Below are 181,212 nucleotides of genomic sequence, written 5' to 3' on the forward strand. Positions count from 1 at the left end.
GCAAGAGCGAGCTCAAGCGCCAGTATCGCGATGAGGAAGAGATAGTGCGGATCGACCTCAGTCACTGATACAGAGCCGGGATACCGCTGCACTGCGGCGCACAGCAAAGAGGGGAGCCATTATGGCTCCCCTCTTTTTTGTTCGGCGATAGCGACCCGTCAGGGGGTCAGCTCGCCCCGCAGGGACTGCTGCATCAGCTCGCGGATGCGAGGCGCAGGCAGATCCTGGCTCAGCAGGAAGTGGAGCTTGGTGAGCGCCGCCTCGGCTGTCATGTCAAAGCCCGAGATGACACCGGCCCGGGAGAGGGCGTTGCCGGTGGCATAACCCCCCATGTTGACCTTGCCGTGCAGGCACTGGCTCAGGTTGACGATGATGACGCCCCGGGCCGAGGCCTCGGAGAGCAGCGCCAGCATGGCCGGGTTCTGGGGTGCATTGCCCACCCCGAAGGAGAGCAGGATCAGCGCCCGCACCGGTTGTTGCAATATGTTGGCGATCACCTCGGCCGAGATGCCGGGATAGAGGGTCACCACGCCGATGGGCTGGGGGGTGATGTCGTGCAGCACCAGCGGACGCTCGGAGGGCTCCCCCAGCTCCCCCGCTTCCAGGGAGATGGCGATGCCGGCATTGAGCAGCGGCGGGTAGTTCGGCGAATCGAAGGCGTGGAAGCCGTCCGCGTGCACCTTCTTGCTGCGGTTGCCGCGATAGAGCTGATTGTTGAAGAACAGCGTGACCTCGTGGATCGGGTAGTTGGCCGCGATATAGAGGGCATTGAGCAGGTTTTGCTGGCCGTCGGAGCGCAGCTCGGCGAGGGGGATCTGGGAGCCGGTGATGATGACCGGCTTGTGCAGATCCTCGAGCATGAAGGAGAGGGCCGAGGCGGTGAACGACATGGTGTCGGTGCCGTGCAGTATCACGAAGCCGTCGTACTGCTCGTAGTTGTCACGAATGTCCTCGGCGATACGCTGCCAGTCCGCCGGGGTCATGTCGGAGGAGTCGATGAGGGGGGCGTACTCGTGGATATGATAATCCGGCATCTCGGGCCGGTGGAACTCGGGCATCCGGGCCAGACAATCTTCCATGAAACCCGCCATCGGCACATAACCGTGGTCGGAACGCTGCATCCCTATGGTGCCGCCCGTGTAGGCGATATAGATAGACTTCTTCACACCCTCTCCTCTCTCTGGACTGACAACCGGCGGACAATTCAAGGTTCAACCGGTTCCTTCACTTCCTATTCCGGTTCCGCTCATGGGCGGGAAACTGGCGAATTATAGAGACTGCCGCTGCAAATGACAGCCATCATTGTTGCGGGCCGGAGCACACCCAGGACGTAGTTTTAAATGCTAGGTTAATGCACTGTTTTGAGCATTAATATGATGAACATGGATATAAACGGTGATTTTTGCTACTATCCGGCGGATTTTTCATGAATGTCATCTGGATGCCTGATGAAATCGGGCTCGCATCGATCCCATTTTTGCCTGGGACTGGGGCTGTGGCCCCCTCTTGAACTGGCGCCTGCGCCACACTGTTTTTATCCCGGCTGAATCTGTGAGTCTTTCTCGCCAAAGACACAGCCGATCAACATGGGAGTACCGCATGATACAACTTGATTCCTACGCCACCCTGGTCGCCGCCACCCTGGTGCTGCTGCTCGGCCGTCTGCTGGTCAACCGGATTGGCCCCCTGCGTACCTTCAACATCCCCAAACCGGTGGCTGGCGGCCTGGTGGTCGCCCTGGTGCTGCTGCTGCTGCGCTCCACCATGCAGCTTGAACTGCAATTTGACACCACATTGCAAACCCCGCTGATGCTGGCCTTCTTCGCCTCCATCGGCCTCTCCGCCGATCTGGGCAGCCTCAAGCGCGGCGGCAAGGCGGTGATCACCTTCCTGCTGGTGGTCACCGGCCTGCTGCTGGTGCAAAACAGCCTGGGGGTCGGTCTGGCCACCCTGCTGGGTCTGGACCCGCACATGGGGCTGCTGGCCGGCTCCATCACCCTCTCCGGCGGCCACGGCACAGGCGCGGCCTGGGGCTCCATCTTCACCGAGAAGTACGGGGTGCAATCCGCCGCCGAGCTCGCCATCGCCTGCGCCACCTTCGGCCTGGTGCTGGGAGGCCTGATCGGCGGCCCCGTCGCCCGCTACCTGGTGAAGAAGGTGCAGGTGCCCGGCGAGGAGCACAACCGTGACGGTGCCCCCCAGGGCTTCGAGATGCCGGACATGGAGCGGCCGCTGACCACCTTCAGCCTGATCGAGACCCTGGCCCTGATCGCCATCAGCCTCAAGGGGGGCGAGATGTTCTCCCTCTACCTCAAGGGCAGTGCCCTGGAGCTCCCGGTCTTCGTCTGCGTGCTCTTCGTCGGCGTGCTGCTGCGCAACCTGCTGACCCTGCTCAACTGGCATGAGGTGAGCGACCGCGAGGTTTCTCTGCTCGGCAACGTCAGCCTGTCGCTCTTCCTCGCCATGGCGCTGATGAGCCTGAAGCTGTGGGATCTCGCCAGCCTGGCCCTGCCCATCTTCATCCTGCTGGCCGCTCAGACGGTGGCGATGGCGCTCTACGCCATCTTCGTCACCTTCAGGGTCATGGGCAGCAACTATGACGCGGCCGTGCTGGCGGCAGGCCACTGCGGCTTCGGTCTGGGGGCCACCCCCACCGCCATCGCCAACATGCAGGCCATCACCCAGCGCTTCGGCCCCTCCCACCTGGCGTTCCTGGTGGTGCCCATGGTGGGCGCCTTCTTCATCGACATCATCAACGCCGTGGTGATCAAACTGTTCCTGGCCCTGCCCTTCCTGTAAGCCCGGGCGCCAGACCCCATATGACAGAGCCCACCTTTTGGTGGGCTCTTTGCTGGCGCTCTCCCGCCACCATTGGTTCTCATCGGGTCGGGGACTCTGCCCCACGCGGCGACAGTCAGCCAGGGCGCATCACAGCCCTGGCCGGATGACGGACAACAAAAAGCCCCGCACTCCAGTGCGGGGCTTTTTACATCGGGCGCCGCAGTGGCGCCGCTTCTCGACCCTTTCTTACAGGATAAAGGTCGAGACCTGCTGGTTCAGATTGGTGGCACGCCCCTTGAGGTGGTGCGCCTGATCCAAATCCCGCATGGCGGCGGCGGTGATCTCGTCGCTCACATCCTTGATGGCGGTGGTGTTCTGGGTGATCTCGCCGGTCACCTGGGTCTGCTCCTCGGCGGCGGTGGCGATCTGACCCGCCATGTCGGAGATGAGGGAGACGGCCTGGGTGATCTCTTCCAGCGCGGCGGCCGCGGCATCGGCGTCCTTCACACTGTTGTCGGCCAAGCCCTGGCTGGTCTGCATCAGGCTGACCGCACGGGCCGTGGTCTGCTGCAGGGTCTCGATGGTGGACTGGATCTCCTGGGTGGAGTCCTGGGTACGGCGCGACAGCACCCGCACCTCGTCCGCCACCACGGCGAAGCCGCGACCCTGCTCACCGGCACGGGCCGCTTCGATGGCCGCGTTCAGCGCCAGCAGGTTGGTCTGCTCGGCGATGCCCTGAATGGTGGAGAGGATGCCGGAGATGGCCTGGGCGTGACGGCTCAGCTCGCCGATGACGCCGGTGGCCTGACCCACCTCCTCGGCCAGGTTGTTGATGGACTGACGAGTCTGGTTCACCAGCATCTTGCCCTGCTCGCTGCTCTGGGCGGATTGCTGAGCGGCGGCGGCGGTGTTCTCGGCGTTGCCGGCGATCTCCATGGTGGCGCTCGCCATCTCGGTGACCGCAGTGGCGACCATGGTCACCTCCTGCTGTTGACGCTGCAACTCTTCCACCGCGGCCTGGTTGGTCACCAGGCTGCGCTCCGCATCGGCATTCAGCTCGTTGGCGAGCTGGCGGATATTGCCGATCAGCTGGTGCTGGCTGCCGACGAAACGGTTGAAGCTGTTGGCCAGCTGGCCCACCTCGTCATTGGCATCGATCTTGATGCGCTGGGTCAGATCGCCGTTACCGTCGGCGATGCGGGCCAGGGCCTGGGAAACCTTGCCGAGGGGGCCAAGCAGCAGGCTGACCAGCCAGGAGATGGCGATGATGCTGCCCACCAGCACCAGCAGGGCCAGGCCGAGCTGGGTCATCAGCAGGGAGGAGAGCGGCGCCTCCAGGGTGGCCTTGTCCAGCACCAGCACCAGCTCCCAGTCGGTGTTCGGGATGTCGGTCGCCCACAGCAGCTTGTCGCGGCCTTCGTTGTCAAAATAGGCGGGGAGCAGGCTGTTGCTGCTCTTGCTCTGTTCGATCAGGGCATTGGAGAGATCGTTGTCGATCTCGCTGGCGGGCTTCATCGCCTTGGCCGCGTCTTTATAGGCGATGACGGTGCCGTCCTTGTGCATCAGGATGGCGACACCGTCCGCCGGCAGGGCCATCTTGGTGACATCCTCCACCAGGGAGGCGATGGAGAGATCGCCGCCGACCACGCCGCCCTGGGCCGGTTGGGCCAGGGTCACCACCATGACGTTGTAAGCCACGTCCAGGTAGGGCTTGGTCACTATCATGCCGCCCTTGGCCATGGCTTCCTGATACCAGCCACGGGAGCGGGGATCATAGCCGTCACGGTTGATGGAGGGATCCGAGTCGTTCATCTTGCCGCTGCCCTCACCGAAATAGGTGAGCTGGAAACGGCCGGAAACTTGCGCCTGTTGCAGGGCGTTGAGGGGGTCGGGGCCAGCCTTGTTGCCAAGGGCCTGGATGACATCGCGACGGGCGGCGAGCCAGTCACTGACGCTGGCGGCCTGCTGGCTGCCGAGGCGCTGCACCTGTTCCTGACTGCCTTGCAGCAACAGGGACTTCTGGCTGCTGTAGCTCTGCCAGGAGAGCAGCAGGATCACCAGGGAGAGGGCGATCACCACAGACAACAGTATCTTCTGCTTGAGTGATAGGTTTTTCATCGTGCTTTCTTCTTGTGGGGTCAGGAACAGGATTACTCGAAAAGTGCGCGGCACTCCATGTTGTTGTTAGCGGCCAAGGCGCACAAAACTGAAGCGGAGAATGGCGCGGCTGGCGATATTTTCTGCAAGAAAGCACAAAATAGCCTCCGAAATCGGTGACAGAAGGCGGCCGGGGCCAGCCAACCCTGTTTATTCCTTCCGCAATTGGCTAGAATATCCCGTTTTTAAATCACATCGACCCCGAGAGTTTTCACGATGTTTGAAGTCAATCCTGTATTAAACAAGCTTAAGGAGCTGTCTGAGAGGACCGAGCTGCTTAGGGGGTACCTTTGACTATGACGCCAAGAAAGAGCGTCTAGAAGAGGTCAATGCCGAGCTGGAACAGCCGGATGTCTGGAATGAGCCGGAGCGCGCACAGGCGCTGGGCAAGGAGCGCGTGTCGCTGGACAACGTGGTCAACACCATCGATACCCTGACCCAGGGTGTCGATGACGTCGAGATGCTGGTCAGCCTGGCGGTGGAAGGCGAAGACGAGGAGACCTTCAACGAGGCCATCGTCGAAGCCGATCAGCTGGAAGCCAAGCTGGTGGATCTCGAATTCCGTCGCATGTTCTCCGGTCAGCACGACGGCTCCGACTGCTACATCGACATCCAGTCCGGTTCCGGTGGCACCGAGGCCCAGGACTGGGCCAACATGGTGCTGCGCATGTACCTGCGCTGGGGCGATGCCCACGGCTACAAGCCCGAGCTCATCGAGTGCTCGGAAGGCGACGTGGCCGGCATCAAGTCCGCCACCATCAAGTTCACCGGCGAGTATGCCTTCGGCTGGCTGCGCACCGAGACCGGCGTACACCGTCTGGTTCGCAAGTCGCCATTCGATTCCGGTGGCCGTCGCCACACCTCGTTCTGCTCCGTCTTCGTCTATCCCGAAATCGATGACGACATCGAGATCGAGATCAACCCGGCGGATCTGCGCATCGACGTCTACCGCGCCTCCGGTGCCGGTGGTCAGCACGTCAACCGGACCGAGTCCGCGGTGCGTATCACCCACGTCCCCACCGGTGTGGTGGTGCAGTGCCAGAACGACCGTTCCCAGCACAAGAACAAAGATCAGTGTATGAAGCAGCTGAAGGCCAAGCTCTACGAGCTGGAAATTCAGAAGCAGAACGCTGAGAAGCAAGCCCTCGAAGAGACCAAGTCCGACATCGGCTGGGGCAGCCAGATCCGCTCCTACGTACTGGATGACTCCCGTATCAAGGATCTGCGCACCGGCGTCGAGACCCGCAATACCCAATCGGTACTCGACGGCGACTTGGACAAGTTTATCGAAGCCAGCCTGAAATCAGGCCTGTAAACAGAGCAGCAGGAATCACCATGTCTGAACAAACCACTACTCCGGAAGTCGACCAGACTCTCGAACTGAACAACGAGATGACTGAGCGTCGCTCCAAGCTGGCCGCCTTGCGCGCCCAGGGCAACCCTTTCCCCAACGACTTCCGTCGTGACAGCCTGTCCGGCGATCTGCACGCCGAGTTTGGCGACAAGAGCGCCGACGAGCTGGTGGCCTTGAATAAACGGGTGAAGATTGCCGGTCGTATCATGACCCGCCGGATCATGGGCAAGGCTTCCTTCGCTACCCTGCAGGACATGGCTGGCAAGATCCAGATCTACGTGACCCGTGACGACCTGCCGGAAGGCTTCTACAACGAGCAGTTCAAGAAGTGGGACCTGGGTGACATCGTCGGTGTCGAAGGGACGCTGTTCCGCACCAACACCGGCGAGCTCTCCGTCCATGTGGGAGAAATCCGCCTGCTGACCAAGGCACTGCGTCCGCTGCCCGAGAAGCACAAGGGCCTGACCGACCAGGAAGCCCGCTGCCGTCAGCGCTACCTGGATCTGATCGCCAACGAAGAGTCCCGCAAGACCTTCATGATCCGCACCCAGGTGGTTGCCGGCATCCGCAAGTTCTTCAACGAGAAGCGCTTCATGGAAGTGGAAACCCCCATGATGCAGGTCATCCCGGGTGGTGCCTCCGCACGTCCCTTCGTCACCCACCACAATGCGCTGGACATCGACATGTACCTGCGTATCGCCCCCGAGCTCTATCTGAAGCGTCTGGTGGTCGGTGGTTTCGAGCGCGTGTACGAAATCAACCGCAACTTCCGTAACGAAGGGATCTCGGTGCGTCACAACCCCGAGTTCACCATGATCGAGTTCTACATGGCCTACGCCGACTACATCGATCTGATGGACCTGACCGAGGAGCTGCTGCGCACCCTGGCCCAGGACATCCTGGGTGACACCAAGATCCGTTACGCCAAAGAGGGCGAAGAGGGCCTGACCATCGATTTCGGTCAGCCGTTCCAGCGTCTCACCATGGTCGAGTCCATCCTCAAGTTCAACCCGGATGTGACCCAGGACGATCTGGCCACCCTGGAGAGCGCCAAGGCCGTCGCCAAGCGTCTGCACATCGAGCTGATGAAGGGCTGGGAGCTGGGCCATGTGATCACCGCCATCTTCGAAGAGACCGTTGAGCACATGCTGCTGCAACCGACCTTCATCACCGAGTACCCGGCTGCCGTCTCCCCCCTGGCCCGCCGCAACGACCAGAACCCGGACGTGACCGATCGCTTCGAGTTCTTCATCGGTGGCCGCGAGCTGGCCAACGGCTTCTCCGAGCTGAACGATGCGGAAGATCAGGCCAAGCGCTTCCAGGATCAGGTGAACCAGAAAGAAGCGGGCGACGACGAAGCCATGTTCTACGACGCCGACTTCGTCACCGCGCTGGAACACGGCCTGCCGCCCACTGCCGGTCAGGGCATTGGCATCGACCGTCTGGTGATGCTGTTCACCAACAGCCACACCATCCGCGACGTCATCCTGTTCCCGGCCCTGCGCCCGCAACAGAAATAAGCGATCGCCTCAGGCCTGGCCTGATGCCCGATGGCACTGAAAACGCCCCGCAACTGCGGGGCGTTTTTTATGGCAAAGACTAAAGCTGCGAACAGGGTTCGCCCGGCTGGCGACTTATGGGGCGGGCGGCAGCAACCACTCCCCCTGCCACAGGGTCAGCGCCTGTCCCGACATCCACACCCTATCCCCCTGCAACTCGAGCACCAGCTCCCCGCCCCGCGCGGAGATCTGGCGCGCCCGCAACTGCGCCTTGCCGAGTCGCTCGGCCCAGAAGGGCACCAGGGCACAGTGGTTGGAGCCGGTGACGGGATCTTCCTCCACCCCGACCCAGGGGGCGAAGTAACGGGAGACAAAGTCATGGTCCGGATCCCTCGACGGCGCCGTCACCATCAGACCGCGGCCAGGCAGGGCACGCAGGGCGTGGAAGTCCGGCTTGAGCGCCTGTACCTCTTCTTCGCAGCCGAGCACCAGCAGGAACTTGGCACCGGCGGCCAGGGTCTGCAGCGGCGTGCAGCCGAGGGCCTCGGCATAGGCGGGAGCCAATGTCAGCGGAGCAAGGGGGATACGCGGAAAGTCGAGCCGAATCCACTCCCCCTCGGCGCTGGCCTCCAGCAGGCCGCTGCGGGTCGCGAAGCGCAACACCTGGGAGCGAGCCACAGCCCCGGTCTGCCACAGCACATGGGCGGCCGCCAGGGTGCCGTGACCGCAGAGATCCACCTCGACCGTCGGGGTAAACCAGCGCAACCGATAGTGCGCCTCCCCTAGGGGGCTGAGGAAGGCGGTCTCCGAGAGGTTGAACTCCGCCGCCATGGACTGCAGCTCGGCATCGCTGCGCTCCTGCCCCAATACGACGATGGCGGGGTTGCCCCCGAAGGGGTGCTGGCTGAAGGCATTGACATGGAACAGTCTGGACATCGGCAGATCCTGAGAGGCGAAGGGGGACTCAATATTGCGATTTTTATACCACAGCCGGGGAGCCGCTGAGGCGGATTTCGGCTTTATAAATTCATAAATCGCATAAAGAAGATATTTTTATTCTTTGTTGTTATTCATTGCACCCCTTAACCTGACCAAAAATCAGACCATGGAAGACATGTGTGATGCAATTGACAGCCCCAATACCCACCATAAGCCCGCTCTCTGACGAGCAGCAGCGCCAGCTGAATCAGGTCTTGTCGACCCTCAATACCCAGCAACTCGCCTGGGTGAGCGGTTATCTCTACGGCCTCTCCAAGTCAGGCGTCCAGAGCGTCGCCCCCAGCGCCGCCGTGGCCGCCCCCGGTGACAGCCTGACCATTCTCTACGGCTCCCAGACCGGCAACGCCAAGGGCGTGGCCAGCGCCATCAAGGCACAGGCCGAGGCGCGCGGCCTGCCGGTGACCCTCACCTCGATGGCGGACTACAAACCCAAGCAGCTCAAGAAAGAGAGCCATCTGCTGGTGATAGTGAGCACTTACGGGGAGGGGGAGCCGCCGGAGAGCGCGGTGGATCTGTTCGAGCAGCTTAAAAAAGGCAAGATAGGCAAACTCGAAGGACTCAAGTTCGCCGTGCTGGGGCTGGGTGACAGCTCCTACGAATTCTTCTGCCAGACCGGCAAGGACTTCGACGACTTCCTGTCAAAAGCGGGGGCCGAGCGCATTCATGAGATCGCTAGCCTCGATGTGGACTATCAGGACGCTGCCAAGGCCTGGGGCGAGCAGGCGGTCAACGCCGTCGCCGCCACCCTGTCCGCAGGGGCCGCGACCGCCAGCGTAGCCGGCTCGGTGCAGCAAGCCGTCGGCCACAGCCAGTATCACAAGGAGAACCCCTTCCCGGCACGGCTCTCGGTCAATCAGAAGATCACCGGCCGCGACTCCACCAAGGACATACGCCACATCGAGATCAACCTGGAAGAGTCCGGCATCACTTATCAGCCGGGTGATGCCCTCGGCATCTGGTTCGACAATGACGCCGATCTGGTGGGCGAAGTACTGGCCCTGACCGGCCTCTCCGGCGATGAAACCACCGCACAGGGCCCCTTGTGTGCGGCCCTGACCCGCCACTTCGAGCTGACCCGCTTGCACGGCGGCTTTATCACCGGGTTGGCCGAGATATCGGGCAATGCGGCGCTCAAGGATCTGGCCGGCGACAAGGCCCAGGTCAACGCCCTGGTGGCCAGCGCCCAGGTGGTGGACGTGCTCAAGCGCTTCCCCTCCTCCCTGAGTGCGGATCAGCTTGTCAGCCTGCTGCGCCCGCTGACCCCGCGCCTCTACTCCATCGCCTCCGCCCAGAGCGAGGTGGAGGAAGAGGTACACCTGACAGTCGGCGTGGTGCGCTACCCGCAGGAAGATGGCACAGTGCGATCTGGCGGCGCCTCCTCCTATCTGGCGGACCGCCTGGCCGAGGATGCCGAGGTCAGGGTGTTCGTCGAGCACAACGACAACTTCCGCCTGCCGGCCAATCCCGATACCCCCGTCATCATGGTGGGTCCGGGCACCGGCATAGCCCCCTTCCGCGCCTTTATGCAGGAGCGTGAGGCGCTGGGTGCCTCGGGCAAGAACTGGCTCATCTTCGGCAACCCCCACTTCACCCAGGACTTCCTCTATCAGGTGGAGTGGCAGCGTTATGTGAAATCCGGCCTGCTGTCGAAGATTTCGCTCGCCTTCAGCCGGGATCAGGCCAACAAGATCTATGTGCAGGATCGCCTGCGCGAAGCGGGGCAGGAGCTCTACCAGTGGCTGGAAGCAGGTGCTCACTTCTATGTGTGCGGCGACGCCAATCACATGGCGAAGGATGTGCAGGAGGCCCTGCTGGAGGTGATTGCCGAACATGGCCACAAGAGCCGTGAAGAAGCAGAAGAGTATTTGAGCGAATTGCGTCGTGCCAAACGTTATCAAAGGGATGTCTACTGATGAGCAAGCAACCAATCTCGAAACAAGCAGCAGGACCGGTTGAAGGGCCACTGTCCGACAACGAACGCCTCAAGCGCGAGAGCAACTTCCTGCGCGGCACCATCGCCGAGGATCTGCAGGATCCACTCACCGGTGGCTTCAATGGCGACAACTTCCAGCTGATCCGCTTCCACGGCATGTATCAGCAGGATGACAGAGACATCCGCCCGGAGCGCGCCGCCCAGAAGCTGGAGCCCCTGCACAACGTCATGCTGCGTGCCCGCCTGCCGGGCGGCATCATCACCCCGGCCCAGTGGCAGGTGATCGACAAGTTCGCCGAGGAGCACAGCCTCTACGGCAGCATTCGCCTCACCACCCGCCAGACCTTCCAGTTCCATGGCGTGCTCAAGCGCGACATCAAGCTGATGCACCAGACCCTCAACAGCACCGGCATCGACTCCATCGCCACCGCCGGCGACGTGAACCGCAACGTACTCTGCACCAGCAACCCGGTGGAGTCCGAGCTGCACCAGGAGGCCTACGAGTGGGCCAAGAAGATCTCCGAGCACCTGCTGCCCAAGACCCGCGCCTACGTGGAGATCTGGCTGGACGGCGAGAAGCTGGGCGGTGACGAGGAGCCGATCCTGGGTTCCAACTACCTGCCGCGCAAATTCAAGACCACAGTGGTGATCCCGCCCCACAACGACGTGGACATCCACGCCAACGATCTCAACTTCGTGGCCATCGCAGATGGCGGCAAGCTGGTGGGCTTCAACGTGCTGGTGGGCGGGGGTCTCGCCATGACCCATGGCGACACCAGCACCTACCCGCGCAAGGCGAGCGATTTCGGTTTCATCCCGCTCTCCCACGTGCTGGAAGTGGCGGCCGCCGTGGTCAGCACCCAGCGTGACTGGGGCAACAGGGTCAACCGCAAGAACGCCAAGACCAAGTACACGCTGGAACGGGTCGGTGTCGAGGCCTTCAAAGCCGAGGTGGAGAGCCGCGCCGGCATCCAGTTCGGGCCGGTTCGCCCCTATGAGTTCACCAGCCGTGGGGATCGCTTCGGCTGGGTGGAGGGGATAGACGGCAAGCACCACCTCACCCTCTTCATCGAGAACGGCCGCCTGCTGGACTTCCCGGGCAAGCCCCTCAAGACCGGCATGCTGGAGATCGCCAAGATCCATCAGGGGGATTTCCGTCTCACCGCCAACCAGAACCTCATCATCGCCGGGGTGCCCGCCGGTGAGAAGGCGCGCATCGAAGCCCTGGCGCGCCAGTACGGTCTGCTGGACGACGGCGTGAGCGAGCAACGCAAGCAGTCCATGGCCTGCGTAGCCCTGCCCACCTGCCCGCTGGCGATGGCCGAGGCCGAGCGCATGCTGCCGGCCTTCGTCACCGACATCGAAGGTCTGCTGGCCAAGCACGCCCTGGCGGATGACGCCATCATCTTCCGGGTCACCGGCTGCCCCAACGGCTGCGGCCGCGCCATGCTGGCGGAAGTCGGTCTGGTGGGCAAGGCCCCCGGCCGCTACAACCTGCACCTGGGGGGCAACCTGGAGGGAACCCGCATTCCGCGCCTCCATCAGGAGAACATCACAGAGCCGCAGATCCTGGCGGAGCTGGATGCCCTGATCGGCCGATGGGCCAAGGAGCGCAACCCGAACGAGTGCTTCGGCGACTTCGTGATCCGGGTCGGGGTGATTGCGCCCGTCATCGACTCCGCGAGGGACTTCTATGCAGCCTGAACTGACTGATAGCGGGCGGCTGACACTGACCGCCGATGGCAGACTCGACCTCGACGCCCTGCTGGCCCTCGGCCGGGAGCAGCAGACCGAGGCACTGGCCCCCCTCAACCGGGAGCTGGACGCCATGAGCGCCTCCGAGCGGGTGCGCTGGGCGCTGGCGAATCTGCCGGGGGAACATGTGCTGTCGTCGAGCTTCGGCATCCAGGCGGCGCTGATGCTGCACCTGGTGAGCCGCGAGCGTGCCGATGTGCCGGTGGTGCTGACCGATACCGGCTATCTCTTCCCCGAGACCTACCGCTTTATCGATGAGTTGACCGAGCGGCTCAGCCTCAACCTGAAGATCTACCGGGCCGAACTCAGCCCGGCCTGGCAGGAGGCCCGCTTCGGCCTCTTGTGGGAGCAGGGGGTGGAGGGGATCACCCGCTACAACCAGCTCAACAAGGTGGAGCCCATGGACCGCGCTCTGAGCGAGCTCGGCGCCCGCACCTGGTTCTCCGGCCTGCGCCGGGAGCAGGCGGGCAGTCGCGGCAAGCTGCCGGTGCTGGCCATACAGCGCGGCCGCTTCAAGTTCCTGCCGGTGATCGACTGGCGCAACAAGGACGTCTTCTACTACTTCAAGGAGCACGATCTGCCCTACCACCCCCTGTGGGAGCAGGGCTACCTCTCGGTGGGCGATGTGCACACCACCACCAAGTGGGAGCCGGGCATGAGCGAGGAGCAGACTCGCTTCTTCGGCCTCAAGCGCGAGTGCGGCCTGCACGAGGAGAGTGGCGAGCACGACGGATCCGGCATCTGATCCCGGGTACAAGCGGCTGACCATAAAAAAACGCCCGGCAATGGCCGGGCGTTTTGCTTGCTGACATCCATGGACTGGGCCGCGCCGGAGGGGGCCTTAGCCCGCAGAGTTGCCTTGTGCCGCGGCGGCGCGCGCCTGGGTCAGCCAGTCATTGACCAGGGCCTCGTGTCCCTTGAGCCAGGCATCGGCGTGGCGTTCCACATCCGCCGGCTTGTTCTGTCCCTTGTTCATCAGGCCGTTCTGGATGTTGATGTCGTTCAACGACAGCTTGACGATGCTGAACAGCTTGGCCGCCGCCGGGTTGGCATCGGTGAAGGCCTTGTTGGCGACTATGTGCATGGTGTTGACGGCAAAGCCGTAGTTCTTGCCGTTGGGCAGCCGGGTCTTGGCCGCCTCCTTGGCATCGGCGGGCACCTCCAGCCACACCACGTCCTTGCCCGGCACCAGCTCGCTGCTGAGCCAGTAGGGGGTCCAGGTGTAGTAGAGCACCGGCTTGCCGGCCTGGTATCGGGCCAGGGTATCGGCGATCAGGGCCGCGTAGTTGCCCTGCTTGTGGGTGACGGTCGGGGTCAGACCGAACTCGTCCAGATGATGGTTGATGGCCCCTTCGCAGCCCCAGCCCGGGTTGCAGCCCACCAGATCGGCCTTGCCGTCCCCGTCGCCGTCAAACAGCGCCGCCAGCTTGGGATCCTTGAGCTGGCCCAGGTTGGTGATGCCGTACCGGGCCGCTGTTTTCTTGTCGATGAGGTAGCCCTGGGCGGCGCCGGCCACATAGGTGCCCTGACGGAAGAACACCTTGCCCCCCCCCGCCTGCTCGTACTTGTTGTCCTGCAGCGGTATCCAGTTGAAGGCGAGGAAGGTGCCGTCCCCCTGCGCCACCGAGGCGTAGGCCACGTTGTAATCCACCTCCTGGGCGGGCTGCACCTCGTAGCCGAGGCGGCCCATCAGCTTGCTGACCAGCAGGCTCTGGAAGGCCTCCTCAGGCAAGGAGCTCTGCAGGGGCTGCACCTTGACCCCCTCCCCCGGCAGCGCCGTGCTGGCCATGGCGAGGGAACTCAGCAGCAGGGCGCTCAGGGTCAATCCTTTGGTGATCTGTTTCATGCTTCTACTCCTTTGTAATCGAGGGATTTGCCGCGGCCACACAGGCGCAGCAGCAGGGCGACGGGGCCGCGCTGATACCAGCGGCCGACCCGGCTGCGATCCGGCTGTCCCATCGCCTGGGTCAGTCGATCGAGCACTATGGCCAGCAGCACTATGCCGAGGCCACCGATGGAGGCGAGCCCCATGTCGAGGCGCCCTATGCCGCGCAGCACCATCTGCCCCAGACCGCCGACCGCTATCATGGAGGCGATCACCACCATGGAAAGCGCCAGCATCAGGGTCTGGTTGACCCCGGCCATGATGGTGGGCATGGCGAGCGGCAGCTGCACCTTGAACAGCAGCTGGGAGGGGCTGGCACCGAACGAGTGGGCCGCCTCCACCAGGTCAGCGGGCACCTGGCGGATCCCCAGCATGGTGAGACGGATCATCGGCGGCAGGGCGAAGATGACGGTCACCACCACCCCGGGCACGTTGCCGATGCCAAACAGCATGACGATGGGGATGAGGTAGACGAAGGCCGGGGTGGTCTGCATAGCATCCAGCAACGGCCGGGTCCAGGTGGAGAGCCGCTCGCTGCGGGCCAGCAGAATGCCGACCGGCAAGCCTATCAGTACGCAGAAGAAGAGGGAGGTCAGCACCAGCGACAGGGTCACCATGGCATCGGACCAGGCGCCGATAAGGCCAATCATCACCAGAGAAACAAGGGTGCCGAGCGCCATGCGGCCGCCCACCAGCTGCCAGGCGATCAGGGTCAAGAGCCCCATCATCAGGGTGGAGGGGACCGTCTGCAGCAGCTGGGTCATGGCCCCCAGGGCCAGCGCCACAGGGGCGCGGACCAGCTGGAACAAGGGCCGCAGGTTCTCCACCAGCCAGCCGATGCCCCCCTCGACCCAGGTATCCAGCGGCACCAGGGCCTGCTGGAAGGGATCCAGCCAGTCGACGGCGGCACTGTTATCGACGACTGCGATCTGGTTCTGCCAGTCTGCCGCCTCTGTGGCCGTACTGCCCCAGGGATCCTCGGCTGTGGTGGTGGTCGCAGCGCCCCAGGGATCGGCCTGCGCCTCGTCGGCCCAGGCGGGAGCGCTCGTCAATAGCAACAGCGCCAGCAAGCCGGCCAGCAGACGGTGAGGGATCAAATTCATAGCGGGGTACTCCTGTCCAGGGTGTTGAGCAGATTGGCCTTGGAGATGAGTCCCAGATAGGTGCCATCCTCCTCGACCACGGGTACCTGGCAGGGTGCTGCGGCCACCTGGCTGATGAGTTCGTTGAGGGCGGTGTCGGCCAGAATGGGCTGGATGTCCGCCAGCAGCGCCTGCTCCAGGCTCCCCTTGTCACGGACCGCCTGACCGAGCGACTCCACCGAGACCACCCCGAGGAAGCGGCGGCTGCGATCCACCACATAGCCGTACTCCCGCTCCAGCTCCTTGAGCTGGCGCAGGGCATTGCCCGGCCCGTCCGTGGTGTGTTTCTTGATAAGCGGCATCTGCTTGCGGCTCGCCACATCCCGGGCGCTGAAGACGTTGGCGAGATCCACCCCGCGAAAGAAGGCGCGCACATAGTCGTTGGCGGGCTGGTTCAGGATCTCGTCGGGGGTACCCACCTGCACCAGCTGGCCGTCCTGCATGATGGCGATGCGATCGCCGATGCGCATCGCCTCGTCCAGATCGTGGGAAATGAAGACGATGGTGCGCTGCTGGCTCGCCTGCAGCTTGAGCAGCTCGTCCTGCATCTCGGTACGGATCAGGGGATCCAGCGCGGAGAAGGCCTCGTCCATCAGCAGTATGTCGGGATCATTGGCCAGCGCCCGGGCCAGGCCGACCCGCTGCTTCATGCCGCCGGAGAGGGCGTCGGGGAAGGCGTCGATCCACTGCCCCAGACCCACCTGATGGAGCGCCTGACGGGCGCTCTGCTGGCGCTCCGCCAGCGGCACCCCGGCCAGCTCCAGCCCGAAGGCGGTGTTTTCCAGCACGCTCAGGTGGGGCATCAGGGCGAAGGACTGGAACACCATGCTGATCTTCTTGCGCCGCACCTGGCGCAGTTCGCGCTCCGAAATGGCGGCGATGTCCTCGCCATCGATCAGCACCTGGCCGCGGGTCGGCTCGATCAGCCGGTTGAAGAGACGCACCAGGGTGGACTTGCCCGAGCCGGAGAGACCCATCACCACGAAGATCTCCCCTTCGTTGATGGCCAGATTGACATCCTGGACCCCCAGGGTCTGCCCGGTCTTTTGCAGAATGCTGGCGCGGTCGTGCCCTTTCGCCAGCAATTTGAACGCTTTTTCCGGATGTTCTCCGAAGATTTTATAGAGCGATTTCACTTCGAGTTTGACTGTCATACTGTCCTTTTTTTATGGCCGGCATATTGCTGTTCCTGCTGCCGGACGCGAACCAATTAATTTTAACACTAAGCAATTTCCCGCATAAACAAAAGAACCATAAGAGTCTCACAAAGAAAGCCAAGTCATAAGGAACTGATTTTTATCACATATTTTAAGAAGCAAAAATTCAACAGATGACCGAAAAAGATCGGACAAATATGAAATTACTGCATATAAAGTCCATTTTTTAGCCATTTGATGGGTAGGTTCAGTCGGCTGAGAGGCGCGAATGAGGGTAACTCCCGGACAGAGGCCCCTTTCCATCGACACTCACAAAATGATTACAACGCTAATCATATTTAACCCCTGTGAAGGGGGAGATTGAGGGGAGGATTGAGCAGGGCAGGAACCGGTGCGGGACGCGGCGGCGAAGTCGCAAAAAAAAGCCCCTCGGATTGGAGGGGCCTTGCTGACGGGAGGGATCAGCGTCGCTGCCAGGTTTCGAAGCAGTAAGGATGAGGGTTTTTCTCGTCGGGCTGATGGGGATCGCTCTCGGTGCGCACCCAGTCCACCTCATCGAAGGCGGGGAAGCGGGTATCCCCTGCCACCGCCAGATCGATCCGGGTCAGATAGAGCCTGTCGGCCCGGGGCAGCAGCTGGTCATAGAGATGACCCCCCCCTATCACCATCAGCTCATCCACTTTCTCGCCCCTTGCCAGCAAGGCGAGCGCGGCCTCGACCGAATCGACCACCTCCACCCCCTCTGCGCGATAGTCGGGATTGCGGCTGATCACCAGGTTGCGGCGCCCGGGCAGCGGGCGACCTATGGACTCGAAGGTCTTGCGCCCCATCAGCACCGGCTTGCCAAGCGTCACCCGCTTGAAGTGGGCCAGATCGGCGGGCAGATGCCAGGGCATCTGGTTGTCCAGGCCAATCACGCGATCGTGCGCCATGGCGGCAATCATGGAAATGTGCATGGGTTCAGCCTCTTGCAGCCTGTCTCAGACAATGGGCCGGTTACGGTACACGACCAAAGAGGGGATCGCCAAACCGAAACTGAGGGCCCCCACGATAAAGAGCACCTTGAGGCCGTTGGTCACGGCGTGATGGATAAGCTCGGTGGTCACCCCCGAGATGTTGAGCTCCACCACGGCGATCATGGTCTTGAACGCATAGACACCCGGGATCATGGGGATGATGGAGGCCACGCTGAACACGGGACGCGGTGCCAGCAGGCGCTTCGACCAGTAAACGCAGACAAAACCTACAGTGGTAGACGCCGCCAGAGTAGCCCACTCTATGGGCATGCCGTAATGAACGAGCAGGGTGCGCAGGCTGTGGGCCAGGGCGCCCCCCATGGCGCAATACTTCAGCATCCTCGGCGGCACGTTGAACAGCATGGCGAAGCCGACCGCCGGTATGGCAGACCAGAACGCATCCCTGGCGAGCAGCAAGAGTAGTTCCATCATGGTCGCCCCCCTCCCGCCAAGACCACCAGACGAGGCCCTGGCCCAAGACTCACACTAGTGGCACCGAAACGGAGCCCTATGTCCCCGCTTCGAGCGCGGATAGCGTCATTGACTTTCATATGGAGTTCCACCACAGCTTCCAGCCCCAGATCCCGGTGACCGACATGGCCAGCACTATGCCGATGACGGCGCTGATGGTGAGCAGGGTCGCCATGCCCCAACGGGCCAGCCCCAGGTTGAAGTAGCCCTTCACCATGTCGGAAACCGCATTGATGAGCGGAAAACCCGGCACCAGCAGCAAGACGCTGGCCGCCATGGCGAGATAGGGTTGGTCTCCCCACTGGAAGTAGGTGGCGCAGGAGGCGATCAGGGTGGCGACGAAGCCGGTCGCGGCGAAGTTGATGAGCGGGCTGTGGTGATGGCGAGCCATCAGCTGGCGCACTCGCATCGCCACCGCAGCGGCGACGAAGGTCACCAGGAAAATGGGCCAGTCGCCGCCGAACAGCAGGCTGAAGGCGCCGCAGGAGAGCCCCACCATGGGCACCACCAGCCAGGGGTGGTAATGGAACGGCACTATGCCGTCGAGCCGCTGGCGCACCTCCCTCACACCGATCAGCTCCTTCTCAGCCATGATGCAGATGCGCTGGACCTCGCACACCACCTGCATGTTGATCCCCTGATCCCGTACCCGGCGGGTGGTGGTGACGCAGCTCCCCTGATAGAGGCTGGTGAGCACTATGGCACTGGCGGAGATGGCCATCTCGACACTCTCCAGCCCCAGCGCCAACCCAAGCCGGACAGTGGTCTGCTCTATGATGCGCCCCTCGGCACCATGCTGGGCCAGCAACTGACCCACCTTGACGATGATCCGGGTGATCTCTGTCTGTTGCTCCCGCGACAGCACCCTTCTTGGTGTGATACTTCTCATAATCCCTTAGAGTCGTAGCAAGATGAAATGTGCCGAGATATTACCCTAAGCGTTATATTCCTTCATCCATATCTGTGGATTTAGCTGGCCGCCATGTTATTAAATGAGTGCGCAATGAGAATTTGCAGCAAATAAAAAACAAACCACCCTGTTTATTAACATCGGGTGGCTTGTGCCGAAGAAAATATTGAAAATAACGGAACAGGGTGGCGGCCAATAAATTATTTATTCCTCGGATGATCCGCCAGCACTATCACATTGTCTGGTGGCAGCCTCTCTTCGGCTTGCGCCAGAGACGTCTCCTGCAGCTGAATGATGTGACGGCGCATGGCATACACGGAGTCGTGCATCATGTTGGCAATCCGGATGCAGCTGTCGAGATTGTTCCTGGCCAGACGGCGCTGGCAATCGATGCGAAACTGCAGGCCCCGCAACCGCCGCTGCCGATCCGGCCCCACCTGGGCGATCAGGGCCTCTATCTGCTGATGCAGCAAGGCATCGAGCCGCTCCGGCTCGGCCAGAGCCCAGTGTTTGAGCGTATCAAAATCTGGCAGCTCCATATCCCCTCCTGGCCAGACGCCTCCCACATCCAAGTGCGACCACGCCCGGCACATCATTTCGCTGTCCATAGGAAGGTTATATAAGATGGTGGGGATTTTGGGTCTGTCGGCTCCGAGTCACAGGAGTCCGCTTTTTCATCCAGCAGGCGGATATCGGGCGAGAGGAAAGATTAATTCTTTAGGATTCATGAAATTATAATGATGCCCCATGCGTCACTTTTTTTATAAATTTTAAAGGCTTTTATGGCTCTTCTTATTCCCTATTCATCGATAGCGAATAGATCTGCTTTTCGTTCGACTCTCAATTCAAGCCTTTCCGTGTCGCACCCAAGCCGGTGGTTTAACATATCTCACTGATTATGTTATTTTATTTACCACTTTTTCCAATGACCAAGGGTTGAGCATGAGCAAGGCAAGAATCGGTATAGTCACCGTCAGCGATCGCGCCAGCGCGGGCATCTATGAAGATCTCTCCGGCAAGGCCATCATCGACACCCTTGACGCCTATCTGACCTCGGAGTGGGAACCCGTCTATCAGGTGATCCCGGATGAGCAGGATCAGATTGAGGCGACCCTGGTTCGGCTGGCGGATGAGGAGTCATGCTGCCTCATCGTCACCACGGGCGGCACAGGGCCGGCCAAGCGGGATGTGACGCCGGAAGCCACCGAAGCCGTGTGCGATCGCATGATGCCGGGCTTTGGCGAACTGATGCGGGCCGAGTCACTCAAGTTCGTGCCCACCGCCATTTTGTCACGCCAGACCGCCGGCCTGCGCGGCAGCTCCCTCATCGTCAACCTGCCGGGCAAGCCCAAGTCCATCCGCGAGTGCCTGGATGCGGTCTTCCCCGCCATCCCCTACTGCATCGACCTGATGGACGGGCCCTATCTCGAGTGCGACGAAGCCGTCATCAAGCCATTCCGCCCCAAGAAGTAAATGGACGGGGGATGTTAAGCCCCCGCCCCTCTCTTACTTGCGGCCGTACACCTGGACCCCCGCCTTGCTCCCTTCCGAATTGCCATAAACCTCGATCCGCTTGATGCAGACCCGGCTGCCGAGGGACTTCCAGCCGGACTCCTGATCCTCTTTCAGGTTCTTGTCAAAGTGCAGTGTCTTGCTGCGGTCATTGCCATAGATCACCTTGACCCTGTCCAGGGTCAGCTCCCGCCCCGCCTTGACCATGATGGACTTGGCCGGACGACAGATGATGACGGGAATGATGGCAGGATGGTCGCCCACCCCCAGCAGCATGGTCTTGCCCAGCCGAAATTCATCATCGGCCATGGCCGGGGGCACAACCCCGCCGAGCAGCGCCATCGGCACCAGGATGCGCAAGGCGCGGGTAAAGGGGGATGAGAGATGAAGAGAAAACAGAGCTGACATTATGCCTCCTGAAAAAAGGGGGCATGATAAGGGCCCATAGCCAAACCCAAGCTGTACTGGAGCTGTACCAGGAGGCAAGGCAATAGCCAGGCGAGGCTCATGCCGATGATGGCACCTCAGGCCCGGGACCTGTGATGGCGGGGACTCAGGCCCCCGTCATCACCTCTGGGGAGACTAGTTGCCCCACATGGTCATCAGCTGGGATTCCATGGCCTCTTCCGCCTCATCCGGCAGCGCGGTGAAGAAATCGAGCCCGGTCTGCTCCTCCACCGCATCCACAGTCACTATGTAGTCCGCAAGCCGGCTGGCCGACACATTCTCCTGGGGCAGGATGAAGGCGATGGCTTCCTGATTGGCCACATCCATCACCACCCTGTAGTAGGCGTGGGGCACAGTCACGCCGTTGCCGATGGCGCCATCGGAGTTGGTGAAGATGGGGCCCGTGATCACCTGGACATTCTCATAGGCGATGGCCCACTGCCGGGTCTTCTCCTCCAGGATGCGCCAGGCCCCCTGATTGAGCGCCGGCAGCTGCGGGGTCATGTTGGTCAGCAGGAAGCTCTGCTTCATGGTGGTGGCGGTGGAGCGCATGTCCGCCGCGGGCGCCTGATGGCCGCGATCAAAGCCCGAGCCCTTGTAGTCCGCCAGGGTGGCGCGGTACTGCACCGGCACCTCCTTGTCCTCGGCGAAGGCATCCTTGCGCGGCACCTGCCCCTGGGCGCTGGTCGCCGTCATCCGGTAAGAGACCCATTCAGAGACCTTGGTGTCGTAGTTGTAACCGGCGGCATAGCCCTCCCGGCATAACAGCTGACTGGATTGACCAGGCACTCCCAGGGCAACGTGATCCTTGCACTGAAAGCCCGCCGCCAGGGTCGGGAAAGTGGTGAGAGTAAATCCGATAGCCAGAACTAATTTATTGATATTATTCATTATTATGCCACTCCTTGTGTTAGGCGGAGTGATTTGACACCAGGTCGGATGAGCAAGGCAATCGCACAAATAGCGAGCAGTGCGGAAATGTGAGGGGGGCGGCAGATCGGTGAAATCCCTGTCGCCAGCTGGGGGATTGCCATCCCGTCCTCGCTGTGACAGGAAAGCACTTTGACTTGGTTATCAGATAGATAGGCAGACAAAAAGCGGAGCTACCGGCTCCGCCACTCTCCTCATGTAGCTCAGCTCTTCACCTCAGGCCTGGGGGTATCGGGCCGGGACGGCGGCAGTATGGGCAGCACTATCTGCGGCTGCTCCCCGGTCAGGCTCTCGAGGTAGGCGGTCATGTCGTCGGCCTCCTGCTCGCTCAGGCGCTGGCCGAGCTGGATGTCCGCCATGATCTGCACCGCCTCCTTGAGATCCCAGACGGCGCCGTCGTGGAAGTAGGGGTAGGTCAGCGCTATGTTGCGCAGGGTGGGCACCTTGAACCAGCCGATGAGCTGCGGCTCGCCGGTCACGGCGCCGCGTCCCTGGGCCGGGTTGTCGGTCTGGTAGTGCTTGACCAGCCCCATCTTCTGGAAGGAGTTGCCACCTATGGCGACCCCGTTGTGGCAGGCGGTGCAGCCCTTCTCCTTGAACAGCTGGTACCCCTTCAGTTGCTGCGCCGTCAGCGCCTTGCCGTCCCCCTTGAGCCAGCGATCGAAGGGGGCATTGGGGGTGATCAGGGTCTCCTCGAAGGCGGCGATGGCATCGGTGACTTCATCTATACCAAAGTCCGCCTTGCCATAGACGGCATCGAAGCGGGCGCGGTACTCGGGCAGGGTGTGCAGGGTGCCCACCGCCAGCTTGTGGGTAAAGGCCATCTCCAGCGGGTTCTCGATGGGCCCGGCCGCCTGTTCCTTGAGATCCTTGGCGCGACCATCCCAGAACTGCACGAAGTTGAGGCTGGAGTTGAGCACGGTCGGGGAGTTGATCGGCCCCTCCTTCCACTTGTGGCCGAGGGAGCTGACCTGATTGTCCACCCCGCCGGTTGCCAGGTTGTGGCAGGAGTTGCAGGAGATGGCATTGGATTTTGACAGTCTGGGCTCGAAGAACAGCATCTTGCCCAGCTCGACTTTCGCCGGGTCTTTCACCTTGGCGGCCTCGACCGCTTGTATCGGCTCACTCGCCCACCCCATCCCGGGCAAGGCCAGTGCCAGCAGCAGACAATATTTATTCATCTTTTTTCTCTCCCTTGAGTCTGCGAACAATCGCAGCCTCAGCCTGCCCGGGAAAGGCTGTCTTTTATTTGCCCAAGATCAATATTGGCTACAAAAAACCACAACAAAAACAATGAATTGATTTATTTAAGACGGAATAACGGCGGGGACTTGCGAGGTAAAAACAAGCTGAATTTCGATGAGTGAATTATGAGCTAATTCATCGACAACGACAGCCCATTAATTAGATTGCTGTCATTGAATAAAGCGATTATTCAATATGCAGTGGCGGTCGCCCATTAATTAGATTCATTTAATATGCATCATAAATATGGGCAGCTGTCGTCACCAATAATAAAGAAGCCGGTCTGAGCCGCTGTTTCCCTTATTTCAGACGATGCCATTTGTTATTCCTTCACTTATTCAAGGAAGCGAATGGTTGTGCTTTTCAATCAAGATAAGGATGTATGATGAGAAAGTCCCTGCTGGCCGGCGCCTTGCTGCTCTGCCCCACCGCCTTCGCCGCCACTGTGCACTGGGAATACAGTGGCGAGGCCGGCCCGGCCCAATGGGCCAGGCTGACCCCGGAGTTTGGCCAGTGCGCCGGCAGCAACCAGTCGCCTGTCAACCTCACGGCTCTGGTGGAGGCCGAGCTGGCGCCGCTGCAGTTCCACTACCTGCCGGGTGGCAAGACCCTGGTCAACAACGGCCATACTGTGCAGGTCAACTATGCCCCCGGCAGCACCCTGCAGCTCGACGGTATACGCTTTGAGCTCAAGCAGTTCCACTTCCACGCTCCCAGCGAAAACCTCATCGAGGGCAAGTCCTACCCCCTGGAGGGGCACCTGGTCCACGCCAATGACAAGGGGGAGCTGGCGGTGATCGCCGTGATGTTCGAACCGGGCAGCGCCAACCCGGCCCTGAGCCAGACCTGGCAGGCGCTGCCGACCAAGGCCGGGGAAACTCGCGCCCTCAAGGTGCCGCTCTCGGCAGAGCAACTGCTACCCACCCAGCGCGACTACTACCGCTTCAGCGGCTCGCTGACCACACCGCCCTGCTCGGAAGGAGTGCGCTGGCTGGTGATGAAGCAGCCGGTGCAGGTGAGTCAGGCCCAGATCGACGCCTTCAAGGCGGTGATGCACCACCCCAACAACAGACCCGTCCAGCCTCTCAACGGGCGCCTAGTGCTGCAATAGGGTTTTATGTAAGCGATTTTCGCAATAAAAAGAGGGCCTATTGGCCCTCTTTTGCATCTATCGCAAAGATGTCTAAAGGCTGGCGGCAATCTTTGCCCCCAGGGCCGCGTTGTTCAGCACCAGCTGGATGTTGGCCGCCAGGGAGTTGCCGCCGGTCAGCTCGCACACTCGGGCCAGCAGGAAGGGGGTGGATGCCTTGCCCTTGACCCCCTGCTCGTCCGCTTCCTGCAGCGCCTGCTTGATGGCCGCATCTATGTCGGCCCTGGGCATGGCGAACTGGGTCGGGATGGGGTTGGTGACCACGGCACCGCCGGCCAGTCCCAGCTCCCACTTGAGGCGCAGCGCCTCGGCGATCGCCGCCGGGGTGTCGAGGCGGTAGTCCACCTTGAAGCCGCTCTCGCGGGTGTAGAAGGCGGGCAGCTCCTCGGTCTGGTAGCCGATCACCGGCACCCCCTGGGTCTCCAGGTACTCCAGGGTCAGACCTATGTCGAGGATCGACTTGGCACCGGCGCAGACCACGGCCACCGGGGTCTGGGCAAACTCCTGCAAGTCGGCCGAGATGTCGAAGGTCTCCTGGGCGCCGCGGTGCACGCCGCCGATGCCGCCGGTGGCAAACACCCGGATCCCCGCCATGGCGGCGATGATCATGGTGGAGGCAACAGTGGTGGCCCCCAGCCCCTTGTTCGCCAGCACGAAGGGGATGTCGCGGCGGCTGCACTTGGTGGCGGCGTGACCGGCCCGACCCAGTGCCTCCAGCGCCCCCGCATCCAGACCCACCTTGAGGCGGCCATCGATGATGGCGATGGTGGCCGGCACGGCACCGTTGTCGCGCACCACCTGCTCCACCTGGCGCGCCGTCTCCACGTTCTGCGGATAGGGCATGCCGTGGGAGATGATGGTGGACTCCAGGGCTACGACGGGTTTGCCGGCGGCCAGGGCCGCGGCGACTTCAGGTTGGATATCGAGGTAAGCGTTCAACATGGGTACTCCTCCAGCATGCGTTCAACGGCGGCCTTGGATAGGCCGGAAAAGACGGTATCGGAACAATTGACGGTGAGGGCGGCGCAGCCGAGGGCGAAACGGGTCGTCTCCATGATGCCCTGCTCCTGCAACCAGGCGTGGGCCAGCCCTGCCATGAAGGCATCGCCGCCGCCGGTCACGTTGACGACGGGGCTGCCGAGCACGGGCAGATGGCCCTGGCACTCCCCGTCGCTGTAGAAGATCCCCTGATCGCCGAGACTCAGGAACAGCCGCTGCACCCCGGCGCGGTGGAACCAGGCCGCCGCCATGGGCCAGGTGTCGGGCCCGGCGATGGTGAAGCCACACAGCTGCTCGGCCTCGCTGCGGTTCGGCTTGAGGGTGTGGATGCGGTGCAGCCAGGGGCGGATCTTCTCCACCTTGGCCACAGAGACGGTGTCGACGAAGATGATGTGCTCCCCCTGGCGTTCGAACAGCCAGTCCAGGGTGTGGGTGGCGAGGTTGGTGTCGAGCACCCAGAGGCTGGCCGCCCCGAGGAAACCGCTGAGCGGGGTCAGCCGGGCCGGGGTGAGTTCGTCGATGATGCCCATGTCGTTGACGGCGCAGCTCATCTCGCCGCTGCCATCGTGCAGGCTGAGATAGCAGGAGGTCGATTGACCCTCCAGTACCAGCGTCTGGCGCACGTCGACCCCGGCGCGCTGGCTCACCTCCAGCAGGTGGTGGCCGTATTGATCGTTGCCCACCGCAGTCAACAGGCGAGTGTCGGTGCCGAGCCGTGCCAGGTTCTCGGCGATGTTTCGCCCTACCCCGCCGGCGGAGGTGCGGACCCGGCCCGGGTTGGAGTCGCCGATGCGCAGGTTGTCGTGGCTGCAGCCACAGATATCCATGTTGGCGCCGCCTATCACTACGGCGTAGGGCCCTTCCCGCAGCACATAGCCGCGCCCCTGCACATAGCCCTGGCGCATCAGGCTGGAGATGTGGCTCGCCAGCGCGGAGCGGCTGATGCCGAGCCTGTCCGCCAGCTCCTGCTGGGCAATCATGGGATCCTGGCGCAGCAGGGCGAGGATCTCTTGCTCACGTTCCGTCATAGACAAACATCCAGTTACAAACGTTTGTCTATTATTTCCGAAAAACGTTTTCCCGCCATCCTCTCGTACAAGAAATGTCGGATCGCGCACAAAAAATCACCGGGCAGTGCCCGGCGATCAAAAAATGGTTTTCAGATGGGCCACTCACCCCAGCTGTACCCAGACCTCGCTCCCCTCCAACCGCACCGGCCAACAGGCGACACTCAGGGCCGGATCATCCAGACAGCGGCCATCCATCAGGGCGTAGCGCTGCTTGTAGAGCGGCGAGGCGACCACGGGCTCGCCCCCGGCGTCCCCCACCAGGCCGCGCCCCAGCACGGCGACGCCAGCCAGAGGGTCCACCCCGTCCAGGGCATAGACATGCTCCCCGAGGCGAAACAGCGCCAGCACCCGCCCCTCCAGCCAGGCGCTGCGCCCGGCCTGCTCCGGCAGGGCGGCCAGCTCGCACACCCGATGCCACTGCCCCTGCCCGGGGTGCACTGTGCCTTCCTTGAAATCCTTCATACCACCTCCTTGATACTGATATCCGGTACCCATTGCCCCCGTTCCTCACGGCGGGGCGGCGTCTCGTCCTCGGGTCGGTTGACGAAGGCCTCGAACAGCTTGAGCTTGTCCGGGTCCGCCAGGGTACTCTTCCACTCGCACTGCCAGGTGCCGACTATCCCCTCCATCATGGCCTCCAGCTCGGCGCCGATGCCGAGCCTGTCCTCGATGATCACCGACTTGAGGTAGTCGAGCCCCCCCTCCATGTTCTCCATCCAGACCGAGGTGCGTTGCAGCCGATCCCCGGTGCGCACGTAGAACATCAGCAGCCGGTCTATGTAGCGGATCAGGGTCTGCTCGTCGAGGTCGGTGGCGAAGAGATCGGCGTGGCGCGGCCGCATGCCGCCGTTGCCGCACACATAGAGGTTCCAGCCCCGCTCGGTGGCGATGACGCCTATGTCCTTGCTCTGGGCCTCGGCGCACTCCCGGGTGCAGCCTGAGACCGCAAACTTCAGCTTGTGGGGGGCCCGCAGCCCCTTGTAGCGGTGCTCCAGGGTCTGGGTCAGGGTCATGGAGTCCTGCACCCCGTAGCGACACCAGGTAGAGCCCACACAGGATTTCACGGTGCGCACCGACTTGCCGTAGGCTTGGCCTGTCTCGAAGCCCGCCGCCACCAGCTCGCCCCAGATGGCGGGCAGCTGGTCGACCCGGGCACCGAAGAGATCGATGCGCTGGCCACCGGTGATCTTGGTGTAGAGACCGTACTTGCGCGCCACCTCCCCGATGGTGATGAGCCCCTCCGGGGTGATCTCCCCCCCCGGGATGCGCGGCACCACCGAATAGGTGCCGTCCTTTTGCAGGTTGGCAAGGAAGGCGTCGTTGGTGTCCTGCAGGCTGCGATGGGGCTTCTCCAGCACGTGCTCGTTCCAGAGCGACGCCAGTATGGAGGCGACCGTCGGCTTGCAGATGTCGCAGCCCAGCCCCTGGCCGTGCTTGTCCCGCAGCGCCTCGAAGCTCTTCAGCTCGCCGACCCGGGCCAGGTGGTAGAGCTCCTGGCGGCTGTAGGCGAAGTGCTCGCACAGCCCCTTGTCCGCCTCGACCCCGAGATCTGCCAGCGTCTGCTCCACCACCTGCTTGAGCAGGTTGCCGCAGCCGCCGCAGCCGGTGCCCGCCCTGGTGCAGCTCTTCACCGCCGAAAGCTCGTGATTGCCCGCCCGAACGGCGGCCACCACGGCCCCCTTGCTGACGTTGTGGCAGGAGCAGAGGATGGCGCTGTCAGGCAGCACCAGGGGCGCGGGGGCAGCCCCCACCTCCCCCACCAGCAGGGAGAGCGGCGGCTGGGGCAGCGCCACCCCGTTCTGGTAGTACTGCAGCAGCCGCTCGTAATCGGCTCCGTCCCCCACCAGGATGGCGCCGAGCAGCCGATTGCCCTCGCCGTCGGTCACCAGTTTCTTGTAGATGCCCTTGACCCTGTCCAGCAGCAGCAGCTCCTGGGCCCCGGCCGTGATGGCGTGGGCATCGCCGATGGAGCCCACGTCCACCCCCATCAGCTTGAGCTTGGTGGACATGTCGGCCCCGACAAAACGGGTCTCGCCGCCGCACAGGCTGGCCACGGCGGCCCGGGCCATCTGGTAGCCGGGGGCCACCAGCCCGAAGATGCGTCCCTGCCAAAGCGCGCACTCGCCGATGGCGAGGATGGCGGTATCCGAGCTGTGGCAGCCGTCGTCGATGCAGATGCCCCCGCGCTCCCCGACCGCCAGCCCCGATTGCCGGGCCAGGGTGTCGGCGGGGCGGATCCCCGCCGAGAAGAGCAAGACGTCGGTCTCAATGTGAGTGCCGTCCTTGAAGCGCAGGCGGTGGCGAGCCTGCTCCCCCTGCTCTATGCACTCGGTGGCCTTCTCCACCAGCACCTCGACCCCGAGGGCCCGGATCTTGTCCCGCAGCACGGCGCCGCCGCTCTCGTCGAGCTGCACCGGCATCAGCCTGGGGGCGAACTCCACCACCTGGGTCTTGAGGCCGAGCAGGCGCAGGGCGTTGGCCGCCTCCAGCCCCAGCAGGCCGCCACCTATGACCACGCCGCTGCGGGCCTGGGCGCAGGCATCGCGGATGGCGGCAAGATCCCCCAGGGTGCGATAGACGAAGCACCCCTCCCGCTGATGACCGGGGATGGGGGGCACGAAGGGCACTGAGCCGGTCGCCAGCACCAGACGGTCGTAAGGGAACTGCTCGCCGTTGGCCAGCGTCAGGGTGCGGGCAGCTCTGTCGAGCACCTCCACCCCGGCCCCCAACCGCAGTTCAACCCCCTGAGCCTCATACCAGGCGGGATCCGCCATGCGCAGCGCCTCGGGGGCCTTGCCGCCGAACACCTCGGAGAGGTGCACCCTGTCGTAGGCGGAGTCCGGCTCGGCCCCGAACACCGTCACCTCGAAGCGCGCCAGCCCGCCGGCCGCCACCAGCTGTTCGATAAAATGGTGACCCACCATGCCGTTGCCCACCACCAGCAGCCGCTGCTTTGCGCTCTGTCCGGCCTTGTCGGCGGTTCCGGTGCTCTGGCGATCGTTAAGATCCATGCCGTCGCCTACCACCCACTGTTGCTCTTTGTCAGCCATATCTCTCTTCCTTGAATCCGTTGGGGCTCAGGCACGCAGCTTGCTGCGAACTTTCTCGGCCGCCTTGAGGGGGGTCACCTTGCGCTGCTTCTCGTAGAGGAAGCGCAGCACCTGCTGGCGCAGCTTGTGGTAGTGAGGATCGTCCGCCAGGGCAACCCTGTCCCTGGGCCTTGGCAGGTCCACTGTCAGGATCTCCCCGACGGTGGCACTGGGGCCGTTGGTCATCATGCAGATGCGATCGGAGAGCAGCACCGCCTCGTCCACGTCGTGGGTGATCATGATGACGGTGTTGCCAAGCTCCGCCTGGATCGCCATCAGGGCATCCTGCAGATGGGCCCGGGTCAGGGCATCAAGGGCGCCGAACGGCTCGTCCATCAGCAGCACCTTGGGGGAAAGGGACAGCGCCCGGGCGATGCCGACCCTTTGTTTCATGCCCCCCGACAGCTCGTGGGGCATCTTCCGGCTGGCGTGATCCATCTGCACCAGGGAGAGGTAGTAGTCCACCCGCTCCGAAGCCGCCCGCCGGTTCGGCTCAACCTGCCCCACCGCCAGCGCCACGTTCTGCTGGACGCTAAGCCAGGGCAGCAGGGCGTGGTTCTGGAACACCATGGCCCGCTCGGGCCCCGGGCCCGCCACCTCGCGGCCATCGAGGATGATGCCGCCCAGGGTCGGCTCCAGCAGCCCGGCCACCAGGTTGAGCACCGTGCTCTTGCCGCAGCCCGAGTGGCCGATGAGAGAGACAAACTCCCCCTTCTCGATGCGCAGGTTGACCCGGCTGAGGGCCTCGAAGCTGCCCTGCTCCGTCTCGAACGAGATGCCGACGTCGCTTATCTCCAGATAACTCTTCATTGGCTCTTCTCCTGCCTGAATATGAATGTGATTAACGCAGCACCTGGCGCTTGCCCTGAAGCAGAACCACTGCTGCAGGATCTGGGCGTCCCTAGCGCAAGACCTGGCGCTTGTCCCAGGAGAGCCACTGCTGCAGGGCCAGCATGCCCCTGTCCAGGGCGCAGCCGATGAGGCCTATGGTGATCACCGCCACCATGATGCGAGCCAGGGAGGCCGATCCGCCGCTCTGGAACTCGTCCCACACGAACTTGCCGAGCCCCGGGTTCTGGGCCAGCATCTCCGCCGCGATCAGCACCATCCAGGCCACCCCCAAGGAGAGCCGCAGCCCGGTGAAGATCATGGGCAGGGCCCCGGGCAGCACTATGCGCCGCACATGGGTCACGAAGGAGAGCCGCAGCACCCGGCTGACGTTGTGCAGATCCCTGTCCAGCCCCGCCACCCCCACAGCCGTGTTGATCAGGGTCGGCCAGAGGGAGCAGAGGGTCACCGTCAGGGCCGAGGTGAGGAAGGACTTGGCGAGCCAGGGGCTGGGGTTTGCGTAGAGAGCGCTCACCACCAGGGTGATGAGGGGCAGCCAGGCCAGGGGTGACACCGGCTTGAGCAGCTGGATCACCGGGTTGGCGGCGCGATAGAGCCCCTGGTTCATGCCAAGCAGCACCCCGCACGGGATGGCGATCAGGGTCGCCAGAGCGAAGCCGCACAACACAGTAAGCAGGCTGGTGGCTATCTGATCGAAGAAGGTGGGACGCCCTGTGTAGGGGCGCAGCTTCACCTCGGCCGCCGGGTCCTGCGCCAGCCTTGCAGCGTTGCGCGCCTGCTGGCGCTCGAGAAAGGCCGCCGCCTTCTCCCGCTCTGCCAGGTGATCCTGGCCCAGGGACCAGAACTGGCTGGCGGTGGCGAGCGGCCCGGGCAGGGTGCCCAGACTGGTCTGCACCTGGCTCGCCCCCCACTGCCAGAGGCCGAGGAAGAGCAGCACGCCGAGCAGGGGCTGCACCATGTCTTTCCAGTTGATGGCTTTCCAATGGATGAGGGGCCACTTGTGTCGGTTCATTGGGTTCTCCTTGCTCATTGCACCCGCTCATCGCCCTTGAGGCCGATGGCAAACTGCTGCAGATAGGCGTTGGGGTGGCGGCCGTCGTAGAGCAAGCCGTCGATGAAGCCATCCTGGGGGCCGCGATAGCCCTGCTCGCTGGCAAAATCCGGGAAGTCGGTGGCCTTGAGCTTGCCCTCGGCGATCAGCGCCTCGGCGGCCTGGCGATAGACGCCCGGCTGGTACACCGCCTTGGCCACCTGCTCGAACCAGGCGTCCGGCCTGGCCTCGGGGATCTGGCCCCAGCGCCGCATCTGGGTCAGATACCAGATGGCGTCCGAGTAGTAGGGATAGGTGGCGTGGTGGCGGAAGAAGACGTTGAAGTCAGGCAGCTGGCGCTTGTCCCCCCTGGCGTACTCGAAGGTGCCCGTCATTGAGCTGGCGATCACCTGCTCGTCGGCCCCCACGTACTCGGGTTTTGCCAGCAGCTTGGCAGCCTCGCGCCTGTTGCCGTTCTGCTCCGCATCCAGCCACCAGGCCGCCCGCAGCAGCGCCTTCACCAGCCGGACATGGGTGTTGGGGTGGCGCTCGGCCCACTGGCGGGTGACGCCGAACACCTTCTCCGGGTTGTTGCGCCAGATCTCAAGGTCTGTGATGACGGGCACCCCTATGCCCCTGGCGACCGCCTGCTGGTTCCAGGGCTCCCCCACGCTGTAGCCGGCGATGGTGCCCGCCTCCAGGGTGGCGGGCATCTGGGGCGGCGGCGTCACCGAGAGCAGCACGTCAGCCTGACGCTGGCCCGAGTTGTCACCAAGCTTGGGCGCGTAGAAGCCGGGATGCAGGCCGCCCGCCGCCAGCCAGTACCTGAGCTCGTAGTTGTGGGGGGAGACGGGGAACACCATCCCCATGTTGAACGGCTTGCCCCCCTGACGGTACTCGGCCACCACGGGCTTGAGGGCCGCGGCGCTCACAGGTGGCGGCACCAGGCCCGCCTTCGCCTTGGGCAGCTGGGGCGCCATGGCGGCCCAGACGCTGTTGGCCACCGTGATGGCGTTGCCGTTGAGATCCATGGCAAAGGCCGTCACCAGCTCGGCCTGGGTGCCAATGCCGATGTGGGCCGCCAGGGGCTGGCCCGCCAGCATCTGGGCGCCATCCAGCTCGCCGTCTATCACCCGATCCAGCAAGATCTTCCAGTTCGCCTGAGCCTCCAGGGTCACATAGAGCCCCTCGTCCTCGAAGTAGCCCCGCTCGTAGGCCACCGCCAGCGGCGCCATGTCGGTCAGCTTGATGAAGCCGAGCCTCAGCTCCTCCTGCTCCGGAGCCCCCAGCGCCAGTACCGGCAGCGACAGCGTCGCCAGCAGCAAGCCCGTACATCCTTGTCGTCCCTTCATTGCATCTCCTCGCTCGGTTCAGGGTTCTGGGCATTCGCGCCAGGCTGTCGGGGGATAGCAGTGCTGCCTCGTTGCAGCGCTGCGACCCGGACAGCGTGTTGCGACCAAAAAAAAAGCCCCACCGATCCGGGATCGGTGGGGCTTCTTTGCCCTGTTGCAGCGAAGTGGCCGAGCCGGCCCCTCACTGCATGTCTTCACTTCATTGCACTCGGCTTTTCGTTATTCACTTTCCGTGCCAAATTGGCTAATCCATAGAAACTGGCCCTATCCCGCCTCTTTCCTCCCTGTTTCTCCCCTCGTTTGCCTCAATTAGGCGCAATTGCACCAAAAGGGTTGGCCAGCGGGGCGCTCAGGCGGGCAATGCCTGCAGCAGTTGCCGTGCCAGCTCCCCCAGGCTCAGGTGGCGGCTCATGGCGGTGCTGCGCATCAGGCGGTAGGCCTGCTCCTCGTCCAGCCCCTGATGGCGCATCAGGCGCCCCTTGGCCTGCTCGACGAGCCGCCTCTCCTCCAGCTTCTGGCGCAGTTCGCTCTCGGTCTGCATCAGGGCCTGCACCATGGCGAGCTGGCTGCGGGCGAGGCGCAGCCACTGCTCCACCGGCTCCCGCTCGCCACAGGAGTGGGGCACCAGCAGCACCCCCTGCTGCAACAGGGCGAGCTGGGTATCGCCCCCCAGCCGCTCGCAAAACAGCAGGCGCGGCAAACCGGGCCAGAGGGAGAGACCGAGGCGCACCTCGGCGCCGAACTGGCGGCAACTGACCAGCAGGGCGTCCCCCTGCTCCATCGGGGTCAGCAACTGACGGGTGTCGAGGATCCTCGGCTGATGGCCGTAGTGGCTCACCAGCAGGGCCAGGCGATTGGCCTGGCCAGGATCATCGGCGTGGATCAGCAGGCGGGAGGGGGGGCCATCCTGGCCCCGGGGAAGAGTAGTCATGGCGCTCCTTGCCAACGGCTATCGCAACGTGTCTGCTGAACATGCCGCAACATGAAGGCCAACTATTTGAATCTACCTCCTTTTTATCTATCCAGAGGTAGTGGGGGTAGAGGAGGAAATCCGGCTCAGGCCACCCGCTCCATGGTCTGGTTCAGCAGGGCCTGCAGCTCGGCGCCCAGGTTCACCACCTCCCCCATGATCATCAGCACCGGGCTCTGGCCGAGCAGGGCCAGGGCGGCCTGCTCCAGCCCCTCCAGCCGGGCGTGATGGACCTGCTGGCGCGCACTGCACCCGGCCACCACCAGGGCCACCGGCAGATCCCCGGATGCCCCCGCCGCCAGCAGCCCCTGCCGGATCTGGGCCGCCCGCTCCAGCCCCATGTAGAACACCAGGGTGTGGCCGGCCCGGGTCAGCCCCTGCCAGCCTCTATAGTCCCCCTCGTCCATCAGGTGGCCCGTCACCAGGGTCAGGGAGCGCGCCAGTCCCCTGTGGGTCAGGGGGATCAGGGTGCTGGCGGCGCAGCCCAGGGCCGCCGTGATACCGGGCACCAGCTCGGCCTCTATGCCGTGGCGGGCCAGGTGCAGCGCCTCCTCCCCACCCCGGCCGAACACCAGGGGATCCCCCCCCTTGAGGCGCACCACCCGCTTGCCGGTGCGGGCCAGGGCCAGCAGCAGGGCGTTGATCTCCTCCTGGGTGGGGCTCGGCTCGCCGCAGCGCTTGCCCACGTCGAAGCGGGCCGCCCCCTGGGGGATCCGGGCCAGGATCTCGCTCCCCACCAGACGGTCATAGACCACCACCTCCGCCGCCTCGATGCGGTGCAAGGCGCGCAGGGTCAACAATTCGAGGGGCCCGGGGCCCGCTCCTACCAGACTGATTTGGCTCATCACAGACTCCTTGTGTTTCTGCCCCCTAGAACCTGTGCACGACCTGTCACGAGAGGTTGTCAGCAAGGTGAAGCGCAGCGCAGGAACCGGAGTGTATGTGAATACATGAGGATTCCGAGCAGCACATGAGCCTTGATCACGGCCTCGCAGTAAGGTCGTGTACAGGTTCTTAGGTTGAGGCGATAAAAACATGTTTAATCAACAGCTTGTCGATCTCTGGCAGGCAGGTGCCGCAGTTGCTGCCGCAGCCGAGCAGGGCCTGCAGCCCCGCCAGCTCGCTCACCCCCTGCCGGGTGATGGCATCCACGATGCGCTGCTCCGACACCCGCAGGCAGGAGCAGACCAGCCGGCTCTCTCCGGCCAACGCCAGGCTCAGGGTCTGGCTCAGGGCCCCCGCCTGCAGCGGCGTGCCGAGCAGGCTGGCCAGCAGATCGACCTTGATGTCAGGGCGTCGCTCCCCCACCAGCAGGATGCCCTCGATGCGATCCCCGGCCAGGGCCAGGGCGAGCCAGCCCTCTTTCAGGGGGAGCCGCAGCCAGTGCCCCTCTGCCCCCAGCCGCTGCCACAGCCCCTGGGGGCTGCCGGACCAGGAGGCCAGCAGGGTGCAGTTGCCCTCGGGCAGGGGGCGCCTGGCCCACCAGTCCACCGGCTCGCGCCACTCATGGCGGCCGCACCAGAGCCCCTGCCATCGGGTGGCTTGTGCCCTGGCCTGCACCCGCCCCTGCTTGAACATGGGCTGGCCCGAGAGGGGATCCACCACGGCGGCGATGAGGCGGTTGACCGCCCCCTGGCTGCACTGGCTGTCGGTCCAGTGCATGGGCAGGAAGGCCTCCCCCTCCCTGAGCCCCTCGTCCAGCCCCACCAGCAGCAGCGCCTCCCCGAGCTCGTTGTAGAGACGCACCAGATCCCCCTCCCTGGCGCCGAGCGCCAGCAGGCTGGCGGCCCCCACCCGCACCCTGGGCCAGGGCTCGGCCTCCTGCAACCTGGGCACGTGACCGGTGCGAGTCATGGTGTGCCACTGATCCCGCAGCCGCCCGCTGTTGAGAAGCAGGGAGAGATCCTCCCCCCGGGGGGCGGCCTCCGGCTGGGGGGGGAAGTGCTGGGCCAGGGGCAGCAGGCGGGCCCGCCCGTCCGGGGTGGCGAAGCGCCCGTCCTCGAACAGACGGGCTCGCCCCTTTGGCCAGTCGGCGTTGACGGGCCAGCTCAGGGGGGCGAGTGCCTCGAACTCGGCGCGGCCAAGATCCGCCAGCCCCGAGATGTCGAACTGGCGGGCCCCTTCGTTCTCGAAGCCGGAGAGGGCGGCGTGTTCACAGAAGATCTCGTGCTCGTGCTCATAGGCGAACCCCTCGCCAAAGCCGAGCCGGCGGGCGAGCTGGGTCAGGGCCCACCAGTCGGGCTTCGCTTCCCCCGGTAGGGGCAGGAAGGCGCGCTGGCGGCTGATAGTGCGCTCGGAGTTGGTGACTGTACCGCTCTTCTCCCCCCAGGCGGCGGCGGGCAGCAGCAGGTGGGCGAGGCGCGCCGTGTCGGTATTGGCCGTCACCTCTGAGACCACCAGCAGCTCGCAGCGGCTCAGGGCTTCGCGCACCCGGTTGCCATCGGGCAGGGAGACCGCCGGGTTGGTGCCGAGCACCCAGAGGGCGCGGATCTCCCCCCTGTGCACCGCCTCGAACAAGGCCACCGCCTTGTGCCCCGGCCCGCGCACCATGGTCGGGCTTCCCCAGAAGCGCTGCACCCGATCGCACTCCTCCTCGCCAAAGCCCATGTGGGCGGCAAGCTGGGTCGCCAGGCCCCCCACCTCGCGCCCCCCCATGGCGTTGGGCTGCCCCGTCATGGAGAAGGGGGCTGCCCCCGGCTTGCCGATGCGGCCGCACAGCAAGTGGGCGTTGATGATGGCGTTGGCCTTGTCCACCCCCTGGTTGGACTGGTTGATCCCCTGGCAGAACAGGGTGACAGTCCTGGGGGTGCGAGCAAACAGCTGGTAGAAGCCAAGCAAGTCGCTGCGGGAGAGGCCGCAGCTGCGGGCCACCTCGTCCAGCTGCCAGGCCGGATCGTCCAGCGCCGCCGCCAGTGCCTCGAAGCCGCTCACATGCTGCACCACATAGGCCTTGTCCCAGCCGTCGCTGTCGAGCAGATAACGGCACAGGCCGTTCCACAGCGCCACATCGCTGCCAGGCTTGAGGGCCAGATGCAGATCCCCCTGCTCCGCCGTCATGGTGCGGCGGGGATCCAGCACCACCAGCCTGAGCTCGGGGCGCCGCGCCCGCGCCTGCTGCAGGCGGCGAAACAGCACGGGGTGGGTCCAGGCGGTGTTGGCACCGGTGAGCACCACCAGATCCGCGAGCTCCAGATCCTCGTAGCAGGCGGGCACCAGATCCTCCCCGAAGGCGCGCTGATGGGCCACCACTGCCGACGACATGCAGAGCCGGGAGTTGGTGTCCACGTTGGCGCTGCCCAGATACCCCTTCATCAGCTTGTTGGCGACGTAGTAATCCTCGGTGGTGAGCTGGCCCGACAGGTAGATGCCGATGGCTTGCGGCCCGGACTGGGCCATGATGGTGGCAAGGCGATCCGCCAGGGTATCCAGGGCCTCCTCCCAGCCGATGCGCTGCCCCATCCAGCGCGGATAGAGCAGACGGTCGGGGAAGGCCAGACTCTCCAGCAGGCTGGCCCCCTTGACGCAGAGGGCGCCCGCGTTGGCCGGATGCTCTTCATCCCCCTGCAGCTGCCAGCACTCCCCCTCCCGGCTCAGCCGGATGCCACACCCCACTCCACAATAGGCACAGGTGGTCTTCATTCCCTCGCTCCTTGTCGCCGCGGCCCCCGGGGCCGCCTCCTTGTCCTGTTCGATGACGGCCCCATAAAAAAGCGTCCGCCCCCCTGCGGGGACGGACGCCGTTGTCCGGATGCCTCGATCATCTTGTATGGGGAAGTGACTGCAAAGGCCGCGCCAGGATGCAAGGTGCGTCGCCATTGGGTATCCGGGTGAAGGGCTGCGCCAGGGCGGTGCAACTGCTCCCTTGTTGGGCCCGCCGGGCGGGAGTCGGCACCACAGGCTGGGCAAGGGGCCCACCGGGGGTATAATGCGCCGCCACAGAGGAGAACGAGATGAAAGAGTCAGGTTACGGCGCCGCAGAGCGGGTCGATGCCCAGCCGGATGCGGCCCCCGAGTATTGCGCCATCGGGCTGGTCAATCCCAAGTCACCGGAGAACGTGGGGGCCGTGATGCGGGCCGCCGGCTGCTACGGGGCAGAAGAGGTCTACTACACGGGTCAACGCTTCGAGCTGGCGCGGCGTTTTGCCACCGATACCAAGCAGATGGTGGAGAAGATCCCCCTGCTCGGGGTCGAGGATCTGCTGGCCTTCGTCCCCGAGGGCTGCACCCCTGTGCTGGTGGATCTCATCGAGGGTGCCACCTCGCTGCCGGACTACGAGCACCCCGAGCGGGCCTTCTACATCTTCGGCCCTGAGGATGGCACCCTGGAGCCCGCCCGCTTCGCGGCGGTGAAGGAGGTGGTCTATGTACCGACTCAGGGTTGCATGAACCTGGCCGCCTCGGTCAATGTGATCCTCTACGATCGGCTGGCCAAGAAGCTAAGGGCTGAAAGCTGAAGGCTGAAGGCTGAAGGCTGAAGGCTGAAGGCTGAAGGCTGAAGGCTGAAGGCTGAGCAAGAAGGTGATCTACGTGGCCACACCCAATGGCTGCATGAACCTCGCCGCCTCGGTCAACGTGATCCTCTACGACCGGCTGGCCAAGAAGCTGAGGGCTGTGTAAGAAGGTGATCCAGGTGGCCGAACCGCAGGCCACCTCAATCCTGTGATGGCGCCTCCCTGCGCACCCTCGCCTCCTGCTCCCTGATAAAGTCCTGGTAGTCGTCGTAGAGCCGGTTTTCCCGATAGATCCCTGCCAGTGTCCCCTCCCTTATCAGGGTGCGCATGCCCGGATCCCAGAGCCCGTGCAACTGCCTGCCCTTCTCGTTATCGGCGAAGATGGGGTAGGTCGGGATCCAGCGCAGGTGCACCTGTGCCAGCTCGGTCGGGAGGGCCTCCTTGGGGTAGAGGGCGCCGTCGGTCAGGTAGTAGCGGTAGCGCCCCTTGAGCAGCAATTGCAGCGCCATCTCATGGCTGTCTATCTCGAACCAGCGCATCGGCACCGGGATGAACTTGTCGAAGGCCCAGCCCCGCAGCCAGAGCACCTCCTGCGCCTTCAGGCTGTGTTCGCCGTCCCAGTGCGGCAACCAGCGACGCTGCATCACCACGCTCACGTGATCGGCCGAGTCGGGGTAATCGGGCTGATGGGCGCCCTTCACCTCTCCCCGATAGACCCCCATCGCCATGTCCCCCCCCTTCTGCGACACCACCGCCAGCGCCCGCTTGTAAGGGACCAGATGCGGGCGCACCACATAACCCTCGGGCTCGTAGATGGCACGCACTATGTCCAGATAGACCCCTTTGCCATCCTTCTGGCAGAAGCCGGGCCAGTCATCGCAATAGACATCCAGGGTATCGGCCCGCACGGGCCAGATGAGCAGCAGGCAGCAGAACAGAAAAAGACGAACCATGGGTTTCCTCAGTGGTATGACAGTCGGCAGGCACTCACCGCCAGACGGCCCGTTCAGGCATACTGATAGCATAGAAAGCCAGCCTGCCTGGTTACATTTTTCCCGATTTTGCGAGCGAGTCGAGGGTTATTGCCCCCTCGATCGGTATCATGGTTCATAAGATTCATTAGTGACCTAACCAAGGGGAGCCTTCTCATGCCAACCATCAAATCCCTGCTCTGTCCCGTCGATTTTTCCGAGATGTCCAAGGCCGTGCTCGACTACGCCGTCTTCATGGCCCAGAGCCATCAGGCCGAGCTCAAGCTGGTCCACGTGGTGGATCAGCTGCACGGTTTCGACAGCTACAAGATCCTGCACATGACCGCCATCGAGATCACTCATGAGATGGAGCGTCAGGCCAAGAGCCAGCTCAAGGAGCTGGTCGCCAGCCTGCCCATCCCGGCCAAGTTCGAGGTGCGCTTCGGCCGCGCCGCCGACGAGATAGTGATCCAGGCGAAGGAAGACAAGGTGGATCTGCTGGTCATGGGCAGCCACGGCCGCTCCGGCATCAGCCACCTGCTGGTGGGCAGCGTGGCGGAATCCGTGGTGCGCCACGCCCCCTGCCCCGTGCTGGTGGTGCGCAAATAGTCGCCACCCTATGCGCCAAGGCCAGCATATGCTGGCCTTTTTGCTCTCTATGCCCCCTCAGCCGTGGGCATAGATGACGCTGCCCCCCTTGATGGTGTCAATGATGGCCCTGGACTGCTCTCGCGGCAGGGCCGGGCAACCCCAGCTGCGGCCCAGCTTGTCATATTTTTGCAGGTGTCTCGGGCTTGCATAGTCAGCCCCGTGCACGACGATGGCGCGCTTGCGGGCATTGCTGTTCTTGCCGGGGCTCAGGCCGTCCAGGCGCAGGGAGTAGCCGTGCTTGCCCTGATAGGTCTCGGCGGTGCGATAGACCCCGAGGGAGCTCTGGCGGGAGTTGAGCTGGTTGGAGAACTGGCGCGCGGCCAGCTCCCCCGAATTGCGACCGTGGCTGACCCAGGTGTGGTAGAGCAGCTTGTGACGCTTCACATCGATGACGAAGAGGCGGCGCATGGTCGAGGGCTTGCTGTAGTCGATGATGGTGAGGATGGGTTTGCGCTTGTGGCGCACATCTTGATAGCCCTGCAGGGCCTTGCGGAATACCTGTTTGTCCAGCTTGCCCGCCAGACCCAGCTGGCGATAGAGATCCTGATCCCAGCTGGCGTGGCCCTGGCTGCTGAAGCAGAGCGCCCCCAGCAGCAGCGGCAGCCCCAGCCAGAGGCTGGCCAGCCGCGACATCCAATACTGTCGCTTCATCCTTGAAGTCGCTCCCCTTCCTGAACTGGCGCTCTGAATGACGCCATGTCTCGCTGGATAGTTATATGCAAGCCACTGATAGTGCGCAATAAAAAACCACAAAAATGCCGACCTGAGTCGGCATTGACGGCAATATGCTGACGACCTTGCTCAGGCACGGATCAGATAGTCCGCCTGACCGACCCACTTGTAGCTGGTCAGCTCGGTCAGCCCCATGGGGCCCCGGGCGTGCAGCATCTGGGTCGAGACCGCGACTTCCGCCCCCAGGCCAAACTGGCCGCCGTCGGTGAAGCGGGTGGAGGCGTTGACGTAGACAGCCGCCGAGCCGGCGCCGTTGACGAAGCGCTCCGCATTGGCCAGATCGTTGGTCAGGATGGCGTCGGAGTGGCCGGCGTTGTGCTCGCGCATATGGGCCAGCGCCTCGTTCACGTCAGCCACCAGCTTAATCCCCAGGGTCAGCCCCAGCCATTCGGTGTCGAAATCTTCCGCCCCCGCCTCGCACAGGTTGTCGGCCCCTGCCAGCAGTGGCATGGCGTTGGCGGCCCCCACCAGGGTTACCTTGCGCTCGTTCATCAGGGAGACCAGCTGCGGCAGGAAGCGGGCGGCGATCTGTTCGTGGACCAGCAGGGTATCGAGGGCGTTGCAGGCGGAGGGGCGCTGCACCTTGGCGTTGTCGATGACCGCCAGGGAACGCTCCAGATCGGCGCTCTCGTCCACGAAGATGTGGCTGATGCCAAAGCCGCCGATGATGACGGGGATGGAGCTGTTCTCCTTGCACATCTTGTGCAGCCCGGCACCGCCGCGGGGAATGATCATGTCCACATAGCGGTCGAGGCGCAGCAGCTCGCCCACCAGGGCCCGGTCCGGATTGTCGATGTACTGCACCGCATCCCCAGGCAAGCCCGAGGCTGCCAGGGCGCGCTGGATCACCCGCACCAGCTCCAGATTGGAGTGGAAGGTCTCGCGGCCACCGCGCAAGATGCTGGCGTTGCCGGTCTTGAGGCAGAGGCTGGCGATGTCGATGGTGACGTTGGGACGTGCCTCGTAGATGACGCCTATGACACCGATGGGCACCCGGCGGCGGGAGAGGCGCAGGCCGTTCTCCAGCACCCGGCTGTCGATTTCGGCGCCGACCGGATCATCCAGGGAGATCACCTTGCGCACGTCCGCCACTATGCCGGCGAGGCGGGCGGGGTTGAGCAGCAGGCGATCCAGCATGGCTTCCGACAAGCCGGCGTCGCGGCCTGCCGCTATATCCTTCTCGTTGGCAGCCAGGATCTGCGCACTGTGCGCCTCCAGTTCATCGGCGATGGCGGCCAGCGCACGGTTTTTCTGCGCCGTGCTGATGGTCGCCAGCTGATAGGCAGCCTCGCGGGCCGCCTGCCCCATTTTCTCCAGACTCATAACGTCATCCTTTTTCTCTTTCATAGGTGCCGCTTACAGCAGCACCATGTCGTCTCTGTGGATGGCCCATGATCCCGTAGCCATGACCGCAGGTTCTATCGAGCCGGCTGCTTTACAGCAGCACCATATCGTCTCTGTGGATAGCAACGGCGCCATAGCCGTAACCCAGCACGGCCTCTATCTGATCCGAGTGTACGCCCCGCAGCTTCTCAAGCTCCAGATGATCGTAACGGCAGATGCCGCGGGCCAGCTCGCTCCCCTGAGGGCCCAGGATCCGCACCACGTCGCCACGGACGAAGTCTCCCTTGACCGCGACTATGCCCTTGGGCAGCAGGCTGGAGCCCTTCTCCTGCATGGCGGCCACGGCCCCCTGATCCACATGGACTTCCCCATGGGGGGGCGGCCCTGCCAGGATCCAGCTCTTGCGCCCTTCCAGCGGCGAGGCCAGGGCCGGGAACAGGGTGCCCACCCGCTCGCCGGCGGCGAGGCGACCTATCACTTCCGGGATCTGGCCGGTGGCGATCACCACATTGACCCCGGCACGGCGTGCCACGTCGGCGGCCTGCAGCTTGGTGGCCATGCCGCCGGTCCCGAGACCGCTGACGCTGTCACCGGCGAGGGATCGCAGGGTGTCGTCTATGGTCTGCACCTCTTCGATGAGCTGGGCATCCGGGTTGGTGCGGGGATCCGCGGTAAAGAGCCCCTTCTGGTCGGTGAGCAGGATCAGCAGATCAGCATCCGCCAGGATGGCGGCGCGGGCGGAGAGGTTATCGTTGTCCCCCACCTTGATCTCGGCGGTGGCCACGGCGTCGTTCTCGTTGATGACGGGGATGATGCGATGATCGAGCAGGGTGCGCAGGGTGTCGCGGGCATTGAGGTAACGCTCCCTGTCCTCCAGATCGGCGCGGGTCAGCAACATCTGGCCGATGTGCAGCCCGTAGAGGTTGAACAGGTCCTGCCATACCCGGATGAGCTGGGTCTGGCCCACCGCCGCCAACATCTGCTTGTTGGGCAGGGTCGGCGCCAGCGGAGGGTGTCCCAGGTGCTCACGTCCGGCGGCGATGGCGCCGGAGGTCACCAGAACGACACGGTGTCCGTGTCGATGCAGGGCGGCACATTGCCTGACCAGCTCCACCATATGGGCACGGTTGAGACGGGCAGATCCCCCGGTGAGCACGCTGGTGCCCAATTTGACGACTATGGTTCTGTTTTCCATGGGAACAAAGGGTTAGAAAAGTAAGGAATCCCTTTATACCCACGGCCCTGTTACCCTGCAAGGCAATTAAGCCTCACAGCTGTCATGGCAAAGAAGGAGGCCCCGCGGATCCATGACCGCAGGGCCCGGGCGGATCAGGCCGCCGTTACATTCAGCTCGGCGGTGACCTGCTTGGCGGGAGACAAGGTGCACTCCAGCAGGGTCAGCTTGGCGCTGATGAGCTTGTAGAAGTGGTTGAGGGTACGCTCGACCTCGGCCTGGTGCTTCTTGGGCAGCGGCTTGTCGATCCACTCCCCGTCCGCATTGTAGAAGCCGACCTGATAGTGATAGCGGAAGCTGTGGTCCTCCTGCTCCAGCACCAGCCACCAGCCCCAGAACTCCCGCTTGTCCGGCGCCGGTTTGGCGCTGACGCAGACGGAAAGGCAGTCGAAGCGGTAGCGTCCCTCCTCGCACAGATCCTCGCGCAGATAGGGGCCAATCGCTGCGAATTGCCTCAGCAATCGCTTGTAGGTCACTCTCTCTGACATGCTAACCTCCCTGTTGAACAAGCCATACCATCACATGATGATGTTACATTTTTAGTTCTATATCATGTACATAAGTGTTTCTTCAGCCAATCTACCGTCTCTTTTAGCGCCTCGTCATACACCTCCAGCAGAGGCTGTTTGTCGAACACCACCGCCTTGCCATTGCGGCTGGCGGAGGCCAGGGCCCGGACATCCTGCTCGGGACAAATGAAGTCACGCTTGTGGCCAACGCTCAGGATGGGCACAGAGGTGCGACTCCCCAGCAACCCCTGGGTCTTGAGGGAGAAGACCTGGCACTTGGTGCGCAGCAGATCCCACTGGGCGGCATCGGCCCCCAGGCGGTTCGCCAGCCCGTCCCGCATCATGCGCGGACAGCGGGCAAACATCTCCTGATTGGTAAACACCTGATTGATGCCGGCCCCGATGCAGACCACTGTCCTGAGCTTGAAGGGCTCGATGAAGGCGAGGCGTGCCGCCACATTGCCGGCGAGGCGGAACCCCACCATGGCGATGCGCTGATGATCGACCCAGGCCACCTCGGAGAGGTGATTGAGCACCGCCTGGTGCAGGCGGCTGGTGTCCTGCACCAGCGGCCAGTGCTCCGCATAGCCGGTTCCCGGCATGTCCAGCGACAGCATGCCGATGCCGTGGGGCTCGAGGCACTTGAAGTAGAAGTTGAGGAAGTCGACCTGGAGGGCGTCTATGCCACCGCTGACGATGACCAGGGGCACAGGCCTGTCGGTGGTGGGCAGGTGCAGGTAGCCCTGAATGGTCTTGCCCCGAAACGGGACCTGCAGCTCCTTGAGGGGCACCTTGAACAGCCTGCCCGCCTCGCGGTAGGCCATGTTGCAGAGCAGTTGGGCCTGATCCGCCAGCTCGTCATTCTTGAGGTGGGGGTAGCTCGCGATGGAGTAGTAGCGCACCGCCTTGAGCAGATTCTTCAACGCCCCGGCGCTGTCGCCCTGGCTGACCAGCTCGCGCCCGGCATTGAAATAGCGGCCGGCCAGCTGGCTCCACTCATAGACCCAGTTGCCGGGCACATAACCCTTGATGGTATCCAGATAGCGCTCGTGGCTGCGTTCCCCCTGACCCATGGCGATACGGGCGAGGGTCTGCTCCACCTCTACCGGATCCGCCCCCTGCCAGGCCCAGGTCGGCCGGCGCAGCAGGCGGTACCAATGGGGCGACAGGGCGCCGTCGATGAAGCTCTCGGCCAGGGAGCTGTCCTGCTCATCGACCGGGCTGGAGTTGGATATTTCGGAGGTTTCCAATACCTTTTTGACCCGGGTGAACAGCTTTTCCGTCAGGTTGGTATCGTCGTTTGGTTCCAAGATGGTGACTCTTCTGTCTCAAACAATGGCCCATCTTAACCACTTTTCACCGCGGGCAGCCACATCATAAACGCATAAGGCCCCAAACAGGGGCCTTATGAAACCGTCTTGCCGTCAGCGCGAGCAAACCGCCCCCACCACAGTCAGGGGCGGGCGACTCGCCAAGGCAGGGGGCTATTACTCTTCGTCACAGATCGGGTTGGCAAACTCCAGCGCCATGTCCCAGGGCTGCTCAATCCAGGTGTCCTGCGGGATGGCCACTTCGAAGTCATCCAGCAATTGCTCACCCATGGGCTTGGCGAAGATGGCGATGAACTTGGCCTTGGGATAGAGCTCGCGGATCGCCTTGGCGGTAGTTCCTGTATCCACCAGATCTTCCACTACCAGCCAGCCTTCACCGTCACCGGCTGTGGTGGCGGCCTTGACGACCACCAGCTCACGCTGGCTGTTGTGGTCATAGCTGGAGATGCACAGGGTTTCGACGTTGCGAATGCCAAGTTCACGGGCCATCAGGGCAGCAGGCACCAGACCACCACGGCTGACCGCGATGATCCCTTTCCACTGGCTGACGGGCAGTTGACGACGGGCCAGACGGCGCGCTTCACGTTGCAGGTTATCCCACGACACATAGAATTTCTTTGGCATGCTATCGATCTCAACGAGTTATAAAGGCAATCACTAAGACGTAAGAGTCCCGGCAGACACACGGGATCCGGTAAATTCTGGCCCCCGTTTCCTGAATTTTGCTTGCACTTTTGCGGCCTCAGGGGTGAACCCTCGGCAGCAAAAAGCAGATGCATTGAAAGCAGGACGGGCATGGCTGGCGGCCATCTCGATCTAGACACAGACCTCAGGCCAGCTGTTGGGCCGGTATGATAGCACCCTTTGCAGATAAAATGACTGGCAAACGTATGCGAAAAACAGGAAAAGTCGGCCATCTCCTGCCCTTTTGGCCTCCCCTCGGGGCCCAGTCCTCATCAACAGGGTGCTCATTCGAAGAGCAAACCTCGAATTTCGGGTAAAAAAATAGCAGGGGGGAGGATGGAACCCTCGCACACCTGCTGCTTTTCTGCTTTCTCTGTCAGCCTGGCTGACTGCCCGTCTTAACGACGACCGGCGTAGGGGTTCGGATAGTTGAAACCCTGGGTATAGAGAGACTGGGCAAACCAATAGGTTGAATTGCTGCCTGACATAATGAACTCCTGATTGCTTAACAAGTTACGTACCTTTAATGCGGGTTCAGATCCTTGAACAGACACTCGGTTCCGTGGAGGCGCACTTGCTTTGCTTCGGTTCCCTGGAGGCATTCATTGTCGTCCTGACAAGTGGTTGACCCACGGCGGCTAATTTACCACCCGGCGGCGAAAAGACAATATTTTTGTGATGCACGTCACGAATTTCATCTTCTGCTGGTAACCATGGGCAAGGCAGTCATGTTCGCCATTCAGGCTCCCTTTATCAGCACAAGCAGACCGCAATTTGCGCAGATCGCTCACATTTTTGTGTGATTGACTGTATTATCGTTACCCTCTTCTGCGGCCCACCGGGCCCTGTCCATTTCCGTGCTGGTAAGGAGTCCCGACGTGGCACAGCTTAGTTCTCTGTCTCCCAAATTGATTTGGCAATTCTTCGAGCAGATCTGCTCCATTCCCCACCCCTCCAAGCACGAGGCCAAGTTGAGCGCCTGGATAGTGCAGTGGGCCCGGGGGGAAGGCCTGGCGGTCAAGCAAGACGCCGTGGGCAACATCATCATCAAGAAACCGGCCACCCCGGGCATGGAAAACCGCAAGGCCGTGGTGCTGCAGGCCCACATCGACATGGTGCCCCAGGCCAATGCCGACACCCGGCACGACTTCACTCAGGATCCCATCGATGCCTACATCGACGGTGAATGGGTCACCGCCCGTGGCACCACCCTCGGGGCCGACAACGGCATGGGCATGGCAGGCTGCCTGGCCGTGCTGGCGGACAAGACCATCAAGCACGGTCCGCTGGAAGTGCTGCTGACCACGGACGAAGAGACCGGCATGACAGGCGCCTTCGGCCTGGAAGCGGGTTGGCTGGAGGGCGAGATCCTGCTCAACACCGACTCCGAAGAGGATGGCGAGGTCTACATGGGCTGCGCCGGTGGCGTGGATGCCAATATCCGCTTCCCGCTGGAGCTGGTTGCCGCCACTGAAGGCGAAAGCTTCGAGCTGCAGGTGAAGGGGCTGCGTGGCGGTCACTCCGGGGTCGACATCCACCGCGGTCGTGGCAACGCCAACAAGCTGCTGGTGCGCCTGCTCAAGGCCGCCGAGCCGCTGGGGGTGCGTCTGGCCGAGATAAGCGGCGGTACCCTGCGCAACGCCATCCCCCGCGAAGCCCGCGCCACCCTGCTGGTGCCCACCGCCAGCGTCAGTGAGTTCAAAGCCCTGGTTGACCGCTACGCCGGCATCTATCAGAGCGAGCTGGCCGCCACCGAGGCGAACCTGACCGTGCTGCTGAGCGGCCGGGACATGCCCGCCAAGCTGATGAGCGAATCCCTCCAGACCCGCCTGCTGGATGCCCTGATGGCCTGCCCCAACGGGGTGATGCGCATGAGCGACGCCATCCCGGGCGTCACCGAGACCTCCACCAACCTTGGGGTCATCAAGACCCTCGAGGGTGAGGTCTATGTGCAGTGCCTGATCCGCTCCCTCATCGACTCGGGTCGCGAGAGCGTCGAGCAGATGACCCGCTCCCTGTTCAGCCTGGCGGGTGCCAGCTGTGAATTCACCGGCGCCTACCCAGGCTGGGCACCGAACGTGGACTCCCCCGTCATGGCCCTGGTGCGCAACAGCTACCAGACCCTGTTCGGCGAGATGCCGAACGTCATGGTGATCCACGCCGGTCTCGAGTGCGGTCTGTTCAAGAGCGCCTACCCGGATTGGGACATGGTCTCCTTCGGCCCGACCATACGCGGCGCCCACTCACCGGACGAGCGGGTTCATATCCCAGCGGTCGAGCGCTTCTGGCAACTGCTGGTCCACGTGCTGGAACAGATCCCGGCCAAGTAAGCACGGCCTTCCATGCCACTCCATGCCCCGCCCAGTGCGGGGCATGTCATTGGGGCTGTGCCCCTCTTTTCCCTGCGTTGCCCCCTTCACTGCTCCTGCTGCTCCCCCTTGAAATCGTATCCATAAGTAACCCTGGATTTGAAAACCTTTTCCATGATTTATGTAAATTTACAACACAATAAGTTGATCGAGATCACAAAAGCCTCTAGCATCAAATTGTGACCAAGGTCACAGGAAGCAATAATCAACAGAGCGAAGAGGTAAGACTATGTTTGAGAACCTGGCAGTGCTGTTCCACCTGAAGGGTGCATCCAGCAAGAAAGGCACACAAGAGAAAGACACTTATGCGCCTTCGACTCGCAACTACTACTTCCGCTATGGCGCCTGATGTCATTCGCCCGGAAGTAGAAATTAGTAACGTAATAAAACCACAAAACAACTCAGCAATTCACACCACAGCCACCCCCTCGGGGCGCTGTCCTGCCCGGGCCAGATGTTCCACGGCCAAACCTGAACTCCAACCATGAAGATGGGGCCCACAGGCCCCATTTTTTATTGCTCGTCCCCGACGCCACCTTGCTGTGATACCGGCCCTGGCGAAGCGGACGCCGGCATCAGACCGCCTTTCCCAGCGGCGCCGCCTCCACCACGGACAAGGGGAAGTGGCAGGCCACCTGATGGGCCTCTGTGCCACAAGGCTCCAGACTCGGCGAGGTGCCGCGGCACAGCGCTGTGGCATAGGGGCAGCGCTGATGGAAATGGCAGCCGCTCGGGGGAGAGATGGGCGAGGGCACGTCCCCCGTCAGCAGGATCCGCTGGTTGCGCCTGCGGGGATCCGGTACCGGGATGGCCGAGATCAGCGCCTGGGTATAGGGGTGGCGCGGGTTCAGGTAGAGTTGCTGAGCCTCGGCCAGCTCGACGATCCTGCCCAAGTACATGACCGCAATCCTGTCCGAGATGTGTTTGACCACAGAGAGATCGTGGGCGATGAAGATGATGGCCAGATTCATCTCCCGCTGCAGGGTGAGCAGCAGGTTCACTATCTGGGACTGCACCGAGACGTCAAGCGCCGACACCGCCTCGTCACACACCAGCAGTCTGGGCTTGAGGGCGATGGCGCGGGCAATGCCGATGCGCTGGCGCTGACCGCCGGAAAACTCGTGAGGATAGCGATCCACCGCACTCTTCGGCAGGCCCACCTTGTCCAGCAGCTCCAGCACCCAGCCGCGTCGCTGCTCCGTATTGCCTTTACCGTGGATGATGAAGGGCTCTTCCAGGATCTGCCCCACCGTGTGGCGACCGTTGAGGGATTCTGCAGGATCCTGAAACACTATCTGCATCTCCTGGCGCAGGGATCGCATCTCCCCGGGTGACAACCGGGTGATGTCGCGCCCCTCGAAGCTTATCTGCCCCGCCGTGGGCTCAAACAGCTTGAGCAGGGAGCGACCCAGGGTTGACTTGCCACAGCCGGACTCCCCCACCAGCCCCAGCGTCTCCCCCTGCTTGAGATCGAAGCTGATGCCATCCACCGCATAGACGGTGTAGGGTTTGCGCAAAAAGCCGCCACCCATCTTGAAATGCTGCTTCAACTCCCTTACCGACAACAAGACGCTCATCGCCGCCGCTCCCATCCATCCAAATGAAGAGGCGACCTGGCCCCCTCCCTGTTGCTGAAGTGCTGTTTCAACTCCCTTACCGACAACGAGGTGCTCATCGCCGCCGCTCCCGTCCATCGAGGTGAAGAGGCAGCCTGGCCTCTTCCCTATTGCTGAAGTGCTGTTTCAACTCCCGTACCGACAACAAGACGCTCATATGCTCAACTCCTTCCAGTGGTGGCAGGCCACGGCGTGGCGCTCGCTCAGCTGCTCGGTCACCGGTATGGTGCCCACGCAGAGATCGGTGGCGTGGGGACAACGGTTGGAGAAGCGGCAGCCCGCTGGCATCTCGTGCAGGGCGGGCACCTGGCCCTTGATGGTCTTGAGCAGGCTTTTTGGCACGTCTTCGAGGCGCGGGATCGAGGCCATCAGACCATGAGTATAGGGATGGCGCGGGTGGTCAAACAGCTCGAAGATATCGGCCCGCTCCACAGCGCGGCCCGCATACATCACCACCACCTCGTCGCACAGCTCCGCCACCACCCCAAGATCGTGGGTGATGAAGATGATGGCCATGCCGGTCTGGGCTTGCAGCGCCTTCATCAGATCCAGGATCTGGGCCTGGATGGTGACATCCAGCGCCGTGGTCGGCTCGTCGCAGATGAGCAAATCCGGCTCGCAGGCGAGCGCCATGGCTATCATCACCCTCTGGCGCATGCCGCCAGAGAGGTTGTGGGGATAGACGGCGAAGCGCTGGGACGGCTCCGGGATCCCCACCTTCTGCAGCATGGCGATGGCGGCCTCCCGGCGCTGCGCCTTGCTGAAATCGGGCCTGTGCAGGCTGAACACCTCCATCAGCTGATCCCCCACGGTCTGCACCGGATTGAGCGCCGTCATCGGCTCCTGGAAGATCATGGAGATGCGGTTGCCGCGCACCTTGTACATCTGATCCGGCGCCATGGCGAGCAGCTCCTCCCCCTGAAAGCGGATGGAACCCGCCACCACCTGACCGTGGGGCCTGGGCAGCAGCCCCATGATGGCGAGCGAGGTGACGCTCTTGCCGCAGCCGGACTCGCCGACGATCCCTAGGGTCTGGCCCGGAGCGACCTGGAAGCTGACCCCGTCGAGCACCTTGATCTTGCCGTCGTCAACCGCAAACTCCACCTCGAGATCCCGCACCTCCAGGATGGGAGCCCTGCCCCGACCGTTATCAGCGGTGAACGTCCCCCCATTGTCTCGGACGTCGAGGATGGGGGCATCTGTCTCTGCCATCGCCTCCCCCTTCTCAATGATGCGCATAGGTCTTGTCGATCAGGGTGATGGGAGCGAGCAACTCACCCGCTTCCTTGGCCTTCCGGGTCTCTTCCTGCACCTTGGGGTCGAGCCAGAGCAGGCCGCCACTGCTGTGGGGGTAGCCATCCATGGGCCAGTAGAGCAGATCCGGGGTGTTACGGGTGGCAGGCACTTCCGGCAGCATCACGTGGCGCCAGCTGCTGGCCCGCACGTAGTTGAGCTGCACCCCGGGCACGAAGATGGCGAGGTCATAGATGCGCTGCTGGATCTGGCGGGAGATCTCGGCCCGCTTGGTCATGTCGAATTCGACGTTGTAGGCGTCGATCAGGGCGTCCAGCTCCTTGTCGGCCACGTTGAACAGGTTGTTGGTCTGGGGCTTGTTGGCGTTGGCCGAGTGGAACGACTCCCAATATTGCGGATAGAGACCGCCGCCACCCCAGCCGAGCCAGGCCGCCTCGTGTTTTTTCTCCAACATCACCTTGAAGCCGGTGGCGCCATCCACCAGGTTGAGCTCCAGATCCAGGCCCGCCTTCTTGGCCTCTTCTTTCAGCACCGTCAGCCGTTTGGAGTGCTCCTGGCTGGTGTAGGTGAGGGCCAGGGTCAGTCGTTCCCCCTTGTCGTTTTGCAGGATGCCGTCCGGCCCCGGCTTGTTGTAGCCCCCCTTGGCGAAATGCTCCCGCGCCTTGGTGATGTCATAGGCCCGCTCCGGCAGCTTGATGTCGGTGAATTCGCCAAAGCCCGAGCCGAAGGTGGTGGCCCTGTCGTAGTCGCCGTGCAGCACTGTCGCTATCATCTTGTCCAGGTTCATGGCGTGCTGGATGCCGAGCCGCACATTCACGTCCGCCAGCTTGGGATTGGCCACATTGAGGTGCACCCCCTGCCCCCCCTGCTTGGTGTCGGTCATCGCCATCACCTTCTGCACATAGCCCTTCTTGTATTCCGGGGTGACCGCTTTTTCATGCCACCAGTTGGGCAGTATCATCTCGAAGGTGTCCAGCTCCCCCTTCAGGAAGTGGCGAAACGCTATGTTGTGATCCCGGATCACCTGCACCTTGATGCGGTCGATATTGAATCTGTGCTGGTTGTAACGATCGTTCTGGGCCCACCAGTTCTGCTGCTTGCTGAAGGTGATGGACTTGCCCTTCTTCACCTCGCTCATCACATAGGGGCCAGTGGTCGGCACCACCGCCCAGTTGTACTGCTTCACCCAGTTCGGGCCCATCTTGTAGTAGTGCTTCGGCTGGGGCCAGAGCTCCGTGGTGTTGAGCAGGTCCAGCCTGGCCTTGCGGCTGCCCGCCTTCACCAGGATGGTGTGATCGTCAATCTTCTCCACCGCCACCACCTCTGTGGTGTAGTAGTTGTTGAACCAGGGGCCCTTGATGTCCTTGGAGCGCATCATCTCGTAGCCGAAGGTGTAGTCGTCGGCGGTGACGGGCTTGCCGTCAGACCATTTGGCGCGGGGATCCAGCTTGAAATAGACGGTCTGGCTGTCCGGTGCTATGGCCCAGGCGATCGCCAGCGAGGGAATGGGGTTGCCGGTGTTGGGGTGGAAACTGATGAGCCTCAGCTGGTTGTCCAGGATGAAGGAGCGGAACGAACCGTTGGAGTCGGGCCCCACGGTGCGAAACGTCAGCGGAAAGCTGTCGATGAAGAGGTTGAGGGTGCCGCCGGGCAGTGCCTTGGGAGAGGCAAACACAGGGTCTGTGTCGTTGGTCTCCCACTTGAGATCCGCGGGCAGGCTGGCGGCCCACACCCAGGATCCGTTCACCAGCACGAAGAGAGCACCTATCCATTTGATTTTATTCTTCATGTTTGACTTCCATGTCATGCCCCTGCACCGGGGGCGTCTCAATTAAGGGTTGGATACCCAGGGCCCTGAGGCGCGCCCCGGGTCACTGATAACGGGTAAATTTGCGCGGATCGAACGCCTCGCGGATCGCCTCGCCGATGAAGGAGACCATGATCAGCACCAGGCTCACCGCCGCCACCACGGAGCTCACTATCCAGATGGCATCCAGGTTGTTGATCCCTTGCGAGAGCAACTCTCCCCAGCTCGGGGTAGGCGGGGCCAGGCCGAAGCCCAGGTAGTCCAGCGCCGTCAGGGTGGAGATGTTGCCCACCACGGCGAAGGGCGCCAGGGTGACGATCATCATCAGGGTATTGGGCAGTATGTGGTTGAAGATGATCCGCCTCGTGGTCGCCCCCTGGGCCCTCGCCGCCATCACGTAGTCCCGCGCCCGCTCCTTGTAGGTGAGGGTACGCATGTACCAGGTGATCCCCATCCAGCCGAACAGCACGTTGATCCCCACGAAGAGGCCGAAGTTTGGCTTGGCCAGTGACACCAGTATCATGATGACGTAGAGGAAGGGCACCTGGGACCAGATCTCGATAAAGCGCTGCAAGATGAGGTCAAAACGCCCACCGAGAAAGCCCATCATGCAGCCTATGCTGACCCCGATGACATAGCTCGCCACCAGAGTGATGAAGGCAAAGCCGATGGCGATGCGAAAACCGTAGACCAGTCGCGCCAGCACGTCGCGACCGCTGGTGTCGGTGCCGAGGAAGTGGCGCTCCGTGAGGCTGGGGGCATAAGGCGGATAAGCCTCCTCCTTGAAGTCCTGCTCATAGGGGTTCCAGGGCACCAGGGGCAGCAGCACCCAGTCCCCTTTTCCCGCTTCTGCGAAGCGGGCTTGCAGCTGGCGGTAGTTGGTCTCGTACTCGTAATCGAGCCCGAAGTGCCGGCCCGGGATCACGTCACCATAGGTGGGGAAGTAGAGCTCTCCCTGATAGCTCACCGCCAGCGCCCGGCTGTTGACCAGCAGTTCCGCCAGCAGGGAGATAACCACCAGGGCCGTGAAGATGACAAAGGAGTAGTAACCGCGCTTGATGGACTTGAAGCGCTTGAGTTTTTTCAGCGTTACCGGGTTCAGGTTCATGCTCAGTCTCCAAACCGTACGCGGGGGTCAACGAGGGCCACACAGATATCGGAGACGATATTGCCCACCAGCATCAGCATGGAGGTGATGGCCAGGATACCCATGACGGTGGGGTAGTCCCGCTCGACGATGGCCTCGTAGCCGAGCAGACCTATGCCGTCGATGTTGAAGATGGTCTCGATGAGGAAGGAGCCGCCGAAGAAGACGGTGAGCACCGACCCCAGGTGACTGGCGATGGGGATCAGGCTGTTGCGCATGGCGTGGTCGGTGACCGCCTTGCGAAACGGCAACCCCTTGGCCACGGCGGTGCGCACGTAATCCGCCGACAGGTTCTCCATCAGGCTGTTCTTCATGGTCATGGTGAGGATGGCGAAATCCCCGATGGCGTAGGCGATGAGCGGCAGCAGGGCATGGGCGAAGAGGGTGCGGATCTGATCCCAGCTGCTCTCCATGGAATCGAACTCGTCCCCCGGGAAGCCCCCCATGGGCAGCCACTCCAGATGGAAGGCAAATACCGTGATGAGGAAGATCCCCACCACGTAGGCGGGCAGGGCATAGGCCATGTAGATGAGCATGGAGCTCAGGGAATCGAAGCGGCTGTTGTGCCTGAGGGCCTTGGCCACCCCGAGCGGTATGGAGACGGCGTAACTCAGCAGGAAGGTCGCCAGCCCGAAGAAGGCGGTCACCGGCAAGCGCTCCTTGATGAGATCCCACACCGGCTCGTAGTAGCGGGTCGACTCGCCGAGATCCAGCACCGCCAGCTTCTGCAGCCACTCCCAATAGGCGATCAGCATGGGCTTGTCGAGGCCGTAAAAGGCCTTGAGCTCCTCGATCTGCTCATCGGAGAGTGCCTGTGCTCCCTTGCTGCCGCTGGAGCGACCGGTCTCGTTCTGTGAGACCTGCGCCTGCAGCAACATGCGCTCGACCGGGCCGCCCGGCACGAAGCGGGTGATGGTGAAGACGAGCAGGGTGATACCGAGAAACGTCGGGATGATCAGAAGCATCCGACGTAAGAAATACGACAGCATGGTGGAACCTCGTCCTTGTTGTTCTTTTATGGTCAGTCACATCCGGTGACCGGCCTATGCTTCCTGGCATTACTCACTGAATTGACTGGTATTGGCAGACAATCCCGCTCGGCCACTGTAAAAGCTCTGCAACAAAAATCAAGTAGAACTAAGCCCATCGATCGTCAGTGACGTCAGCAGCATAACTCACCGATGTTTTTTTCAAAAAATCCAACTTCAATATAAAAAACTGCTACGCCCTTTCATTTAACTTGTTTTTAATTATTCAAAAATTAATTACACATCCGTTTAAGAAATCTAAAAAAACAATAAAAACAATAAGATAAAAACCAATCACCGCCCTCCTTATTTTACCCGTAGAAGAAGAGAGATATATCCATTGAGATCAGACCAGCTCAAAACCGCCTCCCGCAGAAAGGCAGATGAATATACTGAGAAAGTATTGATTAACGATATTGAACCTGGCGAGACAGGCGAGTTATCGATAAGTTCAAAAATAATAAATAAAATTGCAAAGATCGAATTTAACAACATCTTTACACAATCTTTGTTGTTATTTTCGGAATAAAACGCCAAAAACAATCCATCACTCATGGATAGTCATCTGATTCCCTGCTTCATCCCCATCCTCGCCGCTCCATTTGACGTCAATCATCAAACCTTGATAAGCCTTACGCACCGCTCCAACGAGGGCGGTAAGGGAAGCAAACAAAAAAACAATCAGGAAGGATACTAACGATGCTTAGGAAAAGCAGACTCTCTGCTGCCGTAGCGTTTGCCTTGGCGAGCGCGGCAGTTGTGGCCACCCCTGTCCTGGCCGAAGAGGGCCAGAACGTCGAAAAACTGCAAAAAATCAAGGTCACCGGCTCGCGGATCTCCCGGGTCGATGTGGAAGGCTCCACCCCTGTCGTCTCCGTCACCAAGGCAAAAATCGAGCAGTCCGGTCAACAGACCGTCGCCGATTACCTCAAGCAGGCCTCTTACAACTCCTTCGGTGGCGTCTCCCCGGCTTCCGGCAGCTCCTTCCAGTCCCAATCCACCGTCGGCCTGCGCGGCCTGGGCTCGGAGCGCACCCTGGTCTTGCTGAACGGCAAACGGGTGGCGGGCTCCCCCACCATGGGTGGCACCTCCATCAACCTCAACACCATCCCCATGGCCGCCGTTGAGCGGGTGGAAGTCAACCTGGACGGCGGCTCGGCCATCTATGGTTCCGACGCCATCGGCGGTGTCATCAACGTGGTGCTCAAAGAGGGCTATGAGGGCCTGACCTTCCAGGGCCGTCTCGGCTCGCCGACCGAAGAAGGTGGCGACGAGAAGAGCGGCTCCGTCGTGGCGGGCGTCAATGGCGAGAAGGGTTCGCTGATGGCGGTCTACGAGCACGACAAGAAGGACGTCATCTACAGCCGTGATCGCGACTATCTGGCCAAGCAGGGCAACGATGCCCCCAGCCCCTACGGCCGCAACGTGGAGGGGATCACCGGCCTCGACGCCAACGGCGATCCCATCTGGAAATACGGTCCCCTGGCCGGCGCCACCAATGCGGACGGCAGTTGCAAGGAGCCCTTCGTCGGCTTCGAGGGCGGCTGCAACTTCAACTACGGTCAGGTCGCGGCTACCACAGCTTCCCGCAGCCGTGACACCCTCTACGTGAACGGTCGCTACCACATCAACGACACCGTGGACTTCGTGCCGCAGATCATCGGCTCCAGGGTCGAGAGCTTCGGCCGCTTCGCCCCCGCCGCCGGCGCCTTCACCATAGACCCGGCCAACCCGAAAAATGCCCAGTTCTTCACCGACAACGGCCTGGATGCCGCCGCCACCCAGGGGCTGGGCGAGGCCGCCTACGCCTACTACCGCTTCACCAACGTCGGCCCCCGTGACAACTATGTCACCGACATGACCGGCAGCCTGAACCTTGGCTTCGAGGGTACCGTCACCACAGAATCCGTGGGCGACATGCAGTGGAATGCCGGTTACATGTACTCCAAGACCGACAACAAGGAGAACGGCACCGGTTACGTGCTCAAATCCGCCGCCCAGCAGGCCATCGCCGACGGCAAGTTCGTCGGGGGCGAGTTCGATCCCAAGAGCACTGCCGCCATGACCGCCGACACCAGCCGCCGCTCCACCATGGACTTCTACCAGTGGTACGCCGGCGTGCAGTGGGACATGGGTGAGCTGCCGGCCGGCCCGGTCAGCTGGTATGCGGGCGCCGAGTACAACGACTGGGTCTATGCCGACAAGTACGATGCCCAGTCCGAGGCTGGCAACATCATCGGCTCCGCGGGCAACTCCTCCGGCGGGGTGCGTGACGTGACCGCCGCCTACGTCGAGTCCCTGGTGCCTATCACCGAGCAGATCGAGCTGAACCTGGCCGGTCGCTTCGATGATTACAGCGACTTCGGCAGCGCCTTCTCCCCCAAGGCGAGCCTGCGCTACCAGCCGCTGGACAACCTGATGCTGCGCACCTCCTGGTCACGCTCCTTCCGCGCCCCCAGCCTGAGCGATCTCTACGCGGCAGATTCGGAGTCCGCTGACTGGGCCAAGGACTATGTCTACTGCGAGGCCAACGGCATCTCGGCGGCAGACTGCCCGAACCGTCAGTACACCACCACCCGCACCGCCAACGAGGAGCTGAAGGAAGAGACGGCGGACACCTGGAACTTCGGGGTGGCCTACAGTCCGCTGGATGACCTGAACCTCTCCCTGGACTACTACACCATCAAGATCGAGGACGTGATCCAGCTGAACTCCCTGCAGTCCGTCATCTATGACGAGCTGAACAACGGGGGCTCCAGCAACATAGTCCGCAACAGCCAGGGCAAGATCAGCAGCGCCATCGCCCCCATGGTCAACCTGGGGACCCTGAACACCAGCGGTCTGGATCTCAAGCTAGATTACCGCTACGACCTGAACTCCGCCACCATCCGCTATGACCTGGGCGGCACCTACATCCTGGAGTACAAGGAAGGCCTGTACGCCGGTGGCCCCGTCATCGACAAGATCGGCCAGAACGGTCTGCCCCAGATGCGCTTCAGCACCGGCGTGGGTGTCAACGTACCCCAGTGGTGGAACATGGATACCTACCTGAGCGCGAACTACATCGACTCCCAGAGCCAGGACTACATCGCCGACACCGGTGAGGAAGTGGGCCACATCGCGTCCCAGACCACCTGGAACCTGAACGTCGGGGTGGATGCGCCCTGGAACGGCAAGATCCAGGTCGGGGTGAAGAACATGTTCAACGCGGGCCCGTCCCTCGAGAGCGATGGCTTCACCTATGACGACGAGCTCTACAGCATCGACGGTCGCATCTACTACCTCGACTACGCTCAGAAGTTCTGATCCACCAAGCAAGTGACAAGCCGGCCCCCTCGGGCCGGCTCTGCCCCATGCCCCAAGGAAGTCACGGAGATAGGGTAATCCTATGAAAACAAGGACTATTACAATGAAGAAAGCGCTCCTCGGCAGCCTGGTTTCGGCTGCCCTGCTGACCAGCTTCAATCTGAGTGCCGCCTCTGCCGGTCAGGCAGTGGACGCTCAAGCCGCCACCGACAATGCCTCCAAAGTGTCCCAGCAGAAGATCGACAGCTACGCCGAGTCTGCCGAGTCTGCCCTGGCCCAGTACAAGGCCGCCCTGCGTCAGGTCGACAGCCTGCGCACCTACAACGAGCAAGTGGGCAAGATGGTCGACTCCCAGGCCACCGAGCTGGCCTCGATGCAGCGCCAGATAGCCCAGATCGATCAGACCAGCACCGAGGTGGTGCCCCTGATGCTCAAGATGATCGACTCCCTCGATCAGTTCGTCGCCCTGGACTTGCCGTTCCAGAAGGTTGAGCGGGAGGACCGCGTGGCGGCCCTGACCGACCTGATGAACCGGGCCGACGTCACCATCTCCGAGAAGTACCGCAAGATCCTGGAGGCCTACCAGATCGAGGAGGGCTTCAGCCGCACCATAGAGTCCTACAAGGCGAGCCTGGACAAGGACGGCGGCGAGAAGACCTACGAGTTTCTGCGCGTCGGCCGCATCGCCCTGCTCTACCAGTCCCCGGACGGCAACGAGACCGGCATGTGGAACAAGAAGACCCGTCAGTGGGAAGAGCTGCCCCAGGAGTATCGCAGCGCGGTGGAACAGGGCCTTCGCATCGCCAAGAAGCAGGCGCCTCCCGCCCTCATCAAGCTGCCGGTTCAAACTGCGGAGAAAGCATCATGAAAGGAATCAAAGTCGCCATTGCCTCCCTGATAGCGGGAGCCACCCTGATCACCCTGCCGGTGACCGCCGCCGAGAAGCCGGTGGATCTCAATGCCCTGCTGAGCCAGGTCAAGGCCGCCAGCACCAGCGAATCCCAGCTCAACAAGGAGCGGGAGGCCCGCTTCCTGGCTGACAAGAACGAGCAAGGGGCCCTGCTGGCCAAGGCCAAGGCGGAACTGGCCGCCGAGACCGCCAAGGGCGAGCAGCTCAAGGCCACCTTCGATGCCAACGACAAGCAGCTCACCGAGCTTACCGAGACCCTGCGCCAGCGCTCCGGCAACATGGGCGAGATGTTCGGCGTGCTGCGCCAGTTCGCCGGCGAGTTCAAGGGGATCTTCAACGCCTCCGCCCGCCGGGTCGAGCACCCGGAGCAGGCGGCGCTGCTGACCCGCCTGGCGGAGAGCAAGGAGCTCCCCTCCAGCGACGACCTGACCGCCTTCTGGACCACCACCCTCAGCCGCATGGTGGACGGTGGCAAGGTGAGCCAGATCCCGGCGACCGTGGTCTACGGCGAGGGCAACCAGGCCGAGAAGACGGTGACCCAGATAGGCGAGTTCAACACCGTCTCCGAGGGTAAGTACCTCACCTTCGTGCCTGAGACCGGCAAGTTCGAGCAGCTCTCCCGCCAGCCGGACAACGCAGTGCTGGAGCCCGTCGCCCGCTTTGAACAGGGCAACGGCGCCGTCGAACCCATCTTCATCGATCCGTCACGCGGGGTGATCCTCTCCCTGCTGGTGCAGTCGCCAACCTTCAAGGAGCGCGTCGATCAGGGGGGTGAGGTAGGTTACGTCATCATGGTGCTCGGCGTGCTCGGCACCCTGCTGGCCATCTTCTGCGGCCTGCGTCTGTCGATGATCGGCAGCTCCATGCGCAAGCAGCTGAAATCCGAGCAGGTCATCAAGGGCAACCCCATCGGCGAGATGCTGGTGGCCTACCAGGATCACCGCGGTGACAACATAGAGGATCTGGAATCCAAGCTGGACGAGATCATCCTGCGCAACGTGCCCAAGTTCGAGAAGGGCATCAGCATCATCAAGCTGATCGCCTCTGTGGCGCCGCTGCTGGGTCTGCTGGGTACCGTAGTGGGGATGATAGCCACTTTCCAGGCCATCACATTGTTCGGTACCGGCGATCCCAAGCTGATGGCGGGCGGCATCTCCGAGGCCCTGGTCACCACCATGCAGGGTCTGGTGGTCGCCGTGCCCATGCTGTTCCTCTACACCATAGTGCAGACCCAGAGCCGTCGTCTGATCCAGGTGCTGGAAGAGCAGAGCGCCGGTTTCGTCGCCCGTTATCAGGAACGTCTGCACGCCGCCAAAGCCGCAGCCTAAGGAGTCACCCATGTGGTTCTGGTTGATTGAAGAAGTCGAGTCGGTCCGCCGGTTTCTGGGATTGGGGGGCGACGTGCTGGTCGCCCTGTTCTTCCTGACCCTGATGATGTGGGCCCTGCTGCTGGAGCGCTGGTTCTACTTCATGGCGGTCTACCCCAAACAGGTGAAGCAGACCAAGGCGACCTGGATGGCCCGCAGCGATCACCTCTCCTGGTCCGCCAGGCAGATCCGCCGCGAGCTGGTCTCCCGGGTCGCCATGGCGGTGGACAAGGGGATGCCGGTCATCAAGGTGCTGATCGCGCTCTGCCCACTGATGGGGCTGCTCGGCACAGTAGTAGGCATGGTGCAGGTGTTTGACACCCTGGCCATCACCGGCACCGGCTCCCCCAGGGCGATGGCCTCGGGGATCTCCAAGGCGACAGTACCGACCATGGCGGGCATGATTGCCGCCCTTTCCGGCCTGTTTTTTGTCAACCAGCTCGATCACAAGGCCAAGTTGGCGGTGCAGAAGCTGGAAGACAACCTGAAACACGGCTGATGCAGGATGCACATCCCCGGCAGGCCCAGGCCCGCCGGGGGCACAGAACAAGCAAGGAGTTTTTGCCATGAGAAAACGTCACAGCGACAGCGGAGCCGATGAGGCGGCCATCGATCTGACCCCCATGCTGGACATAGTGTTCATCATGCTGATCTTCTTCATCGTCACCACCTCGTTCGTCAAGGAGTCCGGCGTGGAGATCAACCGCCCGAGCGCCAGCACGGCCGAGACGGTGAAGAAGGGGAACATCATGGTCGCGGTCCGCGAGAACGGCCAGGTCTGGGTCGACAAACGGGTGGTCGAGGTGGGCGCCGTGCGTGCCAACATCGAGCGGCTGCGGGCGGAGAACCCGGAGAGCGCCGTGGTGATCCAGGCCGATACCGAGTCCCGTTCCGGGCTGGTGGTCCAGGTCATGGATCAGATCCGCATGGCCGGTGTCCAGAACATCTCCATCGCGGCGAGCAAGAGCAGCTGATGCCGGAGCGAGCACCATGAGATACCTGATAGCGATAGCTGTCTCCTGTGTGGTGGTGTTCTTCCTGTTTCTGGGAATGAACAAGCTCATCACACCGGATCACCGGGAGCTGACGGAGAGAGAGGACGTCACCATGACCGACTTCATTCGCCTCAAGCCTCAGGAGACCCTGCAAGAGAAACAACGGGAACTGCCCAAGCCGCCGCCCCCGAACCGCCCGCCTCCCCCACCCGAGATGGAGGTGGCGAGCACCGACAGGCCGCAGCTGGATAGCTCCCCCATGGACATGCCCAAGCTCGACATCCCGGTCAACATCGGCGGCGGCAACGCCCTGGGTGCCTACAGCACCGGCGGTGGTGGCGGCGGCATGGGCGGCAACAACGGCGCCATGCCCATGGCGACCTTCGAGCCCATGATGCCTCGCAAGGCGGCGCTGGCCGGCCTCGCCTCCGGCAAGGTACTGGTGGAGTTCACCGTCACCGAGCGCGGCACCGTGAGCAACATCCGGATCGTCAAGGAAGAGCCCCGCAGCTACGACCTCGGCAAGGAGGCACGCAAGACCATTGCCAAGTGGACCTTCAAGCCGGCCATGGTGGATGGCAAGCCCCAGGCAAGCCGGATGCAGCAAGAGATCGAGTTCGCGGTCAACTAAGGAAGGTGGCGATGAAAAAGTTACATACCCTGATCCTCGCCCCGGTGGCCATGGCGGTGCTGCTCAGCACCGCCGGCTGGGCCGCCGAGCAGCCCGCCCTCTCTGATCGCGCCTACCGCGCGGTCAACAAGGCACAGGCGTTGATCACCGAGAAGAAATACGGCGAGGCCAATGCCAAGCTGCAGGATGCGCTGTCCGGCGCAGGCGATCGGGTCTACGACAAGGGAGTCATCTTGCAGACCCTGGGCTTCGTGGCGGCGCAGCAGGAGAAGTACGGCCAGGCGACCAGGTACTTCGCCGACGCCATCGCCACCGGCGGCCTGCCGCTGCCGGTGGCCCAGCAGGTGCGCTACAACCTGGCCCAGCTCTATATGGCGGAGGGCAACTTCAAGGCTTCCATCAGCACCATGAATGAGTGGTTTGCGAGCCTCGGCAAGGACGAGAAGCCGACCCCCCACGCCTACATCACCCTGGCCAACGCCCATGTGCAGCTCAAGCAGTATCGGGAAGCCATACCGGCGGTGGACAACGCGATCAGGCTCTCCGCGGGCAAGGCACCGGAGTCCTGGTACCTGCTGAAGATGGCGGCCCACTACGAGCTGAAACAGTACAAGCCGGCTACCGAGGTGCTGACCGCCCTGGTGGACAGATACCCGGAGAAGAAGAAGTACTGGACCCAGCTCTCCGCCATGCATATGCAGGCGGGCAACGATGCCAAGGCGCTGGCGGCGCTGGAAGGCGCCTACAACCTCGGCATGCTGACCGAGGCGGTCGAGTTGCAGCGCCTCGCCAACTACCTGGCCTTCGCCGGCATTCCCCACCGCGCCGCCCGCGTGATGGAGAAGGCGATGAAGGAGGGGCAGATCGCGAGCAACGCCGCCAACTACAAGACGCTGGCCAACTACTGGCACCAGGCCAAGGAGCTGGACCCGGCCATCGACACCCTGGCCAAGTCCTACCAGCTGGCCCCCGATGCCGAGCTGCAGCTGAAGATGGCGCGCATGATGATCCAGAGCAAGCGATACAAGGATCTGGTGGCCCTGGCCACCAAGCCCGCCGCCAATGCCAGCGGCGAGCAGCGGGCGGATCTCAAGTTCCTGACCGGGGTCGCCTACTTCGAGCAGCAAAAACCGAAGGAGGCGCTGAGCGCCTTCACCCAGGCCGCCCAGAATGGCAACGTCAGTGGCCGCGCCTCCCCCTGGATAAGCTTCCTGAAGGAGCAACAGGGCGGCGCCGTCACCCAATAACCGTCGCCCATGGCGGCGGCAGACCCACAAGGGGTTAGCCCCACAGCTTGCCTGGTGGCAATTGGCCGCTCTTCGGAGCGGTCTTTTTTATGGGCCTCTCCCCCGCTTGGTCACGAAACCCCTTCCTTATATAAGGCGCAAAAAAATCCGGAGCCTGGGCTCCGGATTGGGTCATTGCCTCTATAGGGGGTTGCCCCCTCACAAGGTCATCAGTAATTGCATACCAGCTTCCAGCTGCCATCGCCCGCCTTGGGCTCGCTGCTGGTCCACCAGTTGGCCTGCCAGACTGCCTTGCCGTTGGTCATGCGATCGTTGCCATTGGCGTGATCCCCGCGCGGCCAGCTCGGGTAGGCCGGATAGGCCGACGGATCCACGCTCTGGCTGGTGCAGCTGGTGCCGCCACTGCCGCCATCACCCCCACTGCTGCCCCCCAGCACCGCCTCGGCCAGGGCCGGGAAGTCGGACTTCAGGCCTATGGTCTGGCTGCCGGCAATCAGGCGCATGCCGCTCGGCACGCCGGCGGCCGGCAGGTAGTAGGTCATGGCCACTTCCACGTCGGTACCCGGCGTCCAGGCCTTCCAGGCCGGCAGCGTCAGGGCCACCTTGTGGAAGTCCTTCTCGCTCGCGATGCCGTCGGAGTTCTGGTTGCCGCCGCTCTCCACTACTTTCAGCCCCATGCCGCTCTGGTCGGTGATGGTGTCAGAGGTGGAGGTGGGCATCAGGAACTCGATGCGGGTGCCGCCCGGTATGGTCTGGGTCGACTTGTTCGTCAGCTTGAGAGTGGGGTTGATCGGGTAGTTGGAGTCCCCCTCCTTGAAGCCCGAGAGGCTCACGCCTATGTCGAGCTGGGCGGCCGGGGCCGGCAGATCGTTCTGCTTCAGGCTGGCCTTGCTCGCCTTGCTGAACTTGTCGTAAGCCAGGCTGGTGAGGGTGCTGCCCATCACGTACTCGTTCTTGGCAGCGTCGAAGTCGTAGTCCCCCGCCATCTCCCAGAACATGACACCACCCAGGCCGCGATTGACTATGTAGTCGAGCTTGTGACCCATGGACTCTTCATCTTCGGTGGAGAGGAACACCTTCTTCTCTTCGTTCCACAGCCAGGGCGCATGGGCCTTGTCATCGTAGTAACGGACGTACTTGCCCTGTATCACGTGGGCAGGGTTGTTGGGATCCAGACCCCAGGCCTGGCCGTAGCTCGGCAGTGTGGTGATGCCGAGGCTGGCCGCGTGCTCCAGGTTCTTGGCGTGCCACATGGGCACGGCGCCGCCGCCTATCTCCTTGCCGTTCTTGTCAAGGTCATGCCAGATGTTGTCGATGCCGACCGCCCCGTTGCCGCAGGGGACTGTGCTGCCCCCCGTGCCCGGCTGACAGGCGCTCTGGCTCGGCAGCGCCGCCTTGCCCCCCAGGCCGTGGGTACCACCGGTCACCCCCTGCCAACCACGGGTGTAATAGGGCACCCCTATGTTGATCTTGCCCGCCGCCAGGGCGCCGCGGAAGTAGTGGGCCGCCCAGGCGGAGTTGAGATAACCGATGCCGCCAAACTGGGCCTGGGTGTAGACACCCCACTGGGCCAGCTCGGGATCCGCCTTGTTGTCGAACAGGGCTGCGTTGTGGCCGACGAAGTGGTTCCAGGCACCGTGGAAGTCGTAGGTCATCAGGTTGACGTAATCCAGATACTGGGTGACCTGGAAGTTCTCCATGCCGCGCAGCAGGTAGGCCGAGGCCGGCGAGGCAATGGTCAGCATGTACTTGCGACCGTCCTCGGTCCCGGCGCTGTCGAGCTTGTTGCGCAGGGTCTTCATCAGCACTTCATAGTTCGCAAAGAGCTTGCCGCGACACTGGTTGGAGAGCGGGAAGTCGTTCGGGTTGCCCGCATCCTTCATGGAGGTGGGGTACTCGTAGTCGATATCCACCCCATCGAAGCCGTACTGGCGGATGAAGCCCACCGCCGAGTCGGCGAAGGCGTTGATGCCGGCGGTGTTGACCGAGCAGTCGCCCTTGGTGGTGGCGGTGTAGAAGCCGCGGGTATCGGCCCAGCCACCCACGGAGATCAGGGTCTTCACGTCCGGATACTGCTTCTTGTATTTCGACAGCAGGTTGAAGTGGCCCTGATAGGCGAACTCGGGATCCATTTCGGCGCCCGGCACCCCGTCCCAGGTCAGTTTGGTGGCGGCGTCATCCACCTTGATGAGGTGGCTCTGCTCATCCACCGCCGCGAAGGCGTAGTTGATGTGGGTGATCTTGTCCCAGGGGATGTCGCCCACCAGGTAGGAGGGCAGCCCGTTCTTGCCGGTACGCCAGGAGGTGAAATAGCCGATGACGCGGCGGCCATGGTCATCCCCCATGCACTCGCTGCCATCGGCGCGATAGATCTGGCGCACGTCGCAGGAGAGGTTGCCACCGGTGGGGGGCAGCGCAGCCTCTTCCACCTGGACATCGACCTGGGCCGATTCGCCGACCAGGTTCTCCTTGTCGGTCGCCACCAGCTTGAGACCGGCCAGCCCCTTGCTCTGGGGTGTCCAGCTCAGCTGCCAGGGGGCGCTGCTGTCTTCGCCCACTTTCTTGCCATCGACGAACAGCTCGACCTTGGCGACGTCGTCATTGGCGTCGGTGACATTGCCGGTCACGGTGAGGGCGCGGCCCAGGGTCACCTTGGCCCCGGCGGCGGGGCTGGCGATGCTCGCCCTGGGGGCCTCTGGCGCCACCACGGCGGCGACCTTGAAGCTCGAATCCGCCTCGCTCAGCACCTTGCCGTCTTTATCCAGCGCCCGGGCCTTGAGGGCGTGATTGCCAACGCCGGCGGCAGGCCAGCTGGCACTCCAGGGGGAGGCCGTGGCCGTGGCGACCAGGGTGCCGTCGATCAGGTACTCCACCTTGGCCAGCGCCGTGACCGGGCCGCTCAGGGTCACCGCTAGGGCCAGGCTGGCCCCTTCGCTGACGCTGCTGCCCACGGCAGGGGAGCCGATGGCAACGACCAGAGCAGGCGGCGGCACCTCACCGCCATAGAGCTTCCAGGCATCGGCCCAGACGGTACCGACCCCGGGGGCATAGTGGTAGGGCGAGGCGCCGCACCAGCCGGAGTAAGGGAATTCCTTGCATTCATAGAGGGCACCGGCGTTGCTGACGATGTCGCCAGCCTTGTAGGCAGTGCCTGCCTGATAGGCGGGGTAAGCGGCCTGCGCCCAGGCAGGGACGGCCGCAAGGGCGACCAGCATGGCGAGCCTGCTGGGCCTCAAGATCTGTTGCATATTGTTATCTTCCTTGTTTTGTCTTGGCTTCAACACCGGGAAAAGCGCAATCGCAACAGGGAACAAGGGAGCGACAACAGGCCATGGACGGGCCACAAACCCTCAAGTCACCCCGGGTAACCCCGCAGTCTGGCCCGGGTGAGACAGATCGGAGGCTTTGCGTCCCGGCATCACTGCCGGTTTGCCCTTTGCCTGGGTTCCGTGAGGAACGGCTCGAGTATAGGAAGCAAGTGGCGGCCGCTCAATCTTTATTCTCTAAGGAAAATATGTGAATGCCGGTCAGCTCACACTTCCCCTCCATCGGCCAACTAACTATTAAGTCATTAATATCAATCTGTTAGCCACGTCAAAAAAACGGACTCAGCCTCTTTTGTCTCCCCATAATGTGCGTTGCCTCACTGGTCAGAGCTGCCAGAAATGTGACAATGCGCGCCCTTGGCCAAAGCGCCAAGGCTATGGAAACACTGGCAAAAATAAAAAAAGGAATACCCATGAAAGGAAGACCTACCCTGCTGTCCCTGGCCGTGGGGCTCGCCCTCGCGTCCCCGTCTCTCCATGCCGCCGGCTTCAGTTGCCCGGCCGACAGCGCCCTCACCCCCATCCCCGCCATCCAGGGCAGCGGCGACAAGAGCCCGCTCGTCCCGGACGATCAGTTCGAAAGCCCCCAGAGCGTCTCGGTCAAGGCGGTAGTCTCGGGTCTGGGGGAGAGCCTCAACAAGGGCTTCTATCTGCAGGATCTGCAGGGGGATGGCAATCCCCAGAGCTCGGATGGCATCTTCGTCTACCTCAACGACAAGCAATTCGCGACCAAGTACCCGGACATCCAGCCGGGTGCCCTGATCTGCCTGGAGGCCAAGGTCGAGGAGTATCATGGTCACACCCAGCTCAAGCCCCTGTTTGACGGCAGCGCCCCGCGTCTGGCGGTGCTGGCCCAGGGCGATGCCCCGGCCGCCACGGCGCTGCGGGTGCTGGAGGGGGAAACCCTGGCCCGGGCACTGGAGCGTCACGAGGGGATGCGGGTGCGCCTCGATGGGGAGAGCGCCCTCAAGGTAAGCCGCAACTTCAGCTACGACTACGCCGCCAAGCGCAACAACCTGGTGCTCGCCCACGGTGCCCCGCTGATGAAGCCGACCCAGCTCCATGTGGCGGGCAGCCCAGAAGCCGTGGCGCTGGCCGAGGCCAACGCGGGCAACCGCGTCTTCCTCGAGTCGGACTTCAAGGCCGCCAACGGCAAGCTGCCCTGGTTGCCGGCCTGGGAGCCGGAGCAGGGTTACCTGCGCATCGGCGATGCCCCGGTCAACCTGGAAGCCATGGTGGGTTACAGCTATGACGAGTACCGGCTGATAGTGCCCAAGGATCAGCGCATCACGGCGGGGGATCTGCTGCGCACCGATGAGAACGACCGCCAGGGCTCACCGGCCCGCGCCAATGGCACCGACCTGCGCATCGGCAGCTTCAACGTACTCAACTACTTCACCAGCCACTCCAGCGTGGGGGGCGCCCTCAACGTGCTCTGTGCGGATCAGGCGGATGCGGACAGCGCCAAGGGCTGCAACCGCGGCGCCAAGAGCCTGGAGGAGTTCCAGCTGCAGCGCACCAAGATCGTCAACGCCATCAACGAGATGGACGCCGACCTGCTCGGCCTGATGGAGATGGAGAACAACGGCTTCGACGAGCACGCCGCCATCAGCGATCTGGTGCAGAGCCTCAACGCCCGGCAGAAAGAGGCGAGCAAGCAGTACGCCTTCGTCAGCCTGCCCAAGGCCCTGCTCACCCAGGAGCGCTTCTTTGGCGGCGACGCCATCATGGTGGCCATGATCTATCGCCCCGCCCTGCTCACCCCGAGCGGGGATGCCGAGGTCATTCGTCTGCCCCAGCAGCGCTACATCACGGGCGGCGTCGCCAGAAGCGCAGGTCAGCGGGACTCCCTGGTGCAGCGCTTCGGGGTGGCGGGCAGCGACGAGCCCCTGACGCTGGTGGTCAACCACCTGAAATCCAAGGGATCCGGCTGCTATGAGAACGGCGATGGCAAGACCGAGCCTGCGGATCTGCAGGGCAAGTGCACCGAGTTCAGGGTCAGTGCCGCCAAGGTGCTGGGGGACGCGGTGAGCAAGATGCCGGGTCAGGTGCTGCTGGTGGGGGACTTCAACTCTTACGCCAAGGAGGACCCGATCAGGGTGCTCACCGACTACGATCCGGCCAAGGCGGATCGCCAGATCCGCTCCGCCTCCCACACCTTGATCGGCGAGCAGCCCTATGAGCAGATGGGCCGCGCGGTGGGCAAGGGTTACGGACTGGTGGATCTGAACGTCAAGTTCAACCAGGAGAAGGCCATCTCCTACAGCTACGAGGCCGAGCTTGGCACCCTGGATTACGCCCTCGCCAACCCGGCGCTGGCGAGCAAGGTGGTGGCGGTAGCCGACTGGCACATCAACTCTTTCGAGAGCGACCTGTTCGAATATGGCAGCGCCTTCACCGGCGAGCTGATCAAGTCGGACAACCCCTTCAGCGCCTCGGACCACGACCCCATCATCGTCGACCTCAAGCTCAACGAGCAGAGCAAGGGCGGTGGCGGGGCCATGGGGGCCCTGCTGCTGGCACTGCTGCCCCTGGCCTGGCGCCGTCGGCACACCTCATGATCCGCGCTGAATAACGCAAAAAGCCCGCGACAGTCGCGGGCTTTCTCATTTAGATCATTTGATTTGTAAATGAAGAGGCACTAGTCATGAAAAAAACAAATGCCTGAACAAACAAAAAGGCCACCGCGATGCGGTGGCCTTTTACTGTTTGGTGGAGCTACGCGGGATCGAACCGCGGACCTCTTGCATGCCATGCAAGCGCTCTCCCAGCTGAGCTATAACCCCAAATTTTACTCTTTGAACAACCGGTTCTGGCGGCCGGCTGCCTTACTGCTAAATAGTGGTGGAGCTACGCGGGATCGAACCGCGGACCTCTTGCATGCCATGCAAGCGCTCTCCCAGCTGAGCTATAACCCCGAAATCTTTACTCTTTAGACAATCGGCTCTGGTGTCCGTTTGCCTTACTGCTAAATAGTGGTGGAGCTACGCGGGATCGAACCGCGGACCTCTTGCATGCCATGCAAGCGCTCTCCCAGCTGAGCTATAACCCCACAAAGGTCGGCCTGGGTGATACACACCGCACTGCCCTGGGTATTCATCTTCACAATCAGGAACCTGGTGGAGCTACGCGGGATCGAACCGCGGACCTCTTGCATGCCATGCAAGCGCTCTCCCAGCTGAGCTATAACCCCTTGGATTCCAGATTGTTCGAGGAGAATTTGGTGGAGCTACGCGGGATCGAACCGCGGACCTCTTGCATGCCATGCAAGCGCTCTCCCAGCTGAGCTATAACCCCAACTCACCTCGGCGCTACCAAAGTTATCTCTGGCAACGGAGGCGCATGATAGGCATCACCCGCTTTGCTGTCAACCCAAAATTTTCGCCTGTTGGAGCGTTTAGTCAAAATTCAGGCAGTTAGCTGTTTTTACCGCCAACCTCGTCGCTATGTCGCTGTTTTACGTCGCAAATCCGCTTGAGGCCAAAATGCAAAGGGCCCCCGTCAGGGAGCCCTTTTTCAAGCAATGGCAGGGGCTTATTCGGCCGCCATGCGCGCTTCGATATAGGCCAGGGCGCGATCGATGCGGGCCAGCACCCGCTCCTTGCCCACCAGCGCCATCACGGCGTCGGCGATGCCAGGGGAGATTGGCCCAGACCGGTATTACTCGGCTGCCATGCGCGCTTCGATATAGGCCAGGGCGCGGTCGATGCGGGCCAGCACACGCTCCTTGCCCACCAGCGCCATCACGGCATCGATGGCCGGGGATTGGCCCAGACCGGTGACGGCCACGCGCAGCGGCATGCCGACCTTGCCCATGCCCTGACCCAGCTCGGCGGCAGTGGCTTCGATCAGCTCGTGCAGCGCTTCGGTGGTCCAGCTATCCAGGGCAGCCAGCTTGGCCTTGGCCAGAGCCAGCGGCTCGGCAGCCACGCCGCGCAAGTGCTTCTTGGCGGCCGCTTCGTCGATGGCTTCGTACTCTTCGAACAGATAGCGGCTCTGGGCGGCCATCTCGACCAGGGTGTTGCAGCGCTCGGCCAGCAGGGTGACCACCGCAGGCAACGCCGGGCCCTTGCTGGTGTCGATGTTCTGGGCGGCCATGTGCCATTCCAGGTGCTTGGCGACATAAGCCGGATCCAGGCTGCGCATGTAGTGGTTGTTCAGCCACAGCAGCTTGTCGGTATTGAAGGCGGAGGCGGACTTGGAGATGGCATCCAGGCTGAACAGCTTGATCATCTCGTCCAGGGTGAAGATCTCCTGATCGCCGTGGGACCAGCCCAGACGCACCAGATAGTTCAGCAGCGCTTCCGGCAGGTAGCCGTCGTCGCGGTACTGCATCACAGAAACGGCACCGTGGCGCTTGGACAGCTTGGCGCCGTCGTCACCCAGGATCATGGAGACGTGGGCAAACTCCGGCACAGGCGCGTTCAGCGCCTTGTAGATGTTGATCTGGCGCGGGGTGTTGTTGATGTGGTCTTCACCACGCACCACGTGGGTGATCTCCATGTCCCAGTCATCGACCACCACGCAGAAGTTGTAGGTCGGCGCGCCGTCGGTGCGGCGGATGATCAGATCGTCGAGCTCGGTGTTGGCAAACTCGATGCGGCCACGGACGTGGTCGTCGAACACAACCGAGCCTTCGGTGGGGTTGCGGAAGCGGATCACGTGGGGCGCATCGGCCGGGTGATCGTGGGCGGCATCCCGGCACTTGCCGTCATAGCGGGGCTTCTCGCCGCTCGCCATCTGGCCTTCGCGCAGCGCCTCCAGACGCTCCTTGGAGCAGTAGCACTTGTAGGCACGGCCATCTGCCAGCATCTCGTCGATGATGCCGTTGTAGCGATCGAAGCGTTTGGTCTGGTAGTAGGGGCCCTCATCCCAGTTCAGCTCCAGCCATTCCATGCCCTCAATGATGGCGTCGATCGCCTCCTGAGTGGAACGTTCCAGGTCGGTATCCTCGATACGCAGCACGAACTCACCGCCCTGGTTCTTTGCAAACAACCAGGAATAGAGTGCGGTACGGGCACCGCCGACATGCAAAAAGCCGGTCGGGCTGGGAGCAAAACGGGTTTTGACTTTCATCTTTAAGCCTTGTGTAGAGGGCCTTGGGCCAATTCGTTAAAAAAACCGTCGCATTTTAGCACTCAGAATCACGGATGGGAAAACCATGCAATAGCCGGGGCCTAAACAGGTCTTGATTTGGTCGTGGCGCCGTTCTTTGAGGGGGATCGCAGAACCTCCCCTCATTTTCAGCTTTGCTGATCAACATTGCTGGAGGAATCTCCCGCCATGCCGATAATTCATACAACTTTCTACTCACAAGGAACACGAGATGCAGTTTCGCTCTATCCAGAATCGCATCCTGGTACTGGCGGGGGTCGCCATGACCACGGCCCTGGTCATCCTGATCCTGCTCAACCAATACTCGAGCAAGCAGACCCAGCAACTGACCATCAGTTCCAGTCGCGCGGCCCTGCAGCAGGAGGCGTGGCAGAAGGTAAGTGCCAACGCCCGCGCCGAGGCCGCCACCATCACCCAGTTGCTGCAAAAAGGGCTCTCCTATACCCAGCAGATGGCCAGCGTCTTCGCCCTGCAGCAGGAGGGCAAGCTGCCGCTGGATCGCCAGCAGGCCACCGACCTGCTCAAGGCGCAGCTCGGCCTGGAGCCGCAACTCTATGGCGCCTTCGCCGGCTTCGAGCCCAACGGCTTCGACGGCCAGGACAGCACCTTCGCAGGCCAGAGCGCCCTTGGCAGCGATAACAAGGGGCGCTTCGTCCCCTACTTCTATCGCGACAAGGAGAAGATTGGCTCGGATCTGCTGCTCTCCATCGAGAAGAGCGACGCGGACGAATTCGGCAATCCGGCCAACGACTACTACGCCTGCCCGAAACGGGAGGGACGCTCCTGCCTCATCGATCCCTTCAAGGTGGACATCAACGGCCAGCAGGTGCTGGTGAGCACCATCACCACCCCCATACTGGTGGGTGGCCAGTTCAAGGGGGTCGCGGCCCTGGATCTGGCGGTGGACTCCATCAGCCGCCAGGCCCAGTCCCTCAACAGCAACATCTATGACGGCAAGGGAGAGACCCTGATCGTCAGCGCCGCCGGCGTCATCACCGGCACCAGTGGCGACGCCAGCCTGCTCGGCAGCCGCGCCGACAAGCTGCTGGGCGACGGCTGGCAGCAATACCTCAAACCCGAGCTGCAACGCCAGGAGCTCGACGAGGCGTTTCGCATCTCTGTGCCCATCATGGTGCCAGGCATGGCCCGCAACTGGGCCATCATTGTCACCCTGCCCTACCAGGTAGTGCTGGCGGGGGCCGACGAGCTGGAGAGCCAGCTCACCGAGATGAACCGGGCCGCCATGACCCAGCAGCTCATCGGTGCCCTCATCGTGCTGGCGCTGGCCCTGGCCACCATGCTGGCGATCGCCCGCAGCATCACGGGCCCCATCCGCCAGATGGTCAGCCTGGTGGATGACATCGCCGATGGCGAGGGGGATCTCACCAAGCGCCTGAACACCCGTGCCCAGGACGAGCTGGGGGCACTGGCCCGCGGCATCAACCGCTTCATCGACAAGTTGCAGGTGCTGCTCGGTGACGTACAGAAAACCGCCAGCGAGGTCCATCGCCACGCCGGGGATACCGACCGCATCGCCGGCCAGACCGACAGCAACCTGCAGCATCACCAGGCGGAGATGGAGCAGATGCTGACCGCGGTGCAGGAGATGTCCTACGTCAGCCAGGAGGTGGCCACCCACGCCAACAACACCGCCGACTCGGCCAAGCAGGCACAGGGCGCGGCGGATCAGGGCAAGGTACGCTTCCAGCAGGTGATCCAGTCCATGCACAAGGTGGCGGCCGAGGCGGGCAAGGGGGCCGAGGTGGTCGAGGGGCTGGCCCACGACAGCGAGCAGATAACCAGCATCCTCACCGTCATTCAGGGCATCGCCGATCAGACCAACCTGCTGGCGCTGAACGCCGCCATCGAGGCGGCCCGGGCCGGCGAGCAGGGGCGCGGCTTTGCGGTGGTGGCCGACGAGGTGCGCAAGCTGGCGGGCAACACCCAACAGGCGGTGCAAAACACCCAGGAGCTGATCGAGAAGATCCGCCACAGCTCGGCAAACGCGGTCAACGCCATCCAGCAGAGCCAGCAGTTGACCCATCAGGCGGTGGGCGAGGCCGATCTGGCGGAGGCGGCCCTCGACAGTATCTTCCAGGCCATCGCCACCATCAACGACATGACCTATCAGATAGCCTCCGCCGCCGAGGAGCAGAGCTCGGTTTCCGAGACGGTCTCAGGCAACCTGTCAAAAACCAACGCACTGGCCAACGACATAGCCCAGGATGCCACCAATACGGCGAAAGCCAGCCAGGCCTTGCGCCAGGCGGCCGAACGTTTGCAGCAGTTGCTGGGGCAATTTCGTCTCAGCTGATAATTTTCATGCTCAGGACTCTCCCCCTCGGGGGCGAGTCCGTTTACCATAGGCGCTATATTTGCCTGATGGCAGGCAATGTAGTGAGAGGTAAATGCCGTGCCCACCCCGGACCGTCGCCCACGTGGCCATAACAGACGAGCCCAGCAGCGTCGCCAAGACGAATCACAAGGAACCCTGCTCCATCGTATCAATGCCGCTACCCTGCCCCTGCGTCAACGCCTTGGCCAGGGATTGAGCGGCCTTGGTCAGCGCAACAAGGAGCCGAAGACGGCTTCATTCAAGCTGGCGAGCCCGCTGCCGCGCAAGCACACCATAGGCCTGCTGGTGCTGGTGCCTCTCTGGCTGTTGCTGCTGGCCTGGGAACCCGCCCCCGCCGCCCCCAAGGCGGCGCCTTCCGGTTCGCTCGCCGTGCCGCTGGCCGTGCCGACCCAGGCGCTGACCGTGGGCAACGGGGCCGCAAGCAGTGCGCCGGCCGCGGCCAAACCGGTCGAGGAGAAAGTCGATGGCACCTGGCTGCAACACGAGGTGCAGGCTGGCGAGACCCTCTACTCCATCTGGCGCAAGTTTGAACTGCCCGGGGCCGAGCTGAGCCGCCTGATCGCCATAGAGGGGCCAGACAGGCCGCTGACCAGGCTGCAATCGGGCAAGTCGGTGTTCATCCTGGTGGACACAGGCCGCCGCATCCAGCGCGTCGAGATCCGCTCCTTCGGTCAGGCAAACTACCGCTACGACCGACAGGGTGAAGGGTTCGCCCTCAAGGAGTGATGAAACGGGAGGCCATGGCCTCCCGTTTTTTTGAGCAAAAGCATGAAACAAGCCGCTGACTTCCCAATACTTTTAGCTCGCTCAAAAAATGAAAAGTGCCAAATTGACAAGGGATCGGGCTCCAGTACAATCGATTGTGCTTTAGACAGGGATTGTACTGCATGCCACTGGAACAAATTGACGTAGTCAGTCATGGGTAGGCCCCTGCATTCTAGGCAAATGCTGCCCAACAAGGCGTTAGTTTCATTTTGTTATAGATAGGACTTACCACATGTCTGACATTCGCACCGGCCAAGTAAAATGGTTCAACGAAACCAAGGGTTTTGGCTTCATCGAGCAATCCCAGGGACCGGACGTTTTCGTTCACTTCTCCTCCATCCAGAGCACTGGTTTCAAGACCCTGGCTGAAGGTCAAAAAGTCCAGTTCACCGTGACCCAGGGCAAGAAAGGCCCGCAGGCTGAGAACGTGACTCTGCTCTAAGCCGCACCCGTGAACTCGCAGGAGGAGCCAAGGCCCCTCCTATTTTTTTGCCTGCCATTCCCCGCCCCGTAACAGGCGAGCTCTTCGCCGCCCTGACCTGCCTCTCCCAAGCCGCCTACGCTCAGCTGCCGCCGCCATAGTCCATGGACCGAGGGCAATGACGGGAAACCGGCACAGGTGCTGACAAGCGGATATGGCAAAGCATCGCGGCGCGATACGGAATCTATTCGAATGGGGATAAGAAAAAGAATGAACGACTAGGACTACGAAGAGAGATTGGAGCGGGAAACGAGACTCGAACTCGCGACCCCAGCCTTGGCAAGCGTGGATCATGCTCTACCAACTGGATGTGGCAGTGATTGTGCTGAGAAACTGGATTCGTGAACTTGGAGGAGAGAGATTGAATTCGAAGGACTCGAAGAGAGATTGGAGCGGGAAACGAGACTCGAACTCGCGACCCCGACCTTGGCAAGGTCGTGCTCTACCAACTGAGCTATTCCCGCAACAGGATGTCTTCTGCAAGTGATTGGAGCGGGAAACGAGACTCGAACTCGCGACCCCGACCTTGGCAAGGTCGTGCTCTACCAACTGAGCTATTCCCGCATCGGAATAATCATCTGCAGTAGCTTACTGATACGTATTGGAGCGGGAAACGAGACTCGAACTCGCGACCCCGACCTTGGCAAGGTCGTGCTCTACCAACTGAGCTATTCCCGCTACATGTGTCTTGAGGCTGTGCTGATGATTGGAGCGGGAAACGAGACTCGAACTCGCGACCCCGACCTTGGCAAGGTCGTGCTCTACCAACTGAGCTATTCCCGCATCGGAATATCATCTGCAGTAGCTTACTAATACGTATTGGAGCGGGAAACGAGACTCGAACTCGCGACCCCGACCTTGGCAAGGTCGTGCTCTACCAACTGAGCTATTCCCGCTACATGTGTCTTGAGGCTGTGCTGATGATTGGAGCGGGAAACGAGACTCGAACTCGCGACCCCGACCTTGGCAAGGTCGTGCTCTACCAACTGAGCTATTCCCGCATCGGAATATCATCTGCAAACTTTTGGAGCGGGAAACGAGACTCGAACTCGCGACCCCGACCTTGGCAAGGTCGTGCTCTACCAACTGAGCTATTCCCGCAACTGCCTTAAAACGGCCGTACAGCATTTGGTTGCTTGCGCTACTGTACGGGAGCCGAATTATAAGAGCAGTCATTCCAATTGCAAGGGCTTTTTTGTCACTGTGCAGCCGTTCGCTCAAAAGCTGGCCGAACTGCCGATTTTAGCAACCGAGCGACGGCAACCCCTTGCCGGGGACTCAGATTTTGAAGACGTGGCTGCGGTAGAACTGCAGTTCGGCGATGGACTCGCGGATGTCGTCCAGCGCCTGGTGGGAACCGCTCTTGGTGAACTTTTCCAGCAGCTCCGGCTGCCAGCGGCGCACCAGCTCCTTGATGGTGCTGACGTCGACGTTGCGGTAGTGGAAGAAGGCCTCCAGCTCGCTCATGTGCTTGACCATGAAGCGGCGATCCTGGCCTATGCTGTTGCCGCACAGGGGGCTGGTGCGCTCGGGCACCCACTGGCGGATGAAGTCGAGGGTCTCGGCCACGGCGCGGGCTTCGTCGTGCTCGCTCGCCTTGACCCGGGCCACCAGCCCGCTCTTGGTGTGGGTGTTGACGTTCCAGTCGTCCATCTTGGCCAGCTCTTCATCGCTCTGGTGAATGGCGATGACGGGCCCCTGTGCCAGCACGTTCAGATCCTTGTCGGTGATGATGGTGGCAATCTCCAGAACCACGTTCTCTTCGGGGTCCAGCCCCGTCATCTCCATGTCGATCCATACCAGGTTCTGCGCGCTGACTGTCATGATTGCTCTCTCTATTGGGAGGAATGGCGGAATTTTGCCAATTTGCATGTATCATACTGGCTTTGGATCTGTTCATAAACTGGCGAATCGAGTGGCAAAGAAAGCAAAACTCAATCTGGGTCAACAGAGGCGCGTTCAGGCCAACCGCGAGCGGCGGCTGCAAAAAGATCACACCACAGTGGTGGATGACACCCTGTTCGGCCCGGCCATCGAAGGGGTGGTGATCAGCCGCTTCGGCCAGCACGCGGACGTGGAAGCCGTCGACGGCACCATACACCGCAGCAACCTGCGTCGCAGCAGCATCAACAGCCTGGTGTGCGGTGACAAGGTGGTCTGGCGTCCCGGCCTCAATGCCGCGACCGCCGGGGTCATCGAGGCGGTGCATCCCCGTCACTCCGTATTGACCCGGCCGGACTTCTACGACGGGGTCAAACCCATCGCCGCCAACATAGACCAGATAGTCATCGTCTCGGCGGTGATGCCCGAGTTCTCCACCAACATCGTCGACCGCTATCTGGTGGCCGCCGAGGATGTGGAAATAGCCCCCCTCATAGTGCTGAACAAGGTCGACATGCTGGACGAGGCGGCCCGCACCCGGGTCGAGGGCCAGCTCGCCGCCTACCGCAAGCTCGGCTACCCGGTGATCCTGGTGAGCTGCGAGAGCGGCGAGGGGCTGGATGCGCTCAAGGCCGCACTGACCGACAAGATCAGCATCTTCGTCGGCCAGTCCGGGGTGGGCAAGTCGTCCCTGACCAACGCCCTGATGCCAGGGCTCGGCGTACTCACCGGCGAGATCTCCGAAAACTCGGGGCTGGGTACCCACACCACCACCACGGCGCGGCTCTATCACTTCCCGAGCGGCGGCGATCTCATCGACTCCCCCGGTATCCGCGAGTTCGCTCTCTGGCACCTGGAGGCCGATCGCATCACCTGGTGTTTCGTGGAGTTTCGCGACTACCTCGGCAGTTGCAAGTTCCGTGACTGCACCCACAAGGACGATCCCGGCTGCGCCCTGCGGGCGGCGGTCAGCAGTGGCGCCATCAGTCCTGACCGCTTCCACAACTATCACCGCATCCTGGAAACCATGCAGGAAGCCCGCCACGGTCGGCAACAAGCCCGGCTGTGACCCAATCAACCTCCCTCTTTTTAGAAAGAGCAGATGAAGATCATGAGCATCACTGACAACCTGAAAATTGCCGGTCAATACTGCCTGCCCAAACACGCCCTCTCCCGCCTGGTTGGCAAGCTTGCCGCCGCCGAGGCTGGCAACCTCACCACCCGGGTGATCGAGGCCTTTATCAAGCAGTACGGCGTCGACATGAGCGAGGCTCTGCACGAAGATCCGGCCCACTACGCGAGCTTCAACGCCTTCTTCACCCGCGAGCTCAAGCCGGGGATCCGTCCGCTGGTCGAAGATGCCATGACCCTGGCCCTGCCGGTGGACGGCACCGTCAGCCAGCTCGGCCCCATCCATCAGGGCCGGATCATCCAGGCCAAGGGCCACGACTACAGCGCCCGCGAGCTGCTGGGCGGCTTCGAGGATCTGGTGGCGCCGTTCAAGGATGGCGACTTTGCCACCATCTATCTGGCGCCCAAGGATTACCATCGCATCCACATGCCGCTGGACGGCGTGCTGGAGAGCATGGTGTTCGTGCCGGGGGATCTCTTCTCCGTCAACCCGCTCACTGCCGAAAACGTGCCCAACCTCTTTGCCCGCAACGAGCGGGTGGTCGCCACCTTCCGCACCCCCCACGGCCCCATGGCGCTGGTGCTGGTTGGTGCCACTATCGTCGCCAGCATCGAGACCATCTGGGCGGGCAACATAGCGCCGACCAAGCAGAAGGAAGTGGTGCGCTGGGATTACACCGGCGACGAAGCCATCACCTTGCAAAAAGGCGCCGAGATGGGGCTGTTCAAGCTCGGCAGCACAGTCGTCTGCCTGTTTGGCCCCGGCATGCTGGCCGGTTTCGAACCCCATCTGGCCAACGGTGTCACCACCCGCATGGGCCAGCCCTTTGCCAAGCTGGCGGACCAGGCATGAGTGACCAGTCCAAGCCTGCGCAGCCGGGCGCCTCGCAGAAAAACAATCCGCTGCACGGACTGACCCTGGAGGCGATCGTCACCGCCCTGGTCGAGCAATACGGCTGGGAAGCCCTGGGGCAGCAGATCAACATCCGCTGCTTCACCGAGGATCCCAGCGTCAAATCGAGCCTGAAGTTCCTGCGCAAGACCCCCTGGGCGCGAGAGAAGGTAGAGAGTCTCTATCTCTACGTTCAGCGCAAACAGGCCAAACAGAAGGAAGACCCCAGTGGCGTTTAAGATTACCTACACCTACAAGAAGCAGGCCAAAGAGATAGGCTACGCCAACGACAAGTTCAACAGCATCTACGACGCCATCGCCGCGGCCGAGGGGCTGGATCTCTCCAGCTTCCACGCCATGGAGGCCCAGCTGGCCCAGGTGTGCCGCCGCGACAAGAAGAGCGTGAAGGACTACAGAGAGAACTACTTCAAGGAGCTGGGCTTCTCCAACGTCGTGATCGAACGGGATACTCTCGAAGACAAGCAGGAGTAAGCATGCGAACCCTGACTCTGATGGCCGCCTCCCTGCTGCTGGCGGCCTGCAGCACCCAGCCTTCCCAGCTGGTCGGCAACGATCAGGATGCCCACGGCTGCCGTGCCAGCGCCGGTTACCAGTGGTCCCCCCTGCTCGGCCAGTGCGTGCGCCTGTTCGAGCAGGCGGTGCGCCTGCAATCCCTCGAGGCCACCGAGACCGGCAGCGCCTTCGTGCTGTTCAACGCCGATCAGAGCAAGGCCGAGCTGACCCTGCCAAGCGGCGAGCGGCTCCCTCTTGAGCGCCAGGGCGAGGAAGGGAACTGGTCCTGGCAGGGAGGAGCCTACCAGCTCTTCCCCTGGAAGGGTTATGTGCTCAAGTCCGGCGAGCGGGCGCTGTTTCACGGTGACAGCGCGCTCTAAACGGCAACCGCTGCCAGTACGACAAAACCCCCGGCCCAGCCGGGGGTTTTGTTTTTGGCCCAGAGCCGGTTTGGGTTCAAGGCGCTCGCGACCCAAAACAAAAACCCCGTTGCAGGCAACGGGGTTTTCATGCGGTCCGGCAGGGCAGGCTCAGTTGCCCAGGGTGGCGAACAGACTCTGCTCCAGGCTGCCGCGGGAGACGCAGACAGGCGTGATGGAGGGAGCCAGCACGCGCTCGCCGGAGGACTCGACGAAGTAGAGCTGGGTGTTGCCCTTGACGTTGACGGTCGCCACGCTGTTGTTGCCGCTCTGGGTGATGATCAGGTTGATCTGCAGATTGGGGTTGCCCAGCGCGACCTTGGAACCCATGGTGCCGCAATCCAGCCACTCCAGCCCCTCGGCGGAGTTTTCGACGTTGGCGGTCATCAGACCCGAGCCACGCTGGCTGTTTTCGATGTTCAGACCGTGATCGCCAAACCACTTCTCGGCGCGAGCCCACACCAGATCCACCGGAATTGCCATCTCCTGAGTGTTGTTGGTCGCCTTGGCAACCGGCGGGGTATAGTGGTACTGCTCGCCACCATTGTTGTCACTGGCACAACCCACCATCAACAGGGCCAGGGCGCCCCCCATTATCTTCTTCATGCTGCTTCTCTCGTCCATAAGGCCATAGGCCAACCGGCGGCTATTATGGCGATCACGACACAGACTGTCAGCAGGGATCCACATAAATGGCGGATTCTTAACCCAAGCTTTACAAAACTGACCTGTTATCATAGATTTGCTCGAAGTCTCCTCCGTGAGTGCTCACGTGAATTCTTCGCTCTCCCTGGCGCTGCTGCAGCAGATCATCGACCAGTTACCCATGAATATCTTCTGCCGGGATACGGCCGGACGGTACTTGTTTGCCAACAAGGCTTTTGCCCGGGAGGCAGGGCTGCCACAGCCGAGCGACCTCATCGGCAAGACGGATGCCGAAATGCCCTGGGGCGATCAGTTCCGTGAAGAGGACGGGCGCCTGCTGGCCGAAGGCAAACCCCTGCTGCACCAGCAATTGCACTGCCACGGCGGCGGCGGCGCCAACTGGATGGAGATCCACAAGGTGCCGCTCTATGACGAGCAGGGCGACCCTCTCGCCCTCTTCGCCATGGTCAGCGCCATCGACCAGCGCAAGGAGCTGGAGCAGACCTTCCGCCAGCAGCAGCTGCTGCAACGCCGCTTGCTGGATGCCATCCCGGATCTCATTCGCCTCGAAGATCACCAGGGCGTACTCATCGACTGCAATCAGGCCTTTCTCGACTTCATGGGTCTGACAGCAAGCGACGCTTTGGGTCGGCGAGTGCCCCCCCGTCTGCCCGTCGAACAGACCCTGGGACAGGGGGAATATTGCGTGGTGGATGCCCAGGGCAAGGGCCGCCACCTGGAGGTCACCCGGGTCGAGGTACCGGACGACGAGGGCAACGCCCTCGGCATTCTCACCCTGAGCCGTGACATCACCGGGCTGCGCACCACCCAGGCCCAGCTGCAACAGGAGCAGCACTACGACAGCCTCACCGGCCTGCTCAAGCTCTCCCACTTCCTGCAGACCAGCCGCCACCTCGGTGCCCGCAAGGCCAGCCTGCTGCTGGTGGATCTGCAACATTTTCGCGAGATCAACGATCGCTTCGGCATCCGGGTCGCCGACCGCCTGCTCAGCCAGGTGGCACGCCGCCTGCAACGGCTGGCGCCACCCCAGTCCCTGCTCTGCCGGGTCGCCGCCGATGACTTCGCCCTGCTGCTGCCCGAGCTTCCCCTCTCCCTGGATGAGTGGAGCCGCAACCTGCAACAGGAGCTGATGGCCCCCTACCAGGTCGAGGAGCACAGGATCCAGATCCCGGTCTTCCTCGGCATCGCCCACGGCAAGGCCAAGGAGGCCGAGCGCCTGCTGAGCCACGCGGAGGCCGCCCTGGCCCAGGGCAAGCGCCAGCAGCAGCACTGCACCCTGTTTGACCCCGAGCTGGACGCCAAGCTCAAACGCCGTCAGCTCATCGCAGCCCAGTTGCCGCTGGCCATCAGGTCGGCCGAGCTGACCGCCGTCTACCAGCCCATCATCTGCACCCACAGCAACCGGCTGCACGGGGCTGAGCTGCTCTGCCGCTGGCCTCACCCGGAATTCGGCATGATCTCCCCCGACGAGTTCATCCCCCTGGCGGAAGAGCTGGGCCTCATCGGCCAGCTCGGCCAGCTGATGCTGGAGCTGGGTTGTGCCCAGCTGGCCCGCTGGCAGGTAGCGGCCCCGGATCTGGTGCTCTCCATCAACCTGTCACCGCTGCAGTTCCGCGATCCCGAACTCTGCCCGCAGATCTTCGACTGCATCGAGCGCCACGGGCTGGCCCCCTGGCAGCTGGAGCTGGAGATTACCGAAGGGGTGCTGATGGAGAATGCCGACGAGATAGAGAGCAACCTGGCCTGCCTCATCGAGGCAGGCTTCCAGCTCGCCATCGACGACTTCGGCACAGGTTACTGCTCCCTGGCCTACCTGCCCAGGCTGCAGGTGGCCACCCTCAAGCTCGACAGAAGCTTCACCCAGGGGCTGGCCAGCAACCAGGCTACCACCGCCATAGTGCGCTCCGTCATCGGGCTCGGCCATGAACTCGGCATCAGGATCACCGCCGAAGGGGTGGAAACCGTGGAGCAGCAGGCCTGGCTGGCACAGGCGGGCTGCGATCGCCTGCAGGGTTACCTGTTCAGCCGCCCCCTGCCCCCCGCCGAGTTTGCCCGCATCTACCAGTTGCCCGACTGACTCGCGCACAGCAAAAAGGCCACTTGATGTGGCCTTTTTTATTGTCTGTCGAGGGCATCGGCAGCATCTTCTCGATACGCTGACGAGTACACCTTACTCCTGGAAGTAGGTGCCCCAGCCGTCGTAGTCCACGCCGTACTTTTCCGGGGGAAAAAGTCAGCATATTCTCGTCGGCAGCTAGGAAGATACTCTTACTCCTGGAAGTAGGTACCCCAGCCATCGTAGTCCACGCCGTATTTTTCGAGGATCGGCAGCATTTTCTCGATGTCGGCGACGATGGTCTCGATATCCAGCTTGCACTCCACAGTGGCATCGAAGCAGAAGATGGTGGCGCCGTCGTCCAGCTCCATCTCCTCGGCATCTGTCACTTCAAAACCGGCCTTGAACAGGTCGACCGCCGCCTTCTCCAGCAGATCGAAGTCCTGGCAGGCAAAGTGGTGCTCAATCTCGTAGTCCAGGCTCGGGTTGCTGCCATCGGCCAGCAGCTCGTTGACGATGGCGGTGGTCTCGTCGCGCCACTCTTGCATGTTGATACTCATATAAACCCCAGGCGGTATTGGATGGATGTCAGCCCCTGCTGGCAGGCACGCTGCGGCCGCGTCGGCCCGGGTCGCCGCCAGGGGGATGGTTGCGGCAAAGCATACCCGCAGAGCGCAACGGGCTCAATGCGGCGGACCAAGATTACTGCCTTGCCCACCCCGCCCAAATGGCGGTGCCCGTAAAAAGGTTCAAAAAGTGCAATCACCCGCCTTTGACAGACGCGACCACAGATAGTCCCCCTCCGGCTCAAGGCAAGCAAAACAGATTGCAGACTCTTTGGGACTCCGTGCTTTTCACCATGGAGGCACTGATGACAAAGGGTCAGCCCGGGAGCATGAGAGAACTCGTTTGAATGACACACCGTCAGAAGCAAGGTGCCCGCTCATCGGCTCGCCCCTTGTGATTGGACATCACTCATGGCCGTCACTGAGCCATGGCACTCGTTCAAGAGGGCTCGGCCCCCTTTTGCTCGGGTTACCCATGAATAGGGCACGACAGTGCGGTAAATATGAGGAAAACAGGGCCGATTGTTCGGTTATCGAGCGAACGGCACCGCAATCTGCCCCCAGCGGTTGACACCTCGGCGCAGAAAGGGTTTAATGCGCGCCGTTGCCCAGATAGCTCAGTCGGTAGAGCAGGGGATTGAAAATCCCCGTGTCGGCGGTTCGATTCCGTCTCTGGGCACCAATAATTCCTCCTTAGTTCAGTCGGTAGAACGGCGGACTGTTAATCCGTATGTCGCTGGTTCAAGTCCAGCAGGAGGAGCCAAATTCGAAAGGCCCGCTCATCTGAGCGGGCCTTTCTGCATCTCCCCTTTCCGAAACCTCATTCCCTAATAGCGATTCTCGTCGCCGTGCCAGACATGTCCGGCAGAACATGCCCGGGCGACCTCGTGGCAAGGGTCATCGGCATGACTGCGGAAGAAATGCTGATCTTGTTGCAGCAGAAGCGAACTCATCGAATGGCTGATACCGGCCAGAGCCTCGCCAGCGGTCAATCCTGCAACCCGGTGATCTGTGGCCAAATGAGCCAGTACTCTTTCACGACTATTCATGATCGCCTCCCTCTGTGGATCCCGTCGTAAATTGACCATAGCAGCAGGTATCAGACTACCGCAAACCCGCACCAGCCAAGGGCTCCAGGCTAGTCCAGCCCTACCGGGAAAGGGGCGCTAATGAAAAGGCCCACCCTGTCGGATGGGCCTTTCATGGCTACTAGCCGCCGTTGCAGGCCGCCAGCAACAGGGTCGCCCCGCAGGTTGCGCTGAATACCAGCAACCCCGCCTGCAGTACGCCCTCAGGATCCGTCTCTTTTCTTCTCTTTCTGAACCTTATCCATCGCGGCTTCATCGAGCCCACCTCATCCTGTTGTGTCCAGCTCCCCTGCCCTCCTCGGCAGGCCGTTCATCTTGATCCCGGTTCAGCTCAAGGTCAATCGGTCCGCAACAATAAAGCGGCCGGGCGCTCGGGAGAGTGCACCGTCATAGGTCCGCTCATTATCGGGAAAACCGGCGTGACCCGTCTGCGAGCCGGGGCTATGATGAGGCCGACGATTTCCGATCCCAGGGAGACCCCAGATGAGCAGCCCCTTGCACTATGTGCTGGATGGCATCCATTGCGAGCCACACTTCTTCACCGTGCCCCTCGACCACCAGCGACCGGATGACGAGGAGAGCATCACCCTGTTTGGCCGCACTCTCTGTCGCCAGGACAGGCTGGACGATGAGCTGCCCTGGCTGCTCTATCTGCAGGGGGGGCCGGGCTTTGGCGCGCCGCGCCCGACCGCGAGCGGCGGCTGGATCAAGCGGGCCCTGCAGGAGTTTCGGGTACTGCTGCTCGATCAGCGCGGCACAGGCCACTCCACCCCCATCAGCGCCGAGGCGCTGGCAGGGCTCACCCCGGGGGAGCAGGCAGACTACCTCAGCCATTTTCGCGCCGACAGCATAGTGCGGGACGCCGAATACATTCGCGAGACCCTGAGCCCGGATCGACCCTGGAGTCTGCTTGGCCAGAGCTTCGGCGGCTTTTGCAGCCTCACCTATCTCTCCCTGTTCCCGGACAGCCTGCACGAGGTCTACCTCACCGGCGGCGTGGCCCCCATCGGCCGCACGGCGGACGAGGTCTACCGCGCCACCTATCAACGGGTGGCGGACAAGAACCGCGCCTTCTTCGCCCGCTTCCCCCATGCCCAGGCCATCGCCAACCGGCTGGCGACCCACCTGCACCGCCACGATGTGCGCCTGCCCAACGGCCAGCGCCTGACGGTGGAGCAGTTGCAGCAGCAAGGGCTGGATCTCGGCGCCAGCGGCGCCTTCGAGGAGCTCTACTACCTGCTGGAGGATGCCTTCATCGGCGAGAAGCTCAACCCCGCCTTCCTCTACAAGGTGCAGGCCATGCAGCCGTTCAACACCAATCCGGTGTTCGCCATTTTGCACGAGTCCATCTATTGCGAAGGAGCTGCAAGCAACTGGGCAGCCGAGCGGGTCAGAGCCGAGTTCCCGGCCCTGGCCTGGGCACCTGGCAAGGATTTCGCCTTCACCGGCGAGATGATCTTCCCCTGGATGTTCGAGCAGTTCCGCGAGTTGATGCCGCTCAAGGAGGCCGCCCACCTGCTGGCCAAAAAGGCCGATTGGGGGCCCCTCTACGACCCGGCGCAGCTGGCCCAGAACCCCGTGCCGGTAGCCTGTGCCGTCTATGCCGAGGACATGTACGTGGAGTTCGACTACAGCCGCGACACCTTGCGGGGCCTTGGCAACAGCCGCGCCTGGATCACCAACGAGTACGAGCACAACGGCCTGAGAGTCGATGGCGAGCAGATCCTGGACAGACTCATCCGCTTGAACCGGGATCGCTGATCCCGCTCGGGCGACGAGCCCGGCCATAAAAAGAATATCGAGGGCGGCCCATGAGCCGCCCCGCCCTGTCGGAAGCAACACAAAACAACAAGGACACCCTTTGGATCATCCGGAAATCTCGGCCGGCTGGCTGAGCCGCCTCTTCTATCACTGGACGGGCCCGCTGCAACGCAAGGGGCTGACCGAGCCCCAGGTCGGCCTCGACGATCTCTACCCCCTGCTGCCGGAAGACAGGCGCGACGCGCGGGCCGATGCCTTCCTGGCGCTCACCGCCGCTGCGCCGGTGCGCCCCTGGCCCATCATGGCCTTTATCTGGCGTCACTACCGCCGCCGCATCGGCCTGCTCACCCTGTTGCAGCTGATCGGCATGCTGGCCACCCTGGCCAGCCCCTGGCTGCTCAACCACAGCATGACCCAGCTCGGCACCGGTGCCAGCACAGGCCACAAGCTGCTGCTGGCCTTCGCCCTCTTTGCCTCTGTGCTCGCCGCCGGCATGCTGGCGGAACACTCCCTGCAACTGGCACTCAAGATGCACGTGCCCATTCGCCGCCTGCTGGCCGAATCCCTGCTCGCCAAGGTGATGAAGCAGGGCGGCAAGAGCTTCGACGACAGGGCCGGCGGCCGGGTACAGAACCTCATCAACCGGGACGTGTGGGACATCACCTGGATCCTGGCCGATCCCGCCATGCCGCTTACCATGGCGCTGCAACTGGCGGGCACCATAGCCCTGCTGGTATGGCAGGTGGGCAGCGCCGGCCTGGTGGGCTTTGCGGTGCTCACCCTGCTGTTGCTGCTCTCCACCCGGGTGGTGCGCCGCATGAACCAGCAGGAGCAGCAGCTCAAGCGCCAGCAGGACGAGCGCAACGGCATACTGGCCGAATACATCAAGAAGCTGCGGCTGGTGCGACAGAACGGCCTTGGCGCCTTCTTCACCCGGGCGGCCAACGCCAAGCGCCAGCAGGAGCTGGGGGTGCTCGGCCGGGTGCTCAAGCTCGATGCCATCAACAGCTTCCTGATGATGAGCACCCCGCTGCTGGTGACCCTGGCCACCTTCACTACCTATCTGGCCTCGGGCCAGAGCCTGACCCTGCCCCAGGTGTTCACCACCATAGCCCTGTTCGCCGTGCTGCGGATCCCCATGATGCGGCTGCCTTACCTCATCCGTACCCTGATCAACTTCAATACCGGTTTCAACAGGCTGTGCGAGTTTCTGAGCAGCCCGGAGCAGCACCGGGATCTCACCGACACCAGCCTGCCCGTCGGCAGCCTGGTGCTGGAAGAGGTCACTGCCCTGCACCAGCAAAAATCTGTGTTGCAAGAGGTCAGCCTCAGCATACAGCCGGGGGAGCTGGTGGGGATCACAGGGGCGACCGGGGCGGGCAAGAGCTGCCTGCTGCACCTGGTCGCCGGTTTTGACAACGGCTTTGAGGGGGCTATCCGCCGCAACGGCCGGGTGGCGCACCTCGGCCACAAACCCTGGCTGATGAACGACAGCATCCGCAACAACATACTGTTCGGCCAGCCCTGGCACGAGGATCGCTACCAGTGGGTGCTCGGTGCCTGCGCCCTCACCACTGATCTGGGGCTGTTGAGCCACGGGGATCAGACCCTGGTGGGGGAGCTCGGCACCCGCCTCTCCGGCGGCCAGCAACAGCGCGTCGCCCTGGCCCGCGCCCTCTACGCCCAGGCCGACATCCTGCTGCTGGACAACCCGCTCTCGGCACTCGACCCCATGGTCTCGGCCCAGGTGCTGGAGCAGGGACTCGCCTTCAAGCCGGGGCCAACCCGGCTGCTGGTGAGCCACGATCCGGACGTGCTGGCCCACTGCGATAGGGTGATCCGCATCGAGCAGGGCCGCCTGGTGGAGTTAGGCGCCCACCAGCTGGCGGATCTCATCCAGCATCCTCGCCCCACCCCGCCGGTGCCGCCTCAGGAGGCGGAGCAGTTCAGCGAGGAGAAGGTGGTGGAAGGCAAGGTGGACTGGGGACTGTTCGGCTTCATGTGGCAGCGCCTGGCCGCCCCCGGTGCCATCCTGATCGCCCTGCTGCTCACCCTGGGTCAGGAGGGGCTGCGCATCGCCTCGGATCTCTGGCTCGGCGGCAAGGCCGAGGTGAGCGATGTGGGCACCCTGCTCGGCATCTATGTGCTGCTGGGGGCGGGGTCGCTGGTCTGCATCATGGTGGTGCGGGTCATCAACTACAAACTCGGCCTCAAGCTGGCCTGGACTCTGTTCGACGGCATGCTGGGCCGCATCAGCCGCGCCCCCATGGCCTTCTTCGACAAGGTGCCCCAGGGGCGCATCCTCAACCGCTTCGATCGGGATCTCGGGGAGGCCCAGGAGGTGCTGCTGTCCATGCTGATGGGGCTGTTCGGCATGCTGGTCTCTGTGCTGCTGCAGGTGGTGGTCATCGGCATCAACATTCCCCTGCTGCTGCTCATCGCCCCCCTGGTGGGCTGGGCGCTCTACGTGCTGCAACGGCGCTACCGGGCGGTGCAGCTCAAGCTGCGGCGCCAGTCCTCGGTGCTGCGCTCCCCGCTCTACATCAGCATCAGCGAGACCATTCGCGGCGCCCCCGCCCTGCGTCTGGCCGGGGCAGAACGCTTCGCCCTGGATCAGGTGCTGCATCACTATGACAACAACCTGCGCAGCTGGTACACCACCACCTCCATCAACCGCTGGCTCGGCATGCACCAGACCCTGCTCTCCGCCGCCCTGGTGGGAGCAGTGGCGCTGATGGTAGCCTTTGGCAACAGCCCGCTGCTGGGGGCCGTGGCCATCACCTACGCCTTCACCGCCTCGGCCATGCTCAACTCCCTGATCCGTACCTTCGCCGAAGTGGAGCAGGTGATGAATGCGGTGGAGCGGGTGCGGGAATACAGCGAGATAGAGAGTGAGCGCCAGGAGGGAGAGGCCCTCGCCACCCCCCATCCGGCGGTGCGCTTCGACAACCTGGGGCTGCGCTACCCGGGCGCCAGCCAGTGGGCCCTGCACAGGGTCAACTTCGAGCTGGCCCCCGGCGAGAAGGTGGGCGTCTGTGGCCGCACCGGCGCGGGCAAGAGCTCGCTGCTGGGGGTGCTGCAGGCCATGTATCCGGCCTCCCAGGGGGAGATCCATTACGGCGATCAGCCGCTCTCTGCCCTGGCGCCGGAGGCGGTGCGCGATCTCTATGACACCGTCTCCCAGATCCCCCTCACCTTCTTCGGCACCCTGCGTGCCAATCTCGCCCCCCTGAGCGAGCAGAGCGACGAGGCGCTGGAGCAAGCGCTGAGCCGGGTGGGTCTGGCCGAGCGCTGCGCCGGCCGGCTGGACGAGGAGCTCGACAGGCTGCAGCTCTCCGCCGGCGAGACCCAGCTGCTGGTCATCGCCCGCATCCTGCTGTCGCGCCGCCCCCTCATAGTGCTGGACGAAGCCACCTCGGATCTCAGCCACGGCGGCATGCGCAAGATGGCGGAGCTGCTCTACCGCTACCGGCCCGAGGCCAGCTATCTGGTGATCGCCCACCATCTGGAGCCGCTGCTGTCGGTGGACAAAGTCGTGGTGATGGAGGCAGGCACAGTGGTGGAGCAGGGCTCCCCGGTCAGCCTGCTGGCCAACCCGGGCTCCCGCTTCCACCAGCTGTTCGCCGGTCAGGTAAACCGCCAGGTAGGGGAGCTGACGGGCTGAAATCGGCGTTGCCTCGCCGACGTCAGAAGGGCTGCCCGCGGGCAGCCCTTTCTTTATCGGAAGCATCGCAAAAAGCAATTCTCATGTGGATACCAACCGAGTAGCAAAGCTGCTATAAAAAGAGCCCGAACAAGTCAGGATCACAAGGATGTGTCATGTCTCCAAGGATGGAGGTGGTTGCGCGCCAACCACAGCTGGAGGTCGCTCTGATCAGCAGCCAGGGAGGGGGTTATCCTCGCCATACTCACGAGGAATATGTGCTCTCGGCAAACTTGAGCGGTCAGGAACGTATCTGGTTTGACGGCAAGGAGCAGGAGGTGGTGCCGGGCCAGGTGACGCTCTACAACCCGCTGACCATGCAGGCCTCCACCTTTGGGGAAGATACCCACTTCATCAGCCTGCATCTGTCACAGGAGCGGGTGAAGAGCCTGCTGGACGAGGCGGGACTCCTGTCCGGCCAGTCGCCCCCCGCATTCATGGAGGGAGTACACCAGATCCCGACGTTGTTCGACGCCATTCTGGATCTGCATCGACACCCCTCGGCCAATCAGCGGGAAGAAGCCCTGGTGCGCCTGCTCGCCGCCCTGCAACGCACTAGCGACCCCACGCCGCGATTGCTGCAGGGGCGGCTGCCCCAACTGCTTGATTACATGCGCGACCACCTCAGCCAGGAGATCAGCCTGGATGATCTTTGCCAGGTGGCCTGCTGCTCCAAATTCCATCTGGTTCGCAGCTTTCAGCAGGCGCTGCATGTTCCGCCCATCCACTATTTCAACCAGCTGAGACTGATGGAGGCCCGTCGCCGCCTGCTGCAAGGAGAGAAGCCCTCCCAGATAGCGCTGGCGCTGGGCTTCTATGACCAGAGCCACATGAGCAACGCCTTTCGCCGCGTCATGGGGATCAGTCCGAGCCGCTACGGAGCCCCCGGCACAAACTCGACATAACCCTGATAGATCACATAACAGGCGAAATAGGCGAAGATCAGTGCCGACGCCAGGTAGGAGAAGCGCACCATCTTCTCCCCCAGCAACCGCCCGCCCTGATAGGCAAGGGTGCAGAGCACCAGGGCCCAGAAGATCCCCGCACTGAAGAAGCCGGAGAGGAAGAGCCCGGCATTCAGGGGATCCGCCCCCTGCCTCGCTATGATGGCGCCCCCCACGGCCGCGAACCAGAGGATGGCGGTCGGTGAGGAGAGCGCCAGCACCATGCCGCGGCCGAACAGGCGCCAGCGTCCCCCGGATTGCGCAACGCCATTCAACTCGCCATCCTGTGCCTGCAGCGCAGCGTAGCCCATCTTGATGGTCAACCAGATCAGGGTGACCGAACCAAAGATCCAGAGGCTCCAGCGCACCATTTCAAACTGCAACAGCACGGCCATGCCCGCCATGGCGAGCATGGCATAGATCAGGTCCCCCACGCAGGTTCCCACCCCGAGCCAGAAGCCATGGGAAAAGCCGCGGGACATGGCCAGGGTGATCATCGCCATGTTGGCCAGGCCTATGTCCAGACACAGAGAAAGACTCAACAGAAATCCATTGTAAAACGCCATGTCACACTTTCTCCCAGATGGTTTGATGGTAACGGTCACCCTCTCCCGGCCAGGGCCATGCAGCCCAAGACGCGGCCAACATCGAGCTCTTTTGACCCTCACCAGCCAGGCTCTCCGACAAGGCACCGAACAGCTGTCCAAGCTCGGGATCCTCTGCCCGCTGGGCCATCTCCGCGAGCAATATCATCAGGGACTCGCACAGACGGCTTTGCTGGGGACGCGTTCCCTCAAGGTCTCCCTCCAGATCACGCAGACTGGCAACCAGACTCAGCACGCGGCAGATATCCTCCCGCAGCCTGGGTGGGAGCGCAGGGGGCGGCATCAGCGTCAGCATATGGACAGAGTGCGTCGCCCTGGGGGGCCAAAATTCCATCTTCATCATTTACCTCCATGTAACATGAGGTCATATGACACCATTCATGATGAATTTGTATTGGAAAATATTGCCTTTTTACCCAAGGCAGACGATGGGGGCGCCAGCACCACCATGGGATTCAAGTCATAGAATGGAGGATGAAGAAGGCAGGTACAGCCTCGTTGTCTAAGAGCTGCCACCCTGACTGGACATGTCGACCAAGGATGGGACCACCTCTTGTAACTATGAATAAATGCCTGCCAGAAAATGGCAAGGGCGCCTCCTTCGAGACGCCCCTGTGAATACACCCGGTAGCCAGTCAGGATCAGCGCTCCATGATCTGGGTGATATCGTCCTTCTTGATATGCACTTCCCTCCCCTCTGCATCGTAGTAGCGGTACATTCCCGTGTCTTCATCCAGCGTGGGCTTGCTGTCGGTGGTAATCATCTTCCCGTCCCGGGTGCTCATGATGTATTGAGAGCTGCACGCCACCAGCCCCAGCATGCATACCAGGACCATCATCAGTCGTTTCATCGCCCGCCTCTTCTCCCTCTGGCATCCTCAGGACGAGGATGTTTCTTGAAGCCTAGCTCAGGCGGATTCAGGGCCACGCCGCGATGAAAGGAAGATGGAGAATAAAATCAGAAGTCAATACCCAAGTAAGTACTTCCATTCAGATTCAACAAAAAAAGATCAAACAAAAAAACAAACACATTGCAACCACAAAAGAAACATATCGATTACATTGAGCATCATTTCTCACTCAAAATATCAGAGATTGAGAATCATCCTACGTTCAGACTGAGAATTGTCTGATATATGTTGCAAAAAAATACACTTTTGATAGATTCCGACACTGAATTCAAATGGCAACCTAATTACTAAAACCATCAATAATTCATCTTTTTCGCCCCGTCAGACGCGACACGTTCTGTCTGGCGAGCAAGCTTAGTAACAAAAAAATTACATTTCATGCCGATATGTCATTCGGATGCGGTAGCTATGTCTGTTTTACCTCAAGTCCACATGGACACCATGATGAGCCCCTCATTGAGTAACTTCGCAATACTGTGGCAGAGCAGCAATTTGATGCTGTTTGTGTGATGCCCTTATGTCGCCAATATATGATGGTCACGACCCGAACTGTCCGTCCGTACTGATTGCACAGTACACGAGTCAGTGAGCAGTTAAATTAACTGCCAGCGATAAAACATAAGAGATCACACAGAGATATTGCAATGAAAGAGCCCAATCCTTTTACAGGGAATATCACATAAAAAGATCATCCACTTAATTCATGAGTAAACATGATTTAATTTATGTCGATCACTTGTAGTAGTCAAAACAAACACATTGCAAGGCTTTACGTAAAATGAAAGTTATAACAGCGCCATGGATCTTAGCTGCGATTAGTTTGAATATATTCGCTGCACCGCAGATAAGCCCGCAGATGATGGAGCAATTCAAGCGTCTGCCACCGGCAGAACAGCAGGCTCTGGCAAAGCAGTATGGTATATCCACTGAACAGCTAAATAGTGCCAGTGCCATTACCCCTGTCACACCATCGGTTCCTGTTGCCGCCCCACGTGAACTGGATTATAGCCAGGTATCCCAGCGTCCCCTCGTTGCCGGAGTGGCACAACCAGGGGATTTGCAACCATTTGGATATAATGTATTTGCCGGTGAGCCCATCCTGGATGCCCCTATTACCGACATGCCAGTTGCGGATGACTATGTTATTGGCCCTGGAGATGAAATTCATGTTCAACTCTACGGTAAAGAAAACGCGGTTTACGATTTGAGTGTCGGCCGGGAAGGTTTTATTGATTTTCCCAGTCTCGGTCCTATCTCCGCCAGTGGCTTAACCTTCCAGCAATTCAGAAGTGACCTTGAATCCAGGATCAAGGAACAGATGATAGGTGTGAATTCCTTCATCAGCTTTGGTTCAATGCGTTCCATGCAGGTGTTTGTCATGGGAGACGCCTACCGCCCAGGTGCTTACAATGTCAGTGGCATGGCGACCGTGACTCAGGTATTGCAGGCCGCTGGTGGCATAGACACTGTCGGCTCCTTGCGAAAAATCCAGGTGAAACGCGCAGGGCAAAATGTCATCGATGTGGATCTCTACAAGATGCTTGTCTGGGGTGATACCAGCCAAGACATCCGTTTACAGGCCGGAGATACAGTGTTTGTTCCTGCCAAGGGCAGTGAGGTCGCCATCAACGGGCTGGTCAAGCGCCCCGCCATTTATGAGCTGAGAAATTCGGCACCGCTGGCGGATGTACTCGCACTGGCTGGCGGCGTCAAAGCCGCCGCGTTGCAAGAAGTCTCCGTAGAGCGCCACTCCGATCGCGGTCTCAGGGTATTCAACCTGACACTGGCCAATGCCCATGATCGCCTTTTCAGCATTCGGGACGGGGACAAGATATCGGTCAAACCGAGCAGCACCGAATATAGCCAGGCCATTGTGGTCAAAGGTGCAGTAGTTCGTGATGGTGTCTACAGCTTCTCTCCCGGTACTCGGGTCAGCACTATTTTGCAGAGTGTTGAGCGAGACCTCATTTCGGCTACCGATTTGAGTTACGCTCTGGTGGTCAGAGAGATTGACTCCCAGCGTAATATCAGCGTGATTCAATTCAATTTGGGCAATGCCCTGCAACACCCAGGTGGCAAGGATGATGTCCTGCTTCAGGCCCGGGATCAGGTGCTGGTGTTCCGCAACGATACTACTGACCGCCTCAGAGAGACAGCCACAACCTCAACCAAGGTGAAGGATCTCAAGGCGAAGTCTCGAGAACTGGACAACGCTGCCATGATGCGGACAGATGCATCCACCGGAGCCAATGTCACAAACGATGACTTGAATACCGATAGTCAGATCAAGCTCTCCTCACTTTCCGATAAAACGGCAACAGATGCCGTTGTGGCTGACTCCAGACAAGCCTTGTTGGCGCCAGTCATCGAGCGCCTGAAAGCGCAGTCGACTCAGGGTCAGCCGGTCAAGATCATGGAAGTCAGGGGGGAAGTGAAATACCCGGGCCTCTACCCATTGAGCGAGCGCAGTCGCATGTCCGATGCCATTCTCGCCGCCGGTGGATTCAATGAGCAGGCCAACATCGTTGAGCTGTCCCGCGTCAATGAGCGTGGCGACAGCATCCTGGTCCAGAATGAGCGGTTCTCCCTGGACACAGCCAATAGCCCTTACAGTTCGCCAATATTGCAATCCAAAGACAATATCAATGTCCTGCCCCATCCCCAGTGGCGGGAAGAGGCGACCGTCCAGGTCTTCGGTGAAGTGAAATTCCCTGGTACATATACCGTCCGACGTGGAGAAAGCCTGCACGATCTGATCGAGCGAGTGGGTGGCATTACTGCCTACGCCAATCCCAACGGTGCAATATTTGCACGTAAAGCCCTGCGTCAGCAGGAAGAGCAACGGTTGGTGATGCTGCGGGATGAACTTCGCCAAGAGATATCGACCATGACCTTGCGCAGACAGAGCACCATTGCCAACTACAGCAGCTCTCCTGCCGAGGCCATGACGGTTGTGAATCAACTGGAAAACAGCAAGGCCATTGGGCGGATGACCATAGATATGCCAGCCTTGCTCTCCGGAGAAAAGCAATCAGATATATTGCTGGAGGATGGCGATAAATTATATATCCCGACCATGCAGAATGTGGTCTCCATCGCAGGCATGGTGCAGTTCCCCTCTTCCCATATCTACAAAGAGGACACCAGCGTCAACGAATACATCAGCCTGGCCGGTGGAACCAAAAAACAGGCCGATACCGATCGCGTCTATGTCATCAAGGCCAACGGCAGTGTGATGTTGCCCAATGACAGCTGGTTTGGTGGGCGCAAGAGTCTCGAGCCGGGTGACACCATCATAGTGCCGGTGGACTCCGATTATCTGGATAACCTGAGCATCATGTCTTCCGCTACACAGATCATGTATCAGTTGGGCGTGGCCTGGTCCGCAATAAAATAATGCCATTGAACGCATCCTTTTATATTCCATAGGACTCACGACATCATAATGGAAGCACAAAAAGCGAATGTCATACCCTTACCGAGAGATATGTCTCCGGTGAGTGATGAAATAGACCTGCGGGAACTGGTGATTGCATTGTGGCATGGCAAGTGGTGGATCTTTTCCACCACCATCATTGCCACCGGCCTCGCCGTCGCCTTCGCACTCTGGAGCCCCAATATCTATCGTGCCGAGGCCTTGCTGACCCCCTCCCTTGAGCAGCAAGGTGGTGGGCTCTCCGCGCTGGCCTCCCGCTTCGGCGGGCTGGCAAGCCTGGCCGGTGTCGATCTTGGTAACAAAGGTGGAGATAAGGCCTCGATAGCCATCGAAGTGGGCAAATCAAGGCTGTTTCTTGGGGATTTCATCCGCCACCACCAGCTGGCAGTCCCTCTGATCGCCGCCACTGGCATGGATAAAACCACCGGCGAGTTGATCATCGACCCTCAGATCTACGATGCCCTGACCCAGAAGTGGGTCCGCGAAGTACCTGCTGGCAAGTCACCCGAGCCCACTGACTGGGAACTGATCAAGGCTTTCAGAGGGCTGGTCTCCCTCAATAGCGATCCCAAGACAGGGTTGTTGACAGTCAGCGTCGACTTTTATTCACCGCTGTTGGCCAAACAGTGGGTCGACTGGTTGATCAATGATCTCAACCACACCATGAAACAACGGGATCAGGAGGAGGCAAAGCGCAATATTTCCTATCTGACCGAGCAATTATCAAAAACCTCCGTCGCCGATATGCAGAAGGTCTTTTATCAACTGATCGAAGAGCAGACCAAGACCTTGATGCTCGCCGAGGTTAATCAGGAATACGTATTTAAGGTACTTGATCCTGCCGTCATAGCCGAAGAGAAAATAAAACCAAAACGGGCACTGATTGTTGTATTGGGTGCACTATTGGGCGGCATGCTGGGAGTGATGATAGTTTTGGTTCGGTTTGCATTCCGTCATGATAAAAAATAATGGATGCAAATTAGCCAAAAACGATGGCTTGCCATCATAATAGAGTAGAACGAACGTCGACTATTCTGATTTTATAAGGGAAATATATGAAGAAGAGTGTTTTGATTATGACTGCCCTGCTGGCCCTGTCCGGCCAGACCATGGCTGCTGAAACTGCTGCCGGTGCTGCCGGTGCTGCCGGTGCTGGCGCCGCTGCTGGTACCACTGCCCTTGTCGCTGTGGGTGTCGCTGCCGCGGTTGCCGTCGGCGTAGCCGTCGCCGTTGCCAGCAACGACGATGACAACAGCTCCACCTCGACTGTGACCAGCACAGCTCGTTGATATTAAGATTTAAAGACTGCCCGAGGGCAGTCTTTATTTTTATACCGATTCATTCAGTGATGCTCGCATGCTAACAAAGCGCCTTGTTATTATGCTATCCATGTTCTTATTTGGCTGTGCAGATAACAACCTTGATAGCTATCAGCAACTAAAGTTTCTCTTCTCCGGGAATGAAGAAATAACGATCACCCCTGAGGCCATCAATAAACTACCCTATGCCAGTGCATTTTTAACTATTGATGACAGGCCTAAAATATTCGTCGTGCTTGCATTTGTGGACAATAACAGATTGTCTTGGATCAGCAGCAATAGAGGGATAGTAGTTACCGAGCATGGTCGAATAACAAAGACATTGAAATTCGACAATGACATTAATTACTTCTTGGGTACGATTCAGGATCCATTATCTCAGGCATCCATCACCTCGGGTGCGCAGTTCAGTTACAGCGCCGAATGGGCAAAGGATCGCCGCAGCGGAAGGAGTATGCACAGTGTATTCCGGCAGCTCGCGGATGAAAACCTGGATATAAACGGCACCATCATTGTGACCTCTCTCTATGAGGAAACAGTGCAGTCGATAAAAGATAATCAAACATGGAAGAATTATTACTGGTTGGACAAAAAATCTGGCCTGATCCGAAAGACCATTCAAAAGCTAGGCCCTGACAACAGCACCATAGAGATGGTCTTTACCAAGCCTTACTCATCATGAAAAAAATAATACTCTCGTTATTGATAGGCTATGCACCCTTGCTTCACGCTGACAGCGTTACCAAAGTAGTCTTCGGTAATGTCAATACTACCACCATCTCCCTTTCGGATAGTCAGCGTCTTGAACAGCTACTGAATAATGCCAAGCTGCCTGATCATGTCTATTGGCCTGCCGCCATCATTTCATCCCCCACAGAGGAGCATCTGGCACAGCAAGCCAAAGAGCATTTGCTCAGCGATTTGAAATCACTCCAGGTGATATGGATGAGAGAACATCAAGGTGGTCTGGTTCAAACAACCCAGCAACTGTTGCGAGAGCTGGATCAGCTTGATATCACAGGCAGGATTGATATAAAGCTGGATCCCGATCTCAGCAGAATTGAACCTGGCAACAACCCTCGTTTGGTCGGTAACTATTCACTCTATGTCTCTCCTCGGCCATCCCATTTATATTTGATGGGTTTAATCAATAGCCGCAAATCATTGCCTCATGAGCATGGAAAAGGTTTGGCCGAATATTGGCAGGGCCATAGTTTATTGGCCGGTGCCAACCCGGGTGAGGTATACCTTATCCAGCCAGATGGCAGCATCCAGTTATCCCCCGTGGCCGTATGGAATGAATATCATATAGAGCCCATGCCCGGTGCAACATTGTTTGCCGGGTTCGCTCCCGAGTTACTGCCTGCCAAATTTAAAAACATCAATCTCCGTATTGCCGAAATGATTGCTAATCGGATACCCGAGTAATGCTAACCAGAATCGCCACTCTCTCTATTCTTGTCTCTCCTGTCGCTTGCGCCAATACGGATAGTTTCTCCCCTACCTTTCCCACCCAGAGTGACTTTGGTGGCGTAGGTCTGCTCCAGATGCCAACGGCGCGCATGGCCCCAGAAGGCGAGTTCTCGTTCAACTACATGGATAACCAGGAATATCGACGCTGGTCTATCTCCATGCAGCCATTCGACTGGCTGGAAGCCACCCTGAGATACACCGACATTCGCACCCGGCTGTATAGCAATGATGAGAACTTCAGTGGCGATCAAACCTATAAAGACAAGGGGATGGATGTCAAAGCCAGACTCTGGAATGAATCCACCTGGCGCCCTCATGTCTCTGTCGGGCTTCGCGATGTCATGGGGACCGGACTCTTTGACAGTGAGTACATAGTTGCCAGCAAGCGGTACCAGAACCTGGATTTCACCCTGGGCATGGCATGGGGAAATATGGGGCAGAGTGGCAACATCAAGAACCCCTTCTGTGAAGCTCGTGAGGCCTGGTGCCAACGCGACGACGGGTTCTCGGGCAGTGGTGGCAAATTTGAGTTTGGCAGCCTGTTCCATGGACCTGCCGCACTCTTTGGCGGGATAGAGTACCAGACGCCCTGGCAACCATTGAGGTTGAAGCTTGAATACGATGGCAATGACTACAGTCACGAGTCGGCAGGCGTCATAACACAAAGCACCCCCATCAATGTGGGCATAGTCTACCAGCCCTATGATGCTCTCGACATGCACCTCAGTTATCAGCGCGGCAATACGCTGATGTGGGGCATGACACTGCATACCAATTTCAACGATCCCTCCTTGTCGCTGCCAAAGCTCATGGATCCCCCAGTTCCGGCCTATCAGACCAGCGAAACTGCCTCTCTGGATGAGGTGGACTGGCAGGATTTGTCCTCCCAGCTGGCCGCTAATGCAGGCTGGCAAGAGGTTTCCCTCTACGGTGATGACGACACCCTTACCCTGGTGGGCGAGCAGACCCGCTTCCGGGAGCAGGCTCAGGGCGAGCACAGGGCCACCATGCTCGCCGTCAATGATGCCCCTGCGTCGGTGAAGCAGTTGCGGATCATCGAGCAGAAGCAAGGAATGCCGCTGCAGGAGACCCGCGTCGATCTGGACTCCGTGCGCCGCGCCAACAGCGATCTTCCCCTTGGCCAGAAACAGGAGATCGAGGTCAGCCGTCAGTCGCCGACCCAGGTTCAGGGAACAAGGCGCCATGAGGCGGAACCCCGCTCATGGAGTTTCAAGATTGCGCCCAAACTGAGCCAGTCCATCGGGGGCTCAGAGAGCTTTTACATGTATCAGGTCGGGTTGAATGCCAATACCGACTGGTACATGACAGAGCACAACTGGCTGAGCAGCACGCTCTTCTTCAATCTGTTCAACAACTATGACAAGTTCAATTACACGGCGCCCCCGCCCGATGGCGAGGCCCTGCCCCGGGTCAGAACCTGGATCCGGGAATATGTCACCTCCTCGGATGTGCTCCTGAATAACCTTCAGCTCACCCACATGGATAAATATGATGATGACTGGTACGCCCAGGCATATGGCGGCTATCTGGAGATGATGTACGCCGGGGTCGGTGGTGAAACTCTGTATCGCCCCTTCAACCAAACCTGGGCCATAGGGGCAGACATCAACCTGGTGAAACAGCGGGACTGGGAAAACACCCTCCAGCTGGCTGACTATCAGGTGGCGACCGGCCATGTCACCACCTACTGGCAGCCGGCGTTTCTCGACAAGGTGACGGCCCAGATCTCGGTGGGTCGTTACCTGGCAGGGGACTATGGTGCAACGCTCAACTTCGCCAAGCAGTTTGATTCGGGAATAAGCGCCGGTTTCTTTGCGACCTTCACCAATGTGTCGGCAGAAGAGTACGGTGAAGGGAGCTTCACCAAGGGGCTCTACATCACAATCCCGTTCGACCTCATGATGTTCAAGTCCACCATAGACAGCGGCACCATCAGCTGGGTCCCCCTGACCCGGGACGGGGGTCAGATGCTGGCCAGAAAATACGGGCTCTACAGCCAGAGCAGTGTCGCCTCCTTCTGATATGAAATGACTGCCCGTCGCAGATAAAAAAAGCACCTTCCATGAAGGTGCTTTTTTGTTTCTGGCGCACGATCTCTGCGATCAGCCCTGTGGCTTGCGCTCACCGGTGACTGTGGGGTTCTTGGGGTCTGAACTCCACTCGTACCAGCCGCCGTCGTAGACGCTGATCCGCTTCCAGTCCATCAGCCAGGCGTAGAAGAAGGCCTCGGAGGCGCGCCAGCCGGTGCCGCAGTAGAAGGCGGCCTGCTGGGTGGGCTCTATGTCCCACTGGTCCCACATGGCGAGGATCTCGCGGGCCGGTTTCATGGTGCCGTCCGGGTTGTGGAAGTCGCTCATGCTGTTGGCATCCACGCCGCCGTGACCCCACTTGGCCCCCGGGATGTCGCCCTTGGGCTTGATGTAGCTGTAGCCTGAGGTATTGCCGACAAACTCGTCCCAGGTGCGCACGCTGACCAGGGCGCTATCGGGCTGCTTGAGCAGCGCCTTGGCCTGGTCCAGGGTGGTGTAATACTCGGGGTGAGCCGGAATGGTCACGCCAAACTCCTTCACCGGCTCAAACTTGTTGGCCAGGCCGGTCTCGGTGCGCAGGTGCTGCACGAACCAGGCATCCAGACCGCCGTCCAGCAGGCGCACGTCTTCCACCCCGGCATACATCATCAGGTGAGCGGCACGGGCCGCCGCCATGGTGTTGCGACCGTAGAGGATGACGGTGGTGTCGTGGCGGATGCCGTTTTCCAGCAGCAACTGCTTGAGGGCTTCGTCAGACACCTTGTTCCACAGCGGCTCCTCTTCCAGGCGGTTGGTGTCGATGTAACCGGCCCCCGGGATATGGCTCAGCAAGTAGGCCTTGGGCGAGCCCCAATCCACCTCGAACAGCTTCCAGTCCCCCTTGGGGGCGGCCGCCACCGGCTTGCCGGCCTGCAGGTCGGCAAGCCAGAGCGGGTAGACCAGCTGCTGCCAGCGGGCCAGGTGCTCGCGCGGCGCACTCTGCCAGCCCTGCAGCTCGAACAGCTGCTTGATACCCTGCTGGCGCAGCAAGCGGGCCACCTCGGCCACTTCCCGCGGGGCGCCGTAGAGGGCGACCGGCAGGTCGGCCTTCAGCCCCTTGCTCGCGAGCGCCTTGGGCCACTCCTCGTCACTGTATTTCCACTCGGCGGAGAGGTTCTCGGCGCCAGCCACGTGGCCCCCCTGCTGCTCGCCCGCCATGGGCCAGCCCTGGTAGAAGTAGCTGGGGCGGATATCCAGGATCACGGCCTGCTTCGCCTTGGCATCGGCCAGGGAGAGAGGAGGCAGTTCGGCGGCCAGGGCGGGCCAGGCACACCAGAGCAGCAAGGCGGCCAGGCCGCTTCGCCACAGTCCAGTCATTCGTTTCATGATGTTGTCTCGATGCATAGTGAACAAAGTTAAAAAATGGAGCGGCCGAGGCGCTCGGCCAGCAGCTCCAGCGCCGCCGTGCCCGCCAGGGAGTTGCCCGCCTTGTTGAGTTCGGGGGACCAGACGCAGACCACCAGCTCACCTGGGATCAGCGCCATGATGCCCCCCCCCACGCCGGACTTGCCCGGCATGCCGACCCGGTAGGCGAAGTCGCCAGCCTCGTCATAGAGGCCGCAGGTGGCGAGCAGAGCGTTGACCTGCTTGGTGGTGCGGGCAGGCAAGAGCGGTGTGCTCTCGCCGAGCGGCACGCCGCGGTTGGCCAGATAGATGAAGGCCCGGGCCAGATCGACGCAGCTCATGCGGATGGCACAGGCATTGAAGTAGCTCTGCAACACCTTGTCCACCTCGTTCTCGAAGTTGCCATAGGCCTTCATCAGATAGGCGATGGCGGCGTTGCGGGCGGCGTGCTGATACTCGGAGCGGGCCACCACCTGGTCCGCCATGATGGCCGGATTGCCGCACAGGCGTCGCACCAGCTCCAGGGTGCGTTGGCGCGGGGCGGTGAGCCGGGTCTCAAGCAGATCGCTCACCACCAGGGCACCGGCATTGATGAAAGGGTTGCGGGGAATGCCGTGCTCGAACTCGAGCTGCACCAGGGAGTTGAACGGCTGACCTGACGGCTCCTTGCCCACCCGGGCCCAGATCTCCTCCTCCTGATAGAGGGTGAGCGCCAGGGTCAGGCTCAGGGCCTTGGAGATGCTCTGGATGGAGAAGGGCTCGAAGGCGTCACCGGCGGTGAACAGCTCCCCCTCCACTGTGCAGACAGCGATCCCTAGTCTGTCCGCCGGCACCTGCGCCAGCGCGGGAATGTAATCGGCCACCTTGCCCTGCCCGAGCAGCGGGCGCACCTCTTCCAGGATGCTGGCCAGTAATTCGGATGACAACACCATCGACGGTTCCATGACGTGAGACGAGGTGAGGCGAGGCTCACCGACAAAAATCCCGCCGGCGGCGGGATTTTCTATCTGCCCGAGAGGCAGTCAAATATCAGGCCGGCTCACCGTACCAGAGATCGAACAGCTCGGTGACCACCACGGCCTCCATCCCCTTGCCTTCCAGCCAGGATTTGACGGCGGCGCGGTCCTCTTCGGTGCACTTGCCCAGCTGCTGGGTGCAGATCATCCCTTCCCAGGACAGGTGGCCTGAACCGGCGAAAGCCAGCTTGCGGGGTTCAACAACCTCATCGATCATCGCATCGACTACCGCATCGATGGTCTCTTCGGCAGTGCCGACCGGGAAGTTGAAACTGATGTCGAAACCCATTTCCTGGAATTCATCGACGCGCAGTTTCTTACGCAGACGGCGGCTACGATTGGCCATGATAGCTCCTCAAGTTAGTGGATACGCGAGTTGACGTGCCAGCTCAGCTGACACGCTTGAAAATCAGATCCCAGACCCCGTGGCCCAGACGATGGCCACGTTGTTCGAATTTGGTCAGCGGACGCCAGTCGGGGCGGGGCACCCAGTTGCCAGTGGCGGAGGTGTTCTCGTAACCCTCGGCGGCGCTCATCACTTCCAGCATGTGCTCGGCGTAGTTTTCCCAGTCGGTGGCCATGTGGAAGACACCACCGATGGCGAGCTTCTGGCGGATGTCCTGGGCAAAGGCCGGCTGCACTATGCGGCGCTTGTGGTGGCGGCTCTTGTGCCAGGGATCCGGGAAGAAGAGCTGCAGGCAGGAGAGCGAGCCATTCGGGATCATGTGCTCCAGCACTTCCACCGCATCGTGACAGATCACCCGCAGGTTGGTGACGCCCGCTTCCTGGGCAGTGCCGAGGCAGGCACCCACGCCAGGGGAGTGCACCTCTATGCCGATGAAGTTCTTCTCGGGGGCATTCCTGGCCATCTCCACCAGGGAGGCGCCCATGCCGAAGCCGATTTCCAGCACCACCGGGGCTTCGCGGCCAAACAGCGCCACCATGTCGAGGGGCTGTGGTGCGAAATCGATGCCCATGACCGGCCAGAGCTCTTCCAGGGCCTTCTCCTGCCCTTTGGTCAGGCGGCCTTCGCGACGGACGAAGCTGCGGATCTTGCGCATGAACTTGCCGTCTTCGTTAAATACATCTTGGGTCACAGGCATAATTGTCTCGTTATTTCATCAATCCGGGTAACAGAACCGGGGTCAATCCGGGTTTAGGCCGACCTGGGTGGTTCGTTATTTCATCAATCGGCAAAAACAGGGGAGCGAATTATCCCAAGATAGGCCCAAGGCGCAAGTGTTTCGCAAAACAAATCCCCCCTGACTGACCAATTCCGCCACTGCGGTTGACAAATGCCACCCCCTTCACAGAATCTGCGGGGCGTCAGGTGCATCCTGACGCGGAAAAATAAAACCATACACAACAAAGGATTGCAGTATGAAAAAAGCCCTTTTGACCCTCGCCATCTCGGCCCTGCTGGCCGGGTGCAACCCCTCGGACAATGACTCCCAGCCCCCCGCCCCTGCCACCCAGGCCTATGAATACCTGGTGCAGCTGAGCTCGAGTGCCGAGGGAATAGGTGCCAGGCCCACGAGCACCGAGGCCGAGACCCGCGCCGCCGCCTGGATCCAGGACCATCTGACCGGCTGGGGCTACGAGGTGCAGAACCAGCCTTTCACCTACACCCGAAGCGACACCGAGAAGCACTCCCAGAACCTGATCGCAGAGCTCAAGGGCCAGAGTGACAAGGTGATCCTCATCGGTGCCCACTACGACAGCACAGGCGAGAAGAAGGGTTCCGAAGGTGCCACCGACAACGGCGCCGGTGTCGCGGCCCTGCTGGCGGTCGCCGAGGCGCTCAAGGATCAGACCCTGCCCTACACGGTGCGCTTCGCCTTCTTCGGGGCGGAGGAGAACGGCCTCAACGGCTCCAAGGCCTATGCCGCCAGCCTCGATGGCGACGCCGTCGCCAAGCTGCTGGCCATGGTGAACTACGACACCATAGCCGGGGGTGACATCGTCTACGTCCACTCCGCCCACTCCGACGTGGCCGAGTACAACTGCCCCGAGCCGGGCCGCTACAGCTTCGATCCCAAGGTACGCGACCGCCTGCTGGCCATCTCCAAACAGAGTGCCACCCCGTTCGCCATCCACCCCAGCTACGGCGGCTACCCGGAAGGAGAGACCGGCAGCTGGTCGGATCATGCGCCTTTTGCCTGCCTGGGGGTGCCCATCGCCTACGTGGAAGCCACCAACTTCACCATCAACGGGGAAGATGGCTATGACGGCTACTCCCAGAGCACCAACCCGGCGCTGTGGGACTGCTACGACGAGGCCAGCAAGAGCGCCTGCGATCGGGACAGCGAGACCCAGTGGGGCAAGATCTGGCACACAGAGCACGACCGCCTCGACAAGATGGCCGAGCTGTTCCCGGGCCGGGTCCAGCAGCAACTGGGCGCCAACACGGATCTGATGATCAGTTTCCTGAAAGAACCCGGGCTCTAAGCACCGAGCCGATGAGCTGCGTCTTCAAGCTGAAAGAACCAAGGCTCCAGGCTCAGGGCAGATGAACACCTGACAGGGGTTTTTGCGCCCCCGGCCAGGGTAGAGACGATAAAATTCGGGCAGGTGCCAAACCTGCCCTTTTTTATGGATTTTTGTGACAGCCATTGCCTCATTTCTGAAATCTGATACAAACGGATAACCTGGCGGTTGAATGGAGCGACCGCCACCTAGTCAGAGAGAACCCTATGCAGCCGTTTTTTGCCCAGCGCTTCGAGAAGGTCGAGCCTTCCTTTATCCGTGAAATCCTGAAAGTCGCCGCCAATCCGGAGATCATCTCCTTCGCCGGCGGCCTGCCCAATCCCCACCTGTTCCCGGTCAAGGCCATCGAGCAAGCCTGCCAGGACGTGCTGCGCGAGCAGGGCGCCGCGGCGCTGCAATACGCCACCACCGAAGGGTTCGCCCCGCTGCGCCAGTACATCGCCGAACGCTACCTGAGCCGCCACGGCATGGTGGTCAACCCGGACAACATTCTCATCACCAGCGGCTCCCAGCAGGCGCTGGATCTGCTGGGCAAGGTGCTGATCGACGAAGGGCAGGATCTCATCATCGAAGAGCCGGGCTACCTGGGCGCCATCCAGGCGTTCTCCGTCTATCAACCGAACTTCAAGCCCATCACCCTGGGGGAAGAGGGACTGGATCTGGCCGCGCTGGATGCGCTGCTGGAGCAGGGCTCCAGCGCCAGGCTGCTGTACGGCGTGCCGAACTTCCAGAACCCGAGCGGGGTCTCCTACAGCCGTGCCAACCGCGAGGCCCTGGCCGAGCGGCTGGTGCGCCACGATCTGCTGATGGTGGAAGACGATCCATACGGCGAGCTGCGCTTCGAGGGGGAGCACCTGCCCCCCATCGCCAAGCTGGCGCCGAACAACACAGTGCTGCTCGGTTCCTTCTCCAAGACGGTGGTGCCCGCCTTCCGTCTGGGCTGGATGCTGGTGCCGGACTGGTTGCGCAAGAAGGTTACCATCGCCAAACAGGCCACGGATCTGCACAGCAACGCCTTCAGCCAGCAGGTGCTGCACCGCTTCCTGACCGATCACTCCCTCGACGCTCATCTGGAGAAGATCAAGGAGGTCTACGGCCGCCAGCGGGCTGCCATGGAGGCCGCCCTGACCCGTCACTGCCCGCCCGGCGTCAGCTACACCCGCCCACAAGGGGGCATGTTCCTCTGGCTGACCCTGCCGCCCAGCGTCAGCGCCATGGCCCTGTTCGACGAGGCGATCAAGGAGAAGGTCGCCTTCGTGCCCGGCGCCCCCTTCTATGTGCGCCCCGAGATCCAGAACACCCTGCGCCTGAGCTTCTCCTGTGTGGATGAGGCCACCACGGAAGAGGGCATCAAGCGCCTCTGCCGCGCCCTGTCCCGCATGCTCTGAGCCCTCCGGGGATGAAAAAAACCAGCGATCCAGGTCGCTGGTTTTTTTATGTCTCGCCGTCAGCCCCTGTGAGCGGGCGAACAGCGGGCGGGCAAGCCATTGGCGCCAAGCACCTTGGTGCGCCCCTCAGGCTGACGGGGGCTTCTGGGTGGACAGCAGGCTGGCAAAGGCCGTCATCGGCATGGGCCTGCCATAGAGGTAGCCCTGCAGGAAGTTCACCTGGCGCTCCTTCAGGTAATCGGCCTGCACCTGGTTCTCCACCCCTTCCGCCACCAGCAGCAGGCCGAGCCGGGTCGCCAGATCGATGACGTTCTCGACGATGTGGCTGGAGAGCGCATCCGAGCCAATCATGCCGACGAAACTCTGATCGATCTTGAGGAAGTCCACCTGGAATTGCTGCAGATAGGTCAGGCTGGAGTGGCCGGTGCCGAAGTCGTCGATGGCGATGAAGACGCCGAGCTGGTGCAGCTCGGCAAAGAGCCGGTCCGTCGTCTCGTCCGCCACTATCAGCTCCCGCTCGGTCAACTCCAGCACCAGCTTGATGGGGTTCGCCTTGAAGGCGTTGATGAAGTCCCGGCAATCATCCAGCAGGCTCAGATCCTTGCAGTGGCTGGCGGTGATGTTGAAGCCGAAGTGGAACCCTCGCGGCAAGCTGTGCACCTTGTCGGCAAACTGCTCGCGCACCTGGGCCATCAGCAGCCGGGTCATGGGGACTATGAGGCCGCTGTCTTCCGCGAGCGGAATGAAGCGATCCGGCGAGATCATGCCCTGACGGGGATGCTGCCAGCGCATCAGCACCTCGCAGCCGCACCAGTGCGCATCCTCCCCCGTCACCACGGGTTGCAGATAGGGGATGAACTCCTGCTGATCCAGCGCCCGCTTCAGCTCCTGGGTCGGGGAGGTCGAGCGCCCCATCAGCCAGAAGATCCCCACCCCGAACAGCACGCTCAGCAAGGGATAGACTATGATGCCGACCTTGGAGTAGTCCCAGATGTGGGCGCCGTACTCATCGACCGATACCTTGGTCACCACCTTGAACGGATACTTGCTCGAGATCTCTTCCAGATAGCCCTGGCTGTCCGACGGGATGAGACGGTCGGTAAGCTGACTATCCCGCAACAGCATCTTCTGACCCACCACCAGCCCGAGGGGGGAGTTGCGACTCAGCATGTCCAGAATGTTGAGCAGGTAGTAGCCATCTATGCCCACCAGCACGCTGAAAGTGCCCATCTCCTCCCGGTAGACGATGAGGGGGCGATTCGGGGTGACGGGGTTGCCCTTCATGAGATCCAGCTTGCCACCCACGTAGTCGTCCAGCTGGAACTCCCCGCTGACCGGGCCATAGAGGGAGGTGCAGTAGATGGTAGAGCCCTCGGCCAGGTTGACGCTGCGCACATCCGGCACTGTCGCCACCTGATCCCGCAGCCCCTGAACCACCTCGAGGCAGGGCTTGTTCAGACTGCCTGCAAGGGCCGATGCCGCCAGCTGGGCGTTGTCCAGGGTGCGGTCAAACATCAGCCTGGCGTGTTGCAACCGCTCCACCGCATCCTGCCGCACCCCGGTGGCGGTCTGCCAGACGATGATGGCGAGCCCCAGCACCATGGGCAGCAGACCCGCCAGCAGGGCACAGGCCAGCCGGACATAGAATTGACGCACCCTTAAACGACGAAATGGCATAACCGTCCTCATGGTCACGGCGAAAAAGCAGGCGAGTTTACCCGCTGCCGCCCGCTTGGCAAGTAATGATGATGCGCTCTGGTGAAATCCGGATGGGGCCCGCTCTGGGAGGCAAGCCCCACTCCCCATCCAGGCCCGCTGCCTTGCGCCAGCGCCAGGCCCCCCTGGCACAAGGCGTACGAAGCGGTGCCACAGTGAATTTATAATGCTCATAAAAACAGGAGCTTGTCCATCCAGTGCCCAGCCTCTAGAGTAGAGCCAACAGCCATCAGGGAGGCAGGACATGAAAATACTGATCACGGGAGGAACGGGCTTTATCGGCCGCCGCCTGGTGGCACACCTCAAGGTGCAACACGAGGTGGTGGTGCTGACCCGCCAGGGCAGCCGGGCCTACGAGCTGCTCGGCCATGACGTCACTCTGCTGGACAACCTGGACCGGCTGGACCACCTCAACGATGTGGACATCGTCATCAACCTGGCCGGCGAGCCCATCGCCAGTGGCCGCTGGAGCGAATCCCGCAAGCAGTTGCTGTGCAACAGCCGCTGGCTGCTGACCGAGCAACTGGTGGATCTGGTCAAGCTCTCCAGCACGCCGCCCAGATTGCTGCTGAACGCCTCCGCCATCGGCTGGTATGGCCGCCAGGGGGATGAGCCCCTGGACGAGCGCTGCCACCATCCCCACGACGAGTTCACCCACCGCCTCTGCCAGCGGTGGGAGCAGCTGGCCCTGCAGGCTCGCAGCCCCCAGACCCGGGTCTGCATAGTGCGCATCGGCCTGGTGCTCGGCACCGATGGGGGCGCCCTGCCCAGGATGCTGCCCCCCTATCGGCTGGGGCTCGGCGGCCCCATGGGCCCGGGCACCCAGATGATGAGCTGGATCCACGTGCAGGATCTGGTGCGGGCCATGCTGTTTCTCCTCGAGCACGACGAGTGCGAGGGGATCTTCAATGGCACGGCCCCGCAGCCGGTCAGCAATCGCCAGTTCAGCCAGACCCTGGCCAGCACACTCCATCGCCCACACCTCTTCTTCGTGCCAGCCCAGGTGCTTCGACTGCTGATGGGCGAGGCAGCCGATCTGCTGCTCACCGGCCAGCACATCCTTCCCGCACGGCTGCAGGAGGCGGGGTTCCACTTCACCTATCCGGCGCTCCCCGAGGCCCTCGGCAACCTGCTGTTGCCCCCGCGCTGAGATCCATAAAAAAGCGCCCGGCCAAGGCTGGGCGCTTTTTGAGAGCAGGGTGCAGGGTCGATTAGTCCTCGAACGCTCGCGTAGCTGGCAACCAAGCATCAGCATCCCCGTTAGTCCGATTACGCCACTTTGTGGCTAATCGAACCTACAGCAGCCCCTGCCCCAGGCCTCTTAGCCGGTCGCTCAGGGTGCCCGCCAGCAGCTGGCGGCGCATGCCCTGACCGGCCAGGGTCACCAGCAGGGCCCCCAGCAAGGGCAGGCCGGCCCAGATGGCCCAGTGGAACTGCCACTGGCCATCGAACCACCACCACTGCAGGCCAAAGGAGCAGAGCTCCACCACCATGGCGGCGCACAGCCCCGCCAGGGCGCCACTGGCCACCAGCTCCCAGCGCAACATCTTCTCCAGCAGTTTGCTGCCCGCCCCCAGGGTGCGCATCAGCAGCAGCTCCCGGCGCCGGGCGGCCATGCTGGCCTGGGTCTGGGTCAGCAGCACCAGCAGGGCGGCCACAGTCACCAGCCCCAGCATCAGCCCCAACGCCCGGCTCACCTGATCCGAGACCACAGTCAGCCGCCCTATCAGATCCTCCACATCGATGAGACTCACAGTGGGGTGGCGGCGGATAAGCTCCACCTCGGCACTGCGTCCTTGTGGCGGCAGGCGATAGCTGCCAAGCCAGGTCTGGGAGAAGGGGGCCAGCACGTCCGCCGAGAAGATCATGTAGAAGTTGGGTCTCATGTTGTCCCACTTGATGGACCTCAGGCTGGTCACCCTGGCCTCGAAGCTGCGCCCCTCTATGGTGAAGCTGAGGGCATCCCCCAGAGCGATGCCGAGCTGGCCCGCCAGCACCTCGTCGACGGAGACCTCCCCCTTGCCGCCGAGCCATTGGCCCGAGGTGACCTTGTTGTCGGGGGGCAGGGTTGTAGTAGTGGTGAAGTTGAGCTCGCGGTTCACCCCCTCCCGGGCCGCATCCTCACCCACCGCCTGACCGGCGATCCGGGTCAGGCGCCCGCGCACCATGGGATAGAAGTCCGAGGTGATGGCACCGGCTTTGTGCAGGTCCGCCAGTATGCCGTCGCGCTCCCCGTCGGCCACATTGACCAGGAAGCGGTTGGGGGCATCCGCGGGCAGACGGGCGGAAAAATCATCCAGCAGATCGACCCGCGCCGCCCACAGCAGCCCGAACAGCATGAGCGCCAGGGCAAAGCCCGCCAGCTGGAACAGACCGCTGCCGCGCTCGCGGGAGAGGTGGCTGATGGCCAGACGCAGGGCATGAGGCCCCTTGAGCCGACCACCGAGTCGCAGCAACCCGGAGGCCAGCAGCGCCAGCAGCACCATCAGCAGCCCCATGCCCCCGATGAGACCGAGCGCCAGCCTGGCATCGGCGGTAAAGCCCCAGACCAGAGCGAACAGACCGAGCAGGCCCACGGGCACCGTCAGCCAGGGAGGAATGCCCGCCTCCAGCTCCCGGCGCAGCACCCGCAGCGGCGGCACCTTGAGCAGGCGCAGGAAGGGGATGAAGGCCAGCAGCAGGGTGATGAAGAAGGCGACCGCCAGACCCAGGGCAAAGGGACGCCAGGAGGGCGGTGGCAGATCAGCTGGCAGCAGATCCCCCAGCAGTTGCAGCGTCAGCCACTGCATGGCGCTCCCCGCCACCAGGCCGATCAGGGCACCTATCAGGGTCAGGGAGGCGAGGAGGGTCCCCATCAGTTGCCAGAGGGTACGCCGTGACGCCCCCAGCGTCTTGAGCAGCGCCACCATGTTGGTCTGGCGCTCGGCGAAGTGGCGCACCGCTATGCCCATGGCCAGGGCCCCCAGCAGCACGCCAGCCAGGGACGCCAGGCGGAAGAAGCGCTCGGCATTGGCCAGGGATTTGCCGACCTGGGAGCCCTGATCGTCGGGCTTGATCAGCTTCTGCCCGGCGGTGAGTCTGGACGTCAGCCAGCGCTCATAGCGGGCGATCCCCTCCCGGGGCCCCTTGATGAGATAGCGCCACTGCTGGCGGCTGCCCGGCAGGAGGGCGCCGGTCGCCTCTATATCGGCGCTGTGGATCAGCGCCCTTGGCGCCATCTGGAAGGGGCTGAAGCCCTGGTCCGGCTCCTGGCCCAGCTCCCCCGCCACCTTCAATCTGGTGTTGCCGACCTCCAGCTCGTCCCCGAGTTTGGCGCCGAGCAACTGCATCACCCGGGCGGAGAGCCAGATCTCCCCGGGCGCAGGAGCACGCTGGGGCATCAGCTCCAGCTTGCCATAGAAGGGGAAATCGCTCGGCACGGCGCGAATGGACGCCAGTTGCAGGCCGTCGCCGTGAAACAGCATGCTGTTGAAGCTGACCGTGGTCTGGACGAGGAGCCCCTCCTGCGTCGCCTGGGCGAGCCAGGCTTCGGGCGCCGGTGTGGCGGAGCGCAGCACCCGATCCGCCCCGATGAAGTCGCGGCCCGAGGCCTTGAGCCCCGCATCCAGCCGGTCCGCCACCAGGGCCACGCTCAGCACGCAGGCCACGCTCAGGGCCAGCGCCAGCACGAACCAGCGCAGCTCGCCGCTGAACCCTTCCCGGCGCAGCAGCTTGAAACCCAGTCTCCATTGACTCATGACTTGCTCCCCATGCCCGGCGCCAGCACAAGCCCTGACCGTCCCGGGCGGTTCTTTCTCCACTGGCTCATGACAGCTCCCTGACACGGGGAGCCAAGGTGGCTTCAGATACTGGCGCATCTGCCTCCAGCCGTCCCGCCGCCATCACCAGCTGCCGCTGGCAGCGCTGGGCCAGCTCATGATCATGGGTCACCACCACCAGGGTGGTGTTGTGCTCAAGGTTGAGACGAAACAGCAGCTCGATCACCGTCTCCCCCGTCTTGCTGTCGAGGTTGCCGGTGGGCTCGTCCGCCAGCAGCAGGCTGGGGCGGGTCATAAAGGCCCGGGCGATGGCGACCCGCTGCTGTTCCCCCCCGGACAGACGCGGCGGCAGGTGGTGCAGTCGCTCGGCCAGCCCGACCTGGGTGAGCAGCTCGCGGGCCCTGGGCTCACAGTCGGTCTCGCCGCGCAGCTCGGCCGGCAGCATGACGTTCTCCAGGGCGCTCAGGGTGGGCAAAAGCAGGAAGGACTGGAACACGAACCCCACCTGCTCGGCGCGCAATCTGGCCCGCCCCTCCTCGTCCAGCCGGGTCAGGGACTGGCCCAGGATCTCTATCTCGCCGCTGCTCGGCAGGTCGAGTCCGGCCAGCAGGCCGAGCAGGGTGGACTTGCCGGATCCGGAGGCGCCAACCAGGGCCAGCGTCTCGCCGGTATTGACTTGCAGATCGATCCCTTCAAGGATGGTGAGACTTTCCTGGCCGAGGCGAACGGTTTTGCCGAGCCCCCTGACGGTGATAATGGGCGTTGAACTCATGATGCGTTTCCTGTTTGCCTTAACCTGTAATGACAATAGATCTTGGGAGTTGAATGCATGACCCGTGTCTTGTTCGTCTTGAGTTGCCTGTGTTGCTGGATCTCATCGGTCCAGGCGCAAACCCTGCTGGTACTGGGGGACAGCCTGAGCGCCGGTTACCAGATGCAGGCCGAGCAGAGCTGGCCTGCCCTGCTCAATGAGAAGTGGCAGCAGCAGGGTGGCGAGCACAGGCTCATCAACGCCAGCATCAGTGGTGAAACCACCCAGGGGGGGCTGGCCCGCCTGCCCGCCCTGCTCGAGGAGCACAAGCCTGACTGGGTGCTGATCGAGCTGGGGGCCAACGATGGCCTGCGCGGCTTTGCCCCCGCCATCACCCGGGCCAACCTCACCAAAATGGTGGCGCTGGCCAAGGCCAGCCAGGCGAAGACGGTACTGACCCAGATCCAGCTGCCCCGCAACTATGGCGCCCGCTACCTGCAGCAGTTCGAGCAGATCTTCCCGGAGCTGGCGCAGGCCAATGACCTGCCGCTGATGCCCTTCTTTATCGATGATATTGTGCTGCGCCCTGAACTCATGATGAACGATGGGCTCCACCCCACGGCGGCGGCCCAGCCCCAGATCCGCGACCGGGTTGCGAGCTTCATCGAGCCCCTGCTGACCCAGTGACCCCAAGGGGCGAACGCTGGCTGCCAACCCACCAAAAACAAACGCACCCGCCAAGGCGGGTGCGTTGCTATCTGTCTTTGCCAGATCCAGAGCCTCAGGTTCTGACCCATGCATTCTTGAATCCCCCTGCCAGCAGGCCAGCTCGACTGTCAGTTGGCAAGGCACGACGCAGCCGGCTATGCGGGTTCAAACCCCCAGGATCTGGCGCATGCGCTCCTGGGTAACCCCGACCAGCAGATCAGGCTGGAACTTGGAGATGAAGCGGTCACATCCCACCTTCTTGACCATGGCCTCGTTGAAGTTGCCACTCAGGGAGGTGTTGAGGGTGATGAAGAGATCGGCCATGCGCGGATCGCTGCGCACCTCGTGGGTCAGGCGGTAGCCATCCATCTCCGGCATCTCGGCGTCCGTTATCATCAGCATGATCTCGTCGGTCACCTTCTTGCCCGCGTCGCACCACCCCTTGAGCAGCTTGAGCGCCTGCAACCCATCCTGGCATTCGATCACCTCTAGGCCGAGCTGGGCGAGGGTCTCGCGCACCTGATTGCGTGCCGTGCTGGAGTCATCGACGATGAGCACCTTGCGCCCCTGCATCTGGGGCAGGATCTCCTTGTCCAGCACCTCCGCCGAGATGCGGATGTCATAGGTGATGATCTCCGCCAGCACCTTCTCCACGTCGATGATCTCGACTATCTGATCGACCCCGCCCTCCGGGATGCGGGTGATGGCGGTGAGGTAGTTGGCGCGCCCCGCCGAACGGGGGGGCGGCAGTATGTCCTTCCAGGTCATGTTGACGATGTGGGCCACCTGCCCCACCAGGAACCCCTGAATGGTGCGGTTGTATTCGGTGATGATGAGGTTGGACTCGTTGTCGACCGCCATGGGGCGCATGCCGATGGCACCGCGCAGGTTGATGACGGGAATGGAGACGCCGCGGATGTTCGCCACCCCGCTGATGTTGTGATGGGAGCCCGGCATCTTGTTGAGATGGGGCAGCTTCACCACCTCCCGCACCTTGAAGACGTTGATCGCAAACAGCTGCTGGGATCCCAACCGGAACATCAGCAACTCCAGGCGATTCTCACCCACCAGCTGGGTACGTTGATCCACTGAATCCAATATGCTCGCCATATAAAGCCCTTACGTCCGTTTCCCGAGTGCCGCCCCGCCAGAGGGGCGCCAGCATGCCAACTAGACCCGCATTCCCCCGGCAGGAGCAACGCAAGCCTCTATAGAAATAATGAAAAGGGTCGAGAAAAGATAGGATCTTGACCGCGGGGCGTGATCCTCACCCCATAGCCCCATGCCAGCAGCCCCTTATCGCCATCGACCCGACAAAGAGAGTTATCGACCAGGAGGGGACAATGCTGAACCCGGGATTGGCCTGGCGGCCGAGAAAGAGCACAACGTGGTTTTGCGCCCATAAAAAAACCGGCCGCGAGGCGGCCGGTTGAAAATACAGTAGGCAGTCAGGGACGACTTAGAAGTGGTACTGCATGGCCACGCCAACGACGTCGTCGGTGTTCTGGCCAAACTTGTTGTACCCGTCAGTACCGTCGCTGCTCAGCAGGTTGGCCTTGTAATCAACGTAGACGTCGAAGTTGTCGTTGATGTTGTACCAGGCGCCGATGGACACGTACTCGGTCAGGGTGTCATCCAGGTTCTGGTCGGAATCTTTCACGTCCAGGCGGTTATACGCCAGAGACGGCTTCCATTGGCCCCAAGTGTACTGAACCACGGCTTCGTAGCCGTTGCTCTCGGAGGCATAACCGTCGTTGCCAGCCTGGCTCACATAGACGTGATTTTCGCCATAGGCGTAGGTCGCGGCAGCGTACAGGTTGTTGGCGTTGTACTTGATACCGACTGCGGTCAGCTTGGCATCTTCGCTGCCACCGAAGTTGGCGTTGGCAGCCTGGTCGGCAGTCTTGCCAGCCTGGTTATAGGCCAGACCCAGGCTGATGCCCATGTCGAAGTTGTAGTTGGCAGACAGGGCGTAGCCCTCTTCGGAGCCCTTGGTCCAGCTGGACGCGCTCTCGTTCTGCGCTTCGTTCTCGCCGGTGAACTGGGCACCCAGCACCAGGCCGTCGAAGGTGTAGAGGTACTGAGCCAGGCCGTTGGTACGACCGGTACCGAAGACTTCGGTACCCTTGCCCAGGCCATCTCCGCCCCACTCCGGCAGAACGTCGGTGTAGTCGTTAACGGCCTTGGCAATCAGACCATCCTGACGACCGTAGCTGAAGGCGCCGAAACGATCGTTCTTGATGCCAACGTAGGCATAACGCAGCTCGTTGTCGGAGCTGTTGGTCGGTACGTTGTACTCGACGAAGCCGTTGGCGACGGTTTCTTCGTTGATGCGGGTCTCACCACCGATGCGCAGACGCAGGTAGCTCTGATCGCCACTCTCGTCGTCGTTGTCGCTACCGTAGTACATGCCTTGAACACGGCCACCGATGTCAAGCTTGGTACCATCCTGGTTGTAAACGGTAGAAGCTTGTGCACCACCGGCCAGCAGCAGGCTGGAGATGGCCATCGTCAATGCTGTCTTTTTCATTGTTCGTTCCTCTGAGGTGTAAACCAGACCTGTGCTCGGTCGTTGTCATTTTGAATCGGGTTCATTTCCGATGACCTAGGGTAGATCTGCGAACCTTGATGGGAACTGAAGAGGGGGCCGATTAATTAGAAATACTCGATTTATCCTGCCTGCTGCGACATTAAATGTCGCAAACAAAAGTCATTGCGGAATTTTAAACCACCAAAATAGAAAAGTCAGAACAATGAAAACGCCATGACGAGGTATGACAGAGCGTTATATCGAGGAGGGGTCAATGAAAGCCTGAGGGAGCGGGTTCCACTCGAGCCCAAAGAGGCCTCAGGCAGGTTGCCAGTCCCGCATGACGCGCAGCAGGTCTTTCCAGCTGACGATGCCGACCAGGGCGCCGTTTTCCAGTACCGGCAGACAGGAGACATGTTGCTCCAGCATGATGGCGCTGGCCTCCTGCAAAGTCGATTCGGGAGAGATGGTGATGGGCTGGCGACTCATGATCTGATGGGCCCGCCGGTTGAGGGTCTCGGTGTCGCGGTTCATCTCGGCATCAGTGTCGAGATAGGGGCTGAGGGCGCGCAGCAGATCCCTGTCCGAGATGACCCCCACCAGCACTTCCTCTTCCAGCACCAGCAGGTGGCGAAAGTGGGCCTGCTCGAAGATCGCCTTGATGACACCCAGCCGGTCATCCATGGAAACGGTCGCAACCCGGGTCGTCATGATCTCTTTAATCAACATGGAAGCCTCCTGCCCCCTGACAGATGTCTCTGTTATGGCACGTTTTTCTTGCCGCAGCCAGCCATGCCCCCCAGCCTCAAGTGCAAATCCGAGTCATTTCACGTAAGATCCGCGCCAGTTTATCCCCTTCATTGAGCCAAGCAGATCCATCCATGATAGTTGCCAGTCAAATCGAACTGATCCGCGGCGGCCGCACGCTGCTGGACAACGCGTCCGCCACCATTCACCCCGGCCACAAGGTGGGCCTGGTGGGCAAGAACGGCTGTGGCAAGTCCACCTTCTTTGCTCTGGTGCGGGGCGAGCTGGCCATCGACAACGGCAGCTTCAGCCTGCCCGCCGGCTGGCAGATTGCCGGCGTGGCCCAGGAGACCCCGGCGCTGGACTGCTCCGCGCTCGAATACGTGGTCGATGGCGACAAGGAGTTCCGCGCCCTGGAAGCCCAGCTGGCCCAGGCCGAGCAGGATGACAATGGCCTTCTGGTCGCCGAGCTGCACGGCAGGCTCGACACCATCGGTGCCTACAGCATCCGCGCCCGCGCAGCCGAGCTGCTGCACGGGCTGGGCTTTGGTGGCGATCAGCTCGATTCGCCGGTGAAGAGCTTCTCCGGTGGCTGGCGCATGCGCCTGAACCTGGCCCAGGCCCTGCTCTGCCGCTCCGACCTGCTGCTGCTCGATGAACCGACCAACCACCTGGATCTCGACGCCGTCATCTGGCTGGAGAAGTGGCTCAAGGGCTACCAGGGCACGCTGGTGCTGATTTCTCACGACCGCGACTTCCTCGATTCGGTCATCAATCGCATCATCCACATCGAGAACGGCAAGCTCAACGAATACACCGGCGGCTACTCCGACTTCGAGTTGCAGCGCGCCGAGCAACTGGCCCAGCAGCAATCCATGTACGAGAAGCAGCAGCGGGAGATGTCCCACATGCAGGCCTATGTGGACCGCTTCCGCTACAAGGCCTCCAAGGCGCGCCAGGCCCAGAGCCGCCTGAAAGCCATGGAGCGGATGGAGAAGATCCTGCCCGCCCACGCCGACTCCGAGTTCAGCTTCGAGTTTCGCGAGCCCTCGGCCCTGCCGACCCCCCTCATCGCCATGGAGAACCTGTGCGCCGGTTACGGTGACAAGGTGATCCTGGAGAAGATAAAGATGAACCTGGTGCCGGGCTCGCGCATCGGCCTGCTGGGACGCAACGGCGCCGGCAAGTCCACCTTCATCAAGATGCTGTCGGGCTCCAATGCGCCGCTGTCGGGCACGCTGGAGGTGAGCGCCGGGGTCAGCATCGGCTACTTCGCCCAACATCAGCTCGAAACCCTGCGTCTGGACGATACCCCCCTCGATCACCTGGCCCGCCTCGCGCCGGACAAGTCCGAGCAGGAGCTGCGCAACTACCTCGGCAGCTTCGGCTTCCACGGCGACAAGGCGCTGGACAAGGTGGCCCCCTTCTCCGGTGGCGAGAAGGCGCGGCTGGTGCTGGCCCTCATCACCTGGCAAAAGCCCAACCTGCTGCTCTTGGATGAACCGACCAACCACCTGGATCTGGAGATGCGCCACGCCCTGACCATGGCGCTGCAAGGCTTCGAAGGCGCCATGGTGGTGGTCTCTCACGACCGTCACCTGCTGCGCACCACCACGGATGACTTCTATCTGGTCCACGGTGGCCGGGTCGAGCCGTTCGACGGCGATCTGGATGACTATCACAAGTGGCTCGGAGAGCAGGAGAAAGAGGCCAACACCAAGCCGACGGACGGCACCGTCTCCGCCAACTCGGCGGTGGCACGCAAGGATCAGAAGCGGCTCGAGGCCCAGTTCCGCCAGCAGACCCGGCCCCTGCGCCAGAAGCTGGAGAAGCTCGAGGCCAGCATGGAGAAGCTGCAGGACAAGCTAGGCGACATCGAGAACCAGCTGGCCGACCCCGCCATCTACGAAGAGAGCGCCAAAACCAGGCTCTCCGAGCTGCTCAAGTCCCAGGGCCCCCTCAAGGAGCAGCTGGAAGAGGTGGAGCTGGAGTGGATGAGCCTCTGTGAGGAGCTGGAAACCATGGAGCAGGCCTTCTTTGCGTGACGAACAGCTGATGGCAAGCGAGCGGGTCGCCGTGCACGAGCTGCCGACGCCGCTCGGCTTCTGGCACTGGAGCGGCAAGGTCTATGGTGAGCGCAGCCAGGACTGGCTCAACGTGCAGACGCTGGGGGGCAACGTCAATCTGGCGCTCTTGCTGCACCACCTAGATCTGCTCGGCATCCCGGTCGATCTCACCGATCTGCAACCGGCCCTGGTCCAGACCGAGGCGGTGCTGCTCCCCTGGCGCACCCTGCGCCAGCAAGCCAAGGCGCGGCTGGCGGAGGAAGAGTACCAGGCCATGCTGGCCCACGAGCTGGAGCTGGAGCGGTTGCAACAGGGGGTCTTGCTGCAGACCCTGCGCGGCCTCTCCCTGTTTCGTGGCAAGAGCCACAACTTGTTGAACTACCTATCGTTACTGGGTGCCCAGCAGGGCCCCCTCAGAGACCTAATATGCTGAGCTACCGCCACGCCTTTCACGCCGGCAACCATGCCGACGTCCTGAAACACGCCGTTCAGGCCCTGATCATCGAGTCCCTCAAGAAGAAGGAGAAGCCCTTCATCGTGCTGGACACCCATGCCGGCGGCGGTCTCTATGACCTGCGCGGCGACTGGTCCCAGAAGAAGGCGGAGTACGCTGACGGCATAGGCCGCCTGTGGGACGAGCGTGCCCAGTGGTCCGCCATGGCCCCCTATCTTGGCGTCATCGAAGAGATGAATCAGAACGGCGAGCTGCACTACTACCCCGGCTCGCCGGAGCTCTCCCGCCGCCTCGCCCGCGAGCAGGACAAGCTGGCGCTGATGGAGCTGCACAACAACGAGGTGGAGGATCTTCGCGCCAACATGGGCTATGACCCCCGCGTCGCCGTCCACCACCGTGACGGCTTCGAAGGGCTGGTCGCCCTGCTGCCCCCCACCCCGCGCCGGGGGCTGGTGCTCATCGACCCCCCCTATGAGCTCAAGGAAGATTACTTCGCCGTGGTCGATACCCTGAAAAAGGCGCAGAAGCGCTGGGCCACCGGCATCTATGCCCTCTGGTATCCCATCCTCGGGCAGGAGGCGGACAAGTCCCGCGACATGCTCAAAGCGATCAAGCGGGAAAACTTCGGTAACGTCCTGGTGGCCGAGCTGGAAGTGGCCGGTCAGACCGCCGATTGGGGCATGAACGGTTCCGGCATGCTGATCGTCAGCCCCCCCTGGATGCTGGCCGAGCAGATAGAAGCCTTCCTCAAGCCACTCTGTGCCAAACTGGCCCAGGGCGCCGGCGCCCAGTACAGGGTGGAGTGGCTCAACAAGGCATCCGACTGAGCCCTCACCGCTCACAAAAATGACAAAGCCCCGAAAGGGGCTTTTCTCTGTCTGCCGTTGCCGGGATGACGACTCAGGCCCGGACGGGCAGATCCCGCCAGAGCGCCAGCACAAGCAAGGCCAATATGGCAAAGGGCGGTGCCAGGCAAAGCAGCACGCACAGGAAGGTGACAAGCACAGGATGGCGGCTCTTGCGACGGGCCAGTCGCCAGGCCACGACGCCGGCGACGATCATCAGCAGCAGGATGAACAGCACATAAATATTGGCATTGATGGTCATGAAAGCTCCTTTTTCATGGCAAAAGGCACACTCTATCGCCGCCATGGCCCCAGGCAAGTCCCCAATCTGGTGGTCTCGACCTCGGTCGATAGGCTTTTTCTATTTAGCTGATAGATGAGAATAGTTTTCATTTGATGTAATTCCGGGTGATACTGCACTCATCGCCAGAGGAGACACCATCATGAAAAAGACCATCAGCTTCGCCGTTTTGCACTTCAGTGTCGCCTTTACAGTGGCTTACCTGCTGACCGGCGAACTGCTCACCGCCAGCCTGATCGCCCTGATCGAGCCCGCCGTCAACACCGTCGCCTTCTACTTTCACGACCTTGGCTGGCACAGGCTCAAGCCCGACCACAGCCTGCAGGCCAAGACCAGCAGCTTCGCCCTGGTGCACTTCTCGGTGGCCTTCGGTGTCGCCTACCTGCTGAGCGGCGAGCTGCTGACCGGTGGCGTGATGGCGTTGATAGAGCCTGCCATCAATACCGTCGTCTTCTTCTTCCACGAGCGGCTGTGGCGCGCCCGCCAGTCGCTGGCACTGGCCTGAGGGAGGGGCTGCGGCCCTTCCCTGCACCTGAACAAGCTTCTCTCCCCCAGCAAGGGGACCACCCCCTGTCGTACTGACCAATTTGTTGATCCCGCCCCAACATTTATCACCCCGCCCTTCCCCTGCGCCCCTGTCCCGCTACCATACCCGAATGGCAATCCAAGCCTCGTCGGAGTCACCCATGGGCCCTCTCCGCCATCCCCATTGGTTACAAAGCAGCAGGCTGGAAGCTGAAATTCAGGGGCGGTAGCCTTGCAGTTTTCCAAGCGCGGCTGCCACAAGTCGATGTAACCTTTCGGCTAACGAGATGACGCACACAAAAAAGAGCCTTGTGAGTCTCAAGCTTGGATAAGGGAACATTTCCGCATAGCGACGGAACCGGTTGAGTGAGAAAATACAAGCTTTTTAAATAAGTAATTATTTCCCAGATCATAATCAGTTTTATTCATAGATATACGGCAATAAAGCCCGTCACTATATAGACGTTTTTCAAACACCACGTGATTACATTCCAAGAAAGGAGAGTCAGTTGAATAGAGGTATTTTAAACTTTCTTTCTAATGATCCTATTTATAAAAGCTCAAAAAAAGAATGGCTTGTTGAGTTACAACAGTCACAAATGTATTGGTACGAACTACTAGTAAATGGACATGAAGAAATTGACACTAGAAAATTCATATTTGATCAAGTCAAAAAACTTAAAGAAGAAGTTGAGAGTTGCCTAGAAAAAAGGTTTGTTTACTTTATATGCTCTAGGATAAAAGTGAGATTCTGCTCAGATACACTCCCAGTACTTACTCCATTTCATGGCTTCATGAAGTTGAGAGTGTTAGTCGGGCGTGAAAAAGAACCAAAGGAGTTTGTTGTAAATGTGCTATATGACGAAAACAGGGATGTTGTGATTCCAAAAATCGACGAAACTGGAAGATTCATTATATTTACTCATCAAAGTGGCCATAGTATTTGCTTTTCCATACATGATTATCTCATGAACTTCTGTGTAAACCTTGGATATTCAACTAAAGTTGAATATGTTGGTGTTACAAAGAACCCAAATAATAGGCCTTTGAATGGCGTACATGGTGGATTGAGTGATGTCTTATATAATGTTTCTAATGATGATAATGACATACTGATCTTCTTCAACTTGTTTAAAGTAACAAATAATGCAGCAGGTAACAAATACAATATACATTATAATATCGCTAATGCGATGACTGATGAAATAAAGGTTAACCAAGAAGGCGAAGTAATAGAGAAATCCTTCAGGTTTTATTTTGACTCCGACACTCAAAAAAGGCATAAAAACACAGAAAGACGAGAGATAACAAATGATCTTAGGGAAATGTCTGAGAAAAACAACATTAAATCGGTACACGTATTCTATGAAGTGGAAGATGATAGCGAATATTATGAGTTTTACTCTTCTAAAGTTTCACCAAAGAGAACTCATTACTTTACAGTAGAGCTAAATGATGACGATATCTATTTAACTAACATTAACTGTACTCTTGAGGAGTTTCTAATTACGCAATCCAATTTTTAGAATAATAATATTATTTTTAAGCGTGAGTTCTGGGACACCCACCTTTCTGCGAGAGGTGGTGGAGTATCTCAAAACTCGGCTAAAAGCCCTCCAGAAAACTATTGCAGCACTTACACGAAATAAAAGGAGTATGTATGAGAGTTTCTGAATTCTTTAAATTAAATAGAACTCAGCCATACCTAGACTTTGTGGACATTCCATTAAACACAGATGTCCCAGTATTTCTCGATCCTAATTCTATTAAGTCGCTTGAATCTGCATGGGGGAATGAACTATCTTCATTACTTCAGACATTTTTTGAAGTGGTTTTACGACTAATTAAAAATGATGAACATGAAAAAGCTAGATATTTATTATCTTCGTTAAATGAAAGAAATGAGTTTCACCTGGGCTACTCTGTTGGTGAATCTAAAGGCCATGCCTTTGGGTCTGAATCAGCAAAATCCGTTTGGAATGCGCTAACAAAGAGTAAAGCTGCATCGACAGGGTTATTACAAGACTTAGAAGATACTGCATTGCTAATTAATGGCATTGGTACAGATATGATTTCTGATGCTGTTTGTAATATTCTTAGAGGCCCACTAATTAAATATACGCAAGAAATGTGCATGTATTATGGGATTCCAATGACCCCAGGCGTTGCATCTGGACCAATATGGAATCCACAAAAAGAGCTATGGGAGGAAACCTTTGTTTCTTTGCCAATGACTAACTTTGGTAAAGTTATTCTTGTCCCCAAAATTATTGTTAGACATCGGTTAAGCTTTCAATATGATGAATATTATCGATACTTCTTATTACCCGAAATGCAAGATGAGCATCTACGTGCAAATTCATCCCTAGTTGAAACATTGAAAAATGGAGATAAGCGGGTAACAAAAAAAGTACTTCAGGAAAAATATGGGAGAGATAAATTAGCCGTAGTAGAGCAAACACTGATTAGGCCTAATATTCTTGATGAGTACCGTGAAGCTAAAGCAGAATCTCCATCTAGTCCACTTACTCATGAACAGTTCTCTGAGATTGAACAAACCGAAAAGCCTCAATTAGAGTTATTGCTAACTCAACTAAAAGCATTACATACCGGTAGAGAGGCCGCCGAAGAATATGAGAATATAATAGAAAAGATTTTATCTGTGCTGTTCTATCCATCACTCTGTAATCCGACAAAGCAACACAAAATCCATAATGGTAGGAAACGAATAGATATAACTTATGTTAATGAAGCCAAGGGAGGTTTTTTTTACTGGTTATCCAAGCATTACCCATGCCCTCAGATCTTCGTGGAATGTAAAAATTATGGTAAAGATATTTCTAATCCAGAGGTAGATCAATTATCTGGACGCTTTTCACCTAGCCGTGGAAAAGTTGGAATTCTAATTTGCAGAGAGATTCAAGATAAAGACCTTCTTTATAAAAGATGCCAAGATACAGCAAAAGATCAGAGGGGTTATATCATAGCTCTTGATGACAAAGATGTTGAGGCAATGATTAATAACTATATTAAAAATGAAGGAGCTCAGTCATTTGATTTATTACATAAACTTTGGTCAAATTTAATTAATTAACAACCATGAATTTTAACTCGTAGATTCTAATAACGAAGCGTATTCGGATCATGAAAAAATCTGGGATACCCACCATCTCGATAGCAGACTTGTTTTGCAAGATGGGTGTCCCCTGTAACCCCCTAATCCCTATCAATCCAACTCTCCCCTCCCCTATGGGGATTCAATCCTCCCTGCCACTGGCCTATAGTGAGCCCCTACTAGAACAACCTCAGCGAGCAGCAGTATGTATATCGGCGAATTTGCCCGGCTGGCGGGCACCACACCCAAGGCAGTCCGCCTCTACGAGCAGCTCGGGCTGCTGCCCGAGCCAAGGCGGCGCGGCAAGTATCGCGTCTACCGGGCCGAAGATCTGGAGTGGGTCGGCTTTATTCGCCAGGCCCAGCAGCTCGGCTGCAAATTGAGCGAGCTGGCCCCTCTGCTGGCGGGCCTCACCAGTCTCGACCAGTTTCCCTGGCAGAAGGTGGAGCAGCTTATCGCGGGCAAGCTGGCGCAGATAGAGGCAGAGATGGCCAGGCTGCAAGGGCAACACCAGTCCCTGACCCAGTGTGCCGCGCTGCTGGCGCAGCACCCCTGCCGCTATGGCGCCCCCGGCCAGAGCGAGCCGCTCCCGCAGGCTGAGCAAGGGCTTGCAGGACGGGCGCACAAGGTGGCTTGACTCTGTCCCATGGGACAAGGGGTGTAATGGGGGCTCACTTCAAGGAGCCACACCATGACACCCAAGCTGCTTATCATCAACGGCAACCCCAAACCCGACAGCCTCTGCCATGCCCTCGCCCGGGAGTATGCCCGCAGCGCCGAGGAGGGCGGCGCAGAGGTCATTCTGCATCACGTGGGGGAGCTCGCCTTCGAGCCGGATCTGCACCATGGCTATGACGAGGCGCAGCCCCTCGAGCCCGATCTGCTGGCATTGCAGCAGAGCCTGAAGCAGGCCCAGCATCTGGTGATCGTCGCCCCCCTCTGGTGGGGCCACCTGCCGGCCCGGCTCAAGGGCTTGCTCGACAGAACGCTGCTCTCGGGGTTTGCCTTTCGCTATCAGAAGGGCAAGGCCCTTCCCGAGCGCCTGCTCGCCGGCAAGACGGCGCGCCTGCTGCTCACCATGGACAGCCCCCTCTGGTACTACCGCTGGTGGCTGGGGGATCCCGCCTCGCGCATCCTCGACAAACAGGTACTGGGGCTGTGCGGCATACAGCTGACCCACCGCCAGCATCTGGGGCCCGTCCACACCTCGGATGAAAAGGCGCGCCAGCGCTGGCTCACGCAAGCCGGGGCCGCCGCCCGCCATGATGCGCAGCGGCTGGCGCGGCGGCGTACCTGAGTCAGGGCGGCGGCGACCCTGGTGACGAGGGTTGTCGGCAGCGGGGTCCAGAGAGACGGGCAAGGGAGCCTGGGGTGAAAAAGTCCTCGGCGGCCCGGCGACCTTGTGCTGTAGTAAGTGGCAATTCCCTCTTGCTGGAGCCTTTTCGATGAACAAGATGTTGCTTGGCACCCTCGCCTTGATGCCGCTGCTGGCCAGTGCCGCTACCCCTTCCTTTGATTGTGCCAAGGCCCACGGCGCGGCCGAGCAGCTTGTCTGCCAGGACGCCGGGCTGGCGGCGCTGGATAACGAACTCGCGGCTCTCTACCCCAAGGCACTGGCCAAGCTGTCGGCAGAGCAGCAGAAGACGGAGAAGGCGATGCAGCGCGGCTGGATCAAGGGGCGCAACGAGTGCTGGAAAGAGAGCGACTCGCGCCAATGCGTGGAGGAGAGCTACCAGCTGCGCATCACAGAGTTGCAGATAAAGGGGGGTCAGCTGATGGTGCCAAGCCCGGTCGACTACCAGTGCGACGGCGAGCTCCGGCTCTCGACCTACTTCTATAACGAGGCCAAACGGCCTGCCGCCGTGATCAACCTGAGCGAAGGGGCGCAGCAGTCGCAGGTGCTCGCCTTTGAAGCCCCCAGCGCCAGCGGCGCCCGTTACGAGGGGCCGAATCTCAGGCTGCTGATCAAGGGGGACGAAGCCAGGCTGGAGCGCTACGGTCAGCCGGCCCAGCAGTGCCGGTCACTTGGCAAGGGCAGCATCGAGTAAGCCCGCCGACCGACATGAAAAAGCCCCGCAATGCGGGGCTTTTTTTATTCAGCGTGCGTGATTTATCTCACCATGACCGGCTCAGCCGAGACAGGGGGAGCCTGGAACTCGCGCTCAGCCTCGTCGAAGCGATCCAGCATGGCCTTGGAGGGCGCCTTGTCCAGCAGGCTGAACACCACTATGGCCAGGGTGGCGAAGACGAAGCCCGGGATGATTTCATACAGACCCAGCCAGCCGAACTGCTTCCAGACGATGACGGTCAGGGCACCGGCCAGCATGCCGGCCAGGGCGCCGTTGCGGGTCATGCGCGACCAGAGCACCGAGAGCAGCACCACGGGACCGAAGGCGGCACCGAAGCCGGCCCAGGCGTAGCTCACCAGCCCCAGCACCCGGTTCTCCGGGTTTACGGCCACGGCGATGGCGATAAGCGAAATCACCAGCACCATGGCGCGGCCGACCCACACCAGCTCTTTCTGGGAGGCATTCTTGCGCAGGAAGGGCTTGTAGAGATCTTCGGTGATGGCGCTGGAGCAGACCAGCAGCTGGCAGCTCAGCGTGCTCATCACTGCCGCCAGTATGGCGGAGAGCAGCACGCCGGCGATCCAGGGGTTGAACAGTATCTTGGAGAGCTCGATGAAGACGCGCTCCGGGTTGCCGGTGACGCCGGCAGCCTGCTCGGTGAAGGTGGAGAAGTAGGAGAGGCCGAAGAAACCGATGGCCACGGCGCCGCCCAGGCAGAACACCATCCAGGTCATGCTGATGCGACGGGCGCTGGCCATGGAGTGGTGGGAGTCCGCTGCCATGAAGCGCGCCAGTATGTGGGGCTGGCCGAAGTAGCCCAGGCCCCAGGCCATCAGGGAGATGATGGCGATGAAGTCCAGGTTCTTGAACATGTCGAGGTTGCTGGCGTTCTGCGCCGCCACCTGCACCATGGCGGTGTCGATGCCGCCGACGGCGATGATGACGAACACCGGGGTCAGGATCAGGGCGAAGATCATCAGGGTGGCCTGCACCGTATCTGTCCAGCTCACCGCGAGGAAGCCGCCGAAGAAGGTGTAGGTGATGGTGGCAGCGGCACCGACCCAGAGGGCGGTGTCATAGCTCATGCCGAAGGTGCTCTCGAACAGGCGGGCACCGGCCACCACGCCGGAGGCGCAGTAGATGGTGAAGAACAGCAGGATCACCAGGGCGGAGAGGATGCGCAGCACCCGGCTCTTGTCCTCGAAGCGGTAGGTGAAGTAGTCCGGCAAGGTCAGGGCGTTGCGGTTCTTCTCGGTGTGAACCCGCAGCCGACCGGCCACCCAGCGCCAGTTGAAGTAGGCACCAATGGTGAGGCCGATGGCGATCCAGCTCTCGGAGATGCCGCCGATGAAGACGGCGCCAGGCAGGCCCATCAGGAGCCAGCCACTCATGTCGGAGGCCCCGGCGGAGAGGGCGGTCACCCAGCTCCCCATGCGGCGGCCGCCGAGAATGTAGTCGTCAAAGTTACGGGTGGCGCGATAGGCGATGAAGCCGATCAGGACCATACCCAGGATGTACACCAGGAAGGTGATGAGCATTGGGGTGCTAGCTGTCATTCAAAACTCCGTTATGTGACTCTTGTACCCGTTCTCGCGACGGGCTCTTCCTTAAAAAACCGGCCTAGATTAATCAGCAGATCGCCTGATCACAACCACTTTTAACAAATAAAAAACACAGAGAAAACGTTTCACACCTAATCAAGTAACCAATCAAGAGGGGTTAGGCCGGATTTTATCCCGACGGTGCAAGGACTTACCCGGGCAGCCCCTTCCTTTACCCATCATAAAAAAGCCCCGACCTTGGCCGGGGCTCGACATCGAGGGCAACCGGATCAGCGGTTGATGGCGATGGGCATGCCGCTGCGCTGCTCCAGGGCCTGCTTGACCAGCTGCGAATCGCTGTCCGCGTGGGCGATAAAGCGCGTCACGGCCGGGGTCATGGGTAGCGGCGCCGGCAGGCTGGAGTTGAACTCCTCCTGGCTGCGGGAGAGCGGCTGGTGCACTTCCAGGTAGCGGCTGCCATCCGGTTCGACCGAGGCCTTGATCGGCTGGTTCACGAACTGGACGCGGGTGCCGACCGGTACCTGCTTGAACAGATACTCGATGTCGTCGTTACGCAGCCGCACGCAGCCGTGGCTCACACGCAGACCTATGCCGAACTGGGCATTGGTGCCGTGGATGGCGTACATCTTGCCGATGTAGAGCGCAAACAGCCCCATGGGGTTGTCCGGGCCGGCGGGCCAGACCGCTGGCAGGGTCTCGCCACGGGCGGCGTACTCGGCATGCATCTTGGCGGTCGGGGTCCAGGTCGGGCCCGCCTTCTTGCGCTGCACGCTGGTCACCCAGTTCTCCGGGGTGTCGGTGCCGAGCTGGCCGATGCCGATGGGCAGCACTTCCACCACCTTCTTGCCTTTCGGGTAGTAGTAGAGGCGCATCTCGGCGACGTTCAGCACTATGCCCTCGCGGGGGGCATCCGGCAGGATCAGCTGATGCGGCACGACCAGCTTCTCGCCCGCCTGCAGCAGCAGGGGATCCGCCTTGGGGTTGGCTTCCAGCATGTTGGTCAAACCGAGCTGGAACTTGGCCGCGACCGCTTCCAGGGGCTGGCCCGCCTCTTCGGCCGGCACCACGTATTCCAGGTTCTCGCCCACCAGGCGGCTATTGGCCGCAGGCAGGGCATATTCGACGGCAAGCACGGGCGTGGCGGTCAGGAGCAGGCTGCAGCACAGTGCAGCCGCCGTATTGTGGAGGAGCTTCATAACTTTCCTGTGATATTGGGGTGATTCAGGACTCTGGCCAGGCCGGGAGCGGCTTGCGCGTCCGGGGCGAAGAGAAGGCCGCCATTTTTCTCCTCTGCACCGCAAATTTCAACCGACACGTGGTGACGGGTCGATGATTAATATGGCGTTTTCCCCTGGCCTCATCCTGCAACAAGCATCAAATCAGCCGTTCTTCCAGGCATGCATGTCATAACCGGTTGGAGATTGATGCAACCGCAGATGAAATTGCCCAATAATGGCGAATATATGGTCGAATATATCGGCCTGGATCCCTTCGTAATCGGCCCAGGCGGTGGTCGCCGTGAAGCAGTAGATCTCCAGCGGCAGGCCGTCGGAAGTCGGTGCCAGCTGGCGCACCATCAGGGTCATGTCCTTGCGAATGCCGGAGTGGGCGCGCAGGTAGGCATCCAGGTAGGCGCGCAGGGTGCCGAGGTTGGTGAGGTGACGGCCATTGATGGGGCAGCTGATGGCGTCGCTGAGCTGCTGGTTGTAGCTGCTCAGCTCCTGCTCCTTGCGGCTGAGATAGGGGGCCAGCAATTTGGCCTGCTTGAGCTGCAACTGCTCCTCCGAGGTCAGGAAGCGCACGCTGGTCATGTCGATGTTGACGCTGCGCTTGATGCGCCGACCACCGGATTCCGTCATCCCCTGCCAGTTCTTGAAGGAGTCGGAGATCAGGGCATAGGTTGGGATGGTGGTGATGGTCTTGTCCCAGTTCGACACCTTGACCGTGGTGAGGCCGATGTCGGTCACCTCGCCATCGGCGCCGTACTTGTCCATCTGCAGCCAGTCACCGACGCTCAGCATGCGGTTGGCAGAGAGCTGGATCCCGGCCACCAGACCGAGGATGGGGTCCTTGAACACCAGCATCAGCACTGCGGTCATGGCCCCCAGGCCGCTGAACAGGAACAGCGGCGACTTGCCGAGCAGCAGGGCTATCATCAGGATGCCGACCAGTATGCTGGCCACCAGTTTCACCCCCTGGAAGATGCCGCGCAGGGGCAGGTCCCGTCCGAGCCGGGTATAACGGCTCACCGACAGCAGGCAGTCGAGCAGGGCGAACAGGGCAAGCAGCAGGAACAGCAGGATCCAGAGCTGGGCCAGCATCTCGATAAGCTGCAGGCTGTCGGACTCCCTGGGCAGCCAGATCTCAGCCTGACCGAGCAGCACGGCCCCTTGCAGCACGAAGGCGAGCCGGTAGAAGAGCCGCTGCTGCAGCTGGGGCGGCAGCCACACCTGCTTGGTCTTGCCAAGCAGCCCCACCAGGCGCACCAGCAGGATGCGGTGCAGCACCAGGTGCAGTGCCAGCGCGGTCAGCACGATGAAGCCCAGGGCGATCACCAGCGCCATCATAGGGGTCACATCGACCCCCAGGCCTGACAACCAGTTGAAAAATATCTCCTTCATCTCTACCTCCGGGACGTGAAACTGCCGTCAGGGTACGTATCTGGCCCCTCATGTCAAATGACAGCTTGCTCAATGTGCCGCTGAAACGACAACGCCCGGCACAGGCCGGGCGTTGCTTCGGTGCGAGGGGGCCTTAGCCGACCAGGCTCAGAGCATCGCGGGCGATGACCAGCTCTTCGTTGGTGGGCATCACCAGGGCCAGGCGGCTGCCTTCGGCCGTGATGGGGCCTTCACCGCCCAGCACGGCGGCGTTGTTGGCCTCTTTATCGACCTTGAAGCCGAACAGGGCCAGACGCGCCAGCACCATCTCGCGCACCATGGCGGCGTTCTCGCCGATACCACCGGTGAACACCAGGGCATCCAGGCGACCGTCCATGGCGGCGGCATAGGCCCCGACATACTTGGCAACTCTGTAGGTGAACACATCCAGCGCCCGCTTGGCGCCGGCGTCGGTGGCGTAGTTGGTGGTGACATAGCGGCAGTCGCTGCTCACCTCGGTCATCCCCAGCAGACCGGACTCGCGGGTCAGCACATGGTTGATCTCGTCCACGCTGTAGCCGAGCTGGTCGTGCATGAAGAAGACCACGGCGGGATCTATGTCGCCAGAGCGGGTGCCCATCGCCAGCCCTTCCAGCGGAGTCAGGCCCATGGAGGTGTCGACGGACTCGCCGTTCTTGATGGCGCAGACGGAGGCACCGTTGCCCAGGTGGCAGTTGATGATGTTGAGCTCTGACAGCGGCTTGCCCAGCGCCTTGGCGGTCTCTTCGGCGATGAAGCGGTGGGAGGTGCCGTGGGCGCCGTAACGACGGATGCCGTTCTCCTGATAGAGCTTGTAGGGCAGCGCGTAGAGGTAGGCTTCCTGCGGCAAGGTCTGGTGGAAGGCGGTGTCGAACACGGCCACGTTTTTCTCGGCCAGGGCCGGGAAGACCTTGAGGGCGGCACGGATGCCGATGAGGTGCGCCGGGTTGTGCAGGGGGGCGAACGGAATGGCGGCCTCGATGCCGGCGATCACGCCATCATCGATACGAACGGAGCGGGAGAACTGCTCGCCACCGTGCACGATGCGATGGCCGATGGCGACCAGCTGCTCGGCGAGGGTCGGATCCTGGGGCAGGATCTGACCCACTATGTGGTCAAGGGCGGCCTGGTGCGCGGCACCGGCGCCCAGCATGGCTTCGCCCTTGACTCCGTGGAGTTTCCATTTGATACGTGCGTCATCCAGATTGAAGCATTCGGCCAGGCCGGACAGCATGTCCTCACCTGTTTCGGCGTCCATTACGGCAAATTTCAGGGAAGAGCTACCGCAGTTAAGGATCAATACCAACTTGCTCATGTTCTACATCTTCCTGTGCTTCGGCTTTATGCCGACAGTGTCGTGTCATCCAACATGGATGGGATTCCCCTGCCGGGGGCGTTATGGTCGCAGGAAAGTGCGCCCAATTTTTCAAACTGTCTGGCGCCGACCCATAGTCTGGCGCGCTCATCCTTTCAAACTCTCTAACGCCGACCCATGGTCTGGCGCGCTCATCATGTTCAAACTGTCTTGCGCCGACCTTTCGTCAGGCAAACTCGTCGAATCATCGATTCGGGACGGACCGAGCTGCGGTCCTGTCGTGGCGGGTGCCCGGGCACCCGGCGCTGCGGCTCAGACCGAGGTCAGCAGCGACTGGTGGACCTTGACGACCAGCTTCTTCACCAAGCCTGGGGTAGTCAGGGTACAGAGAGGGCGATGCAGTTCTCCCGGCCAGAAGATGGCAAAGTCGCCGGGCTGCAACGCCAGATAACTGGTCTGGTCGTCATCGACGAACCAGAGATCGGGGTGGGGATGATCGGCACCGTCGCTCACATAGGCATGGGGCCCGACACCGATCCACTCCTCCCCCCGCAGCAGCAGCTGGATATCCAGATACTGCTCATGAAACTCGCCGCGGCGATCCGCGACCGGCTCTGTCAGCGCTTCGCTCACCAGGCAGAACAGCTTGAGGCCGTCTATGTCCTGCTTGCCAAGGGGCGCCTCACGCCAGTGGGCAAGGCTCTTCACCACCTCGGCCATGATGCGGGCCAGCGGCGTGGGCAAGGGGGTGCGTTGCAAGGTATCCAGACTGCCGGTGATCATGGGGTGCGCATCCTTAGGTATATCTGCCGTCTATCTTTGTCCATCAATGAAAAAGGACCCCTAAAGGTCCTTATCCAGCGTCGCCTGCCATCCGTGCAGACTCGAAGAGCGCCTGGTTCGTCTTGTTGGCGCCGGGTCACTGTTGCACAGTCGCCCGCCCCTTGCCAAGAGATACCCGCTCATTCACCCGATGATCGTACCAGTTGAAACAATATTATTCACTAGTCGATTGCCAGCGACTTTGACCAGACGCAAAAACGGGAGCATCTGCTCCCGTTTTTTTCACCGAATCGGTGTCATTCAAACCTTGCTGGCGTTCTCCACCGGCTTGGCGTACATGGCACGCCAGATGGCCTTGTGCTCTTCCGGCACTTCCGACTGGCGGGTCAGGAAGGCGGCCTGCTCGGTCGTGCTGGCCCGATTGGGGACATCTGCGGCCAGGTAGTTGCCGGGGAAGAGGCGATAGCTGCTCCAGATCGCCTTGTCGATGAGCGCGGCCAGTTCGTCCGGATCGCTGAAGCCCTCTGTGATGGGGGCGCCGAAGGAGACATGTACCCGCCCCTTCTGGCCGACGATGCCGGCGACTATGCTCTCGATGTCCTCGAACTCACCCTTCTCGTAGCTGCCGTTGACCGACTTCTCGTAGAGCTCGCGCGCCTTGGCCTTGTCGGTGGGATCCACCTCGTAGCTGATGCTGACCGGCACTATGTTGAGGCTGCGCATGTAATCCACGAAGTCGATCTTCTGCTTCTTGCCGTCCACATAGAACATCTTGAGGATGGCCGGATCCGTCTTGTCGTCCCCGTTCTTGGCGCGTCCTTCCTTCTGGGCGATCCAGATGGAATGCCCCTCGTGGACCGACTGACCTATGTAGGCAGACAGCTCGCCGAGGGCCTTCATCATCTCCCGCGGCCCCTTGGCGGAGCGCTTGACGATGAAGCTCTTGTTGAGCTTCATCAGCTCGGTGGCACAGGGCTTGCGCAGCAGGTTGTCGCCAATGGCGATGCGCACCGTATCGAAGCCATGGGTGTGCAACCCCCAGTTGACGAACGCCGGATCCATGGCGATGTCCCTGTGGTTGGAGACGAACAGGTAGCCCTGCTCCTTCTTCAGATGCTCGAGGCCGGAGAAGCTCACCCCCTGGGTGGAGGTAGCTATCATGCGACTCATGTAGCGGGTCACCCCCATCTGCACCTGATGGATGGTGCTGACCTTGGCCCACTTGTGGCGCAGGAACTGGCGGATCAGCGGGCGAATGGCCCAGCCCAGCCAGCTCATCAGGGAACCGAAACGGTATTTGGCGATGGCGCCGATAAACTCGTCATCCTGGATCAGCCGCTCGATGGCAGCCGGCACTTCGTCATCGCGATAGGGGCGAATGTCCGCGAATCTATCTACTTCTGTCACAATGTCAGCCTTGCATGTATGGAGTCGCGACCAGCTGCTGCTGGCCGGGAAAATTCAGGGCGCAATTTTACACGCTTTTGGGGTCAGGGGTATGAGAGGCGCACAGATAGTGCGATCTTGCCGCGAAAAAGCCGCCAGCTCATGGGAAACCAGGATCCAGGATGACCTGCGCCCATGGCTTGTCGAGGGACTGCCCCCACAGGAGGAACACCACATCCTGCCTAACCGGCCGGATTGAGCAGCGCTGTGAGGATGTGGTCCTCCCAGCGGCCGTTGATCATCAGGTAGTCCCGGGCATAGCCTTCCCGCTCGAACCCGAGACGCGCCAGCAGGGCGCCGCTGCGCCGGTTCACCGGCATATAGCTCGCCATGATGCGGTGCAGGTCGCGCTCCCGAAACAGGTAGTCGATGCCGGCGGCCACCACCTCCAGCATCAGCCCCTGCCCCTCATGTGCCTCGTCGATGGCATAGCCCAGATGGCATGCCTTGAACATGCCCATCATGATGTGGGTGAAGTTGCAGGTGGCGAGCACCCGCTCCCCTTTGGGATCGAGCGCCACCAGTTGCACGGCGCTGCCGTCGAAAAACTGGCCGTAACCGTCGCGCAGCCGCCCCTGCCAGTGACCCAGGGTGTAGAAGCTCTCGTCGCGTTTCGGCTCCCAGGGTTGCAGGTGGGTACGGTTGCGCCGGTAGAAATCCAGCATCAGCTCGGCCCGCTCCGGGGGCAGGATGGTCAGCCGGGTGCGGGCCGTGGCGATATGGGGCAGGGTCAGCACAGTGTCTTCCCATACTGGCCATGCAGGGTGCCAGCGACCAGGCTGGGCCGGGACGCCATCAGTGATCCCTTTCCCGCAGCCTGAGCCAGTCATCCCGCAGCAGACCGTAGTGGACGTGATCCACTACCCTGTCCGCCAGCCGCTCCGCCCGCCGGGTGATCCCCTCCTGCTGCATGCCGAGCCGCTCGCACACAGCCCGGCTGGGCTCGTTCTCCAGCGCGGCGCTGATCTCCACCTTCTCCATCCCCATCTCCTCGAAGGCGTGATGGATCAGGGCCTGACAGGCCCGGGTGATGATGCCGTTGCCCTGCCAGCGCTCCGCCAGCCAGTAGCCGATGCTGACCTTGGCCAGCCCCTGATCGATCTGGTTGTAACCGATGACACCGACCACCTCCCCCTGATATTCGATGGCGGTGGTCAGCCCCTCGCCCCGGGCAAATTTCTCGATGGCGTGGCGAATGAAGGTGGCGCTGTCAGAGGGCTGCTGGATATGGGGCACCCAGGGCAGCCATTGGGAGAGATAGTCGCGATTGCGCTGGCAGAGGCGAAAGAGTTCGCTGGCCATGTCGGGCTGAAGAAACAGGAGCGCCAGCTCGTCATCCAGTTGCCATGAAAACATTGCTCCTCCCCCGCCTTTGGTCCGGCATCCGCCGTCATGGGAGCCAATGTAGTCAATCAATCCCTTGTTTGCCAAGGACTTTCGGCGCCTTTCACCGGCAGGCAACCCCCATATGGATGTGCCCATTTGGGCATTATTTTGGGCCTTGCAGCAATCAGCCCCTCGTTTGGTACAAGTCACCATATTCATGACCAATTTCAGCGACTACGGATGGAAACAGTCAGATCTGCTACGCCTTTATGCTGCTCTGTCACATATGACAGGCAGTTATTTCAGACCGGCGCACTAGTGTAAGAGCGCCGGGCAACGGACCCGGTGTGCAATATTCATCGACTAAGGAAAGACAAGATGAACAAAGTCTATTTGGCCGTGGTACTGGCCTGCTGGGGAAGCGCCGCCATGGCGGCAGAACAGGTGGAAGTGAATCAGGCGGGGGGGCTGGCGGGTCTACTGGGAGCGCCGAGCGCCGGTATCAGCACGCTGGCCGGGGATGGCGAGTTTCGCCAGGTACGGGTCGTCAAGCTGCCCAACGGCCAGCAGCGAGTGCGTTATGAGCAGACCTGGCAAGGCATCCCGGTCTGGGGTCAGGTGGTGGTGGCAGAGCAGTCTCCCACGGGCCAGGTCAATCAGGTCTCCGGCAGGGTGCTGCGCCAGATAGGCGCCGACGTCGCCAGCCCCACGGCGGCGCTCTCCCCCGCCGACGCCGCTCTCAAGGCGCGCGCCGGTGCCAAGGGCAGCAACGAGCAGGTCAAGCTGTTCGTAATACAGGACGACGCCGGTCAGGCCCGCCTGGTCTATCTGGTCTCCTGGCTGGCGGCGAGCGAACAGCCCAGCCGTCCCTTCGTCATGATCGACGCCCAGAGCGGCACCGAGCTCAAGCGCTGGGAGGGGATTAACCACCAGGACGCCACAGGCCCGGGTGGCAACCTCAAGACCGGCAAGTATTTCTACGGCGCGGACTTCGGCCCGCTGCAGGTGGATGGCAACTGCCGCATGAGCAGCACCAACGTGGACACCATCAACCTCAACCACGCCACCTCGGGCGGGGCCGTGCACCAGTTCAGCTGCCCGGAGAACACGGTCAAGGAGATCAACGGCGCCTACTCGCCGCTCAACGACGCCCACTACTTTGGCAACGTGGTGTTCGACATGTACCGCAACTGGTACAACACGGCGCCACTGAGCTTCAAGCTCAAGATGCGGGTGCACTACAGCCGCAACTACGAGAACGCCTTCTGGGACGGCAGCCAGATGACCTTCGGTGACGGTGCCACCACCTTCTATCCCCTGGTGAGCCTGGACGTGGCGGCCCACGAGGTGAGCCACGGCTTCACCGAGCAGAACTCGGGACTGGTCTACTCGGGTCAGTCGGGCGGCATCAACGAGGCCTTCTCCGACATGGCGGGGGAAGCGGCCGAGAACTACATGAAGGGCAGCAACGACTGGCTGGTGGGAGCCCAGATCTTCAAGGGCAACGGCTCCCTGCGCTACTTCGAGGACCCGACCCGGGACGGCAACTCCATCGGCCATGCCAGCGAGTACTACGACGGCATCGACGTGCATCACAGTTCGGGGGTCTACAACCGCGCCTTCTACCTGCTGGCCAACACCAGCGGCTGGAATACCCGCAAGGCCTTTGAAGTGTTCGTGCTGGCCAACCGCCTCTACTGGGGGGCCAACACCACCTTCGATCAGGGTGCCTGCGGCGTGACCAAGGCGGCCACGGATCTGGGCTACAGCCTGACCGACGTTGCGGCGGCCTTTACCACTGTGGGGGTCAATGCCTCCTGTGGTGGCACCACGCCGCAACCCGGCAGCGTGCTGCAAAACGGGGTACCGGTGAGCGGTCTCTCCGCCGCCAAGGGTGGCAAGCTGAACTTCACCATCGAGGTTCCCGCCGGCAAGAGCCAGCTGGTGATCGCCAGCAGCGGCGGCAGCGGGGATGCGGATCTCTACGTGAAGTTCGGCTCGGCCCCGACCAGCAGCAGCTATGACTGCCGCCCCTACAAGAGCGGCAACGCCGAGACCTGCACCCTGAACGCGCCCAAGGCCGGAACCTGGCACGTACAGCTGAGCGGTTTCAGTGCCTTCTCGGGGGTGAGCCTCAAGGCCAGCTACTGATCCCGAATGTCAGTGAAGAGAGAGCGCCGGACTTGTCCGGCGCTTTTTTCATGCTGGCTTGCCCGACCAGCGCCGGGCCAGGGTGCGCGCCGCCTCCAGCACCCGCTCCTTGGCGGGATTGGGCCGCTTGCCGCTGCGCCAGGCCATCATCACATCCCAGTGATCCGGCGGCAGATCCGTCACATCCAGTTTCACCAGACGACCAAACTCCAGATCCCGGGTGATGGCGAGCGCCGGCATCAGGGTGATGAAGCCATGCTCCAGCGCCAGCTCCCGCGCCGCACTGGCGGGCTGGATGGCGTGCAGCGGGCTCGCTACCTGGCGCAGCAGCCGCAGTTGCAGGATCAGCTCGTCACAGCCGGTGCCCCACTGCTGAGGGGCCAGCCGCTCGTTGGCGATGTCCTGCAGGGTCAGTCCCTGCCGTCCGGCCAGCGGATGGGTGGCGCAGGCCACGGCGATGATGGGGGAGCGATAGAGCAGCTCGAGCTGGATGCCCGCGATGGCGGGACACTTGAGGATGAAGCCGACGTCGGTCTCGCCGGTCAGCAGCTCCTGCATGATGACGCCGGAGTGATCCGTGCTGCAGCGGATCTCGAAGGCCTCGTCCACCAGGGCCAATAACAGTGGCCCGAAGACGACAGTAGTCAGGGAGGGGAGACAGGATAGCCGGATCCGCGGCAGGGCCGGTGCCCCCTGCATCGCCAGCCGCCCTCCTTCCAGCGCACTCAAAGCGCTGGTGGCCGCCGGCAGAAACTGCTCGCAGGCCGGTGTGGGGGTGGCGCCACGGCGGTGGCGACGGAACAGGGACTGTCCCAGCTCCTGCTCCAGCACGGCGATCCGCTGGCTGACCATGGGTTGTGACCAGCCGCGAATGGCCGCCACCTTGCTGAAGCTGCCACGGTTGGCCACATCCAGCAGCAATTGCAAATCGTCGAGTGTCACAGCCATAACCAAATCCAATATGAAATATAGCCAGTTGTCGGCTACCACTATATCTGGAGCCCCACCAGAATAGCAGCATCAATCGTCGTGAAATGGCAGAACGCCAGCGAGTCAGGGACTTATCGTCGCCCTTGGCTCTGTTTGGTGACGGCGCCATTCGGATGATGAGAACACAACGAATAATGTCATCGAAGCAAGCAGGGGTATAAGGGTCATGGTGGAGCGGGCGAGGCGGTTGGGGCGGTGGTTCTTGGCATTGGATTCCCTCCTGGTGATCCTGGGGTTCTTCGTGGTGATGCCCATGATCAGCCTGCGATTCGTGGACCAGCTTGGCTGGGCCGCCGGTGTGGTCGGGCTGGCGCTGGGCCTGCGTCAGCTGACCCAGCAGGGGCTGGGGGTCTTCGGCGGCTCCCTCGCCGACAAGTTCGGGGCCCGCCCCCTCATCGTCTGCGGCATGCTGCTGCGGGCGCTGGGCTTTGCCAGCCTGGCCTACGCCCAGAGCGGGCTGGAACTCATCGTCTCCTGCATCATCTCGGGGCTCGGCGGCTGCCTGTTCGATCCGCCCCGGGCCGCCCTGGTGATCAAGTTCACCCGCCCGCGGGAGCGCGGCCGCTACATCTCCCTGCTGATGATGCTGGAGAGCGCCGGCGCCGTGGTGGGCGCCCTGCTCGGCAGCTGGCTGCTCAACTTCGACTTTGAATATGTCTGCCTGCTGGGGGCCGGCCTGTTCGTCTGTGCCGCCCTGTGCAACCTGCTGATCCTGCCACCCTACAAGCTCTCCCTGCGTCCGACCCCGATCCGGGCTGGCCTCGGTCAGGTGATTGCGGACAAGGCGTTCTGCCGGCTGGTACTGATCCTGAGCGGCTACTACGCGCTCTGGGTACAGGTGATGCTGATCTTCCCCATCTTGGTCAAGCAGATGGCGGGAAGCACCACGGCGGTGGGCTGGATGTATACCCTGGAGACGGCCATCTCCCTGGCTCTGCTCTACCCTCTTGCCCGTTACGGCGAGCGCCACTTCAAGCTGGAAAACCGCCTGATGGCGGGGGTATTGCTGATGACGGCGGGGATAGGGCTGGTGGCCTTTGCCACCACCTTGCCCGCCGTCTTCATGCTGCTTGCCTGCTTCTATCTCGGCATCGTCATCGCCGAGCCGGCGCGGGAGACGCTCATGACCAAGCTGGCCCAGCCGGGGGCGCGCGGCAGCTACATGGGGTTCAGTCGCCTTGGTCTGGCGCTCGGCGGCATGACGGGTTACGTGGGGGGCGGTGCCCTGCACGACTACGCCATGGCCCAGGGACAACCCTGGCTGCCCTGGCTGGTGCTCGGCACCGTCGGCGTCACCACTCTGCTGCTGCTGGTGAACTGCTTTCAGCGCGATTCCCGTCTGGCCCAGGTCAATGCCTGATCCTTGAGCACACAATGCGGATGACCCCGGGGCGCCCCTCGTTCGAGTCGGCGCCCTTCTTTATCCGGCAACACAGGGTCGGCGGCCCCTTCCCCTGACCTGGCTCTCCCCCTTCTTTCCTTCACCCCACTTTCCATCACCCCACAAGCCGAATGACGCGCATAAAAAAAGCGGCAGATTGCTCTGCCGCTTTGTGTCCATCTGGCTGGGTTACTTGTCGATATCCAGCAGATTGTTGTTCAACATGTAGTCGATGACCTGGTTGGCCGTAGACCCCGATCCCCCGGTCAGGGTGTCGAAGGTGTGGTTCACCAGCACTATCTCCTGGGTCACAGGTGCAGCGCTGCTCTCCTTCACCTGCAGGTGCACCCCTTCGCTGTCCTGGAACACAGAGAGCAGGCTCTTCAGGGAGCTCTGGTTCTTGCTGCCATCGCTGTCGAGCAGGTCGCTGAGATCCAGCTTGTCCCCTTCCGACTTGCTGAAATCGACCACATAGTCCTTGGCCACCTTGCCAGCCTCGGTATCCCCCTTCAGCCAGGTGAAGGTGTCGGATTCGGCATCCCCCTTCAGGATGTCGTCGCCAACCCCCCCGATAAGGATGTCGTTGCCAAGGCCACCGCTCAGCACGTCGTTGCCCGTCCCGCCGTACAGGGTGTCGTTGCCACTGCCACCACTCAACACGTCGCTGCCACTCTCGCCATAGAGGGTGTCGTTGCCGCTGCCACCGAACAGAATGTCGTTGCCGGCACCACCATACAGGAAGTCGTCACCGCCCTGACCGAACAGGATGTCATTGCCATCCCCGCCGTAGAGGGTATCGCCCTTGTCATTGGCCGACGACTGATCGAACTCGCTGGCGTGATCCCTGATGTAGGAATGCACCTGGGCATCGGCCACCGACCCGGCCCCCAGCTTGCCGGCCACATACTGCTTGATGGCCGCATAGCCTTCCCCGTTGATACCGGTAAAGCGCACCGCGTCGCCAAACAGTATGTCGTCGCCCGCCCCGCCATCGAAGCGGTCGGCTCCCGGCAGGTTGTTGATGGAGGTCCCCAGGATGGAGTTCGCCAGATCGGAGGCAGACACGTTGGACTGCACCACCTGATCGCTATCGAACTGCTTCAGGGTATCGATGGAGACATTGCTGCCGATGCCAATGGCCTGCAGAACTACCTTGTTGGCAGCCAGGAGCGGCAGGACGGCCAGGGCATTTTGCAGCGCCCAGTAGTTGCCGTCATAGGTGGTGGAAATCTCGAAGGTACCATCCCCTTGTGCCTTCAAGGTGCCGATGGAGGTCGAGTTCCACTTGTTGTTGTTGCCCTGCGACCACTGCTGCACCCTGCCGTTGGCATCGATCAGCACCCTGCTGGTACCGCCTATGGTGGCGGAGAAGGCCTGACCCGGCACATAGTTGTTGACGTTGACGAACGCATCGAGCTTCTCGCCAGTCACCAGGTTGACGATCGGGTTGGTATCTTCGTAGTAGTAATAGGTGTTCGGCGCCCCATCGGTGATGAAGTAGGCCAGGTTCTTCCCATTGACGTTGTTCTTGGCGGTGTCGCTGTTGAACCAGTTGGAGGTGGTCTTGAGGGCATCCTCGTAGTTGGTCGCACCACCGTTCCAGTAACTGCCATCCATGCTGTCGAGCACGCTCTGCAGCTTGGTCAGGGCATTGGGATCCTTCAGATCCACGCTGATGGACTTGTTGGCCTGACTGTCGAAGTCCACCAGGAAGATGTTGACCTTGCCCGCCCCCTCGGTACCGGCACTGTTCTTGAGGCTGGTAAAGACTTGGTTCAGTTGGGCCTTTATCGTCTCCATGGCGTCGCTGCCGATACTGCCGGAGCTGTCCACCATAAAGGCGATGTTGTAGTTCTGGCCGGGCAGCACCACGCTGCCATCCAGATCCCCCACCACTACGTTGTGCTCGCTGCCATAGGTCCGGCTCTGATCCCCCGGCTCCCCTTCGGTGGCGTTGAAGTAGCTCAGACGGATGCTGTCGTCGTCGGACGCGGAGCTGGTCTGATCGGTCCCCACCTCCTTGGCGATGGCATCCACCTTGAGATCGACCTGGCCGGCGCTGCTGCCGGGGACTCGCAGCGTCAGGCCAGTCAACTTCACATCCAGCGCGCTCGCACTCCACAGGCCGCTGCTGGCGCTGAGGGTGAGCTTGCCATCGACACCGACGGTACCCAGCAGCTGGTTGCCGCTGTAGAGCTCGGCCCCCTTCGGCATGCCGCTCAGCACCAGGCTATCCAGCACTTCGCTGCCATCCCGATCGCTCAGGGAGGCGCTCAGCTCCAGCGGGTAATCGACCACCGTCGGCTGCACCAGCGTCAGCTCACCTGTGCTCTGGTTGAGCTGGTAGATGCCGTCGGCGAACTGGACATACTCCACATCATGCAGCGCCTTGGTGATGCCGGCGCCCTTCTCCGTGACGGAGAAGTCGAACCAGCGATCATTGATCGAGTATCCACTGCCCTTCTTGATGGCGTAATCGGCGCGGTTGCCGGTCAGCACGGCGATATCGGAACCGGCACCGCCATAGAGGCCGTCGCTGCCAAGACCGGATACCAGCACATCGTTGCCATCACCGCCGTAGAGGGAATCCCCCTGGGTCGCATTGCCGCCGACCAGGACATCGTTCCCCCCCTGCCCATAGAGCAGATCGCCACCGCCTTGGGTGCTGACGATATAGTCGTTGCCACTGCCGCCAAGCACCTGCTCCTGGCCACTGCTGCTGTCCGTCAGCGAGTTGGTGATGCCAAGGGCCGTCTTGTTGAAGTTGCCGGATTGGAACTGCTCAGTGGTGACGCTCGCGCTCGGGAAGCTCGGGCTGTAAGACGGAATGCCATTCCCCGTCAGGGTGACGTTGACCGTGGGCTTGTCGGCCACCGCCGCCACATCGATCACCAGCTTGCTGCCGTTGCTGAGGTTGGCACCGTCGCTTATCTGATAACCGATGCTGGCATAGTCCCCCTTCAGGTTGCCGGTCAGGGCACCGCCGCCGTTGCTTGCATTGGTGCTCGATTCATTCAGACCGGGCACGAAGCGCAGATGACCCGCATTCACCTCGGCGTAAGAGATAAGTGCACCAGCCGACACGGCAACCCACTGCCCTGCGGCATTGAGGTATTCGAGGGTGCCATTCATGGGCAGGGTGTTGATCTGCACCCCGAGATCGGTCGCGGCCTGATCGTCGCTGGCACCGAACTGGGCCCAGGTCAGCACCTGAGGCTTGTCTTCCTGCCCGGCACTGTGGCCTCCAGCAGCCGTCGGCGCCCTGTCGTTGTCAAGGATGGTGCCGGTACCGCTCTGGCCACCTATGGTCACCGTCAGCGTTTCGTTTGCCTCGACCAGACGATCGTTCACCGTAGGTATGGTCACGGTAAAACCGGAAACCCCGGCCGGCACAGTGATCTTGCCGGTAGTGCTGTTGTAGGTCACCCCGTTGCTGAACTGGGCAGTTCCCCAGTCCAGGCTGGATGCAGGGTTGGAGCCACTGCCCCTGACAACGAAGTCATATTGCGTCGCCTCCTGGGTCTGGTCAGACAGGGTTACCGTATGTTGCAGGTTACCGCCTTCGGTCACACTGTCGACAGAGACCCCCTGAACGATGGGCGTAAAGAGCGGCTTGGTGGCAAACGACCCGGTACTCACGTCACCATCGCCATCCGTCACCTTGATCTGGAAGTCGATGTCGCCGTCACCCTGGGGTTTGGACATGTTCTGATACTGGAAGAACTCCCACTTGCCAGTGGCAGGGGTGAACTCCAGCCTGAAGACCAGGTTGCCGCCCGCATCCTTGCCGAGCAGGGTGTTGGCCCCGCTTGCGCTGATGGTGACCAGGGAGCCCGCGGCCGTCCGCAGGCCGCTCTCGAAGGTGCTTGGATCCAGGACCAGTCCCATGGAGCCCTTGCCATCAGCCCCCCATTGTGGCGCCACAGTGCCGGAACCATAGGCAATCGCCTGCGCCGTGTCGGCACCGAGGAACTCGATGCTCTTCACCGTCAGATCGCTGTTGTCCTGGGTATTGGTGTTGCCGTTGTTGGTCGCCTTGATCACCATGGTATCGAAGCCCCCCTGCTGCACCTGGAAGTTCTGGTTGAACTCCCCGCCTGCTGCCTTCGAGCTGAATACCAGGGTATTGATCAGCACACCACCGCGATAAAACTCCACCACCCCGCTTTCCAGTTCGCCACCGAACATCTGGCTGAACTTGATGTTGGCGCCATAGGCGACCTTGCCCGCATCCAGCTTGATGACCAGCTGTTCGGAGGCAGAGGAGCCATCCGCAAAGTGGCGGAAGTCGATCTCGTTGGCGATGTTGTGATAGGGCCCCTTATCGCTGGCGACACCGAGCCCGGCGCTGGAGCCGTTCACATCTGCGGTCTTGAGCGTCGAGTTCTTGTCCGAGGTAAAACCGAGGGCACTGATGGTGAAGCCCGTCATGTTCAGGGTCGAATGGTTGCCGCTGAACTGGGTCAGATCGAAGAAGCCGGTCAACGTGCTCGGGATATTGGTCTTGACGACGGACACGGCGTCGGCATTGCCAGCGATGGGGGAGTCATCCTCGACGCTGACATCCAGTTTGCCCTTGGTGGTGCCGCTGCCATCGGAGACCTCGACCTCCAACTGGAACGACAGCTTGTCTTCGGAGGTAGCATCCCCGTGGTCGAGGGGGCCCTTGAGGGTCACTTCATAGGTCCAGTCCCCCTTGCCACTGGCATTGGGAGCCGTCAACTTGACTTCGACCACCGCATTATAGTTGGCAGCGCCTATGGTGCCGGTGTATCCGACCAGCGTCTTGCTGCCCGCACTCCAGCTCCACTGAACCTGAGCACCACCGGACGTCAACCCGGTCGGCCCGTTCAGAGAGATATTGAGGGTGTTGCTGTCAATATCCCCTACGGAGAGGGTGCCGGATGCCTTGATGGCATCGGTGCTATCCGGGTTGCCCACCGTGTCTGCGATGCCGTTTGCCAGCCCCTCCTCGGAGAGAATGGCACCATTGGAGATGTTCAGTGTCGGCAGGTCGTTAACCGACGCCACCCTGATGGTCAGGGTCGCCGGGCTCGCATCCACGGCACCGTCGTTGTCCACCGCCACATAGTTGAAGCTGGTATCACCGTTCCAGTTGGCATTCGGGGTGAAGGTCAACTTGCCAGCATCCGCGGCCGCAATGCTTTGATTGGCAGTGACGACTGTACCATCCAGATACAGGGTGCCATTGGTTGGCAGACTCTTGATGGTGAAGCTCACCACGCTGCCGTCGATATCGCTACCGGAAAGTGCCGGGAGGACGATGCTGGTCGCATCTTCCAGACCGTTGGCCTGCTTGTTCGCCGTCTCCGGGGCCTCGTTCAGGATCTCCGCCGTGTCGCTGCCCGGCAGGGAGGTGTTGCCCGCCTTGTCGGTCTGGGTAGCGGTCACCGTCAACGATTTGCCGTTGGCCGGGGTAGTCTCTGTCCAATTGATGGTGCCGTTCTGATAGCCGTAGCTCTTGCCATTGCTTGCCAGCAGGGTGCCATCGGCTTTGAGCGTCAATTGGACTGTGCTGTTCACCCCGCCATTGCTGATGGTGAGTGTCACCTTGCCGCCTGCAACCAGGTCGGCGTGATTGACCCCGGCGCGCACCTGGATCTGATCATTGCCGATCTCGGTCTTGGTCAACTTCTGGTCGTTGTTCACGTCATCCACGATAACCACGGACGGGGTATTGGGTGCCTGGGTATCGGTGGCCGCCGTATCGCTGCCGCCGGTACCCTTGTTGCCCGCCAGATCGGTGTAGCTGCCGTTGCTCACCGTAACGCTGGCGGTGCCTTCAAAGCCCGGGGTCGGGGTGAAGGTGGCGCTCCAGGTCTTGCCGCCGTCTGAAGTCGTCAGCCCGGTGACGGTGCCGCCCACCACGTCGAGGTCGCTCAGGTCAAACCCGGTCACCTGCTCGCTGAAGGTGAAGGTCACGTCGCTGGTTTCGCCCGCAATGATCTGGCTGTCGACGATATTGACCAGCACGCTCGGGCCCTGGGTGTCGGTGGCCGCCGTATCGCTGCCGCCGGTACCCTTGTTGCCGGCCAGGTCGGTGTAGCTCTCCGGCTTGACGGTGACGCTGGCGGTGCCGGTGAAGTTCGCATCCGGAGTGAAGGTCGCACTCCAGGTCTTGCCGCCGTCGGAAGTCGTCAGCCCGGTGACGGTGCCGCCCACCACGTCGAGGTCGCTCAGGTCAAAGCCCTGCACCTTCTCGCTGAAGGTGAAGGTGACGTCGCTGGTCTCGCCCGCAATGATCTGGCTGTCGACGATGTCGACCAGCACGCTCGGGCCCTGGGTGTCGGTGGCCGCCGTATCGCTGCCGCCGATACCCTTGTTGCCGGCCAGGTCGGTGTAGCTCTCCGGCTTGACGGTGACGCTGGCGGTGCCGGTGAAGTTCGCATCCGGAGTGAAGGTCGCGCTCCAGGTCTTGCCGCCATCGCTGCTGGTGAGGTTGCTGACAGAGCCACCCACCACGGTCAGGTCGCTCAGGTCAAACCCGGTCACCTTCTCGCTGAAGGTGAAGGTCACGTCGCTGGTCTCGCCCGCAATGATCTGACTGTCGACGATGTCGACCAGCACGCTCGGGCCCTGGGTGTCGGTGGCCGCCGTATCGCTGCCGCCGGTACCCTTGTTGCCGGCCAGGTCGGTGTAGCTCTCCGGCTTGACGGTGACACTGGCGGTGCCGGTGAAGTTGGCATCCGGAGTGAAGGTCGCGCTCCAGGTCTTGCCGCCATCGCTGCTGGTGAGGTTGCTGACAGAGCCACCCACCACGGTCAGGTCGCTCAGGTCAAACCCGGTCACCTGCTCGCTGAAGGTGAAGGTCACGTCGCTGGTTTCGCCCGCAATGATCTGGCTGTCGACGATATTGACCAGCACGCTCGGGCCCTGGGTGTCGGTGGCCGCCGTATCGCTGCCGCCGGTACCCTTGTTGCCGGCCAGGTCGGTGTAGCTCTCCGGCTTGACGGTGACGCTGGCGGTGCCGGTGAAGTTCGCATCCGGAGTGAAGGTCGCACTCCAGGTCTTGCCGCCGTCGCTGCTGGTGAGGTTGCTGACAGAGCCACCCACCACGGTCAGGTCGCTCAGGTCAAACCCAGTCACCTGCTCGCTGAAGGTGAAGGTCACGTCGCTGGTCTCGCCCGCAATGATCTGACTGTCGACGATGTCGACCAGCACGCTCGGGCCCTGGGTGTCGGTGGCCGCCGTATCGCTGCCGCCGGTACCCTTGTTGCCGGCCAGGTCGGTGTAGCTCTCCGGCTTGACGGTGACGCTGGCGGTGCCTTCAAAGCCCGGGGTCGGGGTGAAGGTCGCGCTCCAGGTCTTGCCGCCATCGCTGCTGGTGAGGTTGCTGACAGTGCCACCCACCACGGTCAGGTCGCTCAGGTCAAACCCGGTCACCTGCTCGCTGAAGGTGAAGGTCACGTCGCTGGTCTCGCCCACGGTCAGCTGGCTGTCGACGATATTGACCAGCACGCTCGGGCCCTGGGTGTCGGTGGCCGCCGTATCGCTGCCGCCTGTACCCTTGTTGCCCGCCAGATCGGTGTAGCTCTCCGGCTTGACGGTGACACTGGCGGTGCCTTCAAAGCCCGGGGTCGGGGTGAAGGTGGCGCTCCAGGTCTTGCCGCCGTCTGAAGTCGTCAGCCCGGTGACGGTGCCGCCCACCACATCGAGGTCGCTCAGGTCAAAGCCCTGCACCTTCTCGCTGAAGGTGAAGGTGACGTCGCTGGTCTCGCCCGCAATGATCTGGCTGTCGACGATGTCGACCAGCACGCTCGGGCCCTGGGTGTCGGTGGCCGCCGTATCGCTACCGCCGGTACCCTTGTTGCCGGCCAGGTCGGTGTAGCTCTCCGACTTGACGGTGACGCTGGCGGTGCCTTCAAAGCCCGGGGTCGGGGTGAAGGTGGCGCTCCAGGTCTTGCCGCCATCGCTGCTGGTGAGGTTGCTGACAGAGCCCCCCACCACGGTCAGGTCAGCCAGGTCAAACCCGGTCACCTGCTCGCTGAAGGTGAAGGTCACGTCGCTGGTCTCGCCCGCAATGATCTGGCTGTCGACGATGTCGACCAGCACGCTCGGACCCTGGGTGTCGGTGGCCGCCGTATCGCTGCCGCCGGTGCCCTTGTTGCCGGCCAGATCGGTGTAGCTCTCCGGCTTGACGGTGACGCTGGCGGTGCCGGTGAAGTTCGCATCCGGAGTAAAGGTGGCGCTCCAGGTCTTGCCGCCGTCGCTGCTGGTGAGGTTGCTGACAGTACCGCCCACCACGTCGAGGTCGCTCAGGTCAAAGCCGGTCACCTGCTCGCTGAAGGTGAAGGTCACGTCGCTGGTCTCGCCCGCAATGATCTGACTGTCGACGATGTCGACCAGCACGCTCGGGCCCTGGGTGTCGGTGGCCGCCGTATCGCTGCCGCCGGTACCCTTGTTGCCGGCCAGGTCGGTGTAGCTCTCCGGCTTGACGGTGACACTGGCGGTGCCGGTGAAGTTGGCATCCGGAGTGAAGGTCGCGCTCCAGGTCTTGCCGCCGTCTGAAGTCGTCAGCCCGGTGACAGTACCGCCCACCACATCGAGGTCGCTCAGGTCAAAGCCCTGCACCTTCTCGCTGAAGGTGAAGGTCACGGGGCTGGTCTCGCCCGCGATGATCTGGCTGTCGACGATGTCGACCAGCACGCTCGGGCCCTGGGTGTCGGTATCAGCGCTGTCGCTGCCGCCAGTGCCCTTGTTGCCGGCCAGGTCGGTGTAGCTCTCCGGCTTGACGGTGACGCTAGCGGTGCCTTCAAAGCCCGGGGTCGGGGTGAAGGTCGCGCTCCAGGTCTTGCCGCCGTCTGAAGTCGTCAGCCCGGTGACGGTGCCGCCCACCACGTCGAGGTCGCTCAGGTCAAACCCGGTCACCTGCTCGCTGAAGGTGAAGGTCACGTCGCTGGTCTCGCCCGCGATGATCTGGCTGTCGACGATGTCGACCAGCACGCTCGGGCCCTGGGTGTCGGTATCAGCGCTGTCGCTGCCGCCAGTGCCCTTGTTGCCGGCCAGGTCGGTGTAGCTCTCCGGCTTGACGGTGACGCTGGCGGTGCCGGTGAAGTTGGCGTCCGGGGTGAAGGTCGCGCTCCAGGTCTTGCCGCCATCACTGCTGGTGAGGTTGCTGACAGAGCCACCCACCACGGTCAGGTCAGCCAGGTCAAACCCGGTCACCTGCTCGCTGAAGGTGAAGGTCACGTCGCTGGTCTCGCCCGCAATGATCTGGCTGTCGACGATGTCGACCAGCACGCTCGGACCCTGGGTGTCGGTGGCCGCCGTATCGCTGCCGCCGGTGCCCTTGTTGCCGGCCAGATCGGTGTAGCTCTCCGGCTTGACGGTGACGCTAGCGGTGCCTTCAAAGCCCGGGGTCGGGGTGAAGGTCGCGCTCCAGGTCTTGCCGCCGTCTGAAGTCGTCAGCCCGGTGACAGTACCGCCCACCACATCGAGGTCGCTCAGGTCAAAGCCCTGCACCTTCTCGCTGAAGGTGAAGGTCACGGGGCTGGTCTCGCCCGCGATGATCTGGCTGTCGACGATGTCGACCAGCACGCTCGGGCCCTGGGTGTCGGTGGCCGCGCTGTCGCTGCCGCCGGTGCCCTTGTTGCCCGCCAGATCGGTGTAGCTCTCCGGCTTGACGGTGACGCTGGCGGTGCCGGTGAAGTTGGCATCCGGAGTGAAGGTCGCACTCCAGGTCTTGCCGCCGTCGGAAGTCGTCAGCCCGGTGACGGTGCCGCCCACCACATCGAGGTCGCTCAGGTCAAAGCCCTGCACCTTCTCGCTGAAGGTGAAGGTGACGTCGCTGGTCTCGCCCGCAATGATCTGGCTGTCGACGATGTCGACCAGCACGCTCGGGCCCTGGGTGTCGGTGGCCGCCGTATCGCTACCGCCGGTACCCTTGTTGCCGGCCAGGTCGGTGTAGCTCTCCGACTTGACGGTGACGCTGGCGGTGCCTTCAAAGCCCGGGGTCGGGGTGAAGGTGGCGCTCCAGGTCTTGCCGCCATCGCTGCTGGTGAGGTTGCTGACAGAGCCCCCCACCACGGTCAGGTCAGCCAGGTCAAACCCGGTCACCTGCTCGCTGAAGGTGAAGGTCACGTCGCTGGTCTCGCCCGCAATGATCTGGCTGTCGACGATGTCGACCAGCACGCTCGGACCCTGGGTGTCGGTGGCCGCCGTATCGCTGCCGCCGGTGCCCTTGTTGCCGGCCAGATCGGTGTAGCTCTCCGGCTTGACGGTGACGCTGGCGGTGCCGGTGAAGTTCGCATCCGGAGTAAAGGTGGCGCTCCAGGTCTTGCCGCCGTCGCTGCTGGTGAGGTTGCTGACAGTACCGCCCACCACGTCGAGGTCGCTCAGGTCAAAGCCGGTCACCTGCTCGCTGAAGGTGAAGGTCACGTCGCTGGTCTCGCCCGCAATGATCTGACTGTCGACGATGTCGACCAGCACGCTCGGGCCCTGGGTGTCGGTGGCCGCCGTATCGCTACCGCCGGTACCCTTGTTGCCGGCCAGGTCGGTGTAGCTCTCCGACTTGACGGTGACGCTGGCGGTGCCTTCAAAGCCCGGGGTCGGGGTGAAGGTGGCGCTCCAGGTCTTGCCGCCATCGCTGCTGGTGAGGTTGCTGACAGTACCGCCCACCACGTCGAGGTCGCTCAGGTCAAACCCGGTCACCTGCTCGCTGAAAGTGAAGGTCACATCGCTGGTCTCGCCCGCGATGATCTGGGCGTCGACGATGTCGACCAGCACGCTCGGGCCCTGGGTGTCGGTGGCCGCCGTATCGCTGCCGCCGGTACCCTTGTTGCCCGCCAGATCGGTGTAGCTCTCCGGCTTGACGGTGACACTGGCGGTGCCGGTGAAGTTCGCATCCGGGGTGAAGGTCGCGCTCCAGGTCTTGCCGCCATCACTGCTGGTGAGGTTGCTGACAGAGCCACCCACCACGGTCAGGTCAGCCAGGTCAAACCCGGTCACCTTCTCGCTGAAGGTGAAGGTCACGTCGCTGGTCTCGCCCGCGATGATCTGGCTGTCGACGATGTCGACCAGCACGCTCGGGCCCTGGGTGTCGGTGGCCGCCGTATCGCTGCCGCCGGTGCCCTTGTTGCCGGCCAGATCGGTGTAGCTCTCCGGCTTGACGGTGACGCTAGCGGTGCCTTCAAAGCCCGGGGTCGGGGTGAAGGTCGCGCTCCAGGTCTTGCCGCCGTCTGAAGTCGTCAGCCCGGTGACGGTGCCGCCCACCACGTCGAGGTCGCTCAGGTCAAAGCCCTGCACCTTCTCGCTGAAGGTGAAGGTCACATCGCTGGTTTCGCCCACAGTGATCTGGCTGTCGACGATGTCGACCAGCACGCTCGGGCCCTGGGTGTCGGTGGCCGCCGTATCGCTGCCGCCAGTGCCCTTGTTGCCCGCCAGGTCGGTGTAGCTCTCCGGCTTGACGGTGACGCTGGCGGTGCCGGTGAAGTTCACATCCGGAGTGAAGGTCGCGCTCCAGGTCTTGCCGCCGTCTGAAGTCGTCAGCCCGGTGACTGTGCCGCCCACCACGTCGAGGTCGCTCAGGTCAAACCCGGTCACCTGCTCGCTGAAGGTGAAGGTCACATCGCTGGTCTCGCCCGCAATGATCTGGCTGTCGACGATATTGACCAGCACGCTCGGGCCCTGGGTGTCGGTATCCGCGCTGTCGCTGCCGCCTGTGCCCTTGTTGCCGGCCAGGTCGGTGTAGCTCTCCGGCTTGACGGTGACGCTGGCGGTGCCGGTGAAGTTGGCGTCCGGAGTGAAGGTGGCGCTCCAGGTCTTGCCGCCGTCTGAAGTCGTCAGCCCGGTGACAGTGCCGCCCACCACGTCAAGGTCGCTCAGGTCAAACCCGGTCACCTGCTCGCTGAAGGTGAAGGTCACATCGCTGGTCTCGCCCGCGATGATCTGGGCGTCGACGATGTCGACCAGCACGCTCGGGCCCTGGGTGTCGGTGGCCGCCGTATCGCTGCCGCCGGTACCCTTGTTGCCGGCCAGGTCGGTGTAGCTGCCGTTGCTCACCGTGACGCTGGCGGTGCCTTCAAAGCCCGGGGTCGGGGTGAAGGTGGCGCTCCAGGTCTTGCCGCCGTCGGAAGTCGTCAGCCCGGTGACAGTACCGCCCACCACATCGAGGTCGCTCAGGTCAAAGCCCTGCACCTTCTCGCTGAAGGTGAAGGTCACGGGGCTGGTCTCGCCCGCGATGATCTGGCTGTCGACGATGTCGACCAGCACGCTCGGACCCTGGGTGTCGGTATCAGCGCTGTCGCTGCCGCCGGTGCCCTTGTTGCCCGCCAGGTCGGTGTAACTCTCCGGCTTGACGGTGACACTGGCGGTGCCTTCAAAGCCCGGGGTCGGCGTGAAGGTGGCGCTCCAGGTCTTGCCGCCGTCACTGCTGGTGAGGTTGCTGACAGAGCCGCCCACCACGTCAAGGTCGCTCAGGTCAAACCCGGTCACCTGCTCGCTGAAGGTGAAGGTCACGTCGCTGGTCTCGCCCGCAATGATCTGGCTGTCGACGATATTGACCGCCACGCTCGGGCCCTGGGTGTCGGTGGCCGCCGTATCGCTGCCGCCAGTGCCCTTGTTGCCGGCCAGGTCGGTGTAGCTCTCCGGCTTGACGGTGACGCTGGCAGTGCCTTCAAAGCCCGGGGTCGGGGTGAAGGTGGCGCTCCAGGTCTTGCCACCATCGCTGCTGGTGAGGTTGCTGACGGTGCCGCCCACCACGTCGAGGTCGCTCAGGTCAAACCCGGTCACCTTCTCGCTGAAGGTGAAGGTCACGTCGCTGGTCTCGCCCACGGTCAGCTGGCTGTCGACGATATTGACCAGCACGCTCGGGCCCTGGGTGTCGGTGGCCGCCGTATCGCTACCGCCGGTACCCTTGTTGCCGGCCAGGTCGGTGTAGCTCTCCGGCTTGACGGTGACGCTGGCGGTGCCGGTGAAGTTCGCATCCGGAGTGAAGGTCGCACTCCAGGTCTTGCCGCCGTCTGAAGTCGTCAGCCCGGTGACGGTGCCGCCCACCACATCGAGGTCGCTCAGGTCAAAGCCCTGCACCTTCTCGCTGAAGGTGAAGGTCACGGGGCTGGTCTCGCCCGCGATGATCTGGCTGTCGACGATGTCGACCAGCACGCTCGGGCCCTGGGTGTCGGTGGCCGCCGTATCGCTGCCGCCGGTACCCTTGTTGCCGGCCAGGTCGGTGTAGCTCTCCGGCTTGACGGTGACGCTGGCGGTGCCGGTGAAGTTCGCATCCGGAGTGAAGGTCGCACTCCAGGTCTTGCCGCCGTCGGAAGTCGTCAGCCCGGTGACGGTGCCGCCCACCACGTCGAGGTCGCTCAGGTCAAAGCCCTGCACCTTCTCGCTGAAGGTGAAGGTGACGTCGCTGGTCTCGCCCGCAATGATCTGGCTGTCGACGATGTCGACCAGCACGCTCGGGCCCTGGGTGTCGGTGGCCGCCGTATCGCTGCCGCCGATACCCTTGTTGCCGGCCAGGTCGGTGTAGCTCTCCGGCTTGACGGTGACGCTGGCGGTGCCGGTGAAGTTCGCATCCGGAGTGAAGGTCGCGCTCCAGGTCTTGCCGCCATCGCTGCTGGTGAGGTTGCTGACAGAGCCACCCACCACGGTCAGGTCGCTCAGGTCAAACCCGGTCACCTTCTCGCTGAAGGTGAAGGTCACGTCGCTGGTCTCGCCCGCAATGATCTGACTGTCGACGATGTCGACCAGCACGCTCGGGCCCTGGGTGTCGGTGGCCGCCGTATCGCTGCCGCCGGTACCCTTGTTGCCGGCCAGGTCGGTGTAGCTCTCCGGCTTGACGGTGACACTGGCGGTGCCGGTGAAGTTGGCATCCGGAGTGAAGGTCGCGCTCCAGGTCTTGCCGCCATCGCTGCTGGTGAGGTTGCTGACAGAGCCACCCACCACGGTCAGGTCGCTCAGGTCAAACCCGGTCACCTGCTCGCTGAAGGTGAAGGTCACGTCGCTGGTTTCGCCCGCAATGATCTGGCTGTCGACGATATTGACCAGCACGCTCGGGCCCTGGGTGTCGGTGGCCGCCGTATCGCTGCCGCCGGTACCCTTGTTGCCGGCCAGGTCGGTGTAGCTCTCCGGCTTGACGGTGACGCTGGCGGTGCCGGTGAAGTTCGCATCCGGAGTGAAGGTCGCACTCCAGGTCTTGCCGCCGTCGGAAGTCGTCAGCCCGGTGACGGTGCCGCCCACCACGTCGAGGTCGCTCAGGTCAAAGCCCTGCACCTTCTCGCTGAAGGTGAAGGTGACGTCGCTGGTCTCGCCCGCAATGATCTGGCTGTCGACGATGTCGACCAGCACGCTCGGGCCCTGGGTGTCGGTGGCCGCCGTATCGCTGCCGCCGATACCCTTGTTGCCGGCCAGGTCGGTGTAGCTCTCCGGCTTGACGGTGACGCTGGCGGTGCCGGTGAAGTTCGCATCCGGAGTGAAGGTCGCGCTCCAGGTCTTGCCGCCATCGCTGCTGGTGAGGTTGCTGACAGAGCCACCCACCACGGTCAGGTCGCTCAGGTCAAACCCGGTCACCTTCTCGCTGAAGGTGAAGGTCACGTCGCTGGTCTCGCCCGCAATGATCTGACTGTCGACGATGTCGACCAGCACGCTCGGGCCCTGGGTGTCGGTGGCCGCCGTATCGCTGCCGCCGGTACCCTTGTTGCCGGCCAGGTCGGTGTAGCTCTCCGGCTTGACGGTGACACTGGCGGTGCCGGTGAAGTTGGCATCCGGAGTGAAGGTCGCGCTCCAGGTCTTGCCGCCATCGCTGCTGGTGAGGTTGCTGACAGAGCCACCCACCACGGTCAGGTCGCTCAGGTCAAACCCGGTCACCTGCTCGCTGAAGGTGAAGGTCACGTCGCTGGTTTCGCCCGCAATGATCTGGCTGTCGACGATATTGACCAGCACGCTCGGGCCCTGGGTGTCGGTGGCCGCCGTATCGCTGCCGCCGGTACCCTTGTTGCCGGCCAGGTCGGTGTAGCTCTCCGGCTTGACGGTGACGCTGGCGGTGCCGGTGAAGTTCGCATCCGGAGTGAAGGTCGCACTCCAGGTCTTGCCGCCGTCTGAAGTCGTCAGCCCGGTGACTGTGCCGCCCACCACGTCGAGGTCGCTCAGGTCAAACCCGGTCACCTGCTCGCTGAAGGTGAAGGTCACATCGCTGGTCTCGCCCGCAATGATCTGGCTGTCGACGATATTGACCAGCACGCTCGGGCCCTGGGTGTCGGTATCCGCGCTGTCGCTGCCGCCTGTGCCCTTGTTGCCGGCCAGGTCGGTGTAGCTCTCCGGCTTGACGGTGACGCTGGCGGTGCCGGTGAAGTTGGCGTCCGGAGTGAAGGTGGCGCTCCAGGTCTTGCCGCCGTCTGAAGTCGTCAGCCCGGTGACAGTGCCGCCCACCACGTCAAGGTCGCTCAGGTCAAACCCGGTCACCTGCTCGCTGAAGGTGAAGGTCACATCGCTGGTCTCGCCCGCGATGATCTGGGCGTCGACGATGTCGACCAGCACGCTCGGGCCCTGGGTGTCGGTGGCCGCCGTATCGCTGCCGCCGGTACCCTTGTTGCCGGCCAGGTCGGTGTAGCTGCCGTTGCTCACCGTGACGCTGGCGGTGCCTTCAAAGCCCGGGGTCGGGGTGAAGGTGGCGCTCCAGGTCTTGCCGCCGTCGGAAGTCGTCAGCCCGGTGACAGTACCGCCCACCACATCGAGGTCGCTCAGGTCAAAGCCCTGCACCTTCTCGCTGAAGGTGAAGGTCACGGGGCTGGTCTCGCCCGCGATGATCTGGCTGTCGACGATGTCGACCAGCACGCTCGGACCCTGGGTGTCGGTATCAGCGCTGTCGCTGCCGCCGGTGCCCTTGTTGCCCGCCAGGTCGGTGTAACTCTCCGGCTTGACGGTGACACTGGCGGTGCCTTCAAAGCCCGGGGTCGGCGTGAAGGTGGCGCTCCAGGTCTTGCCGCCGTCACTGCTGGTGAGGTTGCTGACAGAGCCGCCCACCACGTCAAGGTCGCTCAGGTCAAACCCGGTCACCTGCTCGCTGAAGGTGAAGGTCACGTCGCTGGTCTCGCCCGCAATGATCTGGCTGTCGACGATATTGACCGCCACGCTCGGGCCCTGGGTGTCGGTGGCCGCCGTATCGCTGCCGCCAGTGCCCTTGTTGCCGGCCAGGTCGGTGTAGCTCTCCGGCTTGACGGTGACGCTGGCAGTGCCTTCAAAGCCCGGGGTCGGGGTGAAGGTGGCGCTCCAGGTCTTGCCACCATCGCTGCTGGTGAGGTTGCTGACGGTGCCGCCCACCACGTCGAGGTCGCTCAGGTCAAACCCGGTCACCTTCTCGCTGAAGGTGAAGGTCACGTCGCTGGTCTCGCCCACGGTCAGCTGGCTGTCGACGATATTGACCAGCACGCTCGGGCCCTGGGTGTCGGTGGCCGCCGTATCGCTACCGCCGGTACCCTTGTTGCCGGCCAGGTCGGTGTAGCTCTCCGGCTTGACGGTGACGCTGGCGGTGCCGGTGAAGTTCGCATCCGGAGTGAAGGTCGCACTCCAGGTCTTGCCGCCGTCTGAAGTCGTCAGCCCGGTGACGGTGCCGCCCACCACGTCGAGGTCGCTCAGGTCAAACCCGGTCACCTTCTCGCTGAAGGTGAAGGTCACATCGCTGGTCTCGCCCGCAATGATCTGGCTGTCGACGATGTCGACCAGCACGCTCGGGCCCTGGGTGTCCACACTGTAACCTTCGCTACCAGTCGCTTTGGCGCTGTTGCCCGCCGCATCGGTGGTGGTCACGCTGGCGTCGATCACCTTGTCACCATCCGCCACCAGATCCGCTCCCGGCACCTTGATGCTGAAGGTCTTGTCAGCCAGCACTTGGCCGGTGAAGGTCTTGCCGTTCACCGTCAGGGTGACGGTATCGCCCACCTGGACGTCGCCACCCACGCGACCGGTGACCGGGATCTGCTGGCCGGCTTCGGCGGCGTTGATCACATCATCCGGCGTGATGTCGGCATCCAGGGTGATTCGGGCTTCAGGCGCCGTGGTGTCGAGCAAGGTGGTGTCATCACGGGCATCAGCGCTGTTGCCCGCCGCGTCGGTGACGCTGGCCACGACTTCCAGGTTGCCATCCGCCAGCCCGCTCAGATCAGCCTTGGTGCTGTAGTTGCCATTGGCATCCGTCTGTGCGGTGACGGTCACGCTGGCGCCCTTGGTATCAGTGATGATCAGGGTCACTGTGCGACCCGGGCCGACATCGGAGGTACCTGTGATGGGGGCATTGGCAGCATTGCTGCCATTCACGTCATCCAGACTCACCGTGATGTTGGCGGTGGTGTCCACGTTGCCATCATCGGCGGCTGTGCCGGTATTGCCGGCAGGATCGGTCACGCTGGCAGTCACCTCATAACCGCCATCCGGCAGGGGGGTGACCACATCAGAGCTGTAAGACCCATCCGGTTGAACTGTGGCCGTCAGCGTCTGCTGGTTGCCATTGGCATCGGTCACCACCAGGGTCACAGTGCTGCCAGGGGTGGCATTTGTGGTGCCTGTGATGGTCGGGGTGCTGTCGTTGGTGTTGTCCGGCGCAGTCACAGTGACAGAAGGCGCCGTGCTGTCCACGCTACCATCGTCGGTGGCGGTACCGGTATTGCCGGCGGGATCGGTCACGCTGGCGGTCACGTCATAGCCGCCGTCCGGCAGGGGAGTCTCCACATCCACGCTGAAGCTGCCATCCGGATTGACAGTGGTGATCAGGGTCTGCTGGTTGCCGTTGGCGTCGGTCACCACCAGGGTCACAGTGCTGCCGGGAGCAGCATCCGTGGTCCCGGTGAGGGTCGGGGTGCTGTCGTTGATGTTGTCCGGTGCGGACACAGTGATGGTGGGTGCTGTGAGATCGAGGAGTTCATCCTCGTCATCCTGCGCTTCGGCCAGCGGAGCGGGAGCATCCGGATTGGCGGAATCAAAGCCGGCGGTGGAGATGGTGGCATCACCGGTTCTGTCGATGGTGATGAAGCCGCCGTTGCCGCTGGCACCCGCAACGCCGCCTACGTTGCCCGCAGCGGGTGCCCCGCCCGCCGCCGATGCTTCAAATGCCTGGGTCGGGTCTGTTCCCGCCAGAATTGCCTGCTGCAGGGCGGCGATGTCGTCAGGTACATCCCCCTGCCCCTGCTGTGCCAGCTGGGGCTCTTCAGACTCGGGAGTGTTGCTCGGGCTCAGGGTAAAGGTGGTTTCTCCCCCCTGGAAGCTGGCCCCCTCAGGAGCGAGCAATACTGCATCCTTGGGCAGCACATCGCCTTCAGAAAGAAGCGTCTGGCTCCCGTCAGCGGCAACCAGGTAGACTTTGCCTTGCAATTGGGTAACGACGACGTCCTGATCCAGTACGATGCTCTTGCTGCTCATGGTTTCTCCTGAAATATCAATGGGCATAGATTTCCAGCCTCCAATGTGCCCGTTAGTCCGACCAGATACCAGTGAGAAAAATCGAACGAACAGACCGAAATGAGGCTTGGATTCGCGCCGAAAACGAAGGGTGTTTGACAGGGAATAAAATTAGTTAAATCAATAGCATCAAAAATGACAGAACGAAGATGGGAGCCTTATTGGCTCCCATTTCACGTCGATTCAGGCCCCGGCCCAGAGCAGGATGGCCAGCAGCTGGGGAGAGATGATCCGCAGGAACATCACCAGGGGGTAGACGGTCGCATATGACAGGGCGCTGGCGCCACTGGTGGGGTGCATCCCGTTGGCGAAGGCCAGGGCGGGAGGATCCGTCATGGAGCCGGCCAGCAGACCGCACAGGGTGAGATAATTGACCTTGCCATAGTGACGCGCCAGCACCCCGACCACCAGCAGCGGGATCAGGGTGATGGCTACGCCATACATCATCCAGGCGGGACCATCCCCGTTGATCAGGGTGTCGATGAAACCGGCCCCGGACTTGAACCCCACCACCGCCAGGAACAGCACTATGCCTATCTCCCGCAGCGCCAGGTTGGCGCTCGGTGGCATGAACCAGTAGAGCTTGCCGATGCTGCCGATGCGGGACAGTATGAGGGCCACCACCAGGGGGCCGCCCGCCAGACCCAGCTTGAGGGCAGCCGGGAATCCCGGCAGGTAGAAGGGTATGGAACCGAGCAATACACCCAATCCAATGCCGATGAAGACCGGCAGCATCTGCACCTGCTGCAGTTTTTGCTGGACGTTGCCGACCACGCTGGTCACGGCCTCGATGGCATCGAGCCGCCCCACCAGGTTCAGGATGTCGCCAAACTGCAGGCTGGTCTGGCTGGTCGGGACCAGTTCGATGCCGGCCCGGTTGAGGCGCGAGATGACCACATCGTATTTCTGCTTGATGTCGAGATCCCGGATCCGTTTGCCGAGCACCTGCTCGTTGGTGACCACCACCCGCTCGACCCGCAGATCCGTGCCCCGGGTAGAGAGGGAGGTATCCACCTCCTCCCCGAGTACCAGCAGCACCTTGTGCAGGGCGTGGCGCTCCCCCACCAGGTGCAGCAGATCGCCGAGCTCGATGCGCGAGTCGGGCTTGGGCACCATCAGCTCGTCACCGCGCTTGAGGCGGGAACAGATGACATCGGCCTCATCCAGGCTCGGGATCTCGCGGAGCATCAAGCCGTGCATGTTGGGGTTGCGCACCGCGATATTGATGGTTTGCAGGCTCTCCTTGGTCTTGCCCGCCTGTTGCTCGAACGCGGCTGCTTCTTCGTCGATCTTGACGTGAAAGAACATGCGAATGAGCCACATGGTAAGCAGGATGCCGCAGATCCCGAACGGGTAGGCCACCGCATAGCCCATCCCCATCAGGCCGGTGGAGCCCGGATCCGCCCCAAGCTCGGCCAGGATCTGCTGACCCGCCCCCAGCGAAGGAGTGTTGGTCACGGCACCGGAGAAGACCCCGAGGATCACCGGCAGCGGCACGTCGAACAGCTGGTGCAGCGCCGCGGCCACCACGCAGCCGAGCAGCACCAGCAGGGCGGCAAAGCCATTGAGCTTGAGCCCCGAGCTGCGCAGGGAAGAGAAGAAGCCGGGACCGACCTGGATACCTATGGTGTAGACGAACAGGATCAGACCAAATTCTTGAATGAAATGAAGTGTTTGCTCATCCAGCTTCAGGCCGGAGAGCCCGGCAAAATGACCCACTATGATGCCGCCGAACAGCACACCGCCAATTCCCAAACCAACGCCATAGACTCGCCAGTTTCCCAGCCAGAGTCCCAGCACCGCCACCAGCGACAACATGCTGATGGAAAGCGCGATCTCACTCATTTTTGCATCCTTTCCAAGCTGAACTGACCCTAGCTTGTCAGCAAACGAAGGGGGCAACTGTGGGATGCCGCACGAATTCAGGCTTTCATGGGCGCAAAAATACCAATTAAGGGCTAGTCAGGCGACATAACCATAGATGGCCATGAAGTGACAGAGGCTTCCCCCCAGCACGAACAGATGCCAGATGGCGTGGTTGTAAGGGATCTGCCTGGCCATGTAGAAGATGGTGCCCAGGCTGTAGATGAGCCCGCCAAGCCCCAGCAGCAGGAGCCCGGTACCATCCAGATGTAGATAGAGCTGATAGACGACCACCAGGGACAACCAGCCCAGCATCAGATAGGTGAACAGAGACAGGCGCTTGAAGCGATTGATGAACAAGAGCTTGAACACCACCCCGGCCAGGGCCAGCCCCCAGATCACTACCATCAAGCCCTGCGCCAGCGGGGTATCGAGCGCTACCAGCAGAAAGGGGGTGTAGGTGCCGGCGATCAGCAGGTAGATCGCACAGTGATCAAGCAGCTTGCACCGGCGTCTGGCCACCGCCGATCCCATGCTGTGGTAGAGGGTCGAGGCGAGATAGAGCAGCACCAGGCTGGAGCCGTAGAGGCCGTAGCTCAGCAACGCCTGGGGCCCCTGATCCCAGCCCTTGTGCAGCAGCAGGATCAGGCCGAAGATCCCCAGCAGCAGCCCCAGCCCGTGGCTGAGACGATTGGCCCACTCTTCCCGTGGGGAATACCCCGTCACATCCGTCATCACCACCTCCAGCCAAGCTTGGATCCACTCTAGCGCCCGGCGTTTCAGGCTACAACTGTTAGCTCAAAATAAAAGGGGCTGACCAGGGAGCCTCGGCGTCAGGAGGTGGCTGTTCCCCCCGCCCCTTTGGTGTATGCTCTGCGGCCGACGCCACCCGCGCAGATGGCCGTGTCTGTCCGGCACGGCAAGCGCCCGGTACTTTCTGCCCGACAGGCTGGTCTGGAGAACCTGATGAAGCTGACTGAACTGTTTACACAACCGGATCCTGACTTCGGCCAGGCCATGACGGCCCTGCTGGAGACCTTCCATCACTCGGATGACAGTCAGGCCCCCTATCAGCGCGACAGTTTCGTCCATCAGTTCGAGCAATCGTCCATGCCCGCCAGCGGCATGAGCACGACAGAGTACCTCACGCGCCTCGCCGCCCTGGTACCCGGCGCCTCCCATCTCACCTCGCCCCACTACATGGGGCACATGACGGCCCCTTTGCCGGCCTTCACCGCCGAGCTCTCCCGGCTGCTGGTGATGCTCAACCAGAATCCGATGAAGATGGAGTCCTCCCGCCTGCTCAGCTTCCTGGAGCGGGAGGTGCTGGCCAAGCTGCACCGCCTCGTCTATCGGGAGAACGACGGCTTTTACGAGGCGCAGATGCATGCCAAGGATGCTGCCCTCGGCGTCATGACCAGTGGTGGCACCATAGCCAACGTCACCGCCCTCTGGCTGGCCCGCAACCGGGCCTGTGGCGACGATCTGTTTTCCCTCTACGAGCAGGGCTATAGAGGCGCCGTGATCCTGGGGTCCCGGCTGATGCACTACTCCTTCGACAAGGGGATGGATCTGCTGGGGCTGGGGGCTTGCCGCGTCTGGCGCCTCGAGACGGATGCCGACAACCGGCTCTGCCTCTCGGCCCTCGAGAGCGCACTGGCTCGATGCCGGGAGCAAAAGCTCAAGGTGCTGGCCCTGGTGGGGGTCGCCGGCAGCACGGACTTTGGCTCCATCGATCCACTGCCCGAACTCGCCGCCATCGCCAGGCGCGAACAGATCCACTTTCACGTGGATGCCGCCTGGGGTGGCCCGACCCTGTTTTCCCCCCGCTATCAGGGCTTGCTGGACGGCATAGCGCAGGCCGATACCGTGACCCTGGACGGCCACAAGCAGCTGCTGGTACCACTCGGTACCGGGATGCTGCTCTGTCGCCAGCCGGATCTGATGATGACAGTGAAGCGGGAGGCCCCCTACGCCATCCGCGCCAGCTCTTTCGATCAGGGCCGCTTCACCCTGGAGGGCACCCGCCCCGCCAACGCGCTCTATCTGGATGCCGCCTTCCAGTTGCTGGGTCAGCAGGGCTATGCCCAGCTTATCGACGCAAATTACGACAGGGCGCGGCGGATGGCAGAGCTCATCGATGCCCACCCCGCCTTCGAGCTGATGTCAGCCCCCGTGATGAACCTGCTCTCCTATCGCTGCATTCCGCCCCATCTGCAGGGCAAGGCTCTGGACGAGGCGGCCAACGAGCAGATCAATGCCTTCAACGTGGCGCTGCAAAAGGCCCAGCGCGCCGAGGGGCACAGCTTCGTCTCCCGTACCCAGCGGGCGGTGAGTCGCTACGGCACACAGCCGCTCACCCTGCTGCGCGCCGTCCTGCTCAATCCCCTCATCGAGGAGCGCCATATCCGTGACTTGCTGGATGACCAGCTGCGGCTCGGCAGCCTCGTTGCCAGTCAGCTGTTCGGCTAGATGGCGCAACAAGGATCATCGTCACCCCTAAGGGTGGCGGCCTCGCAGCGGGGAACTGCATACTAAATGAACGGTCTTATTCATTTGCCGTTGCCTAACGGGCAGGTACACTGAGTGAAATTTTGAGGTTAGAGCCCAGCATGAAGCAGTTTATTGAATTTATTCCCCTGATCGTCTTCTTCGCGGTCTACAAGTTTTACGACATCTACACCGCCACCGGCGCCCTGGTGGTCGTCACCGGCCTTCAGCTGCTCTACAGCTGGGTGCGCTATCGCAAGGTCGAGAAGATGCAGCTGTTTACCTTCCTGCTGGTCGGTTTCTTCGGCGGCCTCACCGTCTTCTTCCACGACGATACCTTCATCAAGTGGAAGGTGACCGTGATCAATGCACTCTTTGCCCTGGCCCTGCTCATCAGCCGCTACGGCTTTGGCAAGAATCTCATCAAGCAGATGCTGGCCAAGGAGCTGCAAGCTCCCGACCGCGTCTGGGACAACGTCAACCTCGGCTGGGTCGGTTTCTTCGCCCTCTGCGGCCTCCTCAACCTCTATGTGGCCTTCAACCTCTCCCAGGAGATGTGGGTCAACTTCAAGGTCTTCGGCCTGCTGGGTATGACGCTGGTGTTCACCCTGCTGAGCGGCGTCTACCTCTATCGCCACATGCCGGCCGAGCAGAAAGCAGAACAGAAAAAATAACCGCAATCAGAAAAGGACCCTCTCATGTGGTATCTCATCTACTCCGAAGATGTCGCCGGCAGCCTGCCCCAGCGCAAGCTCGCTCGCCCTGCCCACCTAGCCCGTCTGCAGGCGCTGCAGGATGAGGGGCGCCTGCTGACGGCCGGCCCCAATCCAGCCATCGATGCCGAGGATCCGGCCGATGCGGGTTTCACCGGCAGCACCGTCATCGCCGAATTCCCCAGCCAGGCCGACGCCAAGGCCTGGGCCGATGCCGACCCTTATGTGGCGGCAGGCGTCTATGCCAAGGTGACCATCAAGCCGTTCAAGAAGGTGTTCTGAACCGGGCAGATTGGCATCGTTGATGCACGAGAATGCAAAAGGCCGGACATTGTCCGGCCTTTTTACATCTGCACGCCCTGGCGACGCCAATCAGGCCCGTGCCACAAACCAGGGGTTGAGGATATCCGGCTTGTTGTAGGCAAGCGCTGAGCCATCGAGCTGGGTAACGGACCCACCCGCCCCTTCCAGCACCGCCTGCGCCGCCGCCGTATCCCACTCGCAGGTGGGGGCGAGGCGCGGATAGAGCTCGGCGTCCCCTTCGGCAATGATGCAGAACTTGAGGGAGCTGCCCATGGAGACCAGTTCTATCTCGCCAAAAGGTGCCAGATAGTCGAGAGTCTCCTGCGACAGGTGGTTACGACTGCCCACCACCCGCCAGGGCGCCCCTTCCTGATGAGGCAAGGTCTGAATAGCTTTATGCGTGCCATCGGCAACACGCCAGGCCCCGACCCCCTTGCCGCCATACCAGAGCCGGTCCAGCACAGGGGCATAGACCAGCCCCCAGACCGGCCTGCCCTCCTCGATCAGCGCAATGTTCACGGTGAACTCGCCGTTGCGGGAGACGAACTCCTTGGTGCCATCCAGCGGGTCCACCAGCCAGTAGCGGGACCAGCCGAGCCGCGCCTGCATCGTCTCGGCGTCCGACTCTTCCGACAGCACGGGGATATCCGGCATCAACCGGGTCAGCGCCTGCACTATCACCTCGTGCGCCCCCTGATCGGCGGCGGTGAGCGGACTCTCGTCCTGCTTGTACTCCACAGCAAATGGTTGACAGTAGATGGCCAGGATGGCGTCACCGGCGGCGCGGGCGATGGGCTCCAGTGCGGAAATGGCGGGTAGGTACATGGAAAAGACATCTCGCTCAAATGGTTAGTCAGTGTAACTGAGGAGGAGGTATCCAGCTTATAGCCGATTTGCCTGAGTTATTCCTTGCTACTTCTGACAGACAAAAAGTGGCGCAGCTCGGCTAATTATCAATAGTCAATTGACACTACATAAGGACATGAAACCATGAACCGAAAAACACTGATCGCCGCCCTGCTGCTGGCTTGCCTGCCCCTGCTGAGCCAGCCTGCGCTCGCCGCCGACAAGCCGGCTACCAAACCGGCCACAACTGTCACCAATACCAAGGAGGTGGGCAAGATCAACCTGAACACCGCCAGTGCCGATGAACTCGCGGCGCTGAAGGGCGTTGGCGAGAAGAAGGCGCAAGCCATCGTCGATTACCGCGAGAAGCAGGGCAAGTTCACCTCGGTGGATCAGTTGGAAGAGGTTAGCGGCATAGGGCCCGCCACCCTGGATGCGAACCGGGACATGATTATCGTCAAGTAACCGGTTTGAATCCCTGTCATCCGAGGGCGGCCTGTGGCTGCCCTATTTGTCTTGGGGTATCATGAACGCACTTTGTATCCTCGGACTCATTCCATGAAAAAGACACCCCTCGTTGTTCGCAAGGCCGTCCTCCCCGTTGCCGGTCTGGGTACCCGCATGTTGCCCGCCACCAAGGCCATCCCCAAAGAGATGCTGCCGGTGGTCGACAAGCCGCTGATCCAGTATGTGGTGCGTGAAGCCATCGCCGCCGGCATCAAGGAGATCATCCTGGTGACCCACTCCAGCAAGAACTCCATCGAGAACCATTTCGACAAGAGCTTCGAGCTGGAGGCGACCCTGGAGAAGCGGGTCAAGCGCCAGTTGCTGGAAGAGGTGCAGCATATCTGCCCGAAAGACGTCACCATCATGCACGTGCGCCAGGGGGAGGCCAAGGGTCTGGGCCATGCTGTGCTGTGCGCCCGCCCGCTGATCGGCGATAACCCCTTCGCCGTACTGCTGCCTGACGTGCTCATCGACGAGGTGGCCAGCGATCTCAAACAGGACAACCTGGCCGAGATGGTGCATATGTTCGAGGCGGACCAGATCAGCCAGATCATGGTAGAAGCCGTCCCCGAGAGCGAAGTGGACAAATACGGCATCGCCGACATCAAGGGCGAGGCCCTGAGCGCCGGCATGTCACTGCCGATGCAGGCCATCGTCGAGAAGCCGCCGCGCGACGAGGCGCCTTCCAACCTGGCCGTGGTTGGCCGCTATGTGCTCTCCGCCAACATCTGGCCCTTGCTGGAGAAGACCCCGGCCGGGGCGGGCGACGAGATCCAGCTGACCGATGCCATCGCCATGCTGATGGAACACGAACAGGTCAATGCCTACTTCATGAAGGGTCGCAGCCACGATTGCGGCAGCAAGCTGGGTTACATGAAGGCCAATGTGGAATACGCGGTACGCCACCGGGAGATGGACAGCGAATTTACCGCCTGGCTCAAGCAGTTCGTCAAACAGTTGTAATTGCTGAAAATTCACACAATATACAGAATAAAAGACTGGGCATCATTCGATGCCCATTTTCATTTTATAAACAAAAATTCAACCATTGATAGATAAAATATCGTCAAAACCTCTCGTTGTAATTCAATCCTGCTTGTTTTATAAGGAATATGGCTTGTTCCTAGCCCTTGCATAAAATTTCTAAAAAAATATAAGACACAGGTGGAAGTTCCAATGAATAACCCGTCCAAAGGGACCTTTTTAGGTCACCCTAAAGGGCTCTTTTTGCTCTTTAGTACCGAACTCTGGGAGAGATTCTCCTACTACGGCATGCGTGCCGTGCTCGTCCTCTATCTGACTGACATGACCGCCAACGGCGGCATGGGCTGGACCCAGGCCGATGCCCTCAAGCTGTACGGCATCTATACCGGTCTGGTCTATATCACTCCGATCATCGGAGGCTGGCTGGCCGATACCTTCCTCGGTCAACGCCGCGCCATCCTGATCGGTGCCATCTTCATGGCCGCGGGTCAATTCACCCTGGCCCTGCCCCACGCCATGTTCCCGGACATGGTCAACACCGTCTTCTACGCGGGCCTTGGCTTGCTGATCCTGGGTAACGGTCTGTTCAAACCGAACATCTCCACCATGGTGGGCGACCTGTATCAGGAAGGGGACCACCGTCGTGACGGTGCCTTCACCATCTTCTACATGGGCATCAACCTGGGCTCCCTGCTGGCAGGGGTCATCTGTGGCGCCGCCGCCACCGCCTACGGCTGGCAAGCCGCCTTCGTCAGCGCCGGTATCGGCATGCTGTTGTCCCTGGTGGTGCAAGCCACCATGGCCCAGCGTTTCCTCGGCGACATCGGCCGCGTGCCGGCCGCCCAGCGCGCCGCCATGCAGCGTTCCAAGGAGCAGAAAGCCCCGCTGACCAAGCAGGAAGTGGATCGCATCAAGGTCATCCTGGTGCTGGGTCTGTTCACCATCATCTTCTGGGCCGGTTTCGAGCAGGCCGGTGGTCTGATGAACCTGTACGCACAGGAGTATACCGACCGCATGATCGGCAGCTTCGAAGTGCCGACCGCCTGGTTCCAGTCCCTGAACCCCTTCTTCATCATCACGCTCGCCCCGATCGTGGCCGCCATCTGGATCAAGCTCGGCAGCAAGGAGCCAAACTCCCCGGTGAAATTCGCCATGGGTCTGCTGTTCCTGGCCGTCGGCTTCCTCTTCATGATCGGTGCCGTGCTGGAGCAAGGCGGCGATCAGGCGGTCAAGACCTCCATGTTCTGGCTGGTCGGTGCCTACCTGTTCCACACTCTGGGCGAGCTCTGCCTCTCCCCGATCGGCCTCTCCATGGTGACCAAGCTGGCACCGCTGCGCCTGGCCTCCCTGATGATGGGTGCCTGGTTCGGCTTCGTCGCCCTGGCCAACTATGCGGCCGGTTTCATCGGCTCCTTCGTCGGTGAAGCGGGTCCGATAGCCATCTTCGGTGGCATCGCCCTGGCCGCCGTGATCAGCGCCCTGATCCTGCTGACCATGGCCAACCGCCTGGTCTACTGGATGCACGGCGCCGAAGGCCCCGCCAAAGAGGCTGACGAGCACGACAAGAAGCTGCAATCCGCCACCGTCTAACCGGTCCGGACTGCACAACAAACAGGGCGCCCATTGGGCGCCCTGTTTGTTTCCGCTCTAAAGCACGGCCTCAGTGATGACGAACCTGCATCTTCAGGGCACTGCCGTTGTCGCTGCGAAACTGCAGCTCGAAGGGTTCGTGCCAGCTGCGCTTGTGCAACCCATAGCGGCTGCTGCGCATCAGCCCGAGCGGCAATCCCCCCGAGCGCATCAGCCAGTGGGGCGAAGTGAGGCCCGCATTGGCAAACACCAGTCCGTCTTCCTGATCGAACAGCAATGCCGCCATGGAAAAGGAGTGGCGCAGACCCGACTCCAGCAGTTGCAGATTGAGGTAGTCGAGCAACCTGTGGGGCTGGGTCAGCAGCTGGCTCTCCTGCTGCTGGTATTGGCGATAGGGCCCGTTCATCAAGGAGCGCACCAGGGCACCGCAGAAGGCGGCATCCACCCCCAGGATGGGCAGCTCCATCACCAGCACCAACAGCTTGTCGTCCAGCTTGAAGGTGTCGGGAATGAACAGATTGCCCATGCCGGCGAACGTCACCTGCCAGGGCCCCCACTCCTGCATGCCCGGTGGTGCCAGCCAGGCCAGCAGGCGGCTGGAAGCCAGATCGTGGGCCCGGAAGAAGTCGATGTGCTCCATCAGCTCCAGTTGCTGACTCTGGTGGGCGTTGCTCGTCAGGCACTGATCGATGCTGCGCCGGATCTGGCCATAGTCATCCACCGGCTTGATGAAGAAGTCGCTCGCCCCCGCCCGCAACGCCCGCTCGATGGCGGCCATCTGATCCTGGCCCGAGATGACGATGACAGGCACCTCGGGATAGCGGGCGGTGAGGCAGGCGATCACCTCATGCCCATCCATGTTGGGCATGTTCAGGTCGCATAACACGATATCGGGGTGATAGAGTGCGGCTGCCGAGAGCCCTTCGATTCCATCTTCGGCCTGAAAGACACAGGCCCCATCATGCTCGAGATAAGTGACCAGCGAGTGGCGAAAAACCGCTTCATCTTCCACCACCAAGATCCGTAGTCCGGCTTTTGACATCTTGACAAAGCTCTTATTAGTCAAACGGTTATTTGAGCACTAAGCCTAGATCATGGGAGCGTCATCTCGCCACCCAATATTGCCGGGCAGCCCCTGCAAATAGCCAGTCGGCCACCCAAGCACTTGAAATGGGCTGATTATTTTGTCAGCAATTTATCTCTCTTCCTTGCCGAGCGGGAGGGTCAGCGTCCCATTCAGCACTGGATGAGGGGCGCCACGGCATCATCAGGCTGTCATCCATGGGCACCGTGAATTGTATGCAACCCCGCCATGAGGGATAATGCCCCCCACTCCAGATCGTGAAGCAGACCATGACGCCAGCCGAATACAGCGCCCTCGCCCATCCCAGACTCTCCCATCCGGCACGCAGCCTCTATACCCTGCTGCTGCGCCGGCTGGTGCTGGAAAATCGGCTGCCCAGGCTCAACTATCCCGAACTCGGGCGCGCCCTGGCGGTGGTCGATCCGGGCAATCCCAGCGGGTTCTGCTATCAGGTCAATGCCCGCCAGCTCACCGAGCTGCTCGATGAGCTGATGGAAGCCGAATTGTTGCAGGTCGAGGCGCAGGCGGACACTGAGCACTACCATCAGTGCCCCTTCCAGCTGCCCCTGCTGAGCCAGCGGGTACGCAGCCCGCTGCCGGAGCGCCCCTTCCAGATGCATCTGCGGTGGCGGCCGGATGAAGAGCTGCCCGCCCTCGCCCGCCTGTGCGGGGTGATCGATGCCAGCTACAGCGAAGAGGATCTGGGGGAGTTCATCGCCTACTGGCTGGGCCGCCCCGAGGTGTTCGACTCCCAGCATCAGTGGATGTTGAAGTTCATCCGGACCCTCAAGAGCCGACGATACACAAGGCGCCAGCCGACCGAGGTGGCCGGTTATCAGCAGATCACTCCAGCCCCCGTCGATTCGGGGCCGAGCAAGCGGGCGCAGGAGATGATCGAGGCAGCCAAGCGGCTGGCCCAGACCCAGGAGCCGGACAATGATTGATCCCGGATGCCCGCAACAGGCACTATTAACCCCTTGTCACCCCAGCCCCAGCAGAAGGAGTATCCCATGACAGATCCGCACGACCCGCTGCGCCAGGAGCTGGAGGAGATCGAGGCCAAGCGCCGGAGGATCGCCAAGGCCAAACAGGACCATCGTGTGCACGACCCCGAGCTGAGCCAGCACGTGGGCGGCCTGCTCGAGCGCATTCGTCGCCTGCAGGCCCAGACCGGTGGCGGCCAGTACGACTACGAGACCCTGCGCAAGGAGTACGACGCCAAGGCCAATGCCGAGGTGCGCGAACTGCAGAAGGCGGCGCGCCAGGAGCGGATCCAGAAGCTGATCGCCCAGGCCGACCTCAACCCGGACTGGATCTTCGAGAAGATGGATGCCGGAGACCCCGCGCTGCAATACCCCATGGAGACGGCCCGCTACTTCATCAGCGGCTTCGAGCATTGGGAGAAGAGCGGCGGCGGCTGCATGCTCATCTACGGCGACTACGGCACCGGCAAGTCCACCCTGGCGGGCGCCGTGGCCCATGAGCTGATCGAGCGCCATCAGAAATCGGTGATCTTCCAGCAGTGGGCCTCCATCGTAGACAGGCTCTTCTTCAACGTCATCCAGGATCAGGAGGAGCGCAATCAGTACCGCCGAGCCCTGGAAGAGGTGGATCTGCTGATCATCGACGAGGTGGCGGCCAACCGCGCCAAGATGGCGGAGAGCCAGTCCAGCTTCCTCGGCCACCTGTTGCGCCGCCGTCGCAACCTCTCGAAGAGCGTCATCATCATCACCAACCACAGCCCCCAGAGTCTGCATCAGGCCATAGGTGACTTCAGCTTCGAGGCGATCAAGGCGTTCAACCCTGTGGATATCCACCTGAGCGGCCCCAGTCGTCGCCCCAGCATAGGCCACTATAACGGCTGAACCTCTGGGCCGGCGCTCCCTGCGTCCGGCCCGCTGTTTTTCTCCTCCCGTCTCACAGATAAAAACAACTCTCATTTACATCGAGTCGTCGAGCCCCTAGGCTAACCCTTTTTGTCCAAGAGAGCCCTCTCATGCCAATCACACTCATCTTCGGAGCCAGCCGCGGGCTGGGCCGCGCCTTCACCGATCAGGCCCTGCGCCAGGGTCACAGGGTACTGGCCCTGGTTCGCCAACCTGAGATGGCCGCCGATCTGCGCACCCTGGGGGTCGAGGTCATCGAAGGGGATGCGCTGGATCCGACCGCCGTGCAGCAGGCCTGCGCGCAAGCGGGCCCATCTGCCCGGGTCATCTCCACCCTCGGCAGCTTCCGTCAGCCACAACCCGTGGATTATCAAGGCAATCGCCACGTCATCAACGCCATGGAGCAGACCGGGCTCACACGCCTGCTGCTGGTGACGTCCCTCGGCTGCGGCGACAGCTGGCAGTATCTGCCCGAACGGGCCAGGGCGGCGTTTGGTCATGAGGTGCGCTTGAAGAGCCTGGCGGAGAGCTGGTTGCAGACCAGCACGCTCGACTGGATCATCCTCAGGCCGGCCGGCTTGCAGGATGGAGAGGCAACCGGACGTGCCGAACTGAGCCAGGGCAAGGAGGTGCACGGACTGGTGCGTCGCGCCGACGTGGCCGCCCATGGCCTGCGCCTGCTGACCGATGAGGCTGCGCTGGGGCAGATCTACGCCATCGGCGATCCCGAGCTCCATCGCGCCTGACCCATCCACAACTCAAGCCACGCATAAAAAACGGTCAGCCCTTGGGCTGACCGTTTTCGCTTTACCGCACACGCTATCTCACGCGCTCTTGCAATATCCCGCTTAACCGGCGGTCGTTTCACTCTGAGCGACTGACGGGCGAGCAACCGGCAGCGACTGTTGACGCCAACGCAGCAGCAGGCACGCCAGAGCGCCGTAGAGCAGTGCCAGCCCCCACAGCTGCCACCAGTAGTGGGAGACCTGAGCGAACTCGGCCCCCATCTGGTTGAGGCGCAGGAACCCCTCTATGGCCGGCGTGCTCGGCACCCACTGGGCCAGCCAGTTGAGAGGGGTCGGGATCAGCTCTAGCGGCCAGATGAAGCCCGCGAGGAAGACCAGTGGCAACGAGGAGATGAGCACTGCCTGGGTCGGCAGGTCGCGACGGGTAAACAGAGCCCCCAGCACTACCCCAAACCAGGTGGTGGCCAGCAGGAAGGGCAGGGTGAACAGCCACAAGGCGGCCGGCTCGGCGGTGCGGGCTATGCCGTAGTAGTCGAAGCAGAAGCCGAAGAAGTAGGTCACCGGCAACACGAACAGCCCCCCCACCACCAGGGTGCGCGCCAGCAGCAGCGCCAGCACGGGCACCTGCTGCCAATAGCCCTGCTCCCCTCGCCCGCTTCGCTGATTCTGGGTCGCCCCCAGAATGCCGGTGCCCATCAGCAGCACCTGGTGCAGGATCAGCACGAAGACCGCCGGCACCACGTAGTTCACATAACCCATGGAGGGGTTGAACACCGGCACCACGTTGAGCCCGACCGCATTCCAGCCCATGGCGGCCTGGGGCAGTGCCTCGCCCTGGCTCAGCAGCCGGGCCACCTTGATCTGGGCGGCCAGGGTGCCTCCGGCCTGGGCCAGCCCCTCGGCGATGGTGCCGTAGACCAGGAAGTAAGAAGCGTCCCCGGCGTAACTCAGCGTGACACTCTTGCCCAGCATCAGATCCCGGTAGAAGTGACGGGGAATGTGCAATATGCCGCTGGCCTTGCCGGTCAGCAGCCACTGACGGGCCTGTGTCAGGCTCTCGACCCGAGCCACCAGTTTCACCTGGGGTGTCGCATCGGCCATGAACTCCAGCTGACGGGAGATCTGGCTGTCATCATCGTTGACCACCACCACCGCCTCCTCGCGAGGCAACTGATGCAGATAGGGCTGCGGATAGAGGAAAGAGTAGAAGAAGACACCGCCAAACAGGGTCAGCATGATGGCCCTGTCCGCCAGCAGGGTGCGCAACTCGAGACGCACCAGATCCCAGAAACCCATCATGATTCAGGCTCCTTGGTGGCCAGCTGGCGGGCCGCATCGGCCTGGGGTTGATAGCGCCGCACCACCAGCAGCAGCGGCAGCAGGAACAGCAGCAGTGCGCCGAACTGGGGCAGGGCCGCCGTCAGCGGCTGGCCGTAGTTGGTCTGGCCTATCTGCAGCTCGACATAGTGGGAGATGGGCAGCAGGCTTCGCCAGAACTGGGCCACATCCCCCATGGCGCTGACCGGGAAGGTCACCCCCATAAAGGCGAAGCCCGGCGCCGTGTAGGCCCCTGCCAGGGAGAGCGCACGGGCCGGATCCCGGATGACGCCGTAGAAGAAGGCCCCCATGCTGACGCAGGCGGCCGAGGCCAGCCCCAGACCCAGCGTCAACACCAGCCAGCTCCCCTGCATGGGATAACCCAGCCCCTTGAACAGCAGCAGACTCCACGCCAGCCCCCACCCCCACCCGATGAATACATGAGGCAGCAAGGTGCGCCAGAGTCCGAACCAGACCCCTCTGGTGGTCCAGTCTAGACCGAGTCGATCGGTGCGGGCCAGGGCGTTGAGGCCATAGAGCACCACCAGGATCTGCCATACCGCGGGCAACAGGGCGCTCAGCAGAAACTGGGCGTAGCTGGAGTTGATGTTGTAGAGCGCCGTCACCTGGCTCGCTATGGGCACCGCCTGCCCAAAGGCCCCGGGAAGCGCCTTGCCGTCGGCCATGGCCGCCAACACGCCAACCTGGCCGTTGAGGGTGCCCACCACCTGGGCCAGGGCCGCGTTGACCAGCTTGGCGATCAGGATGAACTGGCCGTTGTTGAACACGGTGACCTGCGGCTGAGTGCCTTGCCGGGCATCCCGCTCCAGGTGGTGGGGGATCACCACCAGGGCGTAGATGCCGCCCCCGCGCAGCGCCCTGGCCCCCTCGTCTATGGTGTCAAACTGCTGCGCTATCTTAAGCCCGGCGGAGGCATCCAGCGAATAGGTGAGCTGGCGGGAGAGCGTGCTCCGATCCAGATCCACCAGACCCACCTTGAGATCCCGCGCCAGCCCCGCCGAGAAGATCCAGCACAAGAGCCCGATCAGCAGTAGCGGGATCCAGCAGGTCAGGGCCCGGCTGAAGGGGTCTTGCCACAGCAGCCGCCATTCGCGCCCCATCAGAGTTCGACCAGCACGCTCATGCCAACCCGCAACCCTTCAACCGGTTGCAAGGGGCGCGCCTCCACCTGGAAGCTCTTCATGTCGAACCCCTGACGGGTGTCGGTGGCTCGCCAGGTGGCGAAATCCCCCATCGCAGCCACATGGGTCACCTTGAAGCGCACCGTCTGATCGCCAAGGCCCGGGATGCGGGCATCAAACTCGGTGCCGACCGGGAAACGGGGCAGCAGATCCTCGCGCACATGGAACTGGGCCCAGGCATCCTTCATGTCGAGCAGGGTCACCACAGGGAAGCCCTGGGGCGCCAGCTCGCCGCTGCGCAGCAGCACCTGGGCGACCTCCCCCTCGTGCGGGCTGGCGATGCGAGTGTCGGCCAGATAGGCCTCGACCTCGGCCACCCCGCCTGCCGCCATCTTGGCCTGCTCCCGCGCCGCGATCTTGGTCTCCTCCCGCGCCCCTTCCAGGGTCATCTGATATTGCTGCCAGGCCATGCCTTCGCTGTATTTGGCCGCCTGCCAGGCCGTCCAGGCCTCGTCACGCTTTTGCAGCGGCATCACGCCATCCCGGTGCAGGCTGGCGATACGCTCATAGGTTTTTCCACGGAGCAGGGCGGCCGCCTTGGCTTGCTGCCACTGATCCTTGGCTGCGGCTATCTGCTGGGCCCGCGCCCCCTTCTCGGCCTCCTGCGCCATGGCGCCAGCGGCAGCCTCACCGGCCTTGGCCTGGCTCAGCTTGGCCTCGATTTCCGGGCTCGCCAGGGTGAACGCCAGCTGACCCTTGGCCAGTTGATCGCCCTTCTTCACCAGCACCTCGTCGATGCGCCCCGCCACCTTGGAGGAAACGGAATACTGCTGCGCCTCTATCTGCCCTTGCAGGCGCACCGGCTCCGGCTGATAGGCCAGCCAGAAACGCCAGCCCAGCCAGATGACCAGCAGCACCAGGGCAAGGGGCAGCAACCAAGGCTTGCCCTGGCTCATCTTCTTCTTGATGGGGGGATGACTCATGAATTCACCTCGACAAAAGGGCGACCCTTGGCGGTCGAAACAGTGATGGACAGATGGACCTGCTGGGTCGAAGTCATGAATTCACCTCTATCGCCTGACCATGCTGATATTGATTGAAGCTGTTCATCTGACCGGAGAGCGCCAGCAGGCGGGCCAGGGAGACCACGTATTGATAAGCTGCCGCGGCGCGCTGGGTCTTGACCCCGGCCAGCTGGCTCTGGGCATCCACCACATCCAGGGAGGTGGAGAGCCCCTGACCGAACGCCTTGTCCCGCAGCCGCACATTCTCCTCGGCCAGGGCCTGGGTCGAGGAGAGAGCGTGATACTCCTCCAGCCCCTGCGCAGCCTCGCGCCAGGTCTTCTCGACCAGCAGCTCCAGATCCTGGCGAGTCTTTGCCTGCAGCAGATTGACCTGCAGCTCGGCACTCTTGGCCGCCTGCACCGTCTCGGAGCGGCCGTCTCGGCTCACCAGCGGCATGCTGACGCCCACCCCGACCAGCCAGTCCGGGGTGGTCTTGGAAACGATGGAGTCATCTTCATAGAGGTTGTAGTTGCCAAACAGGAACAGCTCGGGGGCGTATTTGCCCTTCTCCAGCTTGATCATGCCCTGGGCCTGCTCCTTCTTGGCCGCCAGCAGCTTGAGGCCAGGGTGCACCGCCAGGGTCTCCTCCACGAAGGGGGTGAGCTGTGGCATCCCCTCGTTGATAAAGAGCCGGGTATTGGGCTCCGCCTGCTTGAGCTTGAGCATGTGGCCGAGCGCCAGCTGGGCTATCTCCAGGCTGCGCCGCGCCTTCTGGGTATCGATGCGAGCCCTGTCATAGGCCGACTGGGCGGAGAGTCGCTCGACCCGGGCTATCTGACCCTGGGCTTCGAGCTTTTTGGCATGATCCAGGTGGTGGGCCAGCCCCTGCTCGATCTCCTGCTTGGTCTGCACCACCTGGGCCGCCAGCACCACGCCGAAGTAAGTCTGGGAGAGGCTCTCGAAGGTGGACTGCTGCTTGAGCACCAGCAACTGCTGCGCCTCGCTCACCTGGGCCTGACGAATGTCCTGGGCCGCATCGATGCGCCCGCCGGTGAAGAGGGGCCACAGCATCTTGACCGAACTGGTGACCACGTTCTGCTTGGTGAGGGGGGTGACGAAGTCGCTGGGGCTGAGGTTGAGCGCCTGCATGACGGGGCCCAGCACCTTGCCAAATTCCGGGTGATTGGCGATGGGATTCAGATCCAGCATGTCCAGCTCCATCGGCTGATCGAGGTGGGTATAGCTGGCCCCCACATCCACCTTGGGCAGGTACATGCCCTTGGCCGCCTCGCGCAGCTGCTCTGCCCGCGCCACCCCGGCCTGCTCCGCCGCCAGCCCTTCATCTTGCTGGATGACCCTGCTCCAGGCCTCGGTGAAGCTGACGGTCTGCGCCTGCGCCGAGCCCAGCATGGCTCCCAGCAGACCCGGGCAGAGCAATTTGATGAACCTTGACCTCATACATCCCCAATTTATGTTTGTAATAAAATTGTGTGGAGCCTTTGCTCGATTCAGGCTCGCTATCATAGCGTAAACAGGCGCCGGAATGAGACTGCCAAATCACCGAGTCCCTCACTCATTTGACCCTGACCATGGTCCCAGACAATATGTCTGATTTTCAAGCACTCCTGAATTTGCAAGCCTTGGCACGACGTTTTTTTCAGAAAAAAATGGCTGACGCTCAAATACTAACCTTTTCTCCTGACTAAAAAATGCGTAATATACGCCGCCCTAAGCCGATGGTAACCGTGGAATGCAGATAGGTCCCCACACGCTTGAAACTCCCTTGATCGTGGCCCCCATGGCCGGTGTAACAGACCGACCATTTCGTGAACTTTGTTTACGTTTGGGAGCCGGCATGGCCGTTTCCGAGATGCTGCTGGCCAACCCGGATGTCTGGGATACCCAGAAAACCAGGATGAGAATGGGCCACTCTGCCGAAACCGGACTGCGATCGGTCCAGATTGCCGGAGCCGACCCCGAGATGATGGCGTTTGCCGCCCGCTACAACGTGGAGCAGGGCGCTCAGATCGTCGACATCAACATGGGATGTCCGGCAAAAAAAGTGAATAAGAAGTTGGCAGGCTCCGCCCTGCTGCGCCAACCCGATCTGGTCAGATCCATCTGCCAGGCCGTGGTGAATGCAGTAGAGGTACCTGTCACCTTGAAGATCCGCACAGGATGGGATCCGGATAACCGCAATGGCGAGGAGATCGCCCGAATCGCCGAAGATTGCGGTATCGCGGCCCTTGCCGTGCATGGTCGTACCCGCTCCTGCCTCTACAAGGGCGAAGCGGAGTACGACACTATCAGGGCGATTAAGCAGGCCGTATCGATTCCTGTTGTCGCCAATGGCGACATAGACAGCCCGGAGAAGGCCCGGTATGTCCTCGACTATACCGGCGTCGACGCCGTGATGATCGGCCGTGCTGCGCAAGGACGACCCTGGATTTTCCGGGAAATCCGTCATTTTCTTGAGACGGGCACCAAGCTGCCGCCTCCCGACAGGGAAGAGGTTCGCACCCTGATGAACGAGCATGTTACCAACCTGCACCAGTTTTACGGTGCATATCTGGGAGCACGCATTGCCCGTAAACACGTGGGCTGGTATCTGGATGAAGAAGAGACGGGCCGAGAATTCCGTAAGCACTTCAATGCCCTGGATTGTGCAGACGCACAGTTGAACGCGCTTGAAATGTATTTCGATGGATTAGGTTAACGCATAACTAAAGAGCCGACCGAATATGTTCGAACAAACCCTGACTTCTGATGCATTGGTAACAACTACTCACAATCACGCTGCCGAGCCGACCCAGCGCCCCCTGCGTGACTCTGTGCAACAGGCCCTGCGTAACTACCTGGCCCAGTTGAACGGTCAGGAAGTGATTGATCTGTACGATATGGTTCTCTCCGAAGTCGAAGCTCCCATGCTGGACGTGATCATGCAGTACACCCGTGGTAACCAGACTCGCGCCGCCGTGATGATGGGCATCAACCGTGGCACCCTGCGCAAGAAACTCAAGCGCTACGGCATGAACTGATTTCAGTCATCCTGCTGCAGTGCAGACGAAGGCGTATCCCAGCGATGGGATACGCCTTTTTCTATGCCCGGCGTTTACTCTCTCACTCCACGGCCAGCTTGATGCCGAGCCCCACGAACAGGCCCCCCATCAGGCGATTGAGCCAGCGTCCCAGGCGGGCAGGCAGGCGCACCTTGCGACTCGCATAGGCGGTCGAGAACGCCAGCAGGTGGCACCAGATCATCCCGTTGATGTTGAAGATGCAGCCCAGCACGATAAACGCCAGCGCCTTCTGCGGCGCATCGGGGGCGATGAACTGAGGTACGAAGGCGAGGAAGAACAGGGCTACCTTGGGGTTGAGTACATTGGTCAGCAGGCCTTGCCGAAAGATCCGCCCATAGGAGAGCGCTGGCAGCGATACTGCGGGCTCGCTCGTAACAGGTGAGCTTGCGCCTTGCCTGAGCAGGGAAATCCCCAGATAGACCAGATAGAGCGCCCCCGTCAGCTTGATGACGGCGAACAGCTCGGCCGAGGCACTCAGCAAGGCAGACAGCCCCAGGGCCGCCGCCAATACATGTACCATGGTGCCGGTCCCGATACCCAATGCCGCCATAGAGCCTGCCCGCCATCCCTGGGAGCCACTACGCAGCATGATGAGCAGGGAGTCCGGCCCCGGCATCATGTTCAACAGCAGACCGGATACGACAAACAACGCCAGATCGTGGATCCCCAACATACACAACTCCCTTGCCGATGAAACTCACAGTCTATTGATCCTGCCCGCCTTGTCACTCCCCATTACGGCAATACTGGGCATAAGCAGGAGGCATAGCCAGTGGCCGTCAGGGTTGGCGGGCGAGATAGTAGAAGACACAGGAAAGAGGGTCGAAAGGTAAGCAAGTGGCTAAACAACGGGCCATTTATTGAGGCAGATGGCCTGAACATTCTCTGAGCCATAAGAAAATCAGTGCTGAAGCGCTGAATATCAGGCAATAAAAAACCCCGCTCATTGAGCGGGGTTTCTTCTAATTGGGTGCCTGGCAGTGTCCTACTCTCGCATGGCGAATGCCACACTACCATCGGCGCTACCGCGTTTCACTTCTGAGTTCGGCATGGGATCAGGTGGTTCCACGGCGCTATGGCCGCCAGGCAAATTCTTCAATCTCGGAAAGCTGACGTGAGTAACGACTGATTGGCTGTTGCCTCGTCGCTATCACTGAATTTGAGTAGTTCGTTCATTCGCTACAAGGCCCAGAACACTTCTTGGGTGTTGTATGGTTAAGCCTCACGGGTAATTAGTATGGGTTAGCTCAACACGTCGCCGCGCTTACACACCCCACCTATCAACGTTGTGGTCTCCAACGGCCCTTTAGGACCCTCAAGGGGTCAGGGATGACTCATCTCAGGGCTCGCTTCCCGCTTAGATGCTTTCAGCGGTTATCGATTCCGAACTTAGCTACCGGGCAGTGCCACTGGCGTGACAACCCGAACACCAGAGGTTCGTTCACTCCGGTCCTCTCGTACTAGGAGCAACTCCCTTCAATCATCCAACGCCCACGGCAGATAGGGACCGAACTGTCTCACGACGTTCTGAACCCAGCTCGCGTACCACTTTAAATGGCGAACAGCCATACCCTTGGGACCGACTTCAGCCCCAGGATGTGATGAGCCGACATCGAGGTGCCAAACACCGCCGTCGATATGAACTCTTGGGCGGTATCAGCCTGTTATCCCCGGAGTACCTTTTATCCGTTGAGCGATGGCCCTTCCATTCAGAACCACCGGATCACTATGACCTACTTTCGTACCTGCTCGACCTGTCCGTCTCGCAGTTAAGCTGGCTTATGCCATTGCACTAACCTCCTGATGTCCGACCAGGATTAGCCAACCTTCGTGCTCCTCCGTTACTCTTTGGGAGGAGACCGCCCCAGTCAAACTACCCACCAGGCACTGTCCGCGAGCCCGATTCAGGGCCCTGCGTTAGAACATCAAACATACAAGGGTGGTATTTCAAGGACGGCTCCAGCGCAACTGGCGTCACGCCTTCAAAGCCTCCCACCTATCCTACACATGTAGGTTCAATGTTCAGTGCCAAGCTGTAGTAAAGGTTCACGGGGTCTTTCCGTCTAGCCGCGGGTACACCGCATCTTCACGGCGAATTCGATTTCACTGAGTCTCGGGTGGAGACAGCATGGCCATGGTTACACCATTCGTGCAGGTCGGAACTTACCCGACAAGGAATTTCGCTACCTTAGGACCGTTATAGTTACGGCCGCCGTTTACCGGGGCTTCGATCAAGAGCTTCGCTTGCGCTAACCCCATCAATTAACCTTCCGGCACCGGGCAGGTGTCACACCCTATACGTCCACTTTCGTGTTTGCAGAGTGCTGTGTTTTTGATAAACAGTCCCAGCCATCTGGTCACTGCGACTCCCAACTGCTCCATCCGCAAGGGACTTCACTGTCAAGAGCGAACCTTCTCCCGAAGTTACGGTTCTATTTTGCCTAGTTCCTTCACCCGAGTTCTCTCAAGCGCCTTGGTATTCTCTACCCGACCACCTGTGTCGGTTTGGGGTACGATGACTTGTAATCTGAAGCTTAGAGGCTTTTCCTGGAAGCAGGGCATCAATGGCTTCACCACCGTAGTGGCTTCGTCTCGTGTCTCAGTGTTGTGTCTCCGGATTTGCCTAGAAACACCACCTACGCACTTTCACCAGGACAACCGTCGCCTGGCCCACCTAGCCTTCTCCGTCCCCCCATCGCAATTACAAGTCGTGCAGGAATATTAACCTGCTTCCCATCGATTACGCCTTTCGGCCTCACCTTAGGGGTCGACTCACCCTGCCCCGATTAACGTTGGACAGGAACCCTTGGTCTTCCGGCGAGGAGGCTTTTCACCCCCTTTATCGTTACTTACGTCAGCATTCGCACTTCTGATATCTCCAGCATACCTCTCGATACACCTTCGCAGACTTACAGAACGCTCCCCTACCACTCACACATAAGTGTGAATCCGCGGCTTCGGTGCCTGGTTTGAGCCCCGTTACATCTTCCGCGCAGGCCGACTCGACTAGTGAGCTATTACGCTTTCTTTAAATGATGGCTGCTTCTAA

General features: G+C 61.6%; 139 protein-coding genes, 14 tRNA genes, 2 rRNA genes, 1 pseudogene and 1 riboswitch (2 of these 157 only partly in view). Of the genes and pseudogenes, 67 read left to right on the top strand and 89 right to left on the bottom strand.

Annotated features, from left to right (window positions below; all coding sequences use genetic code 11):
• Window positions 1-68, top strand: the end of a protein-coding gene (locus tag WIR04_RS15855) for a YeaC family protein (protein ID WP_025326001.1). It extends 211 nt beyond the left edge of the window; 68 of the gene's 279 nt are visible here — the last part of the coding sequence; its start codon lies beyond the left edge, outside the window; the stop codon is at window positions 66-68.
• Between the two features lie 90 nt (window positions 69-158).
• On the opposite strand, the gene ansA is transcribed toward WIR04_RS15855, so the two are convergent.
• Window positions 159-1,166 carry an asparaginase gene (ansA, locus tag WIR04_RS15860; protein ID WP_025326000.1) on the bottom strand — a complete coding sequence of 336 codons (1,008 nt, stop codon included), beginning with the start codon at window positions 1,164-1,166 and terminating at the stop codon, window positions 159-161.
• A 433-nt stretch (window positions 1,167-1,599) separates the two neighbouring features.
• On the opposite strand from ansA, the gene gltS reads away from it, so the two are divergent.
• Window positions 1,600-2,799, top strand: a complete 1,200-nt coding sequence (gene gltS / locus WIR04_RS15865) for a sodium/glutamate symporter (protein ID WP_025325999.1) — start codon at window positions 1,600-1,602, stop codon at window positions 2,797-2,799.
• A 228-nt stretch (window positions 2,800-3,027) separates the two neighbouring features.
• On the opposite strand, the gene WIR04_RS15870 is transcribed toward gltS, so the two are convergent.
• On the bottom strand, window positions 3,028-4,899 hold the full coding sequence (locus WIR04_RS15870; protein ID WP_163154310.1) for a methyl-accepting chemotaxis protein: 1,872 nt from the start codon (window positions 4,897-4,899) through the stop codon (window positions 3,028-3,030).
• A gap of 255 nt (window positions 4,900-5,154) precedes the next feature.
• Here WIR04_RS15870 and prfB point away from each other — a divergent pair.
• Window positions 5,155-6,253, top strand: a protein-coding gene (prfB, locus tag WIR04_RS15875) for a peptide chain release factor 2 (RefSeq protein ID WP_148297608.1) whose coding sequence is annotated in 2 segments (ribosomal slippage) — window positions 5,155-5,229 and window positions 5,231-6,253 — 1,098 coding nt in all. Because the reading frame shifts where the segments join, the coding sequence is not laid out codon by codon here.
• A gap of 20 nt (window positions 6,254-6,273) precedes the next feature.
• Complete coding sequence (lysS, locus tag WIR04_RS15880) at window positions 6,274-7,812, top strand: lysine--tRNA ligase (RefSeq protein ID WP_338888195.1); 1,539 nt, start codon at window positions 6,274-6,276, stop codon at window positions 7,810-7,812.
• A gap of 114 nt (window positions 7,813-7,926) precedes the next feature.
• Here the strand turns inward: lysS and WIR04_RS15885 are convergent, their stop codons facing one another.
• Entirely contained in the window at window positions 7,927-8,727 is an 801-nt protein-coding gene (locus WIR04_RS15885; RefSeq protein ID WP_420883427.1) for a PhzF family phenazine biosynthesis protein, read from the bottom strand.
• A gap of 185 nt (window positions 8,728-8,912) precedes the next feature.
• On the opposite strand from WIR04_RS15885, the gene WIR04_RS15890 reads away from it, so the two are divergent.
• Genes WIR04_RS15890 through WIR04_RS15900 form a run of 3 tightly spaced genes read left to right on the top strand, consistent with a single transcriptional unit; the run spans window position 8,913 to window position 13,223 of the window.
• Window positions 8,913-10,703, top strand: coding sequence for an assimilatory sulfite reductase (NADPH) flavoprotein subunit (locus WIR04_RS15890; RefSeq protein ID WP_338892603.1), 1,791 nt, complete (start codon window positions 8,913-8,915; stop codon window positions 10,701-10,703).
• On the top strand, window positions 10,703-12,427 hold the full coding sequence (gene cysI, locus WIR04_RS15895) for an assimilatory sulfite reductase (NADPH) hemoprotein subunit (protein ID WP_338888197.1): 1,725 nt from the start codon (window positions 10,703-10,705) through the stop codon (window positions 12,425-12,427). The genes WIR04_RS15890 and cysI overlap by 1 nt, the downstream gene beginning before the upstream one ends.
• Window positions 12,417-13,223, top strand: a complete 807-nt coding sequence (locus WIR04_RS15900) for a phosphoadenylyl-sulfate reductase (protein ID WP_338888199.1) — start codon at window positions 12,417-12,419, stop codon at window positions 13,221-13,223. Before cysI ends, WIR04_RS15900 begins: the two co-directional genes overlap by 11 nt.
• A gap of 96 nt (window positions 13,224-13,319) precedes the next feature.
• On the opposite strand, the gene proX is transcribed toward WIR04_RS15900, so the two are convergent.
• The 7 genes from proX to WIR04_RS15935 all read right to left on the bottom strand — a co-directional run bounded on the left by proX (window position 13,320) and on the right by WIR04_RS15935 (window position 19,598).
• Entirely contained in the window at window positions 13,320-14,324 is a 1,005-nt protein-coding gene (gene proX, locus WIR04_RS15905; RefSeq protein WP_338888201.1) for a glycine betaine/L-proline ABC transporter substrate-binding protein ProX, read from the bottom strand.
• Window positions 14,321-15,466 (bottom strand): glycine betaine/L-proline ABC transporter permease ProW, encoded by a 1,146-nt coding sequence (gene proW, locus WIR04_RS15910; RefSeq protein WP_338888203.1) that lies wholly within the window; start codon window positions 15,464-15,466, stop codon window positions 14,321-14,323. Before proW ends, proX begins: the two co-directional genes overlap by 4 nt.
• A complete protein-coding gene (gene proV / locus WIR04_RS15915) occupies window positions 15,463-16,659 on the bottom strand; it encodes a glycine betaine/L-proline ABC transporter ATP-binding protein ProV (RefSeq protein WP_338888205.1) in 1,197 nt (398 codons plus the stop codon). Before proV ends, proW begins: the two co-directional genes overlap by 4 nt.
• Window positions 16,660-17,123: 464 nt before the next feature.
• Window positions 17,124-17,618 carry a type 3 dihydrofolate reductase gene (gene folA / locus WIR04_RS15920; RefSeq protein ID WP_338888206.1) on the bottom strand — a complete coding sequence of 165 codons (495 nt, stop codon included), beginning with the start codon at window positions 17,616-17,618 and terminating at the stop codon, window positions 17,124-17,126.
• Window positions 17,619-17,642: 24 nt separating this feature from the next.
• Window positions 17,643-18,110 carry a threonine/serine exporter family protein gene (locus WIR04_RS15925; protein ID WP_025325987.1) on the bottom strand — a complete coding sequence of 156 codons (468 nt, stop codon included), beginning with the start codon at window positions 18,108-18,110 and terminating at the stop codon, window positions 17,643-17,645.
• A 115-nt stretch (window positions 18,111-18,225) separates the two neighbouring features.
• On the bottom strand, window positions 18,226-19,038 hold the full coding sequence (locus WIR04_RS15930; protein ID WP_338888208.1) for a threonine/serine exporter family protein: 813 nt from the start codon (window positions 19,036-19,038) through the stop codon (window positions 18,226-18,228).
• Window positions 19,039-19,259: 221 nt separating this feature from the next.
• Window positions 19,260-19,598, bottom strand: a complete 339-nt coding sequence (locus tag WIR04_RS15935; protein WP_163137383.1) for a DUF3135 domain-containing protein — start codon at window positions 19,596-19,598, stop codon at window positions 19,260-19,262.
• 403 nt (window positions 19,599-20,001) lie between these two features.
• Between WIR04_RS15935 and mog the strand changes: the two genes are divergently transcribed.
• Window positions 20,002-20,532: a molybdopterin adenylyltransferase gene (mog, locus tag WIR04_RS15940; protein WP_025325984.1), complete on the top strand. Its 531-nt coding sequence runs from the start codon at window positions 20,002-20,004 to the stop codon at window positions 20,530-20,532.
• A 33-nt stretch (window positions 20,533-20,565) separates the two neighbouring features.
• On the opposite strand, the gene WIR04_RS15945 is transcribed toward mog, so the two are convergent.
• From WIR04_RS15945 to WIR04_RS15955, 3 genes are all read right to left on the bottom strand, one after another.
• The gene (locus WIR04_RS15945; protein ID WP_338892605.1) at window positions 20,566-20,913 is read right to left on the bottom strand and encodes a DUF2541 domain-containing protein; all 348 of its coding nucleotides are present in this window, start codon (window positions 20,911-20,913) and stop codon (window positions 20,566-20,568) included.
• 240 nt (window positions 20,914-21,153) lie between these two features.
• Window positions 21,154-21,909, bottom strand: coding sequence for a DNA/RNA non-specific endonuclease (locus WIR04_RS15950; protein WP_338888211.1), 756 nt, complete (start codon window positions 21,907-21,909; stop codon window positions 21,154-21,156).
• A 242-nt stretch (window positions 21,910-22,151) separates the two neighbouring features.
• Entirely contained in the window at window positions 22,152-23,129 is a 978-nt protein-coding gene (locus WIR04_RS15955) for a cytochrome-c peroxidase (protein ID WP_338888212.1), read from the bottom strand.
• Window positions 23,130-23,578: 449 nt separating this feature from the next.
• Between WIR04_RS15955 and WIR04_RS15960 the strand changes: the two genes are divergently transcribed.
• A complete protein-coding gene (locus WIR04_RS15960) occupies window positions 23,579-24,304 on the top strand; it encodes a carbonic anhydrase (protein ID WP_338888214.1) in 726 nt (241 codons plus the stop codon).
• Between the two features lie 72 nt (window positions 24,305-24,376).
• Here the strand turns inward: WIR04_RS15960 and WIR04_RS15965 are convergent, their stop codons facing one another.
• The 10 genes from WIR04_RS15965 to WIR04_RS16010 form a co-directional block, all read right to left on the bottom strand.
• A complete protein-coding gene (locus WIR04_RS15965) occupies window positions 24,377-25,285 on the bottom strand; it encodes a pseudouridine-5'-phosphate glycosidase (protein WP_338888216.1) in 909 nt (302 codons plus the stop codon).
• On the bottom strand, window positions 25,279-26,370 hold the full coding sequence (locus WIR04_RS15970; RefSeq protein WP_338888217.1) for a PfkB family carbohydrate kinase: 1,092 nt from the start codon (window positions 26,368-26,370) through the stop codon (window positions 25,279-25,281). The genes WIR04_RS15965 and WIR04_RS15970 overlap by 7 nt, the downstream gene beginning before the upstream one ends.
• A gap of 144 nt (window positions 26,371-26,514) precedes the next feature.
• Window positions 26,515-26,874 (bottom strand): nitrite reductase small subunit NirD, encoded by a 360-nt coding sequence (nirD, locus tag WIR04_RS15975; protein ID WP_338888219.1) that lies wholly within the window; start codon window positions 26,872-26,874, stop codon window positions 26,515-26,517.
• The gene (gene nirB / locus WIR04_RS15980; RefSeq protein WP_338888221.1) at window positions 26,871-29,462 is read right to left on the bottom strand and encodes a nitrite reductase large subunit NirB; all 2,592 of its coding nucleotides are present in this window, start codon (window positions 29,460-29,462) and stop codon (window positions 26,871-26,873) included. The genes nirD and nirB overlap by 4 nt, the downstream gene beginning before the upstream one ends.
• Window positions 29,463-29,489: 27 nt before the next feature.
• Window positions 29,490-30,311 carry an ABC transporter ATP-binding protein gene (locus WIR04_RS15985; RefSeq protein WP_139745503.1) on the bottom strand — a complete coding sequence of 274 codons (822 nt, stop codon included), beginning with the start codon at window positions 30,309-30,311 and terminating at the stop codon, window positions 29,490-29,492.
• A 91-nt stretch (window positions 30,312-30,402) separates the two neighbouring features.
• Complete coding sequence (locus WIR04_RS15990; protein ID WP_338888224.1) at window positions 30,403-31,362, bottom strand: ABC transporter permease; 960 nt, start codon at window positions 31,360-31,362, stop codon at window positions 30,403-30,405.
• A gap of 14 nt (window positions 31,363-31,376) precedes the next feature.
• Window positions 31,377-32,732: a CmpA/NrtA family ABC transporter substrate-binding protein gene (locus tag WIR04_RS15995; protein WP_338888226.1), complete on the bottom strand. Its 1,356-nt coding sequence runs from the start codon at window positions 32,730-32,732 to the stop codon at window positions 31,377-31,379.
• 349 nt (window positions 32,733-33,081) lie between these two features.
• Window positions 33,082-33,663 carry an ANTAR domain-containing response regulator gene (locus WIR04_RS16000; RefSeq protein WP_338888228.1) on the bottom strand — a complete coding sequence of 194 codons (582 nt, stop codon included), beginning with the start codon at window positions 33,661-33,663 and terminating at the stop codon, window positions 33,082-33,084.
• Between the two features lie 125 nt (window positions 33,664-33,788).
• The gene (cobA, locus tag WIR04_RS16005; protein ID WP_338888230.1) at window positions 33,789-34,547 is read right to left on the bottom strand and encodes a uroporphyrinogen-III C-methyltransferase; all 759 of its coding nucleotides are present in this window, start codon (window positions 34,545-34,547) and stop codon (window positions 33,789-33,791) included.
• A 169-nt stretch (window positions 34,548-34,716) separates the two neighbouring features.
• Window positions 34,717-37,341 carry a molybdopterin-dependent oxidoreductase gene (locus WIR04_RS16010; RefSeq protein ID WP_338888232.1) on the bottom strand — a complete coding sequence of 875 codons (2,625 nt, stop codon included), beginning with the start codon at window positions 37,339-37,341 and terminating at the stop codon, window positions 34,717-34,719.
• Between the two features lie 311 nt (window positions 37,342-37,652).
• Between WIR04_RS16010 and WIR04_RS16015 the strand changes: the two genes are divergently transcribed.
• Window positions 37,653-38,156, top strand: a complete 504-nt coding sequence (locus WIR04_RS16015; RefSeq protein WP_338888234.1) for an RNA methyltransferase — start codon at window positions 37,653-37,655, stop codon at window positions 38,154-38,156.
• 73 nt (window positions 38,157-38,229) lie between these two features.
• Complete coding sequence (locus WIR04_RS16020; RefSeq protein ID WP_420883428.1) at window positions 38,230-38,319, top strand: RNA methyltransferase; 90 nt, start codon at window positions 38,230-38,232, stop codon at window positions 38,317-38,319.
• Between the two features lie 34 nt (window positions 38,320-38,353).
• Here WIR04_RS16020 and WIR04_RS16025 read toward each other — a convergent pair whose 3' ends face one another.
• A complete protein-coding gene (locus WIR04_RS16025) occupies window positions 38,354-39,106 on the bottom strand; it encodes a hypothetical protein (protein ID WP_338888236.1) in 753 nt (250 codons plus the stop codon).
• A 195-nt stretch (window positions 39,107-39,301) separates the two neighbouring features.
• Here WIR04_RS16025 and WIR04_RS16030 point away from each other — a divergent pair, with 195 nt between their 5' ends.
• Window positions 39,302-39,733, top strand: a complete 432-nt coding sequence (locus WIR04_RS16030) for a universal stress protein (protein WP_025325966.1) — start codon at window positions 39,302-39,304, stop codon at window positions 39,731-39,733.
• 57 nt (window positions 39,734-39,790) lie between these two features.
• Here the strand turns inward: WIR04_RS16030 and WIR04_RS16035 are convergent, their stop codons facing one another.
• From WIR04_RS16035 to gpt, 6 genes are all read right to left on the bottom strand, one after another.
• A complete protein-coding gene (locus WIR04_RS16035) occupies window positions 39,791-40,426 on the bottom strand; it encodes a murein L,D-transpeptidase catalytic domain family protein (RefSeq protein WP_025325965.1) in 636 nt (211 codons plus the stop codon).
• Between the two features lie 150 nt (window positions 40,427-40,576).
• Window positions 40,577-41,830, bottom strand: coding sequence for a glutamate-5-semialdehyde dehydrogenase (locus WIR04_RS16040; RefSeq protein ID WP_307765174.1), 1,254 nt, complete (start codon window positions 41,828-41,830; stop codon window positions 40,577-40,579).
• A gap of 112 nt (window positions 41,831-41,942) precedes the next feature.
• On the bottom strand, window positions 41,943-43,046 hold the full coding sequence (gene proB / locus WIR04_RS16045; protein WP_338888242.1) for a glutamate 5-kinase: 1,104 nt from the start codon (window positions 43,044-43,046) through the stop codon (window positions 41,943-41,945).
• A 134-nt stretch (window positions 43,047-43,180) separates the two neighbouring features.
• The gene (gene crl / locus WIR04_RS16050; RefSeq protein WP_025325962.1) at window positions 43,181-43,573 is read right to left on the bottom strand and encodes a sigma factor-binding protein Crl; all 393 of its coding nucleotides are present in this window, start codon (window positions 43,571-43,573) and stop codon (window positions 43,181-43,183) included.
• 62 nt (window positions 43,574-43,635) lie between these two features.
• Entirely contained in the window at window positions 43,636-44,904 is a 1,269-nt protein-coding gene (gene frsA, locus WIR04_RS16055) for an esterase FrsA (RefSeq protein ID WP_338888244.1), read from the bottom strand.
• Window positions 44,905-45,081: 177 nt separating this feature from the next.
• A complete protein-coding gene (gpt, locus tag WIR04_RS16060) occupies window positions 45,082-45,549 on the bottom strand; it encodes a xanthine phosphoribosyltransferase (protein ID WP_025325960.1) in 468 nt (155 codons plus the stop codon).
• A gap of 938 nt (window positions 45,550-46,487) precedes the next feature.
• Here gpt and WIR04_RS16065 point away from each other — a divergent pair.
• Window positions 46,488-47,939, top strand: a complete 1,452-nt coding sequence (locus WIR04_RS16065) for an aminoacyl-histidine dipeptidase (RefSeq protein WP_338888247.1) — start codon at window positions 46,488-46,490, stop codon at window positions 47,937-47,939.
• Window positions 47,940-48,553: 614 nt separating this feature from the next.
• Here WIR04_RS16065 and WIR04_RS16070 read toward each other — a convergent pair.
• The 5 genes from WIR04_RS16070 to WIR04_RS16090 all read right to left on the bottom strand — a co-directional run bounded on the left by WIR04_RS16070 (window position 48,554) and on the right by WIR04_RS16090 (window position 54,791).
• A complete protein-coding gene (locus WIR04_RS16070; protein WP_338888249.1) occupies window positions 48,554-49,555 on the bottom strand; it encodes a dipeptide ABC transporter ATP-binding protein in 1,002 nt (333 codons plus the stop codon).
• A gap of 192 nt (window positions 49,556-49,747) precedes the next feature.
• A complete protein-coding gene (locus WIR04_RS16075) occupies window positions 49,748-50,806 on the bottom strand; it encodes an ABC transporter ATP-binding protein (protein ID WP_338892607.1) in 1,059 nt (352 codons plus the stop codon).
• Between the two features lie 13 nt (window positions 50,807-50,819).
• On the bottom strand, window positions 50,820-52,637 hold the full coding sequence (locus tag WIR04_RS16080; RefSeq protein WP_338888251.1) for an extracellular solute-binding protein: 1,818 nt from the start codon (window positions 52,635-52,637) through the stop codon (window positions 50,820-50,822).
• An 82-nt stretch (window positions 52,638-52,719) separates the two neighbouring features.
• Window positions 52,720-53,763 (bottom strand): ABC transporter permease, encoded by a 1,044-nt coding sequence (locus WIR04_RS16085; RefSeq protein WP_338888253.1) that lies wholly within the window; start codon window positions 53,761-53,763, stop codon window positions 52,720-52,722.
• Window positions 53,764-53,765: 2 nt separating this feature from the next.
• Window positions 53,766-54,791: an ABC transporter permease subunit gene (locus WIR04_RS16090; RefSeq protein WP_025325954.1), complete on the bottom strand. Its 1,026-nt coding sequence runs from the start codon at window positions 54,789-54,791 to the stop codon at window positions 53,766-53,768.
• A 738-nt stretch (window positions 54,792-55,529) separates the two neighbouring features.
• On the opposite strand from WIR04_RS16090, the gene WIR04_RS16095 reads away from it, so the two are divergent.
• The 7 genes from WIR04_RS16095 (at window position 55,530) to WIR04_RS16125 (ending at window position 63,286) form a co-directional block, all read left to right on the top strand.
• The gene (locus WIR04_RS16095; RefSeq protein ID WP_307765179.1) at window positions 55,530-58,136 is read left to right on the top strand and encodes a TonB-dependent receptor plug domain-containing protein; all 2,607 of its coding nucleotides are present in this window, start codon (window positions 55,530-55,532) and stop codon (window positions 58,134-58,136) included.
• A gap of 103 nt (window positions 58,137-58,239) precedes the next feature.
• Complete coding sequence (locus WIR04_RS16100) at window positions 58,240-59,004, top strand: DUF3450 domain-containing protein (RefSeq protein ID WP_025325952.1); 765 nt, start codon at window positions 58,240-58,242, stop codon at window positions 59,002-59,004.
• Window positions 59,001-60,374: a MotA/TolQ/ExbB proton channel family protein gene (locus WIR04_RS16105; protein WP_338888257.1), complete on the top strand. Its 1,374-nt coding sequence runs from the start codon at window positions 59,001-59,003 to the stop codon at window positions 60,372-60,374. The genes WIR04_RS16100 and WIR04_RS16105 overlap by 4 nt, the downstream gene beginning before the upstream one ends.
• 10 nt (window positions 60,375-60,384) lie before the next feature.
• On the top strand, window positions 60,385-60,912 hold the full coding sequence (locus WIR04_RS16110) for a MotA/TolQ/ExbB proton channel family protein (protein ID WP_307765181.1): 528 nt from the start codon (window positions 60,385-60,387) through the stop codon (window positions 60,910-60,912).
• A 67-nt stretch (window positions 60,913-60,979) separates the two neighbouring features.
• The gene (locus tag WIR04_RS16115; protein ID WP_005327075.1) at window positions 60,980-61,387 is read left to right on the top strand and encodes an ExbD/TolR family protein; all 408 of its coding nucleotides are present in this window, start codon (window positions 60,980-60,982) and stop codon (window positions 61,385-61,387) included.
• 16 nt (window positions 61,388-61,403) lie between these two features.
• Window positions 61,404-62,039, top strand: a complete 636-nt coding sequence (locus WIR04_RS16120; protein ID WP_025325949.1) for an energy transducer TonB — start codon at window positions 61,404-61,406, stop codon at window positions 62,037-62,039.
• A gap of 11 nt (window positions 62,040-62,050) precedes the next feature.
• Window positions 62,051-63,286, top strand: coding sequence for a tetratricopeptide repeat protein (locus WIR04_RS16125; RefSeq protein ID WP_338888260.1), 1,236 nt, complete (start codon window positions 62,051-62,053; stop codon window positions 63,284-63,286).
• Window positions 63,287-63,495: 209 nt separating this feature from the next.
• Here WIR04_RS16125 and WIR04_RS16130 read toward each other — a convergent pair whose 3' ends face one another.
• Window positions 63,496-66,534, bottom strand: coding sequence for a glycosyl hydrolase family 18 protein (locus WIR04_RS16130; protein ID WP_420883429.1), 3,039 nt, complete (start codon window positions 66,532-66,534; stop codon window positions 63,496-63,498).
• A 112-nt stretch (window positions 66,535-66,646) separates the two neighbouring features.
• Window positions 66,647-66,730, bottom strand: a riboswitch (cyclic di-GMP riboswitch).
• 295 nt (window positions 66,731-67,025) lie between these two features.
• Here WIR04_RS16130 and WIR04_RS16135 point away from each other — a divergent pair.
• On the top strand, window positions 67,026-69,173 hold the full coding sequence (locus WIR04_RS16135) for an ExeM/NucH family extracellular endonuclease (protein WP_338888262.1): 2,148 nt from the start codon (window positions 67,026-67,028) through the stop codon (window positions 69,171-69,173).
• Window positions 69,174-69,322: 149 nt separating this feature from the next.
• Here WIR04_RS16135 and WIR04_RS16140 read toward each other — a convergent pair.
• From WIR04_RS16140 to gltX, 7 genes and pseudogenes are all read right to left on the bottom strand, one after another.
• A tRNA-Ala gene (locus WIR04_RS16140) sits at window positions 69,323-69,398 on the bottom strand.
• Window positions 69,399-69,454: 56 nt separating this feature from the next.
• Window positions 69,455-69,530 (bottom strand) — tRNA-Ala (locus tag WIR04_RS16145).
• A 58-nt stretch (window positions 69,531-69,588) separates the two neighbouring features.
• Window positions 69,589-69,664 (bottom strand) — tRNA-Ala (locus WIR04_RS16150).
• Between the two features lie 65 nt (window positions 69,665-69,729).
• Window positions 69,730-69,805: transfer RNA gene (locus tag WIR04_RS16155), tRNA-Ala, on the bottom strand.
• Window positions 69,806-69,833: 28 nt separating this feature from the next.
• Window positions 69,834-69,909: transfer RNA gene (locus WIR04_RS16160), tRNA-Ala, on the bottom strand.
• Window positions 69,910-70,146: 237 nt separating this feature from the next.
• A pseudogene (locus tag WIR04_RS20955) lies at window positions 70,147-70,239 on the bottom strand (glutamyl-tRNA synthetase); the annotation flags it as partial.
• 33 nt (window positions 70,240-70,272) lie between these two features.
• Window positions 70,273-71,688: a glutamate--tRNA ligase gene (gltX, locus tag WIR04_RS16165; RefSeq protein ID WP_338888264.1), complete on the bottom strand. Its 1,416-nt coding sequence runs from the start codon at window positions 71,686-71,688 to the stop codon at window positions 70,273-70,275.
• A 250-nt stretch (window positions 71,689-71,938) separates the two neighbouring features.
• Here gltX and WIR04_RS16170 point away from each other — a divergent pair, with 250 nt between their 5' ends.
• From WIR04_RS16170 to WIR04_RS16180, 3 genes are all read left to right on the top strand, one after another.
• Window positions 71,939-74,041, top strand: a complete 2,103-nt coding sequence (locus tag WIR04_RS16170; RefSeq protein WP_338888266.1) for a methyl-accepting chemotaxis protein — start codon at window positions 71,939-71,941, stop codon at window positions 74,039-74,041.
• 99 nt (window positions 74,042-74,140) lie between these two features.
• Window positions 74,141-74,809: a LysM-like peptidoglycan-binding domain-containing protein gene (locus WIR04_RS16175; protein ID WP_025325943.1), complete on the top strand. Its 669-nt coding sequence runs from the start codon at window positions 74,141-74,143 to the stop codon at window positions 74,807-74,809.
• 271 nt (window positions 74,810-75,080) lie between these two features.
• Window positions 75,081-75,290: a cold-shock protein gene (locus WIR04_RS16180; protein WP_005327092.1), complete on the top strand. Its 210-nt coding sequence runs from the start codon at window positions 75,081-75,083 to the stop codon at window positions 75,288-75,290.
• A gap of 427 nt (window positions 75,291-75,717) precedes the next feature.
• On the opposite strand, the gene WIR04_RS16185 is transcribed toward WIR04_RS16180, so the two are convergent.
• The 8 genes from WIR04_RS16185 to orn form a co-directional block, all read right to left on the bottom strand.
• Window positions 75,718-75,793 (bottom strand) — tRNA-Gly (locus tag WIR04_RS16185).
• Between the two features lie 24 nt (window positions 75,794-75,817).
• Window positions 75,818-75,893 (bottom strand) — tRNA-Gly (locus WIR04_RS16190).
• 38 nt (window positions 75,894-75,931) lie between these two features.
• Window positions 75,932-76,007 (bottom strand) — tRNA-Gly (locus WIR04_RS16195).
• A 29-nt stretch (window positions 76,008-76,036) separates the two neighbouring features.
• Window positions 76,037-76,112: transfer RNA gene (locus tag WIR04_RS16200), tRNA-Gly, on the bottom strand.
• Window positions 76,113-76,149: 37 nt separating this feature from the next.
• A tRNA-Gly gene (locus WIR04_RS16205) sits at window positions 76,150-76,225 on the bottom strand.
• A gap of 29 nt (window positions 76,226-76,254) precedes the next feature.
• Window positions 76,255-76,330, bottom strand: a tRNA-Gly gene (locus WIR04_RS16210).
• A gap of 24 nt (window positions 76,331-76,354) precedes the next feature.
• A tRNA-Gly gene (locus WIR04_RS16215) sits at window positions 76,355-76,430 on the bottom strand.
• A 177-nt stretch (window positions 76,431-76,607) separates the two neighbouring features.
• The gene (gene orn / locus WIR04_RS16220; protein WP_338888270.1) at window positions 76,608-77,153 is read right to left on the bottom strand and encodes an oligoribonuclease; all 546 of its coding nucleotides are present in this window, start codon (window positions 77,151-77,153) and stop codon (window positions 76,608-76,610) included.
• Between the two features lie 91 nt (window positions 77,154-77,244).
• Here orn and rsgA point away from each other — a divergent pair, with 91 nt between their 5' ends.
• From rsgA to WIR04_RS16245, 5 genes are read left to right on the top strand one after another with little or no spacing between them, the layout of a single operon-like run.
• Window positions 77,245-78,279 (top strand): small ribosomal subunit biogenesis GTPase RsgA, encoded by a 1,035-nt coding sequence (gene rsgA, locus WIR04_RS16225; RefSeq protein ID WP_041205120.1) that lies wholly within the window; start codon window positions 77,245-77,247, stop codon window positions 78,277-78,279.
• A gap of 42 nt (window positions 78,280-78,321) precedes the next feature.
• Window positions 78,322-79,194, top strand: coding sequence for an archaetidylserine decarboxylase (gene asd, locus WIR04_RS16230; protein ID WP_106888021.1), 873 nt, complete (start codon window positions 78,322-78,324; stop codon window positions 79,192-79,194).
• Complete coding sequence (locus WIR04_RS16235; protein WP_338888273.1) at window positions 79,191-79,472, top strand: VF530 family protein; 282 nt, start codon at window positions 79,191-79,193, stop codon at window positions 79,470-79,472. Before asd ends, WIR04_RS16235 begins: the two co-directional genes overlap by 4 nt.
• Complete coding sequence (locus WIR04_RS16240) at window positions 79,462-79,725, top strand: DUF2960 domain-containing protein (RefSeq protein WP_025325938.1); 264 nt, start codon at window positions 79,462-79,464, stop codon at window positions 79,723-79,725. The genes WIR04_RS16235 and WIR04_RS16240 overlap by 11 nt, the downstream gene beginning before the upstream one ends.
• 2 nt (window positions 79,726-79,727) lie before the next feature.
• On the top strand, window positions 79,728-80,126 hold the full coding sequence (locus WIR04_RS16245) for a hypothetical protein (protein ID WP_338888275.1): 399 nt from the start codon (window positions 79,728-79,730) through the stop codon (window positions 80,124-80,126).
• 150 nt (window positions 80,127-80,276) lie between these two features.
• Here WIR04_RS16245 and WIR04_RS16250 read toward each other — a convergent pair whose 3' ends face one another.
• Complete coding sequence (locus WIR04_RS16250; RefSeq protein WP_338888277.1) at window positions 80,277-80,771, bottom strand: hypothetical protein; 495 nt, start codon at window positions 80,769-80,771, stop codon at window positions 80,277-80,279.
• Window positions 80,772-80,937: 166 nt separating this feature from the next.
• Between WIR04_RS16250 and WIR04_RS16255 the strand changes: the two genes are divergently transcribed.
• Window positions 80,938-82,908, top strand: a complete 1,971-nt coding sequence (locus WIR04_RS16255; RefSeq protein ID WP_338888279.1) for a putative bifunctional diguanylate cyclase/phosphodiesterase — start codon at window positions 80,938-80,940, stop codon at window positions 82,906-82,908.
• Window positions 82,909-83,099: 191 nt separating this feature from the next.
• Here WIR04_RS16255 and rraB read toward each other — a convergent pair whose 3' ends face one another.
• A complete protein-coding gene (gene rraB / locus WIR04_RS16260) occupies window positions 83,100-83,435 on the bottom strand; it encodes a ribonuclease E inhibitor RraB (RefSeq protein WP_025325934.1) in 336 nt (111 codons plus the stop codon).
• 624 nt (window positions 83,436-84,059) lie between these two features.
• On the opposite strand from rraB, the gene WIR04_RS16265 reads away from it, so the two are divergent.
• Window positions 84,060-84,135 (top strand) — tRNA-Phe (locus WIR04_RS16265).
• A 5-nt stretch (window positions 84,136-84,140) separates the two neighbouring features.
• Window positions 84,141-84,216: transfer RNA gene (locus WIR04_RS16270), tRNA-Asn, on the top strand.
• A 64-nt stretch (window positions 84,217-84,280) separates the two neighbouring features.
• Here the strand turns inward: WIR04_RS16270 and WIR04_RS16275 are convergent.
• Window positions 84,281-84,502, bottom strand: a complete 222-nt coding sequence (locus tag WIR04_RS16275; protein WP_080675078.1) for a hypothetical protein — start codon at window positions 84,500-84,502, stop codon at window positions 84,281-84,283.
• A gap of 522 nt (window positions 84,503-85,024) precedes the next feature.
• Here WIR04_RS16275 and WIR04_RS16280 point away from each other — a divergent pair.
• From WIR04_RS16280 to WIR04_RS16290, 3 genes are all read left to right on the top strand, one after another.
• Window positions 85,025-86,302 carry an alpha/beta hydrolase gene (locus tag WIR04_RS16280; protein WP_338888282.1) on the top strand — a complete coding sequence of 426 codons (1,278 nt, stop codon included), beginning with the start codon at window positions 85,025-85,027 and terminating at the stop codon, window positions 86,300-86,302.
• Between the two features lie 100 nt (window positions 86,303-86,402).
• Complete coding sequence (locus WIR04_RS16285) at window positions 86,403-89,966, top strand: ATP-binding cassette domain-containing protein (protein WP_338888284.1); 3,564 nt, start codon at window positions 86,403-86,405, stop codon at window positions 89,964-89,966.
• A 155-nt stretch (window positions 89,967-90,121) separates the two neighbouring features.
• Window positions 90,122-90,910 carry an AraC family transcriptional regulator gene (locus WIR04_RS16290; protein WP_338888286.1) on the top strand — a complete coding sequence of 263 codons (789 nt, stop codon included), beginning with the start codon at window positions 90,122-90,124 and terminating at the stop codon, window positions 90,908-90,910.
• Here the strand turns inward: WIR04_RS16290 and WIR04_RS16295 are convergent.
• The 3 genes from WIR04_RS16295 to WIR04_RS16305 form a co-directional block, all read right to left on the bottom strand.
• Window positions 90,880-91,491 carry a LysE family translocator gene (locus tag WIR04_RS16295; RefSeq protein ID WP_205597179.1) on the bottom strand — a complete coding sequence of 204 codons (612 nt, stop codon included), beginning with the start codon at window positions 91,489-91,491 and terminating at the stop codon, window positions 90,880-90,882. The two genes, WIR04_RS16290 and WIR04_RS16295, sit on opposite strands and share 31 nt — an antisense overlap.
• 25 nt (window positions 91,492-91,516) lie before the next feature.
• On the bottom strand, window positions 91,517-91,897 hold the full coding sequence (locus WIR04_RS16300; protein ID WP_338888290.1) for a hypothetical protein: 381 nt from the start codon (window positions 91,895-91,897) through the stop codon (window positions 91,517-91,519).
• A gap of 298 nt (window positions 91,898-92,195) precedes the next feature.
• Window positions 92,196-92,405, bottom strand: a complete 210-nt coding sequence (locus WIR04_RS16305; protein WP_338888292.1) for a YgdI/YgdR family lipoprotein — start codon at window positions 92,403-92,405, stop codon at window positions 92,196-92,198.
• An 838-nt stretch (window positions 92,406-93,243) separates the two neighbouring features.
• On the opposite strand from WIR04_RS16305, the gene WIR04_RS16310 reads away from it, so the two are divergent.
• The 6 genes from WIR04_RS16310 (at window position 93,244) to WIR04_RS16335 (ending at window position 100,735) form a co-directional block, all read left to right on the top strand.
• Entirely contained in the window at window positions 93,244-95,862 is a 2,619-nt protein-coding gene (locus WIR04_RS16310) for an SLBB domain-containing protein (protein WP_338888293.1), read from the top strand.
• Between the two features lie 48 nt (window positions 95,863-95,910).
• Window positions 95,911-96,870: a Wzz/FepE/Etk N-terminal domain-containing protein gene (locus tag WIR04_RS16315; RefSeq protein WP_307766483.1), complete on the top strand. Its 960-nt coding sequence runs from the start codon at window positions 95,911-95,913 to the stop codon at window positions 96,868-96,870.
• Window positions 96,871-96,977: 107 nt separating this feature from the next.
• The gene (locus WIR04_RS16320; RefSeq protein ID WP_193353984.1) at window positions 96,978-97,190 is read left to right on the top strand and encodes a hypothetical protein; all 213 of its coding nucleotides are present in this window, start codon (window positions 96,978-96,980) and stop codon (window positions 97,188-97,190) included.
• Between the two features lie 67 nt (window positions 97,191-97,257).
• Complete coding sequence (locus tag WIR04_RS16325; RefSeq protein ID WP_025325924.1) at window positions 97,258-97,902, top strand: YjbF family lipoprotein; 645 nt, start codon at window positions 97,258-97,260, stop codon at window positions 97,900-97,902.
• On the top strand, window positions 97,899-98,648 hold the full coding sequence (locus WIR04_RS16330) for a capsule biosynthesis GfcC D2 domain-containing protein (RefSeq protein WP_338888297.1): 750 nt from the start codon (window positions 97,899-97,901) through the stop codon (window positions 98,646-98,648). The genes WIR04_RS16325 and WIR04_RS16330 overlap by 4 nt, the downstream gene beginning before the upstream one ends.
• Before the next feature lie 134 nt (window positions 98,649-98,782).
• Window positions 98,783-100,735, top strand: a complete 1,953-nt coding sequence (locus WIR04_RS16335) for a YjbH domain-containing protein (RefSeq protein WP_338888299.1) — start codon at window positions 98,783-98,785, stop codon at window positions 100,733-100,735.
• An 81-nt stretch (window positions 100,736-100,816) separates the two neighbouring features.
• Here WIR04_RS16335 and WIR04_RS16340 read toward each other — a convergent pair whose 3' ends face one another.
• The 4 genes from WIR04_RS16340 to trmB form a co-directional block, all read right to left on the bottom strand.
• A complete protein-coding gene (locus WIR04_RS16340; RefSeq protein ID WP_420883466.1) occupies window positions 100,817-102,100 on the bottom strand; it encodes a rhodanese-like domain-containing protein in 1,284 nt (427 codons plus the stop codon).
• Window positions 102,101-102,138: 38 nt separating this feature from the next.
• Window positions 102,139-103,059: a glutaminase B gene (glsB, locus tag WIR04_RS16345; RefSeq protein WP_338888303.1), complete on the bottom strand. Its 921-nt coding sequence runs from the start codon at window positions 103,057-103,059 to the stop codon at window positions 102,139-102,141.
• Between the two features lie 97 nt (window positions 103,060-103,156).
• Window positions 103,157-103,489, bottom strand: a complete 333-nt coding sequence (locus tag WIR04_RS16350; RefSeq protein ID WP_420883430.1) for a YggL family protein — start codon at window positions 103,487-103,489, stop codon at window positions 103,157-103,159.
• A 43-nt stretch (window positions 103,490-103,532) separates the two neighbouring features.
• Window positions 103,533-104,246 (bottom strand): tRNA (guanosine(46)-N7)-methyltransferase TrmB, encoded by a 714-nt coding sequence (trmB, locus tag WIR04_RS16355; RefSeq protein ID WP_139436010.1) that lies wholly within the window; start codon window positions 104,244-104,246, stop codon window positions 103,533-103,535.
• Between the two features lie 277 nt (window positions 104,247-104,523).
• Between trmB and WIR04_RS16360 the strand changes: the two genes are divergently transcribed.
• The gene (locus tag WIR04_RS16360; protein ID WP_338888307.1) at window positions 104,524-105,591 is read left to right on the top strand and encodes a M28 family metallopeptidase; all 1,068 of its coding nucleotides are present in this window, start codon (window positions 104,524-104,526) and stop codon (window positions 105,589-105,591) included.
• Between the two features lie 245 nt (window positions 105,592-105,836).
• Window positions 105,837-107,018 (top strand): PLP-dependent aminotransferase family protein, encoded by a 1,182-nt coding sequence (locus WIR04_RS16365; protein WP_338888309.1) that lies wholly within the window; start codon window positions 105,837-105,839, stop codon window positions 107,016-107,018.
• A gap of 126 nt (window positions 107,019-107,144) precedes the next feature.
• Here WIR04_RS16365 and WIR04_RS16370 read toward each other — a convergent pair whose 3' ends face one another.
• Window positions 107,145-108,695, bottom strand: a complete 1,551-nt coding sequence (locus WIR04_RS16370; protein WP_338888311.1) for an EAL domain-containing protein — start codon at window positions 108,693-108,695, stop codon at window positions 107,145-107,147.
• 283 nt (window positions 108,696-108,978) lie between these two features.
• Here WIR04_RS16370 and WIR04_RS16375 point away from each other — a divergent pair, with 283 nt between their 5' ends.
• The gene (locus WIR04_RS16375; protein WP_307766491.1) at window positions 108,979-109,884 is read left to right on the top strand and encodes a TIGR01777 family oxidoreductase; all 906 of its coding nucleotides are present in this window, start codon (window positions 108,979-108,981) and stop codon (window positions 109,882-109,884) included.
• A gap of 145 nt (window positions 109,885-110,029) precedes the next feature.
• On the opposite strand, the gene WIR04_RS16380 is transcribed toward WIR04_RS16375, so the two are convergent.
• Together WIR04_RS16380 and WIR04_RS16385 are read right to left on the bottom strand one after the other, a co-directional pair.
• Window positions 110,030-112,471 (bottom strand): ABC transporter permease, encoded by a 2,442-nt coding sequence (locus WIR04_RS16380; RefSeq protein WP_338888313.1) that lies wholly within the window; start codon window positions 112,469-112,471, stop codon window positions 110,030-110,032.
• Between the two features lie 67 nt (window positions 112,472-112,538).
• On the bottom strand, window positions 112,539-113,264 hold the full coding sequence (locus WIR04_RS16385) for an ABC transporter ATP-binding protein (RefSeq protein ID WP_025325913.1): 726 nt from the start codon (window positions 113,262-113,264) through the stop codon (window positions 112,539-112,541).
• 57 nt (window positions 113,265-113,321) lie between these two features.
• On the opposite strand from WIR04_RS16385, the gene WIR04_RS16390 reads away from it, so the two are divergent.
• Window positions 113,322-113,930 carry an arylesterase gene (locus tag WIR04_RS16390; protein ID WP_307766494.1) on the top strand — a complete coding sequence of 203 codons (609 nt, stop codon included), beginning with the start codon at window positions 113,322-113,324 and terminating at the stop codon, window positions 113,928-113,930.
• 186 nt (window positions 113,931-114,116) lie between these two features.
• On the opposite strand, the gene WIR04_RS16395 is transcribed toward WIR04_RS16390, so the two are convergent.
• From WIR04_RS16395 to WIR04_RS16405, 3 genes are all read right to left on the bottom strand, one after another.
• Window positions 114,117-115,061: a chemotaxis protein CheW gene (locus tag WIR04_RS16395; RefSeq protein WP_025325911.1), complete on the bottom strand. Its 945-nt coding sequence runs from the start codon at window positions 115,059-115,061 to the stop codon at window positions 114,117-114,119.
• A gap of 349 nt (window positions 115,062-115,410) precedes the next feature.
• Complete coding sequence (locus tag WIR04_RS16400) at window positions 115,411-116,481, bottom strand: porin (RefSeq protein WP_338888318.1); 1,071 nt, start codon at window positions 116,479-116,481, stop codon at window positions 115,411-115,413.
• A 318-nt stretch (window positions 116,482-116,799) separates the two neighbouring features.
• Window positions 116,800-117,210 carry a CBS domain-containing protein gene (locus tag WIR04_RS16405; protein WP_338888320.1) on the bottom strand — a complete coding sequence of 137 codons (411 nt, stop codon included), beginning with the start codon at window positions 117,208-117,210 and terminating at the stop codon, window positions 116,800-116,802.
• Between the two features lie 152 nt (window positions 117,211-117,362).
• Between WIR04_RS16405 and WIR04_RS16410 the strand changes: the two genes are divergently transcribed.
• From WIR04_RS16410 to WIR04_RS16420, 3 genes are read left to right on the top strand one after another with little or no spacing between them, the layout of a single operon-like run.
• Window positions 117,363-119,273 (top strand): ABC transporter ATP-binding protein, encoded by a 1,911-nt coding sequence (locus WIR04_RS16410; RefSeq protein ID WP_338888322.1) that lies wholly within the window; start codon window positions 117,363-117,365, stop codon window positions 119,271-119,273.
• Entirely contained in the window at window positions 119,266-119,727 is a 462-nt protein-coding gene (locus WIR04_RS16415; protein ID WP_162627311.1) for a DUF2390 domain-containing protein, read from the top strand. Before WIR04_RS16410 ends, WIR04_RS16415 begins: the two co-directional genes overlap by 8 nt.
• Window positions 119,721-120,575 carry a 23S rRNA (adenine(2030)-N(6))-methyltransferase RlmJ gene (locus WIR04_RS16420; protein ID WP_338888325.1) on the top strand — a complete coding sequence of 285 codons (855 nt, stop codon included), beginning with the start codon at window positions 119,721-119,723 and terminating at the stop codon, window positions 120,573-120,575. The genes WIR04_RS16415 and WIR04_RS16420 overlap by 7 nt, the downstream gene beginning before the upstream one ends.
• 73 nt (window positions 120,576-120,648) lie before the next feature.
• Here the strand turns inward: WIR04_RS16420 and WIR04_RS16425 are convergent, their stop codons facing one another.
• Window positions 120,649-120,855, bottom strand: a complete 207-nt coding sequence (locus tag WIR04_RS16425) for a hypothetical protein (protein WP_338888327.1) — start codon at window positions 120,853-120,855, stop codon at window positions 120,649-120,651.
• A 181-nt stretch (window positions 120,856-121,036) separates the two neighbouring features.
• Between WIR04_RS16425 and WIR04_RS16430 the strand changes: the two genes are divergently transcribed.
• The 6 genes from WIR04_RS16430 (at window position 121,037) to WIR04_RS16455 (ending at window position 126,582) form a co-directional block, all read left to right on the top strand.
• The gene (locus WIR04_RS16430; RefSeq protein WP_338888329.1) at window positions 121,037-121,399 is read left to right on the top strand and encodes a DUF2061 domain-containing protein; all 363 of its coding nucleotides are present in this window, start codon (window positions 121,037-121,039) and stop codon (window positions 121,397-121,399) included.
• Window positions 121,400-121,928: 529 nt separating this feature from the next.
• Window positions 121,929-122,945, top strand: coding sequence for a hypothetical protein (locus WIR04_RS16435; RefSeq protein ID WP_338888331.1), 1,017 nt, complete (start codon window positions 121,929-121,931; stop codon window positions 122,943-122,945).
• A 134-nt stretch (window positions 122,946-123,079) separates the two neighbouring features.
• Window positions 123,080-124,513: a hypothetical protein gene (locus WIR04_RS16440; RefSeq protein WP_338888333.1), complete on the top strand. Its 1,434-nt coding sequence runs from the start codon at window positions 123,080-123,082 to the stop codon at window positions 124,511-124,513.
• A gap of 226 nt (window positions 124,514-124,739) precedes the next feature.
• Window positions 124,740-125,171: a MerR family transcriptional regulator gene (locus tag WIR04_RS16445; RefSeq protein WP_338888334.1), complete on the top strand. Its 432-nt coding sequence runs from the start codon at window positions 124,740-124,742 to the stop codon at window positions 125,169-125,171.
• Between the two features lie 54 nt (window positions 125,172-125,225).
• A complete protein-coding gene (locus tag WIR04_RS16450; RefSeq protein ID WP_338888335.1) occupies window positions 125,226-125,831 on the top strand; it encodes an NAD(P)H-dependent oxidoreductase in 606 nt (201 codons plus the stop codon).
• A gap of 148 nt (window positions 125,832-125,979) precedes the next feature.
• Window positions 125,980-126,582: an MliC family protein gene (locus WIR04_RS16455; RefSeq protein ID WP_338888336.1), complete on the top strand. Its 603-nt coding sequence runs from the start codon at window positions 125,980-125,982 to the stop codon at window positions 126,580-126,582.
• A 62-nt stretch (window positions 126,583-126,644) separates the two neighbouring features.
• On the opposite strand, the gene putP is transcribed toward WIR04_RS16455, so the two are convergent.
• From putP to WIR04_RS16495, 8 genes are all read right to left on the bottom strand, one after another.
• A complete protein-coding gene (putP, locus tag WIR04_RS16460) occupies window positions 126,645-128,159 on the bottom strand; it encodes a sodium/proline symporter PutP (RefSeq protein ID WP_025325899.1) in 1,515 nt (504 codons plus the stop codon).
• A 275-nt stretch (window positions 128,160-128,434) separates the two neighbouring features.
• Entirely contained in the window at window positions 128,435-129,361 is a 927-nt protein-coding gene (locus tag WIR04_RS16465; RefSeq protein WP_338888338.1) for a L,D-transpeptidase family protein, read from the bottom strand.
• A 183-nt stretch (window positions 129,362-129,544) separates the two neighbouring features.
• A complete protein-coding gene (locus WIR04_RS16470) occupies window positions 129,545-130,786 on the bottom strand; it encodes a mechanosensitive ion channel family protein (protein WP_338888340.1) in 1,242 nt (413 codons plus the stop codon).
• A 133-nt stretch (window positions 130,787-130,919) separates the two neighbouring features.
• On the bottom strand, window positions 130,920-132,119 hold the full coding sequence (locus WIR04_RS16475) for an acetate kinase (RefSeq protein WP_338888342.1): 1,200 nt from the start codon (window positions 132,117-132,119) through the stop codon (window positions 130,920-130,922).
• A 312-nt stretch (window positions 132,120-132,431) separates the two neighbouring features.
• Entirely contained in the window at window positions 132,432-132,902 is a 471-nt protein-coding gene (locus WIR04_RS16480; RefSeq protein WP_338888344.1) for a YhcH/YjgK/YiaL family protein, read from the bottom strand.
• 300 nt (window positions 132,903-133,202) lie between these two features.
• A complete protein-coding gene (locus tag WIR04_RS16485) occupies window positions 133,203-134,309 on the bottom strand; it encodes a 1-acyl-sn-glycerol-3-phosphate acyltransferase (RefSeq protein ID WP_307766509.1) in 1,107 nt (368 codons plus the stop codon).
• 221 nt (window positions 134,310-134,530) lie between these two features.
• The gene (rimJ, locus tag WIR04_RS16490) at window positions 134,531-135,082 is read right to left on the bottom strand and encodes a ribosomal protein S5-alanine N-acetyltransferase (RefSeq protein WP_338892614.1); all 552 of its coding nucleotides are present in this window, start codon (window positions 135,080-135,082) and stop codon (window positions 134,531-134,533) included.
• Window positions 135,083-135,143: 61 nt separating this feature from the next.
• Window positions 135,144-135,704, bottom strand: a complete 561-nt coding sequence (locus WIR04_RS16495; protein WP_025325892.1) for a GNAT family N-acetyltransferase — start codon at window positions 135,702-135,704, stop codon at window positions 135,144-135,146.
• A gap of 348 nt (window positions 135,705-136,052) precedes the next feature.
• Between WIR04_RS16495 and WIR04_RS16500 the strand changes: the two genes are divergently transcribed.
• Complete coding sequence (locus tag WIR04_RS16500) at window positions 136,053-137,825, top strand: M4 family metallopeptidase (RefSeq protein ID WP_338888347.1); 1,773 nt, start codon at window positions 136,053-136,055, stop codon at window positions 137,823-137,825.
• A 48-nt stretch (window positions 137,826-137,873) separates the two neighbouring features.
• Here WIR04_RS16500 and WIR04_RS16505 read toward each other — a convergent pair whose 3' ends face one another.
• Entirely contained in the window at window positions 137,874-138,773 is a 900-nt protein-coding gene (locus tag WIR04_RS16505) for a LysR family transcriptional regulator (protein WP_025325890.1), read from the bottom strand.
• A gap of 208 nt (window positions 138,774-138,981) precedes the next feature.
• On the opposite strand from WIR04_RS16505, the gene mdtH reads away from it, so the two are divergent.
• Entirely contained in the window at window positions 138,982-140,175 is a 1,194-nt protein-coding gene (mdtH, locus tag WIR04_RS16510; protein WP_025325889.1) for a multidrug efflux MFS transporter MdtH, read from the top strand.
• A 210-nt stretch (window positions 140,176-140,385) separates the two neighbouring features.
• On the opposite strand, the gene WIR04_RS16515 is transcribed toward mdtH, so the two are convergent.
• The 3 genes from WIR04_RS16515 to trhA all read right to left on the bottom strand — a co-directional run bounded on the left by WIR04_RS16515 (window position 140,386) and on the right by trhA (window position 161,205).
• Window positions 140,386-158,568 carry a retention module-containing protein gene (locus tag WIR04_RS16515; RefSeq protein WP_338888352.1) on the bottom strand — a complete coding sequence of 6,061 codons (18,183 nt, stop codon included), beginning with the start codon at window positions 158,566-158,568 and terminating at the stop codon, window positions 140,386-140,388.
• Between the two features lie 222 nt (window positions 158,569-158,790).
• Window positions 158,791-160,452, bottom strand: a complete 1,662-nt coding sequence (locus WIR04_RS16520; protein WP_139439639.1) for a putative transporter — start codon at window positions 160,450-160,452, stop codon at window positions 158,791-158,793.
• Between the two features lie 117 nt (window positions 160,453-160,569).
• Window positions 160,570-161,205: a PAQR family membrane homeostasis protein TrhA gene (gene trhA / locus WIR04_RS16525; RefSeq protein WP_338888356.1), complete on the bottom strand. Its 636-nt coding sequence runs from the start codon at window positions 161,203-161,205 to the stop codon at window positions 160,570-160,572.
• Window positions 161,206-161,436: 231 nt separating this feature from the next.
• On the opposite strand from trhA, the gene WIR04_RS16530 reads away from it, so the two are divergent.
• The 3 genes from WIR04_RS16530 to WIR04_RS16540 all read left to right on the top strand — a co-directional run bounded on the left by WIR04_RS16530 (window position 161,437) and on the right by WIR04_RS16540 (window position 163,955).
• Entirely contained in the window at window positions 161,437-162,942 is a 1,506-nt protein-coding gene (locus WIR04_RS16530; RefSeq protein ID WP_338888358.1) for an aminotransferase class V-fold PLP-dependent enzyme, read from the top strand.
• Window positions 162,943-163,082: 140 nt separating this feature from the next.
• Entirely contained in the window at window positions 163,083-163,634 is a 552-nt protein-coding gene (locus WIR04_RS16535; RefSeq protein ID WP_025325884.1) for a septation protein A, read from the top strand.
• A gap of 24 nt (window positions 163,635-163,658) precedes the next feature.
• A complete protein-coding gene (locus WIR04_RS16540) occupies window positions 163,659-163,955 on the top strand; it encodes a YciI family protein (RefSeq protein ID WP_025325883.1) in 297 nt (98 codons plus the stop codon).
• A 90-nt stretch (window positions 163,956-164,045) separates the two neighbouring features.
• On the opposite strand, the gene cysQ is transcribed toward WIR04_RS16540, so the two are convergent.
• Window positions 164,046-164,801 carry a 3'(2'),5'-bisphosphate nucleotidase CysQ gene (gene cysQ, locus WIR04_RS16545; protein WP_338888361.1) on the bottom strand — a complete coding sequence of 252 codons (756 nt, stop codon included), beginning with the start codon at window positions 164,799-164,801 and terminating at the stop codon, window positions 164,046-164,048.
• Between the two features lie 165 nt (window positions 164,802-164,966).
• On the opposite strand from cysQ, the gene WIR04_RS16550 reads away from it, so the two are divergent.
• From WIR04_RS16550 to WIR04_RS16560, 3 genes are all read left to right on the top strand, one after another.
• A complete protein-coding gene (locus WIR04_RS16550) occupies window positions 164,967-165,287 on the top strand; it encodes a ComEA family DNA-binding protein (RefSeq protein ID WP_338888363.1) in 321 nt (106 codons plus the stop codon).
• Between the two features lie 93 nt (window positions 165,288-165,380).
• Window positions 165,381-166,292, top strand: coding sequence for a UTP--glucose-1-phosphate uridylyltransferase GalU (gene galU / locus WIR04_RS16555; RefSeq protein ID WP_025325880.1), 912 nt, complete (start codon window positions 165,381-165,383; stop codon window positions 166,290-166,292).
• A gap of 213 nt (window positions 166,293-166,505) precedes the next feature.
• Window positions 166,506-167,903, top strand: a complete 1,398-nt coding sequence (locus WIR04_RS16560; protein WP_289987651.1) for a peptide MFS transporter — start codon at window positions 166,506-166,508, stop codon at window positions 167,901-167,903.
• Window positions 167,904-167,973: 70 nt separating this feature from the next.
• Here WIR04_RS16560 and WIR04_RS16565 read toward each other — a convergent pair whose 3' ends face one another.
• The gene (locus WIR04_RS16565; protein ID WP_025325878.1) at window positions 167,974-168,945 is read right to left on the bottom strand and encodes a response regulator; all 972 of its coding nucleotides are present in this window, start codon (window positions 168,943-168,945) and stop codon (window positions 167,974-167,976) included.
• Between the two features lie 311 nt (window positions 168,946-169,256).
• Between WIR04_RS16565 and WIR04_RS16570 the strand changes: the two genes are divergently transcribed.
• The 3 genes from WIR04_RS16570 to WIR04_RS16580 all read left to right on the top strand — a co-directional run bounded on the left by WIR04_RS16570 (window position 169,257) and on the right by WIR04_RS16580 (window position 171,619).
• The gene (locus WIR04_RS16570) at window positions 169,257-169,931 is read left to right on the top strand and encodes a DnaT-like ssDNA-binding domain-containing protein (protein WP_338888369.1); all 675 of its coding nucleotides are present in this window, start codon (window positions 169,257-169,259) and stop codon (window positions 169,929-169,931) included.
• A 66-nt stretch (window positions 169,932-169,997) separates the two neighbouring features.
• A complete protein-coding gene (locus WIR04_RS16575; RefSeq protein WP_042649085.1) occupies window positions 169,998-170,852 on the top strand; it encodes a DnaA ATPase domain-containing protein in 855 nt (284 codons plus the stop codon).
• A 131-nt stretch (window positions 170,853-170,983) separates the two neighbouring features.
• Window positions 170,984-171,619 (top strand): SDR family oxidoreductase, encoded by a 636-nt coding sequence (locus WIR04_RS16580; RefSeq protein ID WP_338888373.1) that lies wholly within the window; start codon window positions 170,984-170,986, stop codon window positions 171,617-171,619.
• Between the two features lie 102 nt (window positions 171,620-171,721).
• Here WIR04_RS16580 and WIR04_RS16585 read toward each other — a convergent pair whose 3' ends face one another.
• The 4 genes from WIR04_RS16585 to WIR04_RS16600 form a co-directional block, all read right to left on the bottom strand.
• Window positions 171,722-172,918, bottom strand: a complete 1,197-nt coding sequence (locus WIR04_RS16585; RefSeq protein WP_338888375.1) for an ABC transporter permease — start codon at window positions 172,916-172,918, stop codon at window positions 171,722-171,724.
• A complete protein-coding gene (locus WIR04_RS16590) occupies window positions 172,915-174,057 on the bottom strand; it encodes an ABC transporter permease (protein ID WP_338888377.1) in 1,143 nt (380 codons plus the stop codon). The genes WIR04_RS16585 and WIR04_RS16590 overlap by 4 nt, the downstream gene beginning before the upstream one ends.
• Window positions 174,057-175,061, bottom strand: coding sequence for an HlyD family secretion protein (locus tag WIR04_RS16595; protein ID WP_338888379.1), 1,005 nt, complete (start codon window positions 175,059-175,061; stop codon window positions 174,057-174,059). Before WIR04_RS16595 ends, WIR04_RS16590 begins: the two co-directional genes overlap by 1 nt.
• 73 nt (window positions 175,062-175,134) lie before the next feature.
• Window positions 175,135-176,541 carry a TolC family protein gene (locus WIR04_RS16600; RefSeq protein WP_307766637.1) on the bottom strand — a complete coding sequence of 469 codons (1,407 nt, stop codon included), beginning with the start codon at window positions 176,539-176,541 and terminating at the stop codon, window positions 175,135-175,137.
• A gap of 292 nt (window positions 176,542-176,833) precedes the next feature.
• Here WIR04_RS16600 and dusB point away from each other — a divergent pair, with 292 nt between their 5' ends.
• Both dusB and fis read left to right on the top strand, forming a co-directional pair.
• Window positions 176,834-177,799 (top strand): tRNA dihydrouridine synthase DusB, encoded by a 966-nt coding sequence (dusB, locus tag WIR04_RS16605; protein ID WP_111911924.1) that lies wholly within the window; start codon window positions 176,834-176,836, stop codon window positions 177,797-177,799.
• Window positions 177,800-177,824: 25 nt separating this feature from the next.
• Entirely contained in the window at window positions 177,825-178,121 is a 297-nt protein-coding gene (fis, locus tag WIR04_RS16610) for a DNA-binding transcriptional regulator Fis (protein WP_005309538.1), read from the top strand.
• 82 nt (window positions 178,122-178,203) lie between these two features.
• On the opposite strand, the gene WIR04_RS16615 is transcribed toward fis, so the two are convergent.
• The 3 genes from WIR04_RS16615 to WIR04_RS16625 form a co-directional block, all read right to left on the bottom strand.
• Window positions 178,204-178,836 carry a LysE family translocator gene (locus tag WIR04_RS16615; protein WP_307766638.1) on the bottom strand — a complete coding sequence of 211 codons (633 nt, stop codon included), beginning with the start codon at window positions 178,834-178,836 and terminating at the stop codon, window positions 178,204-178,206.
• Between the two features lie 299 nt (window positions 178,837-179,135).
• A 5S ribosomal RNA gene (gene rrf, locus WIR04_RS16620) occupies window positions 179,136-179,250 on the bottom strand.
• A 124-nt stretch (window positions 179,251-179,374) separates the two neighbouring features.
• Window positions 179,375-181,212 (bottom strand): 23S ribosomal RNA (locus tag WIR04_RS16625); it runs 1,052 nt beyond the window's last position.

The organism is Aeromonas rivipollensis (assembly GCF_037811135.1).
Classification (GTDB): Bacteria; Pseudomonadota; Gammaproteobacteria; order Enterobacterales; family Aeromonadaceae; genus Aeromonas; species Aeromonas rivipollensis.

Coding starts and splice junctions, on each gene's coding strand:
- cysI (WP_338888197.1), top strand. CDS start 10,703: ATGAGCAAGCAACCAATCTCGAAACAAGCAGCAGGACCGGTTGAAGGG.
- WIR04_RS16325 (WP_025325924.1), top strand. CDS start 97,258: ATGCTAACAAAGCGCCTTGTTATTATGCTATCCATGTTCTTATTTGGC.
- WIR04_RS16330 (WP_338888297.1), top strand. CDS start 97,899: ATGAAAAAAATAATACTCTCGTTATTGATAGGCTATGCACCCTTGCTT.
- WIR04_RS16040 (WP_307765174.1), bottom strand. CDS start 41,830: ATGAGTCTGGAGAAAATGGGGCAGGCGGCCCGCGAGGCTGCCTATCAG.
- WIR04_RS16125 (WP_338888260.1), top strand. CDS start 62,051: ATGAAAAAGTTACATACCCTGATCCTCGCCCCGGTGGCCATGGCGGTG.
- WIR04_RS16580 (WP_338888373.1), top strand. CDS start 170,984: ATGCCAATCACACTCATCTTCGGAGCCAGCCGCGGGCTGGGCCGCGCC.
- WIR04_RS16600 (WP_307766637.1), bottom strand. CDS start 176,541: ATGAGGTCAAGGTTCATCAAATTGCTCTGCCCGGGTCTGCTGGGAGCC.
- WIR04_RS16445 (WP_338888334.1), top strand. CDS start 124,740: ATGTATATCGGCGAATTTGCCCGGCTGGCGGGCACCACACCCAAGGCA.
- WIR04_RS16475 (WP_338888342.1), bottom strand. CDS start 132,119: ATGAGCAAGTTGGTATTGATCCTTAACTGCGGTAGCTCTTCCCTGAAA.
- WIR04_RS16540 (WP_025325883.1), top strand. CDS start 163,659: ATGTGGTATCTCATCTACTCCGAAGATGTCGCCGGCAGCCTGCCCCAG.
- glsB (WP_338888303.1), bottom strand. CDS start 103,059: ATGGTGTTGTCATCCGAATTACTGGCCAGCATCCTGGAAGAGGTGCGC.
- WIR04_RS16320 (WP_193353984.1), top strand. CDS start 96,978: ATGACTGCCCTGCTGGCCCTGTCCGGCCAGACCATGGCTGCTGAAACT.
- WIR04_RS15885 (WP_420883427.1), bottom strand. CDS start 8,727: ATGTCCAGACTGTTCCATGTCAATGCCTTCAGCCAGCACCCCTTCGGG.
- fis (WP_005309538.1), top strand. CDS start 177,825: ATGTTCGAACAAACCCTGACTTCTGATGCATTGGTAACAACTACTCAC.
- WIR04_RS16455 (WP_338888336.1), top strand. CDS start 125,980: ATGAACAAGATGTTGCTTGGCACCCTCGCCTTGATGCCGCTGCTGGCC.
- WIR04_RS15990 (WP_338888224.1), bottom strand. CDS start 31,362: ATGAACCGACACAAGTGGCCCCTCATCCATTGGAAAGCCATCAACTGG.
- trhA (WP_338888356.1), bottom strand. CDS start 161,205: ATGACGGATGTGACGGGGTATTCCCCACGGGAAGAGTGGGCCAATCGT.
- WIR04_RS15965 (WP_338888216.1), bottom strand. CDS start 25,285: ATGTTGAACGCTTACCTCGATATCCAACCTGAAGTCGCCGCGGCCCTG.
- WIR04_RS16470 (WP_338888340.1), bottom strand. CDS start 130,786: ATGAAGGAGATATTTTTCAACTGGTTGTCAGGCCTGGGGGTCGATGTG.
- WIR04_RS15930 (WP_338888208.1), bottom strand. CDS start 19,038: ATGAGAAGTATCACACCAAGAAGGGTGCTGTCGCGGGAGCAACAGACA.
- WIR04_RS16440 (WP_338888333.1), top strand. CDS start 123,080: ATGAGAGTTTCTGAATTCTTTAAATTAAATAGAACTCAGCCATACCTA.
- crl (WP_025325962.1), bottom strand. CDS start 43,573: ATGTCAGAGAGAGTGACCTACAAGCGATTGCTGAGGCAATTCGCAGCG.
- WIR04_RS16110 (WP_307765181.1), top strand. CDS start 60,385: ATGTGGTTCTGGTTGATTGAAGAAGTCGAGTCGGTCCGCCGGTTTCTG.
- WIR04_RS16035 (WP_025325965.1), bottom strand. CDS start 40,426: ATGAAGCGACAGTATTGGATGTCGCGGCTGGCCAGCCTCTGGCTGGGG.
- WIR04_RS16130 (WP_420883429.1), bottom strand. CDS start 66,534: ATGCAACAGATCTTGAGGCCCAGCAGGCTCGCCATGCTGGTCGCCCTT.
- proX (WP_338888201.1), bottom strand. CDS start 14,324: ATGAAACAGATCACCAAAGGATTGACCCTGAGCGCCCTGCTGCTGAGT.
- WIR04_RS16565 (WP_025325878.1), bottom strand. CDS start 168,945: ATGTCAAAAGCCGGACTACGGATCTTGGTGGTGGAAGATGAAGCGGTT.
- WIR04_RS15970 (WP_338888217.1), bottom strand. CDS start 26,370: ATGACGGAACGTGAGCAAGAGATCCTCGCCCTGCTGCGCCAGGATCCC.
- cobA (WP_338888230.1), bottom strand. CDS start 34,547: ATGAGCCAAATCAGTCTGGTAGGAGCGGGCCCCGGGCCCCTCGAATTG.
- lysS (WP_338888195.1), top strand. CDS start 6,274: ATGTCTGAACAAACCACTACTCCGGAAGTCGACCAGACTCTCGAACTG.
- WIR04_RS16550 (WP_338888363.1), top strand. CDS start 164,967: ATGAACCGAAAAACACTGATCGCCGCCCTGCTGCTGGCTTGCCTGCCC.
- WIR04_RS16025 (WP_338888236.1), bottom strand. CDS start 39,106: ATGGTTCGTCTTTTTCTGTTCTGCTGCCTGCTGCTCATCTGGCCCGTG.
- WIR04_RS16385 (WP_025325913.1), bottom strand. CDS start 113,264: ATGAGTTCAACGCCCATTATCACCGTCAGGGGGCTCGGCAAAACCGTT.
- WIR04_RS16000 (WP_338888228.1), bottom strand. CDS start 33,663: ATGACTACTCTTCCCCGGGGCCAGGATGGCCCCCCCTCCCGCCTGCTG.
- WIR04_RS16075 (WP_338892607.1), bottom strand. CDS start 50,806: ATGGCAGAGACAGATGCCCCCATCCTCGACGTCCGAGACAATGGGGGG.
- nirB (WP_338888221.1), bottom strand. CDS start 29,462: ATGGCTGACAAAGAGCAACAGTGGGTGGTAGGCGACGGCATGGATCTT.
- WIR04_RS16365 (WP_338888309.1), top strand. CDS start 105,837: ATGCAGCCGTTTTTTGCCCAGCGCTTCGAGAAGGTCGAGCCTTCCTTT.
- WIR04_RS16315 (WP_307766483.1), top strand. CDS start 95,911: ATGGAAGCACAAAAAGCGAATGTCATACCCTTACCGAGAGATATGTCT.
- WIR04_RS16420 (WP_338888325.1), top strand. CDS start 119,721: ATGCTGAGCTACCGCCACGCCTTTCACGCCGGCAACCATGCCGACGTC.
- WIR04_RS15890 (WP_338892603.1), top strand. CDS start 8,913: ATGCAATTGACAGCCCCAATACCCACCATAAGCCCGCTCTCTGACGAG.
- WIR04_RS16395 (WP_025325911.1), bottom strand. CDS start 115,061: ATGGCGAGCATATTGGATTCAGTGGATCAACGTACCCAGCTGGTGGGT.
- WIR04_RS16410 (WP_338888322.1), top strand. CDS start 117,363: ATGATAGTTGCCAGTCAAATCGAACTGATCCGCGGCGGCCGCACGCTG.
- gltS (WP_025325999.1), top strand. CDS start 1,600: ATGATACAACTTGATTCCTACGCCACCCTGGTCGCCGCCACCCTGGTG.
- WIR04_RS16575 (WP_042649085.1), top strand. CDS start 169,998: ATGACAGATCCGCACGACCCGCTGCGCCAGGAGCTGGAGGAGATCGAG.
- orn (WP_338888270.1), bottom strand. CDS start 77,153: ATGACAGTCAGCGCGCAGAACCTGGTATGGATCGACATGGAGATGACG.
- WIR04_RS16280 (WP_338888282.1), top strand. CDS start 85,025: ATGAGCAGCCCCTTGCACTATGTGCTGGATGGCATCCATTGCGAGCCA.
- WIR04_RS16595 (WP_338888379.1), bottom strand. CDS start 175,061: ATGAGTCATCCCCCCATCAAGAAGAAGATGAGCCAGGGCAAGCCTTGG.
- WIR04_RS16030 (WP_025325966.1), top strand. CDS start 39,302: ATGCCAACCATCAAATCCCTGCTCTGTCCCGTCGATTTTTCCGAGATG.
- asd (WP_106888021.1), top strand. CDS start 78,322: ATGAGCATCACTGACAACCTGAAAATTGCCGGTCAATACTGCCTGCCC.
- WIR04_RS16375 (WP_307766491.1), top strand. CDS start 108,979: ATGAAAATACTGATCACGGGAGGAACGGGCTTTATCGGCCGCCGCCTG.
- WIR04_RS16090 (WP_025325954.1), bottom strand. CDS start 54,791: ATGCTGTCGTATTTCTTACGTCGGATGCTTCTGATCATCCCGACGTTT.
- WIR04_RS16585 (WP_338888375.1), bottom strand. CDS start 172,918: ATGATGGGTTTCTGGGATCTGGTGCGTCTCGAGTTGCGCACCCTGCTG.
- WIR04_RS16530 (WP_338888358.1), top strand. CDS start 161,437: ATGAAGCTGACTGAACTGTTTACACAACCGGATCCTGACTTCGGCCAG.
- cysQ (WP_338888361.1), bottom strand. CDS start 164,801: ATGTACCTACCCGCCATTTCCGCACTGGAGCCCATCGCCCGCGCCGCC.
- proB (WP_338888242.1), bottom strand. CDS start 43,046: ATGGAAAACAGAACCATAGTCGTCAAATTGGGCACCAGCGTGCTCACC.
- WIR04_RS16560 (WP_289987651.1), top strand. CDS start 166,506: ATGAATAACCCGTCCAAAGGGACCTTTTTAGGTCACCCTAAAGGGCTC.
- WIR04_RS16505 (WP_025325890.1), bottom strand. CDS start 138,773: ATGGCTGTGACACTCGACGATTTGCAATTGCTGCTGGATGTGGCCAAC.
- WIR04_RS16340 (WP_420883466.1), bottom strand. CDS start 102,100: ATGACTGGACTGTGGCGAAGCGGCCTGGCCGCCTTGCTGCTCTGGTGT.
- dusB (WP_111911924.1), top strand. CDS start 176,834: ATGCAGATAGGTCCCCACACGCTTGAAACTCCCTTGATCGTGGCCCCC.
- WIR04_RS16500 (WP_338888347.1), top strand. CDS start 136,053: ATGAACAAAGTCTATTTGGCCGTGGTACTGGCCTGCTGGGGAAGCGCC.
- WIR04_RS16010 (WP_338888232.1), bottom strand. CDS start 37,341: ATGAAGACCACCTGTGCCTATTGTGGAGTGGGGTGTGGCATCCGGCTG.
- WIR04_RS16380 (WP_338888313.1), bottom strand. CDS start 112,471: ATGAGTCAATGGAGACTGGGTTTCAAGCTGCTGCGCCGGGAAGGGTTC.
- WIR04_RS16570 (WP_338888369.1), top strand. CDS start 169,257: ATGACGCCAGCCGAATACAGCGCCCTCGCCCATCCCAGACTCTCCCAT.
- WIR04_RS15950 (WP_338888211.1), bottom strand. CDS start 21,909: ATGAATAATATCAATAAATTAGTTCTGGCTATCGGATTTACTCTCACC.
- WIR04_RS16170 (WP_338888266.1), top strand. CDS start 71,939: ATGCAGTTTCGCTCTATCCAGAATCGCATCCTGGTACTGGCGGGGGTC.
- WIR04_RS15935 (WP_163137383.1), bottom strand. CDS start 19,598: ATGGAGCTGCCAGATTTTGATACGCTCAAACACTGGGCTCTGGCCGAG.
- WIR04_RS16135 (WP_338888262.1), top strand. CDS start 67,026: ATGAAAGGAAGACCTACCCTGCTGTCCCTGGCCGTGGGGCTCGCCCTC.
- WIR04_RS15945 (WP_338892605.1), bottom strand. CDS start 20,913: ATGGCGCTGCTCGGCGGGGTTGTGCCCCCGGCCATGGCCGATGATGAA.
- rraB (WP_025325934.1), bottom strand. CDS start 83,435: ATGCAAGAGTGGCGCGACGAGACCACCGCCATCGTCAACGAGCTGCTG.
- WIR04_RS16180 (WP_005327092.1), top strand. CDS start 75,081: ATGTCTGACATTCGCACCGGCCAAGTAAAATGGTTCAACGAAACCAAG.
- WIR04_RS15900 (WP_338888199.1), top strand. CDS start 12,417: ATGCAGCCTGAACTGACTGATAGCGGGCGGCTGACACTGACCGCCGAT.
- putP (WP_025325899.1), bottom strand. CDS start 128,159: ATGACAGCTAGCACCCCAATGCTCATCACCTTCCTGGTGTACATCCTG.
- WIR04_RS16520 (WP_139439639.1), bottom strand. CDS start 160,452: ATGAGTGAGATCGCGCTTTCCATCAGCATGTTGTCGCTGGTGGCGGTG.
- WIR04_RS15995 (WP_338888226.1), bottom strand. CDS start 32,732: ATGAAGGGACGACAAGGATGTACGGGCTTGCTGCTGGCGACGCTGTCG.
- WIR04_RS16305 (WP_338888292.1), bottom strand. CDS start 92,405: ATGAAACGACTGATGATGGTCCTGGTATGCATGCTGGGGCTGGTGGCG.
- WIR04_RS16290 (WP_338888286.1), top strand. CDS start 90,122: ATGTCTCCAAGGATGGAGGTGGTTGCGCGCCAACCACAGCTGGAGGTC.
- WIR04_RS16100 (WP_025325952.1), top strand. CDS start 58,240: ATGAAGAAAGCGCTCCTCGGCAGCCTGGTTTCGGCTGCCCTGCTGACC.
- WIR04_RS16480 (WP_338888344.1), bottom strand. CDS start 132,902: ATGATCACCGGCAGTCTGGATACCTTGCAACGCACCCCCTTGCCCACG.
- WIR04_RS16300 (WP_338888290.1), bottom strand. CDS start 91,897: ATGATGAAGATGGAATTTTGGCCCCCCAGGGCGACGCACTCTGTCCAT.
- trmB (WP_139436010.1), bottom strand. CDS start 104,246: ATGCCTGTGACCCAAGATGTATTTAACGAAGACGGCAAGTTCATGCGC.
- gpt (WP_025325960.1), bottom strand. CDS start 45,549: ATGCCAAAGAAATTCTATGTGTCGTGGGATAACCTGCAACGTGAAGCG.
- WIR04_RS16350 (WP_420883430.1), bottom strand. CDS start 103,489: ATGGCCAATCGTAGCCGCCGTCTGCGTAAGAAACTGCGCGTCGATGAA.
- WIR04_RS16535 (WP_025325884.1), top strand. CDS start 163,083: ATGAAGCAGTTTATTGAATTTATTCCCCTGATCGTCTTCTTCGCGGTC.
- WIR04_RS16615 (WP_307766638.1), bottom strand. CDS start 178,836: ATGTTGGGGATCCACGATCTGGCGTTGTTTGTCGTATCCGGTCTGCTG.
- WIR04_RS16450 (WP_338888335.1), top strand. CDS start 125,226: ATGACACCCAAGCTGCTTATCATCAACGGCAACCCCAAACCCGACAGC.
- proW (WP_338888203.1), bottom strand. CDS start 15,466: ATGAATTTGATCCCTCACCGTCTGCTGGCCGGCTTGCTGGCGCTGTTG.
- WIR04_RS16465 (WP_338888338.1), bottom strand. CDS start 129,361: ATGAAGCTCCTCCACAATACGGCGGCTGCACTGTGCTGCAGCCTGCTC.
- proV (WP_338888205.1), bottom strand. CDS start 16,659: ATGACAGTCAAACTCGAAGTGAAATCGCTCTATAAAATCTTCGGAGAA.
- folA (WP_338888206.1), bottom strand. CDS start 17,618: ATGCACATTTCCATGATTGCCGCCATGGCGCACGATCGCGTGATTGGC.
- WIR04_RS16245 (WP_338888275.1), top strand. CDS start 79,728: ATGCGAACCCTGACTCTGATGGCCGCCTCCCTGCTGCTGGCGGCCTGC.
- galU (WP_025325880.1), top strand. CDS start 165,381: ATGAAAAAGACACCCCTCGTTGTTCGCAAGGCCGTCCTCCCCGTTGCC.
- WIR04_RS16080 (WP_338888251.1), bottom strand. CDS start 52,637: ATGAAGAATAAAATCAAATGGATAGGTGCTCTCTTCGTGCTGGTGAAC.
- WIR04_RS16085 (WP_338888253.1), bottom strand. CDS start 53,763: ATGAACCTGAACCCGGTAACGCTGAAAAAACTCAAGCGCTTCAAGTCC.
- WIR04_RS16400 (WP_338888318.1), bottom strand. CDS start 116,481: ATGAAAAAGACAGCATTGACGATGGCCATCTCCAGCCTGCTGCTGGCC.
- WIR04_RS16360 (WP_338888307.1), top strand. CDS start 104,524: ATGAAAAAAGCCCTTTTGACCCTCGCCATCTCGGCCCTGCTGGCCGGG.
- WIR04_RS16405 (WP_338888320.1), bottom strand. CDS start 117,210: ATGTTGATTAAAGAGATCATGACGACCCGGGTTGCGACCGTTTCCATG.
- WIR04_RS16275 (WP_080675078.1), bottom strand. CDS start 84,502: ATGAATAGTCGTGAAAGAGTACTGGCTCATTTGGCCACAGATCACCGG.
- WIR04_RS16590 (WP_338888377.1), bottom strand. CDS start 174,057: ATGGGGCGCGAATGGCGGCTGCTGTGGCAAGACCCCTTCAGCCGGGCC.
- WIR04_RS16370 (WP_338888311.1), bottom strand. CDS start 108,695: ATGCCATTTCGTCGTTTAAGGGTGCGTCAATTCTATGTCCGGCTGGCC.
- WIR04_RS16425 (WP_338888327.1), bottom strand. CDS start 120,855: ATGACCATCAATGCCAATATTTATGTGCTGTTCATCCTGCTGCTGATG.
- WIR04_RS15985 (WP_139745503.1), bottom strand. CDS start 30,311: ATGAAGAGTTATCTGGAGATAAGCGACGTCGGCATCTCGTTCGAGACG.
- WIR04_RS16495 (WP_025325892.1), bottom strand. CDS start 135,704: ATGTTTTCATGGCAACTGGATGACGAGCTGGCGCTCCTGTTTCTTCAG.
- WIR04_RS16115 (WP_005327075.1), top strand. CDS start 60,980: ATGAGAAAACGTCACAGCGACAGCGGAGCCGATGAGGCGGCCATCGAT.
- WIR04_RS16015 (WP_338888234.1), top strand. CDS start 37,653: ATGAAAGAGTCAGGTTACGGCGCCGCAGAGCGGGTCGATGCCCAGCCG.
- WIR04_RS16335 (WP_338888299.1), top strand. CDS start 98,783: ATGGCCCCAGAAGGCGAGTTCTCGTTCAACTACATGGATAACCAGGAA.
- WIR04_RS15960 (WP_338888214.1), top strand. CDS start 23,579: ATGAGAAAGTCCCTGCTGGCCGGCGCCTTGCTGCTCTGCCCCACCGCC.
- WIR04_RS15925 (WP_025325987.1), bottom strand. CDS start 18,110: ATGATGGAACTACTCTTGCTGCTCGCCAGGGATGCGTTCTGGTCTGCC.
- WIR04_RS16070 (WP_338888249.1), bottom strand. CDS start 49,555: ATGAGCGTCTTGTTGTCGGTAAGGGAGTTGAAGCAGCATTTCAAGATG.
- WIR04_RS15955 (WP_338888212.1), bottom strand. CDS start 23,129: ATGAATAAATATTGTCTGCTGCTGGCACTGGCCTTGCCCGGGATGGGG.
- WIR04_RS16310 (WP_338888293.1), top strand. CDS start 93,244: ATGAAAGTTATAACAGCGCCATGGATCTTAGCTGCGATTAGTTTGAAT.
- nirD (WP_338888219.1), bottom strand. CDS start 26,874: ATGAAGGATTTCAAGGAAGGCACAGTGCACCCCGGGCAGGGGCAGTGG.
- WIR04_RS16250 (WP_338888277.1), bottom strand. CDS start 80,771: ATGAAGAAGATAATGGGGGGCGCCCTGGCCCTGTTGATGGTGGGTTGT.
- WIR04_RS16390 (WP_307766494.1), top strand. CDS start 113,322: ATGACCCGTGTCTTGTTCGTCTTGAGTTGCCTGTGTTGCTGGATCTCA.
- WIR04_RS16430 (WP_338888329.1), top strand. CDS start 121,037: ATGAAAAAGACCATCAGCTTCGCCGTTTTGCACTTCAGTGTCGCCTTT.
- WIR04_RS16095 (WP_307765179.1), top strand. CDS start 55,530: ATGCTTAGGAAAAGCAGACTCTCTGCTGCCGTAGCGTTTGCCTTGGCG.
- mog (WP_025325984.1), top strand. CDS start 20,002: ATGAGCAAGGCAAGAATCGGTATAGTCACCGTCAGCGATCGCGCCAGC.
- gltX (WP_338888264.1), bottom strand. CDS start 71,688: ATGAAAGTCAAAACCCGTTTTGCTCCCAGCCCGACCGGCTTTTTGCAT.
- WIR04_RS16235 (WP_338888273.1), top strand. CDS start 79,191: ATGAGTGACCAGTCCAAGCCTGCGCAGCCGGGCGCCTCGCAGAAAAAC.
- mdtH (WP_025325889.1), top strand. CDS start 138,982: ATGGTGGAGCGGGCGAGGCGGTTGGGGCGGTGGTTCTTGGCATTGGAT.
- WIR04_RS16515 (WP_338888352.1), bottom strand. CDS start 158,568: ATGAGCAGCAAGAGCATCGTACTGGATCAGGACGTCGTCGTTACCCAA.
- WIR04_RS16105 (WP_338888257.1), top strand. CDS start 59,001: ATGAAAGGAATCAAAGTCGCCATTGCCTCCCTGATAGCGGGAGCCACC.
- WIR04_RS15870 (WP_163154310.1), bottom strand. CDS start 4,899: ATGAAAAACCTATCACTCAAGCAGAAGATACTGTTGTCTGTGGTGATC.
- WIR04_RS16120 (WP_025325949.1), top strand. CDS start 61,404: ATGAGATACCTGATAGCGATAGCTGTCTCCTGTGTGGTGGTGTTCTTC.